Origin of the sequence: Enterococcus sp. AZ194 (assembly GCF_051713825.1) — a bacterium.
In the GTDB taxonomy this organism is placed as follows: Bacteria; Bacillota; Bacilli; order Lactobacillales; family Enterococcaceae; genus Enterococcus_K.
Genome location: NZ_JBIOQR010000001.1, coordinates 3,659,457 through 3,872,500, shown reverse-complemented (window position 1 = coordinate 3,872,500; position 213,044 = coordinate 3,659,457). Strand labels below are relative to the sequence as shown.

At 38.1% G+C, this 213,044-nt stretch carries 179 protein-coding genes, 7 tRNA genes, 1 other RNA gene, 2 pseudogenes, 1 CRISPR repeat array, 2 riboswitches and 1 other annotated feature (2 of these 193 cut by a window edge); of the genes and pseudogenes, 142 read left to right on the top strand and 47 right to left on the bottom strand.

Annotated features, from left to right (window positions below; all coding sequences use genetic code 11):
* From IGI37_RS17960 to IGI37_RS17915, 10 genes are all read left to right on the top strand, one after another.
* Positions 1–8 (top strand) — tRNA-Ser (locus IGI37_RS17960) (it extends 82 nt beyond the left edge of the window).
* A 10-nt stretch (positions 9–18) separates the two neighbouring features.
* A tRNA-Met gene (locus IGI37_RS17955) sits at positions 19–92 on the top strand.
* Between the two features lie 40 nt (positions 93–132).
* A tRNA-Asp gene (locus IGI37_RS17950) sits at positions 133–206 on the top strand.
* 19 nt (positions 207–225) lie between these two features.
* A tRNA-Phe gene (locus IGI37_RS17945) sits at positions 226–298 on the top strand.
* Positions 299–311: 13 nt separating this feature from the next.
* Positions 312–382, top strand: a tRNA-Gly gene (locus tag IGI37_RS17940).
* A gap of 11 nt (positions 383–393) precedes the next feature.
* Positions 394–467, top strand: a tRNA-Ile gene (locus IGI37_RS17935).
* Between the two features lie 19 nt (positions 468–486).
* A tRNA-Glu gene (locus IGI37_RS17930) sits at positions 487–558 on the top strand.
* An 81-nt stretch (positions 559–639) separates the two neighbouring features.
* Positions 640–720, top strand: a riboswitch (SMK box riboswitch).
* A complete protein-coding gene (gene metK / locus IGI37_RS17925; RefSeq protein WP_438763445.1) occupies positions 718–1,908 on the top strand; it encodes a methionine adenosyltransferase in 1,191 nt (396 codons plus the stop codon). It overlaps the preceding riboswitch by 3 nt.
* A 116-nt stretch (positions 1,909–2,024) precedes the next feature.
* Positions 2,025–3,503, top strand: a complete 1,479-nt coding sequence (locus IGI37_RS17920; protein ID WP_438763444.1) for an MDR family MFS transporter — start codon at positions 2,025–2,027, stop codon at positions 3,501–3,503.
* A 7-nt stretch (positions 3,504–3,510) separates the two neighbouring features.
* A complete protein-coding gene (locus IGI37_RS17915; protein ID WP_438763443.1) occupies positions 3,511–4,302 on the top strand; it encodes an alpha/beta hydrolase in 792 nt (263 codons plus the stop codon).
* A gap of 103 nt (positions 4,303–4,405) precedes the next feature.
* Here IGI37_RS17915 and IGI37_RS17910 read toward each other — a convergent pair whose 3' ends face one another.
* Positions 4,406–5,074: a TetR/AcrR family transcriptional regulator gene (locus tag IGI37_RS17910; protein ID WP_438763442.1), complete on the bottom strand. Its 669-nt coding sequence runs from the start codon at positions 5,072–5,074 to the stop codon at positions 4,406–4,408.
* 137 nt (positions 5,075–5,211) lie between these two features.
* On the opposite strand from IGI37_RS17910, the gene IGI37_RS17905 reads away from it, so the two are divergent.
* From IGI37_RS17905 to IGI37_RS17870, 8 genes are all read left to right on the top strand, one after another.
* A complete protein-coding gene (locus IGI37_RS17905; RefSeq protein ID WP_438763441.1) occupies positions 5,212–6,927 on the top strand; it encodes an ABC transporter ATP-binding protein in 1,716 nt (571 codons plus the stop codon).
* On the top strand, positions 6,928–8,697 hold the full coding sequence (locus tag IGI37_RS17900) for an ABC transporter ATP-binding protein (protein WP_438763440.1): 1,770 nt from the start codon (positions 6,928–6,930) through the stop codon (positions 8,695–8,697).
* 428 nt (positions 8,698–9,125) lie between these two features.
* The gene (locus tag IGI37_RS17895; protein ID WP_438763439.1) at positions 9,126–9,530 is read left to right on the top strand and encodes a hypothetical protein; all 405 of its coding nucleotides are present in this window, start codon (positions 9,126–9,128) and stop codon (positions 9,528–9,530) included.
* Positions 9,531–9,586: 56 nt separating this feature from the next.
* Positions 9,587–10,378, top strand: coding sequence for a hypothetical protein (locus IGI37_RS17890; RefSeq protein ID WP_438763438.1), 792 nt, complete (start codon positions 9,587–9,589; stop codon positions 10,376–10,378).
* Positions 10,368–11,057, top strand: a complete 690-nt coding sequence (locus IGI37_RS17885) for a hypothetical protein (protein WP_438763437.1) — start codon at positions 10,368–10,370, stop codon at positions 11,055–11,057. Before IGI37_RS17890 ends, IGI37_RS17885 begins: the two co-directional genes overlap by 11 nt.
* A complete protein-coding gene (locus IGI37_RS17880; protein WP_438763436.1) occupies positions 11,054–11,785 on the top strand; it encodes a hypothetical protein in 732 nt (243 codons plus the stop codon). The genes IGI37_RS17885 and IGI37_RS17880 overlap by 4 nt, the downstream gene beginning before the upstream one ends.
* Positions 11,786–11,806: 21 nt before the next feature.
* Complete coding sequence (locus tag IGI37_RS17875) at positions 11,807–12,439, top strand: ATP-binding cassette domain-containing protein (protein ID WP_438763435.1); 633 nt, start codon at positions 11,807–11,809, stop codon at positions 12,437–12,439.
* Positions 12,429–12,956: a hypothetical protein gene (locus IGI37_RS17870; RefSeq protein WP_438763434.1), complete on the top strand. Its 528-nt coding sequence runs from the start codon at positions 12,429–12,431 to the stop codon at positions 12,954–12,956. The genes IGI37_RS17875 and IGI37_RS17870 overlap by 11 nt, the downstream gene beginning before the upstream one ends.
* Before the next feature lie 310 nt (positions 12,957–13,266).
* Here IGI37_RS17870 and tnpC (IGI37_RS17865) read toward each other — a convergent pair whose 3' ends face one another.
* The 6 genes from tnpC (IGI37_RS17865) to IGI37_RS17840 form a co-directional block, all read right to left on the bottom strand.
* Entirely contained in the window at positions 13,267–14,868 is a 1,602-nt protein-coding gene (gene tnpC, locus IGI37_RS17865; protein ID WP_438763685.1) for an IS66 family transposase, read from the bottom strand.
* Positions 14,869–14,985: 117 nt separating this feature from the next.
* Entirely contained in the window at positions 14,986–15,339 is a 354-nt protein-coding gene (tnpB, locus tag IGI37_RS17860; protein WP_438759491.1) for an IS66 family insertion sequence element accessory protein TnpB, read from the bottom strand.
* A 1-nt stretch (position 15,340) separates the two neighbouring features.
* Positions 15,341–15,523, bottom strand: coding sequence for a hypothetical protein (locus IGI37_RS17855; RefSeq protein ID WP_438763433.1), 183 nt, complete (start codon positions 15,521–15,523; stop codon positions 15,341–15,343).
* A gap of 495 nt (positions 15,524–16,018) precedes the next feature.
* Positions 16,019–16,588: a class I SAM-dependent methyltransferase gene (locus IGI37_RS17850; RefSeq protein ID WP_438763432.1), complete on the bottom strand. Its 570-nt coding sequence runs from the start codon at positions 16,586–16,588 to the stop codon at positions 16,019–16,021.
* Positions 16,588–17,547: a TIGR01212 family radical SAM protein gene (locus tag IGI37_RS17845; RefSeq protein WP_438763431.1), complete on the bottom strand. Its 960-nt coding sequence runs from the start codon at positions 17,545–17,547 to the stop codon at positions 16,588–16,590. Before IGI37_RS17845 ends, IGI37_RS17850 begins: the two co-directional genes overlap by 1 nt.
* 29 nt (positions 17,548–17,576) lie before the next feature.
* Entirely contained in the window at positions 17,577–18,227 is a 651-nt protein-coding gene (locus tag IGI37_RS17840) for a phosphatase PAP2 family protein (protein ID WP_438763430.1), read from the bottom strand.
* A 420-nt stretch (positions 18,228–18,647) separates the two neighbouring features.
* Here IGI37_RS17840 and IGI37_RS17835 point away from each other — a divergent pair, with 420 nt between their 5' ends.
* On the top strand, positions 18,648–20,999 hold the full coding sequence (locus IGI37_RS17835; protein ID WP_438763429.1) for a LysM peptidoglycan-binding domain-containing protein: 2,352 nt from the start codon (positions 18,648–18,650) through the stop codon (positions 20,997–20,999).
* Between the two features lie 46 nt (positions 21,000–21,045).
* Positions 21,046–21,255: a binding site (T-box leader), on the top strand.
* Between the two features lie 51 nt (positions 21,256–21,306).
* Entirely contained in the window at positions 21,307–23,820 is a 2,514-nt protein-coding gene (gene leuS, locus IGI37_RS17830; protein WP_438763428.1) for a leucine--tRNA ligase, read from the top strand.
* A 388-nt stretch (positions 23,821–24,208) separates the two neighbouring features.
* On the opposite strand, the gene IGI37_RS17825 is transcribed toward leuS, so the two are convergent.
* Positions 24,209–25,756, bottom strand: a complete 1,548-nt coding sequence (locus tag IGI37_RS17825; RefSeq protein WP_438763427.1) for a UDP-N-acetylmuramoyl-L-alanyl-D-glutamate--L-lysine ligase — start codon at positions 25,754–25,756, stop codon at positions 24,209–24,211.
* An 89-nt stretch (positions 25,757–25,845) separates the two neighbouring features.
* On the opposite strand from IGI37_RS17825, the gene IGI37_RS17820 reads away from it, so the two are divergent.
* From IGI37_RS17820 to IGI37_RS17685, 28 genes are all read left to right on the top strand, one after another.
* Positions 25,846–26,043 carry a hypothetical protein gene (locus tag IGI37_RS17820; protein ID WP_438763426.1) on the top strand — a complete coding sequence of 66 codons (198 nt, stop codon included), beginning with the start codon at positions 25,846–25,848 and terminating at the stop codon, positions 26,041–26,043.
* Positions 26,036–27,682: a putative polysaccharide biosynthesis protein gene (locus IGI37_RS17815; RefSeq protein ID WP_438763425.1), complete on the top strand. Its 1,647-nt coding sequence runs from the start codon at positions 26,036–26,038 to the stop codon at positions 27,680–27,682. Before IGI37_RS17820 ends, IGI37_RS17815 begins: the two co-directional genes overlap by 8 nt.
* 61 nt (positions 27,683–27,743) lie before the next feature.
* Positions 27,744–28,463 carry a pseudouridine synthase gene (locus tag IGI37_RS17810; protein WP_438763424.1) on the top strand — a complete coding sequence of 240 codons (720 nt, stop codon included), beginning with the start codon at positions 27,744–27,746 and terminating at the stop codon, positions 28,461–28,463.
* A gap of 552 nt (positions 28,464–29,015) precedes the next feature.
* Positions 29,016–31,433 (top strand): CRISPR-associated helicase Cas3', encoded by a 2,418-nt coding sequence (gene cas3 / locus IGI37_RS17805; protein ID WP_438763423.1) that lies wholly within the window; start codon positions 29,016–29,018, stop codon positions 31,431–31,433.
* Between the two features lie 14 nt (positions 31,434–31,447).
* Entirely contained in the window at positions 31,448–32,185 is a 738-nt protein-coding gene (gene cas5c / locus IGI37_RS17800) for a type I-C CRISPR-associated protein Cas5c (protein WP_438763422.1), read from the top strand.
* The gene (gene cas8c, locus IGI37_RS17795) at positions 32,182–34,074 is read left to right on the top strand and encodes a type I-C CRISPR-associated protein Cas8c/Csd1 (RefSeq protein WP_438763421.1); all 1,893 of its coding nucleotides are present in this window, start codon (positions 32,182–32,184) and stop codon (positions 34,072–34,074) included. Before cas5c ends, cas8c begins: the two co-directional genes overlap by 4 nt.
* Positions 34,075–34,938: a type I-C CRISPR-associated protein Cas7/Csd2 gene (gene cas7c, locus IGI37_RS17790; protein ID WP_438763420.1), complete on the top strand. Its 864-nt coding sequence runs from the start codon at positions 34,075–34,077 to the stop codon at positions 34,936–34,938.
* A gap of 3 nt (positions 34,939–34,941) precedes the next feature.
* Complete coding sequence (cas4, locus tag IGI37_RS17785; RefSeq protein ID WP_438763419.1) at positions 34,942–35,595, top strand: CRISPR-associated protein Cas4; 654 nt, start codon at positions 34,942–34,944, stop codon at positions 35,593–35,595.
* Positions 35,592–36,623 carry a type I-C CRISPR-associated endonuclease Cas1c gene (cas1c, locus tag IGI37_RS17780; protein ID WP_438763418.1) on the top strand — a complete coding sequence of 344 codons (1,032 nt, stop codon included), beginning with the start codon at positions 35,592–35,594 and terminating at the stop codon, positions 36,621–36,623. Before cas4 ends, cas1c begins: the two co-directional genes overlap by 4 nt.
* 10 nt (positions 36,624–36,633) lie before the next feature.
* Positions 36,634–36,924 carry a CRISPR-associated endonuclease Cas2 gene (gene cas2, locus IGI37_RS17775; protein WP_438763417.1) on the top strand — a complete coding sequence of 97 codons (291 nt, stop codon included), beginning with the start codon at positions 36,634–36,636 and terminating at the stop codon, positions 36,922–36,924.
* Positions 36,925–37,095: 171 nt separating this feature from the next.
* A CRISPR array of direct repeats spans positions 37,096–38,066; the repeat unit is 33 nt; unit sequence GTCTAGCTCTGTATAGAGCTAGTGGATTGAAAT.
* 299 nt (positions 38,067–38,365) lie between these two features.
* Positions 38,366–38,548 carry a hypothetical protein gene (locus IGI37_RS17770; protein ID WP_438760623.1) on the top strand — a complete coding sequence of 61 codons (183 nt, stop codon included), beginning with the start codon at positions 38,366–38,368 and terminating at the stop codon, positions 38,546–38,548.
* Between the two features lies 1 nt (position 38,549).
* Entirely contained in the window at positions 38,550–38,903 is a 354-nt protein-coding gene (gene tnpB / locus IGI37_RS17765; RefSeq protein WP_438759491.1) for an IS66 family insertion sequence element accessory protein TnpB, read from the top strand.
* A 117-nt stretch (positions 38,904–39,020) separates the two neighbouring features.
* Entirely contained in the window at positions 39,021–40,613 is a 1,593-nt protein-coding gene (tnpC, locus tag IGI37_RS17760) for an IS66 family transposase (protein ID WP_438763647.1), read from the top strand.
* Between the two features lie 206 nt (positions 40,614–40,819).
* Positions 40,820–41,767 carry an ABC transporter permease gene (locus tag IGI37_RS17755; RefSeq protein WP_438763415.1) on the top strand — a complete coding sequence of 316 codons (948 nt, stop codon included), beginning with the start codon at positions 40,820–40,822 and terminating at the stop codon, positions 41,765–41,767.
* 15 nt (positions 41,768–41,782) lie between these two features.
* On the top strand, positions 41,783–42,703 hold the full coding sequence (locus IGI37_RS17750; RefSeq protein ID WP_438763414.1) for a carbohydrate ABC transporter permease: 921 nt from the start codon (positions 41,783–41,785) through the stop codon (positions 42,701–42,703).
* A 23-nt stretch (positions 42,704–42,726) separates the two neighbouring features.
* The gene (locus IGI37_RS17745) at positions 42,727–44,193 is read left to right on the top strand and encodes an ABC transporter substrate-binding protein (RefSeq protein WP_438763413.1); all 1,467 of its coding nucleotides are present in this window, start codon (positions 42,727–42,729) and stop codon (positions 44,191–44,193) included.
* 94 nt (positions 44,194–44,287) lie between these two features.
* Complete coding sequence (locus IGI37_RS17740; protein WP_438763684.1) at positions 44,288–44,902, top strand: YesL family protein; 615 nt, start codon at positions 44,288–44,290, stop codon at positions 44,900–44,902.
* Positions 44,898–46,637, top strand: coding sequence for a sensor histidine kinase (locus tag IGI37_RS17735; protein ID WP_438763683.1), 1,740 nt, complete (start codon positions 44,898–44,900; stop codon positions 46,635–46,637). Before IGI37_RS17740 ends, IGI37_RS17735 begins: the two co-directional genes overlap by 5 nt.
* Positions 46,630–48,078, top strand: a complete 1,449-nt coding sequence (locus IGI37_RS17730) for a response regulator transcription factor (RefSeq protein WP_438763412.1) — start codon at positions 46,630–46,632, stop codon at positions 48,076–48,078. Before IGI37_RS17735 ends, IGI37_RS17730 begins: the two co-directional genes overlap by 8 nt.
* A gap of 221 nt (positions 48,079–48,299) precedes the next feature.
* Positions 48,300–49,244, top strand: a complete 945-nt coding sequence (locus IGI37_RS17725) for a DUF7916 family protein (protein ID WP_438763411.1) — start codon at positions 48,300–48,302, stop codon at positions 49,242–49,244.
* An 18-nt stretch (positions 49,245–49,262) separates the two neighbouring features.
* Positions 49,263–50,153 (top strand): metallophosphoesterase family protein, encoded by an 891-nt coding sequence (locus tag IGI37_RS17720; protein ID WP_438763410.1) that lies wholly within the window; start codon positions 49,263–49,265, stop codon positions 50,151–50,153.
* Between the two features lie 98 nt (positions 50,154–50,251).
* Positions 50,252–51,100 (top strand): YitT family protein, encoded by an 849-nt coding sequence (locus IGI37_RS17715; RefSeq protein ID WP_438763408.1) that lies wholly within the window; start codon positions 50,252–50,254, stop codon positions 51,098–51,100.
* Between the two features lie 11 nt (positions 51,101–51,111).
* The gene (locus IGI37_RS17710) at positions 51,112–51,834 is read left to right on the top strand and encodes an endonuclease/exonuclease/phosphatase family protein (protein WP_438763407.1); all 723 of its coding nucleotides are present in this window, start codon (positions 51,112–51,114) and stop codon (positions 51,832–51,834) included.
* A gap of 2 nt (positions 51,835–51,836) precedes the next feature.
* Positions 51,837–53,213, top strand: coding sequence for a family 20 glycosylhydrolase (locus IGI37_RS17705; protein ID WP_438763406.1), 1,377 nt, complete (start codon positions 51,837–51,839; stop codon positions 53,211–53,213).
* A gap of 89 nt (positions 53,214–53,302) precedes the next feature.
* Positions 53,303–54,814 carry a sulfatase-like hydrolase/transferase gene (locus tag IGI37_RS17700; RefSeq protein WP_438763405.1) on the top strand — a complete coding sequence of 504 codons (1,512 nt, stop codon included), beginning with the start codon at positions 53,303–53,305 and terminating at the stop codon, positions 54,812–54,814.
* Between the two features lie 356 nt (positions 54,815–55,170).
* Positions 55,171–55,758, top strand: a complete 588-nt coding sequence (locus IGI37_RS17695) for a MarR family winged helix-turn-helix transcriptional regulator (protein WP_438763404.1) — start codon at positions 55,171–55,173, stop codon at positions 55,756–55,758.
* Entirely contained in the window at positions 55,758–57,548 is a 1,791-nt protein-coding gene (locus tag IGI37_RS17690) for an ABC transporter ATP-binding protein (protein WP_438763403.1), read from the top strand. Before IGI37_RS17695 ends, IGI37_RS17690 begins: the two co-directional genes overlap by 1 nt.
* A gap of 221 nt (positions 57,549–57,769) precedes the next feature.
* Positions 57,770–59,098, top strand: a complete 1,329-nt coding sequence (locus IGI37_RS17685; protein WP_438759476.1) for an ISL3 family transposase — start codon at positions 57,770–57,772, stop codon at positions 59,096–59,098.
* A gap of 80 nt (positions 59,099–59,178) precedes the next feature.
* Here the strand turns inward: IGI37_RS17685 and IGI37_RS17680 are convergent, their stop codons facing one another.
* Together IGI37_RS17680 and IGI37_RS17675 are read right to left on the bottom strand one after the other, a co-directional pair.
* Entirely contained in the window at positions 59,179–61,317 is a 2,139-nt protein-coding gene (locus IGI37_RS17680) for a GH92 family glycosyl hydrolase (RefSeq protein WP_438763402.1), read from the bottom strand.
* Between the two features lies 1 nt (position 61,318).
* Complete coding sequence (locus IGI37_RS17675) at positions 61,319–62,353, bottom strand: GntR family transcriptional regulator (protein WP_438763401.1); 1,035 nt, start codon at positions 62,351–62,353, stop codon at positions 61,319–61,321.
* A gap of 162 nt (positions 62,354–62,515) precedes the next feature.
* Between IGI37_RS17675 and IGI37_RS17670 the strand changes: the two genes are divergently transcribed.
* The 3 genes from IGI37_RS17670 to IGI37_RS17660 are packed head-to-tail and all read left to right on the top strand — an operon-like array spanning position 62,516 to position 67,371.
* Positions 62,516–63,805: a glycoside hydrolase family 125 protein gene (locus IGI37_RS17670; RefSeq protein ID WP_438763400.1), complete on the top strand. Its 1,290-nt coding sequence runs from the start codon at positions 62,516–62,518 to the stop codon at positions 63,803–63,805.
* A 12-nt stretch (positions 63,806–63,817) separates the two neighbouring features.
* Positions 63,818–66,493 carry an alpha-mannosidase gene (locus IGI37_RS17665; protein WP_438763399.1) on the top strand — a complete coding sequence of 892 codons (2,676 nt, stop codon included), beginning with the start codon at positions 63,818–63,820 and terminating at the stop codon, positions 66,491–66,493.
* Positions 66,494–66,510: 17 nt separating this feature from the next.
* The gene (locus IGI37_RS17660; protein ID WP_438763398.1) at positions 66,511–67,371 is read left to right on the top strand and encodes an ROK family protein; all 861 of its coding nucleotides are present in this window, start codon (positions 66,511–66,513) and stop codon (positions 67,369–67,371) included.
* A gap of 296 nt (positions 67,372–67,667) precedes the next feature.
* On the opposite strand, the gene IGI37_RS17655 is transcribed toward IGI37_RS17660, so the two are convergent.
* Positions 67,668–68,954 (bottom strand): ABC transporter substrate-binding protein, encoded by a 1,287-nt coding sequence (locus tag IGI37_RS17655; protein WP_438763397.1) that lies wholly within the window; start codon positions 68,952–68,954, stop codon positions 67,668–67,670.
* A 971-nt stretch (positions 68,955–69,925) separates the two neighbouring features.
* The gene (locus IGI37_RS17650) at positions 69,926–70,780 is read right to left on the bottom strand and encodes an RluA family pseudouridine synthase (RefSeq protein WP_438763396.1); all 855 of its coding nucleotides are present in this window, start codon (positions 70,778–70,780) and stop codon (positions 69,926–69,928) included.
* A gap of 285 nt (positions 70,781–71,065) precedes the next feature.
* On the opposite strand from IGI37_RS17650, the gene IGI37_RS17645 reads away from it, so the two are divergent.
* The 11 genes from IGI37_RS17645 to IGI37_RS17595 all read left to right on the top strand — a co-directional run bounded on the left by IGI37_RS17645 (position 71,066) and on the right by IGI37_RS17595 (position 83,976).
* Positions 71,066–73,228, top strand: a complete 2,163-nt coding sequence (locus tag IGI37_RS17645) for a PBP1A family penicillin-binding protein (protein ID WP_438763395.1) — start codon at positions 71,066–71,068, stop codon at positions 73,226–73,228.
* Between the two features lie 254 nt (positions 73,229–73,482).
* On the top strand, positions 73,483–73,824 hold the full coding sequence (locus tag IGI37_RS17640) for a YlbF family regulator (protein WP_438763394.1): 342 nt from the start codon (positions 73,483–73,485) through the stop codon (positions 73,822–73,824).
* A 449-nt stretch (positions 73,825–74,273) separates the two neighbouring features.
* A complete protein-coding gene (locus IGI37_RS17635) occupies positions 74,274–74,516 on the top strand; it encodes a type II toxin-antitoxin system RelB/DinJ family antitoxin (RefSeq protein ID WP_438763393.1) in 243 nt (80 codons plus the stop codon).
* The gene (locus tag IGI37_RS17630; protein WP_438763392.1) at positions 74,506–74,793 is read left to right on the top strand and encodes a type II toxin-antitoxin system YafQ family toxin; all 288 of its coding nucleotides are present in this window, start codon (positions 74,506–74,508) and stop codon (positions 74,791–74,793) included. The genes IGI37_RS17635 and IGI37_RS17630 overlap by 11 nt, the downstream gene beginning before the upstream one ends.
* A 709-nt stretch (positions 74,794–75,502) precedes the next feature.
* Entirely contained in the window at positions 75,503–77,230 is a 1,728-nt protein-coding gene (locus IGI37_RS17625) for a sensor histidine kinase (RefSeq protein WP_438763391.1), read from the top strand.
* Complete coding sequence (locus IGI37_RS17620; RefSeq protein ID WP_438763390.1) at positions 77,227–78,507, top strand: response regulator transcription factor; 1,281 nt, start codon at positions 77,227–77,229, stop codon at positions 78,505–78,507. The genes IGI37_RS17625 and IGI37_RS17620 overlap by 4 nt, the downstream gene beginning before the upstream one ends.
* Before the next feature lie 16 nt (positions 78,508–78,523).
* On the top strand, positions 78,524–79,492 hold the full coding sequence (locus IGI37_RS17615; protein ID WP_438763389.1) for a glycoside hydrolase family 130 protein: 969 nt from the start codon (positions 78,524–78,526) through the stop codon (positions 79,490–79,492).
* 267 nt (positions 79,493–79,759) lie between these two features.
* On the top strand, positions 79,760–81,313 hold the full coding sequence (locus IGI37_RS17610; protein ID WP_438763388.1) for a hypothetical protein: 1,554 nt from the start codon (positions 79,760–79,762) through the stop codon (positions 81,311–81,313).
* A gap of 148 nt (positions 81,314–81,461) precedes the next feature.
* Complete coding sequence (locus IGI37_RS17605; RefSeq protein ID WP_438763387.1) at positions 81,462–82,412, top strand: ABC transporter permease; 951 nt, start codon at positions 81,462–81,464, stop codon at positions 82,410–82,412.
* 12 nt (positions 82,413–82,424) lie between these two features.
* Positions 82,425–83,315 carry a carbohydrate ABC transporter permease gene (locus IGI37_RS17600; protein ID WP_438763385.1) on the top strand — a complete coding sequence of 297 codons (891 nt, stop codon included), beginning with the start codon at positions 82,425–82,427 and terminating at the stop codon, positions 83,313–83,315.
* A 25-nt stretch (positions 83,316–83,340) separates the two neighbouring features.
* The gene (locus IGI37_RS17595) at positions 83,341–83,976 is read left to right on the top strand and encodes a DUF624 domain-containing protein (RefSeq protein ID WP_438763384.1); all 636 of its coding nucleotides are present in this window, start codon (positions 83,341–83,343) and stop codon (positions 83,974–83,976) included.
* 215 nt (positions 83,977–84,191) lie between these two features.
* Here the strand turns inward: IGI37_RS17595 and IGI37_RS17590 are convergent, their stop codons facing one another.
* Complete coding sequence (locus IGI37_RS17590) at positions 84,192–85,109, bottom strand: ArsR/SmtB family transcription factor (protein WP_438763383.1); 918 nt, start codon at positions 85,107–85,109, stop codon at positions 84,192–84,194.
* A 251-nt stretch (positions 85,110–85,360) separates the two neighbouring features.
* Between IGI37_RS17590 and IGI37_RS17585 the strand changes: the two genes are divergently transcribed.
* From IGI37_RS17585 to IGI37_RS17540, 10 genes are all read left to right on the top strand, one after another.
* A complete protein-coding gene (locus IGI37_RS17585) occupies positions 85,361–86,653 on the top strand; it encodes an ABC transporter substrate-binding protein (protein WP_438763382.1) in 1,293 nt (430 codons plus the stop codon).
* Positions 86,654–86,674: 21 nt separating this feature from the next.
* A complete protein-coding gene (locus IGI37_RS17580) occupies positions 86,675–87,547 on the top strand; it encodes a carbohydrate ABC transporter permease (RefSeq protein WP_438763381.1) in 873 nt (290 codons plus the stop codon).
* 5 nt (positions 87,548–87,552) lie between these two features.
* On the top strand, positions 87,553–88,434 hold the full coding sequence (locus IGI37_RS17575; protein ID WP_438763380.1) for a carbohydrate ABC transporter permease: 882 nt from the start codon (positions 87,553–87,555) through the stop codon (positions 88,432–88,434).
* A 7-nt stretch (positions 88,435–88,441) separates the two neighbouring features.
* Positions 88,442–89,128 carry a hypothetical protein gene (locus tag IGI37_RS17570; protein ID WP_438763379.1) on the top strand — a complete coding sequence of 229 codons (687 nt, stop codon included), beginning with the start codon at positions 88,442–88,444 and terminating at the stop codon, positions 89,126–89,128.
* The gene (locus tag IGI37_RS17565; protein WP_438763378.1) at positions 89,121–89,996 is read left to right on the top strand and encodes a sugar phosphate isomerase/epimerase family protein; all 876 of its coding nucleotides are present in this window, start codon (positions 89,121–89,123) and stop codon (positions 89,994–89,996) included. The genes IGI37_RS17570 and IGI37_RS17565 overlap by 8 nt, the downstream gene beginning before the upstream one ends.
* On the top strand, positions 89,996–91,156 hold the full coding sequence (locus IGI37_RS17560) for a Gfo/Idh/MocA family protein (RefSeq protein ID WP_438763376.1): 1,161 nt from the start codon (positions 89,996–89,998) through the stop codon (positions 91,154–91,156). The genes IGI37_RS17565 and IGI37_RS17560 overlap by 1 nt, the downstream gene beginning before the upstream one ends.
* Positions 91,157–91,176: 20 nt before the next feature.
* Positions 91,177–92,190, top strand: a complete 1,014-nt coding sequence (locus IGI37_RS17555) for a Gfo/Idh/MocA family protein (protein ID WP_438763375.1) — start codon at positions 91,177–91,179, stop codon at positions 92,188–92,190.
* A gap of 74 nt (positions 92,191–92,264) precedes the next feature.
* A complete protein-coding gene (locus tag IGI37_RS17550) occupies positions 92,265–94,052 on the top strand; it encodes a glycoside hydrolase family 2 protein (RefSeq protein WP_438763373.1) in 1,788 nt (595 codons plus the stop codon).
* A 62-nt stretch (positions 94,053–94,114) separates the two neighbouring features.
* A complete protein-coding gene (locus tag IGI37_RS17545) occupies positions 94,115–96,115 on the top strand; it encodes a glycoside hydrolase family 88/105 protein (RefSeq protein ID WP_438763372.1) in 2,001 nt (666 codons plus the stop codon).
* 131 nt (positions 96,116–96,246) lie between these two features.
* The gene (locus IGI37_RS17540) at positions 96,247–97,161 is read left to right on the top strand and encodes a glycoside hydrolase family 43 protein (protein ID WP_438763371.1); all 915 of its coding nucleotides are present in this window, start codon (positions 96,247–96,249) and stop codon (positions 97,159–97,161) included.
* Between the two features lie 244 nt (positions 97,162–97,405).
* Here IGI37_RS17540 and IGI37_RS17535 read toward each other — a convergent pair whose 3' ends face one another.
* Positions 97,406–98,071 (bottom strand): GntR family transcriptional regulator, encoded by a 666-nt coding sequence (locus tag IGI37_RS17535; RefSeq protein ID WP_438763370.1) that lies wholly within the window; start codon positions 98,069–98,071, stop codon positions 97,406–97,408.
* Positions 98,072–98,217: 146 nt separating this feature from the next.
* On the opposite strand from IGI37_RS17535, the gene IGI37_RS17530 reads away from it, so the two are divergent.
* The 6 genes from IGI37_RS17530 (at position 98,218) to IGI37_RS17505 (ending at position 107,368) form a co-directional block, all read left to right on the top strand.
* A complete protein-coding gene (locus tag IGI37_RS17530) occupies positions 98,218–99,798 on the top strand; it encodes a mannitol dehydrogenase family protein (protein ID WP_438763369.1) in 1,581 nt (526 codons plus the stop codon).
* A gap of 15 nt (positions 99,799–99,813) precedes the next feature.
* Entirely contained in the window at positions 99,814–100,887 is a 1,074-nt protein-coding gene (gene uxuA, locus IGI37_RS17525; RefSeq protein ID WP_438763368.1) for a mannonate dehydratase, read from the top strand.
* Between the two features lie 12 nt (positions 100,888–100,899).
* Positions 100,900–102,291 (top strand): glucuronate isomerase, encoded by a 1,392-nt coding sequence (gene uxaC, locus IGI37_RS17520; protein WP_438763367.1) that lies wholly within the window; start codon positions 100,900–100,902, stop codon positions 102,289–102,291.
* 222 nt (positions 102,292–102,513) lie between these two features.
* Positions 102,514–103,743 carry a metallophosphoesterase family protein gene (locus IGI37_RS17515; protein WP_438763366.1) on the top strand — a complete coding sequence of 410 codons (1,230 nt, stop codon included), beginning with the start codon at positions 102,514–102,516 and terminating at the stop codon, positions 103,741–103,743.
* Positions 103,740–106,421: an AAA family ATPase gene (locus IGI37_RS17510; RefSeq protein WP_438763365.1), complete on the top strand. Its 2,682-nt coding sequence runs from the start codon at positions 103,740–103,742 to the stop codon at positions 106,419–106,421. The genes IGI37_RS17515 and IGI37_RS17510 overlap by 4 nt, the downstream gene beginning before the upstream one ends.
* A 2-nt stretch (positions 106,422–106,423) precedes the next feature.
* Positions 106,424–107,368 (top strand): 3'-5' exoribonuclease YhaM family protein, encoded by a 945-nt coding sequence (locus IGI37_RS17505; protein WP_438763364.1) that lies wholly within the window; start codon positions 106,424–106,426, stop codon positions 107,366–107,368.
* 293 nt (positions 107,369–107,661) lie between these two features.
* Here IGI37_RS17505 and IGI37_RS17500 read toward each other — a convergent pair whose 3' ends face one another.
* The 4 genes from IGI37_RS17500 to IGI37_RS17485 form a co-directional block, all read right to left on the bottom strand.
* The gene (locus IGI37_RS17500) at positions 107,662–108,735 is read right to left on the bottom strand and encodes a peptidylprolyl isomerase (RefSeq protein ID WP_438763363.1); all 1,074 of its coding nucleotides are present in this window, start codon (positions 108,733–108,735) and stop codon (positions 107,662–107,664) included.
* Between the two features lie 369 nt (positions 108,736–109,104).
* Positions 109,105–109,506 carry a YtxH domain-containing protein gene (locus tag IGI37_RS17495; RefSeq protein WP_438763362.1) on the bottom strand — a complete coding sequence of 134 codons (402 nt, stop codon included), beginning with the start codon at positions 109,504–109,506 and terminating at the stop codon, positions 109,105–109,107.
* A complete protein-coding gene (locus tag IGI37_RS17490) occupies positions 109,499–109,933 on the bottom strand; it encodes an HIT family protein (RefSeq protein ID WP_438763361.1) in 435 nt (144 codons plus the stop codon). The genes IGI37_RS17495 and IGI37_RS17490 overlap by 8 nt, the downstream gene beginning before the upstream one ends.
* Positions 109,934–110,188: 255 nt before the next feature.
* Positions 110,189–110,341, bottom strand: coding sequence for a hypothetical protein (locus IGI37_RS17485; protein ID WP_438763359.1), 153 nt, complete (start codon positions 110,339–110,341; stop codon positions 110,189–110,191).
* Between the two features lie 753 nt (positions 110,342–111,094).
* Between IGI37_RS17485 and IGI37_RS17480 the strand changes: the two genes are divergently transcribed.
* From IGI37_RS17480 to IGI37_RS17370, 23 genes are all read left to right on the top strand, one after another.
* On the top strand, positions 111,095–111,832 hold the full coding sequence (locus IGI37_RS17480; RefSeq protein WP_438763357.1) for an ABC transporter ATP-binding protein: 738 nt from the start codon (positions 111,095–111,097) through the stop codon (positions 111,830–111,832).
* On the top strand, positions 111,825–113,036 hold the full coding sequence (locus tag IGI37_RS17475) for an ABC transporter permease (protein ID WP_438763356.1): 1,212 nt from the start codon (positions 111,825–111,827) through the stop codon (positions 113,034–113,036). The genes IGI37_RS17480 and IGI37_RS17475 overlap by 8 nt, the downstream gene beginning before the upstream one ends.
* A gap of 128 nt (positions 113,037–113,164) precedes the next feature.
* The gene (locus IGI37_RS17470) at positions 113,165–113,944 is read left to right on the top strand and encodes a phosphotransferase family protein (RefSeq protein ID WP_438763355.1); all 780 of its coding nucleotides are present in this window, start codon (positions 113,165–113,167) and stop codon (positions 113,942–113,944) included.
* Between the two features lie 125 nt (positions 113,945–114,069).
* Complete coding sequence (gene trmB, locus IGI37_RS17465; RefSeq protein ID WP_438763353.1) at positions 114,070–114,723, top strand: tRNA (guanosine(46)-N7)-methyltransferase TrmB; 654 nt, start codon at positions 114,070–114,072, stop codon at positions 114,721–114,723.
* A gap of 156 nt (positions 114,724–114,879) precedes the next feature.
* Positions 114,880–115,830, top strand: coding sequence for a competence type IV pilus ATPase ComGA (gene comGA, locus IGI37_RS17460; RefSeq protein WP_438763352.1), 951 nt, complete (start codon positions 114,880–114,882; stop codon positions 115,828–115,830).
* Positions 115,799–116,824, top strand: coding sequence for a competence type IV pilus assembly protein ComGB (gene comGB, locus IGI37_RS17455; RefSeq protein ID WP_438763351.1), 1,026 nt, complete (start codon positions 115,799–115,801; stop codon positions 116,822–116,824). The genes comGA and comGB overlap by 32 nt, the downstream gene beginning before the upstream one ends.
* Positions 116,825–117,121, top strand: a complete 297-nt coding sequence (gene comGC, locus IGI37_RS17450; protein WP_438763349.1) for a competence type IV pilus major pilin ComGC — start codon at positions 116,825–116,827, stop codon at positions 117,119–117,121.
* Positions 117,118–117,558: a competence type IV pilus minor pilin ComGD gene (gene comGD, locus IGI37_RS17445; protein ID WP_438763348.1), complete on the top strand. Its 441-nt coding sequence runs from the start codon at positions 117,118–117,120 to the stop codon at positions 117,556–117,558. Before comGC ends, comGD begins: the two co-directional genes overlap by 4 nt.
* An 85-nt stretch (positions 117,559–117,643) precedes the next feature.
* Positions 117,644–117,856: a hypothetical protein gene (locus IGI37_RS17440; RefSeq protein ID WP_438763347.1), complete on the top strand. Its 213-nt coding sequence runs from the start codon at positions 117,644–117,646 to the stop codon at positions 117,854–117,856.
* Positions 117,837–118,268, top strand: a complete 432-nt coding sequence (gene comGF, locus IGI37_RS17435) for a competence type IV pilus minor pilin ComGF (RefSeq protein WP_438763346.1) — start codon at positions 117,837–117,839, stop codon at positions 118,266–118,268. The genes IGI37_RS17440 and comGF overlap by 20 nt, the downstream gene beginning before the upstream one ends.
* A complete protein-coding gene (comGG, locus tag IGI37_RS17430; RefSeq protein WP_438763345.1) occupies positions 118,228–118,611 on the top strand; it encodes a competence type IV pilus minor pilin ComGG in 384 nt (127 codons plus the stop codon). Before comGF ends, comGG begins: the two co-directional genes overlap by 41 nt.
* Before the next feature lie 190 nt (positions 118,612–118,801).
* Complete coding sequence (locus IGI37_RS17425; RefSeq protein WP_438763344.1) at positions 118,802–119,521, top strand: MurR/RpiR family transcriptional regulator; 720 nt, start codon at positions 118,802–118,804, stop codon at positions 119,519–119,521.
* Positions 119,522–119,675: 154 nt separating this feature from the next.
* The gene (locus tag IGI37_RS17420) at positions 119,676–121,109 is read left to right on the top strand and encodes a 6-phospho-beta-glucosidase (RefSeq protein WP_438763343.1); all 1,434 of its coding nucleotides are present in this window, start codon (positions 119,676–119,678) and stop codon (positions 121,107–121,109) included.
* A gap of 2 nt (positions 121,110–121,111) precedes the next feature.
* Positions 121,112–123,229 carry a glycoside hydrolase family 3 N-terminal domain-containing protein gene (locus IGI37_RS17415; protein WP_438763342.1) on the top strand — a complete coding sequence of 706 codons (2,118 nt, stop codon included), beginning with the start codon at positions 121,112–121,114 and terminating at the stop codon, positions 123,227–123,229.
* A gap of 180 nt (positions 123,230–123,409) precedes the next feature.
* Positions 123,410–124,423: a LacI family DNA-binding transcriptional regulator gene (locus IGI37_RS17410; RefSeq protein WP_438763341.1), complete on the top strand. Its 1,014-nt coding sequence runs from the start codon at positions 123,410–123,412 to the stop codon at positions 124,421–124,423.
* Between the two features lie 146 nt (positions 124,424–124,569).
* Complete coding sequence (locus IGI37_RS17405) at positions 124,570–125,430, top strand: ABC transporter permease (protein ID WP_438763682.1); 861 nt, start codon at positions 124,570–124,572, stop codon at positions 125,428–125,430.
* Between the two features lie 11 nt (positions 125,431–125,441).
* Positions 125,442–126,356 carry a carbohydrate ABC transporter permease gene (locus tag IGI37_RS17400; RefSeq protein WP_438763340.1) on the top strand — a complete coding sequence of 305 codons (915 nt, stop codon included), beginning with the start codon at positions 125,442–125,444 and terminating at the stop codon, positions 126,354–126,356.
* Positions 126,357–126,368: 12 nt separating this feature from the next.
* Positions 126,369–128,009 carry a sugar ABC transporter substrate-binding protein gene (locus tag IGI37_RS17395; protein WP_438763339.1) on the top strand — a complete coding sequence of 547 codons (1,641 nt, stop codon included), beginning with the start codon at positions 126,369–126,371 and terminating at the stop codon, positions 128,007–128,009.
* A gap of 54 nt (positions 128,010–128,063) precedes the next feature.
* Positions 128,064–128,690 carry a DUF624 domain-containing protein gene (locus IGI37_RS17390; RefSeq protein ID WP_438763338.1) on the top strand — a complete coding sequence of 209 codons (627 nt, stop codon included), beginning with the start codon at positions 128,064–128,066 and terminating at the stop codon, positions 128,688–128,690.
* Positions 128,691–128,694: 4 nt separating this feature from the next.
* The gene (locus IGI37_RS17385) at positions 128,695–129,630 is read left to right on the top strand and encodes an ROK family protein (protein ID WP_438763337.1); all 936 of its coding nucleotides are present in this window, start codon (positions 128,695–128,697) and stop codon (positions 129,628–129,630) included.
* A 300-nt stretch (positions 129,631–129,930) separates the two neighbouring features.
* Positions 129,931–130,938, top strand: a complete 1,008-nt coding sequence (locus IGI37_RS17380) for a class I SAM-dependent methyltransferase (RefSeq protein WP_438763336.1) — start codon at positions 129,931–129,933, stop codon at positions 130,936–130,938.
* Between the two features lie 23 nt (positions 130,939–130,961).
* The gene (locus tag IGI37_RS17375) at positions 130,962–132,149 is read left to right on the top strand and encodes an acetate/propionate family kinase (RefSeq protein WP_438763335.1); all 1,188 of its coding nucleotides are present in this window, start codon (positions 130,962–130,964) and stop codon (positions 132,147–132,149) included.
* A gap of 420 nt (positions 132,150–132,569) precedes the next feature.
* Positions 132,570–135,761, top strand: coding sequence for a bacterial Ig-like domain-containing protein (locus IGI37_RS17370; protein ID WP_438763334.1), 3,192 nt, complete (start codon positions 132,570–132,572; stop codon positions 135,759–135,761).
* A gap of 219 nt (positions 135,762–135,980) precedes the next feature.
* On the opposite strand, the gene IGI37_RS17365 is transcribed toward IGI37_RS17370, so the two are convergent.
* From IGI37_RS17365 to IGI37_RS17335, 7 genes are all read right to left on the bottom strand, one after another.
* Positions 135,981–136,121, bottom strand: a complete 141-nt coding sequence (locus tag IGI37_RS17365) for a hypothetical protein (RefSeq protein WP_438763332.1) — start codon at positions 136,119–136,121, stop codon at positions 135,981–135,983.
* On the bottom strand, positions 136,105–136,563 hold the full coding sequence (locus IGI37_RS17360) for a GNAT family N-acetyltransferase (RefSeq protein ID WP_438763331.1): 459 nt from the start codon (positions 136,561–136,563) through the stop codon (positions 136,105–136,107). Before IGI37_RS17360 ends, IGI37_RS17365 begins: the two co-directional genes overlap by 17 nt.
* 19 nt (positions 136,564–136,582) lie before the next feature.
* Positions 136,583–137,263 (bottom strand): MarR family winged helix-turn-helix transcriptional regulator, encoded by a 681-nt coding sequence (locus tag IGI37_RS17355; RefSeq protein ID WP_438763330.1) that lies wholly within the window; start codon positions 137,261–137,263, stop codon positions 136,583–136,585.
* 556 nt (positions 137,264–137,819) lie between these two features.
* Positions 137,820–138,290 carry a universal stress protein gene (locus tag IGI37_RS17350; RefSeq protein ID WP_438763329.1) on the bottom strand — a complete coding sequence of 157 codons (471 nt, stop codon included), beginning with the start codon at positions 138,288–138,290 and terminating at the stop codon, positions 137,820–137,822.
* A gap of 84 nt (positions 138,291–138,374) precedes the next feature.
* On the bottom strand, positions 138,375–138,656 hold the full coding sequence (locus tag IGI37_RS17345) for a hypothetical protein (protein WP_438763328.1): 282 nt from the start codon (positions 138,654–138,656) through the stop codon (positions 138,375–138,377).
* A gap of 72 nt (positions 138,657–138,728) precedes the next feature.
* Positions 138,729–138,923: non-coding RNA, 6S RNA (gene ssrS / locus IGI37_RS17340), on the bottom strand.
* Positions 138,924–139,043: 120 nt separating this feature from the next.
* Positions 139,044–140,354, bottom strand: a complete 1,311-nt coding sequence (locus IGI37_RS17335; RefSeq protein WP_438763327.1) for a replication-associated recombination protein A — start codon at positions 140,352–140,354, stop codon at positions 139,044–139,046.
* A 68-nt stretch (positions 140,355–140,422) separates the two neighbouring features.
* Here IGI37_RS17335 and IGI37_RS17330 point away from each other — a divergent pair, with 68 nt between their 5' ends.
* The 11 genes from IGI37_RS17330 to IGI37_RS17280 all read left to right on the top strand — a co-directional run bounded on the left by IGI37_RS17330 (position 140,423) and on the right by IGI37_RS17280 (position 150,140).
* A complete protein-coding gene (locus IGI37_RS17330; RefSeq protein ID WP_438763326.1) occupies positions 140,423–141,142 on the top strand; it encodes a glucosamine-6-phosphate deaminase in 720 nt (239 codons plus the stop codon).
* 311 nt (positions 141,143–141,453) lie between these two features.
* Positions 141,454–142,089: a DNA-3-methyladenine glycosylase gene (locus IGI37_RS17325; RefSeq protein WP_438763681.1), complete on the top strand. Its 636-nt coding sequence runs from the start codon at positions 141,454–141,456 to the stop codon at positions 142,087–142,089.
* Positions 142,086–142,574 (top strand): DUF3013 family protein, encoded by a 489-nt coding sequence (locus IGI37_RS17320; protein WP_438763325.1) that lies wholly within the window; start codon positions 142,086–142,088, stop codon positions 142,572–142,574. Before IGI37_RS17325 ends, IGI37_RS17320 begins: the two co-directional genes overlap by 4 nt.
* A 33-nt stretch (positions 142,575–142,607) precedes the next feature.
* Positions 142,608–143,555 (top strand): 50S ribosomal protein L11 methyltransferase, encoded by a 948-nt coding sequence (gene prmA / locus IGI37_RS17315; RefSeq protein ID WP_438763324.1) that lies wholly within the window; start codon positions 142,608–142,610, stop codon positions 143,553–143,555.
* 1 nt (position 143,556) lies between these two features.
* A complete protein-coding gene (locus IGI37_RS17310) occupies positions 143,557–144,306 on the top strand; it encodes a 16S rRNA (uracil(1498)-N(3))-methyltransferase (protein ID WP_438763323.1) in 750 nt (249 codons plus the stop codon).
* Between the two features lie 334 nt (positions 144,307–144,640).
* Complete coding sequence (locus IGI37_RS17305; RefSeq protein WP_438763322.1) at positions 144,641–146,854, top strand: RelA/SpoT family protein; 2,214 nt, start codon at positions 144,641–144,643, stop codon at positions 146,852–146,854.
* 12 nt (positions 146,855–146,866) lie between these two features.
* Positions 146,867–147,313: a D-aminoacyl-tRNA deacylase gene (gene dtd, locus IGI37_RS17300; RefSeq protein ID WP_438763321.1), complete on the top strand. Its 447-nt coding sequence runs from the start codon at positions 146,867–146,869 to the stop codon at positions 147,311–147,313.
* Between the two features lie 320 nt (positions 147,314–147,633).
* The gene (locus IGI37_RS17295; protein WP_438763320.1) at positions 147,634–148,455 is read left to right on the top strand and encodes an AAA family ATPase; all 822 of its coding nucleotides are present in this window, start codon (positions 147,634–147,636) and stop codon (positions 148,453–148,455) included.
* Between the two features lie 104 nt (positions 148,456–148,559).
* The gene (locus IGI37_RS17290; RefSeq protein ID WP_438763319.1) at positions 148,560–149,129 is read left to right on the top strand and encodes a TetR/AcrR family transcriptional regulator C-terminal domain-containing protein; all 570 of its coding nucleotides are present in this window, start codon (positions 148,560–148,562) and stop codon (positions 149,127–149,129) included.
* Between the two features lie 39 nt (positions 149,130–149,168).
* Positions 149,169–149,624 carry a low molecular weight protein-tyrosine-phosphatase gene (locus tag IGI37_RS17285; protein ID WP_438763318.1) on the top strand — a complete coding sequence of 152 codons (456 nt, stop codon included), beginning with the start codon at positions 149,169–149,171 and terminating at the stop codon, positions 149,622–149,624.
* Between the two features lie 141 nt (positions 149,625–149,765).
* A complete protein-coding gene (locus IGI37_RS17280) occupies positions 149,766–150,140 on the top strand; it encodes a hypothetical protein (RefSeq protein WP_438763316.1) in 375 nt (124 codons plus the stop codon).
* A gap of 1,636 nt (positions 150,141–151,776) precedes the next feature.
* On the opposite strand, the gene IGI37_RS17275 is transcribed toward IGI37_RS17280, so the two are convergent.
* From IGI37_RS17275 to IGI37_RS17245, 7 genes and pseudogenes are all read right to left on the bottom strand, one after another.
* The gene (locus IGI37_RS17275) at positions 151,777–153,273 is read right to left on the bottom strand and encodes a helix-turn-helix domain-containing protein (RefSeq protein ID WP_438763315.1); all 1,497 of its coding nucleotides are present in this window, start codon (positions 153,271–153,273) and stop codon (positions 151,777–151,779) included.
* A gap of 174 nt (positions 153,274–153,447) precedes the next feature.
* Entirely contained in the window at positions 153,448–154,812 is a 1,365-nt protein-coding gene (gene brnQ / locus IGI37_RS17270) for a branched-chain amino acid transport system II carrier protein (protein WP_438763314.1), read from the bottom strand.
* A 161-nt stretch (positions 154,813–154,973) separates the two neighbouring features.
* Positions 154,974–155,096, bottom strand: a pseudogene (locus IGI37_RS17265) (DUF3788 family protein); the annotation flags it as partial.
* Positions 155,097–155,123: 27 nt separating this feature from the next.
* Positions 155,124–155,858 (bottom strand): amino acid ABC transporter ATP-binding protein, encoded by a 735-nt coding sequence (locus IGI37_RS17260; RefSeq protein ID WP_438763313.1) that lies wholly within the window; start codon positions 155,856–155,858, stop codon positions 155,124–155,126.
* 11 nt (positions 155,859–155,869) lie between these two features.
* A complete protein-coding gene (locus IGI37_RS17255; protein WP_438763312.1) occupies positions 155,870–157,483 on the bottom strand; it encodes an ABC transporter substrate-binding protein/permease in 1,614 nt (537 codons plus the stop codon).
* A 138-nt stretch (positions 157,484–157,621) separates the two neighbouring features.
* Positions 157,622–157,795, bottom strand: a riboswitch (Lysine riboswitch).
* A 402-nt stretch (positions 157,796–158,197) separates the two neighbouring features.
* Positions 158,198–159,319 (bottom strand): IS4 family transposase, encoded by a 1,122-nt coding sequence (locus IGI37_RS17250; protein WP_438762923.1) that lies wholly within the window; start codon positions 159,317–159,319, stop codon positions 158,198–158,200.
* Positions 159,320–160,044: 725 nt separating this feature from the next.
* The gene (locus tag IGI37_RS17245; protein WP_438763311.1) at positions 160,045–160,341 is read right to left on the bottom strand and encodes a hypothetical protein; all 297 of its coding nucleotides are present in this window, start codon (positions 160,339–160,341) and stop codon (positions 160,045–160,047) included.
* A gap of 577 nt (positions 160,342–160,918) precedes the next feature.
* Between IGI37_RS17245 and IGI37_RS17240 the strand changes: the two genes are divergently transcribed.
* From IGI37_RS17240 to IGI37_RS17225, 4 genes are all read left to right on the top strand, one after another.
* Positions 160,919–161,890: a pyridoxal-phosphate dependent enzyme gene (locus tag IGI37_RS17240; RefSeq protein ID WP_438763310.1), complete on the top strand. Its 972-nt coding sequence runs from the start codon at positions 160,919–160,921 to the stop codon at positions 161,888–161,890.
* A gap of 155 nt (positions 161,891–162,045) precedes the next feature.
* Positions 162,046–162,756 (top strand): NAD-dependent protein deacylase, encoded by a 711-nt coding sequence (locus IGI37_RS17235; RefSeq protein ID WP_438763309.1) that lies wholly within the window; start codon positions 162,046–162,048, stop codon positions 162,754–162,756.
* Between the two features lie 26 nt (positions 162,757–162,782).
* Complete coding sequence (locus tag IGI37_RS17230) at positions 162,783–163,637, top strand: chorismate mutase (protein ID WP_438763308.1); 855 nt, start codon at positions 162,783–162,785, stop codon at positions 163,635–163,637.
* Entirely contained in the window at positions 163,634–164,158 is a 525-nt protein-coding gene (locus tag IGI37_RS17225) for a transcription repressor NadR (protein ID WP_438763307.1), read from the top strand. The genes IGI37_RS17230 and IGI37_RS17225 overlap by 4 nt, the downstream gene beginning before the upstream one ends.
* A gap of 76 nt (positions 164,159–164,234) precedes the next feature.
* Here the strand turns inward: IGI37_RS17225 and def are convergent, their stop codons facing one another.
* Positions 164,235–164,804 carry a peptide deformylase gene (gene def, locus IGI37_RS17220; protein WP_438763306.1) on the bottom strand — a complete coding sequence of 190 codons (570 nt, stop codon included), beginning with the start codon at positions 164,802–164,804 and terminating at the stop codon, positions 164,235–164,237.
* Positions 164,805–165,105: 301 nt separating this feature from the next.
* Here def and rpsO point away from each other — a divergent pair, with 301 nt between their 5' ends.
* The 6 genes from rpsO to IGI37_RS17190 all read left to right on the top strand — a co-directional run bounded on the left by rpsO (position 165,106) and on the right by IGI37_RS17190 (position 174,701).
* Positions 165,106–165,375 (top strand): 30S ribosomal protein S15, encoded by a 270-nt coding sequence (gene rpsO, locus IGI37_RS17215; protein ID WP_438763305.1) that lies wholly within the window; start codon positions 165,106–165,108, stop codon positions 165,373–165,375.
* A gap of 252 nt (positions 165,376–165,627) precedes the next feature.
* The gene (pnp, locus tag IGI37_RS17210; RefSeq protein WP_438763304.1) at positions 165,628–167,745 is read left to right on the top strand and encodes a polyribonucleotide nucleotidyltransferase; all 2,118 of its coding nucleotides are present in this window, start codon (positions 165,628–165,630) and stop codon (positions 167,743–167,745) included.
* A gap of 233 nt (positions 167,746–167,978) precedes the next feature.
* Positions 167,979–168,821: a BglG family transcription antiterminator LicT gene (gene licT, locus IGI37_RS17205; protein ID WP_438763303.1), complete on the top strand. Its 843-nt coding sequence runs from the start codon at positions 167,979–167,981 to the stop codon at positions 168,819–168,821.
* Positions 168,822–168,944: 123 nt separating this feature from the next.
* Complete coding sequence (locus tag IGI37_RS17200) at positions 168,945–170,774, top strand: beta-glucoside-specific PTS transporter subunit IIABC (RefSeq protein ID WP_438763302.1); 1,830 nt, start codon at positions 168,945–168,947, stop codon at positions 170,772–170,774.
* Between the two features lie 176 nt (positions 170,775–170,950).
* On the top strand, positions 170,951–172,378 hold the full coding sequence (locus IGI37_RS17195) for a glycoside hydrolase family 1 protein (RefSeq protein ID WP_438763301.1): 1,428 nt from the start codon (positions 170,951–170,953) through the stop codon (positions 172,376–172,378).
* A 157-nt stretch (positions 172,379–172,535) separates the two neighbouring features.
* Entirely contained in the window at positions 172,536–174,701 is a 2,166-nt protein-coding gene (locus tag IGI37_RS17190) for a glycoside hydrolase family 3 N-terminal domain-containing protein (RefSeq protein ID WP_438763300.1), read from the top strand.
* Positions 174,702–174,800: 99 nt separating this feature from the next.
* Here IGI37_RS17190 and IGI37_RS17185 read toward each other — a convergent pair whose 3' ends face one another.
* Positions 174,801–175,145, bottom strand: coding sequence for a PepSY domain-containing protein (locus tag IGI37_RS17185; protein ID WP_438763299.1), 345 nt, complete (start codon positions 175,143–175,145; stop codon positions 174,801–174,803).
* A gap of 244 nt (positions 175,146–175,389) precedes the next feature.
* Between IGI37_RS17185 and pepA the strand changes: the two genes are divergently transcribed.
* From pepA to IGI37_RS17150, 7 genes are all read left to right on the top strand, one after another.
* A complete protein-coding gene (gene pepA / locus IGI37_RS17180) occupies positions 175,390–176,466 on the top strand; it encodes a glutamyl aminopeptidase (RefSeq protein WP_438763297.1) in 1,077 nt (358 codons plus the stop codon).
* 185 nt (positions 176,467–176,651) lie between these two features.
* On the top strand, positions 176,652–178,142 hold the full coding sequence (locus tag IGI37_RS17175; protein WP_438759380.1) for an IS1182 family transposase: 1,491 nt from the start codon (positions 176,652–176,654) through the stop codon (positions 178,140–178,142).
* A gap of 256 nt (positions 178,143–178,398) precedes the next feature.
* On the top strand, positions 178,399–178,788 hold the full coding sequence (locus tag IGI37_RS17170) for a thioredoxin family protein (RefSeq protein WP_438763296.1): 390 nt from the start codon (positions 178,399–178,401) through the stop codon (positions 178,786–178,788).
* Positions 178,789–178,810: 22 nt separating this feature from the next.
* Positions 178,811–179,281: a universal stress protein gene (locus IGI37_RS17165; RefSeq protein WP_438763295.1), complete on the top strand. Its 471-nt coding sequence runs from the start codon at positions 178,811–178,813 to the stop codon at positions 179,279–179,281.
* A gap of 326 nt (positions 179,282–179,607) precedes the next feature.
* Positions 179,608–180,510, top strand: coding sequence for an ABC transporter transmembrane domain-containing protein (locus tag IGI37_RS17160; RefSeq protein ID WP_438763294.1), 903 nt, complete (start codon positions 179,608–179,610; stop codon positions 180,508–180,510).
* 12 nt (positions 180,511–180,522) lie between these two features.
* A complete protein-coding gene (locus IGI37_RS17155; protein ID WP_438763680.1) occupies positions 180,523–181,128 on the top strand; it encodes an ATP-binding cassette domain-containing protein in 606 nt (201 codons plus the stop codon).
* A gap of 13 nt (positions 181,129–181,141) precedes the next feature.
* Positions 181,142–182,719: an ATP-binding cassette domain-containing protein gene (locus tag IGI37_RS17150; protein WP_438763293.1), complete on the top strand. Its 1,578-nt coding sequence runs from the start codon at positions 181,142–181,144 to the stop codon at positions 182,717–182,719.
* Between the two features lie 53 nt (positions 182,720–182,772).
* On the opposite strand, the gene IGI37_RS17145 is transcribed toward IGI37_RS17150, so the two are convergent.
* A complete protein-coding gene (locus IGI37_RS17145) occupies positions 182,773–183,489 on the bottom strand; it encodes a LytR/AlgR family response regulator transcription factor (RefSeq protein ID WP_438763292.1) in 717 nt (238 codons plus the stop codon).
* Positions 183,490–183,808: 319 nt separating this feature from the next.
* On the opposite strand from IGI37_RS17145, the gene ytpR reads away from it, so the two are divergent.
* The gene (gene ytpR, locus IGI37_RS17140; protein WP_438763291.1) at positions 183,809–184,420 is read left to right on the top strand and encodes a YtpR family tRNA-binding protein; all 612 of its coding nucleotides are present in this window, start codon (positions 183,809–183,811) and stop codon (positions 184,418–184,420) included.
* Between the two features lie 73 nt (positions 184,421–184,493).
* On the opposite strand, the gene IGI37_RS17135 is transcribed toward ytpR, so the two are convergent.
* The gene (locus IGI37_RS17135) at positions 184,494–185,813 is read right to left on the bottom strand and encodes a S1C family serine protease (RefSeq protein WP_438763289.1); all 1,320 of its coding nucleotides are present in this window, start codon (positions 185,811–185,813) and stop codon (positions 184,494–184,496) included.
* Between the two features lie 585 nt (positions 185,814–186,398).
* Between IGI37_RS17135 and rlmH the strand changes: the two genes are divergently transcribed.
* Positions 186,399–186,878, top strand: coding sequence for a 23S rRNA (pseudouridine(1915)-N(3))-methyltransferase RlmH (gene rlmH, locus IGI37_RS17130; protein ID WP_438763288.1), 480 nt, complete (start codon positions 186,399–186,401; stop codon positions 186,876–186,878).
* A 504-nt stretch (positions 186,879–187,382) separates the two neighbouring features.
* Here rlmH and IGI37_RS17125 read toward each other — a convergent pair.
* From IGI37_RS17125 to IGI37_RS17115, 3 genes and pseudogenes are all read right to left on the bottom strand, one after another.
* Entirely contained in the window at positions 187,383–189,245 is a 1,863-nt protein-coding gene (locus IGI37_RS17125) for a beta-glucoside-specific PTS transporter subunit IIABC (RefSeq protein WP_438763287.1), read from the bottom strand.
* A 107-nt stretch (positions 189,246–189,352) separates the two neighbouring features.
* Entirely contained in the window at positions 189,353–190,186 is an 834-nt protein-coding gene (licT, locus tag IGI37_RS17120) for a BglG family transcription antiterminator LicT (protein ID WP_438763286.1), read from the bottom strand.
* A 222-nt stretch (positions 190,187–190,408) separates the two neighbouring features.
* Positions 190,409–190,588, bottom strand: a pseudogene (locus tag IGI37_RS17115) (hypothetical protein); the annotation flags it as partial.
* Positions 190,589–191,009: 421 nt separating this feature from the next.
* Between IGI37_RS17115 and IGI37_RS17110 the strand changes: the two are divergent.
* The 8 genes from IGI37_RS17110 to IGI37_RS17075 all read left to right on the top strand — a co-directional run bounded on the left by IGI37_RS17110 (position 191,010) and on the right by IGI37_RS17075 (position 199,389).
* Positions 191,010–193,844, top strand: a complete 2,835-nt coding sequence (locus IGI37_RS17110) for a sigma 54-interacting transcriptional regulator (RefSeq protein ID WP_438763285.1) — start codon at positions 191,010–191,012, stop codon at positions 193,842–193,844.
* A 138-nt stretch (positions 193,845–193,982) separates the two neighbouring features.
* Positions 193,983–194,384, top strand: a complete 402-nt coding sequence (locus tag IGI37_RS17105) for a PTS sugar transporter subunit IIA (protein WP_438763284.1) — start codon at positions 193,983–193,985, stop codon at positions 194,382–194,384.
* Positions 194,385–194,421: 37 nt separating this feature from the next.
* Positions 194,422–194,919 (top strand): PTS system mannose/fructose/N-acetylgalactosamine-transporter subunit IIB, encoded by a 498-nt coding sequence (locus IGI37_RS17100; protein WP_438763283.1) that lies wholly within the window; start codon positions 194,422–194,424, stop codon positions 194,917–194,919.
* A 21-nt stretch (positions 194,920–194,940) separates the two neighbouring features.
* Positions 194,941–195,690: a PTS mannose/fructose/sorbose/N-acetylgalactosamine transporter subunit IIC gene (locus tag IGI37_RS17095; protein WP_438763282.1), complete on the top strand. Its 750-nt coding sequence runs from the start codon at positions 194,941–194,943 to the stop codon at positions 195,688–195,690.
* Complete coding sequence (locus tag IGI37_RS17090; protein WP_438763281.1) at positions 195,690–196,526, top strand: PTS system mannose/fructose/sorbose family transporter subunit IID; 837 nt, start codon at positions 195,690–195,692, stop codon at positions 196,524–196,526. Before IGI37_RS17095 ends, IGI37_RS17090 begins: the two co-directional genes overlap by 1 nt.
* Positions 196,527–196,666: 140 nt before the next feature.
* Positions 196,667–197,758, top strand: coding sequence for a DgaE family pyridoxal phosphate-dependent ammonia lyase (locus tag IGI37_RS17085; RefSeq protein WP_438763280.1), 1,092 nt, complete (start codon positions 196,667–196,669; stop codon positions 197,756–197,758).
* A gap of 91 nt (positions 197,759–197,849) precedes the next feature.
* On the top strand, positions 197,850–198,590 hold the full coding sequence (gene dagF, locus IGI37_RS17080) for a 2-dehydro-3-deoxy-phosphogluconate aldolase (protein ID WP_438763279.1): 741 nt from the start codon (positions 197,850–197,852) through the stop codon (positions 198,588–198,590).
* 307 nt (positions 198,591–198,897) lie between these two features.
* Positions 198,898–199,389 carry a cupin domain-containing protein gene (locus IGI37_RS17075; RefSeq protein ID WP_438763278.1) on the top strand — a complete coding sequence of 164 codons (492 nt, stop codon included), beginning with the start codon at positions 198,898–198,900 and terminating at the stop codon, positions 199,387–199,389.
* Positions 199,390–199,606: 217 nt separating this feature from the next.
* Here IGI37_RS17075 and IGI37_RS17070 read toward each other — a convergent pair whose 3' ends face one another.
* The gene (locus tag IGI37_RS17070) at positions 199,607–200,926 is read right to left on the bottom strand and encodes an IS1380 family transposase (RefSeq protein WP_438759486.1); all 1,320 of its coding nucleotides are present in this window, start codon (positions 200,924–200,926) and stop codon (positions 199,607–199,609) included.
* A gap of 517 nt (positions 200,927–201,443) precedes the next feature.
* Here IGI37_RS17070 and IGI37_RS17065 point away from each other — a divergent pair.
* A complete protein-coding gene (locus tag IGI37_RS17065) occupies positions 201,444–202,745 on the top strand; it encodes a Sapep family Mn(2+)-dependent dipeptidase (RefSeq protein WP_438763277.1) in 1,302 nt (433 codons plus the stop codon).
* A 35-nt stretch (positions 202,746–202,780) separates the two neighbouring features.
* Positions 202,781–203,734 (top strand): N(4)-(beta-N-acetylglucosaminyl)-L-asparaginase, encoded by a 954-nt coding sequence (locus tag IGI37_RS17060; RefSeq protein ID WP_438763276.1) that lies wholly within the window; start codon positions 202,781–202,783, stop codon positions 203,732–203,734.
* Between the two features lie 947 nt (positions 203,735–204,681).
* On the opposite strand, the gene IGI37_RS17055 is transcribed toward IGI37_RS17060, so the two are convergent.
* From IGI37_RS17055 to IGI37_RS17025, 7 genes are all read right to left on the bottom strand, one after another.
* Entirely contained in the window at positions 204,682–205,521 is an 840-nt protein-coding gene (locus IGI37_RS17055; protein WP_438763275.1) for a sugar phosphate isomerase/epimerase family protein, read from the bottom strand.
* Positions 205,515–206,210, bottom strand: coding sequence for a rhamnogalacturonan acetylesterase (locus tag IGI37_RS17050; protein ID WP_438763274.1), 696 nt, complete (start codon positions 206,208–206,210; stop codon positions 205,515–205,517). The genes IGI37_RS17055 and IGI37_RS17050 overlap by 7 nt, the downstream gene beginning before the upstream one ends.
* Before the next feature lies 1 nt (position 206,211).
* Positions 206,212–206,931: an alpha/beta hydrolase gene (locus IGI37_RS17045; protein ID WP_438763273.1), complete on the bottom strand. Its 720-nt coding sequence runs from the start codon at positions 206,929–206,931 to the stop codon at positions 206,212–206,214.
* Between the two features lie 10 nt (positions 206,932–206,941).
* Positions 206,942–208,333 (bottom strand): glucuronate isomerase, encoded by a 1,392-nt coding sequence (uxaC, locus tag IGI37_RS17040; protein WP_438763272.1) that lies wholly within the window; start codon positions 208,331–208,333, stop codon positions 206,942–206,944.
* Between the two features lie 93 nt (positions 208,334–208,426).
* Positions 208,427–209,938: a UxaA family hydrolase gene (locus IGI37_RS17035; RefSeq protein WP_438763271.1), complete on the bottom strand. Its 1,512-nt coding sequence runs from the start codon at positions 209,936–209,938 to the stop codon at positions 208,427–208,429.
* A 47-nt stretch (positions 209,939–209,985) separates the two neighbouring features.
* Positions 209,986–211,389, bottom strand: a complete 1,404-nt coding sequence (locus tag IGI37_RS17030) for a tagaturonate reductase (protein ID WP_438763270.1) — start codon at positions 211,387–211,389, stop codon at positions 209,986–209,988.
* A 73-nt stretch (positions 211,390–211,462) separates the two neighbouring features.
* On the bottom strand, positions 211,463–212,452 hold the full coding sequence (locus IGI37_RS17025) for a LacI family DNA-binding transcriptional regulator (protein ID WP_438763269.1): 990 nt from the start codon (positions 212,450–212,452) through the stop codon (positions 211,463–211,465).
* Positions 212,453–212,605: 153 nt separating this feature from the next.
* Between IGI37_RS17025 and IGI37_RS17020 the strand changes: the two genes are divergently transcribed.
* On the top strand, positions 212,606–213,044 hold the 5' portion of the coding sequence (locus IGI37_RS17020) for a helix-turn-helix domain-containing protein (protein WP_438763268.1). 1,754 nt of this gene lie beyond the right edge of the window; 439 of the gene's 2,193 nt are visible here — the first part of the coding sequence; it begins with the start codon at positions 212,606–212,608; its stop codon lies beyond the right edge, outside the window.

Here is a 213,044-nt window from a genome sequence, read left to right as displayed (position 1 = left end):
ATCCTCCTTTTATATTATCGCGGGATGGAGCAGTCTGGTAGCTCGTCGGGCTCATAACCCGAAGGTCGTAGGTTCAAATCCTGCTCCCGCAATTGCTTAGAATTTCTAAGCTTATGTAACAAAATTTTTATTGGTTTGGTAGTTCAGTTGGTTAGAATGCCTGCCTGTCACGCAGGAGGTCGCGGGTTCGAGTCCCGTCCAGACCGTTTTACATTTATGTTTTTTGGCTCGGTAGCTCAGTTGGTAGAGCAATGGATTGAAGCTCCATGTGTCGGCAGTTCGATTCTGTCTCGCGCCATTTATAGTTTACTGCGGGTGTAGTTTAGTGGTAAAACCACAGCCTTCCAAGCTGTTGTCGCGAGTTCGATTCTCGTCACCCGCTTTATTTTTTTTGGGCCTATAGCTCAGCTGGTTAGAGCGCACGCCTGATAAGCGTGAGGTCGATGGTTCGAGTCCATTTAGGCCCATTATTAATAATTTATCCAAGGCCCGTTGGTCAAGCGGTTAAGACACCGCCCTTTCACGGCGGTAACACGGGTTCGAATCCCGTACGGGTCATCCAATACTCTCTTGTAGAGTATTTTTTTTTGTTTATTTGATCTAAAAGTGAGTAAATCTGTTTGTTTTCTGCTATACTAGGAATGTTGCAAGTTCCCGAGAGGATTCGTCGATTATACGAAGATGCCTTGTAACCGAAATTATTAAGGGGGAATCAAAATGACAGAAAGACATTTATTTACATCAGAATCTGTTTCTGAGGGACATCCAGATAAAGTTGCTGACCAAATTAGCGACGCCATTCTAGATGCGATTTTGGAGAAAGATCCGATGGCACGGGTAGCGTGCGAAACATCTGTAACAACAGGTTTAGTTTTAGTTTTTGGCGAAATTTCTACGACGGCTTATGTGGATATCCAAAAGATTGTCAGAAAGACGATTAAAGAGATTGGATATACGCGTGCTAAATTTGGCTTTGATGGGGATACAGCGGCAGTTTTAGTTGCCATTGATGAACAATCACCAGATATTGCCCAAGGAGTCGATGAAGCGTTAGAGATTCGTGCGGAGAAGAAAGAGTCGCTGGATGAGATTGGGGCAGGAGATCAAGGATTGATGTTTGGTTTTGCTGTTGATGAGACGCCTGAGTTAATGCCTTTACCAATTGCGTTAAGTCATCGTTTGGTGAGACGTTTAGCTGAACTACGTAAGAGTGAAGAACTCGCTTATTTACGTCCTGATGCGAAGTCACAGGTTACCGTGGAATATGATGAGGCTGGCTTACCACAACGTGTGGATACAGTCGTTATTAGTACACAGCACGATGATGCGATTGACAATGAAACAATTCGCCGTGATGTTATTGAAAAAGTAATTAAGGAAGTTATTCCTACTGAATTATTAGATGAAGAAACGAAGTATTATATTAACCCAACTGGCCGTTTTGTTATCGGCGGACCTCAAGGGGATGCAGGATTAACAGGTCGGAAGATTATTGTTGATACTTATGGCGGATATGCTCGTCATGGTGGAGGGGCCTTTTCTGGGAAAGATGCAACTAAGGTTGATCGTTCTGCAAGTTATGCTGCAAGATATATTGCTAAAAATATCGTAGCTGCCGGATTTGCTAAGAAGGCTGAAGTTCAGCTTGCCTATGCGATTGGTGTAGCTCAGCCGGTTTCTATTTCTATTAATACTTTTGGTACAGCAAGTGTACCAGAATCTAGATTAATCGAAGCCGTGCGTGAGAATTTTGACTTGCGCCCAGCTGGAATTATTGAAATGCTTGACCTGCGTCGTCCAATTTACAAACAGACAGCAGCGTATGGTCACTTTGGTCGTACAGATATCGACTTGCCTTGGGAAAAAACGGATAAAATAGATGCGTTGAAGGCGAGTTTGAGAGAGTAGAGAGGCGACTTCTATTAACAATTTCGTTAATAGAAGTCCCTTTTTTTGTTTGAAAAGTATTCGATTCTTATAAGGATCGGATAAAAATAAATACATAGGGTAAGGGAGTTAATAGTTTGAAGAGAAAAACGAATGTCACACTGGTGACGATTAGCATTTTTGTAGCAACATTTATGACAGCAATTGAGGGAACCATCGTCACGACTGCTATGCCGACCATTGTTGGTTCATTACATGGTATTGAAATTATGAACTGGGTATTCTCCATTTATTTATTAACAAATGCCATGTTAACCCCTATCTATGGAAAACTTGCTGATAAAATCGGTAGAAAACCGGTCTTTTTATTTGGCGTACTAATCTTTATGATAGGCTCTTCTCTTTGTGGTTTTTCACAGAATATGATGACCTTGATTATTGCTAGAGGGATTCAAGGTATCGGGGCAGGAGCTATTATGCCGGTTGCATTAACTATTATCGGGGATCTATATAGTGTTGAAAAACGGGCGAAATTTATTGGCTTTAATAATGCCGCTTGGGGGATTGCCAGTGTGTTTGGTCCTCTAGCGGGAGGATTTATTGTGGATACGGTTGGTTGGAATTGGATTTTCTTTATTAATATTCCAATTGGGATTGCCTTGATGGGGTTAATCTGGTATTTCTTAGTAGAACCTAAACAAGAGAGAGAAACAAAAAAACTGGATGTTTTAGGCTCCGTTAGTTTAATGCTTGTTCTATTGACGTTATTACTGGCCTTCCAATTTCTAGGCGATCAAGGAATTAGTGGTGGGACAATTGGCTTATTTATGGGTACAATTTTTAGTTTTTGTCTGTTTGTTTGGGCAGAAAAACGAGCTGAGGATCCTGTTATTACATTGGACTTGTTTAAGAATCGGACATTCGTTGTTGTAAATGTGGTGGCGGCGTTAATTGGTGGCTTTTTAATGGGGATTGATGTTTATATCCCAATGTGGATGCAAGGTGTTTTAGGAATGAGTGCTGCAATTGGTGGATTAGTCTTGGCGCCTCTGTCTATTTTATGGATGCTTGGTTCTTTTCTTGCAGGACGTTGGATGGCAAAAATGACGATTCCTAGAGTATTATTTAGTGGTTTAGTCATTGTTTTTATTGGCGGTTTAGGCCTGGTTTTCATGCCTATTCATGCGCATTTTTCATGGTTTGTTGTGATTTCGTCTGTTACAGGCGTTGGGTTAGGAGTCATATTTACAACAACCACTGTTGGGGCACAAAGTAGTGTTCCTGCAGAACAGCTAGGTGTCGCGACTTCCTTTAATACGTTAGCGCGAACACTAGGTCAAACAGTAATGGTCTCAGTATTTGGTATTTTGATGAATAGTGTCAATAAGCAAAAACTACTTGAGAAAAATTTGACTGATGATCCAGACATTATGAATAGACTAGTCAATCCTCAAACGGCTAAACAGTTACCGCTTGATTTATTAAAACCATTGAGAGAAATTTTGTATGATGGCTTGCATATGGTCTATTTTGTTGGTATTTTATTGATAATCATTCCGTTAGTATTAACATTTTTTATGAGCGGATCAAAGAGAATAGATGAAAAGGTAAGGTGAGCAAATCATGGCATTTATCCAGGCAAACATTTACTCAAATGTCCTTGAAATGGAAGTCAATATTGAGGTTATTCTTCCACAGAAAACAGAAAAGGTCATTGGAGAAAGTACACAGCAGGCAGCTTCTGATGTTCCTGTACTGTATCTTTTACATGGTATGGGCGGCAATCAGAGTGTTTGGTCGCGTAGAACATCGATTGAAAGGTATGTTACGCAGTATCAAATGGCCGTTATTATCCCTTCAACAGATTTAGGCTGGTACACCAATACAACCTATGATATGAACTATTGGGATTTTATTGCAGAGGAGTTACCTGAAATCTGTCACGAGCTGTTTCCTCAATTAACTACCAAACGTGAGAAAACATTTGCAGCGGGGCTATCTATGGGCGGTTATGGTGCCTTAAAACTAGGCTTAAAGAAACCAGAAGCTTTTGCGGCTGTCGCTTCTTTATCGGGTGCAGTAGCAATTGGCGGCAATATGGACGCTTTATTAAACGTCCGAAAAGCGGCATTTTGGGAAGGCATTTTTGGCCCATTAGACCAAGTTGAGGGCTCAGAAAATGACCCCTTATATTTAGTTGATGCTCTTGTTTCCAGTAAAAAAGAAGCACCACGCTTTTATTTGGCTTGTGGGGAAGAGGACTTCCTTTATCTAGCGAATCAAGAAGTGGTTTCTAAAATGAAGGAAAATAATCTCCCTGTGACTTTCGAGCATGGGCCAGGGAATCACACGTGGGAATTCTGGGATCAATGGATTCAACGAGCATTAGAGTGGTTTCATGAGGAGCAGAGGTAATCAAAGAAAATAGGCCAGGATGCTGGCCTATTTTTTTTGAGCTTTTATCAAGGCGAGGATAGAATGCGAGAAATAGGCGATAGGAAAAGCTGTGTCGTCAGTACTAGTTCTTTGATTTGTTCTCATTGAACTGACTATCTAGTCCATCTAAGTAAATCGAGACGCTTTCCAAAAACTCGCACTTTAAGCTTCGTTCTTTTCGTTCTTGCATGCCTTGCATGATATTAACTAAGTGATGAGTTTTGGCGTAATTACGCATAAAATGCACATTTTCTAGTAAGGACTGATCACCGTTAATGATTTCTTTTCGTAAATGTTCCTCTTCTTTATAATCCATCATAAAACCAATCAAAAGATTATGAAACGAGCTTACAGCTAGATGACTTTGTGTCAGAGGAATTCCACCTGATCGGATTAAGCGAATCATAGCTTCGATATGTTCCAAGCGACTAGGATAGGCAGGAACGGTGTGAATCTCTAGCTCTATGCCACAAGGAAACTGACTGTACAAATGAAAATAGCTTTCCATATAGGCGAGGATATCTTTTTTCCATGAGCCTTGTGATTCAGGAATGACAAGATTGGTTTCCATCGTTTCTGCCATTGCTTGGAGGAGCATTTGTTTATTTTTAAAATACCAATAGAGGGCGGGGGCTTTGACATCAAGGGCTGAGGCGATGTGGCGCATGGAGAGAGCAGTTAAGTTTTGTTTTTCCTCAAGTAGTTGAAAGGCAGTACAGATGATTTTTTCTTTTGATAATTTAGCTTCCATGGGTGAATATTCCTTCTTTTTATAGAATTTTGAATTTAATAGTTGCTATTAATTTTGAAACATGGTAAATTATTATGCGGCTTTATTTTACAGTGTTAAATAGATGCTGTCAATTTTTATGAAAGCGGGGGAAAGCTATGGATTTAATTTTAAAACACGTAAAGAACTATCGTGTACCGGTGACAATTTCACTACTTTCAGTGGTTGTCATGGTGGTTGCTTCTTTATGGCAACCTAAATTGTTACAACAAGTTCTAGAAGCCATCATGCAAGACGATAATGATAAGATGTTAGGATTGGGGATTTATCTGATTGGCTTGGCTGTTTTGGGACTCCTTGCAGGCATTCTTAATACTATCTTTTCTGCGCGAGTTGCACAAGGTGTGAGTGCGGATATTCGTGAAGAAACGTTTCGCAAAATCCAAACTTTTTCTTTTGGGAATATTGAAACGTTCTCAGCTGGAAATCTAGTAGTACGTCTTACAAATGATATTACACAAGTCCAAACACTGATTATGGTTGCGTTACAATCGCTGTTCCGAATTCCTATCTTGTTTATTGGGAGCTTTGTTTTAGCGATGTATACATTACCTCAATTGTGGTGGGTGATTATTTTATTAATCGTTGCAGTTGTTATTATCACGGCTCTTTCGTTTACGCAAATGGGTAAACATTTTATGATTATTCAAAAGTTAATTGATAAAGTAAATGGCTTGGCAAAAGAAAATCTGCTAGGGATTCGAGTAGTGAAATCTTTTGTTCAAGAAGATTCAGAATTGGCGCGTTTTACAAAGGTTAGTGACGATTTGACGAAACATAATATTGTCGTTGGAACACTATTCTCTGTGATGATTCCATCCTTTATGTTAGCTGCGAATTTGGCAGTGGTGGGGTCCGTTTTCTTCGTTAGTACGCTTGTCAAAGACGATCCGACCGTGATTGGTGGTATTGCTTCATTTATGAACTATTTGATGCAAATCATGATGGCAATTATTATCGGTGGAATGATGATGATGATGACTTCTCGTGCAGCAGTCTCATTACAGCGTATCAAAGAAATTCTGAATACTGAACCAGATATTACTTATCCAGATGTTCCTGAAGAAACACTTGATGGAAGTGTGACATTTGAGCATGTTTCTTTCCGCTATCCAGGAGATGAGCAGGATACGTTGAAGGATATTAATTTTGCCATTAAAACGGGTGAAATGGTCGGTATTGTTGGTGCAACAGGAGCCGGTAAATCAACACTTGCGCAATTGATTCCTCGATTGTTTGATCCAACAGAAGGAACGATTAAAATTGGTGGAAAAGACATCAAGACGGTAAATGAAAACAGCTTACGCAAAACTGTTTCCTTCGTATTGCAAAAAGCGATTCTCTTTTCTGGAACCATCTCTCAGAACCTTAGACAAGGGAAAAAGGATGCAACAGAAGAAGAGATGAGTCAAGCAACACAAATCGCCCAAGCAAAAGAATTTATTGAAAAACTGGCTGAGCGTTATGAGGCGCCAGTCGCAGAAAGAAGTAATAACTTTTCTGGTGGGCAAAAACAACGACTATCGATTTCACGTGGGGTGATTGGCTCACCGAACATCTTAATCTTAGATGATAGTACGAGTGCGCTAGATGCCCGTTCTGAAAAATTGGTTCGTGAAGCACTTGATAACGACTTGAAAGACACGACAACGATTGTCATTGCTCAAAAAATTTCATCAGTCGTGCGTGCCAATCGAATCTTGGTATTAGATAAAGGAAAATTAGTCGGCGAAGGAACGCATGAGGAATTAGTTCGTTCCAACGCGATTTACCAAGAAATTTATGAAACTCAAAAAGGAACGGAGGAAGAGTAGATGACGGATTTAGTTAAAGCGAGTAAGTTCTTTTATCATTATTTAAAACGATATAAATTCTCATTCTTCATTATCTTCGTAACGATTGTTGTGGCAACGTATCTTCAAGTTAAAGCGCCACAATATATTGGGGAAGCATTTCAAGAGTTAGCGAATTATGTTGGTAATTTAATGAAGGGTGTCGATGATAAAAGCAAGTTCGTTGATGTGATTTGGAAACTGGTCTTGTTTTATGTATTGGCGAGTGCAGCGAACTTTATCTACAGTATTCTCTTTACTCAAGTCGTGGGAAAAGCCACAAACCGTATGAGAATCGGTTTATTTAATAAACTAGAAAAATTGACGATTCGTTTCTTTGATTCTCATCAAGATGGAGAAATCTTGAGTCGTTTTACCAGTGACTTAGATAACATTCAAAATAGCTTAAATCAAGCGTTACTTCAATTTATGTCAAATGCCGTCCTATTAGTGGGAATTATCATCATGATGTTCCGTCAAAACGTGACTCTTGCGTGGGCAACCGTCGCTTCGACACCGATTGCTATTTTAATTGCAGTCATTGTTATTCAAAAAGCGCGTAAATATGTTGATCTGCAACAAGATGAAGTCGGTAAGTTGAATGGGTATATGGATGAAAAAATCTCTGGGCAACGGATCATCATTACCAACGGACTTCAAGAAGAAACCATTGAAGGCTTTGTTGAACACAATCAAAAGGTTCGCGAAGCAACCTATAAAGGACAAGTTTACTCAGGTCTTTTATTTCCAATGATGCAAGGAATGTCCTTAGTAAATACAGCGATTGTTATTTTCTTCGGTGGTTGGTTAGCTTTGAATGGTGACTTAGAACGTTCAGTTGCGCTAGGCTTAGTAGTGACTTTTGTTCAATATTCGCAACAATATTATCAACCATTGATGCAGATTTCATCTGGTTATAGCATGATTCAATTAGCGGTTACCGGTGCACGTCGATTAAATGAAATGTTTGATGAGCCAGAAGAAGTTAAACCAGACAACGGCAAGAAAATTACAGGAGTGGACGCGGCAGTTGCTTTAAACCATGTAAACTTCGGCTACGATGAAGAGAAATTGATCTTAAAGGATGTTTCTATTCAAGTTGATAAAGGAGAAATGGTGGCTCTTGTTGGACCAACTGGATCTGGTAAAACAACAATTATGAATCTCTTAAATCGGTTCTATGATGTGAATAGCGGCTCTGTTACGTTTGATGGAACAGATATTCGTGAATTAGATTTAGCCAGTCTGAGAGAGAATGTAGGGATCGTTTTACAGGACTCTGTGTTATTCTCAGGCACGATTCGAGAAAATATTGTTTTTGGAAATCCTTCTGCGACGGATGAAGAGGTGACCTATGCAGCCAAACAAGCGAATATTCATGATTTTATTATGGAGCTAGAAGAAGGCTACAATACGGAGATTACGGAAGAAAATAATATCTTCAGTACCGGACAAAAACAATTAATTAGTATTGCGCGAACGATCATTACTAACCCATCACTATTGATTCTTGATGAAGCGACCAGTAATGTGGATACCGTAACGGAAGCGAAAATTCAGAAAGCGATGGATGAGGCCATTAAAGGGAGAACAAGCTTCGTAATCGCTCATCGATTAAAAACAATCCTGAACGCTGATCGAATTGTGGTCTTGCGCGATGGTCAAGTCATCGAAGAAGGCAGTCATCATGAACTCTTAAAAGAAGAGGGCTTCTATGCTGAACTGTACTATAACCAATTCGTATTTGTATAGAAAGTGGAGAGAATCTGAGTCTCACGGAGGACTCTCTGATGGCTCATTTTCTATCTTTATTTCAAGAGGCTGTAACAGAAGTCAGTTGACTAATGTTACAGCCTTTTTTTGGCTAATTTATGAGGAAAGTATGTTGAGAAGAGCACTTTTACTATATCTAAATAGTGGATAAATATTCAAATACAAGTATTTTTATCTGTGTGATTTTTGATAATTGACAAAAAGTGAGCGTTATCTTCTTTGATATTTCGGTGTTTTTTCTAGATGTAACAATAATTTGTCAATTTACTTTTATTTATTAATATACAGTGGCAATAACATATGTATTTTATCAGAAAGTAGTTGAATTGTTCCATTTAGATTGTAATGTGTAAGAATAGGTCTATACTCCAATGTAGAAGGGTTACTTGGGAAATTGGAGGTAAATTATGAAATTGAACGCAAGTCAAAAATTTTTTTTGTTAGGTCTCAGTGTTTTTTTTATAGGGGTCACAGCTACAGCTTTTGCTGATTCTAGCGATTCGGACTGGTCCAATAAATATAAGATTACGTCTCCATATGATCATACTCCGGCTAGAGAAAAAGAGAATAGAACCGCCTATTATAACTATACTAAGAATACTAACGTTGTGTATATTACTATTTGGGCTGCTTTATACGATGGTCGAGATGTTTCAAATGGACATAGCTATTTGAGCTATGCAGGAGATAAAACTTTCCTATACAATGAGGCTGTTGAAGAGCATGGAACGGGCGTAGCAGTCAGAATTGATTCTAAATCATGGAATAACGGATATGCTAACGGAGTTTGGAGTCCAGATAGCGTAAGGTAGCCAACAAACAGCCTGTCACTAATGTCAAAATTTGATTAAGAAAGGAGACTTCCATCATGTATACGTACTACTTAAAACGAATGAATAAAAACATGTTCACACTTGCCATAGCTGTAGGGTTTGTGTTATCTCTTATGCAAGTTTATTCTCAGTTTCCGAATACAATAAAAAATAAATTTTTTGATTCTCCTTATACGATGTGGTTATCGACGGACTCTTTTCATTTTAGTCCGGTTCTCTTTTTTGTACTGCTACCTCTTCTGGCCAGTATCCCCTCTTCTAGCTTGTTAAGAGAAGATATTAATTCAGGATTTTTGGTACAAGTTATGCTTCACAAACCGAAAAAGACTATTTTAAGAGGCTACATTTTGACTGCTTTTTTGTCAGGAGTTATCTTGACTTTTCTCTTGTTAGTGACAAATTTTCTTCTCTATTTTCTATTATTATCAGCGACTATTCCAGACAACCTATTGAATTCGAATATTTCAGTTATTGAAAAAAACACCTTATTTGTTGGTCTATATTACACTCATCCATTTATCCATGCTTTTTTATCCATTTGTTTTGCTTCAGTTTTTGCAGGGCTTTTTGCAAGCTTTTCAGCAGTTAATTCTTTGTTCTTGAGAAATAAATACGCTGTTTTATCCTCTGCTTTTTGTCTACAATTATTTTTATTAGTAGCGAATACATTGATAAAGCTGCCTGGAGGAGTAAGTATGGTCCCTGTTGATTTTCTCCGTGAAACAACAAGTGCCAATCTATCGTTAGGTGTTTCTTTAGTTGTGACACTTTTGTTGGCTCTGTATACTACTTACTTTTCATTCGAGGTGAAACGACTTGTTTGGTAATGTCTTAAAACAATCTAATGCCTTGTTTTTTTATCATACGAAAAAGATTTTATTTCTATTGGTGATTATGCTACTGATTGCAGGAACGGTATTCCCTTTAGTGAACGTAAGTGACGCAGATATCTCTTCTTTGTATTTCGGAGTGTTTAATCGTTATCTCTTTGGGGTGGCTGTCTTTCCATTGCAAATGTTGAGTATTTTATTGTTATATAACGTCAATTTAACCTATATTTGTTGTTTTCAAAAAAAGACGCTTTTGTTTTATCAAACGTTATACAATCTATTTTTTGTTTGTACATTTTCTTTGCTCTCTTGGTTAATCGTCATCATACCAATACTTACATTTTCTTCAAATAGAGAGATCGTTTCACAGGATGGAAATCTTAGTTTGTTTGTTTTAGGTTTTTGCAAACTGTATATTACTTCAGTCTTTTTTTCTTTACTAGTCATGTGTTTATTTTTATTGTTTAAACAGCAATTGATTGGTTTTCTAGCAAGTATTTTTCTTCTTATAGGGCTGTTTTATCTCAATGTTACGCACTATTTTACGCTGTTTTTTTCTTTTTCTTTAATGGAAAATCAGAGCCGTGCTTGTTTGAACATGCTTCTCTTATCAGCGGCAAGTATTGTCCTTGTCTCATCAATACACATGATTATTTCAAATAAGGAGTTCTTATGAGAGTCTTATTAATTAGCCAACTACATTATTTTTATCAGCTACTACATGTACGAATGAAAGGCTGGCTCCTATTGATGTTTATAACGATTATAACTATAGGGGTTCAATTCAGTCATCATCCCAAGCTGTCGATATTTCGTTTGATGTTTCAAGGAACACCTCTGATAGTGAGTCAATCTGTGCCTATTCGCTTACCAGTTCTCTGGTTCATTTATTTATTCATCCCTATAGTAATCGTGGGTAATTCGCTCATTGAGTTATGGCGTAATCGAATGGTTCTATTGAGAGGCTATCAATTTTCAAAGCTGCATTTTTTTCTTGTTAATCTAGTTTGTCTCCTCTTTGTAGCTCTTTCTTATGTTTTGACTACAGGAGTGCTCATGTTATTGGTTTTTCATTTTTCTGAGAACAATACCATTCATTTGGTAGAAGGTGTTCAAAATAGTGTGGTTATAAAAAAACTATTTTTTGAACTGTTTTTAAATAGTAGTTTACTTCTTTTAATCAGTGCACTATTTTCATTGATTAGTCAGGCATTGAGCTTAATTATTCCGACCTTTTTATTAGTCTTGACGCCGTATCTTTCTTTACAAATAAATCCATTAAATATGACGATGTTGGCCAGATATCAAGAAAATACAAGTCTATATACAAGTTTTCTGATTGGTTTAATTATGTTAGTGACGATTTTATATTATTTTTTCTTTCGGAACAAAGAATTTTATTAGGAAATGAGGGCAGCGATTATTATGCATTTTATTGAGGTAAAGAATGTAACAAAAAAGATTAAAAATCAAACCATCTTAAATGATGTTTCTCTTTCGATTAATCGTGGGGAGATTGCGACATTGGAAGGAATAAATGGGTCGGGTAAGACAGTCTTGTTAAAGGCGATATTAGGTTTAATCAAGGTAGAAGGAACGATTTTTGTAGATGAAAAAGAAGTTCTACTAAGCGAAACCTATCCGATAAAAGCAGGTGTTTTAATTGAAAACCCTAGTATTATAACAAACCTTAGTGCCTTTAAGAATCTTGAACTACTGGCGTTATTGCAGGAAGGGATTGAACCAGTCGATATTATTGAGTTATTAAAAAGAGTGGATCTAGCAAATGTGAAAGACAAAAAAGTAAAAAGTTTTTCTTTGGGAATGAAACAAAAATTGGGGATTGCACAAGCGATGTTGGGTGCACACCCATTAATTATTTTGGACGAACCAACCAATGCTTTGGATAAAGAAAGTTTAGCAAATTTAATTGTGTTTGTTCAGCAGTTAAATAAAAAAGGTGTTACCTTCATTATCGCGTCGCATGATAGTCTGTTTATCGAGGAATTATCGACGCACAAATTCTATATGAGGGAAGGAATCTTGAGTGAAGAATAAACGCGCTCGTTATTTTGTCATTTTCACCTTCCTTATGCTTATTCTCTTTGTTGGAGGTTGGAGATATTCAGCTCTTAATAAAGAGTATCAGACACAAGCATTGGTGACGGTGGTCCCTATTCAAGAAAAAGAAACCGTAAAAACAGATAAAATTCAATTTACAGTTAAAGACAAAAAGACTTGGGTGAAAAATAATACATTTTATGCGGAGTTATCACTTACAGTCAAATTGCTTGAACCAAATTCATATGGATTCAAAAAAGATAGTCTTTATTTTTATGAAAATATGTGGTTAGACGTACCTTATCGTGATCGAGTTTCTGCTTTTTATGTGAAAAATTCGGATGGAACGTCTATAGATTGGGACAAGCTGACACTACCAAAAGAGCTGAACATCAAGATTAATTTCTCAAAAAATCAAGAGTTTATAAATTACGAAAATAAGCCGGTTTATTTTAGTTTCTTATATCCAGAAGGAACACATTTTGCAAAGTACCAGCTCTTGCTTAGAGAGTAGCTGACGCTATTTAAAATAGATAATGATAATTAGTTTAAACGCAGGCGATGGAAATTAGATTAGTTAAGTGTAGAGAATGGAGTAAACCTTCAGTGAAGGGGTGCTCCTTTTTGTTGCAAAATAGTTGAGGGGGGGAAAACAAAATGTTAGTTTTAGAGAATTGTATTTTCCAGATTATTTCAAAACTATCATCAGTCCCCTTAAGCAGGTAATGATTTTATGAGTACCTAGAAATACCTAGGTAAAACGTAAGTGCCTAATAAAATAGTACCTACACGCCAAATAGCCCAAGCCTTATACTAAGCTTAGGTTATTTGGTCTGTTTATAAGTAGTTCTACATAATGCTTGAACATCTGGTTTCCAGGGAAGTAAGGCGTCCAACCCTTCATCTGATTGAGTTTCCATATTTGGTACTCGATCAAATAGGAATTCTATATATCGAATCGGGTCGAGACCATTGGCTACTGCCGTTCGATAGATACTCAAAATAACGCCTGATGTTCGTGCGCCTTCCAAGCTACAGGAATGCATGTAATTTTTTCGCCCAATCACCAGCTCTTTTATATGACGCTCGGCCAAATTATTACTTAATTCCAATCGTCCATCCTCAAAGATTCGCTCAAATCCGCTTCGTATCTTCCGTACATACTCAACGGCATTCTCTAGCTTCGATTTTGGGACCGCAACGAACGTATCTAGCCATTCATAAAAGTTGTTCACCAATGGCTTCAGATAACCTTGACGCTTATCAAAACGTTCCTCAATGGTGACTTCCTTCCATTTGCGTTCTAGCTCGAACCAGATGTCAAGCATCTTCACGGCGACAACTGCTGGTGTTTGTTTCGCCTTACTATTTTTGGGGATGGCTTCAAAAAACTTTCGACGTGCGTGCGCAAGGCAATAGACGAGCTTCACATCCGTTACATAATTATACCCTGCATAGCCATCACAATGAAGATACCCCTTAAAGTCAGACAAAAACTCTTTCGGTACTGTCCCAGATTTAGACTCTGCATGATGGTAATAGGCAATAGGCTGTGCACTATGTTTCCCGGTTGAGAAGAGCCAGTAATAGGTTTTTGCTTTTTTACTCTGAATCACTTGATAGCTCGTCTCGTCTGCATGAAGAATCTCTTCTTGATTCAAATAATGTTTGAATCGTTCGGCAACCGGATCTAACGCATGATGACAAGCTTTGATATGCCAGTTTGTCATATTATCGCGTGAGATATCGAGTCCGAGTGTTTCTCGCCAATAAATTTCTTGGCGATTCGCTGGACTTTTTTGACCGAATTTTAGACGGATTGTTTCCGCAATAATACTGTTTGAGCCTAAACTATTTGGGACGACTGGTTTAGGAACAGGTGCCTTCTTATAGGAAGAAACATCTGCCTTTTCACATGCCTTACAACAATAAGTGTGTTGAATGTGAGCCAATCGATCCAACATTGCTTGATGGAATCGGACCTCTTCACGTAATTTTGTTGTACCGATATCAATCATTTGAGTACCACAATGTTCACAAGAACGTTCTTCTTGTGGAAGTTCATGGTGTATTTCAGTTAAAGGAAGGTGCGCGATTTTCTCAGCTTTTTGGCCACTCTTCCTTTTAGACTTTTTTTCAGGGGCCGGTTTTTCTTCTTTGGGTACGGTAAATATAGAGGCCTCTTCGAGTTCCTCTGTGAATAAATTTAATTGACCACTAACATCTGAGGAAATAGTTTCCTTTGAGCGCCCGAATTGGCGATTCATAAAGTAGTTGAGTTTTTCATTCAGTAGTTGAATTTCGGTGGTTAATGCTTGGTTGGTTTTCTTTAGAGAATCAATCGTTTCAGTCTGATTTTTTAAAAGTTCAAGTAAGACATTTACATCAATCTCAACGTTATTTGTTGAACTTACATCTGTCGATATATCCAAAAAAATCCACCACCATTCTATCTATTTTTCTTCCCTTTATTATACCATTTTTCAGAACAAAAAAACAGATAAAAACCGCATTAAATCAATGTTTATTACGGTTTTTATCTATTAGAATTGGCCTCTTTTCCCTGGCTTTATCGCCCTGGGTTGATCGATGTCCAACCCTTCAAATAACCAACGAATTTGTTGACTAGTTAGTTGTCGAACCTCTTCTTTTTTTCTAGGCCACTTGAGTCGGCCATCTTGAATCCTTTTATAACATAAGAGGAAGCCGTCACCATCCCAATACAAAATTTTGAAACGATCACATCGATTACCGCAAAAAAGGAAGAGGGCATCTGAATAAACATCTAGCTCGTACTCTTGTTGGATGAGACTCGCCAATCCGTCAATTCCACGACGAAGGTCTGTTTTCCCAGTGACGATATACAAGTTCTTTACTTTAGTGAAATCAAGAAGCACGTCATCTCAACTCCCTAAGCACTGCGGCAAGAATATAACTACTGATACCATTATATAGATGTATCTCAGAGCCATCTTTTCTTTTTATTCGTGCAGCTAGCTTCGCACTCACTACTTTCTGATTTTGTTTCTGGTCTGGCTGTGTATGAATCTGAATGGGTACAATTTCGTTTGTCTTGGTCAAACAAACACCTCCAATTTACTTGATAAGCCAAGTATACCCGGAGGTGTCGCTTGATTATAGATACCTAGTTATTAGGCACTTACGGTAAAACAAAGGGGAAGACTTTGTTTTGTATCTGATGAGGCGGAGCGGAAGAAAGCCTGTTTAATCAATAGGAGCAATGATTTGCTATCGACTTTTTCGATAGAGTGCCATATATTGGATTGAGAAGTAGGTAGTGAAAATAGTAGATTGTAGGTGAAGATAAATGGAAATTAGTCAAATGCTAAAAGAGAAGAGGAAGGAGTATCAATTGAAGCAGGAACAATTAAAGGGACAGATTTGGAGTCAGATAAAATTCGAGCAGGAAGTCGAGTTTATTTGATTATTACCTTAGTCATTTTTATTTCGGCCTTGGTTTTAAAATATCTATTATAGATAGAAAAATTAAACGAGCATTAGTTAAACAAACTTCAAAAAATCCAACGCCTTTTTTTCAGGTGTTGGATTTTATGTTTAGTTCTTTTTTCTCTCGATACAAAAAAGGATGGGTGGTTGATTTTTTTGATTGATAAATTGGTAGTTTAAGACACTGAATTGTTCTTGTGGTAATCTTTCACAGTAGTCTCTGACCATAGTTAGTTCTTCCACGCCGCCAACGTGACCATAGTAGGCGACCAAAATCAAGCGTCCTCTTGGGGCCAAACGAAGGAGAATTTCGTCCATAGCTATCTTGGTCGTGGTGGGCAAAGTAATGATCGATTTATCACTTTTAGGTAGGTAACCTAGATTGAAAACAGCAGCCTTTATGGGTGTTTCCCTAGGTAAAATCATACCTATTGTTTCGTGCCCTTGTAGGTAAAGGTGGGCACGAGTAGATAAGTCTGCTTCCAGCAATTTTTCTTGCGTTGTGTTCAGGGCTTGTTCTTGAACGTCAAAGCTATAGACGTGTCCAGTTTTTCCTACTAGCTCTGCCATAAATAAGGTGTCAAAGCCGTTACCCATGGTTGCATCAACGGCAATGTCTCCTGGTTGAAGGATTTCTTTTAGTAAGGTATGGCTGTAATGTAAGGCAGTTTGCAACATTAGACCCGCTCCTTTTGTCGTACATCAAATTTTCCTTGGTAGGAGTCTCTTCGAATTAATTCTGCATCAATGGCATTTAAAACTTCCCATTTTTTCAAGCTCCACATCGGCCCAACCAACGAGTCCCAAGGTGCATCTCCAGTTAAGCGGTGAATAATGATTTCTTTAGGAATCATTTCTAGCTGGTCGCAAATGACAGATACATAGTCTTCTCGAGACATTAATTGAAGTCGTCCTTCCTGATAATCTCTTAGCATCCGCGTATTGGTCATTAAATGAAGTAGGTGAAGTTTGATTCCTTGAATATCAGAATCTAGAATTGTTCGTTTGACATTTTCACGCATCATTTCGATAGTTTCTCCAGGTAAGCCATTGATTAAGTGGGTACAGATACGGATATTATGTTTTCTTAGTTTGCTGACACCGTCTAAATAGGTTTGATAATCATGGGCTCGGTTAATCAAGTCACTGGTTTGTTCGTAGGTTGACTGTAGGCCTAACTCCACCCACAAATAGTAACGTTGGTTCAGCTCAGCTAGGTAATCGACGACTTCATCGGGTAAACAGTCGGGACGTGTCCCTATAGAAATACCTACGACACCGGGTAAATTAACTACTTGTTCAAAACGTTCCCGTATGACTTCAACAGGTGCGTGTGTATTGGTAAAGTTTTGGAAATACACAATATATTGTTGCACATTCGGCCATTTTTTATGCATTTCATCTATCTCTTTTTGAAACTGAATCGGTAAAGGTTCTTCAGGGGCGACGATCATATCACCAGAACCAGAAACACTGCAAAAGGTACAGCCACCATGTGCGACCGTACCATCTCTGTTTGGACAATCAAACCCACCATCTACAGGAACCTTGAATATTTTGCCACCAAATTCTTCGCGCAAAGCATAGTTCCATGAGTGGTAACGTTTGGTGCCATCTTCTGAATAAGGAAAGTTCATCAGTTTATATCCTTCTTTCTTGAATCAACTTACTGCTGTTTACTTTTGAAACGCCAAACAAACCGTTTTTCTTCATAAATAGGATAGGTCAGTAGTAACCAGGAAAGTCCCAAACAAAAGCCACCTAAGACGTCACTTGGAAAATGAACACCTGCATAAATTCGACTGATACCAATTGTTACGATGAGTAGGCCAAGTAAGATTTGTAGAATGATTCTTACTTGTTTATTTTGAACAACTATTGGGACTAGAAAGATTAACGTACCAAAAAGTAACATACTCCCGTTTGAGTGCCCGCTAGGAAAACTGTAGCTTGTTTCATGAACCAAGTGTGTCAATGTTGGACGTGGGCGCACAAAAACTAATTTAATCAAAGGATTTACAACGCCACCAATCAAGCCGATGTTGAGAGTTAACCAAAGTGCTTCAGCATAGCGTTTTCCGACTAACAAAACGAATAAAAAGGCAATAGTTAAGATAATCATTGTGCTGGGATTGCCAAACTTAGTGATCCATAAATAAAAAGAATTCCAGTTCGGGTAAGGTGCGCGAACGAGAGAAGTCAGTGCTTGATCAAAGCCTTTTAACCAAGAAGGATAGAAACGCACAACATAACCTAAAAAGACAAAGATAAGTAACAAGCTACTACCAGCATATTGATAATAAAGTTTATTTTTCATTGAAACCTCCAATTTATACAATGAAGCTATTATATCATCACTTTTCATTTGGAAAAAGAAGAGAGGAGAGAATTTCTAGTAAGTGGTGAAAAATTAGTTGAATCATTTATTTTGATTTTGAAAAAGCGGCAATAATGCAAGATTAAAATTTTTCTTATTTTATAAAAATTCTCTTTTAATAAATAACAGTAACCTCACTGTAATAAACGAAAAATAGAAATCAGAAAAGCAAATAAAATAACTTTTGTTGTCAACCGGTGTAACAAGGTTTCTGATTTATACAAAACGAGCGTTATTCTTTAGTTTACAGAGAGATTACAAATTACTTTTATTTCTTAAAAATCTTTTAATAAAAGAAAAGAAAAGTTATAATTGAATTATCTCTTAAAATTAGAACGGAAGAAAACTCGGAGGAAAAAAATGAAAGAATCCTATATCCCTAGAAAAGATAGACGCAAGGCTGAAGCACAGCGTCTTGCTTTTAAACAGATGAAAAAGGGCGCGACAGTTATGGGAACGGCTATGATGAGCTGTTCTATCGGTGCGCCATTGTTTGCCCCACTAGAAGCGCACGCAACTGAATCCAACCAAGTCGCCTTACGAACAAATACTTCTGCTTTTATTTCTCAAATTGCTACGTATGCACAACCTGTAGCTAGTGCCAATGATCTATACGCCTCCGTTATGATTGCCCAAGCGATTGTTGAAAGTGGTTGGGGTGCGAGTGGGTTATCTGCGGCACCTAACTACAATTTATTTGGTATTAAGGGAAGCTATCATGGCCAAACTGTTTATATGGATACGATGGAATATTTGAATGGACGATGGGTTAGTAAAAAAGAGCCGTTTCGGAAATATCCTTCGTATGCAGAATCGTTTGCCGATAATGCCTATGTCTTAAGAAATGTTTCTCTTCAAGCGGGTGTTTATTACTATTCAGGTACATGGAAAAGTAATACCTCTTCTTATCTTGATGCGACAGCTTGGTTAACTGGTCGTTACGCAACTGATCCTTCTTATGCGAGTAAGTTAAATCGAATTATTTCGACATATGGTTTAACTAAATACGATACGCCAGCATCCGGGAATGCAGGTGGGGGTGCCAATACAGGGAACTCTGGAAATACCGGGAATAACGGAAATGCTGGAAATACTGGAAATACGGGAAACACCAATACAGGTGGTTCAAACAGTGGTGATACGGGATCAACGGCTGGCAAACAGTATTATACGGTTAAATCAGGTGATTCTATTTGGGCTATTTCACAAAAATACGGAATTACGATGAATCAATTGAGAAGCTGGAATAATATAAAAAATGATTTTATTTACCCAGGCCAGAAATTAGTAGTCAGTAATGGGGGAGCTTCAACGGGAACCGGTAATAATTCAACGGGCAACTCGAATAACTCATCTGGCAACAATTCTAATAGTAATACTGGTAACAGTAATACGGGGAATAGTTCATCTAGTGCCAGTCAATATTATACAGTTAAATCAGGCGACTCTGTCTGGGCAATCTCTAATAAGTATGGCATTAGCATGAGCCAATTAAGAAGCTGGAATAACATTAAGAATGATCTTATTTATCCAGGTCAAAAATTAGTGGTTAAAAAAGGGACTTCTACTGGTTCGAATAATAGCTCATCTGGAAATACTAACACAGGTTCTTCAAATGATAACAATAGTTCTTCAAACGATTCATCATCGAACACGAGTCAGACCTACACAGTTAAATCTGGTGACTCAATTTGGGCCATTTCAAACAAATATGGCATTAGTATGAGCCAATTAAGAAGCTGGAACAATATAAAAAATGACTTTATCTACCCAGGTCAAAAGTTGATTGTTAAAAAAGGTGCTTCAGGTTCTAATTCAAACAATACGAACAGTGGTTCATCTGGCTCAACAAACAATTCGTCGAATAATTCGTCTGGGACAAGCCAAACTTATACCGTCAAATCCGGTGATTCTGTCTGGGCCATCTCGAACAAATACGGGATTACTATGGATCAGTTAAGAAGCTGGAACAATATAAAAAATGACTTTATCTACCCAGGTCAAAAATTAACGGTTAAAAAAGGCTCAGCTAATTCGAATAGCTCATCAAACAATACGAATAATAGTTCTTCTAATAATGGTTCATCAAACAGTTCATCGAATAATTCGTCAGCTGGGACAAGCCAAACCTATACCGTCAAATCTGGTGACTCTGTCTGGGCCATTTCGAATAAATATGGCATTACTATGAGCCAATTAAGAAGTTGGAATAACATTAAGAATGACTTCATTTATCCAGGACAGAAGCTAGTGGTTAAAGGTGGTTCAAGTACATCTAATGATGCTGGTTCAACTGGAAGTTCAAATAATTCAAACAATTCTTCTAATGCAAATACGAATACAGGAAACAGCTCATCAGAAAGTAAGTACTATACGGTTAAATCCGGTGACTCTGTCTGGGGAATTTCTAAAACTCACGGTATTAGCATGAGCGACTTTAGAAGCTGGAATAACATTAAAAACGACTTTATCTATCCAGGTCAAAAAGTGATTATTTCAAAAACGGGTGGAACCTCAACGAACACGAATACAGCGGAATCTAACGCAGCGTCAAATAATACCACGACCAATGCGGATACGTACCAAGTGAAAAGTGGCGATACCTTGTGGACAATTGCAAAAAAACATGGTTTGTCAGTAGATAAAATAAAATCCTTAAATAAATTAAGTTCAGATATGATTTATGTCGGACAAAAACTTAAATTAAAATAAGAATTGAATTCACTGTCTAAATTTGGTAGTATGAAACTATTGAAATAGATAAACGGATAAAAAGGAATTAGTAAAAAGTTTGAAATGATAGAGAGCACATGGTTGGTGGAAATGTGTATGGATGCTTTTGAACTCGCCTTTCTCGTATACCTACTGAAACAATAAGTAAGTGGGTACGGTGACGATCGTTAAGACGTTTGAGGCCTTTTGTACAAAAGGTAAATGTAGGTGGTACCACGTAGATTACGTCCTATAAAAAGAGAAAACTCTTTTTATAGGACTTTTTTTAGTATAAAGGAGGAGAACCATGAGTTATAACCACAAAGAAATAGAAAAAAAATGGCAAAAATATTGGGCCAAAACGAATACGTTTAATACACATGATGACCCAGCAAAACCTAAATTTTATGCATTAGATATGTTCCCATACCCATCAGGACAAGGGTTACATGTAGGACATCCAGAAGGCTACACTGCGACAGATATTTTGTCACGAATCAAACGAAGCCAAGGATACAATGTCTTACATCCAATGGGCTGGGATGCGTTTGGTTTACCTGCAGAACAATATGCGTTAGATACAGGGAATGATCCGGCAGAATTTACGAAAAAGAATATTGAAACCTTCCGCCGTCAAATTAACGCGTTAGGTTTTAGTTATGATTGGAATCGTGAACTGAACACGACAGATCCTGAGTACTATAAATGGACACAATGGATTTTTACAAAGCTTTATGAAAAAGGCTTGGCTTATGAAGCGGAAGTCGCTGTAAACTGGGTTCCTGAATTAGGAACAGTGATCTCTAATGAAGAAGTTATTGATGGAAAAAGTGAGCGTGGGGGGTACGATGTCATTCGCAAGCCAATGCGTCAATGGATGTTAAAAATTACGGCGTACGCTGACCGTTTGTTAGATGACTTAGAGACCGTGGACTGGCCAGAAAGTATCAAAGAGATGCAACGAAACTGGATTGGTCGTTCAGTTGGTGCTAACGTCGATTTTAAGATTGCTGGGACAGAGGACTCCTTTACAGTATTCACAACCCGTCCGGATACCTTATTTGGTGCAACTTACGCAGTACTTGCACCTGAGCTTGAACTAGTCAAAAGGATTACGACGTCTAAGCAAAAAGAAGCAGTGGAAGCCTACATTGAAGAAGCTTCAAAAAAATCTGATTTGAAGCGAACCGATTTAGCGAAAGAAAAGACAGGGGTTTTTACAGGCGCGTATGCGATTAATCCGGTAAATGGCAAAGAAGTACCGATTTGGATTGCCGATTATGTTCTTGCTTCTTATGGAACCGGGGCAATTATGGCCGTTCCGGCGCATGATGAACGAGACTATGAATTTGCGAAAACCTTTGATATTGAGATTCTTCCAGTGGTTGCTGGGGGCGACGTAACCAAAGAAGCTTATGTGGGTGATGGCCCACATATTAATTCAGAGTTTCTTGATGGTATGGGTAAAGAAGAAGCAATCGAAAAGATGAATCACTGGTTAGAAGAACAACAGGTTGGAAAAAAAGAAGTGAGTTATCGTTTGCGTGATTGGTTATTCTCTCGTCAACGCTATTGGGGAGAACCAATTCCTGTGATTCATTGGGAAGATGGCACGACAACAACTGTACCAGAATCAGAATTACCGCTAGTATTGCCAAAAACAGAAAATATTCAACCAAGTGGAACAGGTGAGTCTCCACTAGCGAATATTACTGATTGGGTAAATGTGATTGATCCAAAAACAGGTATGAAAGGTCGCCGTGAAACGAATACTATGCCGCAATGGGCAGGTAGCTCATGGTATTATCTGCGTTTTATCGACCCACATAACAAAAATGAATTAGCGAACTTTGAAAAGCTTGAACGCTGGATGCCAGTAGATATCTATATTGGCGGAGCAGAGCATGCGGTATTGCATTTATTATATGCTCGCTTCTGGCACAAATTCTTATACGATATCGGTGTGGTTCCAACGAAAGAACCGTTCCAAAAACTATATAACCAAGGTATGATTCTAGGTCAAAGCTTCCGTGATAGCCGTGGTGCGTTAGTGCCAACCAATATGGTCGAAAAGCGTGAAGGTGTTTGGGTGAGTATTGAGACAGGTGAAGAACTGGAAGAAGCACCTGCGAAGATGAGCAAGTCATTAAAAAATGTTGTGAACCCTGATGATGTAATCGAAAAATATGGTGCAGATACGTTGCGGATGTATGAAATGTTCATGGGCCCATTAGATGCTTCGATTGCTTGGAGCGAGAATGGTCTTGAAGGAAGTCGCAAATTCCTAGATCGCGTATGGCGTCTATTAGTTGATGAAAATAACAAGATGCGCGATAGAATTACGACTGTAAATGATGGAAAGCTGACCAAGGTTTATCATCAAACAGTCAAAAAAGTGACAGAGGATTTCAATAATTTACATTTTAACACCGGGATTTCACAGCTGATGGTCTTTGTAAATGAAGCGTATAAGGCTGAGGTTCTACCATATGAATACATGGAAGGTTTTGTTCAATTATTAGCACCAGTTGCTCCACACATTGGAGAAGAATTATGGGCTATTTTGGGTAATAAAGAAGGCATTTCTTATGTTCCGTGGCCAACCTATGATGAAGCAGAATTAGTAGAAGATGAAATTGAAGTTGTTTTCCAAATTAACGGAAAAGTTCGTGCGAAAGTCAATGTTGCACGTGACTTGTCAAAAGAGGAATTAGAAAAACTAGCGATGGCAGATGAAACTATCCAAGCCAATATCGAAGGAAAAACAATCCGAAAAGTGATTGTTGTGCCAAACAAATTGGTGAATATCGTAGCAAATTAGCTTTTAAAAGCAGTAGCCATTCTCTGTGTTTTGGAGAATGGCTATTTTTATTTGTGATATAAAAGTAAAAGGAGGTTGGGACAGAAGTGTTTAACTCCGAGAACCGGGTAGGTACTGTGCAACATCAACTCATGCTTCGTTGTGTTTTACAGCAATAAGAGGGAATTCACGGAAATGACAAGAAACACGAAAGCCTTTCTTTCGATGTTGATTGATTCCTACGTGGTGCTCTTCAAATTTTTGTGAATTTCAGCTTATTTCCGAAGGAGTTGCTTCTGTACCCACCGTTTATTCGGGAAATAGGAGCATGGGCATAACTTTTTGAGTTATGTCTCATGCTCCTTTTGCGGTCTAGTTCATTCGAGTAACTTTCCAACACTCCGCCATTTCAAATGTCAGATTCTTCAATTAGTCGTTTAGCAATAAAGTAGTCACCCTCGTAAGGTTCATCTTTTCCTAAGACTTTTTGATACAAATCGACACCCTTGCCGGCGATGACGACTGTGTCTTGTGCCGTACAAAGCGATAAGGCGGATTCGATTGCGTGAGATCGGTCCATTTCAAAACGAACATCGACCTGCTTATTGGTAATCGCTGCAGCAATTTCCTCAGCAATTTTTTGAGGGGATTCATGAGCTGGGTCATCTGTAGTCAAAATAGCGATGTCACAAAGTTCGGAAAGAACAACGCCGAAATCTTTTCGACGAGAGATAGCTTTGTCTCCCGGGCTACCGATAATAACGATTAGCTTCCCAGTCGGATTCTCTTTTTTAGCAAATTGCAGCAAATTTTTTAAACTCAAATAATTATGGGCATAATCAACAAATACAGAGGCACCATTTTTATGAGTTAATTGATCCATTCGGCCAGGCACACGTGCATGAGCTAATCCTGTTTGACCGTCTGATACAGAAGCTCCGGCAAGGCTGGCAGCTAACAAGGCACTTGCGGCGTTTTCTTGATTAAAATCACCTGCTAAAAGGATTCGATAGTCGCCATCAATCATCGGTAAGTCCTGTTTGTTTGTGTGAGCTACAGCTTGTTGTGTATGCGATAAGTGAAACGCAAGTGAATCGGTTTGATCTGTAACCACTTGAAAATCAGCCGTCTTCTCTCGACCATAAGTCAGTACGGGAACACCCGCTTGGTTAATCGATTCAGCTAAAAGCGCATAGTAGTCAGTTTCATGATTGATGATGACTTTTTTAGAATGAAGTAACAGCTGACGTTTGCAATAGAAATAGTCGTCAAAGGTCGGGTGTTCAATTGGGCTAATATGGTCTGGTGAAATATTTAGGAATAGGCCGATATCAAATGTTAACCCATATACGCGCTGTGTTTTATAAGCTTGAGAAGAGACTTCCATAACTAGATGGCTCATCTGATTGTCTACTGCCTGGCGCATCATTTTATATAAATCTAGAGATTCTGGCGTAGTTAGATGAGACTTGAAATAATTTACTCCGTCTAATGTGGTATTCATCGTCGAAAGTAAAGCTGTTTTGTTTTGAGTCGTCTGATCTAAGATGGCTTTTGTAAAATAAGCCGCAGTCGTCTTTCCTTTAGTTCCGGTAAACCCAATAACGGTCAGTTCATTTTGAGGATAGTCATAAAAGGCCATGCTAAGAACGGCCATAGCTTTGCGAATATCTGTGACAATGATGGCGCATTGCGCGTTAACTTCGTAGGGCTGTTCTGCAACATAACAAGAAAGCCCTGCTTGAATAGCTGAAACTAAGTATTCTTCTTTGAAATTCAGACCTTTACAGAAAAAGAGCGTATCGCGGTCTACCTGACGAGAATCGTAGGAAATTTTTGTGAAAGAGCGGGTAGAAAGCTCAGTTAATTGAAGATGCCAACCATCAGTAGTTACAAATTCTTTTAATAGTTGGTGTTCAAGTAATAATGTGCGAATTTTATCTAGGGAAAACGTCATAAGAGATGCCTCACTTTTGGGTTGTATTTTATAAAAATAAAGAGCTGATTGAATGAATAACGAAAAAGTGATCTGAAGTGAAAATTCAGATGCCTTTAAACTTTCTCAATTATACCATAGGCGCTTTTGATTTTTTAGTGGTCAAAGGAATAGAAAAAAATCAAAAATCAGCAAAAGAATTCTGTTCCTACTATAATATTTTGCAAAAGAGATTGCTAGTTTGGCGAATTACAATTAAAATGGAGGAGTATGCTTTGAAGAAAGTTGGTAATCATTCAGATGGATAATCAAACACAACCGCAATCAAAAAAATTAACCAATCAAGAAAAAATGGCTCGTGGTTCGGCATGGATGACGGCCAGCAATATTATTTCTCGATTATTGGGTGCTATTTACGTCATTCCATGGTATGCATGGATGGGCGAACATGCCAAGACGGCCAACGGATTGATGAACATGGGCTACAATGTCTATGCATTATTTCTGATGGTTTCGACTGCTGGGATCCCAGCGGCTATTGCCAAACAAGTCTCTCATTATAATTCGCTAAATGAATACCAAACAAGTCGTCAGCTATTTATCAGAGCGTTGCAGATGATGGCCGTATTAGGTGTCGCGTTTGCCGGAATTATGTACATTGGCTCTCCTTGGCTCGCCGAAGCATCAGGTGGCGGAAAAGACTTGATTCCAACAATGCGCGCATTAAGTGTGGCTGTTTTGGTTTTTCCTTGTATGAGTGTCATTCGTGGCTATTTCCAAGGAAATCAAGAAATGATGCCATTTGCTTTATCACAAATTGTGGAACAAGTGGCTCGCGTGTTTTATATGCTATTGACTGCTTTCATCATTATGAAAGTTGGGAGCGGCGATTATGTTGCCGCTGTAACTCAATCGACGTTAGCAGCTTTTGTCGGTATGCTTGCTTCGTTTGTCGTATTAACCTATTTCCTACAAAAACAAAAGGTAACAATGGATGTTTTTGTTGAAAAAAGCGCAAATCAATTAACTCTAGCCACTAAAGACTTATTAGTTGAGACGGTAAAAGAAGCGATTCCGTTTATTATCGTTGGTTCAGGGGTAACTATTTTCAAATTGGTTGACCAAATGACCTTTGTAAAGGTGATGGCAGGGGCAACAGCCTACTCTCATGACCATTTAATCGAGTTGTTCTCGGTGTTTAGTGCTAATCCAGATAAGTTGACGATGGTGGTAATCGCCTTAGCAACCTCTATTGCAATGGCAGGCTTACCGTTAATTACGGAAGCAGCTACGATTAAAGATCATATTGGCCTAGCCAAATTGACCAATAATAATTTTCAACTGTTTGCCTTTGTGATGTTTCCGGCAACCTTTGGGATGATATTATTGGCATTCCCATTAAATACTTTATTCTATTCACCGGATCATTTGGGAACAAAAGTCTTGATACAGGCTTGTATTGCTGGGTTATTCCTAGGATTATATATGTTAGCCTCCAATATGCTACAGGGGATGTATCAGAATACCGCTGCAATTGTTTACCTAGTTATTGGTTTTATCGTGAAACTAATTTTGCAGTACCCATTGATTCGTTTGCTTGAGGTTTATGGACCTTTGATGGCGACGATGATTGGTTTTGCTGTTTCATGTTATCTGATTGTTAGGAAAATCCATAAAGTGACACGATTTAATATTAATTTGACCGCACGCAGGGTCTTGTTGATATTCCTTATGACGCTTATTATGATGGTTGCAGCAGGAATTGCCAGAGTAATCTTTGGTTTAGTCCTAGATGTAAATAGTAAGTTCCAGTCGTTTATTCTAGTGGTACTTGTTGCAGCAGTAGGTGGTGCAGTCTATGGATATCTTGCACTAAAAACACGACTAGCAGATAAGCTTCTCGGAGAACGCATTGGAAGTTTACGCAGAAAATTAAAGATAAAATAACGATCGTTGAGTGGAGACCATGACATAAGTCAGCTCCACTCTTTTTTAGGAGGAAATCGGAATGCGCTTAGATAAATTTTTAGCAGATGTTGGCTTAGGGAGTCGTAAAGAAGTCAAAGTATTCATCAAAAAAGGGCAGGTTCAAGTGAACGGTGAAACCATCAAAAGTGATAAATTTCAGGTCAAAGAAAAACTAGATCAGATTACGTTTGAGGGGGAGAAAATTACCTACCAAAAAGACTTTTATTACCTGCTGAATAAACCACAAGGGGTAATCTCGGCGACACAGGATAATTACGATGAAACGGTCTTGGATCTATTTAGTGATGAAGAATATCGGGAAGACCTCTTCCCTGTTGGTCGCTTAGATAAGGACACGGAAGGCTTATTATTAATTACCAATGACGGTGTTCTTTCGCACCAATTATTATCACCAAAAAAACATGTCGAAAAAGAATATTATGCCCATGTAGCAGGGATTATGACCAATGAAGATATCACTGCTTTTGAAGCAGGCGTAATTATCAGTGGAGAAGAACAAACATTGCCAGCGAAGCTTACAATTGTCTCGGTGGATGAGGCGATGCACACTTCAGAGATAAAATTGATACTTCATGAGGGGAAATTCCATCAAGTAAAACGTATGGTCGCAGCAGTAGGTAAAGAAGTTACCTACCTGAAGAGGATAAGAATGGGTAATTTGTACCTACCAGAAGATATTGAACTAGGAAGCTATCGCCAACTAACTGAAGAAGAATTAGGAAAGATAAAAGGGGAATGAATGGGGAGTCATTGTGATTTAGAGTGGGGGAAGTTGTAGACTTATAGTACTATCGGAAAACGGTTGCGCATATTTATTTCGAGTGCTAAAATATTATTAACATATTTAATTGAATTAAATATAGGGCGAGGTAGTAAAAAGCCTCGAGGATTGAAGAAATTATATATGTTATAGGACTATCTGGTTGAGATTATGTGTCCAATCAGATAGATATATTACTCTAAAATGATAGCGGATACAAAATATGCGAGGGATATATTTAATTATATGGGTATGTTATTTAATGAGATGTCTGTACCCTAGTAGTAATCGATTGGAGTCTCATGTGAATAAGAAAATTTTGTAAAAAATTATAAAATCGATTTTATCTTTTCTATTATAGTTGTGATAGAAAAAATATGGCGACAGAAAGATAGAGATTCATAGTTCCATTGTAGTTATAGGCATCTTGTTTATTTATGTATTATTATATAACAAATCAAATTAAAAGAATCTATACATATATGTGGTACGAAGTATATATCAATTTTTCAGAGAAAAGGAGAGTGGCAAATGAATTCAATGTATATTGCCCATGTTCGGAAGTCTGATGGGGAGAAACAACTACTTAAGGATCACTTGATTCAATGCGCGGAGCTTGCTAGTGAATATGGAAGAACAGCCGGTCTAGCAACTGTTTGTTACTTGGCAGGGTTGCTCCATGATGCTGGTAAATTTTCAGATGATTTTCAGGAATATTTACGGAAATCGGTGGCTAATCCAGGGAGCACAGTTCGTGGGAGCGTGGATCATTCAACAGCAGGTGGGCGACTTATTTTTAATGTTGTTCAACAGACAAAACCAACTGCTAGTAAGCAACTTCTTGCTGAATTGATTGGAAATAGCATTATTTCGCACCACAGCGGAAAAGGATTGCAAGATTTTATAGATGGAGAAGAAGCACATTCCACTTTTTTAGAACGCGTTGTTCATAAAGAGTTGCCAGAATACGAGAAAGTTAAAAAACGTTTTTTTGAAGAAATTATTACGCAAGAAAAATTTGAGCAGTTAATTGAGACGGCAACAAATGAACTTGTTACCTTCAAAAGGAAAATGAAGAAAGCGGAAGATTTATTCTTTCTACTAAAATTTATATACAGTAGCTTGTTAGATGCCGATCGTACAAATACACGATGCTTTGAAGAAACTACCGAAGTTGAGAAATTGGATGTAAAACAGTTATTTGCAACGTATCAGGAGCTTTTAGAAAAACATGTAGTGAAATTAAATAGAGACTCTCCTGCCACTACGATAAATACATTACGCCAAAAAATGTCGAATGAGTGTAAAGCGTATGGGAGAAAAAATACCGGTATTTATAGTTTATCAATTCCAACGGGCGGTGGAAAAACGCTCGCGAGTTTGCGGTTTTCCCTAGAACACGCAGTAAAACATGGAAAAAAAAGGATTATTTATGTTGTTCCGTTCACAACTATAATTGAACAAAATGCAGAGACGGTAAGAAAAATTTTACAAGATGACAGTCATATTCTAGAACATCATTCAAATATTATCCAAGAGCCAGATAGAGATGATGAAGATGAAATTTTAGAAAAGAAACAGGCTTTGATGAGAGATAATTGGGAGGCGCCTGTTATCTTTACCACAATGGTCCAATTTTTGGATACAATTTATAGTAAAGGAACTAGAAATCCTAGAAGATTTCATAATTTGCACGATGCAGTGATTATTTTTGATGAAGTTCAAAGTGTTCCTATAAAATGTACGAATTTATTTGTAGCTGCGTTAAATTATTTAAAATGTTGTGGAAATACGACGAGCATTTTGTGTACAGCAACACAGCCCTCGTTAGAGACTTTAGATAAAGGTCTTAAAAAAGATGCTGAAATCATTCAAGGTTTGAGTAATATTCAACAAGCGTTTAAACGTGTTGAAATCCATAATAAAGTTGAGGCTGAGGGATGGGATGAAATACAAACAGTGTCGCTTTGCACAGAAATTATTGAAGATAAGCGGAGTTTATTAGTTATTTTAAATACAAAGTCTGCTGTGTTAAAGGTATTTAAGGAGTTGGAAGAACAGAAACTAGAAAATGTGACACTTTATCATCTGAGTACGGCGATGTGCCCTGATAATAGGCGTGAAATACTTAGAGAAATTACAGACAAGCTACAACAAAAAGACGCTAAGGAAAAAATTATCTGTGTAACGACTCAATTAATTGAAGCAGGTGTAGATATTAGTTTTGAATCGGTTATTCGTTCTGTTGCGGGGTTAGATTCAATTGCACAGGCTGCCGGTAGATGCAATCGTAATGGTGAAGTAGAAAGCCAACCTGTTTATTTGATTAATCCAAACAACAAGCTTGAATATTTAAGTATGTTAAAAGAAATTAAGCTTGGTAAAGAAAAAACATTAGAAATTTTGAGTGAAATAGAGTCGGCGCCTACCACCTATGATGGAGATATTTTTTCGACTAGTGCACAACATATTTATTTTGAACGGTATTTTAAAGAAATGGAGGAGAAACTTGGTTTTCCTGTGGGCGAAGGGGTAAGTCTCAAATTGGATGCATTAGTAGGGAAGAATACAGCATCAGTGAATAACTATGAGAAAACGTTAAATAAAAGAGCAGAGTTGGTCTTAAAATGCAGTCCCAAGACCATTGCAAAATATTTCAAAGTAATCGATAGTCCGACTACTACTGTACTGGTTCCATATGGAAAAGGAATCGAGATTATCGGGCAATTAAATGGCGAGCTGTCAACAGAACAAGTGCTGCCGTTGATAAGAAAAGCACAGCCATACACGGTTAATTTGTTTGACCATGAATTAAAAGCTTTAGAAGCTAATGGTGCCATATATAGGTTATATAATGGAGAGATTTTTGCTTTAGCTGATAATGCATACTCAAAAGAGTTTGGAGTTGACCTTACTGCACTTGCAGCGAGTGATGGATTATTTTATTAAGAAGGAGGCGCTGTATGAGAAATCAAGTAACATTTCAGGTGGAAGGAGATTATGCTCTTTTCACGGACCCTGTAACAAAAATGGGTGGAGAAAAAATGACGTATCAAATCCCTACGTACCAAGCACTAAAAGGGATTGCTGAATCAATTTATTGGAAGCCAACGATTATCTATTTTGTGGATGAGGTTCGTGTGGTCAATCCAATTCAAATGGAGTCAAAAGCGATGCGGCCTATGAAATATAATGATAGTAGTGGGAATGACTTAGCTTACTATACGTATTTGAAGAAGCCAATCTATGAAGTGAAGGTTCATTTTGAGTTTAATCCGTATCGACCGGACTTGAAACAAGATTGGAATGAGCACAAACATTTTCAAATTTTGAAACGTTCAATAAAAGCTGGTGGTAGAAGAGATATTTTCCTCGGGACAAGAGAATGTCAAGGATATGTAGAGCCTGTTGAGTATGGAGAATCAGACGGATTTTATGATAATTATGGCGAGTTACATTTTGGCACAATGGTTCATGGCTTTTCTTATCCGGATGAGACTGGGAGAGATGAATTAGCGGTCAGATTGTGGCAGCCAGTGATGAAGGATGGCGTAATCAAGTTTCCACGACCCGAAGAATGTACAATCGTGCGCTCGTTAAAGGCGATGAAGGCTAAATCATTTAGTATTGAGGATATGGAGCTTGTGGATGAACTAGCTGATCAGCTTCATATACAAGTACAAACGGAGGTGAAAGAATGACCTGGCTATCAGATCTTTATGAAACTTATGAAGTAAACAGTGAACGCGTAGGAGTGAAGGATGTAACGAGATGGGGGAAAGAAATTACCTTGTTACCAATCTCCCATGCTTATCAGAATGCTCAAGTTGAGGTAGCAATCAAACCGAATGGTGAGTTTTTTAGGGCGGTAGTTATACCTAAAGAGGATTCAGCAACGTTGATTCCAGTGACGATTGATTCTGCAGGTAGAACGAGCAGTCCGTCTCCACATGGTTTGCATGATGGGCTTCAATATGTTGCAGGGGATTTTCAAGAGTTTGGTGGTGTTTATAAAAAAGAAAATGCGCACTTACTCTATTTAGAAAACCTTAGAGCATGGTGTCAGTCGGAGTATTCAAATGCACGTGTAAAAAGCATTTTAACCTATTTAGAAAAAGGAACGTTGATTAAGGATTTACTACAGGAACAGGTATTAGTAGCAGAGAATAATCAATTAATTGCCAAATGGTCTGCAGCTTTGGGTGAAAAGCCTCCGATTTTTAGTGTCTTGGCGGGAGACCAATTTTCAACATTTGTTCGATTTACTGTTCATGAATTGGGAGTGGTTAATACTCCGATATGGGATGATAAACAAGTGATGAGTGATTATGTGGCCTATTACAATCAGAAATTGGCGGAAGCTGGAGAAGGATTGGATTATGTAACCGGAAAACAGATGCCATTAACTGAAAATCATCCTTCAAAAGTCCGTTATGGTGGGGATATGGCGAAACTGATATCGGGAAATGACTCAACAAACTTTACTTATCGTGGCCGTTTTTCTGAAAAAAATCAAGTGGCAACGATTGGTTATGAGGTGTCACAAAAAGCTCATAATGCGTTAAAGTGGTTGATTAGTCGGCAAGGGTTTACGAATAGCGGACGTGTCTTTCTTGTTTGGAGTAAAGAAGGAGTTACAGTACCTGCACCAGAAGAATCAAGTTATAACTTAACCTTTGAAGAAGATGAAGAAGAGAGTATAGTGCATTATGACACGACGGCTCAGAAATTTGCGGAGAATTTTCAAAAGGCCATGCTAGGCTATAAAAAAAATTTAGACTATGAGTCGCGGATTCAGCTGATGGTTTTAGATAGCGCAACAAAAGGTAGAATGGGTATTTTGTATTACCAAGTATTACCACAGCAGTTATATTTTGATCGTTTAGAAAATTGGCACAAGACATGTTACTGGCAACATACATTTACAAAAGATAAAAAGACGGTTACATTTTTTGGCGCACCTAGACTAAAAGATATAGCTGAAGCAGCGTATGGGCCTAGAGGAAATGAAGCATTGATTAAGAATGCGATTCAGCAGCTTTACTCATGTGTTGTAGATGGGAAATGTATTCCTATCAATATTGTTCAAAGTGTTCTTCAACGAGTAAGTAATCCAATTAATAAGGAAAAGTGGGAATGGAATAAGGATCTGAGTATCGCATGCTCTGTTATGAATAAACATTATAAATTTAAAAAGGGGGAAAAGAGTGTGGCTTTAGATAGAGAGAGTACAGATAGAAGTTATTTGTTTGGCAGGCTTTTGGCTGTAGCAGATGTTTTAGAAGAAAAAGCTTTGATAAGAGCGGGGGTAAAGAGAAATACTAACGCAAAACGTTATATGAGTACCTTTAGTATACGTCCGTTATCTACATGGAAAATCATTCAAGAAAACTTGATACCTTACCAGATAAGACTAAAAGATACGAATTATTTTTACCAAAAGGAATTTGATGAAATAGGTTCAAAAATTGAAGTGAATAATAGTTTTAGTGATGCACCATTGAACGGTAAGTATCTATTAGGTTACTACAGTCAAAGAGAGGCATTAATGAACTATAAAAAAAATGTTACCGACACGGAGGGAAAATAAATGAGTACATTACAAAAGAAAATCGACTTTAAAGTGGTTGTGTCTGTTAGAAACGCAAATCCGAATGGAGATCCATTGAATGGAAATCGCCCACGCCAAAATTTTGATGGAATCGGTGAAATTTCTGATGTCGCAATCAAGAGAAAGATTCGTAATCGTTTACAGGATATGGGTGAAAGAATCTTTGTACAATCAGATGAACGTGCAGATGATGGGGCAAAAAGTTTGAAAGAACGTGTAGATTCAATTGAAGAACTAAAAGAAATTTCTGGAAATAAAAAAAATGCTGATACCACTCGTTTTAGCGAGTTAGCTTGTGAAACGTGGATTGATACAAGAAGTTTTGGTCAAGTATTTGCTTTTAAAGGCTTAGAACTTTCTGTTGGCGTACGAGGTCCAGTATCTATTCAAACTGCGGTTAGTGTAGACCCAATCACCATTAATAGTATGCAAATTACTAAGAGCGTTAATTCAGTCAGTGAAGGTGGTGGGAAAAGTTCGGACACAATGGGAACCAAACATTTTGTGGATTTTGGATTGTATGTTTTTAATGGCAGTATTAATGTTCAACTAGCTGAAAAAACAGGATTTACAACTGAAGACGCTGAAAAAATTAAAGAGGCTTTGAAAACTTTATTTGAAAATGATGCTTCTTCAGCGAGACCTGATGGAAGTATGGCTGTTGAGAAAATCTATTGGTGGGAACATCCATCAAAAATGGGTAAGCATTCGTCAGCAAAGGTTCATCGTTCTATTAGCTATCAGAAAAAATCTGGAGTTGATGTCGTAAAATCATTCGATGATTATGAAGAAATTGAGAATGAATTACCAGATTTGGTTCCTGAAAAGATTAATGGATTTTAATCTATGTATGATGAACAAGATTTTTTAATGATTTCAGGAATTCAACATTTTCTATTTTGTAGACGCCAATGGGCATTAATACACATTGAACAGCAATGGAAAGAAAATGTTTTAACTCTAGAAGGTCAGTATCTGCATGAACGTGCAGACCAACCGACTATTCGTGAAAAAAGAAAAGGAAAGGTGATTGTACGGGCTTTACCTGTGCAATCACCGACTCTTGGAATAACAGGTATTTGCGATGTAGTTGAGTTTGTTCAAGATCCAAAGGGAATCTCATTAGCAGGAGAACCGGGTAATTACATTCCAGTTCCTATCGAGTATAAGCATGGGAAGCCCAAAATAGAGCCGAGTGATATCTTGCAATTAACTGCTCAAACAATATGTTTAGAAGAAATGTTGATGTGTGAAATCTCAGAAGGCTACATCTACTATCATGAGACTAGAAGAAGAGAGAAAGTACTGTTTACTGAGGAACTAAGAGATAGTCTGAAAAAGAATTTACAAGAAATGCATGGCTATTGGAAAAGAAATTATACACCTAAAGTAAAAACGGGGAATTTTTGTAAAAAATGTTCTCTGAAAGATATTTGTTTGCCAAAATTAATGAATAGTCAAACTGTAAATAGCTATCTGGAACGGAGGCTACAGGATTGAGAAAACTACTAAATACAATATTTGTCACTACAAATGACGCGTATCTAGCTTTAGATGGAGAAAATATTCTAATTAAAGTAGAGAATGAGATCAAAGGACGGGTTCCGCTTCATAATATAGAATCAGTCGTTACGACAGGGTATTTAGGTGCAAGTCCTGCCTTGATGAGAAAATGTGCTGAAAAAAATATTAATTTGACATTTCTGACCACTACAGGGAAATTCGGAAGTCGGCTGTCAGGTCCTGTGACTGGAAATATAAGTTTAAGAAAGAAACAGTATCGAATTTCTGACAATGAATCTAAAAGTTTAGAAATTGCTCGTCATTTTATTATTGGGAAGTTATATAATCAAAGATGGATGCTCGAACGCGTTGCTAGAGAACAAACTTTGAGAATTGATGTAGAGCAGTTTAAAATGATTTCACAGGAGTTAAAAGAAACCATTGGGAAAATTCAAGAAGTTAATGATTTAGACACGTTAAGAGGACTTGAAGGGCAGGCTGCTAATCGGTACTTTTTACTATTCGATCAAATGATTTTACAGCAAAAAGAATCATTTGGGTTCTATGGGAGGACGCGCCGCCCGCCTTTGGACAATGTAAATGCTATGTTGTCACTTGCCTATACTTTGTTAGCCCAAGAATGCTCCTCTGCATTGGAAATAGTAGGGTTAGATCCATATTCGGGATTCATGCATCAAGACCGGCCGGGACGCCCATCACTATCTTTGGATTTAATGGAAGAGCTTAGAGGGATTTTTGCAGACCGATTTGTTCTTACGATGATTAATAAAAGGATAGTGACTGCGAAAGATTTTATAAAAAAAGAAAATGGGGCTGTAATTTTAACCGATGAGGGAAGGAAAAAATTCTTCTTTAACTGGCAAGAAAAGAAACAAGAACAGATTCAGCATCCTTTTCTCGGAGAAAAGATTCAATGGGGATTAGTACCGTATGCGCAAGCCTTACTACTGAGTCGATTTTTACGAGAAGATTTGGACGGGTACCCACCGTTTCTATGGAAATAGGAGAAGTTAGATGTTAATACTAATCACGTATGATGTGGCAACAAGCTCTGAAAATGGTGCAAGGCGACTTAGAAAAGTTGCTAAAAAATGCCAGGATTATGGACAAAGAGTACAAAATTCGGTCTTTGAATGTATTGTAGATGCAACAGAGTTAGTTAAATTGAGAAAAGAATTAGTAGAACTAATCGACAAAGAGAAGGATAGCTTACGAATTTATCGGTTAGGAAATAACTATAAAACTAAAGTGGAACATATTGGCGTAAAAGAAACAAAAAGTGTGGAAGAACCATTAATATTTTAGAAGAATTTTTTTGGTGCGGATGGTAAGTGCACATAAAATCCCTGGGACATCCGCACCAAATTTTGTCCAAAAATTGGTCTAAAAATCATATTTTCTAATTTAATTTTAATATAGAAGGATAGTTTTTACAAAAAAACGAAAGTCAGTTCGTATGTTTTTGTAGAAATCACGGTCTAGCTCTGTATAGAGCTAGTGGATTGAAATTAGTCCAACCGCCTTCGCATAGTTGCCAACAACGTCTAGCTCTGTATAGAGCTAGTGGATTGAAATTGCTATTTCTGTCGGTGTTGATTCGATTGTAATGTCTAGCTCTGTATAGAGCTAGTGGATTGAAATATTCATCTGCTCTCCTCCTTAAACGAATTCAAAATGTCTAGCTCTGTATAGAGCTAGTGGATTGAAATTCGAGCAAGCATATTTATTAATTCGACAGCATCGTCTAGCTCTGTATAGAGCTAGTGGATTGAAATTTGCTTAATATTCCAAGCTAATTGAATATTTTTCGTCTAGCTCTGTATAGAGCTAGTGGATTGAAATTCCTTGTATTAGATTATTTTATTGGCTTACTTCGGTCTAGCTCTGTATAGAGCTAGTGGATTGAAATCGTTGGATACTTTCTTTTTGACCGTCTTAACATAGTCTAGCTCTGTATAGAGCTAGTGGATTGAAATCGTATATGGTCGATAAACGGACATCTCAGCCGGGGTCTAGCTCTGTATAGAGCTAGTGGATTGAAATGTAAGGAAATTAACAGGTTAGAGATTGAAAACCAAGTCTAGCTCTGTATAGAGCTAGTGGATTGAAATTCGAATGGCTGTCATTAGTGTTATATCGAAACTAGTCTAGCTCTGTATAGAGCTAGTGGATTGAAATTCCGTAACTGTCCCAAGCAATGTCCCTCTCGTAGTCTAGCTCTGTATAGAGCTAGTGGATTGAAATAGACAAGCGACCAGAGTGGAAATCTTTTGATGCGTCTAGCTCTGTATAGAGCTAGTGGATTGAAATTGATTTAGCGTCTTTAAAAAGTGGGAAATATAGAAGGTCTAGCTCTGTATAGAGCTAGTGGATTGAAATAACTTTAGAACAGGCAGAAGAAGGATACTCAATTGGTCTAGCTCTGTATAGAGCTAGTGGATTAAAATTTGTAATCGTTGGGTTCTAGTGTTACTGTTGTGCTCAACCTCATGCCAGATTCAGTGACTTGAGCATAAGTCATTCCGACATCGAATTTCACAAATTCTAGGTTTAGATTATTAATTTTTACAAGTAGCATACTCATCTTTTTTGCACTACGTAATATCTTTGTGATGTTTTAAAACCACTAACTGAATAATTGTAAGTAAGGAGGGGCTTTCATCGTAAGTGCCTAATAACTAGGTACCTATAATTAAGCAACACCTCCGAGTATACTTGGCTTAACAAGTAAATTGGAGGTGTTTGTTTGACCAAGACAAACGAAATTGTACCCATTCAGATTCATACACAGCCAGACCAGAAACAAAATCAGAAAGTAGCGAGTGCGAAGCTAGCTGCACGAATAAAAAGAAAAGATGGCTCTGAAATACATCTTTATAATGGTATCAGTAGTTATATTCTTGCCGCAGTGCTTAGGGAGTTGAGATGACGTGCTTCTTGATTTCACTAAAGTAAAGAACTTGTATATCGTCACTGGGAAAACAGACCTTCGTCGTGGAATTGACGGATTGGCGAGTCTCATCCAACAAGAGTACGAGCTAGATGTTTATTCAGATGCCCTCTTCCTTTTTTGCGGTAATCGATGTGATCGTTTCAAAATTTTGTATTGGGATGGTGACGGCTTCCTCTTATGTTATAAAAGGATTCAAGATGGCCGACTCAAGTGGCCTAGAAAAAAAGAAGAGGTTCGACAACTAACTAGTCAACAAATTCGTTGGTTATTTGAAGGGTTGGACATCGATCAACCCAGGGCGATAAAGCCAGGGAAAAGAGGCCAATTCTAATAGATAAAAACCGTAATAAACATTGATTTAATGCGGTTTTTATCTGTTTTTTTGTTCTAAAAAATGGTATAATAAAGGGAAGGAAAATAGATAGAATGGTGGTGGATTTTTTTGGATATATCGACAGATGTAAGTTCAACAAATAACGTTGAGATTGATGTAAATGTCTTACTTGAACTTTTAAAAAATCAGACTGAAACGATTGATTCTCTAAAGAAAACCAACCAAGCATTAACCACCGAAATTCAACTACTGAATGAAAAACTCAACTACTTTATGAATCGCCAATTCGGGCGCTCAAAGGAAACTATTTCCTCAGATGTTAGTGGTCAATTAAATTTATTCACAGAGGAACTCGAAGAGGCCTCTATATTTACCGTACCCAAAGAAGAAAAACCGGCCCCTGAAAAAAAGTCTAAAAGGAAGAGTGGCCAAAAAGCTGAGAAAATCGCGCACCTTCCTTTAACTGAAATACACCATGAACTTCCACAAGAAGAACGTTCTTGTGAACAGTGTGGTACTCAAATGATTGATATCGGTACAACAAAATTACGTGAAGAGGTCCGATTCCATCAAGCAATGTTGGATCGATTGGCTCACATTCAACACACTTATTGTTGTAAGGCATGTGAAAAGGCAGATGTTTCTTCCTATAAGAAGGCACCTGTTCCTAAACCAGTCGTCCCAAATAGTTTAGGCTCAAACAGTATTATTGCGGAAACAATCCGTCTAAAATTCGGTCAAAAAAGTCCAGCGAATCGCCAAGAAATTTATTGGCGAGAAACACTCGGACTCGATATCTCACGCGATAATATGACAAACTGGCATATCAAAGCTTGTCATCATGCGTTAGATCCGGTTGCCGAACGATTCAAACATTATTTGAATCAAGAAGAGATTCTTCATGCAGACGAGACGAGCTATCAAGTGATTCAGAGTAAAAAAGCAAAAACCTATTACTGGCTCTTCTCAACCGGGAAACATAGTGCACAGCCTATTGCCTATTACCATCATGCAGAGTCTAAATCTGGGACAGTACCGAAAGAGTTTTTGTCTGACTTTAAGGGGTATCTTCATTGTGATGGCTATGCAGGGTATAATTATGTAACGGATGTGAAGCTCGTCTATTGCCTTGCGCACGCACGTCGAAAGTTTTTTGAAGCCATTCCAAAAAATGGTAAGGCCGAACATACGCCAGCAGTTGTCGCTGTGAAAATGCTTGACATCTGGTTCGAGCTGGAACGTAAATGGAAGGAAGTCACCATTGAGGATCGTTTTGATAAGCGTCAAGCTTATCTGAAGCCATTAGTGAATAACTTTTATGAATGGTTAGATACGTTCGTTGCCGTCCCCAAATCGAAGCTAGCGAACGCCGTTGAATATGTACGGAAGATACGAAGCGGTTTTGAGCGAATCTTTGAGGATGGACGATTGGAATTAAGTAATAATTTGGCCGAGCGTCACATAAAAGAGCTGGTGATTGGGCGAAAAAATTACATGCATTCCTGTAGTTTAGAAGGCGCACGAACATCAGGCGTGATTTTGAGTATCTATCGAACGGCAGTGGCTAATGGTCTCGACCCGATTCGGTATATAGAATTCCTATTTGATCGCGTGCCAAATATGGAGACGCTATCAGATGAAGGGTTAGATGCCTTACTTCCTTGGAAACCAGACGTTCAAGCTTTATGTACAACCACTTACAAATAGACCAAATAACCTAAGCTTAGTATAAGACTTGGGTTATTTGGCGTGTAGGTACTATTTTATTAGGCACTTACCTTTCATCTGAGAGCCTCATCTATTTTTTTGTGAAAATCTATAGTTTGTTCAGAATTACCTATATTTTGTTTATTCTTATTTTATATTGAAAGCGCTAAAATATTGATGTAAGTTCAAGAGAAAGGGGTTAGATAATGAATAAGAAAAAAGGGTTTGGACGTTTTCTTAGCAATGTCTGGCGATTTAAAGCACTTATTTTCATGGCAATACCTGGAATGATTTGGATGATTTTCTTCTTTTATATTCCAGTCTTTGCGAATGTGGTAGCGTTCAAAAATTTCCATATATCACCAGACGGCTTTTTAGCGAGTTTGAGAGACAGTCCTTGGGTTGGGTTTGAGAACTTCAAGTTTTTATTTTCTTCCGACCAAGCGTTTCTTATCACGAAAAATACAGTGCTATATAATCTAAGCTTTATTACGCTAAATCTTATTATTTCTGTAGTTTTCGCGATAATTATGAGCGAATTAAGAAACAAACGTCTCGTAAAAGTTTATCAAACGATGTCTTTACTACCATACTTTTTATCATGGGTTATTATTGGGTACTTCGTGTACGCCTTCTTAAGTCCAGATAGAGGGATTATTAATCAATGGATTGTCGGTAATGGAGGAACAGCCATTAACTGGTATAATGATCCAAAATATTGGCCATTTATTCTGGTACTGATTGGTACGTGGAAGGGGATTGGCTACAACAGTATCATTTATTTTGCATCAGTTATGGGGATTGACCCAACTTACTATGAAGCGGCGATGGTGGATGGCGCGTCAAAATGGCAACAAATTAAGAATGTGACGATTCCACAATTAGTTCCATTGATGTCGATTTTAACGATTTTAGCCGTTGGAAATATTTTCCGAGCAGATTTCGGATTATTCTACAATGTTCCACGAAATTCTGGATCGTTATATGAAGTGACGCAAGTGTTAGATACGTATATCTTTAATGGCTTAACAGCTACGGGAGATTTCGGGATGACAGCTGCGGCCGGGCTATATCAATCGGTTGTCGGGTTTGTGTTATTAATGGTTGCCAATGCAATCGCTCGTCGTTTCGACAGCGAATCTGCACTATTTTAGAGAGGGAGAGAGAGTATGAAAAAGAAAAAAGTTTCGCAAGTTCAAGTACGCTCCTTCAATAAGCCAGTAAACTTTGTCTTAAATATTGTGATTGCGCTATTCGCGTTATCTTGTATCTTACCCTTTATCTTTGTCATCGCTATTTCATTTACAAACGAAGCGGCATTGACAGCACATGGGTATAGCTTCTGGCCTTCAGAATTTAGTGTGTTTGGGTATACGTATATGTTCGGACAAATGCAAGAGAAAATCTTTCAAGCATTGTTTGTAACGATTATTGTGACGGTTTTTGGAACATTGATAAATAGTACAGCGACTTCGCTGTATGCCTATGCAATCTCCCGTTCAAACTTTCCATTTCGTCGTTTCTTTACAGTCTTTTGTTTGATTACTATGTTGTTCTCACCAGGGATGGTGGCCAACTACTTAGTTATGACGAATTTACTGCAATTAAAGGATACAATTTGGGCGTTGATTTTACCAATGGCAGTCAGTCCATTTAACATTATTGTGATGCGGACATTCTTCAAACGGTCTGTTTCAGATTCAATTATTGAGTCTGCTAGAATTGATGGCGCAAGCGAGTTACGAATTTTTGTTCAAATTGTGTTACCATTAGCTGTTCCAGGAATTGCGACCATTAGTTTGTTTGCTGCATTAGGTTACTGGAATGATTGGTTTAATGCATTACTATATATTCAAAATGATAATTTAGTGCCCCTTCAATATTTATTGGTGAAAATCCAAAATAATATTGAATACTTGACACAAAATGCTGGCGCAGGTAGTCAGTTAGCAGGTGGACTAGCCTCTGTACCAGGGGAATCAGCACGTATGGCCATTGTTGTTATCTCCACGTTACCAATTGCAATTAGTTATCCTTTTTTCCAAAAACATTTTGTAAAAGGCTTAACAATTGGTGGCGTGAAAGAATAAAAATTTTTAGGAGGATGAAACAAATGAAATTGTGGAAAACACTCGCTTTAACCGGTCTTTCAACTGTACTTTTAGGATCGTTGGTTGCATGTGGAACTTCGAAAGATAAAGATTCAAGTAAAGGGTCAGAAGATGGTACAACGTTACAAATGTATCAGATTGGAGATAAACCAGAGAATTATGATGATTTAATGAAAGTTGCGAATAAACGCATTGAAGATAAAATTGGTGCAAAAGTGAACATCAATTATATCGGTTTTGGGGACTATGAAAAGAAAATGAATGTTATCGTCTCTTCTGGTGAAAATTATGATCTTGCTTATGCAAATAATTATGTAGCTAATGCTCAAAAAGGCGCCTATGCTGATTTGACTGAATTGGCACCAAAACTTGCAAAAGATGCGTATGATCAATTGGATGAAGCTTATATTAAAGGGAATCTGGTCAATGGTAAATTGTATGCATTCCCGGTAAACGGGAATGTATTTGCCCAACAAATGTTGACGTTCAACAAACAATATTTAGATAAATATAATCTTTCAATTGATGGAATCAAGTCATATGAAGATGCAGAAGCAATTTTAAAAGAATTCCATAAAAAAGAACCAAATATTGCTGCTTTTGCGATTGGTCAAGGATTTAGAGCGAAAAGTGATTTTGACTATCCATTAGGAGACGGTCTACCATTTGCTGTTGATTTACATGGCGACAAGACAAAAATTGTGAATCAATATGATACTGAATCATTTATCAAAACATTGAGAACCTTGCACAGCTGGTACAAACAAGGGTTGATTCCTGCAGATGCGTCAACAAGTAACAAAGACTATCCGTTAGAAGGCAACACTTGGTTCGTTCGTGGCGAAACACAAGGTCCGTTCGATTATGGTGATACTATTTTAACAAATGCTGCCAACCAAGAATTAGTCTCTAAACCAATCACTGTTCCTTTGAAATCAACTGCGCAAGCACAAATGTCAAACTTCGTTGTTTCTAATACTTCTAAAAATAAAGAAAAAGCAGTTGAATTTTTAGGTTTATTAAATAGTGACCCTGAATTATTAAATGGTTTGATTTATGGTATTGAAGGTAAAGCATGGGAAAAAATTGACGGACAAGATGGAAAAATCAAATTGTTAGATGGATATCAACCGAACATGCACATGGCTGCTTGGAATACGGGGAACAATGCGATTTTATACACGCAAGATACCATTACAGATGACATGATTAAAACACGTGATGAATCAATTGCAAGTGCAGAAACTTCTCCAATTTTAGGATTTAGTTTTAATACTGATTCTGTAAAAGCCGAAGTAAGTAACCTTTCTAATGTAATGAGTCAATATTTAGATGGCTTGAATACAGGTACAGTTGATCCTGACGAAACTTTACCAAAATTAAATGAAGCGTTAAAAGGCGCTGGTTATGATAAAGTTCTTAAAGAAATGCAATCACAATATGATGCGTTTTTAAAAGAAAGTAAATAAACGAAGCTAAATGAACAAAAGAACGGCGTAGAGGTGTTAAACTTTCGCCGTTCTTTGTATAATAAAGTTAACGAAGGCAAAGGTGGCAAAGATTATGATAGGCAAAGCACTAGAAGCATTTTTCATTCGCATATGGGTTGTTATTAAACTAAACCTTTATTTCTGGTTGTATAGTGTAGCTGGACTGTTTGTTGCTGGCGTGGGGCCTGCATTAAAAGCAGTCAATGAACTATTCGCAGCTCATGAATTTGAGTACAAAGAGATTACGTTCAAAGAGGGTTGGCAACTATTTAAGGTGAATTTTAAACGCGGAAACGGCTTTTTCTGGTTTTATGGCGCGTTGTTTGCAGTATTAGCTTACAATCTCTATCTATCTGTTCAAATTAAGGGACTGGCCTTTTTAGTCATCGATTTTATTTTACTGTTTGCTTTGTTATATACTTATGCTACTTATCAATATACGTTGTTGTTAGACAGCGAATACGATATTTCAATGAAGAATGTGATTAAGTTAGCGTTCATTTCAACGCTTTCAAGCTTTACCAATTTTTTGAAAATCGTAATCGGTGGTGCTGTGATTCTGTGGTTCACATGGAAATATAAAGGCCTTATTTTATTTGGAACTGTGGCAGCTATTCAGCTTTGGAATTATTATTCCACGCAAACATGGCGCGGTTTAATTGATGAACGGTTAGAGACCAATGATTAGGCAACTCAAAATTATATTTTCGACGGGAACTTTATTAAATCGTTTGTTGAGGAAATATGCTTTTACACTGGTTTCGTTTATTACTATTGCTGTAATAGGGATTAGTGTGAACGCCTATATTCAAAACTTAAATTTAGCTTCTACTGTTGTTAAAGATGCACTGCAAAACACGGTTCGAATGGCAAATGACCGGACAACATTGAACCGACTAATTAAAGATCAACTCGTAGGAAGTCCTGAAAAAATTCAGAATGTGACTTCCTATTTGACGTATCCCATATCAGATTATTTAGCTTTTGTGTATGATCACCAAGATGATAGTCCAGATTATGTCTCTTTTGCTGAGCAGATTAAAGGGATCTACGCTGAGTATTCGGAGGTTTCTTCCATCTATATTACGCTAAAGGATTTTCCTGATTACTACCAATCGACAGTCGATGTGAAGGGCGGTCGAATCCGTAAAGGAACGCCCAAATTGGCTAATGGGTTTTATATTAAATCATCAATTCTTCTAAATAGCATTGAAAAAGGAAGCATTTTTATTGGGTTTGAAAAGGAAGGGCTGGAGGGAAGTTTAAGTAATTTGTCGTCATTTGATGGACTCTCTGTGTATGTGATCTCTTCTACTAACAATCGGTTATATACATATCATGATGAAGGCTTGCCTAAAAAGAGTATCGATTGGCAAGAATCAACAATCGTTCATTCGTTAGAAGCCAAGTCTCAGGTGCCAGTCTCTGAATTTTATAACAATCATTTGGTTGAGTATCAACATTTAAATGAGGAGTACCGTATCTTAGCGACGATTGATAAACAGATGATCTTTCGAAAAACAGCGAAAGATATTGTCTTCTTAGTGTTAGGTGCCCTATTATTAGACACTATTTTGATCTATATGCTTTCTCGTACGTTTACCAAATATTCTAGCCAGCTAACAATGGTGATGCAGACGATGGAGCAAGCAGCTGAAGGAAACTTGGATACGCGTATTGACACAGAAAAAACAGAGTATGAGCTAAAAGAGTTGTCAGATGGTATTAACCATATGCTAAAAAGTATTAATCAATACGTGGAAGATATTTATAAATTAGAGATTAAGCAAAAGGATGCGCATATGCGTGCCCTACAATCGCAAATTAATCCCCATTTTTTATACAACACGTTGGAATATATCCGGATGTACGCCATAAGTGAGGGAAGTGAGGAGTTAGCTGAGGTGGTTTATGCATTCTCTGCGTTACTTCGAAACAACACGAATCAGGAAAAGACGACACATTTAAAAGCAGAGCTGGATTTCTGTGAAAAGTACGTGTATCTTTATCAAATGCGTTACCCAAAAAGAATTGCGTATCATTTTACTATTGATGATGCCTTGAGGGAGCTACAGGTTCCCAAATTTATTATTCAACCTCTTATAGAAAACTATTTTGTTCATGGAATTGATTTTACGAAAACAGATAATGCAATTAGTATCAAAGCCACACAAAAAGGAAAACTTGTTCAAATTTTGATTCGTGATAATGGCAAAGGAATTCCGGAAGAGAAGCTCTCAGAAATTGAAAATCGGTTAAGCTATCCAAAAATTCAAATGTATCAATCAATTGGATTACAAAATGTTAATGAACGACTGCGAGCTTACTTTGGCTCTTCTTATAAGATGACTTTGGCAAATAATGAAGATGGCGGTTTGACAATTCAGATTTCTTTTGAAAAGGGTGAAGAAAAGAATGTATAAAGTTTTGTTAGTGGATGACGAGTACATGATTTTGATGGGATTGGCGAAGATTATACCTTGGCAAGACTATGGATTTGAAGTGGTTGCAACGGCAGAAAATGCGAAGGATGCTCTAGCAATTCTAGAACAAGGTGCCATTGATTTGGTAATTACAGATGTGACAATGCCAGAAATGAGTGGCTTAGAGTTTATTGAAGCAGCTCAAAATCAAAGATATGAATTTGAATTTATGATTTTATCAGGGTATCAAGAATTTGATTATTTGAAAAGCGGATTGCAATTAGGGGCAGTCAACTATTTGATGAAGCCAGTCAATAAAGCTGAACTAGTAGAGAGCTTGTTGAAGGTTAAAGAACGTTTGGAAGAACGCTTAGAACATAAAAATCAACAAGAGATGTATCGTGAATTTTTACTGTCTCAATGGGTAAATGATGAGTTAGATGAACGAGAAGAAGAGGAAGTTTTTGCTTTACTTGAACATTCAAAATCTCCTTGGCGTGTAATCTTGGGACATTTTCCACGAGAGTATCAAAAACAAATGAGTACGTGGCTAGAAAATGAACATCAGACGTTTTACTATTTTAGAAATTTGGGTGAGCGAATCTCATTTATGATTATTTATCAAGGTGGGGAAAAAGTAGAAAAATTTACCCACTTTACCCAAGAGCTTTTAAAGGAAACAAGCTGGTTGATGAGTGTTAGTCAACCTACAGCTGAGTTAGAAGAGGTACCAGAAATCTATCGTAATGTAAGGCAAATTTATCAACTACATCAATTCTATGGATTACATACGACGCACATCTTATTGTCAGAGGAAGAAAATAATTCTGATTCATTAATTGATTTGTCTGAGTTCAATCGATTGGTAGTGCTAAGTAAACCGACTGCTTTAAAAGAAGCAGTAAAGAAGATTTTTCAAGAGGTCCTAACTTTAGGGACAGCACCAGAAGATGTCCGTCATATTGCTTTTTTATTGTTTATGGATATCTATCGCCAGCTAGGGCAATTGGACGACGAAGCCTATCTAGCGACGATTCAAAAAATTAATAAGGCAATCACGGTGAATGAGCTTGAACGTCTTTTATTAACGGTAATTGATGAGCAAAAGGAACCTGCGACATACAGTGAAAATATTCAAAAGGTTTTGGCTATTCTTGAAAAAAATTATCAAGAAGAGTTAACGTTGAAGCGCATTTCAGATGAGCTTCATTTAAATGTCATGTATCTAGGGCAATTATTTAAGAAGGAAACGAAGCGGAGTTTTTCGCAGTATCTAAACCAATTTCGAATGGAGAAAGCGCAATATATGTTACTTCACTCTGAAAAAAATATTAATGAAATCGCTGATGAAATTGGGTATAACAATACGACTTATTTTTCTAAAATGTTCAAAAAAATGTATGATGTTTCACCAAAGGAGTTTAGAGAAATACGTGAATAGCAGAAGCGATTAGGTGAGGCTTAAAAAAAGTCTCTCTATTTTCTAAAAGATAAAACAATGTTGATAATCGCAGCTATTCATAAGCGTTGTATCTGTTGTAAATGAATTTGATAAAAACCACATAGTGAGAACAAGTTGGAAACGCGAGATAATTAAAGCGATTACAGATTGTTTTACTAGTGAAAATAAAAATGACAAACTTTGAGGAACGGGGAAAAACAATGGTAAAGAGATTAATAAGTGCAACGGCATCAGAAATCAAAAAAATGAATCGTGACGAGTTATTTGAAGCAATCAAAGCAAGTGATGGGCGAGTTATTGTGAGTGAAAATGTCTGTGTTCAAGCACCAGTATCAGACAGCACAACCAATGCTGAGTTGGCAGCCGCATTTGGTGCGGACATGTTGTTGTTGAATCTATTTGATTGTTTGAATCCAGTAGTTATCGGGCTACCAGGAGTGGGGGTAAGAGAAGCCTTTTCGATGTGGGATGATCCGTCCACTAATACGCGTAATCCGATTCAAGAATTAAAAGAGTTAACCGGTCGTGTGATTGGCGTGAATTTGGAACCAGTTGTGGAAACACAAGAAACGCTAGGGGAAAAAGTACTTATTTCTGATGGGCGCAAGAGTACGGCAGAAACGTTTGAAGCGGCTGAAAAATTAGGTGTTGATTTTATTTGCCTTACTGGTAATCCAGGGACAGGTGTGACGAATAAAGAGATTGGTGAGGCAATACGTGTCGGTAAAAAACATTACAATGGCTTGATTATTGCAGGGAAAATGCACAGTGCCGGTGTCGATGAGCCGATTATTACGGAAGAAGCAATCCAAACCTTTGCGGAAGCTGGCGCAGATATTCTTCTTCTACCTGCTGTAGGAACTGTTCCAGGGTTTGATCAGTCAGAAATGAAGGAAGCTGTAAAAAGGGCTAAGAAATTGGGCCTTTTAACGATGTCAGCGATTGGAACGAGTCAAGAAAGTGCGGGTGTTGAGACGATTCGTCAAATTGCTCTATTTAACAAAATGTGTGGTGTTGATATTCAACATATTGGCGATGCCGGTTACAGTGGTGTAGCACCTGCAGAAAATATTTTTGAAATGTCGTTAGCGATTCGCGGGATGAAACATACGATGCAAATTATGGCTAGATCTATCAATCGTTAAGTGAAGGGAGAAAAAGAAATGCTGAAGTGTCGAGAGGATGGAACGTTTAAGATTGCCCAGTTTACAGACTTACATCTAAGTTATCCGGCCAATGAAGAAACGGAACGGACGTATCAAAAGTTGCGGAATTGTTTAAAAACACTTGATGCTGATTTGCTCATATTGACTGGAGATCAAATTTGGTGTTATGGCGAAAATGAGCCCGAAAAAGCTTACCGACAATTGATTGCTTTACTGAATGAAGTCGCGATTCCGATAGCGGTGACGTATGGAAATCATGATTCTGAACATGGTAAAATCACACGTTCAGAGCTACGAAGATTGGAAAGAGAACTGATTAACCGCGTGATGCCAGAGAATGAACAAATCGTACGAGACAGAAAATCAGAGAGTTTGGTGATTTATGATTCTAAGGGTCAAAATATAGTGAAGCAGCTGTTTATTATGGACTCAGGTGATTATATTGAAAATCAAGAAGCGCTTGGGTTAAAAGATAAAGCAATGGACAATTATTATGCTTATTTATACTCAGAACAAATTAGTTGGTTTAACCAAACTTGCGTTGAGACAGGCAAGGGCGAAGAAGCGCTGATTTTTCTTCATATCCCTCTTGTTGAATATCAGTATGCTAAAGAACACATTTTAACAGGTGAGTGCCGAGAAGAAATCTGTTGCTCAGAAATAAATAGCGGACTTTTTAGTGTTTTACTTGAGAAAAAAATTGCCAAATCAGTGTTCTGTGGTCATGACCATGACAATAACTTCACAGCAGAATGGTTAGGAATCGGTTTGAATTACGGCTTAATCGGTGGGTACAATGTATATGGCTCATTTGATCGAGGTTATCGAAAAATTGTACTGCATGAAGACAAGTTAGCAGAAACAGAGTTAGTCTATTATGCCAAATGAAATGTCTTTGATTAACAAAGGGAGATGTAGATAGATGCAGAAAGTGCCTAATGGGGACAAGTAGTCAATGCGGGGACAAACGGAGATGTGAGGAATAGATGAATCAAAAAATGCTAGATAGAAATCATCAAAATGAGCCAATCAAACAAACTATGCCAATAGAGCAAGTTGAGCCTACATTATCAGAACAAGGATTATATCTAGGCAAACAACGACTAGAGGAAACAAAAGCAGACGGCATAACGAGAAGCGCATTACTAAAGGCTACTGATGTGAAGGGACGTGGCGCTACAGCTGTTGCGAGTGTGACTGCTGAATTATCTGAGCCTAAAAAGAAGTCGGTGTTATTTAGTTTAGCTATGCTCTTTTCACTGAGTAAGATTTTTTTGGGCAATGCTGTTTTGGGTTTTGCATATGCCAAATGGATGGTTCCTCATAAAGTGATTAACGGTGGCGTAACGAGTTTGGCATTGGTCTTAAATAAATGGTTAGCAATAGATATTCCTTATTTAACGAATGGATTAACTGGATTATTGCTGATTGTTTGTTTAGTATTTTTAGGAAAAGAGAGTTTCTTTAAATCGTTAGTCAGTAGCTTTTCCTATCTCTTTTTCTTTACGATTTTCTATCAAATGAAGATGGATATAGGAATTAATTTACCTATTGATGTCCTTTTATCCTGCGTATTTATTTCGTTTGGGTATTATTGCTGTATCTCTGAAAACTCTTCGACTGTTGGGATGGATGTCATTGCGCTGATTCTCCATAAGAAAAACCCTAAGATTCCTATTGCAGCGACCATTCGCAATTTGAACTTTTTTGTGCTAGCACTAGGCTTTTTTACCTATGGGGTGGAGTCAATCATTCTCGGTTTTATTTTTAGTTTTGGCTATTCTTGGTTACTTGCTAAGTTGTTAGTATGGCACAAATTGGGAAAAATTATCTAAGGAGTAGATAGATGAACAAACAAGAGCTACAAACGATTAAACTGGCAACCTTTAATATCGCGGCTGGGAATTATTCTTCAGTAGATGCGTTACATCAGTTAATCAGTCAGCGCTCAAATGATATAGTTGGCCTTCAGGAAGTAGATTTGTACACGAAAAGAAATCCATTGTCGATGGTAACAGAAATTGCTGGGACAGATTATCCAAATAGGAAGTTTAGTTCAGCCATGCCTTTTGAGGGTGGTGACTACGGAAATGGGTTATTATCCAAATGGCCATTGATTGACTATAAGGAATTACGTTATTCAATGTATGGGTTAGAGCCTAGAACGGCGCAATTTGCTAAGGTAGAACTGGGTAATAACCGGGTAATAACTCTTTGTAATACTCACCTATCTTTTGAGTCAATCGAAATTAGAACCGCGCAGGTCGCTGAACTTCTCGATGAGATGGCAGAATTTGGTGGGGAGTACAAGGTAATAATGGGTGATTTTAACATGGATCAAACGAAAGAGGAATGGCAACCGTTTTTAGCAGAGTACAAGTTAGCTAACGGTCAACAAGATGGTTGGTTTGAGACCTTTCAAGAGAAAGAGCCATTAATGAAAAGTTATAGTATCGATAATATAATTGTTTCAAAAAATATTGAGCTGATTAAAACCACGTGTGTTAAAAATACGTTATCAGATCATGCGTTATTTGAAGTGGAAATTAAACTAGGTAAGGGTGAGTAAAAATGTCTCTATTTATGAAAGAACCAAAAATTTGTGTGTCAGAAAAAGAAGCTTTAGTAGTCGCTAAACAGATGCAAAAAACGCTTCGCCAGCTGTTCAAAAAGGAAGCACCGATTTCTTTTAAAGAAGAGGGAAGCACCATTCGTTTAGTGCTTGATTCTGAAAAAATGAAGAATGAAATTGATATCCAGAATGGTGAAGCGCTAACTATTGTGGCACGCTCCGTTTCTGAATTGCAATTTGGAAGTGCTTATGCGCTTATTCGTCTATTTTGTGAGGAACTTTCAAAAGGAACGACGCATCTTTCTTATACGCAAGAAGAACGGATTTTCATGATTGATATGGGAAGAAAATTTTATTCGAAACAAACGCTGAAGAAGTTTATCGATGTTATGGGCTTATTTCAGTTTAACTTCCTACAACTGCATTTTTCTGAAGATATTGGGTTTCGAATTGAGTCAGAAACGTATCCAGAGATTGTTTCAACGCATTACTTAACAAAGGCTGATGTGCGTGAGATTATCCAATATGCGACTTTAGCAGGAATTGAAGTCATTCCTGATTTTGATAGTCCGGGACACTTAAAACAAATTTTATCCGCTCATCCTGAATGGCAGCTACGGAAAAAATTACCAGATGGAACAATTGAATTAAACTCTGCGGCTCTATCCATAGATAAGCCGGAAGCGGTGGACTATATTTGGAAAATTTATGAAGAATATGCAGAGTTATTTAAGGGAAGTACGTATTTCCATATTGGCGCAGATGAATTTGTTGATTTTGATGAGATTGACGCTTACCCTGATTTAACCGACTATGCGCAGCGTTTGTATGGGGAGCATGGTCAAGCGATTGATGGGTTTATCACCTATGTCAATCAGGTGGCTGAGAAAATTAGTCAACTAGGTTTTATCCCTAGAGTCTGGAATGACGGGTTTTTCCGATTAAACCGAACAGAAAAAGTACAATTATCAGATAAGGTCGAGATTACTTATTGGACAAAATGGAACAAAAATATGGCACCAGTGACCTCTTTTCTTGAAAAAGGTTACACAGTTCTCAATTATAATGACAACTTCTTCTACTATGTCTTAGGAGAAAATGCGGGCTATACGTATCCGACCTATGAAAAAATTGTTAAGGACTGGACCCCTGCCCGATTTGCTCAAGATCAAATAATTGATATAGACCGCAATTTAGAACAACTACCTGGCGTTTGTTTCCCTGTCTGGTCAGATAAACCAGAAGCAAAGACGGAAGAGGAAGTCTTTGAAGATGTTTCCTATTCTTTAGCTGCCGTTATGCAAAAAGAAACAGGGGATGTTTTTGCGAACAAACAGCAGATTGGTAAGCTTTTGACGAGCTATTTTGCTGACTGAGCTGATTATGTTTGACTGGACAGACAGTTTAGTTTGTTTAAGCTATGATCTATAGTAGTTTGCTGACAATCAAGAAAGTGAGACGAGTGATGATGAGTACAAGTGCACAAGAGGGGCAAAAAAGGCCCAATATTTTATTTATATTAACGGATCAACAAAGAAAAGACACTCTTTCTGTTTATGACGAAGAAGGCTTATGTCAGACGCCTATTTTGGATGCGCTGGCTAATCAGAGTACGGTTTTTGACGACGCGTATACGACGTGCCCGATTTGTACTCCGGCCCGTGCGTCATTACAAACAGGCTTATTTCCAATGCATCACGGCATGTTGACGAATTCTTATAATTATGGAAATATGGTGCAAGAATTACCAGATACGCCTGAGCTATTGAGTCGTCGTTTAAAAAAAGAGGACTATCAAATTGGGTATACAGGAAAATGGCATCTTGGAACAGGCGCTGATGCGGTAAGACAGGATGCGTATGTTCAAAAATACATGGGCAATATCGAGTTTGCAGAGCTAGCAGCACAAGCGCGAAGTGTTCCTACAAACGTTGGTTATACAGGTGATGATTTTCCCGGACATGGCTTTGGTGGGTATATCTATCCACAATTTAAAGAGTATTTGGCTAAACAGAATAAAGAAGTTAAAATCGAAAATATACTGTCAGGGAATTATACCAGTCATCAGGCTGGTGAAATTACAAGTGGTCTTGAGACGACAATTGAACATTTTCTGGTTGAACGGAGTAAAACAATCATCGGTGATTTTGCAGAAAAAGAAGAGCCGTGGTATATGCAGCTGAATTTTTGGGGACCACATGAGCCTTATTATGCACCGACTGAGTTTTTAGATCAGTACCGTGAGATGGAGATTCCACCGTGGAAAAATTATCAAGGGGACAGTCCGAATAAACCGAAAATCCATGATGTTAAACGAGCGAATGATACGCGTTGGGAACAATTTGTTCCTTACATCCGTCATTATTATGCCAATATGAGTCATATTGATTATCAGATTGGTCGATTAATTGATTACTTAAAGGAAAATAATTTGTACGAGAATACCTTGATTATTTTTAGTTCAGACCATGGCGAGTCACTGGGTATTCACGATGGCCTGTGTGATAAAGCGATATTTATGTATGAAGAAATTTGTAGCATTCCTTTATTCGTGAAACTTCCAGGGCAAAAAAAGTTGAATCGAACGAAAGCATTGGTGAACAGCTGTGACATTTATTCAACGATTCTAGAGGCTGCAGGTGTGGTCGATAATCAGCGAGATGGGGTCTCTTTCTTACCAATTTTGAGAGGTGAAAAAGAACAGCTTAGAGAAGTTAATGTGACGGAGTGCTCAGGGATTGGAAGTATTTTATTCTCGCAACGAATGCTTCGATACAAACAGTGGAAATATGTCTTTAATGCAGGAGATATTGATGAACTGTATGACTTGGGTACGGATCCTGGCGAACTGTTCAATCTGATTGACCAACCAGAATTTCAAGTGAAAAAAGTTGAGTTACAGATTCTTCTTGAGCAATGGATGGAAGAAAATAATGATAATTTGATTTTTGAATATCGGTATTTGCGAAGAAGATAAGTAATAGGATTTCTCAAAAAAGGTACATGTTATCGTTTGATAAGGTGTGCCTTTTTTGGGCTCATTGTCAAATCGGACTGAAGGGTAGAGCCCTTTTTTGTATTCTAATAAAGAAGAGCCCTGCAATAGACGATAGTTTTTGATGGTTGTTTCATACGTTAGCTAACGAGTTGTAGCGGTCATCGGTCATCTGTTAGTTGTGTCTGTTACGAATAGTCTGGATATTTCTTAGGACGGTAGTTGAATCATGAATAAAATTATTTAGTTTTCTTGTTGACAAACGTACTAAATAGTTTTATTATTTATTTTGTTAGTTATGCGTGATTGAAACTAAATAAAAATAAGGAGTCTTTACAATGCATGAAAACAATATTATTACTCACTTAACTCATTTAACACACCAACCCTTCTTAGTTTTTGCAGGTCAGATGGAAAATAAAGAGGACAATATATTTGAGGCGATGCGTTTATTAGCGGAGGAAGAACAAGTGACGGCTGGGCGTATTTCAGAATATCTGGATATTAAACCATCAAGTGTCACACAGATTATAAAAAAACTAGAAGAAACGGGTGCTGTCGAAAAAGTAAAATCAGCAGAGGATGGGCGAGTGACATTTATTCGATTAACTGAAAAAGGCCAAAAGGGACTTGACGAAAAAGGCTCTATTTCAAGCGAACTAAGAAGAGAAATGTTTAAAGGGTTTAGTGCGGAAGAGTTAAAGGCGTTTGATGCATATACGGCGCGTTTATTGGAAAATATTTCCAACGAAGCATTTTATGACAAGTTAAATGAAATTTTTGGTGATGATCGACGTTGGCGACAATTTGATAAGATGTCTGCACGTTTTTCACGTGGCAGAGAACAGATGATGCGCCATGGTCAGTTTGGCGGCTTTGATGGCTTTCAAAGAGATGCTTTTTTTAGAGGGAGAGGACGTAGATAATGATGCACGAAAGAGAAACTTCACAAGAAACCAATCGTAAATTTTCAATGAAAGAATTTATGCAGTTGATTCGGACGACTAAGCCGAAATATTCACTGTTGATTTTGGGGATTGTCTTATTAGCCCTTTCATCAGCGGTGCAGGTCTATGTTCCTCAACTCGCTTCCTCGCTGGTAAATAATTTTTCGAAGGGAATCGATTATTCTTTATTGATTAAAGTTGTGGGCATGTTTGTTGGCTCAGCCTTGGTTTCAGCTTTGGGTGGGACCGTTCTAGGTATTTTTGGTGAAAATGTCATCCAGAATCTACGTAAAAATTTATGGGAAAAGCTGACGACTTTAAAGGTTCGTTATTTTGATACAGTTAAAGCTGGAGAAACCTCGAGTCGTTTAGTGAATGATACGTCACAAGTCAAACAGCTACTGGCGGCAACTTTCCCTCAAACTTTATCCAGTGCTATTTTGGTAGTTGGTTCAGTTTATATGATGTTCCGAATGGATTGGCAAATGAGTTTGATTATGGTTATTGCGGTTCCAGTGGTGATGTTATTTATGATGCCAGTCTTTACTTTTGGAACAAAAATCGGCCATATGCGCCAAGACGCTTTGGCAAAATTTAATGGAATTGCAAGTGAGACGTTAAGCGAGATTCGTCTGGTCAAAACTTCTAACGCGGAGAAACAAGCCCAAAACAAGGCTATCAGTGAAGTAGATAACTTGTTTAAAGTAGGGAAAAAAGAAGCCGTGTTTGATGCGGTGATGCAACCGTTAATGATGATGGTCATGATGAGTATGATTTTTGGTGTACTGGCTTATGGCATGCATCGAATTGCTGTAGGAACAATGGCTATCGGAACATTGATGAGTTTTTTGATGTATTTATTTAATTTGATTGGTTCGATTCCAAGTATTGCTACCCTGTTTACTGAGATGGCCAAAGCAGCAGGTTCGACTAAGCGTGTCCAAGAATTGTTAAACGAAGAGTCAGAAGATTTAATAAGTGGAGAAAAAGTTGATTTGTCAGGAAAAAAATTACAGGTAGAGCATCTTGATTTCTCTTATGAAGAAGGGGAACCGATTTTATCTGATATCTCATTTGAAGCGAAGCCTAATCAGATTATTGCGTTTGCTGGACCTTCTGGTGGTGGGAAGTCGACAATTTTTAGTTTACTTGAACGTTTTTATGCACCTAAAAATGGCAAGATTTCATTTGATGGCACGGATGTATCTGATATTAATTTAGCGGATTATCGTTCGCAAATTGGTTACGTCTCTCAAGATAGTGCGATTATGGCGGGCACAATTCGCGAAAATTTAACATATGGTTTGGGAAAATCATATAGTGATGATGAATTGTGGCAGGTTTTAGAGTTAGCTTATGCTCGAGTATTTGTTGAAGCAATGCCAGAAGGATTGTCTACAGAGGTTGGTGAGCGTGGTGTCAAAATTTCTGGTGGACAACGTCAGCGGATTGCGATTGCTCGTGCCTTTTTGAGAAATCCTAAAATTTTGATGTTGGATGAAGCAACAGCTAGCTTGGATAGCGAATCAGAAATGATGGTTCAAAAAGCCTTGACCAATTTGATGAAGGGGCGGACGACATTAGTTATTGCCCACCGTTTAGCGACGATTGTAGATAGTGACAAAATTTATTTCATTGAAAAAGGGCAGGTAACTGGAAGTGGCTCACATTCAGAATTGGTAGAGACCCATCAAACCTATGCCAAATATGTGAGTGAACAGTTCATTCAAGGAGAGAGTCAAGAAAAGCCTGAAGAATTGAGTATTTAAGAAGTAGTGTGCTGAAAATCATTTTAAGAAAGTTAGAAATAAAGCAGCCAAGAATAAAGACCAGGGAAGATGTCTTATTCTTGGCTGTTTCTTTTAGGGCTCTATAATATTTGGTGTTGTTACTCAAAAAATGAGTAGGAACTCCAAATTTTTTTATAACAAAAAGCATTTGGTTCCTCTATAATTAAGTCGCCTAAACAAAATATAGAAGGAGAAACCAAATGCCTATAACTAAGATTAACAGAAAAAAACAGGAAAAGACAAGTGAATTGATAAAAAAATTATTAAATATAAAAGATCCAAACCTTTACTTTGTAGAGGACCCCTTATCTAAAGAAACGATCTCCGGCAAGCTATCCAACGTCTTTACCGGTGTACTTACTTATACACCTTCTTGTTGCCCTGCTTGCGGCTCTGTCAATGAAGGACACTGTATTATTCGTCATGCGTATTATGAGAGTCTTATTCAGCTCATTCCGTATCAAGAGGTTCCTACCTACTTACGGTTATTTAAGCAGCGCTTCCGTTGTAAACAATGTACCGCCACTTTTTCTGCCCAGACGACCTATGTTCAGGAAAATTGTTACATTTCGAACCCATTGAAATTCGCTATTGCCATTGATTTGAAGCGGAAAATTTCAATGAAAGATATTGGCGAACGCTATTTTGTCTCTTTTAAAACGGTTGAACGAGTTCTAGACTCTTTTCATAGAGAACCCCGTTTTAACCCTCATTACTTGCCAGCTCATTTATTGATTGACGAGTTTAAAGGAACGAAAGATTGTGAAGGAGCCATGTGTTTTATTGTCAGTGACGCAGATACAGGACAAATTTTTGACATTTTAAGCGACCGAAGAAACTTCAAGCTACGTGCGTATTTTCAGCGTTTTACGCTAAAGGCACGAAAGAAAGTCACCCATATTGTCATGGACATGAATGCTTCTTATAGTAGCTTTGTAAAAGATGTATTTCCTTACGCCAAAATTTCGATTGATCGATTTCATGTGATTCAACAACTGAGTAGAGCTTTTAATAAACAACGAATTCAAACAATGAATCAACTAAAAAAAAGTGATGCCCTTGCCCAAAAGGACTATCGCAAGTTAAAAAAATATTGGCGGACTCTTTTAAAGAAACATAAAAATATCAACTACAGTGCGCTCAAGCAGTTTCCCCTCTTTCAAAAGAGATATGTAACAGAATCAGAGGTTTTGGACCATCTCCTAACCGTGGATTCTGACCTCAGAGAAAGCTATGAAATTTATCAAGAACTCTTAGAAACCTTTGAAACTAAGGATTATGAGGGCTTCTTTACTTGTATCGACCAACTTCCTGCGCAATTGAATAAAGGATTCAAGAAAGCCATTCTATACCTGCGAAAGCATCGAAAAGCCATTTGTAATGCCTTGATGTACAGCTATTCTAACGGGAAACTAGAAGGAAAAAACAACCTAATCAAAGTAATCAAACGTATTGCCTTTGGATTCCGAACATTTCGCCATCTACGCCTGCGGATTCTAGTCCAACAAGGTCTCTGTGAACTCATTTAAAAAACAAAAAGAGAACACCAAAAGTGTTCTCAATTCTGTGACTTATTTTTAAAACAACACCATTTGACAAAGTGCCTCTTTTAGTTACTTAAGCTGAAAGGAAATTGTTCTGCTTGGTACTTTCTTGGGCGGGGAACTGTTCCCAAGTGGTAATCAATGGTTCCACCACGTTGCAAATCTTCGTGAGTAAAGAAAAGGGCTTCGTGGATTTGATTATTCCGTTTTACTTGATTGATAAATTGTTGCTGTGGATAATTTGGACCAGCAGACAAAGTTAGGTCTGCTCCATTTGATAAATGAAGTGTTACTTTATCAAATAATGGCATTCCCAAAACATATTCGCCAGAACCTGGACAGACAGGATAAAAGCCCATCGAGTTGAAAACATACCAAGCGGCGGTACTCCCATTGTCCTCATCTCCTGGATAACCAGTTGTGGAGGCATTAAACTCTTGTGTCATTAGTTGTTTTAATAACGGCTGAGCCATCTCTGGTTTGCCAATATAACTAAATAAGAATGGGTAGTGGAAGCTTGGCTGATTAGAAATCGCTAGTTGACCAAATTCGGTCGCAGCCATCTCGCTCATCTCATGAATTTCAAAACCATACCCGTCAACATTGTAGCGAGGGGCTTGATTACATAGGTCAATCAGTTTTTCTTCAAAGACCGCGTCACCACCAAAGGATTGAATCAAGCCTTTAAAATCATGATAGACGGCGAAGCTACTTTGCCAAGCGCTACCTTCTGCGTAATCTTTTCCCCAACGAATATCAAGGAATTCTTCTCTAAACTTGCCTTCTTTATCTTTTGCACGCATAAACCCAACTGTCGGATCAAATAAATTTTTGTAATTTGTCGCTTGTTTTTGATAGAATTCTTTTTCTGAGTCAGCCGTTTTTGCAGCAACTTGAGAAATACAAAAATCGCTGTAGCAGTAATCCAAGGTGTGGTTAACCGATTCATGGTAATCAAGCGGAACATACCCATATTTTAAATAGTCATAGGTTCCCTGACGACCATAATTAGGATTCTCGCTTTGAATAGTCGCGGCTTTTTTCATGGCCTCTAGGAATTCTGGCATCAAGTCTGGCCGAATATTTTTAACTGCTGCATCAGCAATTACGGCATCAATCAGTGTACCTGGCATCAACCCACGTTCATCTGGAGAAAGCCATTTTGGCAAGAAGCCAGTTTCTTTATAACTAGTCAAAAAGCCTTCTAACATCTCACCATATTCTTCTTTGGCAATCAATGAATACAATGGATAAACGGTTTTATATGTATCCCAAAAACCATTATTTGTATAAAGAACCCCTGGACGCACTGTTTTAGCAATCGTATCGTAATGGATCTTTTGCCCAACACCATCTAATTCATAAAAGGTTTGGGGGAATAAGAAGGTCCGATATAAATTATGATAAAAGGTGGCAACTTGTGATTCATCATGATGCTCAACCTCAATTTTGTTTAAATAAGAAGCCCATTTTTGTTGACTGTTTTCTAAATAGTCTGCGAGAGTTTGATTTTCTTCTCGTTTTAGATTTAGATCCGCTTGCTCCGGACTGATAAATGAGGTCCCGATTTGGACGGTTTGTTTGGCAATGTCTCCAAAGTGGATGAGGACGATGCCTTCTTTATTCTTTGTGTCAGTTAACGAGTGAATAGGTGCAGCAAATTTTAGGGTGAAGTAGAATTTGAAATCTGGATCTTCACAACCGGAAAAATTAATTACATAACCACGAATGGTTGACTCATCAACTTGGCTGACTTGATAGTTTTCGCCTAAAGAAAGTAAAAGAGCAGCCTCAGAATCACGATAGTCTATTTCTAAGATTCCCCCATACATACTTGGAACCATGGTTGAGGTAATCTGATAACGCAGTTCAGTTATTTTTAAGTGGCTCGGCGAAAACGTACTTTCTTCGGGACGATAAGAGCTTTGTGCCTGAAATAAAGCAGGCTCTGACAAATGACCACTAAAAGGGAGTAGCAGTAGATGACTGTAGTCACCCATCCAAGGGCTAGGTTGGTGCGTGATACGATATCCTTGAAACGTTCGGTCTTTTGGATGGAACCACCAGCTTCCTTTATCACTTGTTGTCTGTGGCGCAAAATAATTCATGCCAAAGGGAACCCCAGTGTAAGGTAAACAGTTCCCGTTAGAAAAGCTGTGTTGGTTTTCGGTGCCATGTCTTGTATCAATGTGCGCTAAGTTCATTTCAAATCTCCTTTGTCGATTGACGTTTTATATAGCGAATCGGAACTTTTTGGTCAGCAGGGCAAATATCCGATTCAAGCCATTCTAATAAAAGTGTACCAGCGATTTCCCCCAATTTTTTGAAATCCTGAGCAATAGTTGTTAAAGGGGGATCTACTAAAGCTGCTGCTTGAATATCATCAAAACCGATGACAGAGAAGGCATCGGGGACGGACTTTCCTGCTTGACGTAAGACACGCATCGCTTGAATGGCAACGAGGTCATTTTCGCAGACGAGCCCAGTAATTTCATGAGTTTCTAAATAAGCTGATAAGTTTGAGTCAAGGAATAGAATTTCATCTAATTGCGTATGAAAAGGCAAGTTAGCTTTGGTTAATCCATCTATATAGCCAAGATAACGTTGGCGAACAGATTGTGGATGGCGGCCTCCGCCAAAGAGATAAGCAATCCGTGTATGGCCTTCATTGATTAGGCTGTTTGTTGCAAGGCTACCTCCTTCAAAGTTATCAGAAAGAACAGTTGGAAACGGCAAGTCGTAGATTTTTTTATCCAAGACAACGACCGGGAATTGAAGAATGGACAATTCAAATAAAATATCCAAATGTTGTTCTGTGTCGTGTGCATAGTAAACCATTCCATCGAATTCAGCAACGACTTCTTTGGCACTTCGTCCCGTTAAAAAGGTCAGACTAGCCATCATAACCTCAATATTTTTTTCCGCCATGATAGGATTTAATCCTTCTGTAAAGTTACCAACAGATAAATCATTCACAAAAGGTAATAAAAATAGAATTCTTGAAGCCTTTTTTTTTGCTACGTTTGTAGGCCTTTTAACAAAGCTGCCACGACCTTGTATTCGGTAAATTAAATCGGCTTGCTCTAATTCTGTGAGTGCGCGTTTGGATGTAATTCGACTCACACTGTATGCTTCTGAGAGTTCTTTTTCTGTAGGGAGTTGACTGTCGATTGCAAGTTCACCTGTTTGGATGGCTTTTTGCAAATCGGTCATGATTTTTTTATATAAAGGCTGACTCAAAGTATTCACCTCATTTTTATTGGTATATCATATTTTTATAGTATCATAAAAAAATAAAAAGTAAATGGAAATGAAAAAAGAAAGAAAGCGTGGACAATTCGCCAAAGTTAGATTATACTGTGTTTTGTAAATGATATATCAAATTAAGGTGGAGATAGAAAAATGGCATATAAAGAAATACCAACGTCAGTCAAAGAGTTTATGGAAGAGATTACGCAACGTTGCGGAGCAGAACACGCAGATTGGGCAGAAAACTTTAATGCAGCTTTTGCAAATACGTTGTTAACAACGGTAAAACGTCATGAAGATGGTACAACTTTCCTATTAACAGGAGACATTCCAGCGATGTGGTTACGTGATTCAACAGCGCAGGTTCGTCCTTATTTGGTCGTGGCAAAAGAAGATGAAGATTTAGCAGCGATGATTAGTGGGCTAGTAAAAAAACAATTTTACTATATCAATATCGATCCTTATGCAAATGCCTTTAATGAAGAGGCCAATGGAGCAGGACACCAAAGTGACGATACGCAGATGAACGATTGGATTTGGGAACGCAAATATGAGATTGATTCTCTTTGCTATCCAGTACAATTAGCTTATTTGCTTTATAAAAATACTGGTAGAACAGATCAATTTAATCAAGATTTTATTGAGGGCGTGAAGAAGATTCTAGCACTCTTCAAAGTGGAACAAGATCATACTCAATCCCCGTACAATTTTGAGCGTGATACATGGCGTAAAGAAGATACCTTAATTAATAAAGGACGTGGAGCAGAGGTTGTTCCAACTGGCATGACTTGGTCTGGTTTTCGTCCAAGTGATGATGCTTGTGCGTATGGATATTTGGTTCCATCAAATATGTTTGCGACAGTTATTTTAGGCTATATTGAAGAAATTTTCCGAAGTGTTTTAACAGATAGTGAAATAGTTGGAGCAGCAAAAGTTTTACGTGAAGAAATCGAAAAAGGCATCCAAACATACGGCCGCACAACAAACCAAGCAGGTGAAGATATTTTTGCCTATGAAGTGGATGGAAAAGGGCATGCGACAGTGATGGATGACAGTAATGTACCAAACCTGATTTCAGCACCTTATCTTGGATATGGAACCACACAGGATGAACGCTATTTACGTACTAGAAAAACATTATTAAGTTCAGAAAATCCTTATTTCTACGAAGGGAAATTTGCGAAAGGAATCGGTAGTTCACATACGCCAGAAAATTATGTTTGGCCGATTGCGCTTGCGATGGAAGGGATGACAACAGAAGATAAATCTGAGAAGAAACGTATTTTAGATTTATTAGTTGCCAATGATGCAGGGACACATTTGATGCACGAAGGGTTTGACGTGAATGACCCAAATCAATATACAAGAGAATGGTTCTCATGGGCCAATATGATGTTCTGTGAATTAGTTATGGATTATTTCGACATTCGAGTGGAAAAGTAGAGGAGAATAGAAATGAAGAAAAAAGTTTACGTTGTATCTCATAGTCACTGGGATCGTGAATGGTATTTACCCTATGAACAACATCATATGCGTTTAATCGAATTAATGGATGATTTACTTGAATTATTTAAGACAGATCCGAATTTTAATAGCTTCCATTTAGATGGACAAACAATCATTTTAGATGATTACTTGCAAGTTCGTCCAGAACGTCGCGCAGAAGTTCAACAAGCGATTGACGAGGGCAAATTAAGAATTGGGCCTTTCTACATTTTACAAGATGACTTTTTAATCAGTTCTGAATCAAACGTTCGTAACATGCTGATTGGTATGGAAGACAGTAAAAAATGGGGCACGCCTGTGATGTTAGGCTACTTCCCAGATACATTTGGAAATATGGGCCAAACGCCACAAATGATGAAAAAAGCTGGGTTAGAGACAGCAGCATTCGGTCGTGGCGTGAAACCAATTGGCTTTGATAATGAAGTTTTGGATGCAGAAAGTTATACTTCTCAATATTCTGAAATGTGGTGGCAAGGACCTGATAAGAGTGAAATCTTTGGGCTGCTATTTGCCAATTGGTACAGTAATGGCAATGAAATTCCTGCTGAAAAAGAAGCCGCAATCAAATTCTGGAATCAAAAACTAGCAGATGTTGAAAAATTTGGTTCAACCAATCACTATTTAATGATGAATGGGGTCGATCATCAACCTGTTCAAAAAGATGTTACAAAAGCAATTGCGCTAGCGAATGAATTATTCCCTGAGTATGAATTTATTCATTCCAACTTTACAGATTATATTAGAGCTGTCAAAAATGATGTGCCAAAAGACTTAGGAACCGTTCATGGCGAATTGACGAGTCAAGAAACAGATGGTTGGTTTACGTTAGCCAATACGGCTTCTGCGCGTGTTTATTTGAAACAATGGAATACAAAAGTGCAACGTCAACTAGAAAATATTGCAGAGCCGCTTGCAAGCATGGCTTATGAAATTAGTGGCAAATATCCACATGATGAATTGACTTATGCTTGGAAAACTTTGATGCAAAACCATCCTCATGACAGTATTTGTGGCTGTTCTGTTGATGAAGTGCATCGAGAAATGATGCCACGATTCGAAAAATCTTATGAAGCCGGTAAGTATGTTGAAGAAGAAGCTTTGCGTATTTTAGGAGAAGCGGTTGATACAACAGAATTCCCTGAAACAAGCTATCCATTCATGGTCTTTAACACAACAGGCTATCGTAAAACAGAAGTGGTTTCTATTGAAGTTGAGTTAGAAAGAAAAACGTTTAGCGAAGGGTATCCAAGTAAATTATGGGCAGAACTTTCAGATCAACCAGCAAAAGCGTATAAAGTGATTGATAAAGCGGGTAATGAAATTCCTGCGCATATTTCTGAAGAAGCGGTTCGTTTTGACTATGATTTACCAAAAGATCGTTTCCGTATTCCTTACATGGAAAAATATATTACAGTGCAATTGCGTATGGAGGACATGGCGGCCTTTTCTTGGGAGACATTTGCTATTGTTGAAGGAGAAGCAAAACCAGTTACTGAAGCCCTTGCTACTGCAGATGGCCGTGTAATTGAAAATGCAGAAATTAAGGTGACGATTGCTGAGAATGGTTCAATCACTTTATTAGATAAAACAACTGGAAAAGAAGTTTCTGATTTGTTGGTATTTGAAGATGTCGGTGATATTGCCAATGAATATATCTTTAAACAACCAAAAGGCGACACAGCCATTTTATCTTCAAGTGAAAAAGCGACTTGTTCAGTGGTTAAAAACACAGCCGACCAAGCAGTCATTAAACTTGTACAAACGTTAATGATTCCTGTAAGCGCCGATGCATTGTTAACGCAAGAACAGCAAGCCGTAGTGGATTTCCGTTCTCGTAATGCGGGGCGTTCAAAAGAGCTAGCACCGTTTGTTATTGAGACATTGGTTACAGTAACTAAAGGCAGCAAACGAGTAGATTTTGAGACAAAGGTTAACAATCAAATGAAAGATCATCGTTTGCGCGTGTTATTCCCAACGGATATCGTATCTGAAACACATGAAGCAGATAGTATTTATGAAGTCGTTACTCGTCCAAATAAAGTTTCCACAAGCTGGGAAAATCCAACGAATCCACAACACCAACATGCGTTTGCTAACTTACATGATGCAAACTGGGGAATGACGGTCTCTAACTTTGGTTTAAACGAATACGAGATTGTTGATGGGCAAACGATTGCCGTTACTTTATTGCGTGCGGTAGGAGAATTAGGCGATTGGGGCTATTTCCCAACACCAGAAGCACAATGTTTAGGCGAGTTTACTTTCCACTATGGTGTTGAGCTTCATGGTGCACCAGAAACACGTTATAAAACGTATTTTGAAGCCTACAGCGCACAAGTTCCAGCGGTCACATTGCAAGTGAAATCACAATCGGGTACACTTAATAATGCAAATGAATATTTGGCGATTGAGGGCGCAACATTTGGCACAACCGCAGTCAAACGAAACAAAGAAACAAATGAACTGATCGTTCGAGGGTTCAATTTATCAGATAAAAAAGAACCCTTTGTAATAGAAAAGAATGCGAAAATGCCAACGCAGCTTCTGAATTTGTTAGAGGAAGCGACAGATGAACCCGTTGTAGAAACAATCGATCCTTATGAAATTCGCACAATGAAGTTTTAGAAAGAAGGAAAGTTGATATGTTATACGGAGGAATTGAGGCAGGCGGAACAAAGTTTGTTTGTGCCGTAGCTGATGAGAACCAAACGATTCTTGAACAAGTGAGTATTCCAACAACTCAACCAGAAGAAACGCTAGAAAAAGTTTTCCAGTTTTTTGATCAGTTTTCAATAGCTGCGATGGGCGTGGGCTCATTTGGACCAATCGATATTCAGACACAATCTGAGACATACGGTTACGTGTTAGCAACTCCTAAAAAAGGCTGGGCAAACTATCCCTTTTTACCTGCCTTAAAAGAACGCTATAACATTCCGATGGCCTGGACGACAGATGTTAATGCGGCGGCCTATGGTGAATTAAAAATGGGCGCGGCAAAAGGAAAATCAAGCTGTATCTATTTAACTGTTGGAACGGGAATCGGAGCTGGCGTAGTTATTGATGGACAGGTTTATCAAGGAATTGCCCACCCAGAGATGGGACATATTCGTGTGAAACGTAATCCAGAAGATAGTTATGAAGGCACGTGTCCTTACCACAAAGATTGTTTAGAAGGTTTGGCAGCAGGTCCTTCGTTAGAACAGAGAACGGGAATCAAAGGGCAAGACCTTTCAGAAGATGATCCAATTTGGGAGATGGAAGCTGATTATATCGCACAAGCATTGATGACGTATACGCTAACCTTAGCTCCTGAAAAAATCATTCTAGGTGGCGGTGTGATGAATCAACAGCATCTTGTTAAAAAAATCCGCCAAGCCTTTGAAAGAGAAATGGCCGGTTATGTTGTGACACCACCATTAGATGACTATATCGTTTCATGGGGCTTACCAAACAAAAGTGGGATCTTAGGATGTACACTTTTGGCGGAAAGTTTAGTGAAATAAAAAAGAAGAAGCAAGGCTGGGACATATCATAACTTTATAAGTTAGGTCCCAGCCTCTTTTTATCCGAATAAACGGTGGATACAGAAGCAACTCCATCTGCACTCCGCCCCATCAATTTCTAAAGGTGGAACACCTTTAGAATTGATGGACTGCGTTCCGCTCTCAACAACTTCTACGCATGAGACATGCTAGAGTTGAAAATTGATGTTGCACAGTATCTATCCGGGGCTTTAAAACACTTCCGTTCCAACCTCTGTCTCTCTAATTTATTATCTGACGTATCGCAAAAGTGTTCTTTAATTGGTACTATCAAACTGTGTGATGGCGGCTTGCATTTCTTCTAACATTTTTTTGGCAGTCTCATCTGCCTTTGTTTTTCCAAAAGCAAATGACTCAAAATTGTCTTCAAAAGCTGTTTGAATTCGCGACATCTTCAAATATTTATTTTTTGGCATAACGTCGGTAGTGCTCGTGTATTTTTCAACCTCTTGATTAATCGTATCAATTTGTTTATTCTCAACTAATATCTCGTATGCTTTTTTATTTGCGGGAATTCCACGGGTCAATCCCATAGCTTTTACACCCTCAGGATCGTTTATTAAAAAGTTCAATAATTTTGCTACTTCTTTAGGATGTTTTGTGTTTCTTGAAATTCCAAAAGGCATAATTGTTTGTAAAACATAGGCTTTATTATCACCCGATAACTTAGGATATTCAGACAATATTAATTCCTGTCCAGTGTCTTTTAACGTTAAATAATCGTTTCCAACGGTTGCAGACCATTGAGTGGTTCCAGCCCACTCTCCGTTAAGGAATTCTTTAGAAGGGGTTCCTGAACCAGCCTGCGCCGAAGCCTCTTTAATTTCTTGTAGCTTAGGGGTGACCTTTTCATCAACCATTCTTTGATACCATTCTAATCCTTCTGCTAATTCCTCTTGGGTATAGTTTATTTTTCCATCATCACTGACAAATGACTTGCCTGTTCTTTGTTGCAAATAGATTTGTAGGTCTGAAGAGGAAAGCTGGGTTGGATAGCTACCATCTTTGAATTTTTTTGCCGCTTCAATATATCCATCCCAAGTAGTTGGAATTTCAAGTTTTAAAGAGTCAAAAGTCGTTTTATTCACTGCCCAAACCCAAGTATTTACGCAAAAAGGAACAGAATTTTGGATGCCTGCTACTTGTCCTTGTTTTAAGGCTGATTCATCATAACCAGATAAATCCAATTCATCTAACTTCGATAAGTCATAATATCCTTTCCCATCAGCAGAATATAAATCTAGCCAACCTGAATTCATCTGCATCAAATCTGGTTCTGTATTTCCTGTCATTTGAGTAGCAATTTTTTGTTCAACCCCATCAAATCCCCCATATTCAGCTTTCACTTTGATGTTGGGATATTTTTTTTCGAATGCTTTGATGGCAGAAAGTGTTGCCTTATGTCTTTCATCATTTCCCCACCAGCTCATTCTAATAGTAACTGAATCATCTGAAGCTTCTTTAGGTTTACTACAGGCACTTAACAATAAAGAAAGACCTACACCCATTCCTATGATTATTCCCAATTTCCTAACCCATCTCATTTTTATTCACTCCATCTCTTTTAATTTATAAAACAGTATCAGAGTAGCACTAATAGAAAGCGTTTTCTATAGAGTTGGCTAATTTTCAACTGATGGGGCAACCATGTAGATTAATCGAAGTAAAAAATTAAGGATAGTTATCAAAAAGGTGAACCAAAACCGTTTTTTGAATGGTTTACAAAATGATTTTCGAAAGCTTATTATTTTTTTGCTTTAAAACTAGTAGCCTATCAGCCTAAAATTTAAAGTATCAATCATGGTATAATCTAGTGGAAATGGAAGATATCTTTTGGGGAGAAAAGCGCCGCGTGTCTCTCGTTTACATCAAGTGATGCTAAAAGGCCCAGGTCAAACAGCGTAGATTTTTGTATAATGGTCATAGGGAATCCCCCTTGTGATTACGTGTCTTTAGCAGATTAACTAATTGTAACGCAAGGGGAGTTCCTTTTTTATGTATTTGAATGAATCTTGGACACAACTTTATAAGTTATGTCTCAGCCTCATTTTATTCGAATAAACGGTGGGTACAGAAGCAACTCCATCTGCACGTTGTTCCGCTCTCAACAACTTCTATGCATGAGACATGCTAGAGTTGAAGGTCTTCACTCCGCCCCATCAATTTCTAAAGGTGGAACACCCTTAGAATTGATGGACTGCGTTCCGCTCTCAACAACTTCTACGCATGAGACATGCTAGAGTTGAAGGTCTTCACTGCGCAAAAAGACTCCGATCTCATCAATCTCTAAAGGTGAAACACCTTAAGAATTGAAGGACGTTGTTCCGCTCTCAACAACTTCTACGCATGAGGCATGCTAGAGTTGAAGGTCTGCACTACGTAAAAACCATACTCCGATCTCATCAATTTCTAAAGGTGAGACACCTTAAGAATTGAAGGACTCCGATCTCATCAATTTCTAAAGGTGAGACACCTTAAGAATTGAAGGACTGCGCAAAAAGACTCTTATTAAGAGCTACCACAATCCTGGTAAGGCCCGGACAGAGATTTTTTCTTGTGTAAAAGGGTGGCTCAAGTGTAACTCAGCTGCATGGAGCATCAAACGCCCAGTCGATTTATTCTGATAGAGTGGATCACCAATGATGGGGTGTCCGATGCTTGAGAGGTGAACACGAATCTGATGGGTACGTCCAGTATCAAGAACACAGTAAATTTCTGTCTGATTGCCGACCACTTTATGACTTGTTACATGAGTAATAGCTGTCTGGCCATTTTTTTCATCAATGACTCGTTTTCTTCGGTCGTGTCGATCACGACCTATTTTTTTATTAATTGTAAAATCTTTTGTAAGCGCACCTTGGACCACCGCCTGGTAACGTCTGCCAATTTGTTTTTGTTCTAAAAGTCGACCGAGGATAGGTAATACGAAGGGATTTTTCGCAAAAAGAATCGCGCCACTAGTTTCTTTGTCTAGTCGATGAATGACATAGGGACGTTGCTCTTTTTCAAAAAGATAGGCGGCTAGATGATTCAATAACGTATCTGTCTCGTCTGGTTGATTAGGATGGGTTTTCATGCCAGCTGGTTTATTAACAATTAAAAGATGCTCATCCTCGAAAAGAGGCTGAACTAGACTTTTGTCTCCCAGCATTATTTCTTGATAGGTATAGTCTTCTTCCTCTAAAATAAGGGTTAAGGTATCTCCAGCAGAAACTTCTTGGTGAAACATAGCCGCGTCACCGTTTAGCCAAACATTTTTTCTCATACGAAGAAAATGTCTAACTTTTCGTGGAACCAACCATTCTTTTTCTAAAAGTTCGCGAATCGTAATAGGTAAATGAGTTTCAGGTAGTGTAATCGTAAATTTCATAAAGACTCCTTTAAAGTCGTTTTCGTCAAGTGTTTGATTCATAGCTGTGCGAGAAGTCGGTTAGGTTGATTGACTAGGACACAGGTTCATCGTCATTGTATCATTATTTACAAATATTTAAGAAAAAAATTGATTTTTTATAGAAAATTTTTGATAAAATTACAACTAATTCTGAAGACTGTCTACTTCCACGGACGTAGGCAAAGAGCGACGACTTATGATAGACTTTAAGAAGCAATTATTCTTGATTAATAGAGAAGCTATGAGATTGGAGAGAAATAATCAATGGATTTTAAAAAAATATGGAAGAGCATCCTGTCAGGGCTCAAGACCTTTTGGCAGTGGATCAAACCTTACCTGATTCAGTTCCATCATTGGCGAAAGCGGCTATGGAAAAAATATCATGTGAATAAAATATTGTTACTAATAGGCTTAGTATTTATCCTAGTAAGTAGCATCTATCTTTATACATTGGCGAAGGCTTCAAATGTCTCTGCGTTAAAATCAGGGATGACGCAAACGACCAAAATATATGATGTCAAAGGGGAAGAAGCTGGCAGTATTTATGCGAATAAAGGGACGTATGTCGAACTAGACCAAATTTCGCCTTACATTCGTGATGCGGTGATTTCAACAGAGGACCGGAACTTTTATAATCATCATGGGTACGATATAAAAGGGATTGCGCGTGCTGGTGTCCGAATGCTGACAAGTGGTGGCACTGGCGGCGGTGGCGGAAGTACGATTACCCAACAGCTCGCAAAAAATGCGTTTCTATCGCTAGATCAAACATTCCAACGAAAAGCCAAAGAGTTATTTATGGCGATTGAGATTGAAAAAAAATATAGTAAAGATGAAATTTTAACCATGTATTTGAATAATTCCTACTTTGGGAACGGGGTCTGGGGTGTCCAAGATGCCTCTCGAAAATATTTTGGAGTGGATGCCAACCAATTAACACTTGGGCAAGCAGCGACTATTGTCGGCATGTTGAAAGGACCGTCTATCTATAACCCAATTGACCATCCAAACTATGCAACGGATCGTCGGGCAACTGTTTTGAGTGTGATGGTAGAAAATAAAAAAATTACCCAAGAAGAGGCGGACCGAGAAGCGGGCGTCGACATGGCTTCGATGGTTAAAGATACGTATCAGAACTCAGAATCAGATTATCGTTATCCTTATTATTTTGATGCGGTCATTGATGAGGCAGTCAATACGTACAAGCTAGATGAAAAAGACATCATGAATAATGGGTACAAAATCTATACAACACTTGATCAAAATTATCAACAACAGATGCAAACCACTTATCAAAACGATGCGCTTTTTCCACCAAATGCGGTAGATGGAGCGATGGTTCAATCGGCTTCGGTAGCGATTAATCCCAATACAGGTGGTGTGGCGGCTCTCGTTGGAAGACGTGGGGAGCATGTGTTTAGAGGCTTTAACTTTGCTACACAGATGCGTCGTTCTCCAGGGTCAACAATCAAACCTTTAAGTGTGTATGCACCTGCTTTAGAGGCTGGCTATAAACCAGATAGTATTTTGAAGGATGAGCCGCAAAGTTACTACGAGGCCAAAAACTATGATGGAACGTATCAAGGCGAAGTGCCAATGTATCAAGCGGTCGCACAAAGCTTGAATCTCCCTGCTGTTTGGTTACTGCATGAGATTGGTTTACAAAAAGGCTATGATAAATCAGAGGAATTTGGTTTGTCATTATCTAAATCAGATAAGTATTGGGGACTTGCTTTGGGCGGTTTAGAGCAAGGAGAATCTCCGTTAACTATGGCTAGTGCGTATAGTGCTTTTGCAAATGGTGGAAAACAATATACGCCACATTTGATTACAAAAATTGTCGATTCCCAAGGGGTTGTTTTAGTAGATAACACGAAAATCAAGTCAAAACAAGTGGTTTCAAAGGATACAGCTGATGAGATGACAAGCATGCTCCTAGGAACTTTTTCAAATGGTACAGGAGCGCAAGCAATGCCTTATGGATACACAGTAGCTGGGAAAACAGGAACGACAGAAACGAATTTTGATGCAACCAAAGCAAAAGACCAATGGATTGTTGGGTATACACCTGATGTCGTGATTTCAACTTGGATGGGCTTTGAAGAATCAAGCGAGAATCACTATATAGAGGGAACCAGTGGCAGTGTAGTCGGTCAAGTCTTTAAAGCACAGGCTGAGGGGATTTTACAGTATACGAACAACTCTAGCTTTTCCGTAGCAGATGCTTATCAAACAGGCGGGAAAGTAGTTGCCGCAGATGAAGTCAATAATCCAAACGATTCTTCCGACGATTGGAAAGAAGATGTCTCTGACTTTGGTGAAAAGGCAAAGGATGGACTGAAAGATATTGGTGGAAAAGTGAAAGACGGCTTGGACAAAGTCGGTGGTAAAATAAAAGGTGTCTGGGATAGTCTAACAGGTGGGTAAGCTAGGTAAAATACGCAGGTAGTCGGTTAGAAAATCTGCTAGTGGTCAAAATGTAAGTAGCTTTCAATCGTTGTTGCTTTTGAATAACGGCAAAGTTTATTGCTAGGTAGGTGGTATTTTTTACCCAGTTTTTGCCTAGGTAATCGGCGACTTTTAATAAAAGATGAACGAGAAAAGGTTTCCTTTGAAAACCCCTTATTAAATGGTACAATGAACGAGAAAAAATAATAAAAATGAAATGAGGATTCAAAAACATGTCAAATATTTATGATAGTGCCAATCAAATTGAACGCGAAATCCGTGAATTAGCTGAGTTCAAAGCGTTGCAAGAGGCGTATAGCAATGTAAAAGCAAATGAAGAGGCACATACTTTATTTAAAGAATTCCAAAATCTACAAATTCAATTGCAAGAAAAACAAATGCAAGGACAAGAATTTTCGGATGAGGATGCTCAAAAAGCACAAGAAATGGCGATGAAGATTCAAGGAGAAGAAGTAATCAACCAATTAATGGAAAAAGAACAAGCCTTCAGTTTGATTGTTAATGACTTAAACCGTATCATCATGACACCTGTTCGTGAATTGTATCAAGACTAAGAAAAGATAAGATGGATAGATAAAGCGTCATCCAAATGAGTTTAATTGGATGACGCTTTTTGACCGATAAAAAGATTATTTTGTCAGTATAGTTTAGGTTTAGGTTGATTTCATGGGAAGATAAATCATTACTCCTACCTGTATGTTTTTAGGTTCTAAACATTATATAAGTGGTTGCAGTTTGATAGTTGATTGTTTCCGAGAAGAGTTTATTTTTTCGTCAATCTTTACTAGTCGATTGACGATTAGTTAGGATTGTTATGCTGTCGTTAAACAGTATGTGCTAAAAATACAACTAACCTCATTATGCTAGCCCTCGTTGATTCCCCTCGCTACAAACAAATTTTTTTGAAATTAAAATAATGAGAATCTTTTATCAAAAGCAAACGCGATATTATTGATAATATATATATATTGGTATACAATGTGCATACAGAGAGGTGTAAAAGATGGCGCAAATAAATATCAAACTAGATGATGATTTAAAGAAAGAAGCACAACAAGTTTTTAGCGAAATGGAAATGGATGTAAGCACTGGTGTACGTGTATTTTTAAAGCAAGTAGTACGCACTGGACAATTACCTTTCATACCAAAATCAGATACTGCACAAGCAATATATGAAGCGGAGAACCTCGAAATGGAGTCTTATGATACTGTGGATGAGTGGTGGCAGCGTTTAAATGATGAATAAATTGACAATTAAGCAAACGCCTACCTTTGTTAGAGAGTTCAAAAGAATAAAAAAAAAGCACTATGATATGGAATTGTTGAAAGCAGTCGTGAAGCATCTTGTTAACAGAGATGATGAAATTCTTAGAAACAAGTACAAAGATCATGCACTTAAAGGTAATCACAAAGGATACAGAGAACTGCATATAATAGCTGATTGGTTACTAATGTATAAGATACTTAATAAAGAATTGATCTTAGTGTTAATAAGGACTGGCTCACATGATGAGATCCTCTGAGATATTGTTTCTAGAGGTGTAGTTATGGACCGATAATTTGGTTAACTTATGGAGTGATTCATGGCAGATATAAATGAATCGGATACTATTTTGAATTAATTGATAACACTTGCTATAATTTTAATGTCTATAGAAGAAGGGACTAGTTACGCCTATTACAAAATTATTTTGACTGTGGTTTTGGGTTTGCTTAGAGGATTGCTCCTTTAGGCTTTTTATTTTTTCGTCAATCTTTACTAGTCGATTGACGATTAGTTAGGATTGTTATACTGTCGTTAAGCAGTATGTGCTAAAATGCAGCCTTTCTCTAAATAGTGCTGACAAACAAAGGACTCAAATTTCCATTCGCAGCTGTGCGATAATCGGGAAATTTGAGTCCTTTTTTTAGGATTTATAGTGCGTATTAAAAAAATTGTCTAAAAATTTTCAAGAGATTTTTTTGGTAGATTAATATATCAGATGCTGTGATTTTTTAAGTAGGATAGAAGGTTACTTTCTTGGCCTAAAACTAGAGCAACTGAATGAAATACATAGAATTATTTTTGATTAGAAAGAACACGTGTGGATTTTTTTGTGTTATTTAATCCTCTCGGAAATTTCGTTTGTTAATTTTTTAGTGAACTAGTTATAAGGAGATGCACCTTGTTTTTCTTATTTTGATAGCATATAATGCGTTTGAAAATGATTTGTTATAAGTAGGGAACGTACCATGAAAAAAATGAAAGTAAATTCAATAAAAGGTTTGACTGTTATTTATTTTCTGTTTATATTTGCTGTGTTTTTTTCGTTTTTGGCAATTAAGTTTTTTACCATACAAACGACAGAACAAATGTTAGTAGAGAATACAGAGACCCAGATTAAGTTGTTAGATGACAAGTTACAAACGGATTTAACTGGTGTTCAGTTAAGAATCTGGTCCTTATTATCAAACGAGCAGTTGACTTCTTACAAGAATCGTTCAGCGGTTTTAAAGAAAGTCACGGAAAAACTTCGTTTGGATGGGGAGATAAAAAAAATCTTGAAGGAAAGTATTGCCTCTTCATCGATTATCGGAGCATTGGATGCGTATTGGCCTAAAGAAATAAAACGAATTACCTCAGCCGATTCGATGGATTTAGAAAAGAATACCGTTAGTCTGTTTAGTGAGGCGTTTCCTAATAGAAAAGGCTGGATATTACTAGACAACCAAGGATTATATTATGTGGGACATGCTCCTTTTTCGCTCAGTAAAAAGTATGATGCGAATGCAGAGTTTTCGATCGTTGGGAAAGTTAAGAAAGACTATATCGATGATTTTTTACATGCGTATGAGTCTAATGATTATCTTCATGTATTTCTGTTATCTGATGATGCCCAGACTTATTCAAATACTCCAGTTGAAAGAGAGATTGTGGATTCGCTGAAGACCCTTCACAATAAAGAATCGTTATATAGCTACACTGTAAACAATAATGCGGGGAAGTTTCAAGTTACATTGAAAAGAAATAGCTTAAGTGGCCTATGGATTGTTAGTTATTTTGATATGAATCATGCGTTAGCTCAGCACAGACAAGTCAATGAATTTTCATCAGTTATTTTAGTGTTGTTATTAGTTATAGCAAGTATGGTTTCGGTGATATTTTATAAAAAATTTTTTTCCAGTCTCAATGTTTTGATTCGAAAATTTCAGGCGGTAGAGAAAGGGGACTATGGCGTTCGAATTAAAAAGGATTCTCATCGATTGAACGAATTTACGTATGTCTTTAGTCAGTTTAATCAGATGATTTTTCAAACGGAAGATCTCATCGAACAATTGAAGACGGAAATGTCATTAAGAGAGACTGCTGAAATTAGACAACTACAGGCTCAAATTAATCCGCACTTTTTATATAATAATTTGTTGTTTATTATGTCTATGGCTACGAGTTCGCCGAAAGCTGTGATATCAATGACAGAACATCTATCTGCCTATTATCGGTATTTGACCACGCAAACGAATACGACTATACGCCTAGAGCAAGAATGTTTATTAGCCCATCACTATTTGACAATCATGAGTCTGAGAAAAAATTTGGATTTTCAAATTATCGTGCCGGAAAAAGTTAAGGAAGAAGCCTTTATACCGCTAATTTTGCAACCAATTATTGAAAACGCTATCCAACATGGGATTGAAAAAAAGATTGGGGCACATATTGTTCAATTGATTATTGTCGAAGTGCATGCAGGTATCAATGTTCAAATTATTGATGACGGGAAAGGATTAATCGAAGAAGAAAGAGTGCAGCTAATGTGCTCGTTAAACAATTCTCTATCAAAAGATTCAGAAAGCATCGGGTTATGGAATGTGAACAAACGATTAGTGAATCATTATGGCACAAAAAGTCGTTTAAATATTGAAAAAAATACGTATGGAGGAGTAACCGTATCCTTCTTTATCCCCATAGGAGAGAGCAAATGAACGTGTTAATAGTGGATGATGAAGCCTATATTGTCGAGTATTTGAAATATTTGATTAAATGGAATGATTTTGGGTTTTCACAAGTAATGGGAGTGACAGATCCTTATGAAGCAAAAAGAATTGTTGTCAGTCGCCCTGTTGATTTAGTCGTGACAGATATCTCAATGCCAGAAGTGTCGGGACTTGATTTATTAAAGAGCATTCAGGAAATTGATTATCCAACAAAGGTCTTTTTCTTATCAAGTTATTCTGAGTTTGATTATGCGCAACAAGCAATCAAATTAAATTTGAACGAGTATTTACTGAAACCAATTACCAAAACAACGCTTGAAGAAGCTGTTAAGAGAGTAGTCATAAAGATGGATTCAAATAAAGAAAAGAATCAAAAACATTTATTCAGACAACTTTTGGTACAACTAGCTGATTTCAAAATAGAGTTTGGAAAGATGGCGGATTGTTTTTGTATTTTTGTGAAAAGGCCAGTGAGGCAAGAGGTTACTGGTAATGAATGGATCTATTCGGAGAAAGTCGGAGATGAAGAGTGGGGGATGATGAAAGAAACTAAGCTGAGTAACGATGAAGTAACGGATTATTCACCAAAATTTAGGTTATCCAATAGACAGGAGGTACAGGAGTGCTTTTATCGATTTTTCTACAAAGAATTTCCAACGTATAAACTAGGCTCTCAAGAAAGTCTGGAGATCAGAGACTATTTTATTCATTTAATGACTCATAAATTAGTGAAGCACTCAGCCTACGAGTTTTATAATCAACAAAAAAGTAAATTTCCTTTTCTCTTAAATAGCTATCTTTTTCTATTTTTTCAGCAACGAGAGAAGTTACAAGGAGTTCAATTATTTCAGTTATATGAACAGGAGTCATCAGAGTTATTAATTAGAGCTATTGAATCGTATCAAACGATGTATCAAAAGCAAATGACCATTTCAGAGGCTATAGAAAAGGCCAATCAATACATCGAAAAACATCTTGAACAAGAGCTAAGTTTGGAGAGTCTCGCAGCTAAGGTGTTTCTTAACCCGGCTTACTTTTCCACAATGTATAAGCAGCAAACAGGTATCAATCTATCAAGTTATATACAAAAGGTTCGATTAAACCGAGCTGTCTATCTCTTAACAAAAACCAATTTAAAAGTTAAAGATATCGGAGAAATGGTCGGTTATCCCAGTATTCAATATTTTAACAAGCTATTTAAAAATCGTTTCGGAATGACACCAATCAGGTATAGAAAAAAATATGATAGGTATCAAGATAAATAAATTGAGGTGTAAATAAATGAAATCAGAAAAAATCATTACTCGTTACGAGAAAAATCCCATTTTAACAGCAAAACAGGTTCCGTATGCTTCTGAATTAGTTTTTAATGCAGGGGTCATAAAATGGAAGAATCACTACATTATGCTTTTTAGAAATGATTATGCTTACAAGGGCGGTACGACATTTGGTGGAACGAACCTGGGGCTAGCAGTAAGTGAAGAGGGGCTTTTTTGGAAAGTGCAAGACGAACCCATTGTTTTGTTACAAGAGGATCAAGAAATTACACGTGCTTATGATCCAAGACTGACGGTTATAGATGGGGAAATCTATATTTGTTTTGCTGTAGATACACATCATGGAACTCGCGGTGGTATAGCTAAAACGACAGATTTTAAAACCTTTGACGTTCTTTCTTTAAGTCTGCCAGATAATCGCAACATGGTTTTGTTTCCAGAAAAAATCAATGGGAATTATGTTCGTTTGGAACGGCCTTTCACTGTATATAGTCGTGGAAAGGAGCAATTTGACATTTGGTCCTCCCAGTCTCCGGATTTAATTTATTGGGGGAAATCAGAACTTGTTTTAGCAGTGGAAGATTACCCTTTTGCGAACAATAAAATTGGCCCTGCAGCACCACCAATAAAGACTGATAAAGGATGGTTGACATTGGTTCATACGGTGGATATTGACGAAACTAGAGGGAAAAATGGTTGGGAAGAGGTTTGGAAAAAAAGGTATTGTGTCGGGTTAGCGCTGCTTGATTTGGAGAATCCAGCTAAGGTTTTAGGTATCTATGATAAACCATTGATGGTCCCTGAAACGACGTATGAAGTGTCTACAGGGTTTCGGACGAATGTGATTTTTCCGACTGGTATGATTTTAGAAGAGGATGGAGAGATTAAAATTTACTATGGCGCAGCAGATACTGTTATGGCGTTGGCTACAGCAAAATTGACGGATTTATTGGGTTTATTTGACGGAATTTAATTTAGGCTATAAGGAAATGGTGGATTAAATTCTTTAGTAATAAGAAAATAGTATTGGGCTAATCTATTTTTCCAAAAAGAGAAACGTTGATTATTGACAACAATCTTTTTTGTATGAATAGGTTAGTTTTTTTGTGATGCATTTGTTTTGCTGGAAAAAATGAATACGCAAAAACAAAAGAATTGTCCAAAAATCTATAAAAAGTATCATTTAAATGATGAAAACGCTTTATTGTAATTGACACATGAAATAAAGGAGGAATGTTTAATGAGAATTAAAACGGTGTTGTCTGGACTAGGGATTATGATGCTTTCAGTCCTTTTATTATCGGCTTGTGGTGGGAGTACAGAAAAAACTGCGAAAACAAGTAAGAATTTAAAAGTTTGGTCAGCTAAATTACAACCAGCTACGACTATCTCAGATTGGAGGCAATCTCCTTTTCATAAAGGGTTAGAAAAGGAAACTGGCATTACTGTGGATTGGGAATTCCCAACCGAGGGAACCGATGAGGCACAAGCCTTTAATTTAATGACATCAGAAAGCTCTTTACCAGATATTATTCAGTATCCAATGGCTCAGAGTGCTCAAATGTATCTTGAAGACAATGTTATTAAGGATCTGACGGATTTGCTTCCAGAAAAAGCGCCGAATTATTGGGCCTTTTTAAAGGAACATCCTGACTATGATCGAGCAGTAAAAACAGACGATGGAAAATATTATTCATTTGGTTTTTTTAGAGATAATGTTATCACAGCCACTCACTTAGGCCCCATGCTTAGAAAAGACTGGTTAGATGAACAACATCTATCTGAGCCAAAAACCATTGATGATTGGGAAAATGTTATGCGTGTGTTTAATGAAAAGTATGGCGCGAAGTTTGCTTTTACAACCGGACGAATGGCTCCAGGGTTTGCGGGCGCATTCGGAGCATATGGGACATTTGGAACTGCTGGGTATGTAGATAACAATAACAAAATTCAGTTAGCTCAAGCACAGCCAGAGTGGAAAAACTATATGGAGTGGTTGCATAAATTGTTCAGTGAAGGATTGATTGATCCAGATGTTGTGACTTTAGGGGATTCTGATTTAAAAACCAAAATCCAAAATGATAAAGTCGGCATAACAATGACAACTGCAGGCACCCTAACAACTTATATGGAAGATGCGAAGGCTTCTGGAAAGAACGCGCAATGGGTAGGGATAGAATACCCCAACCAAGCAAACGGTAAAAAAACAGCAGCAATCTATTATGATCAGTTAGTGAATGGTTACGGATTTCAAGTGGGTGGAACGACAGAAGGAAAGAAGCTTGATAAAGCATTAGAGTGGTTGGATTGGGCATTCACTGATGAAGGAAGTCGTTATTGGAATTTTGGAACAAAAGATAAGAGTTATGAATTAAAAGATAATCAACCCGAATTTACGAAAGAAGTGACTGATAACAAGCTTGGAACGATTGAGGCACTGAAAGAATATACCGGAAACGTAGACCTTGGATTGGGCGTTCAAAGCGTGAAAGTAGTGGAGGCCAGAATGGACCCAGCTGCAATGGCTGCCTCTACTAAATGGTATAACGAAAATAAACAAGCGATAGATACGACAATTCCCAAACAAGTGAGCTATACGTCTGAGGAATCAAAAGAATTAGCGACAATTACGAATACACTAGATGCTTATATTTCAGAGAATGCAATGAAATTTATGACTGGCGAACGCTCTTTAGATGAGTACGATCAATTTGTGAAAGATCTTAAAGATCAAGGGATAGATAGGTATCTTGAGATTCGCCAAACTGCTTATGATAGATATTTAAAACGATAAAAGGGTCAGTCGTTTATCTGAATAAAGGGACAACTAGCGACTCTCTACAGTAAACCAAGCGAGTCGTTTGATAGGTGAAAAAGATTTGAGATGATGAGTATCTCAAATCTTTTTTCAAAAAAGTGTGCTGATCAGAAAGGAAAATAATATGGTGATAGAAGAGGGAAATTTACTGAAAAACGAACAGAAGCCTTTTTTTGAACGATTCAAAAAAAATTGGCAACGAAATAAAATTAAGTACTTGATGGTTGCTCCAGTAATCATTTATTTTCTAGTTTTTTCATACAAACCCATGTACGGCATTATTATAGCGTTTAAAGATTATAAGCCGCATTTAGGAATTCTGGGGAGTCGCTGGGTTGGATTGGAGAATTTTAAACGATTTTTCTCAGATCCAAACGCATTTCGAGTGATAAAAAATACCTTTATTATCAGTATGACTACCTTGATTATCGGATTTCCGGCACCGATTATTTTAGCTTTGTTAATTAATGAAGTGAAGAGTAAGGTATTTAAGCGAATTGTTCAAACGATTACGTATATGCCCTATTTTATTTCTTTGGTGGTTATGTGTAGTTTGATTAAGGTGTTTACACAATCTGATGGCCTAATTAATGATGTTTTAGTCCATTTTGGAATTGCACGAACAAACCTATTAGCGAACAAAACTTTTTTTATTCCCATCTATGTTATTTCAGGAATTTGGCAAAATATCGGGTGGAATTCGATTATCTATTTGGCCGCCTTGTCTGGAATAGATCAGGAATTGTATGAAGCCGTAAAAATTGATGGTGCCGGTAGATTTAAACAGATGTGGCATGTGACCTTGCCAGGCATTCGTTCGACCATAATCATTTTACTCGTGTTACGAATTGGCGGGCTTTTAAGTGTCGGGTTTGAAAAAGTTTTATTGTTGTATTCGCCATCTACTTATCAAGTGGCAGATGTTATTTCAACCTATGTATATAGAATGGGGATATTGAATGCAGACTTTAGCTATAGTACAGCTATTGGGTTGTTTAATACTCTAATCAACGTGACCTTGTTATTGATTGCAAATCGAATTGCGAAAAAAACGGCGAATTCAGGCCTATTTTAGGAGGGGGAAGAGATGGTTAAAACAAAAGGAAAAACAACGACAGGGAGTCGACTATTTGATGTGATAAATATAGTTATTTTGCTACTTTTAGTGCTGGCCTGTTTATATCCAGTATGGTATGTATTTGTTGCTTCGTTCTCGGAGAGTAGCTCAATCACCGCCAATGCAGGAAAACTGCTCTGGCCAAAAGGGTTCAGTTTAACAGCCTATACGAACGCCTTTAAGCACCCATTGATTGTCAGTGGTTATAAAAATATATTGTTTATCTTGATTTTCTCTTTGCCGTTAAATATGTTGCTGACTTTGCTCTGTGCCTTTTTTATGTCTTCTCAAAAGATTATGTTTAAAAAAGCGATTGTTTCATTTTTTATGTTTACAATGTTTTTCAGTGGGGGATTAATTCCTTCTTATTTGAATCAAAGAGAATTAGGGTTATATAACAATTTGTGGGCCCTGATCATTCCAGGGGCGCTGAGTTTATATAATGCAATTATTTGTCGCTCGGCAATCGATGCTATTCCTGATAGTTTAATCGAATCTGCGTATATGGATGGGGCAAATGATTTTACGATTTTGTTTAAAATCATCACACCACTGATTAAACCGACCCTAGCGGTATTACTTTTGTATTATGGTGTTGGGCACTGGAATGGTTGGTTTAGTGCGTCAATTTATATAAAAGATAGGAATTTATTGCCGATTCAAAATGTCCTTAGAGCCGTCTTACTAGCCAATGATCAATCTTTAAATCAAGGGGCATCGTCTCTTGATTCGGTGAATACTTTTGCGGAAACCATTAAATATTCAGCGATAGTTATTTCGACTTTGCCAATCCTTTGTATCTATCCGTTCTTACAAAAGTATTTCATCAAAGGAGTAATGATTGGTGCAGTTAAAGGATAATTAATGGATGGAAGGAACGTAGAAAATGAGAGGATTAATGGATCCAAGCAAAAATAGTTATAAGATTTGTGTAACAGCGGTTGATTTGTACTTACTGAATATGCTTTTTATAATTACTAGTGGATTTGGTTTGTTTTTTGGGCCGGCGTTAATTGCTCTGTATAGCGTGATGTTTAATGAGATACAAACCACAGCGCATGATCTGCCGACTAAAAGGCTACAAAACTATTTGTTAGAGTATAGAACGAATTTTGTTCGGGGAATCATCCTAGAGGGGTTCCTTCTTATGTTCGTATTTATTGGCGTGACTAGTTTTATTTGTACTCGCTTACTAGTAGGTCTATTAATGTATGTATCAGTTGGCGGATTATTTATTTTTGGGATGATTTTGTTTTCTTGGGGACTGTTAGTTTTCCCCTACACAGCGAGATACTCCAATTCAATTTTTCAAACATTTAAGGTCTGCTTTCAAATAGCCGTTTTAAATAGTAAACCTATGCTGTATGTCGTAGGAGGACTCCTTGTATTTCTGGTCATTGGTTCAATGAATGATGTGTTTTTTAGTCTATCATTTTGGCTAGTTCTTCTATTTGGTTTTTCAGGAGCTGCAACGGTCAATTCACGACTATTTTTACCTGTATTTATCAAATATGAAACATAAGATTCATATAAATTTACGAGCGACCGTCTAGTCTCTTAGACCCCCTCCAAGAGACTAGACGTGAGTAAAGAGTCCAAAGTATCAGTCAATTTATTGATACTCTGGACTCTCTTTAGTTTGAACTCAAAGGTATAGGTAGCCAAAAAACAATGACTATTAAAAAAGGTGATTTCAGCAGCTTTATTCGTGTGCCACTTTAAAATAAATTTAACAACCTAACCATTCTCAGAGTAAAACATTCTTAGCAAAATATTTTGAGGATGATTGCCAAACTCACTACCGAATATGGTCAGTCCTCCCCTATTTTCTGCGGCTTCATCAATTCCAATTCGAACTTTTATAAATGGGGAAGAATCAAGCTTTAAATCTTCTAGTTTAATATCTGAGAGATGTTTTCCATCGATGCCACTATCTTTGTGTGTAATTCTCAGATGCTTCAAAACCCCATATTGGCTAAAACCACTTTCCCACCACTTAGGAGTTAGCGCACCTCGCACATCTGAATAATTTCCAGGAGCAGTCCATGTGCCGAGTAAAGTGTCGTTGATGTAAAAAGAGATGTCGCTGGGCCAATTGTTATTTGATTCGGGGAATTCTGAAGAAATCTCTAAAGAAAGCTCCAATAGTTCAAGCTTTGCATTTTTTGGTAGTTGGTTTGGAACAACATATTCGACAAATCCATCTGAAAACCAAAGTAGAGAAGCATTGATTCGCTCATTTGCAACAAAGGTTCGAGGGTCATCTAATTCACCGATTGTGGCGTTAGCGCTAGCAAGTCCGCAAGTTGGGATGACAGAGAAGTTCGAGAAGTAACCTAGTTTTATTTCTGTATCAATTTCTTTATAAGGAAGGTGAATCTTTTTAGGAAAATCAACTTCTATATGATCAACAGCTAACTTAAACTGTTTGACTCGTTGATCTGAAAAGATTCGGTCTGTTTCTAAATAAATTAGTCCGGCGTCCTCTAAAAGACGGACATGACGAGAAACAATTGCTTTACTTAGACCGAGTGTTTCTGCCAACTTGCTAACAGTGGATGGAGATTTGGAAAGAGAATGAATAATTTTCACTCGCGTGTCAGAGGCGAGTGCCTTGAGAATTTCTAAGCCGGTATCATCTAATTGAATAAACATAAATACACTCCTCATAATCATTTTTGATTTAGATGGATTGTACGTTAAATAAAAAAATAACACAAAATAGTTGCGTTAAATAGCAACTACATTTCGATGGAAATAGGGAAAATTATCGGTTAGTTGCGTGTTTAGTTGAAAGTGATTTCTAGCGTCAATATGCTATTGTAAAGGCTTACCTCGGGTGATATAGTCATGGAGTAAAAGTTACAGTTTACAAAATAGTTTAAATAACATGGAGGGGAATTATAATGAGAATTAAAAAAATGTTAACTATTTGTGGGACACTCATGGCTTGTACGGTTTTATTGGTTGGCTGTGGAAATGGAAGTAAAGATAAGGCAGCTGATGGGAAGACAACCATTAGAATTAGCTGGTGGGGTGGAGATGATAGGCATGAAGCTACATTAGCAGCGATTAAAGCCTTTGAAAAAGCTAATCCAGATATCAAAGTAAAAGCTGAGTACAGTGGTTGGGATGGGGTCGAACAAAAAATGGCCACACAGATCACCGGCCGAACTGAACCAGATGTCATGCAAGTGAACTATGACTGGTTAGCGCAATATTCACCGGATGGGACTGGTTTCGCTGACCTTAACGGTATCGATGGGTTAGATGTATCTGGTTATGATAAATCAATCTTAGATTCAGGGAAAGTCAATGGCAAGTTAAATGCGATACCATTCAGTGAAAATGCACGAGTTTGGGCAGTAAACAAAAAAGCGTTTGAAGATCGAGGCTTAGAAGTACCGACAACTTGGGATGGTTATATTAAAGCCGCGGATAAGTTTGAGGATGGCGCCTTTCCAGCACGAATTGATACGTATGCGTTACTCACTTACCTGCAACAAGAAACAGGGAAAACGATTTTGGCAGACGATGGTAGTTTTCAATATGATAAGGAAACTGTCAAAAAGGCCTTTGAATGGTATAAAGGAATGATTGATAAAGGCGTTATTCCAACCATTCAAGAAACAAAAGAACAAGCAGATGCCAATCCAGGGGCACCGGCTAAGAAATTATTAGATGGCCAATATGCAACCTTAACTAACTGGTCTTCACTAATTTCTGGAGAATATAAAAACATGAAGGAAGCAGGGCAAGAATTATCTATGGCATCTTTCCCCACCTTATCTGAAGGTAGCGAACAGGTAGTAATCAATAAACCGTCGATGTTATTTGCTATTTCGAAAAACTCAAAACACCAAGAAGCAGCCGTAAAATTACTGAATTTCTTGTTAAATGATCCAGAAGGGGTTAAAGCGATGAGTATGGCGCGTGGCGTTCCGGCGAATCAAAAGGCTTTCGATATTTTGAATAAAGATGGTCAAATTTCAGGGATTGAAAAAGATGTGTATGACTACGTAAAAAATACAAAAGGAATTACCTTTAGTAAATACACGGAGATGGGTAAAGTAATGCAGCCGTATAATGATGCATTTGATGAGTTTTCATATGGAAAGATTACTGCGGATGAAGCAGCACAAAAAACAATCGATGGTATGACAGAAGCAGTCGAACAAGTAAAAAGCACGATTGAATAGCAACCGTTAGGAGATCAGACTATGAGAAAGAAAAACTGGACAGGCTTACTATACGTGATGCCTTGGATTATAGGATTTTTAATTTTTACGGTATACCCTTTTTTAAATTCTCTTTATATTAGCTTCACGGACTTTACAATGGTTCGTGATCCGAAAATCATCGGATTGGCTAATTACAAAGAATTATTTAAAGACAAAGAATTTATTGATTCGTTGGTTGCGACATTTAAATATGCCTTGTTAACGGTCCCAGCAGCGCTTGTTTTTGCCTTGCTGATTGCAGTAATACTGAACTTTAAATTAAAAGGAATCAACTTTTTTAGAACAGCCTATTACATTCCCTCTATTTTAGGAGGGAATGTCGCAATCTCTGTTATTTGGAAATTTCTATTTACTGGTGATGGACTGGTAAACCAAGCAGTTGGCATTTTCGGTATTGAGCCACTGCCTTGGCTGTCAGATCCAGGACTTGCAATGATTGTTGTCTCTTTACTAAGAGTCTGGCAATTTGGTTCGTCAATGATTATTTTTCTGGCAGCTCTACAAAATATACCAGCAGAGTTATACGAAGCTGCTGAGGTTGACGGTGCAAGTAAAGTTACTCAGTTCTTCAAGATAACTTTACCCTTGATTACCCCATCATTATTTTTCAACCTAGTCATGGGAATGGTCGGAGCTTTCCAAGAATTTAACAGTGCCTACTTAATCACAGGTGGGGGACCATTAAAAGCGACCCAGTTTACATCACTATTAATTTATAACTACTCATTTAAATTTTTCCGAATGGGTTATGCGAGTGCTATGTCATGGATATTGTTCATTATCATCATGCTATTTACAGGCATCGTATTTATTTCCCAGAAAAAATGGGTGTATTACGTGGATGAGGAGTGAGAAAAATGGCAGAAAATATCACAGTTACACAAAATAAACCTAAGAAAAAAACGTTAAAAATTGGCGCGACGATTCGTTACATTATCCTTTTAGCTGTTGCTTTATTAATGCTCTATCCAATTATCTGGATGGTTGGCGCATCCTTTAAGACGAATGCGGAAATTTTCAGTTCTATTGGTTTTTGGCCAAGTTCTTTTGATTTTACCCCTTACGTAAAAGGTTGGGAAACAGGGACAGAGTTTACTTTTGCTACTTATTTTGTGAACACATTTAAAATTGTTATTCCTAAAGTGATTTTCACACTAATTTCAACAGTCTTTGTGGCTTATGGGTTTGCAAGATTTGATTTTCCTTTTAAGAAAATTCTTTTTTCTGCAATGATCTCAACCATGTTTTTACCAGGTGTGGTTAAAACCATACCAATGTATCTTTTTTGGCGGAATTTAGGCTTTTTAGATACTTATGTTCCATTGATAGCAGGGACTCTTTTTGCACAGAGCGCATTTAATATTTTTATGCTTGTTCAATTTATGCGTGGAATTCCTCGCGACTATGATGAAGCAGCAATGATGGATGGCTGTAATTCCATGCAGTTTTTATTCAGAATTTTATTGCCAATTATTAAACCAGCCTTAGTGACAATTGGTTTGCTTGAGTTTATGGGAAGTATGAATGATTTTATGGGGCCATTAATCTACATCTCTAGTGTGGAAAAATTCCCGGTAGCGGTTGCCTTAAAAATGGCGATGGATACAACGGGCGGAAGCTTTAACTGGAATCAAATTATTGCGATGTCGGTGATTGCTTTATTGCCTTCTATTATCCTATTCTTCTCAGCTTCACGACAATTTATTGATGGCATGTCAGCTGGTGGACTGAAAGGATAGAAGTCAAATGTTCTCAAGTTTACGAAAGTTAGTTTCACCAAAAATGATTCAAGAAATTAATGGTGCTATCTATAATTATGTAAAGCTTAGTTTATTTATGTCGGTTTATTCATTGCCATGGGTTGTAGTGAATTTACTCTTTAAATTTTCAGTGACAACTTTCATTTTTTATGCCATAGCTTTTCTTTTTGTACTGCCTAATTTAATGACCTTGCAGCAATTTTTGCATGATGAGGTAACAACGTTTAAAGAATATACAGCAGGCTTAAAAAATAGTTATGGAAAAAAGTTTAAGGTAGGGACTATTTTGACTGCTTTTCTAAGTTTTTGTTTAGTAGATAGTTACATCTTAATGGTTCAAATGGGGAAAATGTTTGTTTTTCCAGTGATTTATATTACTTTGATGTTTATAGGTATTTCAATCATCTATTATCTTGCGCTAGAAGAAATGACAGCTACCACCTGGCAAATTAAATTGAAAAAAGCCTTATTTACCAGCTGGCGATATACTTTTACAACAGTGTTTTTATTAATACTTGTGATGTTGTGGGCAAGCATTGGTTATTATGTGCAATTGCTGAATATTCTTTTTGGAAATGCTTTATTTTGGGGAATAATCTTCAACGTAACAAATAAAAAACTTTCTTCTCTATGGAAAAATGAAAAAGAAAGAAAAGGTGACTCGTATGAATAACTTTACAATTACAGGCTTCGCAGATGAAATTAGTCCAAATTTTGAAGAGCAAGTGCGTGTGCTCAAGAAAAACCAAATCTCTCATATTGAGATACGTGGAATTGATGGGAAAAACGTCAGTGATTTTACAATTGAAGAGGCGGAGATGTACAAAAAGAAATTTGATCATGCAATGATTCAAGTATCTAGTATTGGTTCTCCTATTGGGAAAATCAATATTGATGATCCATTTGAAGAGCATTTGGAAAAATTTGTACATGTCTTAAACATTGCCCGTATTTTTGAGAGTCCATATATTCGAATGTTCAGCTTCTTTATTGATTCTAAAAAAAATCCAGATGACTACAAAGAAGAGGTTATTTCAAGATGGCAGCAATTTTTAGCGGTTGCTAAAGACTATCCTGAGATTACGCTGTTGCATGAAAATGAAAAAGACATTTACGGAGATACACCTGAACGCTGTCTGACCTTATTAAATGAGTTGAATAGCCCGCAAGTAAAAGCAGCCTTTGACCCAGCTAATTTTGTGCAATGTGAGGTAGAGGTTTATCCACATGCCTATGATTTGTTAAAAGAGCACATCGCCTATATGCATATCAAAGATGCTCTTTACTCAGACCATAAAGTGACTCCAGCAGGACTTGGTGATGGCAAAGTAAAAGAAGTCTTAGCAGCATTGATAGCAACGGATTTTTTTGGTTTTGCTTCTTTAGAACCCCATCTGTCTATTTTTGATGGGTTTGCTGATTTAGAAAAGACGCAGCTATCTATTTCAAATACAGCCTCAGATGGCGAAAAATTATTTTCTGTTGCGAGCCAAGCGTTAAAAGAAATTTTGGTCAATCAATTGAAGCAGGAGTGGAAGTAATGAGAAACGTAAAGACAGTCATTATTGGTGTTGGAAATATTGGAAACCTACATGCAAGTAATCTATTGTCAAACGAGATTAAAGGCATTGAGTTATTCGGCTTTTGCGATATCAACCCTTTAAAATTAGAAACAGCAAAAAAGAAGTATGGCGAACATTATCGGTTTTATGAAAATGCTACAGCCGTTTTTTCTGACAAGGAAGTAAATGCGGTGATTATCTCTACGCCACATTATGATCATCCTATCTTAGCGATAGAAGCACTGAAAGCAGGCAAACATGCTTTAGTCGAAAAACCAGCTGGGGTGTATACCAAAAAAGTTCGTGAGATGATTGAGGAAGCCAAACGTCATCCTGAGCTAACTCTTTCATTAATGTATAACCAACGGATGAATCCTACGTATCAAAAAGCAAAAGAACTGGTTGAATCTGGTCAAATTGGTGAGTTACGACGAACCAATTGGATTATCACTAACTGGTATCGTTCACAGAGCTATTACAATTCAGGAGGCTGGCGAGCAACTTGGGCTGGTGAAGGTGGTGGGGTACTACTAAACCAGGATCCGCACCAATTAGACTTATGGCAATGGATTTGTGGAATGCCAGAACGAATTTATAGTTTTGCTTATTATGGCAAACGGCGTAATGTCGAAGTCGAGACAGAAGTAACGGCGTATGCTGAATACCCGAATGGCGCAACAGGTGTATTTGTCACAACAACAACAGAAACGCCAGGAACGAATCGTTTTGAAATTGTTGGTTCTCAAGGGAAAATTGTGATTGAAGACGATCAACTCAAGTTTTGGCGGACAGTGGTGGATGAAAAAGAATGGAATGAGACGTATACAGGCGGATTTGGTGAACCTGAAGTATGGGAAATCAAAATTCCTGTTGTTTTCGATGGCCATACTGGACACAAAAAAGTCACTCAAAACTTTATTAACCACATCTTGAACGGGGAAACGTTAATCTCTCCAGCAGAGGATGGTATGAAAGGATTGAGCATTTCAAACGCCATTCATTTGTCTTCATGGACAGAAGAATGGGTAAATTTACCAATTGATGAGGATCGTTTTTTGGAAGAGCTAACCAAACGAATAGATAGCTCAAAAGAAAAAACTGTAGAAGAACAAGTCTTAGATACTGAAGGGACTTATTAATTTAAGAAACGTGTGATGAGATGATTACATTTGGAATAATTGGTTGTGGAAATATTGCTGGCGTTCATGCAGAAGCAATTGAGCGGATAGAAGGCGCACAGCTGCTTGCTGTATGTGATAACAACCCAAAAAAAGGCCAACAGTTTGCAGAAATGCATGCCACTGATTTTTATCAAGAGTATAAAGACTTGCTAGCTGATGAAAGAATTCAAGTGATTATTATTGCGACACCTCATTATTTGCATAAACAAATGACGGTTGACAGCTTCTCTTTTAATAAACATGTCATTTGTGAAAAACCAATGGCGACCACTGTTTCTGATGCAAAAGAGATTTACCGACAACAATCAATTTTTAAAAAAGAGTATGTTGTTTGTTATCAAAATCGCTTTAATGCTTCGTTTATTAAGTTGAAAGAGCGAATTGAGAATCAATCCTTTGGCAAGCTTAAGGGGATTCGATGTGAAATGAGTTGGCATCGTGATGCAAGTTATTATGCAAAAGATAGTTGGAAAGGAACTTGGAAAGAAGAAGGTGGTGGATTGCTGATTAATCAAGCAATCCACACACTAGATGTCGTGCCGTGGTTTATTAAATGTCCTCAGAAGATCAAGGGGAAAATTATGCAATCATTGTTAGAAGATGACATTGAAGTAGAAGATGCAGCGATGGGAACAGCCATGATTGATGAACAGATTCCCGTAGTGATTTATGCATCTAATAATTTTTCTTCTGATCGAACACCAAGTGTCTTATTTGATTTTGAAGGGGCCACCGTCGAATTAACGAATAAAGAGCTATTCATTAACGGGCAGAAAGTACCCTTGATGGAAGAAAAACAAAGCTATGTGAGTAAAGAGTATTGGGGGAACGGTCATCAACGACTGATTCAGACTTTTGTGAATAAGTTGACTGGTGTGAAGGATCCTTATCTTTCTTATTTAGCATGTGAGGATGCCATTGACTCCTTAAAAATGGTCTGTGGAATCTATGACTCAGACAGAAACGGAAAATGGATGAATCTTACAAACTAAATTTGTGTTCATAAATATAAAGAATGTAGAGTAGATGATTGCTACAGAAGAAATTAGCTGAAGGTGAAGAAATAATGAAAAAAAATGACTATCCTAGACCACAGTTTGTCAGAGAAAACTGGAAAAATTTGAACGGTGAATGGGCATTTGAATTTGATGATGCAGACAAAGGATTGAAGGAGAAATGGTATCATAACTCACAGAAATTTAGTCAAACAATTAAGGTACCCTTCGTTTATCAATCAGAAGCTAGTGGTATTGGGCTTACGGAGCCACACGAAATTGTTTGGTATCAAAGAAACTTTAACGTGGAGAAGAAAGACAATAAACGCTATATTTTACATTTTGGTGCTGTCGATTACCTATCAGACATTTACGTTAATGGAGAACATGTGCTTACTCATGAAGGAGGCCATACATCATTTTGTGTGGATATTACAAACTATCTCCAACCAGAAAATTATTTGGTTATCCGGGTATTTGATCCTTTGACAGATGAATCGATTCCACGTGGAAAACAATTTTGGGAAGCAGAAAGTCGAGGGATTTGGTATACGAATACTACAGGAATCTGGCAGACAGTCTGGCTTGAAGAAGTTAATCAAGTGTATCTCGAAAAAATTAAAATGACCCCTCTTTATGATGAAGGGAAAATTCGACTCCAAACAAAAATAAATGAATCGAACGAGCAATTAAAGTTAAAATTCCAAATTTATTATGGGCAAGAAGCGATTACGAGTGGCGAGCTTGATTTTAAAAGTAAAAAGCTCGATTTTTCAGTTGATTTGTTTGATGAAAAAATATTTAGACATAATTTTCATGGTGAGGGCTATTCATGGACACCTGAGACGCCTAATTTATTTGATATCACATTTGAATTGGTTCAGGAAAAACAAACGGTGGATAAAGTTTCTAGCTATTTTGGTTTTAGAAAAATTCATCAAGAAAACGGCATGGTCTTTTTAAATAATCGTCCCTATTATCAAAAGTTAGTTCTTGATCAAGGGTATTGGCCAGAAAGTTTAATGACTGCACCAGATGATAAAGCGTTTATCAAGGATATTGAATTATCAAAAGAGATGGGATTTAATGGCTGTCGGAAACATCAAAAAACAGAGGATCCACGATTTTTATATTGGGCAGACAAACTAGGCTTTTTAGTTTGGGGAGAATGTGCTTCTGCGCCCTTTTATAATGAGGATTCTGTTAATCGGTTGATGACTGAGTGGAAAGAAATTATTGACAGAGATTATAATCACCCCTCCATTGTGACGTGGGTTCCATTAAATGAAAGCTGGGGCATACCAGATGTACAAAGAAGCCGACAACAACAGCATTTTTCACAGACGATGTATCATTATATTCATTCATTGGATACAACCCGTTTGGTCATTTCAAATGATGGCTGGGCTATGACCGAAACAGATATCTGTGCCATCCATAACTATGCGCATGGAAACAAGGATGAAAAACAAAAGTATGAATTTTTCATTGAAACACTTCGGACAAAAAAGGCTATTTTAGCTTATTCTTCTTCTGCTTGGGCTATTTATGCGGAAGGCTTTGAGAATCAAGGAGAACCTGTTTTATTAACGGAGTTTGGTGGCATAGGCTTTGACGTTTCTGGTCAGCCAGGGTGGGGCTACACTTCTGCCAAAAATCAGGAAGAATTTATTTCAGAGTATGCTCGTGTTATGAAAGCACTCTATACTTCAGAAATTTTGTACGGTTTTTGTTACACGCAATTAACTGACGTTGAGCAGGAAATTAATGGGCTATTGACTTATGACAGAAAAGCGAAATGTGATCTCTCTTTAATCAAAGAAATTAATGATCGTTTTCATGTGCCACGTATTGGTTAACTGAACTTGTTGGAAAGAATTTTTGATGGTCTCTTTAGTTATTTAAGAAAGGATTGATGAATATGTACTTTGATAAAAAAGACAGTGCAAAATTTAATTTTGGAAATGATACAAAAGCAATCTTAACTCATTTAATTCAACGTTTCACAGGGGCAAACCCAGAAATACCTTATATCCCAGTGATTGATTTTCCAAGCGGCCAACCGTATACAAAGGATGGTTGGTGTGTCGTTTCTTTTGAAGAAGAATATGAAGAATTAGTTGTTGGCGAAAAAGGCGTGGCCACCACGTATCTTCCTTCTGATTCTATTCAAACGATACACTTAGCGCTTGAGTGTGTGGGACCTACCGTAGTTTATATAAATGAGGTAGCTGTTTTTCAATCCACACCAGATCAAGAGAATCGCCGCCAAGCAAATAAATTGTCTCTAAATCTAAATAAGGGGCAAAACCAATTAACTTTTGTGACAGAAAAAACGCCACTAGGTTGCGGTTTTAGAATTAGAAATCAAGCCCCACAATGGGCGCCGACACATTTTTATAAAATTTGCGATTATTTTTTACCAATGTTAGGTTTCCATCTTCAAAAGCTAGCAGATATTCCAGAAGATGAGTTGTTCACCAAAATGTTGGCGACTTTACAGGAAGCGACTATTCAATCTGAAACAGTTGAAACATATTTTGTGAAAATAGAAATTCCTTGGAATTGTCAGCAGTTTATTTACTCGGGAATAGGCAATCTTTCACTCTCTGAAGGTCAAGAGATAGAAAAAGACAACCTCATTGATATAAAATCAGAAGGTCAATGGCTAGAGCTTATTTATCGTGGAAGTCAGCTATCAGAAGACATGAAGGCTTTTAATTGGAATGGTAACTTCCCTAAGCTGAATTGGTTATATTGTGGCCCGGTAAAAGATTCTGAACAGCCTAAAATGGATTTTTCTGTTGTCCAAGAGAGTTCGAATGGCGAATCTATTTATTGGGAAGCACCGTTTGTGGGAGCAAAGGTTCGCTTATCAAGAAATAGTAGTTTATTTGCTCATTGGACCTATTGGATGGGTGTGACGCTGTATGGCTTTTTAGAAGCAAGTGAGTATTTTTCGCAAGAGGAGTGGAAAACCTATTCTATACATTCTGTTGAGCAAATTATTACGCATGATGACTATGGTCAATGGGATAGAAAAGTTTATCAATACCCGTTAATTAATACACAATTTTATTGGTTGAGAGAATTAGATGATTGTGGTTCGTTTGGTAGTTTGATGTTGGAAAGTCTGAACTACGAGCAAAATGAGAAAATTTTTCCGATTGCATACCGTATCGCTAATTTTATGAAAGATGAGACTCTTAGACAGGCTGATGGTGCATTTTATCGTGAAAATGATACCATGTGGGTGGATGATCTCTACATGAGTGTGCCGTTCCTTGTTCGTTATTGGGAACTGAGTCAAAAAGAGTGTTACTTAACAGATGCTATAAACCAGATGAAATTTTTCAGAGAACGATTTTTTATCAATGAAAAAAATATCATGAGTCATATTTTTGATACGCGCTTTAAAAAAGCGAATCAATTGCCTTGGAGTAGGGGGAATGGCTGGGTAATGTTTTCTCTATCTGAATTACTGGAAAAAATGCCAGCGACTCATGAAAGACGAGACGAAGTTGAAGCCTTCTACAATGAACTGTCAGTGGGAATCATTGCCAGTCAAGATACAAATGGCTTATGGCATCAGTTATTAGATGATAAAGAGGCTTATTTTGAAAGTTCTTCTACTGCTATGTTTATTTGTGCTTTGTCACGAGGGATTCGAAATGGTTATTTACAAGAGAAGCTGATTGAAAAAGCTACAGAAACTGTCCAAAAGGCTTGGGAAGGTTTAGCTGAATTTTGTATAGATAAGAGTGGCAATTTATACGGTGTTTGTCGAGGCTCTGGTTTCTCCTTTTCACGTGACTACTATCACAGCCTAGGTTGGCTCTTAAATGATGCGCATGGCACAGGGATAGTTGCCTTAGCCGGAGTTGAATATGAGCGTCTTAGAGCGTTCGCAGAGGTAAAATAACGGTTTACTTGATTTGTTAAAACAGAAGAAAAGTTTTGAGGAGGCTCAACTTTTTTTCTGTTTTTTGTAGTTGAACAATGCGTTTCGATGAGTAAGAGTCAACGAAAAAATTGAAGTGGGGTAAATTAGATATGTCTAAAGTCAGTTCTGGTGGAAAGCTAACGATTCAAAACATTGGAGATCCCTATGTATTACGAGTAGAGGAAACTTATTATTTGTACGCGACAAGTGATTTTGATGGGTATTATTGTTGGACCTCTAAGGATCTTCTTTATTGGAGTGAGCCTGTAGTCTGTTTCGAAAAGAACGCCAAAAGTTTTGGCAGTCGACTATTCTGGGCACCCGAGGTTTATGAATTTCAAGGGAAGTTTTACATGTATTATACGGCACAATGGAAAAAATTTGAGGCGCATTGCTTAAGAATTGGAGTGGCTGTGGCAGAGAGTCCAACTGGTCCGTTTACAGATGTTTATGATAGCCAACCGATGTTCGATTTTGGTTATGGCGTATTGGATGCCCATATTTTAAAAGATGGAGAAGAAAACTATCTTTATTATTCACGTGCATGGGAGGATAACCCGTCAAAAACAGCAGATATTTATGGCGTAAGATTAGGAAAAGATTTTATCTCTGTCGAGGGAGAAGCAGTGTGCCTCATTCAACCTAACCAACCGTGGGAAAAACAATATCAGACAGAACAAGGTGTTTTTTGGACTGAGGGCCCCTTTGTTGTGAAAAAAGATCATCAGTATCATTTGATGTATTCAGCAAATTTTTTTGCAAGTGAATATTACGGAATAGGTGCGGCTGTTTCAGATAGCCCATTGGGACCGTTTAAAAAATATCAGAATAATCCGATTCTGGCAACTGATGAGGTCGTCTCAGGTCCAGGTCATAATAGTGTCGTTGACTTGCCAACGGGTGAGCAATATTGTGTATATCATGCACATACAGATTATATAAAAAAAGGGGGCAATAGACAGGTTTATGTGACACCACTGACGTTTGTGGATGGGCGAATTCAGCTTCAACACCCAGTTAGTTGAGCGGAAAAATAGCATTTGTGTAGTCAAAAAGAGGTTGGAAAAGCGTTTAACTCCGAGAACCGGGTAGGTACTGTGCAACAACTATCTAGCCTGTCTCATGCATAGAAGTTGTTGAGATCGGAGTCCATGGAGTGTAGCTGGAGTTAAACACTTCTGCCCCAACCTCCTCGAACTCTTAAAATCTAAAATAGGTACGAGGTCATGCTTGAATTGATAGAAAAAAACTTCCTTTCTATAAAGGTAATTATTCCTCGAAATAATCAGGATAGGCTTGTTTGACTACCTTTAAGTCGTTATCAATGACATCGATATGGGTCCCAATTAAGGCAACAATTTTTTCTTTATCACGTTCTTTTAAAGTTTGAAGAATTTGTTCGTGATCGTTCAAAATAACATCCCAAGAAAGTCCAGCTACTTCTAAGCGTAAAAAGCGGAAGCGATTGAGCTGCAAATTAATGGACTGTAGCCAGTTCCAGACGTGATTTTTATTGGCGATTTGATAAACCAAGTGGTGAAAATCTTCGTCTAATTGGAAAAAGGTGGCTTCATCTTTGAGTGTGGCATAAGTTTTTTGAAGTACCAATAATTTTTCTAACTCATGATAGTTTTCTTCAGTTGCTAAGTCACAAGCGACGACAAAAATATTTTTTTCCAAGGTTTCTCGAACAAAACGAGCTTCTTCAATTTGTTGTAAATTGATTTTGGCAACATAGGTTCCACTTTGAGGAATCACGCGAATAAGTTCTTCTCTACGCAAACGGATAATAGCTTCACGAATAGGCGTTCGTCCCATTTCTAGACGTTCTTCCAATTCCTTTTCGGAAACTCGGGAACCGGGAGCTAATTCTGCTGAAAGGATTGAGTTCTTGATTGATTCATAGGCTTTGTGTTGAAAATTTGTTGTAGTCAATAGGCTTCTCTTTTCCAAATAATTTATTAGGTGCAATAAAATTAGTATATAAGTTCTAAGAATTTTTGTAAAGGTTTGCATTTTCTTTTTCGATAGATTAAAATATTAATATATCAGTTTGGTGATTTTACGAGGAGGAGAAGACAATGCAAGGAATTGAAACTTGGGAAAAGGTTAAAAGGCCCATAGCAGAAAAGGCGGAGCTAGTTTCTTATACAAAAGAACATCCCCAATGGCTTCACTTTGGAGGGGGGAATTTGTTTCGAGCTTTTCATGCAGAGATTGCTCAGGAATTAGTGGATAAAGAAGAAATGAGAAGTGGCGTAATTGTCTGCGAAACATTTGATGAGCAAGTGATTGAAAAGGCGTATCACCCGTATGATAATAATATTTTAGAAGTGATTATGCATGAAGATGGCGAGTTAGAGAAAAAAATGCTGAATGCCGTTGCTGAGAGCTTTTTTTGTCATCCTTTAGAAGAGCAAAGCTATCGACGTGTTCAGGAAATATTCGAAAATCCTTCTTTACAGATGGTAACAGTGACGATTACAGAAAAAGGTTATGCGCTCACCGATAGTCAGGGCAAGCTATCACCTATTGCAATCAAAGATATTGAAGCTGGACCAGATAAAGCTGTTCATACGATGAGTATTCTTGCAAACCTACTTCTTCACCGGTTTAAAAAAGGCGCGTATCCATTGGCCTTAATTTCTACCGATAACTTTTCTAGAAACGGGCAACGTTTCAAGGAGTCGGTTGTTCAAATCGTAAAAGGTTGGGAAGAAAAGGGGGATGTCGAGGCAGCCTTTCTTGACTATTTAATGGATACAGAGAAGGTGACCTTCCCTTGGTCAATGATTGATAGAATTACACCGAATCCGTCTCAGACTGTGTTAGATAAGTTGACGGCACAAGGAATTGAGGGGCTTTCTTTAATTCATACGGATAAAGGAACAAATATCGCACCGTTTGCTAATACGGAACAGACACACTACTTGGTTATTGAAGATAGTTTTCCGAATGGCCGTCCTGCTTTAGAAGTGGCGGGAGTGATTTTTACGACAAGAGAAATTGTGGATAAGACAGATGCGATGAAGGTGACCACCTGTTTAAATCCACTTCATACAGCGATGTCTATTTTTGGTTGTCTGTTTGAGTATCAATCGATTGCTGAGGAGATGAAGGATGAGGATATTGTTTCGTTGATTAAAGGAGTCGGTTATAAAGAAGGCCTACCTGTTGTTGAAGATCCAGAGATTATTCATCCGAAAACATTTATTGATGAGGTCATTACAAAGCGTCTACCTAATCCAATGATTCCTGATAGGCCTCAACGGATAGCGGCAGATACTTCACAAAAAGTTGCGATTCGGTTTGGAGAGACCATCAAAAAATATATGGAGAGTGGGAAATCAGAGCAGCTAGTGTATATTCCATTAAGCATTGCTGGCTGGTTGCGTTACCTTCTAGGCCTGAATGACCAAGGAGAAGCGATGAAGCTTAGTCCAGACCCGTTGTTGGATGAATTACAAGAGCAGTTGAGTGAGGTCACGTTAGGGTTTGAAGGGGATCTAGCCTCAATTTTAAGGCCGATTTTAGCGAATCAATCGATTTTTGGTGTAGATTTATATGAAGCACGACTTGGGGAAAAAATTGAACACTACTTTAAACAGATGATTCAAAAAGAAGGGGCAGTTCGTGCTGTTTTGCATGAAACTGTTCAGTAAAAGGAGCGGATATACATGGAAATGACTTTTCGTTGGTATGGTAAAGAAGCAGACAAAATTAAATTACAAGAGATTCGCCAGATTCCTGGAATGAAAGGAATTGTCGGGACACTATTTGATATTCCAGCAGGAGAAGTTTGGCCGAAGAATAGAATCAAACAGTTAGTCGAAGAAGTTGAGGAAGCTGGTCTGACCTTAAAAGTAATCGAAAGTGTGAATGTTCACGATGATATAAAAATTGGTTTACCTACTCGTGACCGTTATATTGAAAATTATAAAGAATCGATTCGAAATTTAGCAGAATATGGAATTGAAGTCATTTGTTATAATTTCATGCCAATTTTTGATTGGATTAAGACGGATTTAAATTATATTTTACCAGATGGTTCTTCAACCATGGCCTTTGAAAAAGCGGGAATTGATAAAGATCCGGAAGAAATTGTTCGTGAAGTGGAAGAGTCAACATCTGACTACACATTACCTGGTTGGGAGCCAGAAAGATTAGCTCAGGTGAAGGAATTATTTAAAGCTTATGAGGCAGTGGATGATACAAAATTGCGTGAAAATTTTGCTTATTTTTTAAAAGAAATTATTCCTGTTTGTGAGGAAGTTGGCATCAAGATGGCGGTTCACCCAGATGATCCGCCGTATGCTATTTTTGGCTTGCCAAGGGTTGTCAAAAACAGAGAAGATTTAGACTGGATCTGTAATGTGGTTGATAGTCCATCAAATGGGATAACACTGTGCACTGGAAGTATTGGTGAAGATCCTGAAAATAATGTCTACGAGATTTTAGCAGAATTCTGCAAACGTGATCGAATTCCTTTTGCACATGTCAGAAATATTAAATATTTGGGCAATGATAAGGATTTTTATGAAGCGCCACATCTGTCCTCAGAAGGTTCGTTAGATATGTACAGAATTCTAGAAGCGATGTTTGATAATGGGTTTGACGGTTATATTCGTCCGGACCATGGGCGAATGATTTGGGGCGAGACAGGTCGTGCTGGTTATGGGTTATATGATCGAGCATTGGGTGCGATGTATCTTCTTGGATTGTGGGAAGCAATTGAAAAAAGTAAAGGATAGTGAGATGAAATCATGTTTTTAGACAAAGATTTTCTATTAAAAAGTGAGTTTGCTAAAAAGTTGTATCATGAGTATGCAGCAGAACAGCCAATTATTGATTACCATTGTCACTTAGATCCTCAAGAGATTTACGAAAATAAAAAGTTCACCAATATCACTCAAGCATGGTTAGGTGGTGATCACTACAAATGGCGGTTGATGCGTGCCAATGGAGTGCCAGAAGCACTTATTACTGGAACGGGCGATGACTATCAAAAATTCCTGGCTTGGGCAAAAACGATTGAAGCTTGTATTGGCAATCCACTGTATGTGTGGACCCATCTTGAATTGAAACGAATCTTTGGGATTGAAGAGTTATTAAATGAAGAAAACGCACCAAGTATTTGGGAAAAAGCGAATAAAAAGTTACAAGAGGATGATATGTCGACTAGGAGTTTGATTAAGCAAATGAATGTTCAGGTAATCTGTACAACAGATGATCCCATCGATTCTCTTACGTATCATTTGAAGCTTCAAGAAGAACAAGCCTTTAAGGTCTATCCAACTTTCCGACCAGATAAAGTCATTAATATTCAACAAGATGAGTATCTTGGGTACCTAAAAGAGCTTTCAGAAAAATCGGATATGGCAATTAAAAGCTATCAAGATCTGTTGGTGGCGTTAGAGAAACGGATGGACTTCTTCTCAACGATGGGCTGTCGTTTATCAGATCATAGCTTTGCAACATTAAAACCATTTGCTTACGATCGTCTTTTATTATCGGGAATTTTTGATAAAAAATGTGCGGGGATTCCTTTGAACAAAGAAGAAGTTGACTGTTATCAATTTGGCTTAGCAGCTGATTTAATGCGTCTTTATCATAAACAAGGCTGGACGGCTCAGCTTCATCTGATGGCAACACGCAATAATAATCAAAAACTCTATCAAACTTATGGGCCTGATGCAGGAGCAGATGCTTTAGGTGATAAACAGATTGAAGCGGGTGTTAGCCGACTTTTCGATGAGTTGAATCAAAAAGATGAGCTACCTAAAACGATTTTATATTCGTTAAATGCCAAGGATTATTTACCATTAGTGGCTCTTATGGGGTGTTTCCAATCAGAAGTTAAAGGGAAGCTTCAATTTGGCTCTGCTTGGTGGTTTAACGACACGTATTCTGGGATGCGTTATCAGCTGACGACATTAGCTGAGGGGGGGATTCTCGGGAATTTTGTGGGAATGCTGACAGACTCGCGCAGCTTCCTTTCTTACCCTCGTCATGAATATTTCCGTCGCATTCTGTGTCAACTTGTGAGTGAGTGGGTAGAGGAAGGTCAGTTACCTGAAGATGACCACTACTTGGGTAAAATTATCGCTAAAATAGCTTATGGCAATGCGCGTGATTATTTTGACTTTGGTTTATAAGTAAACCTAATTGTTAAAAAATACGAGAGTGAGGTTGGGACAGAAGTATGTAACTCCGAGAAATGAGAAGGAGTTGCTTCTGTGCCCACGCTCACTCTTTTTTGTTTGCTCTTTTAGGGCATCTTTCTCATTTGAAAATACGAACAAGTTTTCGTGTTTTTAGTGACGGTGTTTGTGGAAAATGGTATGATATAGAAAGAAAAGTAGGGAGGTTGCCCGTTTATGGTGAAGTTTATTCACGCAGCTGATTTGCATTTAGATCGTTCATTTGAAGGATTAGTTGGGATGGCTAGAGAAGCTCAGTTAGACTTTTTGGAAGTCAATCAGAAGGTTTTAGAAAATATTGTGGATGCAGCTATTTCACAGGAAGTAGACTGTCTTCTTTTGGCTGGGGACACCTTCCATCAAAGTCGCCCATCGTTACGTACGCAAAAGCACTTTTTTGAACAGATGTCCCGTTTATCAGACAGACAAGTTCCGGTCTTTTTAATTTTTGGAAACCATGATTATTATCAAAGTGAACGTTATTGGTTTGAATTTCCTGAAAATGTGTATCTATATACTTCAGAAAAAGTGGAAACAAAACAGTGGAAGACACGACAGGGTGAGTCTGTGGCAATTAGCGGCTTTAGTTATACCAATCAATGGTTGAAGACAGCCAAAGTTTCGGAGTTTCCTTCTCGTTACCCAGTCGATATTCACCTAGGTATTTACCATGGAGAGTTAGGTAAAACGAATAACTATGCACCTTTTCAAGTAACTGAGATGCAGCAAAAAGGCTATGATTACTGGGCGTTAGGGCATATTCATGTGCCGAGTGAGCTGAGTCGTCAGCCAGGTATTTTTTACCCAGGTACACCTCAAGGTCATACGCAAAAAGAAGAACAGGTTGAAGGGGTTCTTTTGGTTGAAATCAAAGAAGGAGAAGTCGACAAACAGTTTCTTCCGGTAGCGGAAATTCACTGGGTAACTAAAGAATTATCCTTAGAAACGGTACGAACAAGTCAAGAGGCATTAAAAAAAATAGAGCAGTCTTTGTATCAAATACAATCGAGTAGCGCATTAGTCAAACGAACACTTATTCAGCTTAAATTAACGGATTTTGAACAGTTGGGTAAGGAATTTCAAGAGAGTGTTGAGAATAGAGAAATTGTTCATTATTTATTAGAGAAAGCACAACAAGAAACACTGGATTCTTATATTTGGGCGATTGAGTTCGTTCATCAATCGACACAAAGTAAAATAAAAATTGAGGCATCGATGGAATTGGCTCAGCAGCTGTTTCATTCGTATCAAGATAAAGAAGAGTTTCAGCAAATCTTATCTGAGATTTATGGGCATCCAATTGCTCACCGTTTATTAGCGGATACGCCAGAGTTTCAAGAGACAGTTTTAAAAGAAACCCAACGATTGTTTGACTCAGATTTTACGATAGGAGGAACGCAAGAATGAGGCTTTTAAAAGCAGAAATTACCGCTTTTGGTAAGTGGCGAAATCAAGTATTTGATTTTGAACGTTCAAACCAGCTGTTTTATGGAAGTAATGAAGCCGGTAAATCGACACTTTACCAGTTTATTTGCGCAATGCTCTTTGGGTTTCCAACAAAAAATAAAAAGAAAAAAGATTATACGCCAAAAGATGGTGCTGCGTTTGGTGGGAAGCTTTGGTTAGAGCTTCCGCTTCACGGAGAGGTAATCATAGAGAGATATCGCCAACAAAATAAAGGGCAAGCGAAGGTTACTTTGGATGAACGAGTGGGTGATGAACGTTTATTAAAGCAACTATTGGCGCCTTTGACAAAAGAACTGTTCCAGCAAGTTTTTACTTTTCAACAGGAGCAACTGACAGAGTTGGATTTGTTAAAAGAAAATGAACTACATGAATCCCTAATTTCTTTGGGCATTTCAGGGAGTACCAATCTTTTTCAAAAAAAGCAAGAATACTTAGGACAGGCGCAACAGCTGTTTAAAAAGAAGGGACAAAAGCTTCCTTTGAACCAAGCACTAGTGGACTGGCAGCTTTTGCAACAGCAGATTCAAAGAAAACAAGCACAAGAGGCTGAGTTTGGTGAGCTAATTCGCCAACAACAGCAGCTAGAAAAAGAATACAAACAAACCAAACGCCTCTTGGAGGAGGAAGAAAAGAAGCTGAGTGCACTGCGTCAACAGCAGGTCAATTTTCCATTGTATAAAGAGTGGTTGCACCTAAAAAGCCTTTTGAAACAGCCAACACTCACAGAAAGTCAAAAGATAGCGCTACAAGACGTTTACCTAAAACAACAACAATTAGCAGGGCAGCTAGAAGAGTTGGAACAGCAGCTAGAAAAACACAGTGGGATGGATCAGCAGTCTGCACGCTACTATTTTTATTTAGAAAATGAAGAAAAAATTCAAGCGTTAGTGGAGCAACAGGTAGACGTTCAATTGTTGGTTGAAGAACAAGCGCGATTTGTTCAGAAATATCAAGAGACCACTTTTGAGCTGAGTCGCATGGAACAGCAATGGCAATGGGTGGCTGAACGCCCACCTGTGCCAGTAGACCAAACCGTGCTTTCTGAGTTAGTGACAAAGAGTCATCAACTGGAGGAGTCACGAATGCAGGGAATGGTTCGTAAAGAAATGATCAAAGAGCAACGAGATCAATTGGAGGAGGAAGTCAACCAGTTTGAGACGAATCATCCAGAGCTGTTTCAACGGGATAACAAAACGACAAAGGTTTCGCCTATTCCGTGGATTGTGGCTAGTCTTTCGTTTGTTGGAGGTCTATTTTTGGGCGGTGTTCTTCGATGGGGGTGTTTCGCACTCATGGTCGCAGGTCTTATCAGTGGGGTTTATCCGTTAGTTAGAAAACAAAAGGCTTCCCCACAGCTTATCAAAGAGCAGTGGCAAGAAAAACTGAACCAATTAGATATTTATGAAGGAAAATTAGCACAAGAGTTGGCACAAGAACAGATGATTAATGACCAGTTAGCGAACGAAAATGTGCGATTATTGACTTATATAGAAGACCATCATTTAGGTCAAATGAATACCTATTCGCTGATTCAAGAGAATTATTATCAGGTGACGCAGTATTTAGAGGGGCTTCAAGAGCAGCAAAAAATACGTGAAAAAAATCGACAGCAACAGCAACAACTAGATAAGTGGGCGGCCGATTGTCAGTTTTTACAGGAGTGGCTACCATTTCAAGAGAAATCACTTTCTGAGAAGATGGCGATAATTAACCAGTTTGCTAAGGAAATGGAGCAATTAAAGTTTGCCCAAAGCTATCAACAAAATACCCTTTTGAAGCAACAAATGAATCAAGTCCGACGTAAACAAAAAGAAGCTTTGGCAGAGCAAACGGACTTATTTAAAGAGACGGGGATTGCTTATTTATCTGAGATTCCAGCTCGTCTTCAACAAGAAGAGGAAGGCCAGAAGAATCGTTCTCGTTATGAGGAGTTGACGCAGACAATTGGTCAGCTGTTTCCTGAAGAGTTGACAGAAGGTGGATTAAACGAGTTGATGGAAACTGTCTCAACTTCAAAAAAAGTGCTGAATGAACAGGCAACACGACTTTCAGAGTTACGCCAACGTAATAAGATTCAAGTGGAAACTCTTCAGTCAGATGGTACATTAGATCAATTGTATCAAGAAGAAAGTCAGCAAAAAGCGGCACTTCTGGCGTTGGCCAATAAGTGGAGCGCTTTGGAATTAACTGCGGTCTTTTTAGGAGACTTATCAACGGAGTTATCTGAACGCCAGTTACCGGAATTATTAAAAAGAGCGGGAGAATATTTGGGGATATTAACAGATAACAAGTACAATAAACTTACTTTAGAGGCTGAGATTCTAACAGTTGTTAGTCACCAGCAATCATTTTCTGTTTATGAGCTTTCGACAGGAACTAAAGATCAATTAATGATGGCGATTCGGTTTGCGTATCTTTCTTTAGAGGGCGATAGAAAGTTATCTCCAGTAATGATTGATGATGGTTGGTTACATTATGATCATCAAAGAAAATATTGTTTGGCAAAACTCTTAGATGAATTTAGTAAAAAATATCAGGTGATTTGTTTTTCTTCGGACAAAGAAATGGTAAGCTATTATCAAGAGCTAAATCAACCAGTGATAAGAATAGGAGACTGACTATGAAAAAAATTCGAGAATTATCTGTGGATGATCAATTTGAAATGCTTGTGCTAATTAAAAACGCGGATGTTCGTTTGGCCAAAAATAATAAAAAATTCATTGCATTCACGTTTCAAGATACGTCAGGAACAATTGACGGCAAATATTGGGGCGCCTCTGAAGAAGATATTGAAACCTTTGTCGCGGGTAAAGTTGTTTCACTGATGGGCAAAAGAGAGATTTATCAAGGAAATCCGCAAGTTAAGATTCTAAACCTGCGCTTGCCGAATGCGAGTGAATCCTCTGAACCTACGCAATTTATGGAACGAGCACCTCTTAAGAAGGAAGATATGGAGGAAGAAATCAACCAAACCTTGTTTGAGATTACGAATGCTCACTGGAATCGAATTGTGCGCTTTTTATTGAACAAATATCAAAAACAATTTTTTGACTATCCAGCAGCTAAACGAAACCATCACGCGTTTGCTAGCGGTTTGGCTTATCATACGGTGTCTATGCTTCGATTAGGCAAGGCCGTTGCTAAAGAATATCCAGAAGTAAACCATGCGCTTTTATATGCAGGCATTATTCTTCATGATTTAGGCAAGGTCATCGAATTATCTGGGCCAATGTCAACGGAGTACACCTTGGCCGGCAATCTGGTGGGGCATTTAGTTTTAGTTGATGAGGAAATCACCAAAGCTTGTTTGGAATTAAACATTGATGGTGCGGCTGAAGATGTGGTTGTTTTACGACATATGGTGTTGGCACACCACGGGCTATTGGAGTATGGTTCACCAGTCCGCCCAAGAATCATGGAAGCAGAAATTTTACATCAAATTGATAACATGGATGCCTCTATGCAGATGATGCTAACCTCGATTCGTCAAACGACACCAGGAGAATATACAGACCGAATCTTTGGTATGGATAATCGAAGTTTTTACGTGCCAAAAGAAGTGTAATTAATAAAAGAATAAGGTCCCAGCCTCTCTTTATCCGAATAAACGGTGGGTACAGAAGCAACACATCTCCACTGCGCCCCATCAATTTCTAAAGGTGGGACACCTTAAGAATTGATGGACTGTGTTCCGCTCTCAACAACTTCTACGCATGGGACATGCTAGAGTTGAAGGTCTCCACTTAAAGTTAACTAAAGATTTTAAAAGAAACCCGGCGTCATATAATCTAGAGGAATAGTGGGTACTAAAAAAGACCATCAAGTCGCAATTGCTTGATGGTCTTAATCGTGTTGTGATTATTTAGTTGAAGAGCTTTCTTCAGTTTTGCTTGAATCAGATGTTTTTTCAGTACCTGAATCTTTTGAACTAGATTCTTTTGTACTTGACTCTTTCGTGCTAGATTCTGAAGATTTAGTTGAGCTTTCTTTCGTCTTGCTTTCTGATTCTTTTGTGCTAGATTCTTTTGTTTCAGCAGCTGCTGTAAATTGAGATAAGATGTCTTTGAAGGCATCATCTTTAATTTTTACGTTGGCTTTAATTAATTCTTCACCAATCGATTTTAAGACAAATTGTTGATCAGAAATTTTTGTTTTTGTTGCAATTTCTTTGATTTCTTTTTCGTAAGGCTTCATGTCATTGCCTTTTTCTTTGTTTTTTGTCATTTTGACGATGTAGAAGCTTGATGAACCTGTTGATGAGTTTGTGTAAGTGATTGGTTCAGATACAGCACCATCTTTTAATTTGAACGCTTCAGTTGCAACTGTTTGAGGGATTTCTGTTGTTTGAGAGTCAAACTTGATTTTCCCACCATCTTCTTTAGTTGTTGTATCAACAGATTTTTCTTTAGCAATTTTAGTGAAGTCTCCACCCTTATCCAAATCCTTCTTAATTGCTTTTGCGTCATCTTCTGTTGCAGAAACGATGATTTGTGCTTCTACTTCTGGATGGAATGAATCCCAAGCAGCTTTTTTATCAGCATCTGTTAATTTTACATGGGCACGTAAAGCAACATCAACTAATTCTTGTTGTTTTAATAGCGCACGGTAAGTTTTTTTCGTATACCCGGCTTGAGTTAATTGTGATTCAAATGTATCACCATATTTTTTTGCCTCTTCTTTGTATAATTCATCTACTTTTTTATCAGTTACTTTATCTCCATAAGCTTTGTCCAACACTTCATTTAAAATTAAGTTAGTTAGAATGGTTGTACTTGTAGCTTGCGGTTGTGTTTTTGCTTCATTGTAGAAATCTTCAACTGTGATAGTCGAACCTTTCATTGTCGCAATGTTTTTGTTTGTTCCATTTGAACATGCGGCTAGCGTGAATACACTTAGTACTCCTGCAACAGCCAAAATAAGTTTTTTCTTCATTCTGTTTAGCACTCCTATTTATTTATATAGTATTTTGCGATAATCACAAGTAATACTATACCATACTCTTTTTTATAAAAGAAATAGGGATAAGGATAGTTTCAAACAAAATTCATAGTAAAAACATATTTTTTTAAGGAAAATAGGATTTTTCTTAAGAAAATATGTTTTTACTATCAAATATCCGAATATGTTTATTAGTGTTTGAATTTTTGAGTAGATTAAATTGAAGAGTCGATTATGACTGATTGCACTTATTATTTATTAGAATATGTCAAAAACGATGAATTCACTGAGACAGCAGATTCATCGTTTAATAAGGGAAAAGATATTCGTTTTTTGAAACGCTCAATTGTAAACAACAACCGCTTATTTTGGTCTGTTCAAATGAAACCGATGTGCTTCATTTTTTTTAGATGAATCTTCAGAAAACTCATCTGCTACCTGAGCTAGTTCATCAGATAGTTTGTTAATCTGCTCTTGGATTTGGGCAATTCGTGGTTCTGCCTGGAATCGGAAGTCTTCAAGGTCTTTTTCTACACCATTTTGAAAGACAGGCAATAATTCTGCGGCTGTTTCTTTTGTGACAAGTAAGGCCTCTTTAAAACGCCCAAGACTTTCATTGACATTCATCGTCAAATCAGTAGTTTCATCAATTTCTGAAATGATTTTTTCGCGTGTTTTTTTCCCGCTATTAGGGGCGAAAAGTAAACCGGCAGCAGCGCCAGTCAGACTGCCAAAAAGCAAACCCTTCATAAAGTTTTTAATCATTGTTTTCCACCTGCTTTGCAATCTGTTCGGCAATTTGTTTGAGCTGATCACTTTGATAATCTGCTTGGTGATTTCCGAAGTGCATAGAAAAATCATCGTCTTCACTATAACGTGGAATCAAATGAATATGTGAATGGAAAACGGATTGGTAAGCTAATTCTTTGTTGTTATTGACCATGTTCAAGCCTTCCATTTCAGGAAAAGCTTTTTCTATTGCTTTGGCAATTTTGGGAATACGAGCAAAGACTGTTGACGCTAAGTTTGCATCATATTCAAATAAATCCGTGACATGTGTTTTAGGAACCACTAATGTATGGCCTTTTGTCACTTGTGATATATCTAAAAAGGCATAGACAACCTCATCCTCATATACTTTGTAGCTAGGAATCTCTTGATTGATAATTTTACAAAAAATACAATTTTCCATGAAGAACATCCTTTCATAAATGACTCGGAGTCAAAAATTCTTAATAAATTAACTTTACCACAACTTGTATGACTTGTAAGCGAAATGGGTAGGGAAGTCGTAAAAAAGTCTCAGAGTGCAAATAGGTAAGAACACTTACAAGTTTGAGAAAAAATAGCGAGGCGTACGTATATGCTCATTTTTTTGGTGCAGTAACGGCAGGTAAAAAGCCTGCGCCAAGCCAAGATTCACTGGTTGGCTTGAACGCAGGCCCTCTTAATTATTTTTTAGTCGCTGTTTGACTTCTTCTGTTGATTTGGTATGGAGTAGACGTGTGACCTCACTGATGACATTTTCTCTTTGAACTTTTGCGAAATGGAGATTTTTCATAGCTAACTCAACATAATTGGCAATCTCTTTTTCGTTCACTGAGCGTGGGACATAACTCTACAAGCTATGTCCCAACCTCTTTTTATCCGAATAAACGGTGGATACAGAAGCAACTCCATCTTCACTCCGCCCCATCAATTTCTAAAGGTGGAACACCTTTAGAATTGATGGACTGCGTTCCGCTCTCAACAACTTCTACGCATGGGACATGCTAGAGTTGAAGGTCTTCACTGCGCAAAAAGACTCCGATCTCATCAATCTCTAAAGGTGGAACACCTTAAGAATTGAAGGACGTTGTTCCGCTCTCAACAACTTCTACGCATGAGACATGCTAGAGTTGAAGGTTCTTATTGCTGTAAAACACAACGAAGCATGAGTTGATGTTGCACAGTACCTAATCGGTGCTGTAAAACACAACGAAGTATGAGTTGATGTTGCACAGTACCTACCCGGTTCTCGGAGTTAAACACTTCTGTCCCAACCTCCTTTTTTTCTAAAGTATACTATGCTTATTTTTCCAATGTCCAATAAGACCCTTTGTTTTAACTAATTAACAACTAGATGCCTCTCCTTTGTTATAGAAAAATCGAGTGAAGAGTCTCTGTCTTGAGCACGCTCATTTAAGATAACTGTATTTATTTAATATGGTGAGTAGTTGAAAGAGTCTGACCGATTTATAGTTTATTTTGGAGAGGATTTTTTTTGAACTTCATGAAAACAACATAAAAATAATAAGAAAGTCGTTTCGAAAAGATGATATAATAGCCTTAATGAAAAATTGGAGGAACAAAGATGAGTTTAAAAATTGAACAGGTGACAGGTGGTTATGGTCATATTCCTGTCTTGAAAGATATAAGCTTTGATGTGAATAATGGTGAGATGGTCGGACTGATTGGGCTAAATGGTGCTGGGAAAAGTACGACAATTAAAAACGTGATAGGCTTATTGACTCCTCAAAAAGGAAAGGTCACGATTGATGAGTTAACGATAAAAAATCAGCCAGAAGATTATCGTAAAAAAATTGGCTACATACCAGAAACGCCTTCTTTATATGAAGAATTAACCTTGAAAGAGCATATTGAAGTGACGGCGATGGCTTATGATATTCCAATAGAGGTTGCGTTTGAACGGGCGGACAAATTGTTAAAGACGTTTCGTTTAGAAAATAAACTAGAATGGTTTCCAGCTAACTTTTCTAAAGGGATGAAACAAAAAGTAATGGTGCTTTGCGCATTTTTAATTGAGCCAAGCTTATATATTATTGATGAGCCGTTTTTAGGGTTAGATCCATTGGCGATTCATGCACTTTTAGAATTGATGGATGAGATGCGTCGTGAAGGGGCCGCAATTTTAATGTCTACGCATATTTTGGCAACGGCTGAGAAGTATTGCGATCGATTTGTGGTGCTTCATAACGGAGAAGTTAGAGCGCAAGGAACCATGGCCGAGTTACGTCAAGAATTCCAGCTACCAGATTCTTCCTTAGATGAGATTTATGTGGCGTTAACAAAGGAGCAAGATCATGAGTGATTTTTTTCAAACGCGCTTAGCCCGTCATCAAAAGCGGATGATGCGCTATATGCGATATGTCTTTAATGACCACTTTGTTCTTGTCTGTCTCTTTTTGGTCGGTGGTGTTGGGTTTTATTATTCCAATCTATTAAAGACCTTACCTGAGAATTTCAGTATAGGAGGCGGCATTGTTGCGCTTGTTTGGTTAGTTAGCCTGTACATTGGCAATTTTGTCACGTTGGCTGAGCCAGCAGATATGGTGTTTTTATTGCCCAAAGAGCAGGAGATGGGGGCGTATTTTAAACGAAGCTTCGTCTATTCTTGTCTCTTTCCGTTTTTCCTACTTGTTCTTATCTGTGGGTTTTTAATGCCACTTTTAGTAATTTCAGCAGGTTTTCAGTTTGGAGAATTCGTTTGGTTTTTACTCATGCTATGGAGTTTGAAATACAGTCAGCTACACGTTCAGCGTTATGGGATTTATCAAGTGAGTCAGTCAAATAAACGGATGAGCCAGCTTATCTGGCTAGGAATGGCAGCAATCATTCTTTTCATCAGTGTCTACACATTCTCTTGGCTTGGAGCGATTCTTGGTCTACTCCAGGCAGTTGTCTTTACGATGTATTTGAAACGTCTTTCAGTCGGTTTAGATTGGGAGGAAATGATCAACAAGGAACAGAACCGTTTGCATCGTTTGTATCAATTTATTAATTTGTTTACGGATGTTCCGGAAATTACCGCAACGGTGAAACGCCGCAAATATCTCGATGGTTTCTTAAATAGAATTCCATTACAGCATAAACAAACGTATCTCTATCTCTATGCTAGACGAATGATTCGCGGCTCAGAGTTTAGTGGACTGTATTTGAGATTAGTCGCTATTGGGAGTTTGTTTTTATATTTCCTTGATTCTTTATGGTTTAGTGTTGGATTAGGTGTGGTGTTTATTTATTTAATTGGTTTTCAACTGATTCCACTTTATAATCAATTTCACTACATGGTTCTTACGCAGCTTTATCCTGTACCGACTAGTCAAAAAGGTCAAGCGGTTCAATCATTGATTGGCTTTTTATTACTAGCTGCAGCGCTTATTTTTGGCTTGTTTGCAGCAATTGGTTTAAAGAACCTCCAAGAAACAGGTATTTCTTTAGGAAGCTATTTGGTGGTCGCCTTTGTCTTTACAAAATTGTATATTCCAATGCGAATTAAGAAAATGGTCGACTAAAAATCGCTATTTAATAAGAAATTTCTAATGAGATTCGACAAAAATGACGGGATAGGTGCTTGACGGTGGTGTTTTAGGGAGATAGAATAGTAGATACTGCGAAAACTAGAAGACAGGAGACAGTACCGATGGAGTTTCAGTTGGACCAAGAGTGGCGAGTCCGCCCAATAAAAGGGGACACAGGAAAAACATATATAGGTATTCGCGACAATGACCGTGTGTTTATTAAGCGTAATACGACCCCCATGCTGGCTGCTCTTTCTAGAGAAGGAATCACGCCAAGGCTTGTTTGGACAAAACGAACTGGAAACGGCGATACCTTGACTGCTCAAGAGTGGATGGAAGGTAGACTGCTTACGCCTGATGAGATTGGTCGTCGAAACGATGTCATTGATGTGTTATATCATCTTCACCATTCAGCAACTTTAAAAGCAATGATGAGTCGAATCGGTGGGAAGATTGTGACTCCGGAATTAATGCTACAAGAATATCAGCAGCAAATGCCGGATGCTATCAAAAAAAATAAGTTTTTAGACCTAGTACTTCGTTATTTGATGAGACAGATACCAACCTATAGTCAAGAACAATACACAGTAGTTCATGGAGACGTCAATCATCGGAATTGGATGGTTTGTCAAAACTATCTTTACCTGGTTGATTGGGACTCGATTATGTTTGCCGATCCGGCAGTAGATATTGGGACAATTTTAGGTCATTATGTTCCTTTATCTAGTTGGAGTCAATGGTTGGTGAGTTATGGGATTCGTTCCTCAGATGAAACACTCGAACGGATGCATTGGTATGCTGTCATGAATCTTTTACAAGAAGTTTCACGGTTATATAAACGAAATGATTTTAAACGAATGAATGCAGAAATTTTGCAATTAAAGCGAATTTTTAGTGGCTGATTTTACTAGTAAACATGCTCAGCTATTGAGTTAAATAGAGGGAAAGCGCAGGCTTGGGTGAAAGTTTTTGGCCCAAGCTTGTTTCCTACCCTAACCTTAAATGAGACAGAGAAAGGAACGAAAATATGCGTGTAAGATATCGTCAAGGAGCAAATGAATTATTAGCTGCTCATCCTAATTATGTTGTTCAAAACCCAGAAGAATGGAAAGGTCGTTGGCATGAACGATTTGGCAATCAAAACCCGATTCACATAGAGATTGGTACGGGGAAAGGTCAGTTTATTACTGAAATGGCAAAAGCCCATCCAGAGATTAATTATATTGGTGTTGAGATGCAATTAAGCGTTGTTTCCATAGCGTTAGATCGTTTAGTAGAAGCAGAAGTTTCTAATCTACAATTATTACATGTCGATGGTTCTGCATTGACCAATTATTTTGCAGATAATGAAGTTGATCAAATTTATCTGAATTTTTCAGATCCATGGCCAAAAAAACGGCATGAAAAACGTCGCTTAACCTTTAAAACATTTTTAGCGACCGATGAACAAATTTTAAAACCAGCTGGGGAAATTCATTTTAAAACGGATAATCAAGGATTGTTCGAGTACTCATTAGCTAGTTTTTCTCAGTATGGTATGATTTTACAGAAGGTTTGGTTAGACCTTCATACAAGCGATTATGAGGGGAATATCATGACAGAGTATGAAGAAAAATTTTCTTCCAGAGGGCAACGAATTTATCGTGTGGAAGCAAGATTCCAAGATAAAACGAAAAAATAGTTCTATTTAAATAGGTGACGAGTTAACAGACTTTTTCAATGGAGTACCCATTGAGAAGGTCTTTTTTTTTGCTTCTCCCTAAATTTTTTGAGAAATCATCAACTTTATTCAGAATTAGAAATGGTTTGCGTATGTAAATCATGAGGAGGCGAATATATGATTCAACAATTATCAGATGAGTTAGTTATTGAAGGGAAATTAAAGCAAGTTCAGGATGTGTATATCTTACCTAAAGGGCAAGAATACCAGCTTATTTTTAGGAAAAACGATAAGTGGCGTGTCCAGCAGCTATTAGATGAATCGGTGGCCGAGCAGTTGATTAGTCGCTTTAAGTATTTGGGGCAAATGGATGTTGGTGAGAGAAGAAAAGCGCAACTAGGTGCTTGCACGTATCTTGTTAATGGGGAGGTTCAGAGGTTACGAATTTCAACAGTCGGTAATTACCGTCAACAGGAGAGTATGGTGCTTAGATTTTTGCATTCGTTTGGGGAAAGTCAACTGTTTTATTTTTGCCCAGAGGTGTTAGAGACGATCCGTGAAGAAACCAGTCGTCGGGGCTTATATTTGTTCGGTGGCCCAGTCGGCTCAGGAAAGACGACACTTATGTATGCGTTGGCTAAGCGTGCGCATGCGCAGGTGATTACTATTGAAGATCCTGTAGAAATTGAAGAGGAACAATACTTACAGCTTCAAATCAATCATCAAATTCAGCAAGATTATGAGACACTCATCAAGCTTTCATTGAGGCATCACCCAGATGTCTTGATTATTGGTGAGATTCGTGACCAACAAACGGCGATGGCCGCGATTCGAGCGGCGCTGACAGGACATCGCGTATATGCTACCATCCATGCCAAAAGTCTTATCGGAATCAGGGAACGTTTGGAAGAATTGACACACTCAGATAAAGAAATTCAAAACTGCTTAAAAGGGATTATCTATCAACGATTACTCACGGATGAAGCAGATCACTTAGTAAAAGGAGCCGTTGCCTATCAGTTATACCAAGGAGACGAGATAAAAGAGGCGGATTGGAACACGCAACTAAAGCAGCTTTTGGAGGATGGGAGAATTGATGAGAAAAACTACAAGTTGGAAAAAGAATAAGCGCAGTCAGCAACAACTTTTCTTACTTTTTTTTTCTGAGCTTCTTCAAAATGGCTTCAGTATTCAAGAGGCTTTGAAGTTTATTAAGAAGATGAATCAATTCCCGGAAACGTTACTGACACAGTTTCAGACGGGACTTGTTGAGGGGCAAAGTTTAGCCGATTGTTTTATGATGGCAGAATTTAGCCCACAACAAATCGTTCAGATACAACTAGCACAAGTCCATGGTAACTTTGTCAGCACGCTACGTTCGATGGCACAACAAATGAATCTATTAGAAACACAGAGGAAAAATTTTATTAAGCTGTGTAGTTATCCTGTTCTTTTGTTGCTGTTTATGGCAGGGGTTCTTATCGGGATGCGTCAAGTTTTACTTCCCCAGCTTTTGATGTCTGGTATGGTGAATAAAGGACATTTAGGGATTCAATTTATTGATAAAGGGCCGATATATATCGGAGCGTTCTGTGGAATTGTGAGTCTATTTATAGCAGGCTTTAGACTGGTGATGAGCCGTCGAACAGCACTTCAACGTGCAATGGTTTATAGTCGGATTTTTGGAGTGGGTGCTTTTTATAGAAGCTATCTTTCTGCCTATATCTCATTAGAGTGGGGCAAGCTTTTTCAAGAAGGCTTGGAGATGCGACAAATTATTGATTGTCTGATTCTTACAAGAAAAGGCAGTATTATGCAAGAGGTAGCGGAGGACTTAAAAACCGCGCTTCAAATAGGGCGACCTTTAGCTGAACAATTGGAAGGTTATTTATTTTTAACAACAGAGATGAGCCGAATTGTTATTCAAGGAGAAGCGAAAGGTCGCTTGGGTGAAGAGCTGCTGTTTTATAGTGATTTTATGTGGAAGGAATTTTTTAAGAAAATCGAGCGAGCGTTACAATGGATTCAGCCAATCATTTTTTTACTAATTGCAGTATTGATTGTCAGTGTTTATGCTGCGATGCTACTACCTATTTATGGCAATATGGAGGGAGTTTTATAGATGCAAATGGGTCTGAAAAAACGGATGTATTCAGGATTTACTCTTATCGAAATGCTCATTGTACTTTTAATCATTAGCGTCTTAATCTTGCTGTTTGTTCCTAATTTATCAAAACACAAAGATACAGTGAATACGGAAAGTAATCAAGCGATTGTGAAAGTAGTTGAGACCCAAATGGAGTTGTATTCAATTGAAAAAGACAGTCCTTTACCGACTACGGATACATTGGTCAAAGAAGGGTACATTACACAAGACCAAAAAGATAAATATGATTCTGTGACTGGAAAAAATCCGTGAGAAAACAGAAAATGCAGGGGTTTACGATCGCTGAGACGTTAATTGTTCTTCTGGTGGTGACAAGCTTTATTTTTATTCCCGTGTTAGCCAGTGCTCCGTTACAGAAGAAGATTGAGATTGAACAATTTTTTGCTGTCTTTGAAAAACGCTTTTTAGCCTGTCAACAAGCTGCGATTACAGGAATGTTGCCGACTAATATTTTGATTGATAAGACGTCTATTTATTTTAAGACTCAGATCTCAACAGGAATTAAATGGTCGCTTTTAGAGATTCCAGATGAGTTGAGTTATACAGGCGTAGCTAAGATTACTTTTGCAATGAGTTCAGGCAATAATAGTAGCTTAAGCAAGATGAAATTTTATTGGAAAAATCAGAACAAAACAGTTAGTTATCAGATGCAGTTGGGGAGTGGTCGATATATTAAAAAAATCGAATAAAGGCTATATTCTTTTTGAAGCGTTACTTTCTTTTGCTCTTTTTTCAACCATTATCCTATCATTTGTTTACACGGAGAGTTTTTTGATGCAAAGAGGGAAGACACAAATGCGGACGATTGAGATGGCTCGCGTATTGTATGAAGAAACACGCGATTATCGATTTCACAAAGGCGAGACGAGTCGGGCAAAAGAGTTTTCTAGACTTTATCAGATACACTTACAAGAAGATAAATCTATCCAGTCGGCTCAAATAACTGCTGGAGAGGAAGAGTTGCTTATTGAATCCCAAAATCCCTAGATTTTATTCGGGTTTTACCTTGTTGGAATGTTTAATTGCACTGTTTGTTTTGTGTAGCTTATTTCTTTTCATTGGACCATTTATTCAAATTACGCAAGAAACACACCATCAATTACAACAATCAAAAGATAAAGAATGGGAAGTATTCTTGATTCAGTTAGAGTATGAGCTGCAGGAGGATACATTTGTAAAGGCCGATGCAACGACCCTTTACTTGAAAAAAATGAACGGGACAGAGGTGTTGATTCAACCCTATAATACAATGATTAGAAAACGAGAAAATGGGGGACATCAGCCCATGTTAATGGATGTTTCGACAGTCAAATTAAAACAAGTGGGTAAACAAATTCAAATGGAGGTGGTCTTTATAGATGGGCACAAACATTGGGGGCAGTGGGCAATCCCAGAATAAGAATCGTGGAGGGATTTTCCTTTCAGTGCTCCTATTTTTTAGTCTAACCACTAGCTTACTTTTGATTGTTTTAGAAGATGAGAAATTGAATACCGACTTTATGATTCGAACCACCAATCTATATTATGCTAAAACCATCAAAGAGCTCTTTTTAACCGAATATTATGGAAGTGAATCAGAGAGCGCGCCCCCTCCAAAAGGGACTAGCGATGATTTCCCTAAAAGTGGGGAGCGGCTGTACAATAAAGGCACATTGACGTATACGACAGAAGATAAAAAGCTCATAATGGAGATTAAGATCAAAGAAGCCTATTATCGTTTTGAGGAAGAGGCTAGAAAATGATTCGTTGATATAGTTGAGTTTACAGAAAAAACAAGGGCCTTGGTGACTTGTACTAAGGATACCCAGACTGCTTGAACCAAAAAATCCATCTTACCGATAAGTTGATAGGGCTGAGAGTGGGCTTTTGATATAGTGTTTTTTGTCAGAATAGTATATAGTAATAATCGTATAGAGAACGGAGGAGAGCAACTTGGGTTTCTTTGGGAATATCGATTTTAATTCATTGTCTGATACGGACCAGGCAATTTATCACTATATGAGCAGCAATGTGGATAAAGTCCCTTATATGCGATTGAGAGATATCGCAAAAGAGTCACATACTTCCGCGTCCTCGGTGATGCGATTAATACGAAAGCTAGGGTATGAAAGCTATACGGAGTTTCGAAGTCAGTTTAGTGTAGAGTCAGTTGAAAGTGATCGTTTTGACGATGCGCTAAACATATTGAGTAGAAATCATTTTCCTAGGAATATTGAAAGCAAATTAAATCAAATTGTTGAGCAGATTCAGTATTGTGAAAATATTGTCTTTTTCGGAATAGGTGCCTCAGGTTCTATTTGTGAGTATGCGGCTCGACGTTTTGCTTCGATTGGTTATAATAGTTACGCGTTAGTTGATCCCACTTATCCTATTATGTCCAAGTTAAAGAATACTAGTGATAATATTTTGGTGACATTATCTGTCTCTGGGATGACCAATGAGGTTGTGGAGGTCATCAATGGTTTTCGTAATAAAGATGATTTTGTGACCGTAGCGATTACTGCAGATATTAACTCGACATTAGCGAAAATGTCGGATTTTGTTTTGGATTATCACGTGGATATCAAGCGTGTAAAAAAACATGAAGATTTGACTAGCCAGATTCCTTGTATTTTTCTGATTGAACAGCTAGCAAATCGATTACAAGAATAGAAAAAAGTTTATACATCACGTGATGGTACAGGTTGTACCAACGTGATGTTTTTTTCTGTTTGGCTGCGCTTTAACCAGAGTACCTCTGAGTTATTGAATCAAGGGATTTCACCTACTATACTGTGGATAATAACTTAAATGAGGTGAATGGAGAATGAGTAGACAATTTCCAAAAGATTTTTTATGGGGAGGCGCGGTGGCTGCCCATCAAGTAGAAGGAGCATGGAATGAAGACGGAAAAGGCGTTAGTATAGCTGATGTTATGACAGCAGGAGCGAATGGTGTTTCTAGAAAGATTACTGAAGGGGTGCTTGAAGGGGAGAATTACCCGAATCATGAAGCGATTGATTTTTATCATCACTACAAAGAAGATATTCAATTGTTTAAAGAGCTAGGTTTAAAAGCTTTTCGAACATCAATTAACTGGACTAGAATTTTTCCTTTGGGCGATGAAACAGAACCGAATGAAGCAGGTCTTCAGTTTTATGATGATTTATTTGATGAGCTGTTAGAAAACGGAATTGAGCCGGTTATTACCTTGTCTCATTTTGAAATTCCTTATCATTTATATGAAGCGTATGGTGGCTTTAGAAACAAAAAAGTGATTGATTTTTTTGTTCATTTTGCTAAGACGGTGATGACTCGTTATAAAGACAAAGTCAAATACTGGATGACTTTTAATGAAATAAATAATCAAGCGGATGGACAGCATGACTTACACACTTGGACGAATTCAGCGATGCGTTTTAAGGAAGGAGAAAATAAGGAAGAGCTGACTTTCCAAGCGGGAATCAACGAGTTAATTGCCAGTGCCAAGGCTGTCAAGCTTGGTCATGCAATTAATCCTGCGTTTCAAATTGGCTGTATGATGGCGTATGTTCCTGTTTATCCGTATTCTTGTAATCCAGATGATTTGATGGCTTCTGTAAAAGTCATGAATCGCCGCTTCTTTTATTCAGATATACATGCTCGTGGGAAAGTACCTTCTTACACAGAACATTACTGGAAACAAAAAGGTTATGTGATTGATATTTCTGAAGAAGAGCGGCAAGCATTATTGGAAGGAACGGTTGATTATATTGGCTTTAGTTACTATATGTCAGGAGCCGTGACAACATTAAATGAGGTTTCTGGTGACCCAATAGAAGAATATCCAGAGGCTAAAATTGTTGCAAATCCGTATGTGAAAGCAAGTGACTGGGGATGGCAGATTGATCCTGTCGGGTTACGTTATACGCTAAATGTTGTTTATGAGCGCTACAATTTACCAATGTTTATAGTAGAAAATGGGTTTGGTGCCTACGATAAGATTGAGGATGGGCAAATTCATGATCCTTATCGAATTGATTACTTACAAAAACATATCGACCAGATGGCACTTGCGATGACTGTCGATGGGGTTGAATTATTAGGTTATACTCCTTGGGGCATTATAGATATTGTCAGCTTTGGAACGGGTGAGATGGAAAAACGTTATGGGTTTATTTATGTAGATAAAGATAACCAAGGCAAGGGGACTTTGGCACGTCAGAAAAAAGATTCTTTTGAGTGGTATAAAAATCTGATTAAAGATCAAGTTGGGGAATAGCGATGGAACAGACAGCCTTAAAACAATTAGCAAGTCGTTTGTCTTTGGAAGAAAAAGTTGGCCAGTTAGTACAAGTCACGCCAGATTTTTTTGGAAATCAAGGAGAGATTACGGGTCCTTTGAGACAAGGAGCTGACCAACAGAAGCTTTATCAAATTGGTTCAGTGTTGGGCACACATCGAGCGCAAGAAGTGCAACAAATTCAAGAAACGTATCTAGCCAATAGCCGACATAAGATTCCCTTGCTGTTTATGGCAGATGTGATTCATGGGTATGAAACGATTTTTCCGATTCCTCTTGCACTGGCGTCTTCTTTTGATTCGGAACTGATTCAAAAAGTAGCACGAAGCTCAGCTGTTGAAGCCACTAAAGAAGGAATCCATGTGACGTTTTCTCCAATGGCTGATTATGTCAAGGACCCACGTTGGGGAAGAGTGTTGGAAAGTAATGGCGAAGATGTCCGTTTATCAACAGAACTTACGAAGGCGTATGTTCGTGGGTATCAAGGCAATGACTTAAAGGATGAGACGAGTTTAGCTGCCTGTGTAAAACATTTTATTGGTTATGGGGCAGCAGAAGGCGGAAGAGACTATAATACCGTCGACCTTTCAGATATTGAGCTGTATCAAAACTATTTGCCAGCCTTTGAGGGTGCGATTTCAGAAGGTGTTCGATTAGTGATGACGTCCTTTAATAGTATTCACGGCGTACCGGTTACTGCAAATAAGACGCTAATACAAACTGTTTTGAGAGGAAAGCTAGGATTTGAAGGGATTCTGATTTCTGACTGGGCGGCGATTGCTGAGCTAAAAGATCATCGAGTCGCAGAAAACTCACGTGAAGCTGCAAAAAAAGCTTTTGAAGCGTCTGTAGATATTGATATGATGACTGATTGTTATTCACAAGAGTTGGCTGATTTAGTGGAAGAAACAGAGTCTATGGAAGCATTGGATGCTGCTGTGTGGCGCGTTTTACAGTTGAAAAATGAACTTGGTCTATTTGAAAATCCCTATCGGGGCATGAAAACGACAGTTGATAAAAAGGAACTCAATGAAGTGGCCTACGAAGCGGCAACTCGTTCGGCGGTTCTTTTGAAAAATGAACAGGTCCTTCCTTTAAAGAAAGAGGAACGTATTTTAGTCGTTGGAACCAAAGCGACCTCGACAGATGTTTTAGGCGCTTGGTCATGGATTGGCGATTGTCATGCGGCTGTTTCTTTAGCTGAAGGCATGAAAAAGGAGTTCCCTCATTTGACGATTCTTTCGGTCGCAGAAGAAACCGTCGAGTGGTCAGCGATTGAAGAAGCTGCAAGGCAGGCGGATAAAGTCGTGATTGCAGTGGGAGAAACAAGTGAGGAAGCGGGCGAGGCTGCCAGTCGGACGGATTTAAGATTGCGTGAAATTGAGCAGACGTTGATTGATCGGGTGTTTAAACACAACACGAACAGTATCTTACTTACGTTTAGTGGTCGCCCACTTGTGTTAACAGAGGTGGAACCAAAAGTAAAAGCAATTATCTCTGCCTGGTTTTTGGGCAGTCAGACAGGAAGTGTCTTGTCGGCTCTTTTGAGTGGGGCACAAAACTTCAGTGGGCATTTACCAATGAGCTATCCAAGAAGTGTTGGCCAGTTACCGTATTCCTACCAAGAAATGTCGACAGGTCGACCGAAGACGAGTGAGAATGCAGATCAAAAATATATTTCTCGGTATTTGGATGAAGAAAACGGTCCCTTGTATGCATTTGGTCATGGCTTGTCTTACAGTCAGTTCACTTATTCGGCTTTAGAGCTATCTGCAAAACAGCTCCAAAAGAATGGTCAGTTGACTTTGTCCGTGACTATCAAAAATGATTCCAAACAAGCAGGGTATGCTTTACCACAGATTTATTTTCAAGATGAATTTACGGAAGTTATTCGACCAAAGCGTGAGCTGTTAGCCTGGCAACAAGTGAACTTACAGCCAGGAGAGAAACAAATGGTGCAATTTGTCATTGAACCAGACGACTTGGCTTATGTTCATAGTAATCTAAGACGAACAACTGATCCAGGCGCTTTTCGACTCTTTTTGGGGACGAGCGCTGTAGATATTCTATCGGAAACGAAGATAACCTTTGTGGGATAAAATTGATCGGTGGTACAGCCTGTACCACCGTGACGTTTTTTTCAAAAACATGATGTATAAACCAAGTAGAAGCAAACCTATTGTCTTTGAAAACGTTTTTATTTATACTGAGTTTATCATTTAAGAAGAGCTTTTTTTATTAATAGAAAATAAAAACGTTTTTATTTTGGAGGAACTCATATGAAAGAACGAGTCACAATTCGAGAGGTCGCACGTGAAGCAAATGTTTCAATAGCGACAGTTTCTAAAGCGCTTAACGGACTAGATGTAGTGACGCCTAAAACGATTGAAAAAGTCACGGAAGCTGCAAAAAAACTTCATTACACGCCCAACTTGATGGGGAAACAGTTGAAAACGAAAACCACCAAAATGATTGGTCTGTATACCCATACAATTACAGGACCGTATTTCAACACATTGATTGAAGCGATTGTCAAAGAAGCGGCCAATCATGAGTATGGGGTGAACGTGGTGATTTCTTCTGATAAACAAGTGCTAACGTCGCATCTACTGGGGAATATGGTCGATGGGTTTATCGGATTTGAAGAATTGATTGATGATGAATCACTGAGTACCATTCGAGCAGAAGGCATTAACGCTGTGTTTGTGGATCGGAAGATTAAAGATGAAAGTATTAGTAGTGTCGTTTTTGATTCGCGAAAAGCAGGGAGAATAGCAACGCAGCATTTAGTGGATGCAGGTCACAAGAAGATTGGTTTTTTACCAGGACATCCGCATGTATACGATAGCGATAAACGTTATGCCGGTTTCAAAGAGATCATGTCAGAAAATAAGTTACCAGTGAAGTCTGAATGGCTTGTCGAAGGCTTGTTTGAAGAAAAAGCCAGTTATGTGGCGATTAAAAACTATTTACTGACGACGCCTAAAACTGAATGGCCCACTGCTTGGCTTGCTGGAAATGATCTATCTGCTATCGGAGTGATCAAAGCTATTGAAGAGTTGGACCTTCATGTACCACAAGATTTTAGCGTGATTGGCTTCGATGATATTGAATTACTAGGCTATTTTAGACCCTACATTACAACTGTTCAAAATCCAATCGAAGAACAAGGACGATTAGCGGTGATTGAACTGTTGAAATTAATTAATAATCAGAAAAAAGGAGAAAACAAAACGTTAGATTGTCAATTAGTGTTACGAGAAACAACGGAGCAACGAGCAGCCGACAACTAACAGCAAACAATCAACGAGCAAAAGAGGACTAGCCGATAACGGCAGAAGGAGGAAAAAGGGTGGACGTAAAAAATACCAAAACAGCTCAGCCTAGTCGTTTTGTAAAATGGTGGAAGGATTTTGGGCACCAATGGCAGCTACAAACGATGGCGATCCCGGGCATTATTTATATGATTATCTTCAGTTTTATTCCAATTTATGGTTTAGTAATTGCGTTTAAGAACTATACAGTTATCGATACGATTGAAAGTGCGCAATGGGTCGGGTTTGATAATTTTAAAATCATTATGGAGGATAAGTATTTTTGGGAGTCGGTGATTAATACATTAGGAATTAGTGCATTAAAGCTGGCCTTTGGATTTGTCCTACCAATTATTATCGCGGTAATGATTTATGAATTACGAGACAGTGTGTTCAAACGAGTAGTCCAAACAATTTCGTATCTACCACACTTTTTATCATGGATTATTCTGGGTGGGATGATTATTACCTGGTTCTCATCAAACGGAATGGTCAATGAACTGTTGAACTTTATCGGCATTCAAACGAAACAAAACCATATGTTAGATGCAGGTAAATACTGGTGGATCGCTTCATTATCGGATGTTTGGAAAGAAGCAGGTTGGGGGACAATCTTGTATCTAGCAACGATGTCTAAAATCGACCCAACGTATTATGAGGCTGCAAAAATGGATGGGGCAACGAGACTTCGACAAATATGGAGTATTACCATTCCAATGATTCGAAATATTATTTCTTTAAACTTGATTTTAAGCGTGAGTGGCCTGTTTAATTCGAATTTGGATCAAACCTTAGTTTTGATGAATTCACAAAACCAACCAAATGCAGAAGTGATTAATTCATACGTATATCGCGTCGGTTTAATGCAGGGAGATTTTTCTTATGCGACAGCGGTTGGATTGGGAATCTCCATTATTTCAGTTATTTTACTTGTGCTGACAAATCTTATTACCAAAAAACTGAATGATAATCAGTCAGTGCTTTAAGGAGGGAAAGTATGAAAAAGAGTCGCTTATCTTTAGCAAAACCAAAAAGCAGTGTCGTTCAAGACAAGGATAGTAAACTGTTTAATTTAGTGAATGTCTTGTTATTATTGGCCTTCACCGTCATCATCATCGTACCAGTTTGGAATATTGTTGCTTCTTCATTTGCCTCAAGTGACGCCTTGGCTAAAGGTGATTTCGTCTTTTGGCCTTCGGAGGTTGCTACAGATAATTATCGAAAAGTCTTGGGTGATTCATCTATGTGGAAAGCCTTGATTATCTCGGTCGCTAAGACGGTCATTGGTGTGTTAGCTCATACAGCCTTCTGTGCGATTATGGCTTATGCGTTATCAAAACGTAATTTAAAAGGCCGTAGTTTGTATGCAACAATGGGGATTGTCACTATGTTTTTCTCAGGGGGGATGATTCCTACGTACCTATTAATTAAATCGTTGAATCTGTTAAATACATTTTGGGTATATATTATTCCGGCCTTGTTAAGTTATTATGACGTGATTATTTTGATGAATTTCTTTAGAGATGTACCAACGTCTTTAGAAGAGTCCGCCAAAATTGACGGGGCAAGTGACTGGGGCGTTTTCTTGAAGATTTTTGTTCCACTATCTAAGCCAGCATTGGCAACGATTGCGTTATTTCACGGTGTTTGGCAATGGAATGACTTCATGACAACCAAACTCTATGTGACGGATAAAGCACTCTATCCTTTACAAATGAAGCTCTATGAAATTATTACGCAATCTCAGGCGGCTTCTCAGCAAGGGTTAAATGCCGCAGTTGAAATTAGTACGACATCAAAAGGGGTTCAACTGGCAACAATCGTCGTGACGACTGTTCCCATTTTAATTATCTATCCACTGTTACAGAGACATTTTATCTCAGGCATGATGCTTGGGGCGGTAAAAGAATAGGAGGAAGAAAACATGTTTAAGTTATCAAGAAAAAAAGTAATGGGTACATTGGCTTTAGCAAGTGTGATGTTATTAGGGGCTTGCGGCAATAGCAAGGATGACTCAAGTAAGAAAAAAGAGGTTAGCTTACCATCGATTGAAGATCGCTACACACCGGATGAAGCGACACCAGCTTGGCAGTTAGATAAAAAAGAAGAAACAACAAAACTAACGTGGTATGTCAATGCGGACTGGTGGAATACAGAATACGGCAAAGACATGGTAACGAAAAAAATTAAAGAAGACTTGAATGTAGATATTGAATTTATTACTGGCGATGATACCAAGTTAAATACGTATTTTGCTGGTGGAGATATGCCAGATATCGTGACTATTTTTGATTCGAATTCTCAAGTGGCTCGTAAAGCAGACTCTTGGGCATTACCTCTACAGGATTTAGCAAAAAAATATGATCCGTACTTCAACACTGTCACTCGTGAGGAAACGTTAAACTGGTACAAATTGTCTGATGGAAAATCATACGGTTATCCAGATTATTCAAATACACAAACTGATTTTGATAGCGGCGATATTTTTGCACGTGATGCCTTCATCATCAGAAAAGATGTGTATGAAGCAATCGGCAAACCAGACTTTACAACACCAGAAGGCTTTATTGCAGGTATGAACAAAATTAAAGAAAAATTCCCAGATTTGATTCCATTTGGGTTTAATGATTTTGCCAAAGATGGCTCTTCTAATGGGTCTATGGACGGCGTTGTTCAAGATATGTTAGGCGTTCCTTACACAAAGGATGACAAATACTATGATCGAAATCTTGATGAAGACTACATCAACTGGGTGAAAGCCTTCCGTCAAGTACATCAAGATGGCAATATCTCTGATGATACCTTTACTGATGATGGGGATAAATTTAAAGAAAAATTGCAAACTGGGAAATATGCAACTGTTATGATGGGCTCATTTGTTAACCAAGGGATTCCATTACAAACCTTCAAAGCAAACAATCCTGATTCGGAATATATTGCGGTTGATGGTATTCAAAGTACAATTGGTAATGAGTCAACGTTGACGCAAGCCGGAATTTCAGGATGGATGATCAACTATATTGGGAAAGAATGTAAGGACCCAGCAAAAGCGATTCAATTATTTACGTATCTATTAAGTGATGAAGGAGAATTGTTAACAAACTTCGGGATTGAGGGAGAAACGTATACAATTGATGACGATAAAAAAGTGAAATGGACAGATGAAGCAAGAAAAATTCAACAAGATAGTCCAGAAAAATGGCAATTAGAATATCGTATGGGCGAGTTTATCCAATTTGGGCATGACCGTTTTAAAGCGTTAAATGATGCTTCATATGTAGATGCAGTGAAACAAATGCAAAAATGGGGCGAGGGCAAACTGACCTCTCAATTTCCAACAGAAAATATTGGACCAGATGCAGGAACACAAGAAGCACGTGCATTAAGTGCGATTCAAACGAATTGGAGCACGACACTTGTTGGAATGCTTCGAGCAAAAGATGAAAAAGAGTTAGATGGTTTGTTGGAACAATATAAAGGCTTCCAAAAAGACAACAAAATTGATGATGTAAACAAAGTTCGAAATGAAAAAATCGAAGAGAATAAGAAAAAATTAGGAATGTAAAAAGTAAGAACGTACACGTAAATCTTAAAACATGAAAAATTAGGAGGTAAGGGGATGTCAAAAATTTTCAGTACAGAAGGAATCATTTATTATGGGATGGAAAGAATTTATCAGATTTTACTTTTGAATGTTGTTTTTGTCATCTCTTGCCTGCCTTTAGTGACGATTGGCGCAGCTGTAGCCAGTGCTTATGGAACAGCTTATAAAATGATAACGCATAGTGAGGGGGTCTTGTACAAAGAATATTTACATCAATTCAAAGTCAACTTTGTATCTGCTACAAAAATGTGGCTGCTGATTGTTGCGCTATTAGTGACAGGAGTCTGGACGTTTCCTTATCTGCAAGGGTATATGATAGGCAATAAATTAGCCTATTACCTAGTGATGGTAATGATGGCTTTTCTGATTCTGATGGGCTTGTATCTTTTTGCTTTGATTGCTCGATTCCAAAATACAGTATCGGGCACCATTGTAAATGCCATGATTTTATCACTAAAGCATTTGCCCTTCAGCATTATTGTCTTTTTTGTGACTCTGTTTGGTGTTTTTATCGTGCCAGTTTATCTGCCTAAGTTATTATTCATTTGGCTATTTATGGGATTTGGAACGGTGATTTATATCAATGCCAATATTTTCATGAAGATTTTTACTCAGTACGTTATTACAGAAGAGGGAAGTTGAGCATATGTATGTAGGATTTGATATTGGCGGAACAAATGTCAAATATGGAGTATTAGATGAAACAGGATCAATTTTAGAAAAAGAGATGATCCCGACAAATTACGATCTGACGGCTTTTGTAGAAGAGTTATGTGAGATTGTCATAAATGCGAAAGCGTCCTACAAAGAGATTAAAGGAATCGGCATCAGCGCACCAGGGATTATTCAAAAAGATGGGTTTATGTTGACTGCAGGTGCCATCAAACCTTTTTATGGCGCGAATATTAAGCAGGAGCTAGAAGAAAAGCTGGGGCTACCAGTAAGTATTGAAAATGATGCAAATGCAGCTGCCATTGCCGAACGCTGGATTGGAAATGCACAAGGAATCGACAACTATTTATGTATTGTTTTGGGCACAGGTATCGGTGGTGGAATCATTATCAACGGCGAAGTTTTTCGCGGAAGTCACGGGATGGCCGGTGAATTCGGTTGGAGTTTAATCGATAAAATTCCGGAGACAGGAGACATTGAAGAGGTTTCTTTGAATAAGCGAGCAGCAACGGTAGGGGGCTTATGTTATCAATATAACCTAGCTCAAAAGAAAAAAGATACGAATGCTACAGATATCTGGGATGCCAAGGAGATCATGAAACGTGAAGCAGAAGGCGAAGAGTTAGCTTGCGAAATTCTAACCAATTTTTTCACAGATTTATCAGTGGGGCTTTTGAATTTAATTAGCTGTTTTGACCCTGAGGTAATCTTGATTGGTGGAGGGATCAGCTCAAATGAACAGTTTAACAGACGATTGCAACAGCGCTTATCGGAACTGACTGCCAGACATGAGTCAATCAATTATCTAAAGGATAAGACAATTGCTGCAGTAAAACCTGCAAAACTACAAAATGATGCCGGCATGATTGGGGCAGTTTATCAGATTCACCAACAAGTTAGGCAAAAATAAGCCAAGTTGTTTAAAGTTGGAGAAAACAAGGATTTCTTGCTGAAGTGATGTGTCATTTGCGAAGAATCTTTCTTGTGTGGTATAACAGAATCTTTTATTAGTAATACAGCCTTAGAAAAATCCATGAAAATGGATTTTTTTTGCGTAAATGGACTATAGGAGGTAGATTTCTTTGTTCTTAAATTCACAAAGAAAAAACACTGAAAAACATCGAAATGGATTGAAATTTACATAAATATTAGTTAGAATTAAACAGGTATAAAAATTGTTACATTTTTGCTTTTTGAAATGAGGGATAGAATGTTTCCTGAGAAAATTGAACAAGTCTTTACTTTGAATGTGGAAGCTATCCAATTGCTTCAAAATGCACTGGATACTTCTTTTTTAGATGCGTATATTGAAAACGCTGAGAATTTGATTGACAACTATCAAGTGCGAGTAATTGATGGTCAACCAAATGAAAAGACGATGCAACGATTGTCAGAAATTTATCAACAGATAAAGGACTGCGGGCTGGAGCCAGAAGAATGGCGCAAGTTAAGTCAGCTCTTGTTGCTGAAAGGGAGTAAAGAAGAACACTTACAGCCCAATCACCAATTAACACCAGATAGTATTGGCTATCTGTTTGTTTATTTGATTGAGCAACTATTCCCAGATAAAACACAACCACTTAGATTACTTGATGTGGCGTCTGGTATGGGAAATTTATTATTGACAAGTCTCTTGAATTTACAGCTAGCGAAACACGAGGCTTCAGGAATTGGTGTCGATATTGATGAGACGCTACTATCTATTGCTGCTTCAACGAGTGAGCTTTCGGAGGCCAAGGTTCAGTTTTTCCATCAAGATGGTTTGCAAGATTTATTGATTGACCCCGTCGATGTCGCGATGAGTGATTTACCAATCGGCTACTATCCAAATGATCAAAAAGCGTCAGAGTTTCTGACAAAAGCCGAAGAGGGTCATAGTTATGCGCACCATTTGTTAATGGAGCAGGCGATGAAGTATGTGAAGGATGCGGGATTTGGTCTATTTTTAGTGCCAAGTAATTTTTTAGAGACCGAACAAAGTACCTATCTAAAAAAATGGCTGACGAGTGAGGTCTATCTTCAAGGAGCCGTTCAATTACCAGATGATTTATTTAAAACAAAAGAATCAAGTAAAAGTATTTTAATCCTTCAAAAGAAGGGGCAAGATGCCAAACAGGTTGAGGAAGTATTAGTCGCGAAAGTCGCTTCTATAAAAAATACTGAAACAGTTATGGAATTCTTTAAACAATTTGAAAACTGGAAAAACAAAAATTTCTAATTAGAATAAAAAGGGAGAATATTATGTCTAAAACAATTGCAATTAATGCTGGAAGCTCAAGTTTAAAATGGCAATTATATCAAATGCCATCAGAGGAAGTTATCGCTAAAGGAATCGTTGAACGTATTGGTTTAAATGATTCAATTTTTACAATTAAATATGGTGATGATCAAAAATTTGAACAAATTATTGATATTAACGATCATGAAATTGCTGTAAAAATGTTGTTAGATCAATTAATTGATTTAAAAATCCTAGGTTCATACGATGAAATTACAGGCGTGGGTCACCGCGTAGTTGCAGGTGGAGAATACTTCAAAGATTCAACAATCATCGAAGGCGATGTCTTAGAAAAAATCGAAGAGCTAGCTGAATTAGCTCCTTTACACAATCCAGCAAATGCAATGGGAATCAAAGCATTCAAGAAAATTTTGCCTGATATCATTAGTGTGGCGGTATTTGATACAGCGTTCCATACAACGATGCCAAAACACAATTTCTTATATAGTATCCCAACTGATTATTATGAAAAATTCTCTGCTCGTAAATATGGTGCACACGGAACAAGTCATCAATATGTTTCTCAACGTGCAGCAGCCTTATTGGGTCGTCCAATTGAAGAGCTAAAAATTATTACTTGTCATTTAGGAAATGGCGCGTCAATCACAGCAGTTGATGGCGGAAAATCTGTTGATACTTCAATGGGCTTCACGCCACTAGCTGGCGTTACTATGGGAACTCGTTCAGGTGATATCGATCCTTCATTGTTACCTTATTTAATGAAAAAACTTGGTTTAACTGATATCCAAGAGATGATTAATATTTTAAATAAAGAATCTGGTTTACTAGGCTTAACTGGATTATCAAGTGATATGCGTGACCTTGAAGCAAACTTAGACAAACCTGAAGTTCAAACTGCTTATGATGTCTTTACTGACCGTATCCGTAAATACATTGGTAGTTATGTAACTGTTATGAATGGGGTAGATGCAATTGTCTTCACTGCTGGTATCGGTGAAAATGATGCGCACGTTCGTAGCGAAGTTATTAACAATATGACTTGGTTTGGTTGTGAAATCGATCCTGAGAAAAATAGCTTACGTGGACAAGAAGTTGAAATTTCAACAGATGACTCAAAAGTTAAAGTCTTATTAATTCCAACTGATGAAGAGCTAGTAATTGCTCGCGACGTGGAACGTTTACGTAAATAAGCAAACACAAAAAAAGCCGTGAAAGATGGTTCCTGTAGAGGAGCCATCTTTTTTGTTCGATTTGATATGGAAAAGGATTAGATTAAACTTTTGTTGGAATAGTTATATTTATTCAAGTAAATGACAGAAATTAAGGGAAAATACACATGTTTTTTATTGTTTTATTTCTGAAGTGTCTCATTCATCTTGTTATCTTCACTTAAAATAACAAAGAAAATATCTTCGTTTTGTGAGAATAATTATTTAATTATTTGCTTTTTATTCGAGAAAACCTTAAGAAAAGTTAAATTTTTATAAAATAATGTCAGTATAGTGAGAATTCATACATATAAAAAAGGTACCATTTGTAAATGGAAATTAGCTGGTATATAATGACGTGTATTTTATAAACAGTATAAATAAGATAGGCAGGGAATTTGTGTGAAAAAAATAGCTAACAGGTTGGCACTATGTACAATTATCTTTGGGATGGTTATCCCTAATACGGTACAGGCAACGACTCTAATGAGTGACGCAAATGGATTGACGGTAGCTAATGAGCAAAACAAGACGCTAGGTTCCGCTTCGGAATTAAAAAGTAATTCTAAAACGCCTCCTATAAATAGTTCAACGAATGCACAAACGCAAGATGCAACAAGTGATTCAGCAACGACTTCGACGAAAACGCAGTCTAGTGAAACAACTGAGCCAAGTACGACAACGGGGGCGACAGCTACCACAACCACAACCACAACTACTTCACAGACAACTCAGAACACAGAAAATACGACAACAGATTCTTCTGCTGATGCAACCGATAAAGGAAGTAAAACAACTTTATCAGCAGCTGAAATGGTTCCCGATCCAGTGTTCCGCGGAATGATTACGCATGCACTAAAAAAAGATCCTGATTATGAGTTCACTGAGGCGGAGCTTTTAAGCATCACGGACTTAGATTTTCATTTTGGTGGGCAGCAGACAGTTAGCGACTGGACAGGTATGGAACGGTTAACAAATTTACAAGATATTTCCGATTATGAACGCGCTTCTCTTACCCCTGACTCTGACTTTGTAGGACTAGCCAAGAAAATCAGTCAACTACCTAATCTGACTGAAGTCAGTCTTTCTGTAACGTTTTATGATTATTCAGCACTTAAAGAATTGACTTCGACGTCCATAGAGACATTGAATATCCCACTCTCACTAGATACTGGGCTGACTACTGCAGATTATTCATTCTTGGAAAATGTCTTAGCAAACCCTAGTTTAAAGAGGCTCGTATTTGTTTGCTCAGGCAATGATAAAGTGAAATATAAAACTTCGTATAAAAATGGCGTTGGTTCTGATATCATTCAATTGCCACAACTACCAACAGGTTATGCGATGAACATCTCAGGACTTCCTCAAGGTTGGCAACTTGTGAATCAACGACTTATTCATGATGGCGATCTCGCAACTGATAAAGGAATTACAAGTACAATAACTATTTCAGGACCTCAAGCAGATAAAATAAAGTTTATGAGTCGATTTAGCCCAAAAAACTTTTTTAACGCTTATTTTTCAATACATCTTATCAATCAAACTGCAGTCAATGTGCATGATTCAACGATTTATGTAGGAGATAATTGGACACCTGAAGATAACTTTGATGGGGCTTTGGATATGAATGGGAAGCCAGTCGATTTTAGTCAAGTGACGGTGAACGACAGTCAAGCGAATCTAACAAAACCTGGTACGTTCAAAGTAACGTATACGTACGACGGCGTGACAAGCACAGCAACAATCACAGTGAAAGAAAATAAAACCGCAGTGAAGGTTCATGATTCAGCAGTCTATGTTGGAGATAGCTGGAAAGCGGAAGACAATTTTGATAGTGCCACGGATAAAGCTGGAGATGCAGTGGACTTTAGCAAGGTAACCGTTGATGACAGTCAAAAAGATGTAAGTAAAGCTGGCAAATTCAAAGTGACGTATACGTACGACGGCGTGACAAGCACAGCAACAATCACAGTGAAAGAAAATAAAACCGCAGTGAAGGTTCATGATTCAGCAGTCTATGTTGGAGATAGCTGGAAAGCGGAAGACAATTTTGATAGTGCCACGGATAAAGCTGGAGATGCAGTGGACTTTAGCAAGGTAACCGTTGATGACAGTCAAAAAGATGTAAGTAAAGCTGGCAAATTCAAAGTGACGTATACGTACGATGGCGTGACAAGCACGGCCACGATTACGGTGAAAGAAAATAAAACGGCAGTGAAAGTGCATGATTCAGCAGTCTATGTTGGAGATAACTGGAAAGCAGAAGACAATTTCGACAGTGCCACAGATAAAGATGGAAATGCAGTGGACTTCAGCAAGGTAACCGTTGATGACAGCCAAAAAGATGTAAGCAAAGTTGGTAGTTTCAATGTGACCTATACGTACGATGGCGTAACAAGTACAACGACTGTGACAGTGAAAGAAAATAAAACGGCAGTGAATGTTCATGATTCAACAATCTATGTTGGAGATAACTGGAAAGCAGAAGATAACTTTGACAGTGCAGTAGATAAAGATGGAAATGCAGTGGACTTCAGCAAGGTAACCGTTGATGACAGTCAAAAAGATGTAAGCAAAGCTGGCCAGTTTAAAGTGACGTATACGTACGACAGCGTGACAAGTACAGCGACTGTGACAGTGAAAGAAAATAAAACCGCAGTGAAAGTGCATGATTCAGCAATCTATGTTGGAGATAACTGGAAAGCAGAAGACAATTTTGACAGTGCTACAGATAAAGATGGAAACGCGGTTGATCTCAGTCAAGTTACCGTAGACGATAGTCAAAAAGATGTAAGTAAAATTGGTAGTTTCAAAGTAGCCTATACGTACGATGGTGTGACAAGTACGGCAACTGTGACAGTAAAAGAAAATAAAACGGCAGTGAAAGTATATGATTCAACGATCTATGTAGGAGATAGTTGGAAAGCAGAAGCTAACTTTGATAGTGCTACAGATAAAGATGGAAACGCGATTGATTTTAGTAAAGTCACCGTTGATGATAGTCAAAAAGACGTAAGTAAAGTCGGTAGTTTCAAAGTAACGTATACGTACGACGGCGTGACAAGCACAGCAACAATCACAGTGAAAGAAAATAAAACCGCAGTGAAGGTTCATGATTCAGAAATTAACGTAGGTGATAACTGGAAAGCGGAGGATAATTTCTATAATGCTACGGATAAAAAAGGAGACTCGGTAGATCTTAATCAAATCATGGTGGATGACAGCCAAGTGGATACGACAAAAGTCGGCAGTTTTACCGTTTCTTATACCTATGGAAATATCACTAGTACAGCTACTGTTAAAGTAGTGGCAAAGGATGAGTCCACTCCAACTCCAGATGACCCATCAGATGATGGAAAAAATGATGGAGATACAACTGTGCCGCCGAAAGATGAACCAGATAAAAACACGAGTCACAACAACAATAGCGGCAATAAGGGTAACGTAAAGGATACTACTAATAAACCTAAACCTAAAAAACAAAAGCTTCCAAAAACAGGTGAAACAAGAGGGACGTTCTTAAACGTAACTGGCTACTCAATACTTGTTTTGCTTGGCGCCTTAGTATTTCTTAAGAACAAATCACGGAAATAACCACTAAAACTTTAAAAATCCTCTTACAGAAAGCAGCGAAACAAAAGACTGCTTTCTATAAGGGGATTTATTTTATTGACTAATTGAGAAATTTTAAATCAGCAGAGTCCGTTTAAAATTCCTAATTTAGTCTTTACTTTTTTATCAGACTTGCCGTAATTTAATCAAATTCTATCTATTGATGATATAAAAATATTTTTGCTCACTTGCTATGTAGGATTAGAATCTTACCATCCCGAAGGTCGTTCCAAAGAGATATTTTCTCGCTTCGATTTCGATTCTTAATTTTTCTAATTCAGCTAGTGATAAGGTATTTGCATCTTTTATAATCTTCTTTGATTTTTCAATAACTTCTTTCATAGCTTTCACCTCCTGCTAGATAATGAGCGGGTTCTTCCGCATTTTTTATTAACCAAAAGAATTCGATGTCGTGTTTTTTAAATGGAAATAGTAGGGCTCGGTAGTCTCTTTTTAGATAGAAGGTACTTGCCGTTATGCGACCGGTTAAAATAATCTTAGAATGTCGTTGATCTTTAGCGAATTGTTCGCAGGCGTCCATCAACTGATTCCCGATGTTTTTCCCTTGAAATTCTGGAGAGACAGCCACTTGCCGAACTCTAGCGATCCCAAAAGGATAAAGCTGGACAGACGCGGTTCCAACAACGCGCCCGTCTTTCATTGCGACAAAAACAGTTAATTTAGCTTCTTTTTTTACGTCTACTTCTGTATGAAGGACTTGCTCTCTTAACGTGATAGCTTCAAAATGTTCTTTACTATAGAGTGTTGCTAGTTGAATATTCATCGTGAAAGGCCTCCTTTGTTTACCAGTTATCCCATTCCCGTTCATCTAATTGTGGTTCCTCGCATTGATTTTTACGTCCATGATGATTTCTGCCGTCTGGTCTTTCAAATCCACGGTAGCGACCAAATTGGTGACGTAACTTTTCTTTCATTTCACGTTTCAATTGTTTGCGTTCACCTGGTGAAAGCTGTTCAAGTTGATTTGTAAATTGTTCATGCATTGTCCGAAAGGCTTTAATCGATTCAAATGGAGAAATTGGAACATCCACCAGTTTGCCAAAATCTGTTTGCCAACCAGCGATGATTTTTGTCAGTAATAATTCGAGTTGTTGTTGTTCTTCTTCTGAAATCCCTAAGAAAAAATCTTCTGAGTCATCTCGATCAAGTGTGTGTGGTCGACTTTTTTCTCGACCTAGTTCTGTGAGATGAACTGTTTTGATTCGTTTATCTAAAGGGTCTTCTACGCGTTCAATTTCGTTACGGTATTCTAATTTTTTTAAAATTTCTGTTAAGGAGCTTGGACGAACGTCTAGGATCTCGGCCAAGGTTCCTTGCGTTAACCCATCTTCATTGGATAAAATATCTAAAACACGTTGTTGTGCGGGGGCTTTTTTTGTATCTATAGGGCCGTCGATTAGGTTGCGACTGGCACAGCCGACAAAAGATAAATCTTTTGCTAGTTTTTTTGTATACTCAGACATATCGCATGCTTCTTTCTTTGTTTATTGAATACTCTTAGGTACCGAACTATATTCTGTAAATAGATTATAGTTCGGTACCTAAATAATGTCAACTATTTTTTTTAAAGAGGTTAGGACAGAAGTGTTTCACTCCGAGAACCGGGGGAGGTACTGTGCAACATCAACTCATACTTCGTTGTGTTTTACAGCACCGATTAGGTACTGTGCAACATCAACTCATACTTCGTTGTGTTTTACAGCAATAAGAACCTTCAACTCTGGCATGTCCCATGCATAGAAGTTGTTGAGAGCGGAGTCTTTTTGCGCAGTGCAGACCTTCAACTCTAGCATGTCCCATGCGTAGAAGTTGTTGAGAGCGGAACGCAGTCCATCAATTCTAAAGGTGTTCCACCTTTAGAAATTGATGGGGCGGAGTGAAGATGGAGTTGCTTCTGTACCCACCGTTTATTCTAAAAATAAAAGGAGCGTAGCTTGATGCTTGCACAAAAATATAAAAGAAGCCCGCCACTAAAGATTCAACTCTTGAGTGAAGGGCTTCTATTTTGGACGAGAAAACTTATTCTGCGTCTTTAGGCATTTTATTTTCTAAATCTGTTCGAACAACTAAGACGTCACAGCTAGCGTTTCTAATTACGTATTCAGAAACGGAACCGATAAATAAACGCTCTACAGCATTCAGTCCTGTTGCGCCAAGCATAATCAAGTCCACATGATGATCTCCTGGGATTTCTTTGGCGATGATTGGTTTTGGTGAACCATATTCGATGACTTGGGTAATTTTTTTACAGCCTTGGTCTTTAGCAAATGTTTCGTAATCATTTAATGTTTGTTTTGCCATTTCAGTGGCTTGTTCAGCAAGCATTCCGTCAAATGAAGAAACAGTTTGGAAAGCTCGCGTATCAATGACATGAGCCAATACTAATTCAGCATCGTTTCGATTAGCAACGTTCACTGCTTTTTTGAAAGCTAATTCCGCTTCGCTTGAGCCGTCTACTGCGACCATGATTTTTGTATATTGTTGTAACATAATACAAACACTCCTTTCAAATAGTGAGCTATTTTGATGACACATTAATTGTAAATCAAAAAGGTGAAAAAGAAAATTAATTCGCTAGTCGGATGATGACATTTTTTGTGAAAATAGAACACCAAAGAGTGCCGCAACACATAAAATGGCGATTAAAAGAAGAATGGCGTAGAATTTGTCATTTGAGATAGCGACACCGACACCAAGGACGGCTAAAAATAAGTAGATTGAGCCAAATTGAGAGAGAAAAGAGCGATTTTCTTCTTCGTCAGAAAGCAACAGTAGAAAAACAGCTTGTTTCTTTAATAAATAAAAACCAACGATAAATAAGAGCAGGGAAACCAGTCCCATTAAAATTTGAATCATGAAAAGACTTCCTCCGTTTAATAGAAAAAAAAGCAACTTGCCAAAAGCAAATTGCTTCATTCAAAAGAATGGGTAATATCCGTTAATGCCGTTACTCGTCCTGTAGTATTGATCCCGCAAATTCAAGCAGGTGGGTTCCACGGTCTAAGCATTGAACTACCAAAAGAAAAGGCTTGTTACCAACTTTGACACAAGACAGATCCCAATATATCAATAAAAATGTTCGGTCAACACACAAAGAGGACAACTCGCACATCACAGATTTCCCATCTATATAGTAGCATATGAAAATAAAAAGAGCAACGAGATACCCTTGAAAAAGAAAGCGGAATCACTATTTTTTCAACCTAAACTTGAAAGTGAAGCAATCAGTCAAGTCGGCTGTTTCTATATATCAGATTCAGGAAGTGGTTTTGTTTGGCGATTTTTTTTCTTCCATTCTTGAATCCGATAATACTGCTGACCAAGGGCGTGTTCATATTTACCTGTGGATTTTGGCTGATAATATTTCGCATGTTTGAGTTTATTAGGTAAATATTGTTGGTTGACCCAAGCATCTTCATAAGCATGAGGATACTTATAATCAATCCCTCGATTCAATTCTTTAGCTCCTTTATAGTGGCTGTCGCGCAAGTGGTCTGGAACCTCTCCTGCTTTTCCAGCTCGAATGTCTGAAATAGCTTCATCCAGTGCAACATAAGCCGCGTTGGATTTGGGTGATAAACATAAATCCACCACAGTATCTGCTAAAGGAATTCTAGCTTCTGGTAGGCCTAAGCGCTCAGCGGCTAAAACGGCATTGACTGTGCGTGCCGCTGCGGCTGGATTGGCAAGACCGATGTCCTCATAACCAATCACCATCAAACGACGACAGATAATCGCTAAGTCGCCTGCTTCAACAAGTCGACCGAGATAGTGAAGGGCGGCATCCACATCACTTCCACGAATAGATTTTTGGAAAGCCGAAATCACATCATAATGGGCATCGCCATCTTTATCATGCGTTAAGGCTTTTCTTTGAACACATTCTTCAATCACAGATAGCGTTAAACCAATCACCCCTTCTTCATTTGGTGGTGTTGATTTGACAGCTAATTCTAAGCCGTTTAAGGTGCTACGTAAGTCACCGTTTGTGGCTCTTGATAAATGAAGGAGTGCATTTTCATCTAATTGAATAGTAAATTCTCCGAGTCCCCTGTCAGAATCATGAAGGGTATGATTAATAGCTTGACGAATGTCTTCTTCGGATAATGGTTTGACCTCGAAAATTTGCGTCCGACTTCGGATGGCTGGGTTAATCGTGATATAAGGATTTTCGGTGGTAGCACCAATTAAGATAATACGGCCACTTTCCAAATGAGGAAGAAGAAAATCTTGTTTTGTTTTATCTAATCGATGGACTTCATCTAATAGTAAAATAACCGTACCGCTCATTTTGGCTTCTTCAGCGACAATTTGTAAATCTTTTTTTGTATCAGTTGCAGCATTTAGCATGCGAAAGGCATATTGAGTAGAGCCTGCAATGGCACTGGCAATACTGGTTTTCCCAGTTCCAGGAGGACCATATAAAATCATAGAGGACAGCATCGAAGCTTCCACCATTCGTCGAATAATTTTTCCTTCTCCGACTAAGTGTTGTTGTCCGACGACTTCATCCAAGTTTCGTGGTCTCATTCGATAAGCTAATGGTTGATGCATATAATCCCTCCTTTGACAAAAATCAGTAGTTTAAGTATAGCATGTTTTGTATAAAAGGGAGGAATTGGATGAAATTAATTATTGTCAAAGATTATCAAGAAATGAGTCAAGTGGCGTCGGAAATTCTTTTAGGTGAGATGCATGACCAGCACCGGAAAAATATTTCGATTACAGCAGGTGCCACACCTCAGGGGATTTATGAAATTCTAGTTCCTCGAGTGAAAGATAAACCTTATTTTCAAAATGTCCATTACTATAACTTCGACGAGATTGACGTTAATGGTGCGGAGAAACGTTTTGGCGTGACGATGAGCAATTTGAAAAAAATGTATTTTGATCCTGCGCATATCAAACAAGAAAATATTCATGCACTGACTTCTTCAAATTACCAGACGCAAGATGCCCGTATTCAAGCAGATGGTGGGCTGGATTTAATTTTGATGGGGGTAGGCGCTGATGGGCATTTCTGTGGGAACTTGCCAGGCACAACTAAATTTGGTGATTTGACTAGCCGAATAAATGACGACGCGACACCTAATATGAAAGATATTTTGCTACATGAAGTAGGCGGAGTGGCAGAATTGTGTCCAGAGTTTTATGTCACCATGGGTCCAAAAAGCATTATGCAGGTGAAAAAATTATTGATGGTTGCTAATGGAGAGAAAAAGGCGTCAATCGTCAAAGCATTAGTGGACGGTGTTGTCACGGAAGAATTACCAGCAACTTTATTAACCACGCATCCTGATTTTACTTTAGTGATTGATCAAGAAGCGGCGTCATTATTATAAAATCAATGGGATTGAAATGGCTTGAAGAAAAATAGTAAGTGAGGAAAAACAGACTGTGCTTAGATAAGAATGACTGTAATCGAGAGTTAAGTTTTCGACTAACTTCGGTGATAGTGTTTAATCTAGCGCAGTCTTTTTTTGCGCAAGTTTAGAGCCGGAATCTATTTCGAATGCAGTTTATATGATGAGTGCAATAAAAATACGTAGCTGAGTTAGTTGACTACCTTCACACAGAGAAAGTTTTCCTTCAGGAAGGACAGTTTTCATAGCGTCCCTTGTGATAATTGTGTATGATAAGAGAGGTGAAGATGATGAAAGAAATGATTCAGTTTTTCGAAACAAAAACAACAGAAGAAATTGCCGAATATTTGCTAGGCATGTATTTGGAGCATGAGACTCCAGTAGGCAAACTAGCAGGTTATATTGTTGACGCAGAAGCCTATTTGGGTCCAGATGATGAAGCGGCACATAGTTACGGCCTGCGCAAAACACCGCGCTTAGCTGCAATGTATCAAAAGCCGGGGACAATTTATTTGTACACGATGCACACACATCTATTGTTGAACATTGTAACGCAACCAGAAGGGCGTCCACAAGGAGTTATGATTCGTGGATTAGAGCCAGTTTCTGGAATAGAAACTATGCAAAAGAATCGTGGCGGGAAAACGTCCGCAAACATCACTAATGGCCCAGGAAAGTTAGTGGCGGCAATGGGGATTACTAAGGAGTATTACGGGCAATCTATTTTTACCAGCGCATTACATCTCGTACCTGACAAAAGAAAATTTCCAAAAACAATAGAAAAACTTCCACGCATTGGTATTCCTAATAAAGGAATTTGGACAGACCTGCCACTACGTTATACGGTAAAAGGCAATCCGTATATTTCTCTACAAAAGAAAAGTGAAATTGATGAAAAAAACTTCGGTTGGAGGACGACAACATGAAAAAACAAACCTTATTAACTTATTTGGACGAGAGAATCAATAAAAAGATTACAGAATATGACGTGGCAATTGACTGGGATAAGGCGAATCACACGATTGAAGTGATTGTCCGTTTGTTTGGTGAAAATAAAAGCCAAATCGAAATTGATGACGCAGAGGGAATTGCTTCAGAAGAAGAGATTATTGAATTTGAAGATGGCGTATTATTTTATAATCCAGAGAAATCTAAATTTTCGGAAGATGATTTTTTAACAGCTATTCCTTTTGAAGGGAAAAAAGGAATTCAAAAAGCTGTCCTTGATGGATTTGTTGATTATTTAAATGAAGTATTGGATAAGGGACAAAGTGATTTGTTAGATTTTCTAGCAGATGATAGCGAGGAAGCTGTTTTCGAATTGGTGTGGGCCCAGGAAGCTCTGGCGGCTCATGTTGCTGATTATCAAGAAAAAGATGGCGGAGAGTATCTTAGTTATCCTAGTTATTAAACAGACTAATTATCGTATACAAGGAGAAAATAGATGAAGTGGAATGAAGTAAAAGTTGAAACAGCTAGTGAGGCGGTTGAAGCCGTTTCAAATATTATGATGGAAGCTGGTGCAAGCGGAGTAGCGATTGAGGATGCTTTAGATGTGGCCAATTTTAAAAGTGATGCGTATGGTGAGCTCCTAGATAAGGAAAATTTTTCCTATATTGAAGAAGGGGCAATCGTGAAGGCATACTTTCCAGAGACGACTTTTTTACCTGAGATTTTACCGTTTATAAAGGACAGTATCTCAGCTTTACCTGGTTACGGGCTGGCGATTGGTAAAAATGAGTTAACGGTGAGTGAAGTTGTTGAAAGTGATTGGGCGACTGCGTGGAAAAAATATTATCATCCTGTGAGAATCACGCGCTTTTTAACCATTGTCCCTAGCTGGGAAGCTTATGAACAAAGAGATTCATTAGAAAAAATTATTACGCTAGATCCTGGTATGGCATTTGGCACGGGAACGCATCCGACGACTCGTTTAACACTTCAAGCATTAGAAACAGTCTTACGTGGTGGGGAGACTGTGCTTGACGTCGGAACGGGCTCAGGTGTGTTGAGTATCGCAAGTAAACATTTTGGTGCAGCAGCTGTTTATGCGTACGATTTAGATGAGGTTGCGGTCAGAGCGGCGAAAGAGAATATGGACATGAATCCTGTAGCAGCAGATGTTAAAGTCGCAGCTAATGATTTGTTAACAGGTGTTGAATTAGAAGCTGATGTGATTGTGGCTAATATTTTAGCAGATATTATTTTACTCATGATTCCTGATGCGTGGCGTGTTCTAAAAGAGACAGGAACTTTAATTGTCTCAGGTATTATTGAAGAGAAAAAAGCGATGGTGATTGAGGCGATGGAACACCAAGGCTTCGTCGTGGATCAAGTCTTCCAACAAAAGGACTGGTATGCAATCGTCTTGAAAAAGTCTGAGGAAGTGTAATATGCAACGATATTTTGTGGGAAAAGCTTATTCAAATGAGACCAACTTTGAGATTCAAGGAGAAAATTATCATCACATGGTTCGTGTGATGCGAATGACACCTGAGGATCAAGTCTATCTAGTTTTTGAAGACCAAGTAACAATTGTGGCTGAGATTGTGAAGGTCACAGATGAAGCGGTGTTCTTAGTTGAGAAAGAAAAAGAGCTTGTTCAAAAAGAATTGCCTACCTATCTGACGATTGCTAGTGGGTACCCAAAAGGAGATAAACTGGAATGGATTGTTCAAAAAGGAACTGAGCTTGGCGCACATGAGTTTGTAGGGTTTCCTGCTGATTCCTCCGTGGTTAAATGGGATGGCAAAAAACTAGGGAAAAAACAACAACGACTTGAGAAAATCGCCAAAGAAGCGGCAGAGCAGTCACATAGGCAGCACGCACCCAAAATTCAGCTATTTGAGAACAAGCAGGATTTCTATCGTTATATAACTGAGTTTGATGTGATCTTGGTGGCCTATGAAGAGTCAGCTAAACAAGGCGAGCAGTCGAAGCTAGCACAAGCCCTGAAAAATATCAAAACGGGTAGTCGTGTGTTGGCGATATTTGGACCCGAGGGTGGTTTGTCACCAAAAGAAATCGCCTTATTTGAAGAGATGCAAGCTATCATTTGTGGCTTAGGTCCGCGGATTTTACGAACAGAGACGGCACCGTTATATTTGTTAAGTGTCGCCAGTTATCAATGGGAAATGGTTTAAGTGCATGGGGCATTTGATAAGAACATGGCTGATTAGCTAAAAGAAAAAATGAGAAAAGTAGACAGTTTTAAAAGGAAGCCGAAAAGATTGTGTTTGGATTCTATTAGAACCGTTTACTTTTTTTGGACTCGTTCATAGAGAATCACGGAAGTTCTCTATATTTAGGCTTGATGGAATTGAAAAATCACGTGATTCTTTGTATAATGAGAACAATCATCATTTAATACAGTGAAAATTATAAATTGTGAAAAACGATTTTTTTGACGGGAAACTGGGACATGCGATTCGAGGAAGAATGTCTCAGCTTATTTCGTTTATAGGGAGGGTTGTTCAGATGCCGAAAGAAAAAATATTAACGGGTGCCGGAGTTATCAACATTGTTTCGCAATATATGGGGCCAAAACATGTGGCGTTTGTCCAAAAAGCGTGTGATTATGCAACACAAGCGCATGAAGGACAAGTTCGCAAATCAGGAGAACCATACATTATCCATCCCATCCAAGTAGCCGGGATTCTTGCAGAGTTAAGAATGGATCCACATACGGTAGCAACGGGTTTCTTACATGATGTCGTTGAGGATACAGAGGTAACGTTGGCAGATTTAGCCGAGGAATTTGGAAAAGACGTTGCGATGCTAGTGGACGGCGTGACCAAATTAGGGAAAATTAAATACAAATCACATGAAGAACAATTAGCGGAGAACCACCGGAAAATGCTGTTAGCGATGGCGCAAGATTTGCGTGTTATCATGGTCAAATTAGCTGACCGTCTGCACAATATGCGCACTTTGAAGCATTTACGTGAGGACAAACAGCGTCGAATTGCGCAAGAAACGATGGAAATCTATGCGCCCTTAGCCCATCGTCTAGGGATTAGTCGAATTAAATGGGAGCTTGAGGATACGGCTTTACGTTATCTAAATCCAAAACAATATTACCGAATTGTTCATTTGATGCAGTCAAAACGTGAAGAGCGTGAATCGTACGTTTCAGAAACAGTCGAAGTGATTCGTGTCGCTACAGAAGAATTAGATATTTATGCCGAAATTTATGGTAGACCGAAGCATATCTATTCGATTTATCGAAAAATGAAAGATCAAAAGAAGCAGTTTGATGAAATTTATGATTTATTGGCGATTCGGGTGATTGTTGATTCAATCAAGGATTGTTATGCCGTGTTGGGGGCTATTCATACCAAGTGGAAACCGATGCCGGGCCGTTTTAAAGATTATATTGCGATGCCCAAAGCGAATATGTATCAGTCTCTTCATACCACGGTGATTGGTCCTAAAGGAAATCCTGTAGAAATTCAGATTCGAACGCATGAAATGCATGAAATCGCTGAATTTGGGGTGGCCGCACATTGGGCTTACAAAGAAGGGAAGACCGATAAAACGGAACCAGACGGAATGACTAAACAACTGAGCTGGTTTCATGAAATCATTGAGCTGCAAGATGAAAGTTATGATGCGTCAGAGTTTATGGAAGGCGTAAAAGGTGATATCTTTAGTGATAAGGTGTACGTGTTTACACCCAAAGGAGATGTAACCGAGCTTCCTAAAGGCTCAGGGCCACTGGACTTTGCTTATAGCATCCATACTGATATTGGCAACAAGACGACAGGTGCCAAGGTGAATGGCAAAATGGTTCAGCTAGATTATAAATTAAAAAATGGGGATATTATTGAAATCTTAACGTCACCGAATTCATTTGGCCCGAGTCGTGACTGGCTGAAAATGGTGGCCACCAGTAAGGCGAAGAATAAAATTAAACGTTTCTTCAAAGTGCAGGATAGAGAAGAAAATATTGTTCGTGGTCATGAGGCAGTAATCAAATGTCTAAATGATTTAGGCTTTGCACCTAAAGAGTTTTTAAGTAAGGCCAAAATGAGTGAAGCGTTAGATCGTTTTAATTTTCAAACGGAAGATGATTTGTATGCAGCAGTAGGATATGGAGAATTGAGCCCATTGACATTAACGAATCGTCTGACAGAAAAAGAACGACGTGAGCGTGAGAAAGAGAAACAAAAACAAGAAGCGGAAGAGATTCTAAATCAAACCGTGAAAAAAGAGCCTGAAAAAATGAAAGTTCGTCATGAAGGCGGCATTGTGATTCAAGGGGTCGAAAATTTGTTAATTCGTATTAGTCGTTGTTGTAATCCAGTTCCAGGGGATGATATCGTCGGGTATATTACAAAAGGACGGGGAATTTCTATTCACCGAGCGGATTGCGCAAATGTTCAGAGCAAAGAGGAATTGTCTGAGCGGTTGATTGAGGTCGAGTGGGAAGATTCAGGGAATACAAAAAAAGAATATGACGCAGATTTGGAAATCTATGGTTATAATCGTTCTGGTTTGTTAAACGAGGTTCTTCAAACGATTAATTCAATGACGAAGAACTTAGTGAGTGTGGAAGCCAAAACATCAAAAGATAAAATGGCTACGATTCATGTCACGTTAGGTATCCAAAACTTAACTCATTTGAAAACGATTGTTGATAAGATTAAAATGGTTCCTGATGTATACAGTGTTCGTAGGACTAACGGATAGGAGAGAAAATATATGCGTGCAGTGATTCAACGAGTAAGTCAAGCTGAGGTTTTAGTAAATGGGCATTCTGTTGGCAAGGTCGGCAGAGGATTTATGATTTTGTTAGGCATTCATGAAACGGATACGACAGAGGATGTTGATTATCTGGTGCGTAAAATCTCTTTGTTACGGGTGTTTGAGGATAAAGAAGGCAAGATGAATTTGAGTATTTCTGATATTGGTGGAAGCATTTTGAGTGTTTCGCAGTTTACCTTATTCGCGGATACCAAAAAAGGCAACCGACCTAGTTTTATTCAGGCAGCGCGTCCAGAACAAGCGATTCCGTTATACAAAGAATTTAATGATGGGTTAAAACGAAAAGGAATTCCTGTTTCGACTGGTGAGTTTGGGGCCGATATGGATGTGAATTTAACCAATGATGGTCCTGTGACGATTATTATTGACTCCAAAGAGAAATAGGATAGGCTTAAATGGGTCTATTAAAGGCTTAAATGAGCCAAATATGTAGTTTATAAGAAGAAGGTTGGGACAGAAGTGTTTAACTCCGAGAAATAAGAAGGAATTCACGAAAATTGCTCTACAAATTTTTGTGAATTTCAGCTTATTTCCGAACCTTCAACTCTAGCATGTCTCATGCGTAGAAGTTGTTGAGAGCGGAACGCAGTGTAGATGGAGTTGCTTCTGTGCCCACCGTTTATTCGGGTACTAGGAGTATGGGACATAACTTTTTGAGCTATGTCCCATACTCTTCTTTTAGAGTTGAAAGAAAGGAGACGATTATGAAATATATTCGTTCGATACAATTATCTTCAGAAACCGTAAAAAATCCGAATCTCTATCCCTATAATAATTTTAGAGGGAAAACAGGAGCTCATTTTGCATTAGATACGATTACGATGTTTTATGGAAGTAACGGATCGGGCAAATCGACTTTATTGAATTTGATTGCCTCAAAGCTTGCGATAAAAGGAGCAGAGGAGCCGATGTATTATGGACCTAATACAGTGGACTATGTAAAAAAATATTTGTCTGAGTTACAGATATTTATGGAAGAGTCTGAAAATGGTAAACAAGCGAGAAGAGTTTCTAAGGATTCATACTACATAAAAAGTGAAGATATCTTATATGAGATAAAAAAAGTACAACAAGAGGCTATTTTGGCGGAAGGTTATCTTTATCAACGAAGACAGTTAGGGATGACAAAAGAGCAAGTCGAACGTCATAAAGAGTCTTTCCAAATGCAACAACAAATGGAAAGAATTCAGTTTTCTCAAGAAAAATATTCAAATGGGGAAACGTCGATGCAGATTTTTGAAGATTACCTTGTGCCGGGTGGGGTCTATCTATTAGATGAGCCAGAAGCCTCTCTTTCTGCTGAGAAACAATTAGAGTTAGTAGACAAAATTACTGAGGCAGCTCGTTTTTTAGATTGTCAGTTTTTGATAGCAACCCATTCTCCGCTGTTATTAGGTAGCTTGGAAGGCCTTATTTATGACATGAATCAAGAACATATGCTTCCTCAAAGTTGGACGAAACTAGAAAATGTCCGTGTGATGGCTGATTTTTTTAAGAGAAAACAAAAGTTGTTTCAAGAGGAATGAATAGTGCCTCAAACGAGACTGTTTTTCGTAGATTGACAGAAAAAAGTTAAAGAAAAATGTTCTTTTTTTTGTTATGATAAATAGACAAGAATGGGGGGGAAGAGATGAGTGAGTCGAAAGTAACAAAAAAAGTGATAGGAGCTGCACTGGTTGAGTTCTGTGAAACCAAAAGTTTTAAGAAAATTAGCATTCAAGATTTGACTAAAAAAGTCGACTTAAATCGACAGACATTCTATTATCACTTTTCCGATAAGTATGATTTATTGCGTTGGGTCTATGTTGAAGATTCATTATGCTATTTAAAATCTGAGAGCTTGTCTCTAGAAAACTGGGAAGAACAAGCATTAAAAATGCTTAAGGCGATGAAAGAAAAAAGTGCTTTCTATTTAAATACAGTTCAAGCGGATCCCGAGGTTTTAATGAATGAGTTTTCTGAGATTACGCAAAAATTATTTATTTCTTTATTTGATCAAATGGATGAAGAAAAACAACTATCCAAAAAAGATAAATATTTTTACGCGCGCTTTTTTTCTTATGGCTGTAGTGGCGTCCTGACAAACTGGATTTTGGAAGGGTACCAAGAGAGCCCATTAGAAATTGCGACCCAGTTATTCCGTTTGGCACAGGATATAGAATTTTTCTCTTACCGATTATATTCACAAAATGAAGTCTAAGGGGCTTCTTTTTTATAAGTAAAACAGGAGGTTATGGCGATGAAAAAGATTATCTTTGTCTGCTTGGGAAACATTTGTCGCTCCCCTATGGCAGAAGCGTTGATGAGGCACGAAATAATAACCAATGATTTATCCGGCAAGCTAGTGGTTGATTCTGCGGCAACAAGTCGTTGGGAAGTTGGGAAACCCCCTCATCAAGGAACACAGAAGATTTTGAAGCAACAGGGTATTGATTTTGCAGGAATCTATGCTCGTCAGATTACCACACAAGATTTTCTTGAAGCGGATGTTATTATAGGAATGGATCAAAGTAACGTAAATGATTTATTGAAGATAGCGCCAGAAGAAACAAAACATAAAATTCAATTGTTTATGCGTGTCGTTCCTGGAAAAGAAACAGTTGAGGTGCCAGATCCCTATTACACAGGGAACTTTGACGAAACTTATGCGTTAGTTTCTGAAGGAATCAATAAATGGTTGAAAAGGTTATTTTAAGCTAAAATAGCTGGCAACTAGTCTGAGTAGATGCTTAAAATTTGCAAAGTACGAACATGTTTTCTTGTATTTTACCAGAAAATTAGGTAAAATGGTAAGGAGTAGAATGTCCGTTTTTTAGCGCAAAGGAGGCGATTGTAATTGGAGAAAAAGAAAGCTTCAACAATGAAGAAATTAACTAGATTAGTCTCAACAACTTCTCAAAGTTTTTTAGATGCGTTCATTAATGACTCTGGTGAGCTACGTATGCAAAAGCAGATGACCGCGGACATTGTCAAAAAACTACAAAAAGCAGCAGTTGAAAAAAGTTTAGTTGTTCTTCAAATACAGGAGGATCCTCATAATCCAAAAGCAAAAGTACTTTCTGGGTGGATTGCGACAAAAACAGTTGGAAAAGATACGGTAGTTGTGAGAGATCAGTCCAAAGAACAACAAATGCACATGGTTTCAATTGCACAAATCAAAAAAATTAGCGTGCTTTCAACCAAAAGCTCAGAAGAACGCATGTCAAAATAATAAGAATGAAGATTGAAGGCCGGGAGAAATGATATCTCGGTCTTTTTTGTTCGTAAATGTAAAAAGATGAGATGATTTTGGAATGAGTTAGTGTTAGAACAAGGGACATGAGGGGGAGACGATGATCGACGTTTATCTTTTCTATTAAATGGTCCTATAAAAGTAGGACTGGCAGCTAAATGTTCCTACAAAAGTAGGACTGCCAGCTAGAGCCCATTTCAAAGGACAGTGAACTATTCTAGTTCACCTTATTGCTCTGCGCTTAGCATCCTTACTAGTGCTGGGGTAAGGAAATGAAACATTTCATCTGTATCGCACCACGCCTATCATCCCACTAGAAGGTCCTACAAAAGTGGGACTGCCATCTAGAGCCCATTTCAAAGGACCGTGAACTGTTCCAGTTCACCTTATTGCTCTGCGCTTAGCATCCCGCTAGAAGGTCATGCACCAGTGGGACTGCCAGCTAGAGCTCATTTCAAAGGACAGTGAACTATTCTAGTTCACCTTATCGTACTGCGCCTACCATCCTTACTAGTGCTGGGGTAAGGAAATGAAACATTTCATCTGTATCGCACCACGCCTATCATCCCACTAGAAGGTCCTACAAAAGTGGGACTGACAAAAATAGCCTGCCAGAGGGTAGCTGGCAGGCAAGGAGTTAAAAATGAAAAAGTGTTTTGTTAGGGTTGTTTCTGGGTATGAATATACTATAACAAATGACTATGAAAAAACTGTGACAAATATGTTTGGAATTATTTAAGAGTTTGTTTCATTGATTTTAAAAAACGTACGGTATTTTATTGTTGAGTAATTAAAGAGAAGATTAGTCAGTCTGCTTTGGTTATCGATTTTTATAAGGCAGGGCAGAGATAGAAGGAGAATTTGAGGACTAACTCTATCTAGCTAGGAACAAAAAAGTAGCCTGCCAGAGGGTAGCTGGCAGGCAAAGGAGTTAAAAATGAAAAAGTGTTTTGTTAGGGTTGTTTCTGGGTATGAATATACTATAACGAGAAAGTTTGAATAAATTATGACGAAAGAGTAGAAAAATGGTAAAGAAAAGGAAGCGAAAGTATTAAGAAGTAGAGATTGGATAACAGACTGGTAGCTAAGGTTAGGGGAATGATGGTAAAATGTGCCATTTTGAATTGTCGCCTCACGCCTAGCCTCTCGCTAGAAGGTCATGCACCAGCGGGACTGCCAGCTAGAGCTCTATTAAAGGACAATGAACTGTTCCAGTTCACCTTATTGCTCTGCGCCTAGCATCCCGCTAGAAGGTCATGCACCAGTGGGACTGCCAGCTAAGGCTTGTTATAAGGTAACAAAATGTGCCATTTTGAATTATCGCCTCACGCCTAGCATCCCGCTAGAAGGTCCTACACCAGCGGGACTGCCAAAAATAGCCCGCCAGAGGGTAGCTGGCGGGCAAGGAGTTAAAAATGAAAAAGTGTTTTGTTAGGGTTGTTTGTTGGTATGTATTTATATTACCGAGTATTTGTGAATATTTTGTGATGAAAGTTTTCAGAAGTTGTAAAGAATTATTAAGAGATTCTTACGGAGCGTCGAAAATTGCGATATAAAGGTTAGTAAGCATAGGATGAGTGGGATTCATACCCATTCTATGCTTACTATCAGGATGTTATTCAATATTTTTTTCGTTATAGAGATGACGCAATTTTTGATAGAGAGAAATCAATTCGCTTTCACTAGAAGAGTGGTCCCAGAAATAGATAGGCAAATCTGGATGCTCTTGTTTTAATAATAATGAGGAGCTGATAACCAAGTCATAGTCGCTATTTTTTGATGGGTTGTAGGGTTCTGCTTCAATAAACCTTAAGTCGTCCAAAAATTGATAGAGACCTTTCACCAACAGAAAGTTATGTTCCATTGCTAGACTTACTTGGAGTTTCTCTGAATATTTTACGCGATCGTAATAAGGGAGTAAAACGCTAGCAAACATTATAGAAATCTCTGGTAAAACTTCGTCTGTAATAAACTGGAATTCGGGTTCTTTTCTTGCTACATAAAAAAATTGAGTGACCTTTTCTTGAAATTCTTTACTTGAGTGAGCCCGCATCTGTGGTTGAACAACTAGCCCATGGATGGAAGGGTACTTTTGTCGAAGGACATAAAAACTAAATCCAACATTCAAAAGGTTACCCATAATTAGTGGGTGATCTAATAATTCAGGCTCTGCTGTAAAGTATTGTTTTTTCATATAGGATAAAAACTTGTTTGTTAAGTCTGAAACCGGGTTTGGTCGAGCTGCAAAATTTTCAATTGTTTGTTGGAGACTTTTATCGTCTTCAATCGTATAAAAAGGAGCAAAATGAGCTAGAAAAGCAATGAAGCCACTCTCTCCTTTAAGTTGTTTGGGCGTTAAAGGAATATCAAGCTGTTCCTCTAGTTTTTCTGTGTCATAATAGGCATTTTTTTTCAAAAGAAAATCATAATGCTTATCATATTTAGCGAATTTATTTCTAACAAGTCGAGACAAAATAATTCCGGCAAAAAATTTTAGTTCCAAACGGCCAAGGTACGTCCGTCTAAGAGGGAAGTATTCTGAATAGCTAGTTGCAAGCTGCTCGGCTTTTTCTTCAGAAACGTTTAGTGGCCAATACATACCTCGTGTTCCCAACCAAACTAAAATGAATAAAGCAATCCGAATAATACGTTCATCACCTACTAAACCAGCATCTGTATACGTAAGTCGAAGATGGAATTTATGAAGATACGATCTAAGTTTGGCGATTTTTCTTGAAACGGTTGAGCGACTGACAAAAAACTCTTCGCAAAAATCATTAATGCTAGGATGTGGTTCGTTCAAGAAATAAATCATAAACTGAAATGGGACAGAATGTGTCAATAAGAAGTAGCGGTATTCATCGATAGTTGCAGTGATGTCAAATGAGTTAATCTTTCCAGCACCAATTAGTAGAGAACGGTGGTTTGGATTTAACTGAGTCAAGTCCTTATCAATTTCTGATAGGTCAATCATTGTTTGTTGGTAGTTTAAATCCATTTCTTCGGCAAGCTGAGTAACAGGATAATGTTCATCGTTTAACCGAATAATCTTTTTGAATAAATTAAACTTGATCAATGTAGATGAGTCCATAATCAATTCTTCATATAGCATTTTAAAAACCCTCCTTAACCGCATTGTACCTTGTTTCACATTATATGTCAGTTGATAACCTAGCTATCAAAGAGCATTCTCATGCGTTCCCCGAAGAAAACTTCTCTTAAACAAAGAATTATTTAATAAAAAAACAGCAGAAATTCATTTAAGCGAATTCTGCTGAAATAATATTTATTCAATCATCGATTCTGGAAAGGCATTTGGTTTGAAAAGAGACCAGACGATGCCTAGAATAAAGCCGATGATAGCTGGTAAAATCCAGCCCATGCCAATTGTAAAGAAGGGCAAGTAATCAGTTGCAAATTCTAAGATTTTTTTAACCAAGGTGGTGTTTTTCAAAAAATCCGGAGACGCCAGTAAAGCATCAAGCACCGCTGCAAATAAAGTGAAATAAGTGGTCATTTTGTAAACATGCGGGCGATTTTTAAATAAAGGTCCGAGAAGCACGAGCAAGATTAAGGTCATTGCTAATGGATAAATGAACATAAGAACAGGTGTTGAAAATTGAATGATTTTCGTCAAACCCACGTTTGCAAAGATACAAGGCAAGATGCTTGCTACGGCTACATAAAAGCTGTAAGAACGCGCGGGGAACAAGGTAACAAAGGTTTCACCACAAGCGGTAATCAGTCCGATAGCCGTTTTTAGACAAGCAACGATAACGATGCCAGCCAGTAAGACACTTCCTAATGTGCCTAAATAATAGTTAGCAATTTGTGCCAACGCAACGCCACCATTATCACTTAAAGGAAACTCTCCTACACTCATAGCGCCTAAAAATGAAAGAAGGGTGTAGATGATTCCCATAAGTAAAATACTGATAGAGCCAGATTTGATGGTATCTTTAGCAATCGCAGAGGGTTGAGTAACACCCATTCCACGAATTGTTGTCACGATGATAATCCCGAATGCCAAAGCAGCTAGCGCATCTAACGTGTTATACCCTTGCGTGAAACCATTGATGAAGGTATTTGTTTGATAAGCGGCTTGGACTGGCATATCTGAAATGACTCCTAAAGGTTTTAAGAATCCTAATAACAACAGAATTCCTAGCAATAGTAAGAATAAAGGATTTAGAAATTTGCCGACATAATCTAGAATTTTTGAAGGCTTTCTAGAAAAGAACCAGGCAGCCAAAAAGAATACAATACTGAATAAAGCTAAGAATGCTGGATGAATACTTGAATCGATAAAGGGCGCTAATCCGACCTCAAATGAAGTAGTAGCTAATCGAGGCAAAGCAAAAAATGGGCCAATGACCAAATATAATAAGACAGTAAAAATAATTGCATATCGTTTATTTACACGCTTTGCTAAATCGAAAACTCCTTCACTTTTTGAAATCCCGATGGCAATTACTCCTAAAAAGGGCAGACCAATTCCAGTAATCAAGAACCCTAGATTTGCCATAAAAATCGCTGAACCAGCTTCCTGCCCCATGTGTACAGGGAAGATCAAATTTCCTGCACCGAAGAACATACCAAAGAGCATTGAGCCAATGTAAAGATACTCACGCCATCCTAACTTTTTTTCCAATAACAACAACTCCCTATTTTTTTATTTCTTATAAAAGTACCATGGTTATTTACTTATATCAATAAAATTCTGAAACTTTCGCAAATCATTTCAAAAAATAGATAATCAAAAAAAACAAGCGGCTTGGACATAACTCTACAAGCTATGTCCAAGCCGCTTTTTATCCGAATAAACGGTGGACACAGAAGCAACTCCTTCGGAAATAAGCTGAAATTCACAAAAATTTGAAGAGCAATTTCCGTGAATTCCTTCTTATTTCTCGGAGTTAAACACTTCTGTCCCAACCTCCACTTTTGAGAGAGACAATCAAGTTAATCTAACACGCGATGAAGAAATTCTTTTGTCCGAGTTTCTTTTGGATGAACAAAGATATCCTCGGGTGTTCCTTCTTCGGCAATCACACCTTTATCCATAAAGATGACGCGGTCTGAGACCTCTCTTGCAAAGGCCATTTCGTGTGTAACGACAATCATGGTTAAACCTGTGTGAGCTAGTTTTTTCATGGTTGTTAAAACTTCGCCGACCATTTCTGGATCGAGTGCGGAAGTCGGTTCATCAAAGAGCATCACATCTGGATTCATTGAAAGGGCACGAGCAATCGCTACACGTTGTTTTTGTCCGCCAGATAGCTGAGAAGGTTTTGCATCAATATAACGAGACATACCAACATTTTCCAAATTTTGAATCGCAATTTTACGGGCTTCTTCTTTGGAACGCTTTAGGACCGTTAACTGACCAGATAAGCAGTTATCCAAAACATTCATATTATTAAACAAATTAAATTGTTGGAAAACCATTCCCAAATGAGTACGGTAAGTGGGAAGGTTGTAGCCTTTTTCTAGCACATTTGTTTCATTGTAAAGAATTTTTCCATCTGTTGGTTTTTCTAATAAATTGATACAACGTAAAAGCGTTGATTTTCCGGAACCAGAAGAGCCGATGATGGTAACAACTTCTCCTTTATTCACAGTTAAATTGATATCTTTTAAGACTTCATTTTTGCCAAAACTTTTTTTCAAGTGTTGAACATCGATAATTGTATTCATGGGCAACCTCCTTATTTTTCTTCCTGAACAGCTACTTCATCTGGGTCGTTAATTTGAACATAAGCAGATGGGCCATCCATTTTTTTCTCAACAACACGTAAAATTCGAGTGATTATGTAGGTCATAATCAAATACATAACACCGACAATCGCAAAGGTTTGGAAGAATTTGTAGTTTCCACCAGCCTGTGCATTTCCTTGGAAGAATAAGTCGGCCACACCGATAACACTTAATACAGCGGTATCCTTGATGTTGATAACAAATTCGTTTCCAGTTGCAGGTAAAATATTTCTCAAAACTTGTGGGATAATAACTTTACGCATGGTTTGGCCATGTGTCATCCCGATTGCTTGAGCGGCTTCAAATTGCCCTTTATCAACAGAGAAGATTCCCCCACGAACAATCTCTGACATATAAGCCCCAGTATTAATGGAGACGATGAATAGGGCAGCCACCGTTTTGTCTAAAGAAATTCCAAATGCAAGAGCTAATCCATAATAAATGACCATCGCTTGTACCATCATAGGTGTACCACGGAAGACTTCGATATAGACTGAAAGTAACCAGTTTGCAAATTTTTGTAAATAATAGAAGAATTTATTTTCGGATTCTGGAATCGTACGGAAAACACCGATTAATAAACCTAAGGCAGTTCCAACAAATGTTCCAAATAGAGCGATAAGTAAGGTTAGTCCGGCACCGCGTAAAAAGAGTGAGCCTGATTGATCCCATATCTCTTTAATATCAGCGAGAATACCTGATTTTGCGGTCTCGCCACTAGAATCTTCAGTGGCAGCAGGTTGATCGACAATCGCTTGATCCATGATTTTTGTGCGTTCTTCTGGCGAGATAGTCGCTAAAATCTCATTGACTTTCTCTTGATCAGTGTCGCCTTTACGCATTCCAATTGCTACTTGAACATCTTCAGGAGTTGTTTGAAACCCATCCTCATCAGAAAACTCAAGCATAGTCATGTTTTTATCCACGCTTGTTGCAGTAACTCCTTCAGGCCGCTCACTGACATAACCATCAATGATTCCTGACGCAAGAGCAGTTCTCATAGCTGAAAAATTATCCATAGCTTGTTCTTTTTTGACTCCAGGTATTTGATCAATCACGGAGTAATGGAAGGTACTTAGTTGACCGGTAATCTTCGCACCAGATAGGTCTTTCAAACTTTTAGCGTTTGCATAAGGGCCATCTTTTTTCGCTACGACGACTAATTGTGATTCGTAATAGGCATCTGTAAAATCAACTTCTTTTCGACGCTCAGCAGTTGGGGACATCCCCGCGATAATAGCATCAATTTTTCCCGATTGTAATGCGGGGGCTAGACCATCCCACTTGGTTTGAACAATCACTATTTTTTTGCCCAAGCCTTCTGCAACTTTTTTGGCGATTTGCACATCATAACCGCCAGCATAAGCTCTGTTATCAAGAGCTACAGCGCCATTTGAATCATCCTTTTGGGACCAGTTGAACGGCGCATAACCAGCCTCCATTCCCACACGAAATTCATCAGCAGGTGTTTTTTCATCGGCCTGTGCGATGATTGGTGCGCTTAGACTGGCCAATGATAAAATGAAGCTTAGTACAACGATTACTGATAAGACTCTTTTTTTCATTTTTTTCTCCCCTTTTTACTTTTACAAGATATTCGGTTTGGCTAATGTGTAAAGAATAGTTAAATTATTTCGATAGAACAAAAAAAAGCCGCCATCTATATGCTAAGGCCGCCTGGTTTTATCGATAGTAAACCTCTCACAAAACATAGCGCAACTTAGTATCACTACTAAGACAGTCCATAAGCTGTTAACTTATGTCCCAACATAAAGTCCAAGAGATGACTTTACATTTCGGCGATTCTTCCTAGGCCTGCTTCAGCGTGTCTTCTTCACTCCACAGGATTAATAAGTCTCGCGACCTCTACCTCATTGATTGAGGTATCTCATATTCAGTTAATTAAATTAATACAGTTATTGAGTCTACTTTATAACCGAATGATTGTCAATAAAATATTCTTATTTTGACTTAGTTCCATTAACTTGCTATAATTTAAGTGTAGGAAAAAGGTGGTGGTACACCTTTTTCAAAATTGCTTCGGCAGTGGATTTTGGTGGCTTAGAGGATTACTCCTCTAAGTTTTTTATTTTGTAAACAATCTCTAATAATAAATTAACTCACTAGTGTTGCGCAAATATAGTCAGAATAATCTGAAAACTATCTTTCGCTAAAATTTTAAAAAAGTCGAATGCTTACGCAAGGGATGACTTTTTTCCAGAAAATTTTGGTCGTATTTAACTGAATCCTAAAAGCGTCGACAACGTATTTAGTCAAAATCACCCGGGTCTGTGGCGCTCTAACCAGATTTCTGCAGGCTCAAAACGTAGATAATGAAATGAGCGCTTTAACTGGAAAAGTGTCGCTACCGAATTCAATTCGATCTTTACCAAATAGGTTAACAGCGTCGCGATAAGGGTGAGAATCACTTGATTAATTGCACCTTGTTCGCTTCGTGAGTAAAGTTGCTTGATTGCCAGATTCTGTTTTAAATGTTTGAAAAACAGCTCAATTTGCCAACGTGCTTGATACATGTCGGCGACTTCATTTGGCGAAATATCAAAACGATTGGTAACGATTCGCAAGAGACGTTGACCTTTCGTCAAAACAGTCACAAGACGAAATCGTTCGGTGACGTGATTGTTTCCGCCGCCTAAAATGACGTGTTGATCACTGATAAGTTGACCGTCTGTTGTTTTTGGATTCACGAGTTCAATTTGTTCTAAGACTGTAATCGTCGTATTGGATTTTGTTCGTGTCACAAAGAAATAACCGTCATTGTGCAGGCGATCCAGCAGTTTGTAATCAAAATAGCCGCGATCCACAACATAGGTCGCTTCTGTTTTGTCCACTAAACATTCGAAATGATTCCGGTCATGTTCTTCGGCATTAGTAATCGTAAAATGTTCTGGGTATTGATTGGTTTTGTCCAGATAACAGAGGTTCAAATGAAGCTTGATACCTGCTTTAGTTTTCCGAAAATTTGCCCATGGAAACCGCGTCTTATTCAACGGGATCGTGGTTGAATCAACAAGTTGAAGGCTAGTTGTTTTTGAACTTGGTCGTTCTTTTGCCACTTTCTGAGCCAACTGCGCAAAGATCTCCATTAGAACTTCTTGACTGATTTCAGGAATTTTACGAGAAAGTGAACTGTAGCACAGCGAATCTATGCCTATTTCTTGGCGAAGACTTCGATCCATAAAGGATCTGTCCATTTCGCGAAAGCTTGGAAGCTCTTCATAAACGGCATGTAACAGAACTTTAATTGTGGTCGTGAAGTCCAGTTTTTTACTGTAAGAATTAAATTGTTGCATCCAATTTTTGGCTTCTTCCGATAAATTATTCAAATTTATTGAAGAAAACCATTTCTGAAATGAAGTTTTTGAGTTATACTTATCCATGTTGTGGTCCTTTTTATTGGTCTTGGATAAGTCATCCAAGAGTAGTATAAAGGATTTTTTTTGTCTGGATAGCTTTATATCAAGTTTTAGATAGGTTGAGGAGTCTTTGCAACACTAGTGAAATTAACTATTATTAGGATTGTCATAATGTCATTAAACATTATGCTCAAAATGCAACCTTCCTCATTCCACTGGTATTCATCGGCCAACACCCCTTCAAACCAACGTTTCGTTTTATAATTGAAAAGTTGAGAGTGATTCACCACGACCAAAAACAATACTACACTTAAATTATAGTAAGTTGGTTCTATGAATATAATACGCTTTTGTTCGCTTTATTCATTAAAATCATATAATTTATGACGTATTTAAATTTCCGTGTGTAACAAATCAATTGTTGGGAAATTTAAGGACTATTTTTGATATAACTTGTATCCCACCTCGTTTACCAGTCTATTAAATAAAGGGGCTTATATGCGTAGGATTGATAGCTTTTATTGAGATATGGCTGGTGAAGTGAGCTGATCCTGAAAAGATAGAGTCATTCAACTAGATGGACTTACAAAGTAGAACTGGCAGCTAAGGCTTATTATAAGGAAACAAAATGTGCCATTTTGTATTTATCGCCTCACGCCTACCATCCCACTAAAAGGCCCTGCAAAAGTGGGACTGGCAAAAAAGAGCTGCCCGCTTAATTTGCGGACAGCTCCTTATTTGTATTTGGTTTACGCTGCAGCTGTTTTTGGCTCGCGCCCTAACACAGCTTGAACAACAGTCAGTACACCGTATCCTGCTAAAATCAAATAGATTAAGCTTGAATATTGAGTGATATCCCAACCCCAAGTTCTATAAACGACTAGCATAATAGCTAAAACGATAGCGGCGATCACGTTGAAAAAGGCAAATGCCCAAAGATTTCCATTCTCTTTGCGAGATAAATAGAAAACTGAAAAGAATAGGCTTAGAGCAAACCAAGCGATACAAGCTAAAATAATTCCCCAATAAATGAACAATGGTAACATGTTAATTCACCTCACTTTATACAGCTAGTATTTTAGCACGTTTTCAAATATTTGTCATGAATCTTGTGTGAAAGTTAACAATAACTAGTGGAACATAAAAAGAAATCCGAATGGTTATAAAAAATTAGACAGGGTTGGGTAATTTGTTTCCAAGCTTCAATTTTCATTCGGTCCTCGTAATTTAGCCGTTTTTCTTTGACTGATCCTATGAATAGTTCAATTGGGGGCATTTTAATTCCATTCATTATTAAATTTTTACAAGAGTTACTAAGTGAAGAAAGGTTCGCATTAGAAATCGGGGGTCAGTAAGCTTCTATTGCCAATAGCCAATCTTTTTGAATGCTACTAGAATTAGTGGGGGGACTCCTGATTCGCTGTTGTTCAAGGCGATAAGTACTAGCTTATCCTAAGTAGCAAATGAAGCAGTTATCATAGAGTAAAGTAAAAGTCTAATCTTCTGAAAAGAGCTTGCTAAAAAAACTCTCATCTAGCTCTTTTGAGACTGACGAAACAAGATGAAAGCGTTATAATTGCGATGAACCAAATAAGTACGGAGGTAGATTTGGAGGGAACGGATGTGACAACTTTTACAGAAGAACATGCGCAAGGAGAACTAGAGGTGGTTTATCAACGCCTGAAGCCTGTGGTCATTCATACACCACTGATGCCAAGCAATACGATGAATGCATTTGTTCAAGGAGATATCTATTTAAAATTAGAGAATTTACAAAGGACGGGCGCATTTAAATTTCGAGGTGCTTACAATAAACTTGCCCAATTAACTGTTGAAGAAAGAGTGCAAGGTGTTATTGCCTGTTCTGCGGGTAATCATGCGCAGGGGGTGGCGTTAGCGGCCTCACTTTTGAACATACATGCACGAATTTTTATGCCTGTTACAGCCCCAACAACAAAAATTGAAGCAACCAAAAATTATGGAGCAGAAGTAATTTTAGCGGGGACAACTTTTGATGAGACCAAAGAGCTTACAATAGCTGAGACGAAAAAATCGGGAGAGGTTTTTGTATCACCGTTTGATGATGAGGCGATTATTTACGGACAAGGAACGATAGGTCGAGAGATTCTCGAAGATTTGGCCGATGTAGATAATATAATTGTTCCGATTGGCGGTGGGGGTCTGATTGCTGGAATTGCGTTAGCCGTCAAAGAATTGAGGCCTGAAGTGAAAATTATTGGGGTTCAATCTTATCAAGTTCACGGAATGATTCGTTCCATTTGGGCACATCGTTTGATTGAAAACCGAACGGCACGAACGTTAGCGGATGGCTGCGATGTGGCTTTGGCAGGAGAGATCACGTATGATATTTTGAAGGATCGAATTGATGAAACTATTTTAGTAGAAGAAAAAGAGATTGAAGAAGCCATATTCTTTTTAGCTTTAAAAGAAAAAGTGGTTGCTGAGGGGGCCGGTGCCTTAAGTACAGCAGCAATTTTAAGTGGGAAAATTAATCATTTGCTTAAAGGAAAGAAAACGGTGGCCGTAGTTTCAGGTGGGAATATTGATTTTACTGTGTTGAAGGAATTTTTATAAGTCACTGAACTTAGTTCGCATACAGAGTAAAATGGAAAACGTTGATAGATGACAATCGTTTTCGTGAAGAAGGGACGCGCAAGGTGCTCCTTCTTTTTTTGCGAGCGTTGTTCATAAACAAAGACTTCGAGTATAATAGAGAAGAGGTGAGCTACATGAAAACTATTTTACCAAATGAAGCAGCTGAACAAATTCGCGCGGCACAAAAGATTACTTTTTTAACTGGTGCGGGTGTGTCAACGCCGTCAGGAATTCCAGATTATCGTTCATTAAAAGGAATCTATCAAGGAGTGGAGCAGCCAGAGTATTTGTTGAGTCATGAGGCAATGGTTTATGAACCTGAAAAGTTTTATCAATTTGTTCAAAACATTTACCACCCAACTGCCCAACCAAACATCATTCATCAGACAATGGCAAAACTGGAGGAACAAAAAGAGGTTTGGGTAGTGTCACAAAATATTGACGGATTGCATGAGGAAGCGGGAAGTAAGCACGTGATTAATTTTCATGGGAGCTTATACGAGTGTAGCTGTCGGAAATGTGGGCGCTCCGTTGCCTGGCAAAACTATCTAAAAAGTGATCGACATGAAGAGGAAAACTGCGGTGGGCAAATTCGTCCCGATATTGTATTATATGGGGAAGGCTTTAAAGAACATGTGCTAGAGGGCGCAATGAAAGCTGTCGAGCAGGCGGAATTAGTGGTCATTGTGGGAACCAGTTTTCAAGTCCATCCATTTTGTGATTTAATTCGGTATAAACAACCGCAAGCACAAGTATTAGTAATCAATCAAACACCGATTGCATTAGCTCAACCACATTCGTTTGTTGAAGCAGATGGGGTCCTTGTTTTTCAACAGATTAACTAGTAATAATGAGGTAAAGGAGTAAATAAATGACAACTTATAAAAGTGAAAAAGAAAAAATGATCGCAGGAGAACTTTATTTTTCTGCGGATCCTGAGTTAATTGCGGATCGTAAGTTTGCTCGGGAACAAATGGCGTTAATCAATGCGGAGCAAACACACGCTATTCGTAGCCAGCTCTTAAAAGAAACGCTTGGAACAACGGGCGAGCATGTTTATGTTGAGCCGACCTTTAGTTTTGACTATGGGTACAATATTCATGTTGGCGAAAATTTTTATGCCAATTTTAACTGTACATTTTTAGATGTGTGCCCAATTGTCATTGGTGATAATTGTATGTTTGGCCCCAATGTTCAACTGTACACAGCAACGCATCCTTTACATCCAGTGAAGCGAAATAGTGGCTTAGAAAACGGCAAACCTATCACGATTGGTAACAACGTTTGGTTAGGTGGTGGTGCGATTTTGGCACCAGGCGTGACGTTAGGTGACAATGTGGTTGTAGCAGCAGGCGCAGTCGTGACTAAGTCATTCCCCGAAAATGTTGTTGTAGGTGGAAATCCTGCAAGAGTCATTAAGGAAATCGAATTGGAAGAGTCAACAGATGCACTCAGCCAGCAGCGTCAACTAATCGATTCAGTCGATAGTCAGATTGTCCAATTGTTAGAAAAACGAATGACAGCCGTTTCAAAAATCGCCGAAATCAAAGGGGATAGTAGTAAGCCAGTGCTTGATTCTGCACGTGAAAAACAAGTCATTGAAAAAATTGAAAATCGAGTAACCGAAGTTTCATACAAAGAAACCATTGTGGAGACATACAAAGATATCATGAAGCATTCTCGTGCCTATCAGAAAGGAAAACTAGAGAAGGAGGAAAATGCGTGATTGAAGGAAGCTTACGACGCAGTGAAATTATCCGTCAATTGTTAGTGAGTGAAAAACCAATTAGCGCGAGTAAATTCGCCAAACAATTTGGTGTGAGCCGACAAATCATCGTTGGAGATATTGCCCTAATGCGTGCAGGTGGGGAAGATATTGTGGCTACCGCTCGAGGGTATCTTATAGAAAAGTCAACAAGTCAAGAAGGGTTGGTCAGTAAAATTGCTGTCCATCATGGACCAGATGAGACGAGACAAGAATTAGAATTGATTGTCCAGCACGGGGGCGAAATTCTTGATGTCATCGTGGAGCATCCCATCTATGGCGAGTTGGTTGGCGGGTTACATTTGAAGACAGAAAAAGACGTTGATTTATTTATGAAATCATACGAGAAAAGTCAGGGTTCCTTGTTATCGCAGTTGACGGCGGGCATTCATTTGCATACGATTCGCTATCAAGAAGAGGCACAAATAGAAGCTATCAAACAAGCTTTATTAGAGGCTGGAATCTTGTATCAGTCTGAATAAACGAGGTTCAAATAAACGGCAATAAGCAAAAACGTGTTTTCCCAACGATAGATTTTCGTCAGGAAAACACGTTTTTTTAGTCAATCACTAAAACCCCATCTTTAAGCGCAAATGGATTTTCTTTACTGATGTGATCGTAGAACATCACACCGTTTAAATGGTCAATCTCATGCTGGACAACAATGGATTCATAATTTTTTAAACGAATTTTTTGTTTGTTTCCTTCGCTATCAATGTAAGAAACAGTGATCTTGGCATGGCGAACGACATAACCAGGTACTTCACGGTCGACTGAAAGACAGCCTTCACCTTCGCCCAAGCAAGCATCCTGAACAGAGTGACTTAAGAGTTTTGGATTATACATCACGGCACTCAAAATCGGTTCCTCGTCTTCAGGATCGCTACTGGGTACGTGGACCGCAATGATTCGTTTTGAAATATTTAATTGAGGGGCAGCTAAACCAACGCCTCCACGTAGCTTCATTTCCTCAGCTTTCACAGGATCTTGACTATTTTTTAGAAATGTCATCATATCTTGTCCCAGTTCTACCTCTTCAGGAGTTAGGGGAACGGTCACTTCTTTTGCCACTTCACGAAGCGTTGGGTGACCTTCACGGATAATATCATCCATTGTAATTGTACTCATCGGGTTAAAAATACTCCTTTCAAGCAGCCAATAAAATAAAATAGGTGTCTGTAAAATGGCTTATTGACTTTGGTGAATTCAGATTGTTAAACATTCTGCATTATTTAGTTTAACATAAATCGGAAAAAGTGGGGGAGAAATTGTTCGAAAATCCTTTGAGAAAAGGAAAAGACTTCTTGCAATTTGGTGTAGTTTCGGGTAAAGTATACGTGTGTGTAATACACCGCCTGTCACTTGGTTGAGCGAATCACCAACGTTCTACTCAGTCACGGGATGAATCTAAAAGAAAGAGGTGGAAGACATGGCAATGTCAAAAGAACAAAAAAATAAAATCATGAGCGAATATGCACGTCACGAAGGAGATACTGGTTCTCCAGAAGTACAAATCGCTGTACTAACTGCAGAAATTAATCACCTAAATGAACATGCACGTGTTCACAAAAAAGATCACCATTCTTACCGTGGACTAATGAAAAAAGTTGGTCACCGTCGTAACTTGTTAGCTTACCTACGTAAGACTGACGTTCAACGTTACCGTGAACTAATCAAACGCTTAGAATTACGTCGTTAATTAAAATGAAAAAGTGAGGTTCAAAGCGAATCTCACTTTTTTGCTATTGATTGTCTCAGATGAGTATTTAGCAAAAATCATTTTGTTAAACTAGGAGGGAAGCACCTTACGCTTCAAAAAAAACGCCTATGAAAAGTTTGCCGGGCTTCTACTAACCAAATGAAAGGTCCTAAGGTAGGACGATCGTTTCGTTTAGGGTTTTTCATTTGTTTAGTAGCGTCTTACTTTTCACAAAGGCAAAAGGAGCTATTTATGTCAGAAAAACAAGTATTCAAAACCAATTGGGGTGGCCGCCCTCTACAAGTTGAGATTGGTCAACTTGCCAAACAAGCCAATGGAGCAGTCTTAGTTCGTTATGGAGATACCGTGGTTCTTAGTGCAGCAGTTGCTTCAAAAGATGCCAGAGATTTCGATTTCTTCCCATTGACTGTTAATTATGAAGAAAAAATGTATGCAGTAGGGAAAATTCCTGGGGGGTTCATCAAACGTGAAGGTCGTCCAAGTGAAAATGCAACGTTAACAGCTCGTCTAATTGACCGTCCGATTCGTCCGATGTTTGCAGAAGGCTTCCGTAATGAAGTGCAAATCACGAATACAGTCATGAGTGTAGAACAAGATTGCACACCAGAAATGGCGGCAATGTTTGGGTCTTCACTAGCATTAGCCATCTCAGATATTCCTTTTGATGGACCAATCGCAGGGGTTGATGTCGGTCGTGTAGATGGTCAATATGTCTTAAATCCAACGGTTGAACAAGCAGAAAAAACAGATATTGAGTTGACAGTTGCTGGAACAAAAAAAGCCATCAACATGGTTGAAAGTGGCGCAAAAGAAGTTTCAGAAGAAGATATGCTAGGCGCTTTATTATTCGGGTTTGAAGCAATTAAAGAATTAGTTGCTTTCCAAGAAGAAATTGTCGCAGCAGTCGGTAAACCAAAAATGGAAATCAAATTACTTCAAGTAGATGCAGAGTTGAAATCAGAAGTTTTTGCTGCGTATTACGGCACGATGAAAGAAGCTGTAATGACGGAAGAAAAACTGGCACGTGAAGATAACATCGATGCAGTGAAAGACCAAGTAAAAGAAGTCTATGCTGAAAAATTTGTTGGTCATGAAGAAGAAGAACGTCTTCTAAAAGAAATCAAACAAATTGCAGAAGATTTAGAAAAAGATGTGGTTCGTGAATTAATTACGCTTGATAAGATTCGTCCTGATGGTCGTAAATTGGATGAAATCCGTCCGTTGGCTTCAGAAGTGAAATTATTACCACGTGTTCATGGCTCTGGGTTATTTACTCGTGGCCAAACGCAAGCTCTTTCTGCATGTACCTTAGCACCACTTGGCGAACATCAAATCATTGATGGCCTAGGGGTTCAAGAAAATAAACGGTTTATCCATCATTATAATTTCCCACAATACTCTGTTGGTTCAACAGGACGTGCGGGTTCTCCAGGTCGTCGTGAGATTGGTCACGGGGCATTAGGTGAAAGAGCTTTGGCTCAAATTATCCCAACAGAAGAGGAATTCCCTTACACCATTCGTTTGGTGGCAGAAGTATTAGAATCAAATGGTTCTTCTTCTCAAGCAAGTATTTGTGCTGGAACCTTAGCTTTAATGGATGCTGGTGTACCAATTAAAGCACCCGTAGCCGGTATTGCAATGGGCTTAGTGAGCGATGGTGAAAACTATACAATCTTAACTGATATTCAAGGATTAGAAGACCATTTAGGCGACATGGACTTTAAAGTTGCGGGAACAAAAGATGGGATTACTGCTTTACAAATGGATATTAAAATTCAAGGAATTACGGAACAAATCTTAACAGAAGCCTTAACGCAAGCGAAAAAAGCTCGTTTAGAAATTTTAGAAGAATTAACTTCAACGATTGCTGAGCCTCGTGCCGAATTAAGTGAATACGCACCGAAAATTGAAATGATTAAGATTGATCCTGCGAAAATCAAAGATGTTATCGGTAAAGGTGGCGACACCATTAACGGAATCATTGATGAAACAGGCGTGAAGATTGATATCGATCAAGACGGGAATGTAAGTATTGCTTCTGCTGATGCTGATATGATTCAAAAAGCTATCAAGATTATTGAAGAGTTAACAAAAGAAGTTAAAGTTGGCGAAGTTTACCTAGGTAAAGTGGTCCGCATTGAAAAATTTGGTGCGTTTATCAACTTAATCAAAGGAAAAGACGGATTGGTTCACATCTCGCAATTGGCGAATGAACGTGTCAATAACGTGGAAGATGTTATCAAGCTAGGCGATGAAGTACTTGTAAAAGTCACTGAGATCGATAAACAAGGTCGTGTGAACTTATCAAGAAAAGCCTTGTTAGCTGACGAAAAAGGCGACAAAAAATAAACGATTAGAATGAAAGAAATCCCCGAATGAAGCGGGAAATACCTCGTTTCATTTAGGGAATTCTTTTTTATTTTCAAGAAAACGGTTGCTTTTTTTTCGTAATTGTTATAATCTAACTATACAAAAGCATATCTAGGATAGTAATTGTGCAAAGCAAGCTAAACCTGTTTATAAATAAGGGCGATATGGGCCTTTATTTGTGAACGGGTTTTTTCATTCTTAGGAGGAAGGAAATGAGAATAAATAAAGTACTAAACAATAATGCTGTGATTGTTTTGGATGAGAATAAAAGAGAACAAGTTGTTTGTGGACGTGGCATTGCCTTTAAGAAAAAAGCCGGCGATTGGCTACCAGAAAGTGAAAGTAATCAAATTTTTGTACTAAAGGATAAACAAGCGAGGAAGCGTTTTCAGCAGTTGGTACTAGAAATTTATCCAGAAGAGTTAGAAGTGACAAACGAGATTATCAAGTATGCCAAGGCTAGAGTCGGCAAACAATTGAGTGAGAATCTTCTGATTTCCTTGAGTGACCATATTCATAATTCCATTAAACGGACGAATGAGGGAACCATTTTACGAAATGCGATGCTCTTTGATATCAAACGTTTTTACACAAAAGAGTTTGAAATCGGCGTTGCGGCCCTTAAAATCATTGAGTCAAGGTTAAAGGTGAAGTTACCTGAAGATGAAGCGGGTTTTTTGGCGATTCATTTTGTCAATGCAGAGCTAGGTGAAGACTTGCATAACATGGTTGAAATCACAAAGATTATGCAGGAGCTTTCAAACATCGTCAAATATAGCTTTAATTTGGAATTTGATGAAGAGAATGTTTATTATTATCGTTTTATCACCCATCTGAAGTTTTTTGCTCAGCGAGTGATTAATGGAAAAATGTATGAAGATGGTGAAGAGGATTTGTTGGAGGTCATTGAACACAAATTCCAAGCGGCTTATACCTGTGTTTTGCGGATTGAAGAGTTTATTAAACAAAAATACAACTATCCGTTAACCAATGAGGAAAAAGCTTACTTGACGATTCATATACATCGAGTGGTGTATAAAACAAAAAAAGTATAAAGGATTCAAACAGCATAGAAAACAAGGAGGATCGTGGGAAAAGCTGTTGATATATATCTGGATGGTAACATTAAGTTGGCTAAACCTTCGCAAAACAAACGAATTTATTTGGAAGGTGAGAATATGAGAAAATATGAAGAACTAGCAGCAAAAATTATCAAAAATGTCGGTGGCGATGAAAACATTGAGAGTTTGACGCATTGTGTTACACGCTTGAGATTCCAGCTAAAGGATGAGAAAAAAGCGAATGACGCGATCATTAAAAACATGGATGGTGTCGTGACGTTGATGAAGAGTGCCGGACAGTACCAAGTGGTTATCGGCAACCATGTGCCAGATGTGTATGATGAAGTCTTGCGACAAGCACAAATCAAAACGTCGGAGTCAACTGGCAACGCAACAAAGAAAAAAATGAGCGCCGGCGATATCGTGATCGATTTTATCTCGAATGTCATGGGACCAATTTTACCAGTTTTAATGGCAAGCGGAATTTTAAAGGGTTTATTAGCGATTCTCCAATTTGCAGGTTGGATTGATCAAGATGGCGGGTTGTATGCGTTATTTAGCGGGATGGGCGATGCCTTATTCTATTTCTTCCCAGTGCTTTTAGGCCATACAACAGCAAAAAAATTGAAGATGGATCCATTTGTAGGGTTAATTATCGGGGCAGCACTTATGTACCCAACCTTACAAAATGTTGATTTGAATATCGTTGGCATTAAGATGAATGTTACGTATTCAAGTACCGTACTTCCGGTTATTTTGACAACCTTGTTGGCTTCAGTCATCTATAAATTCTTTAACAAGGTGATTCCAGATGTCATCAAAACCTTTATTGTTCCAATGCTGACAATTTTAATTGCTGTTCCAATCGGCTTTATCTTAATCGGCCCGGCTGCGAATTTTGTTTCAGATGCAATTGCGAATGGAATCATGAGTGTCTATGACTTCAGTCCAATTTTGGCGGGGATTATTCTTGGTGGAACATGGCAAATTTTGGTGATTTTTGGGATTCACAACGCCTTAGTTGCTGTAGCGATTGTTCAAATGATGTCAGGTCAACCGACACCAATTTTTGCTTTAACGACAGGTGCTTCTTATGCACAGTTAGCGGTTGTTTTTGCGATTTGGCTAAAAACAAAAAACAAAAAGTTAAAAGCGATTGCTTTACCGGCTTGGATTTCAGCTATCTTTGGTGTTACTGAGCCTGCGATTTATGGGGTGACTTTACCGCGCATCAAATACTTTGTGATTAGCTGTATTGGAGCGGCCTTAGGTGGTGCCTATATTGGTTTTTCAGGTATTTTGGTTTATCAAATGGCTGGGATGGGGATCTTCGGTTTCCCAGGATTCTTTGGTGGTGAGATGGCGATCCCAACGATTCTTATGCACTTTTTCATCGCTATTGCCATTTCAATGATTTCCTCATTTGTGGCAACGTATGTACTATTCAAAGATGACGCAATAGAAACGGATAATGAGACACATTCAGCGCAATCAGAAGAAATGGTTAGTGCACCAATCAAAGGGAAAATTATTCCTTTAAGTGAAATAAAAGATGAAGCTTTTTCTCTAGGCGTCTTAGGTAAAGGCGTTGCGATTCTTCCTGAAGAAGGCAAACTTTATGCGCCTGTTTCAGGCGTAGTAACAACGCTCTTCCCAACGTTACACGCGATTGGTCTGACGGCAGATAATGGCTTACAAATTTTGATTCATGTGGGTATGGATACTGTTCAATTACAAGGAGAAGGCTTCACGGCTCACGTCAAACAAGACGACCACGTAAATAAAGGCGATTTATTATTAGAGTTTGATATTGAGTTAATTAAAGCGCGTGGTTTCTCGGTTGAAACGCCCGTTGTTATCACAAATAGTAATGATTTGAAAAAAATTGAACCAACGAATTCTTCTGAAGTAGAAGTAGCGGACAATCTATTAGCGACGGAATTCTAACAGCTGACACGCTATAAATAGAACCGCTAAAACAAAGCAGATAGTTAGAGTAGAAGGCACGGATTGAACGAATTAAACGGATTGAATGGCCAAAGTCGAACAAGCTGAATGAACGGATTCACTAAAATAGATTGAAACAATCCACTGAAAATTAAAAGAAAAGTGAGGAAACAAGTATGACATTTCCAAAAGGATTTTTATGGGGCGGCGCAACTGCCGCTAACCAAGTCGAAGGGGCTTGGCAAGAAGGTGGCAAAGGAGAAAGTATTCCTGATCATATGGTGGCCGGAAGTCGAACATCACACCGCGTCATGACGCCAACAATCGATGTCGATAAGTATTACCCAAACCATGATGGGATTGATTTTTATCATCGTTACAAAGAAGACATTGCGATGTTTGCAGAGATGGGCTTTAAAGTTTTCCGTATGAGTATTGCTTGGTCAAGAATTTTTCCAAAAGGGGATGAGATGACCCCAAATGAAGAAGGGTTACGTTTTTACGATGAAGTCTTCGATGAATGTGCAAAGCATGGCATTGAGCCCCTAGTAACTATCAGCCATTTTGAGCTACCTTATCATTTGGCTGAAGAATATGATGGCTTTTTAGACCGTCGAACCATTGATTTTTACGTTCGTTATGCAACGACTTTATTTACGCGTTATAAAGATAAGGTCAACTATTGGTTAACCTTTAATGAAATTAACTTTGGCACCTTACCTCTAGGGGGGACGATGCTCTTGGGGATTCTGAATGATTCCGCCAATGAAGAGAAACGGTATCAAGCGTTGCATAATATGTTTGTAGCGAGTGCCAAAGCAGTTGAAGCCGGTCATAAAATTAATCCTGACTTTAAAATTGGTTGTATGCTAGCGTACATTACGATGTATCCTGCAACAGCGAAACCTGAAGACGTGCTGGCCTGTCGTGAACTGAATCAAAAGTTAAATTGGTTCTGCGGTGATGTACAAGTCAAAGGGAAATATCCGTATTTTATGGAAGAATACTTTAAAAAGAAAAACATTCAAATTGAACGTTCAGCTGAAGATTTGGCTACTATCAAACGTGGTGTTGTCGATTATTATACCTTCTCTTATTATATGTCGAGCTGTACATCAGCTGCGGAATATTCGGATGGCGAAACAGTTGGCGGAAACTTGTTTGGCGGTTTAAAAAATCCGTATTTGGAAACGAGTGAATGGGGTTGGCAAATTGATCCAGTCGGCCTGAGATATACGCTGAACGAATTATATGATCGGTATGAAGTACCGTTGATGATTGTAGAAAATGGTCTGGGTGCGGTAGATGTGATTGATGAAACGAACCAAATTCATGATGAGTACCGTATTGATTATATTCGCCGTCACATCATTGAGATGGACAAGGCGATTGAGGATGGCGTGGACTTAATCGGTTATACGCCTTGGGGTTGTATCGATTTGGTTTCAGGTGGAACCGGTGAAATGTCTAAACGTTACGGATTCATTTATGTCGATAAGGATGATAAAGGAAACGGCACATTTGATCGTTTGAAAAAAGATAGCTTTGAATGGTACAAACAAGTCATCGCAAGTAACGGACAAACGTGTCTTGAAACTGAATAAATCGGAGTTAGGGGATGAGGCGTCAGTTTGGCTTCTACCCCCTTTCTTGTCTTGTTAGTTGAAAGAATTCAGAAAGTTACGTGTCTCTTATAAGAAAGCTTTGAGTAGAAGAGATGTGTTACTATAAAGGGTGAAAAACAATTGGAGGAGGTTCATTATGTACAAAATTGAAGATAAAGGACAATGGCAAAAAATTGAACATCAAGAAGGGCCCGTTTTAGGAATTGCGTCTGATTCAACCGTCCAATTAATAGAAGAAGATGGCTTGATGTTTAAGGATTTAAATAAAAATGGACAGTTGGATCCGTATGAAGATTGGCGCTTACCGATTGAAGAGCGCGTAGCTGACTTAGCGGAACGTTTGTCTATAGAAGAAATTGCTGGGTTGATGCTGTATAGTAGTCACCAAGCCGTTTCATCAGGGAATGATTCCTTCTCAAAAATATTTGGTGGAACTTATAATGGGCAAAACTTTGCCGAATATGATGGGGAAATTTCTGATTTGACTGACCAACAAATTGATTTTCTAGTCAATCAACAAGTTCGTCATTTTTTATTGACTGCTGTTGACTCTGCAGAAGTGTCTGGAAAGTGGGCCAATAATCTACAAGCGCGTTCAGAAGGACTAGGCTTAGGAATTCCTGTCAATATTAGTAGTGATCCAAGACACGGAACAAGCGCAGACACGGAGTTTAATTCGGGAGCTGGCGGAGATATTTCCAAATGGCCCGAACAACTTGGGCTCGCTGCGACCTTCAACCCAAAAACGGTCAAAACATTTGGTGAGATTGCTCGCCAAGAATATCGAGCGTTAGGGATTGCGACGGCATTATCGCCACAAATTGATTTGGCAACTGAGCCGAGATGGATGCGATTTGATGGGACATTTGGTGAAGGAACGGCACTCGTGACAGAACTTGCAAAGGCGTATTGTGATGGTTTCCAAACAACACCTGAAAGAAAAGGCTGGGGAAGTGGCAGCGTAAATGCAATGGTCAAACATTGGCCTGGTGGTGGTAGCGGTGAGTCAGGAAGAGACGCACATTTTGCTTATGGGAAATACGCCGTTTACCCAGGGAAAAACTTTGATGAGCATTTAAAACCATTTATTCATGGGGCATTTGCGTTAGAAGACGGCACAAAAAAAGCGTCGGCTGTAATGCCGTACTACACGATTTCTTATGATATTGATCAAAAAAATCATGAGAATGTCGGTAATGGTTTTAACCGCTATCTGGTAACAGATTTACTACGAGAAACTTACGATTATGACGGTGTTGTTTGTACGGATTGGAACATTACCAAGGATGCGCCACGTATGGATGACTTTTTATCTGGTAAGCCTTGGGGTGTCGAAGCGTTGAGTGAAGAGGCGCGACATTACAAAGCATTACTGGCTGGAGTCGATCAATTTGGTGGAAACAATCAATTACAACCAGTTTTAGCTGCGTATCAAATGGGCGTGGAAGAGTTTGGCGAAGCGGCGTTTACAGAACGCTTCAAAGCATCTGCCAAACGTTTGTTAACCAATATTATGCAAGTTGGTCTGTTTGAAAATCCTTATGTAGATATTGAAGCAACTAAAGATACGGTAGGAAAACCAGCGTTTATGGCGGCTGGGTTTAAAGCACAGCTTGAGTCAATTGTTTTACTTAAAAACAAACAAGTCTTGCCACTCGCTAAGAAAACAAAGGTCTATGTGCCAAAAAATTCTCGCACACAAAGCAAAAATTGGTTCGGTCAGGTCATCCCAGCACAAGAGATTGATCCAATTAACACAGAAATTTTGAATAAGTATTACGAGAGAGTCGATACGCCAGACGAGGCTGAAGTGATTATTTGTTTCGCTGATTCACCTATCACAGCTTCTTACGATACAGAAAAAGGCTTCTTGCCAATCAGCTTACAGTATGGGGATTATGTAGCCGCAACTAGTCGAGTGAAAGCTATTGTAGAAGAAGAGCGTACGTATCATGGCAAGACAAACAGTGCAATCAACAAACAAGAAGGTCTGCAGGTAAAAGAATTAAAAGAACGTTACCCTGATAAGCGAGTCGTCGTGGTATTAAAAATGGAGAATCCAACGATTATGACGGAAATAGAACCCTATGCGGATGCAATCTTAGTTGAATTTGGCGTACAAAGCCAAGCTATCTTAGAGATTCTTTCAGGAAACGAAGAACCAAAAGGGAAATTACCCTTCCAAATGCCAGCCAATATGGAGACGGTCGAAGCCCAACAAGAAGACGTGCCATTAGATATGACGCCGTATGTTGACGAGGTCGGTCATGTGTATGATTATGGCTTTGGTCTGACGGATTAATTGAGAATAGAATAAACATCAAAACCCTCTACTCATGTGCTGACACTTCAAGCGAGTAGAGGGTTATATTGATTGGTTGAACTACGTTATACGTTTAGCTTAATCTTCTTTGATGCGCGTCACATCAATGACCGTACCCGTGTACGCATCAGCGATAAATTCATATTGGACAAGCTGCCCATCCTCTAGACGAGAAATTCCGCCAAGATAGCCGTTTGAACGAACAGCAAATTTACGTAAAGGGTGCTTTTCAAACGAAATCCACGAGCCATCGATGGGTCCTTCTTTTAGAAAGGCTGTTTTGACTGCTTCAAGGACTTGATCCGGTCCTAGTGTCCGTTTTTTATGATACCAAATGGTGGAAGCAATTCCCCCAACTAAACCAAAGCTCATTCCTAGTGCTAGGCCACCTTTAAAGTAGTTCATTTGATTGTCTTCATTCATATAGGAATTCCTCCTCCTTTGCGCCATTCGGCAAACAAATTCATTTTCTTTTGATTATTTATATTTTACCATACTCTATGAAAAATCTTAGAATTAAATCTCTTAAATTATTAAAAAAAAGGAGTATAATGTAAAACGAATAGACAAGTAAAAGATTGGTTTGCTGCCAATCAATTGCTTGCCAAATTTTATTGCAAGGAAGGGGTATTGTTTGGTAGCTATTAGGCTATCTGACGAGCTGTGAATGGAAGAAAAAACATTTCAACGCATTAAAGAATTAACGGAGTTACAAGGAACAAGCGGATTTGAACACGAGATTCGTGCGTATATGGAACAACATATGGAGCCTCTTGTTGATGAGCTGCAGTATGACGGACTGGGTGGGGTATTTGGTCTTAGAAATCATGAAGATGCCGATGCACCACGCGTGATGGTTGCAGCTCACATGGATGAAGTTGGCTTCATGCTGACACAAATTACGGATAATGGTTTATTTAAAGTCGTTCCTTTAGGTGGCTGGAACCCTTACGTAGTTTCTGCCCAACGTTTCACTTTGAAAACACGTAAAGGCAATTACCCATGTATTTCGTCCTCTATTCCACCACATTTATTACGTGGAACAAGTGGTCAAAAACAATTAGAAGTAACCGATATTTTATTTGATGCAGGGTTTGAATCAAGAGCCGAAGCAGAAAGTTATGGTGTGTTACCTGGAGATACAATTGTTCCTCTAGTTGAAACAATCAAAACAGCTAACGGGAAAAATATCATCAGTAAATCATGGGATAATCGCTACGGCTGTACGGTTGTCCTAGAAGCTTTAGAAGCATTAAAAGACGAAAAATTAGGTCATACTTTAATTGCAGGGGCTAATGTACAAGAAGAAGTTGGTCTACGCGGAACAAAAGGCGCGGTGCACAAATTTAACCCAGATTTGTTTTTTGCCGTTGATTGTTCAGCAGCCGATGATACTGTAACAAAAAATGGGACATTTGGTCATTTAGGTGAAGGGACACTTATGCGTATCTATGATCCAGGTTTGATTACCTTACCACGCTTACGTGAATATTTGTTGGATACTGCTGAAACAAACAATATTCCTTATCAATATTTCGTATCCAAAGGTGGCACAGATGCTGGTGCGGCGCATACTTCAAATGATGGCATTCCAAGTACGGTTATTGGTGTCGTAGGTCGTTACATCCATACGCATCAAACAATGTTCAGCATTAAAGATTACGAAGCAGCAAAAGAAATGTTGATTCACACATTAAAAGGCTTAGACAAATCAACAGTTAACACAATCGTCTACGGCAAATAAATAAAACGAAACAAGCTAAAAAACGAGAGGCTTTACGCGAGGCTGCTGAAAAAGTCTCTGACAATTTTACAAAAATAAAGAAAAATAGTGGTTGAGAAAACGTCTATTTTTCTTTTTTTTTGTATAAAAAACCCATTGTATAGCCATTTATTGGTATAATAGAAGAAGTGGAAGGAGTGTTTTAAATGCTAGATAAGGGACGTCAAACGAGCTTAGAAGTAGGCATGTATTCAGGTTTATATGATATTTTGATTGAAAAGGATAATTTTTGGAGACAAATCAATGAAACGGTTGATTTTTCTTTTATTTATGCTGAAGTAAAACAAAATTATTCAGAAACAGCTGGTCGGCCAGCTGAATGCCCCATTCTCCTCTTTAAACTAATCTTATTAAAAACCTCGTATAAGCTATCAGACCGCGATTTGATTGCTCGTTTACGTACGGATATGCAAATGAAATACTTCCTAGAATATGAACCAGAAGAAACTGAATTTATGGCTCCTAGCTTACTTTCTAAGTTCCGTCACCTACGCTTGAAAAATACGAATCTATTGGACTTACTTCTCACAAAAACTGTCGAAATCGCCTTGGACAAAGGCGTAATTGAAGTGGAAAATAAATTAATTCAAGATTCTACCCACTCGAATGCCATGTTCCAACACGTTTCGCCAAGAGAAGAAATTATCAAACGAGCGAAAGAAGTAAGAAAAGCCGTGTATGCTGTTGCCCCTCAAATGAAAGAAAAAATGCCAAAGAAAAAGGAACATACGGGGATCCTTGAAGACACCCTCCACTATGCAAATGAAGTGATAAAAGTGATTGAAACAGAGGGTGGTTTTGATAACTGCACAGCCGTGATGGAGCGAATGAATTACTTAAAAGAAGGCATCGAAGAAACAGAGGGAGCGTTTGAATTTTCTAAAGATCAAGAGGCAAAAGTTGGGCATAAGACGGCGGACACCGCTTTTTTTGGCTACAAAACACACCTTGCTTTAACTCCTGAACGAATCGTTACAGCCGCGACGATTACCAGTGGCGAAAAACCTGACGGCAAAGAAATGAAGACACTCGTCGAAAAAAGCCAACATGCAGGGATTGAAGTCAAGGCAATTATTGGAGATGGTGCGTATTCAGAGACGGATAATTTGAATTACGCAAAAGCAAACGGAATGAAACTAGTATCGAAGTTAAGTAAGTCAGTCACTCATGGGAATGGAAAAAACAAGGATAAATTCGCGTACAATAAAGATGCAGAAATGTATGTTTGCCTAGCAGGACACATGGCAATTAAAAAGAGAAAGTCAGGAAGTAAATGCGATAAAAAGGGAGTAGACTCGCGTGTAGAGGCCTATTTCTTTGACGTGGAAAAATGCAAAAGATGTCCGTTTCGCGAGGGTTGTTATACTGATGGAGCGAAAACAAAAACTTTCTCAGTAAAAATAAAGTCAGATACACATATCGCTCATATGGATTATATGGAAACCGAAGAATTTAAAGAGCTTTATAAAGAGCGGTATAAAATAGAGGCTAAGAATGCGGAGTTGAAAGGTCGATACAATTATGGAACCGCACAAAGCTGTGGTCTATTAGGGATGACCATCCAAGGGGCGAGTACGCTGTTTTTAGCTAATATGAAACGAATTATCAAGTTAGAAAAGGAAAATACGGGGAAATAGAGGGTAGATTCCCTTTATTATTATGAAAATACACAAAAAACAGTGAAATTCTTTTTTTTTGAAGAATTCCACTGTTTTTTTGTGAGTGTTTTTCAGCAGCCTCGCTTTACGCTTCTCGTTTTTTTTGCGGTTGTGAAGGTGATTGTTAAGGAGCAGAAGGTGGGTACAAAGTTAAGAAAAAATCTGAGTGGATAGGAATTTTTATTTTTTAGCGAACAGATAGTACAAAAACTATTTGTAGGTGGGGCATTTCCCGATGGCTTGTCTTTGTTCATTTGAGAGAAACGTGTATAATTTAAGTAGAGAAAAAAGAAAGTGGGCTGAATATATGATTATACCAAAGAATCTTGAAGAATTAGCTAGCTATGTTGAGAAAGGAAAGAGTATCTTCTTTTTTACAGCTAGTTGGTGCGGCGATTGCACATTTATCAAACCGAAGATGCCTGAAATTGAAGCTGATTTTCCTGAATGGCAATTTATCGAAGTAGACCGAGATGCCTTTATGGATGTGGCGGTTGAATGGAATATATTCGGGATTCCTAGTTTTGTTGTGATAGAAGATGGCAAAGAGTTAGGTCGTTTGGTGAATAAGGACCGCAAAACCAAAGAAGAGATTGAAACATTTATACGCAGCGTTCAAAAATAAAAGGTTATTGGAGGGGTAAGAGATGAGCACACAAGAATACAAACATATTTTGGTGGGAATCGACGGGAGCGAACAAGCAGATGCCGCCTTTAAAAAAGCTGTAGAGGTTGCACGAAGAAACCAAGGAACAGTCTATGTAGCCAAGGTCATTGATCAACAATACTATAACTTTATGGGCTACACACCAATGAACCAAACCTTGATTGATCAAGAAACGGAAGATGCAACAAAACTGATTGAAGACTGCAAAGCATATGGTAAGTCTGTCAATTATAATAAAGTGGAAGGCATTATTGCTTATGGTTCAGCCAAAGAAGCGATGGCTCATCAACTACCTAAAAAGTATCAAATTGATTTAATTATGGTGGGACAATCCGGCTTAAACGCCGTGGAACGTTTTATGGTCGGCAGTGTCTCAAGTTATATTATTCGAGAAGCATTGTGTGATGTGCTTGTGGTCTCTACAACAGAAGAAACCAAAGAAGTGGACTAATAGGGAAACTAGAGCTTTGATGTAGAAGAAGTACATGAAAATGTTTTTTTCGTTAAACAGGAGTCTCTTGAAGAAACGCTAGTCACATAACGGAATAACCTTAAAGTAGTAGTAAGCTGATTTATGGCTTTCTACTACTTTTTTAGGTTTTTGGTAAAGTTTCAGAAGAGAATTTTGTTAATTGTTACATCGAACAGGTTATTCTTTACATACTAATTTTAGAAATAGAAACTAGTGATAGGATTCGTATAAAAGCATTGAGGGTGCAGAGAAATTTGTCTTGTTTAAGTAAGTTTCTCATCTGTCAGAATGAGGAAGAACCTACCATGAATAAAATTATTTTCATTTATATACGAGAATCTTCTCAAAAAATCTATAAATTATTAGTTTTGCCATGTGTGACGGAATTCTTTTTTTCAAGTTTGATTTTCTTGTATAGCTTTGTTGTAGATGGCGTTATAAGAGGAGAAGCAGTTAGGTGGTTACTAATTTCGGTGATCTATCTTATTGGATTTATGGGAAGTTACTATTTTACAATCGCTTATTCCTATGAATATAAAGCAGATTTTGAGAATTATTTGCGAAAGAATGTGGTTGAGGCACTGGTTCAAATGCAGGAGCCTGAGTTTGAGAAGCTAGCTGAGGGCATGGCAACGGAGATTTTTAGAAATGCTTCTTCCCTAGCTCACTCGTTGGTAACTGTTCCCAGTAAGTACTTTAAGCTGCTGAAAATAGCGATTTTACTGATGGGAATCGGTTATTTGTTAGGATGGCAGGTTCTGTTGGTCAACTTTATTTTAGTGGCAATTACTTTTTTTGTTAAGAATTTTTCTAAAAAAGTAGTTCCTTATAATATAGCAGTAGTTGAAACAGAGGAAGTGCTGAATGAGGATTTTGAACAGGCCGTTGAAGGAATTGAGCTTATAAAAAATTATCATTTAGAGGGACATTTGATGAGTCGTTTTAATGCGCACCTACACAATAATTTACAGAGACTGGTAAGAAAAAAACTAGTTGAATCGACTCTAAGCATGTTTTTCAGATATTTTAATGTGGTCGTGGGAAGTATCTCCTTATTAGCAACCTCTTTTTTATCGACGGACGTTCAGTTAGGGATGTTAATAACCTCGACAATGACTTCAAGCTACCTAGCACAGGCCATTGGGGAATATGTTCAGGTTAATCAAGAAACAGAAAACCTTCTGTCTATCTACGAAAAATACCGCTGATTTTATTCGTCTATCAAGAAAACGGAGAGAGAGGAATACCTAGAAGCGATTCAAAGCTTTCTTGCAAAGAGCCTCTCTTATTCTATTGAAAACAGAGAAATTATCCGTTCTTTTTCCTATGATTTTTCCCAAAAAGGACTTTATGTAATTAAGGGGGAATCTGGCTGTGGGAAAACAACGTTATTAAAGTTAATCAGCGGCTTGTACCCTCTCTCGCAAGGGCAGATTTTCGTGAATAATCAAAAGAAGACAGCTAGTCAGATGTGTGGACTCGTGGCCTATGTATCACAGAAGAACACAATCTTTGAGGGAACAGTCAAAGAAAATATATTTTTTGGGAATTCGCCATTACTTGAAACAGAGAGAGAAGAGCTTATAAAAAATATTTCTATGCAAGAAGGATTCTCAGGAGGCGAAACGCAATTAATTAACTTGTTGCGTCTTTTATATTCTGATAGACCCATCTGGTTGTTGGATGAGCCAACCTCAGCATTAGATGAAAATAATAGAAAAAGGGTGAGAGAATGGCTTAACGATAAGAAGCATCGGAAAATAATTATCATTTCTACGCACGATAAAACATTTGATGAGATCGCTGATGCAATGATCGAATTATGAGAGGTGAGGGCGTGTGAATAATATAAAATTCGTGATTAGAAACTTAGGTAAGGAAATTCACGTAGTTCTTATAATCGTTTTGTTTGGGGCGATTGTTAGTAGTATTACCCAAATAAGCATAATTAATTTACAACGGCTTTTTATTAATTTTATTGCAGACAAAGCGAGTATGAAAGAGCTCGGTTATACAGGAATATTTGCTATTCTGCTGACGCTCATTTCGCTTTGGAGTAGCCAAAAGATAGAAAAAAAGATGAGCATGTATATAAATGAACGTCGAGAGACAATTTTTAAAAATTTTTTGACCTATGATTTAGATGAGAATGGGGATATTCAAGATTCGATGAAAGTCTATAAGCAATATTTTTCTGACTTATCTCGGTTAGTAAAACAAGTGATTCCACAGTTTGTTATGGTGATAGTGACGTTGGTATTGATGTCACTTACTACCTCTCTGTGGAGCTGGAAAATCTTACTTCTGGTGTTGTTGACCGCCTTACTTTATACAAGAGTGATTCCTTTAGCTAGTAAGTTAGAGCATTTGGAAGAGCAGGAAGGAGAGAATGGCGAGAAAATTTGGGGAGGATTTCATCATATATTAGAAAATAGGCATGTGTTACTTTTTTATCCAAAGAGTGTTTATTTTCTTGAAAAGTTAGCTGTTCTCCTAGTTAATCACCAAAAAATTAATCGAACGAAGGGGAAAATTCTTGCTCAAATTAGTGTTTTGGGTGGAGCTACCAACATGCTTCGTGAGCTAGGTATTTTATTTATCGCTTTTCATCTTTTGGCTATTCCACTGGGCGATGTCCTTGCTTTATTTAGTGTGACTAGTTTTTTAAACTCTTCACTTGCTCAAATAGTTGAGAGTTATACGCAGCTGCAAAAATCAGTGGTAACCATTCGTAAAATTGATGAATTAGATCATCTACAGACAACTGATGGTCAATCAACTCTGACAAAACCCTGTAGTGTCCCACTTGTCTTAGAAAATCTTACTTACCGTTGGGGAAAGACAAAAATAAGTTTTCCTCCACTGACTATAACAACAAATGAGTTTATCCAAGTCTGTGGTGAAAATGGCTCTGGAAAATCAACAGTGATGGCTATTTTAGCTGGGACAAGAAGGCCGTTTAGTGGACGATTGTCAGCTAACCAAAGAACGCTTCAAGAAATAACTGCTTTGCTCACTCAAAAAATAGTCTTTTTCTCAGGCACGATTCTACAAAATATTACTTGTTTTGAAGAAAGACCAAATCGAGAAAAAGTCCTTGATTTAGTAAAAAAGGTGGGTCTACTTGAGTGGTTAACTAGTTTGGATAACGGACTGGAGACAGATATTTCGAGACAATCTGGAATATCAGGTGGGCAGATGCAGCGTCTAGCTATCTGTCGAACGTTTTATCAGGAGAAAGAGATTATTTTGCTAGATGAACCCTTTTCAGCATTAGATGCTAGAAGCTCTGCAAAAGTATTGGCACTCATGAAAGAGGCGTATGAGGCTGGGAAAACACTCATCTTTATTGACCACAAAGGGTTAGTAGAAGAGAATTTTTTGAGAAAAATATGTATGGAGGAGATTTCTGATTGAAGAAATCTCTCTTTGCTCTTCAGTGAGCATGGCTATCTACAGTAACTTAATACTCAGCTTGTAAATTGATTGATACTTTCTTGAACTTGTAAACTGAACCTTCTACTGATAGGTAATTCGATAGTTTCTTCGTAGGGTTCATGGACAATTGAGAGAACTACCTGTTTATTAGAGAACATCTTTAAATAATTCAAGTTAACAATAAATGAAGCATGGATTTGGATAAAATTTCTGTTCAGCCTCTTTAGTAATTCGTTTGTTGACAAGATAAACTTATCCATTCCATTTTTTGTTCGCATTACAACATAACGGCCACTTTTTTCAAAATAAAGGACATCATTTAAAGAAACAAGGAATTGATTATGCCCTTTTAGGTAACAGAATGTATCTGTTCGTTTTTCATTGAACAACAGGATACGGTCTATTACTTGATATAATTGACTTTTATTTATTGGCTTTAATAAATAGTCGAAGGTATTAAATTGAAAAGCTTCTTTCATATATTCTGCATGTGAAGTAACAAAAATCAAATAGGCATCTAAATCTTTTTTTCGGATGGCACGTGCAACGTCTAGTCCATTGTTCCCGCACATGACAGCCTCTAATAAATAGATGTCGTAATGGGTCGTTTGAAGCGCGTCAATTAGTTTCCGACTTTTAGTAAAACAGTCGCACTCAAAGCTGCATTTTGGATAGGTTCCTAAGTAATTTTCAAGCACACTAGCTACAATAGGAATGTTATCACAGATGGCAATTCTCAATTTTTCCATAGGGCTCCTCTACTTTTCTACTAAAAACGGTGTGATAAAAAGCGTTTTCTTATTTAGTTTACCATCCAGTAGAATAGTAGTGTATATGTAAAAAACGGCTAGAAAAGTGTTAATAGGCTGAGTGTGTGACTGAGAGGTGGATGCTGGCTAGTTCTTTATAATATTAAAATTGTTAGTGCTTATGTTTCCGACAGATTTTAATTGGTGGGAAACAGCCTTGAAGTGGGGATTTATTTTTCATGAAAAATTTCTCATGACGGACAGGGGAAATTCTGCTAAACTTAAGCTAGTGTGAAAAAAGAGTTCAGGAGGTACGCACGTGATAACTGCATATAATAAAGAACATGTGGGCGATACACTAATGGTGATTATTGCCAATGATAATGAATTAGAGAACAAGGTTGAGCGTAAAGGAAATGTGGCGCGAGTTCAAACGATTGAAGGAACAGTCGTAGCATGGAATTTTTTCCATGTTTCAGACTATTTAACGATTGAAGGGGCTGGTCAAGTCTCATTAACAGATGAACAAATTACTGAATTGAATCGTTTGATTAAGCAAGCGGGTTTTGAGGAAGAACTAGTCGCTGATAATGAGCCTAAGATTGTGGTTGGTTTCGTAAAAGGCTGTAAAAAACATCCTGATTCAGATCATTTATCGATTACACAAACTGAAGTGGCACCAGGCGAAGTGTTACAAATCGTTTGTGGGGCACCAAATATTAAAGCCGGACAAAAAGTGGTTGTGGCAAAACCTGGCGCGATGATGCCGGATGGATTAGTTATCTGGTCAGGTGTATTACGTGGCGTGGAGAGTTATGGCATGATTTGTTCTGCGAAAGAATTACAAGTTCCTAATGCACCAGAGAAAAAAGGGATTCTTGAATTACCGTTTGATGCGGTTGTTGGAGAAGCGTTCACTGTGGGTGCTTAAAAAAGTCCAAAAAAGAGGCGTGAGATTATTTTCTCACGCCTCTTTTTTCCTGTTTGTATGCGTGTCGGAAAGGTTAGTTTCCTTCTTCTGGATCTAATTGTTGTTTATTAGTTGTTTGTAAAGCAGATTGGTCGATAGTTAATTCAACAGTTACCGTTTTTTCTGTTTCTGCACGGTAGAATGTAATTTTTACTGAATCACCAACTTTTTTCTTATACAACATAGATTGTAATTCAACGCCAGAGCTAATTTCTTTTCCATCAATTTTTGTGATGACATCATATTGTTTAATACCGGCTTTTTCAGCAGGTGTTGCGTTCGTTACGTCAACAACAACGACCCCATTTGTAATAGAGCTAGGAACCTTTAAGATTTCCTTTTGTTGTTGTGCAGAGATTGATGAAAGGTCACGCATAGAAATCCCGATAGCAGGACGAGTCACTTTTCCATCAGCTTCTAATTGGTTGATGACATTGACAACTTCATTACTTGGAATAGCAAACCCAATTCCTTCTACACTAACACTAGAGGTACTTTCTTGAGTTGAACCGATCTTGCTAGAGTTAATCCCGATTACTTGACCTGCTGCATTAATTAGTGGGCCACCAGAGTTCCCAGGGTTAATCGCTGCATCTGTTTGAATGGCATTGGCATTTGCAACAGTTTCACCAGATTCGCTTTGCATAACCACTTGTCGGTTCAGTGAAGAAATAATTCCTGAAGTAACAGAGTTTGCATAAGTTGATCCTAATGGAGAACCGATTGCGATTGCAGGTTCACCGACTTTAATCTTATCTGAGTCACCAAATGTGGCAACAGCCGAAATTTTATCTGATTTGATTTTTAACACAGCTAAGTCAGTATAGACATCTGTTCCAACTAATTCAGCAGAAACTTTTGTGCCATCTTTTAATAGAACTTCTAAACCATCCTGTCCTTCAACCACGTGGTTATTGGTTACGATGTATGCAGTGTCTCCATCTTTTTTGTAAATGACCCCACTTCCTTCACTCGCTTCTTCTAAATCACCAGAAGAGTTTTTATTATTTGACTTTTCCTCTTGACGACTACCAAATAGTCCACTAAAATCACTTGATTGTTGTTGTTTTTGTAAATTAATGACGGAAACAACTGCATCTTGGACTTTGTTTACCGCATCAGTAATATCTGAATTGACATCAACCTTCATTGGACTGACTGTCGTTTCGCTACTATTATTAGTAGAATTATTTGAGTTATTCGTATTTTGGGCTGTGTTAAGGCTTGAGCCCATTGCTAGATAAAAACCACCGACGATTACTGCACCACCGACTAATCCTCCTGCCAAGCCTGCACCAAATCTTTTCCAAAAGCCAGACGATTTCTTTTTGGGTGTTAAATTATTATTTTCCATAATTGCTTTTCCTCCTGTATGATACTTACTAGTATAAGTATAATCTCTTTCGATAAGATTAGTCTACTATGGGACTTTGAACTTTTTATGAACAAGGTTTGGAAAAAAATCTTTCAAAAAGTGAAGAATCGAGAGTTATCCCCATCAAATGTGGAAAAACGGGGAAGTTTTAGGAGGAAATAGTAAGGAAAGTTATGCACAATGCTGTGGATAAAGTGGATAACTAGGTGGGGAATATACGTTTGCGTCCCTTTTTCTTGCAAAATAAGGGCTTTTTGGCAAGTGTTCTGTGGATAAACCTGTGGGTAATGTGCATAAGTCTGTTGGTAACTCACAGTAGGAGAATTGAAGTGGTTGGGGAAATCTTTGAAAAATACCGCAGATTTACTAAAAAGGAGAGAATTTAGAAGGAAATCAACGCGTCTGACTTCGGATAAAGGATAATTTTAGGGGAAATATGAATTTTGTGGGAAGAGGAAAAGTGGATAAAAAAATTCGATGAGTGGAAATAGGAGAAAATATCAGGAGATATTTCATGGTAAACTGTTATTATATAGAAGGAAAAAGTGAAAGGACCATTTAATTATGCATATAAAAATTATTACAGTAGGAAAACTTAAAGAAAAATATTTGGTGCAAGGAATAGCAGAATATACAAAGCGCCTTTCAAAGTATGCAAAAATCGATCTAATTGAAGTTCCAGATGAAAAAGCACCAGAAAATCTGAGCCAAGCAGAAATGAGTCAAGTGAAGGAAAAAGAAGGCGAACGAATCCTAGCCAAAGTCAAAGAGCAGGAATTTGTTTTTGTCTTAGCGATTAATGGGAAACAACCAAGTAGCGAAGCCTTCGCCAAACAAATTGATGACCTCGGTATAAGAGGAAAAAGCCAACTCACATTTATCATCGGTGGATCACTAGGCTTAAGTGATCAAGTCATGAAACGCAGCAACGAACAGCTCTCATTTGGTAAGATGACTTATCCGCATCAGTTGATGAAGCTTATCTTGGTCGAACAAATCTATCGTGCGTATCGAATTAATAAAGGAGAACCGTATCATAAGTAGGCGGTTTGTTTGAATAGAAACGCTGATTTAAAGGGGGGGGATGAGAGATGCGAGGAGAATGATGTGGGTGTTGGTAGGAACGTGACATACCTTAAGAATTGAAAGAATACGTGTGGCTCTCAAAAACTTCTATGCATGAGAAATGCTAGAGTTGAAGGCCTCCACTAAAGCTACATTATCGGATAAAAGGAAAAGTTCCCTAGTAAATAGTAGTTTAAGTAAGACTTGTTGATAACTTTGATTAATAAATCATCATTATCAGCAATTCAGTGTGAGGAAAAAAGTTCTTGTTATCTGTTGTGGATTAAACTTATAGTAGATAACTTTGTTCAATGCAAGATTAAGAGCATGGGACATAACTTCATAACTTATAAAGTTATGTCCCAGCCTCTCTTTATCCGAATAAACGGTGGGTACAGAAGCAACTCCTGTCCCAACCTCTTACGATTATAGCAAATAATTTGGAAACCGCTGAGCATTTTCTTACTTCAGCAACGTTTTCTCCTAGCCATAAATTTTAAATAGGTTGTCTCCTACTTGAATCGCGCCTGTTTCAGTATTTAGAATATCTCCTATTAATGCTGAATTTGTAATGACAACTGGCGTAATTACATTATAGCCGTGTTCTTTGATTAAGCCCATATCAAATGTCAGTAAAGCATCCCCGACTTCGACATTTTGTCCTTTTTCCACAAGGTAATTGAACCCTTCACCATTCATTTGGACGGTATCAATTCCAACATGAACAAGGATTTCTATGCCTTCATCGCTGGTAATTCCTACTGCATGTCCACTATCAAACGTAGCCGTTATTACTCCGTTAACAGGCGAGTAGACTTTGTTTTCAGTTGGGATAATTGCAATACCTTCACCCAAAATTCCTTCTGAAAAAACGCCATCATTGACTTCTTTTAAAGAATGGACTTCTCCAGTAAGTGGTGCAAATACTAAAGTTTCTTTTTCAATCGTTCTTTTTAAAGTAGGTGCATCTTCAATAGTCGTAGGTTCCTCTAGCTTATCTTTGTATAAAATAAAAGTAGCGATAAATGAAGCAATAACACTAATTCCAGCACCGATACAAGCTGAATAGAAGAATGATAAGGTATTGTCACCGATGTAGCTTGGAAGGGTCAATAAACCGGGAGAACCGCCTGTAAAGTTTTTGACTTTCATAATCCCCATGAAAAGACCACCAAGTCCACCACCAATCATGGCTCCGTAAAGAGGTGTTTTATATTTCAAGTTGACCCCATAAAGAGCAGGTTCAGTAATACCGAAAATTCCTGTTAAACCAGCAGAAAAAGCTAATTGCTTCAGTTCTTTATTTTTACTTTTTACACCAACAGCTAAAGAAGCGGCTCCTTGACTGACATTAGAGGCCAACATTCCTGGATAAATAACTGAATCGTAGCCCATTGTCATACGGTTATTGATTCCAATTGGGACTAAACCGTAATGTGTTCCTGTTGCAACAAATAGTGGGGTGAATGTTCCAAGTAGAACAGGAACTAACCAGGGACTTAATGATTCCAGTGTTGTAATACCATTTGAAATTGCATCACTGATGATATAACCTAATGGCCCAATCGCCACTAAGCTAACGGTTCCTACGACAAAAATAGTAAGTAACGGTTTACTGAAAAATTTAATAGCTTTTGGTGAAACTTTATCTGCAATCGGTTCAACATAAGACATAAACCATACTGATAAAATAATCGGGATAACAGATGATGAATATGAAACAGCTGAAACGGGAAGACCTATTAAGCTTATCGCGGTTCCGGCTTCTTTTGCTTGTGTGACCATCGCAACAAAACTCGGATGTAGTAAGATTCCGCCAAGCATCATTGCTAAATACATATTTGTTTTAAATTTTTGTGCAGAGGAAGCGGCAAGTAGAATAGGTAAGAAGTAGAAGGCCGCATCACCCATAAAATTCAAGATTTGATAGGTTTGGCTCTCTACAGAAAGCCAGTTAAAAACAACTAATAAAGACAATACTGCTTTAAGCATCCCAGAAGCAGTAATTGCGGGCAGGATAGGGGTGAAAATGCCGGTAATCGTATCAATAACAGCAGCTACACCTTTTTTTCTAGAAGGACCGAAATCTTCTTTTGTTTCAATTGATGTTTGGTCCATGACCTCTTTGTAAACATTTCCAACGTCACTACCAATAATTACTTGATATTGCCCACCTTTACTTACGGCACCCATGACACCTGTTGTATTTCTTAGTTTTTCTTCTGCAACGATTGATTCGTCTTTCAAATTAAAGCGTAATCGTGTCGCACAGTGAGTGAGTTGACGAATATTCTTTTCCCCACCGATATCCTCAATAATCGTGGCTGCTAATTCTCTATAATTCATAATTTCTACCTACTTTTCTTTTTTGATAAAAAAATACCTAAATACACCTACTTAAAAGTAAGAGTATTTAGGTATAGCCTGCATTACCAGTAACAATCCTAGCTTATTTAATTGACAATTCGTTTGATATGAATGGTTAGATAAACTAACTCATCCTCGTGTAACGAGCGCCCAAATTCATTTTTGATGAATTGTTCTATTTTTAGTGCACATTGATATTCACTTAAATATTTTTCTTTTAAAGTAAACATAAACCCTGTTAAATCATCGGTGTCTAGTTGAATGCCACTAAACAATCGTTGAACAAAGAACTTTAGATGTGTGATAAAGCGTTCATAATTTAATGAATATTCATCAATATCATTTCCAAAGTGATATTTTACGATGTTTAATATTTTTTGAATCACTTCAGTCATTTCTGAAACCTGACTCACTTTATTCATGTTTAGTTCTGCATTAACAATATGTAAAGCGATAAATCCCGCTTCATCATCAGGCAAATCAACTGACAGTTTGTTTTTGATAATGGAAAGTGCTTCTTTTCCAATTAAATATTCGTGATTGTAAAAACGTTTAATCTCCCAAAGTAGTGCATTTTTAATTTCAAGAGCATCGTTATGTCGTTCAATCGCATAATTAATATGATCAGTGAGGGTCAAAAATAGATTATCACTTAAGTTCTTTCCTAATGAGACTTTGGCAAAGGTAATAATTTCATTAGCTACTTGAATATGCTCAATGGGGATAGAAGATAATAATTGCGTTAGTTTGTTCACGCTCCATTGATCATTACTCACATAAGTTTTTTCTATTAAGTGACTATCAATACTGTCAGAAACCTTCTTTTTAAAACCAATCCCACTACCCATAACAATAATTTCTGTACCGAATTCGTTCTCAGAAATTATCACATTATTATTAATCACTTTTTTTACTATCATTTCATTTACCTAGCTTCTTGATTGATCAATCTTATTAACAAGTATAGCCCACAAACTAAAAGCGGTAACAATCTTGCATTGAAAGATTAGCATATATTTTTATCAAATGTCAAATTTTATTTTAAGATAGTTGATAAATTTTAGATTAATCAGATAAAAGAGTCTTATAAATTATGATGCATTTGGGAAAGTACAAAAAGCTATATCAAATAGGCAGTTTCTTCATATTTCTTCGATTAAATGAGTGGCGAATCCGTATTTTAATCCTGCATCGGTGAGAGCCGAACCTTTTGAAGCGTCGACAATAGCCGCCAATAATTTTCGACGAGTGATAGATTGCATGACTAGCATCCCCACTTCTTGTTGGAATAGACGATAGAAATAAAAGGTAGAATAACCAGTTTTTTCAGCTAACTACTCACCAGTTAACGATGAATCTAGCCGTTGTTCGATTAAGTCTAAAATTTCCTGGATAGTTAGTGTCATCATTTCCCTCCACAAGCTGTTGATTCTGCCCTTAGTATAACTGACTAAGTAACAAAAAACATTGCCAATTTTGCGGAATGAGGACTAGTGTCTCTCTTTATACAAGTTGAACTGTAAGAGGAGTAGATACTTAGCAAATAAAGTATCAAAAAAAAATCTTAGTTTAGAAGGAAGGAACATGATTAAAGAATTTTGAAGAAACCAAAATTTTCTAAAAAGGGATAGAGGAGTGTTGTTTTGAAGCACTCAAATAAAATGAGCGAATCCTCTACTATCAACTTTTAAAAGAATCGAGTATAATGATTTTTTAATTGGGAAAATAATTGAGGTGTAAAGAGTGCAGAGAATAGAAAAAGTTGATCAGTTGCTTAGACAGTTGACCGAACATGTACTTACCAATACAACAACGGAAACTGTATCTGAAATGAAAGGGATTACAGCTTCTGAGATTAGTCAAGAATTGAATTTGGCTCGTAATGCAGTGAGTGAAGCATTAAATAAATTAGTTGCTCAAAAGCGGGCAATCAGAATAAAATCACGCCCTGTTTTGTTTTTTAGTAGACGTGAAGTGGAGGACTATTTTTCTAGTTCATTTGATGAAGGGGTAGAGCTATCATTCAAATCTCTCGAAGAATTGATGAACGCACTAAGAGAAAGTGGAACAACTGACAGTGTGGTTGAACAAACACAAGAAGATTTTTCTGGAATTATTGGTCATAATAATAGCCTAAAAACAATTATCGAAAAATTGAAAGCAGCTGTGTTATATCCACCAAATGGATTAAATATTTTATTGGGTGGAGAGTCTGGTGTTGGAAAAACTTCTTTAGCAGAGTCATTGCATCGGTACTATGAGAAATTTCGTGGACAAGAAATTCCCTTTGTATACTTTAATTGTTCTGAATATTTTAATAACCCAGAGTTACTTACCTCGCATCTGTTTGGGTACCAAAAGGGTAGTTTCACAGGAGCAAATGAGGATCGTCCTGGACTCATTGAGTATGCAAATCAAGGATTTCTGTTTTTAGATGAAGTGCATCGTTTGCCTAATGAAGGGCAGGAAAAACTCTTTACGCTTTTGGATAAAGGCTATTTTTCAAGAATGGGTGAGGCGGAAAACAAACGTCAAGTAGCCGTTCGTTTTATTTTTGCGACAACTGAGGATTTTTCGCAAACTTTTTTGAAAACTTTTCTGAGACGTATTCCAGTTGCCCTTACATTGCCTTCTGTAAAAGAACGACCGATTAAGGAACGAATTGAGTTGATTATCAAATTTTTTCAAGATGAGAGTCGGAAAATTAAACAGAATTTGACCATCAGTTATCCAGTCATTGAACAGCTAGTTTTTAAAAAGTATACGGGCAATATTGGGGAGATGAAGTCAGAGATTCAATTTATTTGTGCGCAAGGGTATTTACGGCAGATTGAGAATGGTTCACACGAATTGTTGGTGGATTCCTCGTTACTAGTGAATGAAGAGCCGCTGGAGAAGGACGCGAAGGATCAAATCGCCCTTAAAAGCTTATTAGAAGGTAAAGAGTTGACCATTAAATCAGACAGTTCTTCTTTAGCAGATAGTTATCTTAAAGGAAATGATCACATAAATGATGCTTTTTATAATTTTTTATTGAAGGAATTCTCTAACTTAAAAAATAGTAATATTCCGCAAAAAGAAGTTTCTGCAATTCTGCAGAAAAAGATTGATCAGTTGTTTGATATGCGTCTATTTGAGCCAGTAAAAAGTCCATCGATTCACGCAATTGATGAGAATTTTTCTAAAAAGATTGAAATACTAACCCATTATATTTCTGAAATAACGGGATTTACGATTAAAAGTCAATTGGTAGATGTGTTAACGAATCATATTTATTCTACTTTGTTGTTTATGGAAATTCCGAATGATGATTTTTATCTATATTCAAGTCAGCTGATGCTAGGTAGACTTGAAAACTATGATGTGTCACAAAAGATTGTAGAAAAAGTCTCTGAACTCTTTTCAGTGGAGTTGCCTAAGACAGAAATTACTTATTTTGGGTTATTTTTAAGGAAACTAAAACAAACGGGAAATGATTATCAAAGAAATGATGAATGTGGTGTGATTGTTGTTGGACATGGCTCGACCACTGCGACAAGCATGGCTGAGTATTCAAACGTTTTGTTTTCAAGCAATATTTTGAAGGCTGTCAATATGCCGATTTATCAAACGGTCGAAGAAACACTGGAAAAAGTTAAAGACATTATTCGAGTGAATCAATATAAACGACTCATTTTATTAGTAGATATTGGTTCGTTAGTTTATTTTGGCAACCTAATCAGCGAGGAATTTGGGATAGAGGTTCTTCTAGTTAAAAATATTAATTTATTAACATTACTAGAGGTTTCTCGAGAGGTTATTTATGAATCGACAGAGTTTAATTATTTATTACCTGTCTTAAATGAAAAAGGACATTTAGCGACACTTTGTAAAAAAGGACACTTCTTTGATTCAAAAGTGTTGATTGTTTCTTGCATGACGGGACTAGGAACAGCACTAAAAATTGAAAAATTGATTGTTGATGTATTTCAAGAAGAGGTCCTAGAAAATATCCGAATTTTAACTTTAGACAACAGTGAAGTGCAGGACATCAATAAAATTCATCAGCATATTCGCATGGATGAAAAATTAATTGGGGTAGTTGGCACTGTTCAAACGGAAATCCCAGATGTTTCATTTATCTCTCTTGAAGAATTATTCTCGGAAAAAGGAGTAGAGCGACTGCTTTTATTATTTGGTTATGATTTATCGAAGCCTGAGAATCAAGAGTTAAAGGAACAAATCGGCAAACGTTACATTCATGGTCTATCTCTTAAAGCGATTATCAATCATATTACAGTTCTTAATCCACAACGTCTGTCTATCGAGGTGAGTCAGGTGTACGAAGATATTTGCCGACAGCTTAGTATCCACAGCGATGAAAAAATAATGCTCCGATTTTTGATTCATACGTGCTGTACGATTGAAAGACTGGTGATTAACAATGACTATAGTGTGGCTGATTACAATGTGTCATATCAAGATATTCCAAAAGAAGCATCTGTCATAAAAATGGCGTTTCGTCCATTGGAAGTGTCATACAATATCCAATTCTCACCGTTAGAGATAAAGTACATTTATGAATTATTATATGGATAAGCCTTGCTATAAAAAGGAAGTTATTGGCAATTTTTGCTGATGGCTTCTTTTTTCGTATGTGACAGATTAGTTGGCACGCGACTTGCATATAGTAAAGTGAATCGTAGGATTTAGAAAGTTTTATAAGGAGCGGATTTAATGGAAAAAGAACCCATTCTCATACTAACTCATGGTGGTTGGGGCGTTCATTTGTTAGAAAGTGTGAAAATGATTGTTGGAGAAATCAAAAATATTCATGAGGTAGCTTTAAAACCAGAAGATAGTTTACAAGAGTATCTTGAGCGTGTAAAGACGCAAATCGAGATGCTCAAATGGCAACAAAAGTTAGTAATTCTAACGGATATCAAAGGTGGAACAACGAGTAATGTGGCACTTAGATTATCGAGAGACTATGATATTTTGGCTTTATCGGGATTGAACACAGCCATGTTATTAGATGCTGTGATGAAACAAGACCATCCCTTTACGGAAGAGGTAGGAGAAGAAATTTTGCAAGCTTCTTTAGAAAATTGCCAAATTCTTCAATTACCTAGCGTTTAATTTATCAAACAATTATGAAAAATGAGGAGAGAAAACAATGGCAACAATCGTATTAACTCGTGTAGACAGTCGCTTAATTCATGGACAGGTTGTAACAAAGTGGTTACAGCAGTCCGCAGCAGACCAAATTTTTGTTGTAAGTGATGAACTAGAAAATGATGAATTTTTACAAAGTATCTATATTATGGCCGCACCTCCAGGAGTGGAGGTCAAAATATTTGGTGTAGCATCTGCCAAAAAATACTGGGTAGAAGAGGCGGCTAATAGCGAGGCAAAAGTTCTTTTTTTAGTTCCTGATTTGTCTACATTAAAAGAAATGGTCGAAGCAGGAGTAGTAAAAGATGATATTCAAATTGGTGGCCTTGGTGGAGGCGCAGAAAGAAAAAATGTCTTAAAAAATATCAATTTATCAGAGCAAGATGTAGAAATTTTAAATAGTTTCTTAGAAAAAGGATTACATGTCTTCTTTCAAGCAATTCCAGAAGACAACCCAATGGAAATTAGTAAATTGATTGAAAAATATCATACATTATAAAAAGAAAAGGAAGTGAACAAAATGGGTGTTTTAGGTGTTTCAATTGTGATGGGATTGTATTACTGGTTTGCGCGTTTACGTTTTGGTTATACGTTTTCAGGAATGTTATCACAACCTCTTTGTGCGGCAGTTATTGCGGGGCTTGCGACGGGGAAAATGTCAGAAGCGATGATTATTGGGGCAGGGATTCAATTAGTTTATCTAGGCGTGACGTCCACTCCTGGCGGAAATGTACCAAGTGATCCAGCCTTAGCTGCGGCGATTGCGATTCCTATTGCTTTAGGTGTAGGGATGAATGCTGATGCAGCGATTGCTTTAGCCGTTCCATTTGGTGTATTAGGTGTTTTCATGGATCAAATTAGAAGAACTGTCAATGCAACGTTTGTCCACATGGCAGATAAGTATGCAGAGGATTTAAATTATAAAGGAATTTATCGAGCAGCATTTATTTATCCTGCAGCAGTTGGCTTCTTATTGCGTTTCCCTCTTGTGTTTGCCGGGAACTACTTTGGAAAATCGGTTGTTACGACTTTACTCGAAGTGATTCCAGAAAAATTAATGCACGGATTTGAAGTGATGGGAGGACTATTACCAGCGTTAGGATTTGCACTAACGATTATGGTTATTGGTAAGAAAAATTTAATTCCTTACTTTTTAATTGGATTTGTTGCAGTGATGTATTTTGGCGCTGAGGTAATGGCAGTGGCTGTTATCGGTACCTGTGTCGCCTATTTAGTAAGAAATAACGCAATGAAAGAGGGGGCAGCGTAATGGAAAATACAAAAGAGCTTACTCAAAAGAAGGTAACAAAAAAAGAGCTTAGTAAATCATTTTGGATTTATCAGCTAGGCTGTGAATTATCTAATTCTTATGAACGCTTACAAAGCCTAGTCTTTTGTGCGTCAATGATCCCAGCAATTAAGAAATTGTATGCAGACAATGAAGAAGAGCAAAGAGAAGCTTTAAAGCGTCATTTAACTTTCTTTAATACAGAAGGCACGATTGGTTCTTCTATTCAAGGGATTTCAATTGCGATGGAGGAAGAGCGCGCGAACGGAGCAGATATTAGCGATTCAGCTATTACTTCAATTAAAACGGGACTTATGGGGCCGTTAGCTGGGATTGGTGATTCAATTGTCTGGGCAGCTATTATGCCACTAATTATCTCTATCTTTATCCCAATTGCTAAAAACGGCAGTGCAATGGGCGGAATTGCGCCACTTGTAATCTATACAGTTTTGACCATGTATATTAGTTGGGTACTGATTAATAAATCCTACACTTTAGGCCGTAATTCTATCATGGCTCTTTTAAAGGATGGGAAAATCAAACAAGTAATTTATGGAGCAAACGTTCTTGGAATGATGATGATGGGTGCGCTGTCAGCGAGTTATGTTAACATTTCTAGTCCAATGAAATTTCACGTTACAGGTGGGGCAACAATTATCGTTCAAGATATTCTTGATCAGATTATGAAAGGTATTTTACCTTTGACTGCTGTCTTCTTAATTTATTTCTACATGGTGAAAAAAGGACCACGTTACGGCATTATTATTGGAACCATCGTTTTAGTGAGTATTATTTGTTCATTCTTAGGATTATTATAAACAGAATCAAGAAGTCAAAGAGGTGAAATAAGTCTTCTGAATTAAATCCTATCCTTGTAAATGAGCAAGGAAGATAAAGGGTGTTTTTAAGAAGTTTATTTCCCTTCTTTCTTTTAATTTCAATTTTGGAAGGTGAAGAAATGACAATTAGTTATGAAAAGTTTGGGCTAAAGGAAGTCATTAATGCTTCAGGACGAATGACGATTTTAGGTGTTTCGAAGGTTTCCGAAGCGGTTCTAAAGGCACAACAGTTCGGCGGGGAACACTTTTTTGAGATGGCTGATTTGAGTGAGAAAACAGGGGCTTATATCGCCAACCTATTAAAGGTGGAGGATGCCCAAATCGTCTCCTCAGCTTCAGCCGGGATTGCCCAAAGTGTGGCGGCTGTGATTGGACAAGGCAGTCTTTTTCATGCCTATCATCCGTACACGGAAAAAATAACCGCGCGGGAAATTCTTTTACCAAAAGGCCACAATGTTGACTATGGGACGCCGGTTGAAGTAATGGTTCAACAAGGCGGCGGTCAAGTGGTCGAAGCAGGGTACGCTAATATGTGTTCAGCAGAACATGTGGAGATGATGATTACTGATCAAACTGCAGCAATCTTGTACATTAAGAGCCACCATACGGTTCAGAAAAGTATGTTAACGGTGAAAGAAGCGGCAGGGGTTGCTAAGAGCCATCAGCTGCCACTGATTGTGGATGCAGCAGCGGAAGAAGATTTGTTTAAATACGTAGCTGAGGGTGCTGATTTGGTGATTTATTCGGGTGCCAAAGCAATTGAAGGACCAAGTGCGGGTCTTGTAATTGGCAAAAAAAACTTGATTGAGTGGGTTCGTCTGCAAGGAAAAGGTATTGGTCGGGCGATGAAGATTGGGAAAGACAATATTCTAGGCTTTACCCAAGCGATTGAAGACTATCTGGCAAAGGGCAGTGAATCAGGGGCGTCAATGAAAACTCGCTTAGTCCCTTTTATTGAGGGTCTCAATAAGATTAAAGGACTTACAGCTCAAGTGGTTCAAGATGGTGCGGGGCGTGATATTTATCGCGGCAGTGTTCAGGTGACGGGTGAAAAATCAGCCAAGGAAGTCATCGCTGAATTAAAAGAGAAGAACCCAGCTGTCTATACGCGTGAATATCAAGCGAATAATGGGATTATTGAGTTTGATATCCGTTCTGTTAATGAAGAGGAAATGAATAAAATCGTCCAACGATTGAAAGAAATTATGTAGGCGTTTGGTAAGGTTTACTAGATGAGTACGAATAAAACTATCGCTCATGGGAACCAATAGACTAACAAGAACAATGAAGGAGAGAAAATTTATGTCATTAACACCCAATTATTTAGAGGATCGAATCTGTTTGAACGTGTTAGCGAATTCTGTAGAAAATGCGAAGGCTTGCTACGAAGCGGCAGAAGGACACATAGTCTTAGGTGTCCTTTCAAAAAATTATGCGACAGATGAAGCGGCGATTGAAGACATGAAACGTTATCAAGAAGCAACAAACAATGCCTTGTCTGTTGGACTAGGCGCGGGAGATCCGAACCAAAGTCAAATGGTTTCTCGTCTGTCAGCTGTGTTGCAGCCACAACATGTGAACCAAGTGTTCACAGGAGTGGGAACTTCTCGTGCGTTATTAGGTCAAGACGAGTCGATCATTAACGGCTTGGTCTCACCAACTGGAAAAGTCGGGATTGTAAATATTGCGACAGGTCCACTAAGCTCAGGCGCCCCAGCAGGAGAAGTCCCTATTGAAACAGCTATCAAGTTGTTGAAGGATATGGGCGGCAGCTCGATTAAATACTTCCCAATGAAAGGCTTGGCCCACAAAGAAGAATATAAAGCCGTCGCAGAAGCTTGTGCGAAGTATGATTTTTATTTGGAACCAACAGGAGGCATCGATTTGGAGAACTTTGAAGAAATCGTTCAAATCGCCGTAGATGCTGGCGTCAAAAAAATTATTCCTCATGTGTATAGCTCGGTTATCGATAAACAAACAGGCGATACCAAGGTTGAAGACGTCAAGAAATTAGTCGAAATGATGAAAAATACGTTAAAATAAAGAGGGAACAAAAACACGATTAAACGGACAAAATTTGTTCATTTAATCGTGTTTTTTGCTGATTAGTCGTTCAAAAAAATTATCAGTTAAATTAGAGTAGCTATGTGCTATTTATCTCATGAAATCAAAATATCTTTTTTATACTTTTTATCCAGTAGGAATTTCCCCTGTAAACCTGTATGATAAAAAGTATGTGAGATTTTTGGGTCTGAAATAACATAGCAACCATATTTAAAAGCCAAGAGGATTGTCCTGTTTGAAGAGCAAATTAAAAAAACTGTATACCGAACGATAGGAGTATGTAAACATGAAAGATAAACAATATTGGATTGAAAAATTAGGATTAATTCCACACCAAGAAGGAGGGTATTTCAAAGAGCTACCTGCTTCAAATGAGTGGTTAGTCGAAAAAGACAGACCTCTGTATACCAATATTTATTTTTTATTAACAGAGGAAAGTCCCTCTCATTTTCATCAATTAATGTCTGATGAAATATGGTATTTTCATTATGGTTCCTCATTAAATGTGCATGAATTACTAGAGGATGGCTCTTATAAAAAAACAGCAGTTGGATTAGATGTTGAAAAGGGTGAAGTCCTACAATATGTTGTTAAGAAAGGCTCTATCTTTGGTTCATCGGTTAATGAAGGGGAAGGTTACGCACTAGTTAGTTGTATGGTAGCGCCAGGGTTTACTTATGAAGAGTTTAAGTTGTTTACAAAAGAGGAGCTTCTGAAAAAATATCCAAACGAATTTCCGATTATTGATAAGCTAGCATTTGAAAAAATTGACTCGTAAATAATCCCGTGATAAGTTTACCTGAATTATTCATGCTTTAAAAAAATAACGAAGAAAATCTTAAAACTAAATTTTAGAGAACTTGGCACCTAATTCTGAATCTATTCAGAAGAAAAATTGGATTCAAAACTAAATTCCACCTTCATTTTTTATGTTTCACTAAAAAAAGGGCACACTAGCCCCTTGGTAGGACTAAAAAATTTTTTTAAGGTCTATGTCAGTTTTTTGTAGGATAAAGCTGTAAGCCTTGTATTTTTTCAAGAACCTGCCAATAAAACACATCAAATACATTCGTGCTAGAAAGTTGAATAAACGTTCGCCTTGCATGAGAGACCACACGAGCTGCGATATGAAATAGACGGAAACGAATCGTACAGATGCTAAGCTTCTTTTGAGTTTCAGGAAAGACCAGTTGTTTCATACACTGCATTAAATTGTAAGCAACACTGCTTAAAAGCATCCGAAATGCATTCGCTGTAAACGATGTACTGTCCGTTTTATCGAAGAAAAAACCGTTTTTGATTTCTTTGATTAAATTTTCCATGGCACCACGGTTTTGATACATGGGGAAAATTTGTTTTGGAGATAACTCTATTAGATTGGTTACGAGAAATGCATGAGAAAACAGAAATTCTCCAGCGTTTCGAGTCGATTTGATCACCACGCGATAGGGATGTACCCAAGTATTCGGGCAATAGTTCTCTAACGTAAACCATTGGACTTCTTCTTTGGTGAAATCAGTCTCATCACTGTATAAGACAAGTTGTTCAGCGATTTTTTGCAGTTTTCGATTGGCTTTTAGTCGAATGATGAATTTGGCATGGTGTGTTTCACAAACTTGATAGACTTCAGGTTTGGCAAATCCACTGTCTCCTCGAACAATCAGTTCTAACTCCTTTTCCTGATAACGCTGAAGGATAGGCGCTAGAAAATCTTCGGCACCTTTTGAAGTATAGTCGCACCCTGCACGCAATTCAGCACCTAATAATGCGCCAGAAATGAGGTCAAAAGCTAATAGAGGATGATAGCCAGTGGTTTTATAATGGCCATTGTAAGTTGATTCTTCTTGTTTTCCATAAGTATCACAGTGCGTAGAATCGATGTCCAAAATCATTTGTCTTTGATTCGTTTGCTCGATTAAAAACGCACCGAGAGTTTGTGCTAAATGGTGTACGCCAGGCAGTTCTTCTTGACTGACCCCATTGATAAAACGAGATAACGTTGGCTGAGAGGCACAAAGCTTATCCAGTGCAAGTTGAAAAACAGGATCCTCTTTTAATGTGTTAGCCGCTTCATCTTTCTGATATCCGGCAATCAGTTGAAGGACCAATTGCGTAAATTGGTTCTTTAGCTGATGGGTACAATATTTCCTATTGTCTTGAAAAGCGACTGTTTCTTGTAAAAAATGGTCAAATTGGATTTTTTTCATAAATTCTTTCACAAGTAAAATGCCGCCATCTGAGGAAAGCCGACCACCATCGTTAGAAATTTCCAGTTTGGGATTGAATAAAAGGGATTGTTGTTGTAATGTAGACATGAAGAGCACACTCCTTGTTTTTGTTGGTTTTTGTCAACTTTACAATAACATAAAGTGTGCTCTTTTTGTGCACCTATTGGGTGAAATGAAAGAAATCTCAAACCCTTTGAGGTTCTTAGAGTCTTGAAACTTTCTAATGATTTTATGAATAATTCAGGTTAGAGCTAAATGGTAAAATATGAAGATATTAGCTAAATGATGAGGCATACAGTAAGCAAATAAAAAGTTAGTTAACGAAGTCGCACGAACACAAGAGTAAATCTTTGTGTCCCGTGCGGCTTTTATTTTTTTTAATGAGCACTCTCTCTTAATCCCGATATTACATATTGATTATCAGAGAAAATGATTGTATCTTTTTTAGGAAAGACGTAGGCTAGATTATATAGATGGGTGAGAAAAGAGGGGCGAGTCTTCGTTTATCTGTCGGTTCAGATAAATGTCGCGATCAGGTAAATTAGATTTTTCTAGTCTCTAAAAAATCTATTGAAGGCATAGCGAATAGTCAGGAGTGTGTTGCATGTTAACGAGCTTTAAACAGATTATTGAAGAGAACAAAGCGCAGTTTTACGAAGATTTGGCTCAAGTGATGCAAATCAGAAGTGTGAAAGGGCAGCCTACTGAACAGGCCCCTTTTGGTGAAGGACCGAGAGCTGCGTTAGTAAAGGTTTTGGAACTTTCCGAAAGTTACGGGTTTGAGACAAAGATAGTGAATGATGCAGTGGGGTATGCGCAATGGGGGCAGGATGAGGAATACATTGGCGTGATTGGTCATTTGGATGTCGTTTCCGAAGGCGATGGTTGGAAGTTTCCGCCTTTTTCACTTAGTCAGGATGATGGGCGTTTTTATGGGCGTGGGATTCTTGATAATAAAGGTCCGATTATGGCTTGTTTATTTGGCTTGAAGTTGTTGAAGGAGTTGAACGTACCTGTAAACAAAACGATTCGGATTTTGTTCGGAACGGATGAAGAAAGTGGCAGTGCAGATATTCCTCTTTATCTGAGCGAGGAAAAGCCCCCACAATTTGGGTTTACCCCGGATTGTAAATATCCTGTTGTATACGGCGAACGGGGAGTGGTGGGTTACGAGATTGTTACTGGATTTTCTTCGGCTGAGTTGGCTGGTTTGAGTGAATTTATTGGTGATCAAGCACGGGATCATGTGCCAGATAAGCTTGAAGTTCAATTAAATGGACAGAAACTAGAGGCTATTGGCAAACGGGCACCGTCGAATGCACCAGAATTAGGGAAAAATGCCATAACTCTTTTGGCAGAGAAAGTCAACCGCGCAGGAGTTGCTACAGGCTCTTTGGCAAGTTATTTTGAATGGTTGGAGAACAGTTTATCAGAAAAACACTACGGTGAAGGATTAGGAATTGATTTTGAAGATGCCGATAGTGGGAAATTGATTGTGACCCCCTATGCTTTAAATAAGAAGGAGCATTCATTAGTACTTAGTTTAACCGTTCGTTATCCAGTTTCTGTCACAGAGGAGCAGGTGACTAAGGAGCTAGAAGGTCACTTACCTACTGACAGCGAGTTACTCATTACTCGACGAATGAAAGGGACAACTTTCCCGAAAAATGATTCGAATGTCCAAAAACTAGCAGTTGTGTATGAGTGTCTGACAAAAATGGATGGGACTCCGGTTACTACAACAGGGGCGACTTATGCTCGTTTCCTGCCGAATATTGTTGCGTTTGGTCCCTCGTTTCCTGGTCAGAAAGGAATTGCTCATAATAAGGATGAGTATATGGATGAGAAAGATTTATTGCTGAATATGGAAATTTATATGCAGGCGATGCTCGCTTTGCTTCAATAAAAATGATTTGAGAGATAGAAAGGAGTTTGAATTTTATGGCATGGGGTGCAATTGCAACGTGGCGGATGGCACACGAGGGTGTTGAGCAAGCATTACGTTTGTTGGCTGAAAATGAGCAGGCAGGAAATGCGGTAGAGGTGTTAATTAAAACGGTGGAGGATTATCCTTACTATAAATCAGTAGGTTATGGTGGATTGCCTAATGCAGCGGGGATTCTCGAGATGGATGCGGCTTACATGGATGGTGATTCGTTTAAAATTGGCGCAGTTGCTGGTATTCAAGATGTGAAAAACCCGATTTCGGTTGCTAAGAAGCTGAGTGAAGAAAAATTCAATAGTTTTCGAGTAGGGGATGGCGCGTCGGCTTATGCGATGCTAGAAGGCTTTGAGCGAAAGAACATGTTGACGCGTCGTGCGCATCGTATTTGGGAAAAACGGCTGGAAGAAATTCGAGTGCATAACCTTAATCCATACGATGGACATGATACAGTTGGAGCAATCACACTAGACAAAAAAGGCTCAATGGCTGTGGGAACTTCGAGTTCTGGTTTGTTTATGAAGGAGCCAGGGCGTGTAGGTGATTCGCCTTTATCAGGTTCTGGCTTTTATGTTGATAGTGAAATTGGAGGCGCAGCTGCGACTGGTTTGGGAGAAGATTTGATGAAGGGCTGTCTTTCTTATGAAATCGTTCGTTTAATGGGCGAGGGGTTCAGTCCACAGGCGGCCTGTGACAAAGCTGTCTACGGCTTCCACGAGAAATTAACGCGACGTTATGGCAAGGCCGGCGCGTTTTCATTAATTGCTATGAATAATAAAGGCGAGTGGGGCGTGGCGACGAACGTTGAGTTCACCTTCAGTGTGGGCAACGCGCAAAATGAACCGCAGATTTTCCTTGCAAATAAAGGGGAGAATCAGACGACGATTATTGAGCCTATTACCAAAGAATGGCTCGAAGCCTATGAGAAAAGAATTAAGGCACCGATTGACTAGTGCGGCAAAATATGTGCGTTCCTAACGAATAGCAAACCCTCACGAGGTTGAGACAGGTGTGCTCAACTCTGAGAATCGGGTAGGTACTGCGCAATATGAACTTATCCTTCGTTGTGTTTTTCAACATTACGAACCTTCAACTCTAGCATATCTCATACGTAGAAGTTGTTGAGAGTGGAATAGTGAATCCTTCAATTCTTAAGGTGTTTCACCTTTAGAAATTGATGAGATCGGAGTCTTTTGCGGAGTCCTTCAATTCTTAAGGTGTTTCACCTTTAGAAATTGATGAGATCGGAGTCTTTTGCGGAGTCCTTCAATTCTTAAGGTGTTCCACCTTTAGAAATTGATGAGATCGGAGTCTTTTGCGGAGTCCTTCAATTCTTAAGGTGTTTCACCTTTAGAAATTGATGAGATCGGAGTCTTTTGCGGAGTCCTTCAATTCTTAAGGTGTTTCACCTTTAGAAATTGATGAGATCGGAGTCTTTTGCGGAGTCCTTCAATTCTTAAGGTGTTCCACCTTTAGAAATTGATGAGATCGGAGTCTTTTGCGGAGTCCTTCAATTCTTAAGGTGTTCCACCTTTAGAAATTGATGAGATCGGAGTCTTTTGCGGAGTCCTTCAATTCTTAAGGTGTTCCACCTTTAGAAATTGATGAGATCGGAGTCTTTTGCGGAGTCCTTCAATTCTTAAGGTGTTCCACCTTTAGAAATTGATGAGATCGGAGTCTTTTGCGGAGTCCTTCAATTCTTAAGGTGTTCCACCTTTAGAAATTGATGAGATCGGAGTCTTTTGCGGAGTGCAGATCGAGTCCCCCTTCATACCCACCTACACACCGTTTATTTGGATGCTGAGAGCCTGAGACCTAACTTCAAAAAGTTAAGTCCCAGGCTCCTATTTATTTTGTGAATTAACGTATGCATGTAGAGTCGCTAGATAAAGTCATAAAGTTAGAGAGACTCTAAAATAGATGAGAGGGTCATTTTCGCAGCCGAGAGATTTTTTTCAGGGGTTGCTTCTAGGCTGACAGGTAGATGAGAATGGTCGTTTAAGTAGGAAAGAATCGCGGTGTAATCCATCCTTCCTTGTCCTACAGGTACAATGTTTATTTGCCCATTTACTAACTCAAAATCTTTCAGATGAACCACTTCAATATGTTCATGGAGTTGCTCTATTGCTGTTTGAACCACTTTTATCTGATCAGAATAGTTGTCAGGACGTATCAAGTTGGCAGGGTCAAATATAACTTTAAGGTGATTGGACTGAACTTCTTTGAGGAGTCGTTTCATTAAATCATTTGTGTAGATAGGATGGTTGAGTCCTGCTTCGATTCCGACCGTGACGTTGAGTTCTTCAGCTACAGCGACCAATTCAATGATTGAGGTCCGTGCTTGAATATAGGCTTCTTCTGTAAAGTTTTTCGTAGTAAATCCTTCAGTGACACTTCCTGTTTCGGTACCAACTAACTTTGCTTGAAACGAACTAGCTAAGTGTAAGTGTTGTTTAAACAAGTTGAGGGCCTGCTCACGAACCAATGGCTTTTGAGATGAAATATTTACATAACAACCTAAGACAGAAAGTTGTATCTGCCGGTTTGAGAAAAAATCACCATATTCTTTTGCTAAGTCTAGAGTTAAGTCGGTCCAGTCTTGGATTACTGATGGAAAGGATTTTTTTGGTGCAAATTGAATATGGTGTAGCTGATAAGATTCAATTTTTTTCACGAGCTCTTCTTTTGTGGCGGCTTGAATATCATGCGCACGAATGCCCAAATTTATTCTGTCTAACATAGTGTTTCTCCTTCTATAATTATATCTTTGGCAAGTGGCAGAGGGAGTTTTTGTAGTTCTTTTGCTACTAGTTGGGCAATTAATTGTGCCCCTGTTTGGTTCAAATGTGTATTGTCGATAACCCCTTCAGGATAATTGTCAGAAATATTTTTTTCGACATGTAAAAAGAACGCCTTTGTTTCTTTTGGAGTATACGTATTTAAGAGTTTTTGACTTTCTTTAAAAATATCAACTAAAAAAATTCCTTGACTGTGAGCTAAAGATTTCATCATACTTGGATACTTACCCAAAGTATTAGGATTCAAACTTGTTGAGTTGTCCAAATACTCTCGACGAGTGATAGAGGTAAGTAAAATAGGGATTGCATTATTTTTTTTCGCGACGGTAACGTAATCTAGTAGATAATGTTGATATTCCTTATCAGGGCTCGTGCCACGTTCATCATTTTTCTGATCATTATGACCAAACTGAATAAGAAGATAATCTCCAGCTTGTAATAGTTTGTCGATTTCAGCTAAACGGCCTTCTAAAATAAATGATTTGGATGAGCGCCCATTCATGGCTTTATTGATAATGGTATAGTGTTGATTAAAATAGTGATTCAGATATTCGCCCCAGCCAGTCTCAGGCCGTTTGGTCGATTCTTTTACAGCAGCTGTTGAGTCGCCAGCAATAATAATTTGTGTCATCTTACTTTCCTCCAGATTGTTTCAACCAGTTTTGTACTAAAGAGAGCCATTGATAAATAACAGGATCTTCGTTTTTCATAGCCATGCCGTGGCGACCGTTTGAGAATAAATGAAATTCTACAGATACCCCTTTTTCTATTAATGCTTGAGAAATAATCAAACTATTTCGCGCCGGGACTGATTGGTCGCCCGTAGTATGCCAAATAAAACAAGGCGGCGTCTTTGCGGTAATCACGTTTTGAAGCGAGTAGTTGTGTCGGTTAGCAGCTGAATCATCCCTGCCTAAAAAATTTTTTGCACTTCCTTGATGTGCATAAGGGCCAGTTAATGTAACCACTGGATAACAAAGAATGAGCCCTTCGACTAGTTGAGAAAGCCTTGTTCCTAAGATGCAGGACAGATGCGCTCCAGCAGAAAAGCCCATGAAATAGAGCTGTGTACAAAGAGAATCAGCAGCTAACTGGCGAATCATCCTCTCTAAATCTTTCAATAGATTTTCTGGTGAAAGAGGAGGGACTTGGTAACTAATCACAGCAGAATGATATCCGTTATGATAGGCCCAGTCTTGAATGTCTAGGCCTTCTTTTTGTAGTGCCAGATGCTGATAACCGCCCCCAGGAAAAATGATTATACAGGGGCGAGCAGTATCGTTACAGTATGATAGGCGGTAAATGCTACTATTGGTTGGCGAGATAGATGAACCATCTAAAAGATTCTTCATAAGGGTTCTCCTAGAAATGAAAATAGGTAGCAGCGTTTTGGTAACAAATGTTCTCTATCAAGCTTCCTAATAAATCTTGGTCTTCAGGTGCTTCTTCACGTTCAACTAGCTCTCCAATAAATTCGCATAATACGCGTCTAAAGTATTCATGTCGGGTGTAGGATAAGAAACTTCTAGAATCGGTTAACATTCCGACAAAATTGTGTAACACACTGCCATCTGCAAACTGAGTCAGTTGATTCCTCATGCCAGCGCGCGTATCGTTATACCACCAACCAGAACCTAATTGGAGCTTGCCTGGCGAATCTTTCTGGAAGCAGCCCATCAAGGCAACTAATAACGGATAGTCATTGGGATTTAGTGAGTATAAGATTGTTTGTGGTAATTGATTCGTTTGATTCGCTGCATCTAATAAATGTTGAAGCGGAATCGTTAAGGATAAATCATTTATCCCATCGTAGCCTGTATCAGGACCTAATTTTGAGAGCATCTGGCTATTACAATTTCTATAAGCATGAATATGCAGCTGCATGGTCCAATCGTGTGCATGATAAGCTTTAAACAGATGAATGAGCGTCGCCGTTTGGTAGGCGTAAATTTCTTTTGGCTCAAGTTTTTCGCTGTTCAACGCTTTTTTGAAAATAAGCTCGATGACAGGTGCCTCCAATTCGACATATTTTAAAATGTCTAGTGCGTGATCAGACAAACGACAACCCATCTTATGAAAATAATCAATTCGTTGATCTAGTGAGGCAAGTAATTCAGAGTAGGTGGTAATTTCCTTCTTTTCTGTCGCCAAGGCTAATTGTTGAATGTAAGAAACGAAATCTATGTGACCGATATTTAATGATTTATCTGGGCGGAAGGTCGGTAGAACACGAAATCTTGGTTCTTCTGCGGCTAGTTTTTGATGGAAAATTAGACTATCGATAGGGTCATCGGTTGTACAGATAATCTCTACCTGACTATTGGCGATGATTTCTCGGCGTTTAAAATTTTCAGTGGCTAGCTTTTCATTTGCCATCCGCCAGATTATTGGTGCATTCTCTTCATTTACTAGAAGATCAATACCAAAAAAGCGTTTCAGCTCCAAATGTGTCCATGTGTATAAAGGATTCCCCACAATTTTAGGAACTGTTTGACACCAAGCAACGAATTTTTCATAGCTTGAAGCATGGCCGGTGATGAGCTGTTCATCTACTCCACAGGCACGCATTAAACGCCACTTGTAGTGATCGCCGCCAAGCCAAGCCTCTGTAAGGTCGATAAAATTTTTGTTATCATAAATTTCTTGTGGGTTTAGATGACAGTGGTAATCGATAATCGGCATTTTTTTTGCGTGGTCGTGATAAAGGACCTTGGCCCATTCCGTAGAGAGTAAAAAATTATCTGATAAAAACATGTTTATTCCTTCTTTCATAAACGATAAATTTCACAATGGATAGTAGAGGGAACGGAGTCATTCTCAGGGAACAGACTCCGTAGATAAAACTGATTAAAGAGTAACGCCATTTTTGAATATAGCTATCTCACGAACGTCATTGGATTCGTTTCGTGTTTGACGTCCACTTGCGACATCAATAATTGCTTGGATAAAGTCTTCTAGTACGACCGCCATTGGTTCATTCAATAACCGACCAGCGTTAAAATCCATCCAATGTCCTTTTTTATCGAAAATTTGTGTATTTGTGGCCACTTTCATAGTGGGTACATAGGCGCCAAATGGTGTGCCTCGACCGGTAGTGAACAAAACAAGTTGGCAATCGGCTGAAGCAAGTGCAGAGGCTGCAACCAAATCATTACCGGGTCCTTCTAGTAAGCTAAGCCCTTTTTCTTTTACTTTATCGCCATAATGTAGAACATCTACAACTGCTGAGGTACCAGATTTTTGTGTACAGCCAAGCGATTTATCTTCAAGCGTAGTAATTCCGCCATCTTTATTTCCCGGAGAAGGGTTTTCGTAAATAGGTTCTCCAAAAGAAAGAAAGTATTCTTTAAAGTCATTAATCAAATGAACAATCTCTTCGAAAACCTCTTTGTTTTTTGCGCGAGCCATTAAAACTTGTTCAGCGCCAAACATTTCTGGTACTTCGGTCAATACGGAGCTACCTCCTTGTGCAATTAAAAAGTCGGAGAAAGCACCTAATAATGGGTTTGCAGTGATTCCAGAAAAACCATCAGAGCCTCCACATTTTAGGCCAATAGTTAACTCACTTAAGGCAATCGGTTCTCGGTGGTCTTCTTTTGCTGTGAGATAGAGTTCTTCAAGGAGTCGCACCCCTGTATCAACCTCATCCTCTACTTCTTGAGCAACAAGAAATTTGATTCGTGAAGGGTCGTATTCACCCAAGCTTTCTTTAAATTCTTTTACGGTATTGTTTTCGCAACCTAAGCCAAATACTAAAACACTTCCTGCATTTGGATGTTGAACTGCATCAATCAAAACTTTTTGAGTATTCTTATGGTCTTTTCCAAGCTGAGAACAGCCATAGGGATGTTTAAGGATAGTGACATTATCAAAGGTACCCAAATCTGGATGGTTTTGTTTGAATTGTTGAACCATTAATTCTGCCATGCCATTAATACAACCAACTGTCGGAACGATTAATAAATCATTTCGTATCCCCACTTTGTTATTGGCCCGGCGATATCCGTCAAAGGTTAAGGCCCGTTTTTCATAGGAAACGGGACGTAAGTCTGGTTTGTAAGTATAAGTCAACTCACCTGCTAAATTTGTTTTTAGGTTGTGTGTATGAAGCCAATCTCCTGCTTTGATATCTTTTATGGCATGTCCAATTGGATAGCCGTATTTGATTACGTTGTCGCCTTTGTTGATGTCCCACAAGGCGATTTTGTGTCCTTGTGGAATGTCCTGGTTCACTGTAAGTGAATGTGGTTGGTGGAATATGGTTCCTTTGGCAATTGGGTGTAAGGCCACTGCGACATTATCTTCAATATTTAATGTTAGTAAGTCAGATGCTTTTTTTTCGGTGATAGTAGTAACCATAATAATCTCCTTTATATTTGTTAATTAAAGTGATAATCCTGATAAGGTTATTCGTTAAGTTGCTGAACCAGCGCTCTGGCGCCTTTAGATTCAATCATTTCAACAGATTGAGTTACAAAATCCGTGAAGTCATAGCAAGTGAGGTCCAATCCCCAGAGACTTTCTTTAGAAAGTAGGAAATAGACGGTTTCTTTAGTCGTCATTTTTTTACTTTCGTTGAAGAGCGCAATAATCTGCGCATCATCTTGAATCGTAAACGCGTCAGAACGGTATAAAACAATCAGTCCAGCTAAAGAAGCAAGAATTCGTTTCGGCAGAACGTCTTCTTTTAATGATCGTAAAAGAATAGGTAAGAGACGCGCAGTGAACTTAGAAACGCTATTTAAGGCGATAGAGCTTAGCTCATGGCGAACAAAAGGATTTTTAAACCGTTCTTTAATCTGTTCGGCGTAGTCAATTAACTCTGATTTCGGTAAATCCAGCATAGGAATTAGTTCAGCTTCGAATAGGTGGTCAATGAATACAGAATAGTCTGGATCTTCCATTATTTCTTCAACAGTTTCGACATTTGCTAACAGCCCCAAAGGAACCATCGCTGTATGAGGACCATTTAATAAGTGTACTTTACGCTCTCTGTATGGGGTCATATCATCTGTTATGATGACATTTAAGCCCGCTTCTTTTAAAGGTAACTGCTCTGAGATTGTTTGTGGTCCTTCAATTACCCACAGCATAAATGGTTCCGCTTTTACCATTAATTGGTCAACATAGCCGTGTTTTTTGTTTAATTCTTCAGCCTTTTGCCTAGGATATCCTGGAACAATTCGGTCTACTAAGCTGCAGCAGAAGGTATTCTTTTCTTCTAACCATGTGAGAAACGCATCGCCCAAGTTCCACTCTTTACTGTAGCGCAAAATAAGTTCCTTTAGTTTATCGCCATTTCGATCAATCAATTCACAAGGAATGATGATGAAGCCGGCTTTCTTAAGTTGAAAACGACGATAGAGTAGCGCCGTTAGTTTGGCGGGGAAACTTTTTGGCGGTTGCATGTCTAAACAATCTTCTGCCTCATAAGAAATTCCCGCTTCTGTTGTGTTTGATAAGATGATTTCTAAGCCATCATCTTCTGCCAAGTTCAAAAATTCTTCGAAGCTAGTGTAAGGATTGATGACGCGATTGATAGAGGTAATGATTTCTGAGCGATTGACAATTTCTCCGTCTAAAATCCCCTCAAGTAAGACAGTATATAGATTGTCTTGTTCTGAAAGCATTTCTCCTAAACCTTGTTGGATTGGTTGGACAACAACAGCACTACCTTCAAATAATTGTTGTTTATTCATTTGTTGCAATTGCCAGTCAATGAATCCTCTCATAAAATTTCCTTCACCGAATTGAATGACCTTTTCTGGGTACTGTTGAACGGGATGAAGCTGTTTATTTAATCTTTTCATAAGTTCCTCCTAACGAATGCACACGTTAACATTTCGTTTTATTTTTTTCCCTTCCTACAATGAATAGGAAGGGTTAGTTGACTGTTTGGCGAATTTCTAATGAAGTATCAATTAATAGCTGCAGCTGATGAATAGGCTGCTGTTGAATTTTTTTCAAAAGTTCAATCGTTCCTGTTTGACTAATCTGCACAATCGGCTTATGAACAGTCGTTAAAGGCGGGCTTGTATATTTGGCAAATGAAATGTCATCAAAGCCAATAATACTGATGTCAGAAGGAATCGCTAGACCGTTTGCATGACAAGCTCTCATCGCACCAATGGCCATATCATCGTTTGAACAAAAGATAAGGTCTGGTTTTTCAGAAAGACGGAGTAGTTTTTCACAGGCACGCTGCCCACTTTCGATACTATAATCTCCCTGAACCACCCATTCATTATTGAGCGGCAGGTTGTGTTGAGTGAGGCTATCAAGATACCCTTTTTTTCTTTCAATAGTCGAACGAAAGCCGTCTTTTCCTTCAATAAATGCAATTTTTTGATATCCTTTTGCTAAAGCAAAATCAATTGCTGATTTTACGCCTTGTCGATCATTACTGGTAATATTTAATATCTCTTTTTCATCCAGCTGACGATTAAGGACTGCAAAGGGAATTTCTTCTGAGAGTAGGTGGCGGATAAACAAATCATCTTGGTCGCTTTGACTCATTAAGATGACGCCATCATACCGTTTATTTGTTTCTAGACTGTAGTCATTGAGGGAATCTAGCCCTTGAACTGTTAGACTATATTCTTTTGGTAACACCGAATGAATTCCTTTAATCACTTCAACCAGGAAACTATCACTCGTACCATCTTGGATACTAGAGAAAAATAGTCCGATGATATAAGATTTTTGATTGACCAAACGTTTGGCACTCATATTAGGTGTATAATTTAACTCCTTGGCTAGTTTCTTAATTTTGTCCTTTGTCTCAGGGCGAATGAGGGGACTATCATTGAGCGATCTAGAAACGGTCGTGTGCGAGACACCTGCAATTTTTGCTATATCTTTAATTGTGACCATTAAATAAATCCCCCTCTCCTTGTACACAGCTAGAGCATATCTTGAAATGAAACAAATGTCAATAGGTCAACAATGCACACGTGAAAATTGTCGTGGTTTTTTTTATTTAACTATGGTATTCTTTAGTTGTTGTTATAGGAAAGGGAGAGAAAAATGAAAAAGAGTTCAGTTTTTTATAAAATTTTTCTACCTGTGTTTCTATTAGGGTCGTGTTTAGTAATTGGCTTTGGTTTGTATATCTATCAGAATACGTATACGTCAATTGAAAATAATTTTTTGACAGATAAGATGAGTTTTTTACGTCAGTTACGAACTAATTTTGAAAGAAAAATTCGAACAATCGAATATTCTTTTTCAACATATGGTTCAACGCGGAGTTTTTCGGAAACGTTTACAAAAGAACTAGGTGCACAGGATTATGTGGAGTATTCAGAAATTCGTAAGGAGCTCAATTTTATTGAGATGATGGCGATGGATCAAAACACCTTTGATTTGATTAGCCTAGAAGGAAGATGGGGCGTAATTAATGGTTCGTTACATCAGTTAAGCCAAAAAGAGGTAGAAGCGTTACATAATCAATACATGGATAGTA

Coding starts and splice junctions, on each gene's coding strand:
- metK (WP_438763445.1), top strand. CDS start 718: ATGACAGAAAGACATTTATTTACATCAGAATCTGTTTCTGAGGGACAT.
- IGI37_RS17915 (WP_438763443.1), top strand. CDS start 3,511: ATGGCATTTATCCAGGCAAACATTTACTCAAATGTCCTTGAAATGGAA.
- IGI37_RS17910 (WP_438763442.1), bottom strand. CDS start 5,074: ATGGAAGCTAAATTATCAAAAGAAAAAATCATCTGTACTGCCTTTCAA.
- IGI37_RS17905 (WP_438763441.1), top strand. CDS start 5,212: ATGGATTTAATTTTAAAACACGTAAAGAACTATCGTGTACCGGTGACA.
- IGI37_RS17900 (WP_438763440.1), top strand. CDS start 6,928: ATGACGGATTTAGTTAAAGCGAGTAAGTTCTTTTATCATTATTTAAAA.
- IGI37_RS17895 (WP_438763439.1), top strand. CDS start 9,126: ATGAAATTGAACGCAAGTCAAAAATTTTTTTTGTTAGGTCTCAGTGTT.
- IGI37_RS17890 (WP_438763438.1), top strand. CDS start 9,587: ATGTATACGTACTACTTAAAACGAATGAATAAAAACATGTTCACACTT.
- IGI37_RS17880 (WP_438763436.1), top strand. CDS start 11,054: ATGAGAGTCTTATTAATTAGCCAACTACATTATTTTTATCAGCTACTA.
- IGI37_RS17875 (WP_438763435.1), top strand. CDS start 11,807: ATGCATTTTATTGAGGTAAAGAATGTAACAAAAAAGATTAAAAATCAA.
- IGI37_RS17850 (WP_438763432.1), bottom strand. CDS start 16,588: ATGTTGCAAACTGCCTTACATTACAGCCATACCTTACTAAAAGAAATC.
- IGI37_RS17845 (WP_438763431.1), bottom strand. CDS start 17,547: ATGAACTTTCCTTATTCAGAAGATGGCACCAAACGTTACCACTCATGG.
- IGI37_RS17840 (WP_438763430.1), bottom strand. CDS start 18,227: ATGAAAAATAAACTTTATTATCAATATGCTGGTAGTAGCTTGTTACTT.
- IGI37_RS17835 (WP_438763429.1), top strand. CDS start 18,648: ATGAAAGAATCCTATATCCCTAGAAAAGATAGACGCAAGGCTGAAGCA.
- leuS (WP_438763428.1), top strand. CDS start 21,307: ATGAGTTATAACCACAAAGAAATAGAAAAAAAATGGCAAAAATATTGG.
- IGI37_RS17825 (WP_438763427.1), bottom strand. CDS start 25,756: ATGACGTTTTCCCTAGATAAAATTCGCACATTATTACTTGAACACCAA.
- IGI37_RS17820 (WP_438763426.1), top strand. CDS start 25,846: ATGCCTTTAAACTTTCTCAATTATACCATAGGCGCTTTTGATTTTTTA.
- IGI37_RS17815 (WP_438763425.1), top strand. CDS start 26,036: ATGGATAATCAAACACAACCGCAATCAAAAAAATTAACCAATCAAGAA.
- IGI37_RS17810 (WP_438763424.1), top strand. CDS start 27,744: ATGCGCTTAGATAAATTTTTAGCAGATGTTGGCTTAGGGAGTCGTAAA.
- cas3 (WP_438763423.1), top strand. CDS start 29,016: ATGAATTCAATGTATATTGCCCATGTTCGGAAGTCTGATGGGGAGAAA.
- cas5c (WP_438763422.1), top strand. CDS start 31,448: ATGAGAAATCAAGTAACATTTCAGGTGGAAGGAGATTATGCTCTTTTC.
- cas8c (WP_438763421.1), top strand. CDS start 32,182: ATGACCTGGCTATCAGATCTTTATGAAACTTATGAAGTAAACAGTGAA.
- cas7c (WP_438763420.1), top strand. CDS start 34,075: ATGAGTACATTACAAAAGAAAATCGACTTTAAAGTGGTTGTGTCTGTT.
- cas4 (WP_438763419.1), top strand. CDS start 34,942: ATGTATGATGAACAAGATTTTTTAATGATTTCAGGAATTCAACATTTT.
- cas2 (WP_438763417.1), top strand. CDS start 36,634: ATGTTAATACTAATCACGTATGATGTGGCAACAAGCTCTGAAAATGGT.
- IGI37_RS17755 (WP_438763415.1), top strand. CDS start 40,820: ATGAATAAGAAAAAAGGGTTTGGACGTTTTCTTAGCAATGTCTGGCGA.
- IGI37_RS17750 (WP_438763414.1), top strand. CDS start 41,783: ATGAAAAAGAAAAAAGTTTCGCAAGTTCAAGTACGCTCCTTCAATAAG.
- IGI37_RS17745 (WP_438763413.1), top strand. CDS start 42,727: ATGAAATTGTGGAAAACACTCGCTTTAACCGGTCTTTCAACTGTACTT.
- IGI37_RS17740 (WP_438763684.1), top strand. CDS start 44,288: ATGATAGGCAAAGCACTAGAAGCATTTTTCATTCGCATATGGGTTGTT.
- IGI37_RS17730 (WP_438763412.1), top strand. CDS start 46,630: ATGTATAAAGTTTTGTTAGTGGATGACGAGTACATGATTTTGATGGGA.
- IGI37_RS17725 (WP_438763411.1), top strand. CDS start 48,300: ATGGTAAAGAGATTAATAAGTGCAACGGCATCAGAAATCAAAAAAATG.
- IGI37_RS17720 (WP_438763410.1), top strand. CDS start 49,263: ATGCTGAAGTGTCGAGAGGATGGAACGTTTAAGATTGCCCAGTTTACA.
- IGI37_RS17715 (WP_438763408.1), top strand. CDS start 50,252: ATGAATCAAAAAATGCTAGATAGAAATCATCAAAATGAGCCAATCAAA.
- IGI37_RS17710 (WP_438763407.1), top strand. CDS start 51,112: ATGAACAAACAAGAGCTACAAACGATTAAACTGGCAACCTTTAATATC.
- IGI37_RS17705 (WP_438763406.1), top strand. CDS start 51,837: ATGTCTCTATTTATGAAAGAACCAAAAATTTGTGTGTCAGAAAAAGAA.
- IGI37_RS17700 (WP_438763405.1), top strand. CDS start 53,303: ATGATGAGTACAAGTGCACAAGAGGGGCAAAAAAGGCCCAATATTTTA.
- IGI37_RS17695 (WP_438763404.1), top strand. CDS start 55,171: ATGCATGAAAACAATATTATTACTCACTTAACTCATTTAACACACCAA.
- IGI37_RS17690 (WP_438763403.1), top strand. CDS start 55,758: ATGATGCACGAAAGAGAAACTTCACAAGAAACCAATCGTAAATTTTCA.
- IGI37_RS17685 (WP_438759476.1), top strand. CDS start 57,770: ATGCCTATAACTAAGATTAACAGAAAAAAACAGGAAAAGACAAGTGAA.
- IGI37_RS17680 (WP_438763402.1), bottom strand. CDS start 61,317: ATGAACTTAGCGCACATTGATACAAGACATGGCACCGAAAACCAACAC.
- IGI37_RS17670 (WP_438763400.1), top strand. CDS start 62,516: ATGGCATATAAAGAAATACCAACGTCAGTCAAAGAGTTTATGGAAGAG.
- IGI37_RS17665 (WP_438763399.1), top strand. CDS start 63,818: ATGAAGAAAAAAGTTTACGTTGTATCTCATAGTCACTGGGATCGTGAA.
- IGI37_RS17660 (WP_438763398.1), top strand. CDS start 66,511: ATGTTATACGGAGGAATTGAGGCAGGCGGAACAAAGTTTGTTTGTGCC.
- IGI37_RS17655 (WP_438763397.1), bottom strand. CDS start 68,954: ATGAGATGGGTTAGGAAATTGGGAATAATCATAGGAATGGGTGTAGGT.
- IGI37_RS17650 (WP_438763396.1), bottom strand. CDS start 70,780: ATGAAATTTACGATTACACTACCTGAAACTCATTTACCTATTACGATT.
- IGI37_RS17645 (WP_438763395.1), top strand. CDS start 71,066: ATGGATTTTAAAAAAATATGGAAGAGCATCCTGTCAGGGCTCAAGACC.
- IGI37_RS17640 (WP_438763394.1), top strand. CDS start 73,483: ATGTCAAATATTTATGATAGTGCCAATCAAATTGAACGCGAAATCCGT.
- IGI37_RS17635 (WP_438763393.1), top strand. CDS start 74,274: ATGGCGCAAATAAATATCAAACTAGATGATGATTTAAAGAAAGAAGCA.
- IGI37_RS17630 (WP_438763392.1), top strand. CDS start 74,506: ATGATGAATAAATTGACAATTAAGCAAACGCCTACCTTTGTTAGAGAG.
- IGI37_RS17625 (WP_438763391.1), top strand. CDS start 75,503: ATGAAAAAAATGAAAGTAAATTCAATAAAAGGTTTGACTGTTATTTAT.
- IGI37_RS17620 (WP_438763390.1), top strand. CDS start 77,227: ATGAACGTGTTAATAGTGGATGATGAAGCCTATATTGTCGAGTATTTG.
- IGI37_RS17615 (WP_438763389.1), top strand. CDS start 78,524: ATGAAATCAGAAAAAATCATTACTCGTTACGAGAAAAATCCCATTTTA.
- IGI37_RS17610 (WP_438763388.1), top strand. CDS start 79,760: ATGAGAATTAAAACGGTGTTGTCTGGACTAGGGATTATGATGCTTTCA.
- IGI37_RS17605 (WP_438763387.1), top strand. CDS start 81,462: ATGGTGATAGAAGAGGGAAATTTACTGAAAAACGAACAGAAGCCTTTT.
- IGI37_RS17600 (WP_438763385.1), top strand. CDS start 82,425: ATGGTTAAAACAAAAGGAAAAACAACGACAGGGAGTCGACTATTTGAT.
- IGI37_RS17595 (WP_438763384.1), top strand. CDS start 83,341: ATGAGAGGATTAATGGATCCAAGCAAAAATAGTTATAAGATTTGTGTA.
- IGI37_RS17590 (WP_438763383.1), bottom strand. CDS start 85,109: ATGTTTATTCAATTAGATGATACCGGCTTAGAAATTCTCAAGGCACTC.
- IGI37_RS17585 (WP_438763382.1), top strand. CDS start 85,361: ATGAGAATTAAAAAAATGTTAACTATTTGTGGGACACTCATGGCTTGT.
- IGI37_RS17580 (WP_438763381.1), top strand. CDS start 86,675: ATGAGAAAGAAAAACTGGACAGGCTTACTATACGTGATGCCTTGGATT.
- IGI37_RS17575 (WP_438763380.1), top strand. CDS start 87,553: ATGGCAGAAAATATCACAGTTACACAAAATAAACCTAAGAAAAAAACG.
- IGI37_RS17570 (WP_438763379.1), top strand. CDS start 88,442: ATGTTCTCAAGTTTACGAAAGTTAGTTTCACCAAAAATGATTCAAGAA.
- IGI37_RS17565 (WP_438763378.1), top strand. CDS start 89,121: ATGAATAACTTTACAATTACAGGCTTCGCAGATGAAATTAGTCCAAAT.
- IGI37_RS17560 (WP_438763376.1), top strand. CDS start 89,996: ATGAGAAACGTAAAGACAGTCATTATTGGTGTTGGAAATATTGGAAAC.
- IGI37_RS17555 (WP_438763375.1), top strand. CDS start 91,177: ATGATTACATTTGGAATAATTGGTTGTGGAAATATTGCTGGCGTTCAT.
- IGI37_RS17550 (WP_438763373.1), top strand. CDS start 92,265: ATGAAAAAAAATGACTATCCTAGACCACAGTTTGTCAGAGAAAACTGG.
- IGI37_RS17545 (WP_438763372.1), top strand. CDS start 94,115: ATGTACTTTGATAAAAAAGACAGTGCAAAATTTAATTTTGGAAATGAT.
- IGI37_RS17540 (WP_438763371.1), top strand. CDS start 96,247: ATGTCTAAAGTCAGTTCTGGTGGAAAGCTAACGATTCAAAACATTGGA.
- IGI37_RS17530 (WP_438763369.1), top strand. CDS start 98,218: ATGCAAGGAATTGAAACTTGGGAAAAGGTTAAAAGGCCCATAGCAGAA.
- uxuA (WP_438763368.1), top strand. CDS start 99,814: ATGGAAATGACTTTTCGTTGGTATGGTAAAGAAGCAGACAAAATTAAA.
- uxaC (WP_438763367.1), top strand. CDS start 100,900: ATGTTTTTAGACAAAGATTTTCTATTAAAAAGTGAGTTTGCTAAAAAG.
- IGI37_RS17515 (WP_438763366.1), top strand. CDS start 102,514: ATGGTGAAGTTTATTCACGCAGCTGATTTGCATTTAGATCGTTCATTT.
- IGI37_RS17510 (WP_438763365.1), top strand. CDS start 103,740: ATGAGGCTTTTAAAAGCAGAAATTACCGCTTTTGGTAAGTGGCGAAAT.
- IGI37_RS17505 (WP_438763364.1), top strand. CDS start 106,424: ATGAAAAAAATTCGAGAATTATCTGTGGATGATCAATTTGAAATGCTT.
- IGI37_RS17500 (WP_438763363.1), bottom strand. CDS start 108,735: ATGAAGAAAAAACTTATTTTGGCTGTTGCAGGAGTACTAAGTGTATTC.
- IGI37_RS17495 (WP_438763362.1), bottom strand. CDS start 109,506: ATGATTAAAAACTTTATGAAGGGTTTGCTTTTTGGCAGTCTGACTGGC.
- IGI37_RS17490 (WP_438763361.1), bottom strand. CDS start 109,933: ATGGAAAATTGTATTTTTTGTAAAATTATCAATCAAGAGATTCCTAGC.
- IGI37_RS17480 (WP_438763357.1), top strand. CDS start 111,095: ATGAGTTTAAAAATTGAACAGGTGACAGGTGGTTATGGTCATATTCCT.
- IGI37_RS17475 (WP_438763356.1), top strand. CDS start 111,825: ATGAGTGATTTTTTTCAAACGCGCTTAGCCCGTCATCAAAAGCGGATG.
- IGI37_RS17470 (WP_438763355.1), top strand. CDS start 113,165: ATGGAGTTTCAGTTGGACCAAGAGTGGCGAGTCCGCCCAATAAAAGGG.
- trmB (WP_438763353.1), top strand. CDS start 114,070: ATGCGTGTAAGATATCGTCAAGGAGCAAATGAATTATTAGCTGCTCAT.
- comGA (WP_438763352.1), top strand. CDS start 114,880: ATGATTCAACAATTATCAGATGAGTTAGTTATTGAAGGGAAATTAAAG.
- comGB (WP_438763351.1), top strand. CDS start 115,799: ATGAGAAAAACTACAAGTTGGAAAAAGAATAAGCGCAGTCAGCAACAA.
- comGC (WP_438763349.1), top strand. CDS start 116,825: ATGCAAATGGGTCTGAAAAAACGGATGTATTCAGGATTTACTCTTATC.
- IGI37_RS17440 (WP_438763347.1), top strand. CDS start 117,644: ATGCAAAGAGGGAAGACACAAATGCGGACGATTGAGATGGCTCGCGTA.
- comGG (WP_438763345.1), top strand. CDS start 118,228: ATGGGCACAAACATTGGGGGCAGTGGGCAATCCCAGAATAAGAATCGT.
- IGI37_RS17420 (WP_438763343.1), top strand. CDS start 119,676: ATGAGTAGACAATTTCCAAAAGATTTTTTATGGGGAGGCGCGGTGGCT.
- IGI37_RS17415 (WP_438763342.1), top strand. CDS start 121,112: ATGGAACAGACAGCCTTAAAACAATTAGCAAGTCGTTTGTCTTTGGAA.
- IGI37_RS17410 (WP_438763341.1), top strand. CDS start 123,410: ATGAAAGAACGAGTCACAATTCGAGAGGTCGCACGTGAAGCAAATGTT.
- IGI37_RS17405 (WP_438763682.1), top strand. CDS start 124,570: ATGGCGATCCCGGGCATTATTTATATGATTATCTTCAGTTTTATTCCA.
- IGI37_RS17400 (WP_438763340.1), top strand. CDS start 125,442: ATGAAAAAGAGTCGCTTATCTTTAGCAAAACCAAAAAGCAGTGTCGTT.
- IGI37_RS17395 (WP_438763339.1), top strand. CDS start 126,369: ATGTTTAAGTTATCAAGAAAAAAAGTAATGGGTACATTGGCTTTAGCA.
- IGI37_RS17390 (WP_438763338.1), top strand. CDS start 128,064: ATGTCAAAAATTTTCAGTACAGAAGGAATCATTTATTATGGGATGGAA.
- IGI37_RS17385 (WP_438763337.1), top strand. CDS start 128,695: ATGTATGTAGGATTTGATATTGGCGGAACAAATGTCAAATATGGAGTA.
- IGI37_RS17380 (WP_438763336.1), top strand. CDS start 129,931: ATGTTTCCTGAGAAAATTGAACAAGTCTTTACTTTGAATGTGGAAGCT.
- IGI37_RS17375 (WP_438763335.1), top strand. CDS start 130,962: ATGTCTAAAACAATTGCAATTAATGCTGGAAGCTCAAGTTTAAAATGG.
- IGI37_RS17365 (WP_438763332.1), bottom strand. CDS start 136,121: ATGAAAGAAGTTATTGAAAAATCAAAGAAGATTATAAAAGATGCAAAT.
- IGI37_RS17360 (WP_438763331.1), bottom strand. CDS start 136,563: ATGAATATTCAACTAGCAACACTCTATAGTAAAGAACATTTTGAAGCT.
- IGI37_RS17355 (WP_438763330.1), bottom strand. CDS start 137,263: ATGTCTGAGTATACAAAAAAACTAGCAAAAGATTTATCTTTTGTCGGC.
- IGI37_RS17350 (WP_438763329.1), bottom strand. CDS start 138,290: ATGTTACAACAATATACAAAAATCATGGTCGCAGTAGACGGCTCAAGC.
- IGI37_RS17345 (WP_438763328.1), bottom strand. CDS start 138,656: ATGATTCAAATTTTAATGGGACTGGTTTCCCTGCTCTTATTTATCGTT.
- IGI37_RS17335 (WP_438763327.1), bottom strand. CDS start 140,354: ATGCATCAACCATTAGCTTATCGAATGAGACCACGAAACTTGGATGAA.
- IGI37_RS17330 (WP_438763326.1), top strand. CDS start 140,423: ATGAAATTAATTATTGTCAAAGATTATCAAGAAATGAGTCAAGTGGCG.
- IGI37_RS17325 (WP_438763681.1), top strand. CDS start 141,454: ATGAAAGAAATGATTCAGTTTTTCGAAACAAAAACAACAGAAGAAATT.
- IGI37_RS17320 (WP_438763325.1), top strand. CDS start 142,086: ATGAAAAAACAAACCTTATTAACTTATTTGGACGAGAGAATCAATAAA.
- prmA (WP_438763324.1), top strand. CDS start 142,608: ATGAAGTGGAATGAAGTAAAAGTTGAAACAGCTAGTGAGGCGGTTGAA.
- IGI37_RS17310 (WP_438763323.1), top strand. CDS start 143,557: ATGCAACGATATTTTGTGGGAAAAGCTTATTCAAATGAGACCAACTTT.
- IGI37_RS17305 (WP_438763322.1), top strand. CDS start 144,641: ATGCCGAAAGAAAAAATATTAACGGGTGCCGGAGTTATCAACATTGTT.
- dtd (WP_438763321.1), top strand. CDS start 146,867: ATGCGTGCAGTGATTCAACGAGTAAGTCAAGCTGAGGTTTTAGTAAAT.
- IGI37_RS17295 (WP_438763320.1), top strand. CDS start 147,634: ATGAAATATATTCGTTCGATACAATTATCTTCAGAAACCGTAAAAAAT.
- IGI37_RS17290 (WP_438763319.1), top strand. CDS start 148,560: ATGAGTGAGTCGAAAGTAACAAAAAAAGTGATAGGAGCTGCACTGGTT.
- IGI37_RS17285 (WP_438763318.1), top strand. CDS start 149,169: ATGAAAAAGATTATCTTTGTCTGCTTGGGAAACATTTGTCGCTCCCCT.
- IGI37_RS17275 (WP_438763315.1), bottom strand. CDS start 153,273: ATGCTATATGAAGAATTGATTATGGACTCATCTACATTGATCAAGTTT.
- IGI37_RS17260 (WP_438763313.1), bottom strand. CDS start 155,858: ATGAATACAATTATCGATGTTCAACACTTGAAAAAAAGTTTTGGCAAA.
- IGI37_RS17255 (WP_438763312.1), bottom strand. CDS start 157,483: ATGAAAAAAAGAGTCTTATCAGTAATCGTTGTACTAAGCTTCATTTTA.
- IGI37_RS17250 (WP_438762923.1), bottom strand. CDS start 159,319: ATGGATAAGTATAACTCAAAAACTTCATTTCAGAAATGGTTTTCTTCA.
- IGI37_RS17245 (WP_438763311.1), bottom strand. CDS start 160,341: ATGTTACCATTGTTCATTTATTGGGGAATTATTTTAGCTTGTATCGCT.
- IGI37_RS17235 (WP_438763309.1), top strand. CDS start 162,046: ATGAAAACTATTTTACCAAATGAAGCAGCTGAACAAATTCGCGCGGCA.
- IGI37_RS17230 (WP_438763308.1), top strand. CDS start 162,783: ATGACAACTTATAAAAGTGAAAAAGAAAAAATGATCGCAGGAGAACTT.
- def (WP_438763306.1), bottom strand. CDS start 164,804: ATGAGTACAATTACAATGGATGATATTATCCGTGAAGGTCACCCAACG.
- rpsO (WP_438763305.1), top strand. CDS start 165,106: ATGGCAATGTCAAAAGAACAAAAAAATAAAATCATGAGCGAATATGCA.
- pnp (WP_438763304.1), top strand. CDS start 165,628: ATGTCAGAAAAACAAGTATTCAAAACCAATTGGGGTGGCCGCCCTCTA.
- licT (WP_438763303.1), top strand. CDS start 167,979: ATGAGAATAAATAAAGTACTAAACAATAATGCTGTGATTGTTTTGGAT.
- IGI37_RS17200 (WP_438763302.1), top strand. CDS start 168,945: ATGAGAAAATATGAAGAACTAGCAGCAAAAATTATCAAAAATGTCGGT.
- IGI37_RS17195 (WP_438763301.1), top strand. CDS start 170,951: ATGACATTTCCAAAAGGATTTTTATGGGGCGGCGCAACTGCCGCTAAC.
- IGI37_RS17190 (WP_438763300.1), top strand. CDS start 172,536: ATGTACAAAATTGAAGATAAAGGACAATGGCAAAAAATTGAACATCAA.
- IGI37_RS17185 (WP_438763299.1), bottom strand. CDS start 175,145: ATGAATGAAGACAATCAAATGAACTACTTTAAAGGTGGCCTAGCACTA.
- pepA (WP_438763297.1), top strand. CDS start 175,390: ATGGAAGAAAAAACATTTCAACGCATTAAAGAATTAACGGAGTTACAA.
- IGI37_RS17175 (WP_438759380.1), top strand. CDS start 176,652: ATGCTAGATAAGGGACGTCAAACGAGCTTAGAAGTAGGCATGTATTCA.
- IGI37_RS17170 (WP_438763296.1), top strand. CDS start 178,399: ATGGCTTGTCTTTGTTCATTTGAGAGAAACGTGTATAATTTAAGTAGA.
- IGI37_RS17165 (WP_438763295.1), top strand. CDS start 178,811: ATGAGCACACAAGAATACAAACATATTTTGGTGGGAATCGACGGGAGC.
- IGI37_RS17160 (WP_438763294.1), top strand. CDS start 179,608: ATGAATAAAATTATTTTCATTTATATACGAGAATCTTCTCAAAAAATC.
- IGI37_RS17145 (WP_438763292.1), bottom strand. CDS start 183,489: ATGGAAAAATTGAGAATTGCCATCTGTGATAACATTCCTATTGTAGCT.
- IGI37_RS17135 (WP_438763289.1), bottom strand. CDS start 185,813: ATGGAAAATAATAATTTAACACCCAAAAAGAAATCGTCTGGCTTTTGG.
- rlmH (WP_438763288.1), top strand. CDS start 186,399: ATGCATATAAAAATTATTACAGTAGGAAAACTTAAAGAAAAATATTTG.
- IGI37_RS17125 (WP_438763287.1), bottom strand. CDS start 189,245: ATGAATTATAGAGAATTAGCAGCCACGATTATTGAGGATATCGGTGGG.
- licT (WP_438763286.1), bottom strand. CDS start 190,186: ATGATAGTAAAAAAAGTGATTAATAATAATGTGATAATTTCTGAGAAC.
- IGI37_RS17105 (WP_438763284.1), top strand. CDS start 193,983: ATGGAAAAAGAACCCATTCTCATACTAACTCATGGTGGTTGGGGCGTT.
- IGI37_RS17100 (WP_438763283.1), top strand. CDS start 194,422: ATGGCAACAATCGTATTAACTCGTGTAGACAGTCGCTTAATTCATGGA.
- IGI37_RS17095 (WP_438763282.1), top strand. CDS start 194,941: ATGGGTGTTTTAGGTGTTTCAATTGTGATGGGATTGTATTACTGGTTT.
- IGI37_RS17090 (WP_438763281.1), top strand. CDS start 195,690: ATGGAAAATACAAAAGAGCTTACTCAAAAGAAGGTAACAAAAAAAGAG.
- IGI37_RS17085 (WP_438763280.1), top strand. CDS start 196,667: ATGACAATTAGTTATGAAAAGTTTGGGCTAAAGGAAGTCATTAATGCT.
- dagF (WP_438763279.1), top strand. CDS start 197,850: ATGTCATTAACACCCAATTATTTAGAGGATCGAATCTGTTTGAACGTG.
- IGI37_RS17075 (WP_438763278.1), top strand. CDS start 198,898: ATGAAAGATAAACAATATTGGATTGAAAAATTAGGATTAATTCCACAC.
- IGI37_RS17070 (WP_438759486.1), bottom strand. CDS start 200,926: ATGTCTACATTACAACAACAATCCCTTTTATTCAATCCCAAACTGGAA.
- IGI37_RS17065 (WP_438763277.1), top strand. CDS start 201,444: ATGTTAACGAGCTTTAAACAGATTATTGAAGAGAACAAAGCGCAGTTT.
- IGI37_RS17060 (WP_438763276.1), top strand. CDS start 202,781: ATGGCATGGGGTGCAATTGCAACGTGGCGGATGGCACACGAGGGTGTT.
- IGI37_RS17055 (WP_438763275.1), bottom strand. CDS start 205,521: ATGTTAGACAGAATAAATTTGGGCATTCGTGCGCATGATATTCAAGCC.
- IGI37_RS17050 (WP_438763274.1), bottom strand. CDS start 206,210: ATGACACAAATTATTATTGCTGGCGACTCAACAGCTGCTGTAAAAGAA.
- IGI37_RS17045 (WP_438763273.1), bottom strand. CDS start 206,931: ATGAAGAATCTTTTAGATGGTTCATCTATCTCGCCAACCAATAGTAGC.
- uxaC (WP_438763272.1), bottom strand. CDS start 208,333: ATGTTTTTATCAGATAATTTTTTACTCTCTACGGAATGGGCCAAGGTC.
- IGI37_RS17035 (WP_438763271.1), bottom strand. CDS start 209,938: ATGGTTACTACTATCACCGAAAAAAAAGCATCTGACTTACTAACATTA.
- IGI37_RS17030 (WP_438763270.1), bottom strand. CDS start 211,389: ATGAAAAGATTAAATAAACAGCTTCATCCCGTTCAACAGTACCCAGAA.
- IGI37_RS17025 (WP_438763269.1), bottom strand. CDS start 212,452: ATGGTCACAATTAAAGATATAGCAAAAATTGCAGGTGTCTCGCACACG.